We start from the raw sequence: 167,954 nt of genomic DNA, 5'->3' as shown, positions 1-167,954 counted from the left end.
CATTAAGCGGTGGTACAGCATCTGTAGCCGGAAGCTTTGCCTATGATGATAATACCATTACTCCTAATGCTGGAACTTACGGTGCTGATTTAACATTTACCCCAACAAATGCAAGTAATTACAATACAGTTGCCGAAAATATAAATGTGACAGTGGCTAAAGCAACACCAACAGTTACCGTTTGGCCTGCAGCAACAGGAATCACTTATGGTGAAAACCTGTCATTGGCTACATTAAGCGGTGGTACAGCATCTGTAGCCGGAAGCTTTGCCTATGATGATAATACCATTACTCCTAATGCTGGAACTTACGGTGCTGATTTAACATTTACCCCAACAAATGCAAGTAATTACAATACAGTTGCCGAAAATATAAATGTGACAGTGGCTAAAGCAACACCAACAGTTACCGTTTGGCCTGCAGCAACAGGAATCACTTATGGTGAAAACCTGTCATTGGCTACATTAAGCGGTGGTACAGCATCTGTAGCCGGAAGCTTTGCCTATGATGATAATACCATTACTCCTAATGCTGGAACTTACAGTGCTGATTTGACATTTACCCCAACAAATGCAAGTAATTACAATACAGTTGCCGAAAATATAAATGTGACAGTGGCTAAAGCAACACCAACAGTTACCGTTTGGCCTGCAGCAACAGGAATAACTTATGGTGAAAACCTGTCATTGGCTACATTAAGCGGTGGTACAGCATCTGTAGCCGGAAGCTTTGCCTATGATGATAATACCATTACTCCTAATGCTGGAACTTACAGTGCTGATTTAACATTTACCCCAACAAATGCAAGTAATTACAATACGGTTGCCGAAAATATAAATGTGACAGTGGCTAAAGCTTCTTTATCTGCCACTGCGGACGACAAGGTCAAGAATTACGGTGAAACCAATCCTACTTTTACTGTTTCTTACTCCGGATTTGTGGGTACGGACAACGAAACGGACTTAGATACACCACCTACTGCTTCTTCGGTGGCTACTGCGTCGAGCAATGCAGGAGATTATAGCATTGGCGTTGAAGGAGGTACGGATAACAATTATACTTTTAGCTACAACGCTGGTACACTCATCGTTAATAAAGCTACGTTATCTGCTGTTGCGGACGACAAGGTCAAGAATTACGGTGAAACCAATCCTACTTTTACTGTTGCTTACTCCGGATTTGTGGGTACGGACAACGAGTCAGACTTAGATACACCACCTACTGCTTCGGTGGCTACTGCGTCGAGCAATGCAGGAGATTATAGCATTGGCGTTGAAGGAGGTACGGATAACAATTATACTTTTAGCTACAACGCTGGTACACTCACCGTTAACAAAGCTACGTTATCTGCCACTGCGGACGACAAGGTCAAGAATTACGGTGAAGAGAATCCTGTCTTCACCGTTGCTTACTCGGGATTTGTGGGTACGGACAACGAAACGGACTTAGATACACCACCTACTGCTTCGGTGGCTACTGCGTCGAGCAATGCAGGAGATTATAGCATTGGCGTTGAAGGAGGTACGGATAACAATTATACTTTTAGCTACAACGCTGGTACACTCACCGTTAACAAAGCTACGTTATCTGCCACTGCGGACGACAAGGTCAAGAATTACGGTGAAGAGAATCCTGTCTTCACCGTTGCTTACTCGGGATTTGTGGGTACGGACAACGAAACGGACTTAGATACACCACCTACTGCTCAATGTACTGCCAAACAAAGCAGTAACGTTGGCAACTACCAAATTACTGTATCAGGAGGTACTGACAACAACTATACATTCTCATATTTTGATGGAACACTGACGATTGATGCTACTACATCCATCACCCCTACAATTAATACTTTTAAATCTGCATGGCCAAACCCAACATCCGGATTAATAAATATTGACAAGAACTTTTGCGCTAAAGTGTATAAAATTTATAACATAACAGGATCAATGGTTTCAAATGGAAAGGTTATTAATAGTATTATTGACATTAGCAATCTTGACAACGGAATCTATATCATCAAAATCAACAATACAACATATCGAATAATAAAGGAGTAAACAACTAATTATTATCAAGAGGCTGTCACATCACTGATAGCCTCTTGATTTACAATAAATACTGATATACAGAATTATAGTTTAAAAAGATAAGAGCTCCAAAATATAATTTATGCCAATAGTACAATTGGCATTACTAACCTCTCGTTATACATACCTACAAATGAATACACCTTCTATTTTTTTAGTTTTTTATAAAACAGTTGTAACGTAAAAAAAACACTTTCTTTCTATTTCCATTTTTGGATATTAATCCTTTTCGATTCCTTCCAGCCAGATAAGGAATCAGCTCTCTTCTAGGAAAACTAAAATTGGTCAATATCCATAGAATAATACCACTCTGTTGAGGAATTTTTTCTAGTTCAGGTAATGCTTCTTTGTATAAAAGATCCTTAAATTACATTCGTTGAAAGGATTCTGCAATTTGATATAGAAATCCCATAATAAAACAATTCGTATGAAAAACTATGATTATTGGAGCGAAGACGAAACATATGTTATTCAAGATAAAAATTCTTCGACAAGTCCCAAAATGACAATAAAACTGAACTTTGCAGACTCCCTTAATAAAGTCCCCAACTAAAAAAAGGGGCGAATTCCCCACCCCTCTATATTATCGATAAAATTTCTAGATATCTTCGAGGACATAAACCATTGTACGTAATACTTTCGATGAAAACCGATGTCCTTTATCGGAAGAAGAAACTGAAACGCTTGCAATTCCACATCCAAGCTCAATAGCACGCTTTCCTTTTATTAATTCAAAATCGTCCATTGAATGAAGAATTTTGCTTGCCGGTATCACAACATGAAGTACTTCTGCCAGAAAAACGGTTAATAAAACATCCTGATCCAGGGTATCTATAATCAGCATTCCTGAATCTGCCAAAGCATAATCAGCTTCGAGTAACGCATTTTGAGCATTACTAATATCAAATGATGTTTTATCCAGATTAAAACTTTTCAAACGAATAAATTCAAACTGAACGTTTTTTTTATTTGCAGCTTCAATAAAAAGTTTATAATCCACTTTTAACGGTTCGTGGCCTAAATCATTAGAACCCGATAAAAATGATTCCAAAAGGTTCTTCTTATCACTCCTGAAATTGATCTTCTTAATTTGTGTATCAGTCCTTACTTCCATGCCTTTTAGATTTAAATGAAACATCAGCCGTTTAAACGCAAAAGGAATGCCAAAAAACTGTAAAATAGAGATCACATAAGCACAAAAACACAATGCCCTGACAACAAGCTCCTTACTAAGAATCCGCAGAATTGATAAATACACCAGTAATGTTCAATTTTGAACAGCTTTCATACAATCTGTTTCAAAAACGAACAAGTATCTCATTTCAAACACTTTTAATCATCAAAAGGCATGTGAAAAAAATACACATATGGGGAAAAAAATCACACCCGAAATGGAATTATTACGAGCTGTTTAGGGAAAGAAAATACCTGATAAATTCGAACCTCAACTGTACTTATAATTTATTCATTCTACTGCGAAGTGCACTTCTGGTGATTCCCAAATATTCAGCTGTTTTTGATTTATTATCATCGAACTTTTTTAATGCTTTCCTAACAATTTCAAGTTCTAATTGTTCAATCCGTAATTCATCATCGGGTAAAACAATGCGCCCCAAAACAATTGGCTGTTCTGTAGGTTCAAATTCATTATCATCAGCCTGCAAAAACCTCAGGTGTTCGGGCTTTAATTCTAAATCATTATAAAGTAAAGTTGCCCTCTCAATTGTATTTTTCAGTTCCCTGATATTACCTGGCCATGCATAATCCTGCATCAATTTTTTAGCATCCTTACTTATGAATCTAAACTTTCGGTTCCGCTTCTTCGAGTACTGATCTAAAAAAATTTGAGAAAAAGATAAGATTGCTTCTTTTCTTTCCCGCAAAGGAGGAATATACAATCGTCCGGTATTTAAACGATAATACAAATCACTTCTAAATGTTTTTTCGGCCACCATTTCTTTTAGATTCCTGTTGGTGGCAAAAATTACTCTAACATCCAATTCAATAGGTTTGCTTCCACCAACCCGATACATTTCTCTCTGTTGCAGTACGCGCAATAATTTAGGCTGCATATCCAATGGCATTTCACCAATTTCATCTAAAAACAAAGTTCCTCCCTGTGCCAACTCCAGCTTGCCGGGCTTTCCCTCTTTACGAGCGCCTGTAAAAGCTCCTTCGTCGTACCCAAACAATTCACTTTCAAATAGTGCAGGTGAAATTGCCGAACAATTGATCGAAATAAATGGCTTTGTAACATCGCTCGATTTTCCGAAATGAACCAAACGCGCAACAACCTCTTTCCCTGTTCCTGTTTCTCCTTCAATTAAAACCGGCACCGAACGATCTTCATGAAATTGCTCTGCCATACGCACCACTCCCCGCATAACATCCGAAAAAACACCAATTTTACCAACGCTTGTAATCTCACGAATGGTAGTTTCGTAATATTGAATTCGCTCGGCTTCCTCTCTCCTAACGTGAGAGATTGTTTGTTTTATATTTTCTTTAAGATCCTTGTTCTCGCCTTTCAATTGAATTTTCTCGGCAACCCGCTCAATTAAAATAGCTAATTCTTCGATATTAACCGGTTTTAACAGATAATCATATGCTCCGCCTCGTAATGCTTCAATGGAACTTTCCATATCACCAAAACCAGTCATAATTACGACCTCAATTTCATCCCCTTTGGGTAAAAGCTTTATTTTTTTCAGCAAATCCAAACCTGAAATTCCAGGCATTCTCAGATCTGAAATAACCATCTGAAAATCCTCATTCTTCAAAGAATTATATGCCTCTTCGCCATTATGACACAGATGAATAGAATAAGCCAATTGCTCCTCAATAAATTCAGCAACTGCCGTTCCACTCGATATGTCATCATCAACAATAAGAATTTTCATTTTCTTTCTGATTTTATTTTTTACAGTACTCTCCTCTTTGCCAATCAATCTTCACTCTACAGCTTTAACTATTTTCCTTCAATTTAAAACGTAAAATAAAACTTGCCCCGCCATCTTCATTATTGTAATCTGATATTTCTCCCTGAAATCGATCAATAAATGTTTTTACGATCGCCATCCCTAAGCCACTGCCGCTTTCATTTCCTTTGGTTGTAAACAAAGGATCATATATTTTCTCTCGAATGCTTGATTCAATGCCTGTTCCATTATCATGAATCTCCAAAACTCCATGCTTAGAATCCTGATAAACATTCAATTTAATTTTTTTATTCTCTTTCTGAACTTTATCCAAAGAGTGAATTGAATTTACAATCAGGTTGACTACAATCTGTTCAAATTGAATGTAATTTGCGTACACATTTACTGCATTCTTTGGCAGATTATCCATTAATTCGATGCTATGATCCGACACCTGCCTTTTTACCAAGGATAAAGACCGGTTTACACCTTCCACCATATCAACAATCTCTTCCTCTGAAATGTGAGGCTTCTCCCAAAAAGTCCGCATGTGCTTAATTATGGAATCAATTCTTGATGTTCCCTCAGAAATAGTTTGAATTTTTCTTGTAAACATCTCAGGCAGCTGTCCCGGATTTCTTTTTTGCCAAAACAATACACTGTCCGCAGTTATTTTAATTGTGTTTAAGGGCTGATTAATTTCATGTGTTATTCCCGCAGCCATTACACCAATGGAAGCCAGTCGTGATGACTGCTCCAGCATTCTTAAGGCTTCGACATTCTTTTGTTCTGCCTCAATTCTATCATTCATTAAAGAATTCCGTTCCCAGGCATTCGCAATCATATTTACAGTCGAAAAAAAGATACTAATCTCGTCCCGGGTCCAGCTATGAGCTTTATTTTGAGCAAATCCCATTAAACCTACCACTTCATTTTCAACCATTACCGGAAGCAAAACAACAGCGCCAATATTTCTTCTGCTATAATATTCCTGTTCTTTCTGTGTTAAATTTGACAAATCGCGGGATACAATACTTTTATTCATTTTAACCCGTGAAATAATTTCATCAATTTCGGAAAAATAGAACTGATTAACATCCTTTATATTTTTCCCTTTTAAAGAGATCCTGCTTTTAATTTTAACTCCGGTATTGGTTGAATCTTTTAACGAATAAAGACTTATTCTTGCTACATTCAATTCGTCGGTCATCAATTTCAAAACATCATCCAGTACGCTCTTAAAATCTTCGGATGCATTCAATAAACGTCCTTTTAAACCAATTAAACGCTCATGCTTTACGGATATTTTCAAGCGGTTTTGCTCAATAATTAAAGCTTTTTCAGCCCTAATTCGTCTTAAAATAGCTCTTGATAAAACCAAAATAATAAGTGCTGCCAGAAATGTAATCCCACCAATTAAATGAATCCATTCTTTATTCTCACTATAAAAAGACTGAGGTGCATTTACCAGTAATGTTTTATCAGGAAGCAGCTTCTCACTAATCCCGAAACGCTTAATTTCATTATAATTAACAACATACTTATCCAATGGCTTACGATAAACAGGAATTGAGTCGGCAGGTATTCCCGAAACAATCTGATCAATCATAGTGGCAGCCATTTTTCCATGAAGACGTCCGCTAACAACCTTTCCACCAACAACACCATCGTTAATCAGAAAAGCCCAGGTAATAAACACCGGCACTTTACTTTGAGGAACGAATAAATCTAAATTATCCTGAAAACTGATAAACCTGCCTTTTTTATCCTTATTAAATGTCAAAAGTAAAATACACGTGTCTCCTTTAATGCTACGAACATTTTCCTCCAACTCATCAACAGTCTGATCCTCGAAATAAGTAAACTGTAGTTTCGACTCGTATTTTTTTTCCAAATCGAGCAGAGTAAGCTTATTTAATCTGGCCGTAGTGGTTTTATCATCATTAATAACAACAAGGTGTTTTGTATTGGGACGGGTTCTTAGAATCAAATCAATAGCCCCATCCCAGTCAACCTCTTCTGCAACACCTGTAATATTATTTAATCCCTCAATCATTTCGTCTTTAAAATGATTAATGCCACAAAATACAATGGGGGTATTTTTGAAGAACTTTTCTCTATTCTCTTTCACAAAAGACAAAGCATTATTATCTGAAACGATAATTGCATCATACTTTTCGCGCTGTAATTTTAAATCGTAAAGCTCAGTTATTTTATCGAGATACTCTTTGGAAGAATTCCTTTTGGTATCCATGTATTCATAGTCCAGTTCAAACTTATTCCCTAACGAATCCATCACCTCCCGGATTCCAATATTAACATTCTCAGTCCATTTTAAGCCTTGATGATAAGAATGCAAAACAAGAATTTTCTTTCGTTCAATCGAATAAGCATTAATCGATGCAAACAAAAACAATAAAAAGAAGATGTACTTTAAATACTTCATACAAGAATCTTTACTAAGAGAATAAGAAAGCCCTAAAGTATAACAATGCAACTCAAATAAAGAATACAAACAGATGTTACGTGAAATGTTTTAAGAGGTTATTATAAAGAAGATAAAGATACAGGAAGCGAAAACTTAAAAGAACTACCTTTCCCCGGTTCACTTTCTACCCAAATGTTCCCATTGTGCATTTCAATAAATTCTTTGCACAATATCAGCCCCAATCCTGTTCCTGTTTCATTTTCAGTACCCGATTTCATCAATTGTTCATCAATTCGAAATAGTTTTTTCTTTCCCTCAGAATCAATTCCAATACCTGTATCAGTTACCCAAATCTCAACCTTATTAGGCGTAACATGTGATGAAACAGTGATACTGCCACCTCTTGGAGTAAATTTAATGGCATTGGATACCAAATTACGAACAACGGTATTTATCATGTTAGGATCAGCTGGAATTCTTAAATCCTCATCAATTACTGCTTCTATATTGATCTCCTTATTTTCTGCGCTCCCGGTATGCAAAATCACAACCTCGTTCACCAAATCCCATAAATCTATTTCTTTCGGTTTCCATGCGATGGCACCAGTCTGCATTCGCGACCAGGTTAACAAATTTTCTAATAAACGAAAAGCCTGACGAGCAGACTTGTTGATAATTCCGGAGAAAGTTTTTACTTGTTCCTGAGACAATTCATCAGCATTTTCGACCAGTAAATCGGAAGCTCCAATTAGTGAAGCAAATGGATTTTTTAGGTCGTGAGCAATAATGGAGAAAAATTTGTCTTTGGTAGCATTCAAACTCTCCAATTCTTTCCGCTGTTTTTCGATGGTAGCCTTTTGTTGAGTTAATTCTTCCTCAAGAAGATCTTTTACCACCATTCTTTTCCGAATGTTCCGAAGAGGATTAAGAATGGTATCAATTATCCGAACATCAAATTCTTCTTCAAGCAACTGAATATGATCATCGGTAATTCGAAGAAGTACAGAATCGCTTTTGGCACTTGCAGAAGCCGAACGTGTTTCTGTTTTTATCAATGCATACTCACCAAAACTTTTCCCTTCCTTCAGCTCAATAAAAATATGCCCTTCGTCATGAATCTGAACACAGCCTTTTGCAATAATAAATACGGCTCCCCCCAAATCCCCTTTTGAAAATATCGTTTCCCCTTTCGCAAAATTAACTTCGTTCACAATCCCAGCTAAAAACTGAAAAGATGCAACATCCTGTTCTGCAAGGAAATCCAGAACTCTTAGAAGGTCTAACTTTTTTTCGGGACTTAGTAACATGACTGAAATTTGTTTTAAACGAAGATTAGAAGAAACGTAAATATAGCAATTACAAAAAATATTCAGCACAAAAAAAAACTGCTGATCAAAATCAGCAGTTTTTAATATCATTAATAAAGTAATTTAGAAGATTTTAAATCCTAAAGTTACATTTACCATATTTTGCTTTAGGTCATTCGCAACATCAGAAAAACCAACTTCATAATCAACATCCAAAGTTAATTTCCAAACATCAACACCGGCACCAAATTTTGCATTCCAAACAGCACCTTTAAAATCTCCATCTAATTTTCCTTCTACGCTACTTTTAAGACTATCGTCAATTTTAAAAGATGCAACAGGTCCAGCAAATGCTCTTAATTTGAATGCTGGCAATTTTACAATTTTGTAACCCAATAACATAGGTATATCCAAACTCTTCGTTTTAATATCATACGATTCTCCAGGAATATCAAGTTGAGATTTTCTGGACACATAATTCAACTCTGGCTGTACATACCATTTATTCAAATTAATTCGTAAAAATGCTCCAAGCATCATTCCGTTATCGGCTTTTTCTTTAATTCCTGATACCCCTCCCATATCAGTATCAGCTTTGGTGCTAACCAATCCTGCGTGTAAACCAAAATTTACCGGCGAAGATAATTGTGCGAACAATGCGCTTGAAAACATACAGATTACTGCAACTAAAAAAATCTTTTTCATAATTAATATCTTTACATTCAAGTTATTATAAATCCCGTTAAACGTGGATTTTTATTTCATTTATCAGTAATAAACAGCCACTAAGATAAAGAATATTAGCATTCATATAAAACAAATGGTCTACAAAGATGTAAAAAACAAAAACCCCGGCCAATTGACCGGGGTTCAAATATTATAATTATTAGGCAATTACAAGCCCAATTTCTTTTTCATTTCTTTCGTCAATGCATCTTTATGAATCATAAAAGACATTGTTTTATACGCAACAAACGGATAAGAAGCATAAAAATACCCATCGTAAGGATTATTATCAATACCCCATGAGTTCTTCACAATGAAATATTTGTTGTCTTTTTGATCTTTGGCAATCCCAACAATATGCATTCCATGATCATCAGTAGTGTTGTAATTATCGAACGCTTCCTGACGCATTTCCTGAGTAATTACTTTTTCAGTACCAGGCTCGTCAAAATCAAATAATTTATCATCTTTTTCTTTTTTCGAAAGATTTTCCCATTTAGAAATCTCCGAATCAGTCATGTTCTTTGTATCTACCCCCGGAACAATTGCAACACCTTTTCGGTATGCAAAACCTTTTTCACTTACATCAGAAGCCCAACCAATTGTGTAACCTTTCCTAATTGCACCTTCCATGATTTCCATCATCTCATTCATTGGTACATTGTATACCTCATTCCATAACCAGTTATCAGGCACCTCAATAATAAATTTCTCATAAAAAGGATGGTGAGTATAAGAAGTTATTTCGATATAATCATCAGGATTCACACCAACAAAGTCCTTGGCAAATGATTTTGGAGTATATTCCTTTCCTTCATAATCGAACTTGGTAGGAAGTTCTCCTAAATAAGCATCCAATATTCCATCAAATCCTTTGTGCCAAACCGGCGTAAGTTTTTTGTTTTTATTTTTAATAACCGCCTCAACATAATCATTCAAAACAACATCCAACTCTCCATGAGTGTGTCCTTCTTCACCATAATTTAAGCCTTGGTAAACACTCTCTGGAACAATACCATAATTTTTCATCACATAAGTTACATCGTGAAATGCACCTCCGCCACCAAAGTTAAATTTGCCATTTAATCTTACATGCTTAATCGATTTATCTGAATAACAGTTATAAACCACAAACATTTCCGACAAATCAGTTTCTGGTTTTCCCATTCTAATCATTTCTGATTCGATAAATGATAATCCTGAAAATGACCAGCAGGTACCAGATCTGTGTTGATTTTTTACAGAAGTAGCAGGTAATCTTTTAACATCAGTAAAAACATAACCTTCTTTCTTCTCCTCTTTTTCTTTTTTCTCTGCTTTAACTGTGGTAGACAGTAACATGCCTGTAGCTAAAAGCAATACGCTAAGGAATTTAATTTTCATCATATTTTGCTTTAATATTCTCTTTTCAAACGGTTGCAAAAGTAATAAAATCACGATTACAAGCAAGCCAACAGCCTGTTTTCATTCATTTTTTCGATGAAATACTATCAATACGAGTTATATTAACTATAAATTAAAAATATAGCGCATAAAAAAGAGAAATCAACCTAAAGTTAATTTCTCCAAAAAATTACATTATTCCCTTTTTATCTCATTACGATGTGTTTGCCAAGCACTCCTTTCATCTCCATCATATGAATACTCGCTTCAGCAATCATCTCATCTGATAAATTTTTCGAGTTATAAATCACATCAAAAACGGTAGTGGAAAGAGGTTCTTTATTAAAATAGTTTCTTAAAATCTCTCTTTTCTTATCAATCTCCTTTGCATAAGACAACATTTCATTCATACTCAACTTGTAAATTTCCTGCAATTGTGCAGCTCTCCATTCCAATGGAGCATGAAGCTTAATATGAAACGACCGTTCAATATTCTGTGTAAGAACGACTCCCCCTCTACCAATTATAATGCAGTTCCCTTTGGATGCTAATGCCCGAACAACATCCGAAATAGTCTTTTTAATCTTACGGTCACTTTGATAATATTTACTCGACAAAGCGGCTAAAATTTCATCCCAGGTAGATTTTTCCTTCGAATTAAAAACATATTCAATTTTCTCAGGCGCTAAATTCAATTCTTTTGCAGATTGTTCAAGAATTTCCTTGGTTAAGCAAGTCCACTTATTCCCCGTTTTTAGGGTAAGCTTTTCCGCCATTATATTTGCAATATTTATTGCGGTGCAGCCACACTCCCGTGAAATAGTAACTACCGGTCCTTCACAAAAAACACCCCTTCGGGGATCAATTATTTTGGATTGAAACCGATTCTCCATGTACTTTAACAGAATATTATTCATTTCAACCTCCTATAATTAGTTTAAGCTCTATTCTTAATTTAAGGCTTTTTAAGAAAAAATGGAAATCATTTGGCGTGTTTTTTGTTATATAGAGTGATTATTTAAAAGAAGGAGTATATTATTTCTTAAATTTGTAATCCGAATAACTTTTACTCATAAAAACATATAGAATGCCCAGAATAACTCTTTTGATTCTCTTCCTATTCAGTTTAACCTCTTCTGAGCTTAGCGCACAATTAAACACCGAAAATATATTCGATAAAGGTAGAAGTGCTATTCAGTTTGATGATTATACCGAAGCAATCACAAAGTTTAATGATATTATTCGGGTTAAGCCATACCTTCCTGAACCATTTTTTTTCAGAGGACTGGCAAAATCGCAGCTCGAAGATTTTAACGGTGCAATTGTTGACTATACAAAAGCTCTGGAATTGAATCCAAATTACACTTTTGCTTATCTATATCGGGGCATCGCCCAATATCAGTTAAAAAACTATCAGGGAGCTTTAAAAGATTTTGAAAAAGCTTTGGAATTCAAACCTAACAATGCGAATATCTATTTCAGTAAAGCGAACAGTTTAGCTGCTCTTGAAAAATTCAACGAAGCCAATGCCAATTATTCAAAAGCCATTCAAATAGATCCTGAGTTAATGGGTGCCTATCTTAACAGATCAATTGTCCGCGATAATCTTGGAGATACAGATGGGGCAATTCAAGATTGCAGTAAAGCCATTCAACTGAACGAGTTTTCGGCAGATGCATTTGGAAATAGAGGCTATTTAAAATTCAAGAAAAAGGAATACGATGAGGCCATTAAAGATTACGACCGGGCTCTTAAAATAGAACCGGAAAACACACGGGTAATCATGAGTAGAGGGATTGCCAATTATGCAAATAAAAATCCCAAAGGAGCTCTTGAAGATTACAATACGGTTCTGGAGTTGGATCCAAACAATGCACACTGTTACTACAACAGAGCTTTACTAAAATCTGAAATTGGTGACTACAATTCAGCCATTGAGGATTTTAATAATGTTTTGGAAATGAATCCCGATAACATGCTTATTTATTTTAACCGGGGATTTGTTAAAATGGACATTGGAGATTTTAAGGGGGCTATTGCAGATTACACAACAGCTATTAAAATTTATCCTGATTTTGCAAAAGCATATTTGGCAAGATCTTCGGCAAAACGGCAATTGAATAATATTGATGGTTCAATTCAGGACAGAAATCAGGCTTTGCTCATTATCGAGCGCTATAAAAAAATGAAAAATGAAGGAGCCATGTCGGCCTTTGTTGATACAACTGAGAATTTCCAAAAACTAATCGACTTAAATTCAAGGGAATCCTTTACCGAGGACATCATTAAAGGTCGTGTTCAGGATAAATATGTTACCATACAATTAGAAGATAATTTTCACATTACTCACTTGGATCTTGATACTTTACGAGCCGGTAAGGTTCAATATTACGATCAGGCAATAATGAATTACAATCAAAAACAAAATTACAATCCGGCATTTACAATTAATAACAGACATTTTAAATACCCTAAGAAAATAATTGACGAACAAATTGCGAATGCCAATTCTAAGATTGAAGCAAAGAATGCCGATGGCTACTTTCAACGTGGAACCTACTATCTGTTAGACAAGAAATTTAATAAGGCAATTGAGGATTTTAGTATCGCAATTGAGAATAAAAGCGATTTTTGCTTTGCTTATTTCAATCGTGCGAATGCATCTGCTGCTATGACTGATTACATTCAATCCATTGGTGAAACAGGAGAATCGTTACTTAATCTTGATCCGGAACAAAAGAAAAAGAAAAAAGAGACAATTGTGGATTACAGCAGTGCTATTGCCGATTACACAAAGGCAATACAACTCGATCCATCCTTCTTGTTTTCCATATACAATCGAGGTAACGCATATGCCAAATCGAAACAATTTAAAAAGGCTATTGCCGATTACGATTGGGTGATTCAACTGGATCCTAATTTTACTGAGGCATACTATAACCGAGGTTTGGTCTATCTATTTCTTGATCAGAAAGATCTGGCTTACGAAGATTTAAGTAAGGCCGGCGAATTGGGCTTAATTGATGCTTACAACGTAATTAAAAGATACTGCAATAAAGACTAGACCAAGCATAACAAACAGAATACAAAATACATGACTCCCAATCAACCCTTAGCTGAACGATTACGCCCCACTGATCTGAAAAATTATCTAGGTCAAAAACATTTGGTCGGGGAAAACGCCGTTTTACGTAAAATGATTGAATCAGGCAATGTGTCCTCATTCATTTTATGGGGACCTCCCGGTGTTGGTAAAACAACTTTGGCCAAAATCATCGCCAAACAACTCAACCGGCCATTCTATACTCTTTCGGCTGTAAATTCGGGAGTAAAAGATGTGCGGGAAGTAATTTCCAAAGCTGAAAAACAAAAATTCTTTAATACTCCGAATCCCATTTTATTTATTGATGAAATTCATCGATTCAGTAAATCGCAGCAGGATTCATTATTGGGAGCTGTTGAAAACGGAACCGTAACTTTGATTGGAGCAACAACAGAAAATCCATCCTTCGAAGTTATATCTCCTTTGCTTTCAAGATGCCAGGTTTATGTGCTAAAGGCTCAGGAGAAAGCAGATTTGGAAGCCCTGATTGATTATGCAGTTGCCAACGACAGCTACCTAAAAGAAAAAGAAATTCTTACTCCTGAAAAAGATGCTCTGCTAAAATTTTCAGGTGGAGATGCCCGAAAACTTTTAAACATTCTGGAATTGGTTGTGAATTCTCAAAATACCACATCAATAAGCATTACCAACGAGATGGTGACCAGAGAGTTGCAGGAAAACCCCTCGATGTATGATAAGGATGGAGAACAGCATTTTGACATTGCTTCTGCTCTAATAAAATCAATTCGTGGCGGAGATCCTGATGCTGCTGTGTATTGGCTGGCCCGAATGATAGAAGGAGGTGAACAACCAAAATTTATTGCCCGAAGACTGGTAATATCGGCAAGTGAAGATATTGGACTGGCAAACCCGAATGCCCTTTTGCTTGCAAATGCCTGTTTTCAATCGGTTAATTTGGTTGGAATGCCTGAATCACGCATTATTTTATCCGAAACAGCCATTTATCTGGCAACTTCACCCAAAAGTAATGCCTCCTACATGGCAATCAGCAGAGCTCAGGCATTGGTTAGAGAAACTGGAAATTTACCAGTGCCACTTCATTTACGAAATGCTCCAACCAAACTAATGAAAGATCTGGGTTACAAAAAAGACTATTTATACTCCCACGATTATCCGGGTAATTTTGTGGATCAGCAATACCTTCCGGATCAAATAAAAACTCAAAGATTGTACATACCACAGCAAAATGCTCAGGAATTAAAAATTTGGGAAAGATTAAGAAGCTGGTGGAAGAACAGGTTTTAATTTCTGCTTAAACAAGCAAAAATTGTTACTTTTGCCCAAAATAAATTTAGAACATCATGATAGAAAATATTCCAAATATAAAACATACAGAAAGTGGTAACTTCTTTCTTTTGGCCGGTCCTTGTGCCATTGAAGGTGAAGAAATTGCTATGAAAATTGCTGAGCGAATTGTTCAGATTACTGATAAGCTTGAAATCCCTTTCATTTTTAAGGGATCATACCGGAAAGCAAACCGATCCAGATTAGATTCTTTTGCAGGTATTGGTGATGAAAAAGCTTTAAAAATCCTGAAAAAGGTAAGCGATACTTTTGGCGTACCTACTGTTACAGATATTCACACTGCTGAAGAGGCCGCAATGGCTGCAGCTTATGTTGATGTCTTGCAGATTCCTGCTTTTTTATGCCGCCAAACTGATTTACTGGTTGCCGCAGCGGAAACAGGAAAAGTTGTGAATATTAAAAAAGGCCAGTTTCTTTCTGCTGAATCGATGAAATTTGCTGTAAATAAAGTGCGCGAATCGGGAAATAACCAAGTGATCTTAACAGATCGAGGAAATATGTTCGGGTATCAGGATATGATTATCGATTACAGAGGGATTCCTGTGATGCAGGAGAATAACTGCCCTGTAGTTTTGGACATTACTCACTCGTTGCAACAACCAAACCAAACAAATGGAGTTACCGGTGGTCGTCCGGAATTAATCGAAACTGTAGCTAAAGCAGGTATTGCCGTTGGTGTGGATGGAATCTTCATCGAAACTCATCCTGATCCGGCAAACGCAAAATCGGATGGAGCCAATATGCTTCATTTGGATTATTTAGAAGATTTATTGACAAAACTGGTTGCTATTCGAAAAGTGATCAATCAATTTTAAATACAAACAAAAGATCCGGCCACAACCGGATCTTTTTTTACTTACCAATAACCACTCATTAGTCTTTAATTAAACACTAATACTGTTCCCTCTTCACATAAGAAGTATGAAGAAGTTTATGTGATTTATGACTTAGAGGCTCATCCAAAAACTCCTTATAAATCTGAACAATTTCAGGATTTTCATGAGATTTTCGAATTGGAAGATTTCTATCCTCTTCGTAAAGAGCATTCATCCTCTGCAATCGAATTTCATTATCAACAGGGAATGGTTGACCGCCACCGCCCAAACATCCGCCCGGACAAGCCATTATCTCAATAAAATGATAGAATTTATCGCCTCTCTTAATTGCTTCCAGCAATTTATGAGCATTCTCGAGACCATTAGTTATTGCACATTTCAATTCGGCTCCTTCCAGAAAATTCCACTCTTCAACAGTTCCCTCAATTTTAACAGTTGTCTCTTTTACTCCTTCCAAGCCACGAACCGGAATAATCTCCAAATTATCAAATGGAACTTCGCGGCCTGTAACAATCTCGTAAGCCGTTCTTAATGCAGCTTCCATAACACCGCCAGTAGCACCAAAAATAGCCCCTGCACCAGAACCTACACCCATTATTGAATCAAAAGTTTCATCATTTAATTTTTCGAATTCGATACCTGCTTGTTTTATCATTACGGCCAATTCTCTGGTAGTCAATACAAAATCAACATCCTTATAACCGCTGTCTTTCATTTCAGGACGATTTGCCTCAAATTTCTTAGCCGTACAAGGCATAATAGAAACAGATACGATATTCTCCGGCACAACATTTACATTTTTAGCGTAATACGTCTTTGCCAAAGCACCAAACATTTGTTGCGGTGATTTACAAGTAGAAAGATTAGGCAGATACTCAGGATACTTATGCTCTATGTATTTTACCCACCCCGGAGAACAAGAAGTAGCCATTGGCAAGGCAACATCAGGATCATCATCCACAAGTGCCCGCTTTAATCGGGTCAGCAATTCAGTTCCTTCCTCCATAATGGTTAAATCAGCGGTAAAATTGGTATCCAGAACGGAATCAAAACCCAATCTTTTTAAAGCAGAAACCATTTTGCCTGTAACTCGGGTTCCCAGTCCTAAACCCAATTCCTCTCCTAATCCAACACGAACGGCCGGAGCTGTTTGTACAATAACGTGTGTATCCGGATCGGCGAGCGCATCCCATACTTTTTCTACATATGATTTTTCGGTTAATGCTCCCGTGGGACAATGAACAATACACTGACCGCAATTGGTACAAACAACTTCGTCAAGCGATCGATCGAAAAATGTAGAAATCTTCATCTCAGATCCTTTATGAGCAACCGCAATAGCTCCAACACTCTGTATTTCCGCACATGTTCGAACACATCTCTGACAACGGATACACTTGCTGTCATCCTTCTCAATTGCAGGAGAAAGCCTGTCAACAGTATAATTTTTATCCGGTACCAAATCAATAAAATCCTGATTTGTGATTTGATATTCTGCAGATAATGCCTGCAATTCGCAATGCCCGTTACGATAGCATTTTGTACACTCTTCTCTATGCTCTGTGAGTAAAAGCTCAATAATATGCTTGCGGCAATTTCTTACCTTTAAAGTGTTTGTATTGATCTCCATCCCCTCTGCAACAGGAGTGGCGCAGGAAGCTACTAATTTATGATTACCCACTTGCTCGACAACGCAGACTCTGCAGTTTCCTGCTACACAAAGGTCTTTGTGATAACAAAGCGTAGGTATTTTTATATGGAGATGTTTTGCTGCCTCGAGTATGGTCTTATTTTCCTCAACACTAACAGCAATTCCATTAATTGTTAAATTCACCATGTTTGACATATCAATTTCAGTTTAAATTGTTCAAAATTCAGATTGGTTATTTTCTTACTAATAAATCATCTCCTCGCGGAAATTTTCTACAATAGACGAAAACGAATTCGCCACCGATTGACCCAATCCACATTTAGCTGTCAACTTCATGGTTTCAGTTAATTTAAGTAGTTGATCGAGATAAGAGGTTGGTTTTTCGCCACGTTTAACCGCTTTAATTCCTTTTAAAAGTTGCTGACAACCAACCCGGCATGGAGTGCACTGTCCGCAAGATTCTTCCTCAAAAAATTCAAGATAATTATTAAGAACATTATACATGGATCGTGAACTATTAAAGATCATCATGGATCCACCTGTAGGCAAGGATATACCAGTTAATTTCCCCTCGTAACCAATAGTCGTTTTTCCAAAACGCTTACGCGGAACCAAAAAACCCGAAGCACCACCAACCTGCACGGCCTTGCAATCGCCATCGCCAAAATCATCAACAAAGTCTTGAACTGTCATCCCCAATTCCAACTCATAAATTCCTGGTATTGGAGTATCTCCGGACACGGAAAACACCTTAGAACCACGAGAATCCTTAACTCCAAGATCTCTAAACTTTTTGGCTCCAAATTTTAATATTGTGTACGAATGTGCCAGAGTTTCCACATTATTAACTACTGTAGGTTTTCCTTTAAAGCCATTCACACTAGGAAATGGAGGTTTATTTCTAGGTTCCCCTCTTTTGCCTTCCATGGATTCAATCAGAGCACTCTCTTCACCACAAATGTATGCTCCGCTTCCTAAAAAAATTTCAACTCGGAAATCCAATCCCAACTCATCCAATATATCATGAAATTTTCTTAGCTCTTTCTTTAAATCAGGAACTAAGAATTTATATTCTCCTCTTAAATAAATATAGCCTTTTTGTGCTCCGATTATTTTGGCACACATAGCCATGCCAGAAAGAACCTTATGAGGTACTCTAGTTAATATTTCCCTGTCTTTAAACGTTCCCGGTTCTCCTTCATCTGCATTACAGATTACATATTTTTCTTTTTCTTTAGATTCAGCAGTCAATTTCCATTTTAATCCTGTTGGGAAACCTGCCCCACCTCTGCCTTTAAGACCAGAATTCACCATTTCATTGACAATCTCCTGATCAGATCTTGACAATGCATTTCGAAGAATCTCTTTACAATCATCATCATTATTAAAGATCAAATCGATTCTATGAAGTTGTTTTTTAGTTGCTGTTGTTGTCATACCTAAGGGTATTTAGATGTTAGTTTTGCTTTGTTAGGTTTTGATGTTTAATTTTTCTCCTTGTACTCACGCAGAATATCCACAACTTTCTCCGGACTTAGCTCTGTATATACCTCATCGTTTATTAACATGGCAGGAGCCTTGTGGCACCACCCCAAACAGTTTGTTTGAAGAATGGTAAATTTTTTATCGATTGTAGTTTCACCAACTTTAATTTTCAAAAAATTCTCTAATGCGAGAACAATTTGATTTTTCCCCTTCATTGCACACGTGATGGTTTTACATACACGAATTACATACTTCCCTCGTGGTTCAATGTCCAGAAAAGAGTAAAAACTTGCAGTTCCATAAACATCTGCAGCAGGAATACTCATTTCCTTCGAAATTTTTAGAATTGCTTCCTCAGAAAGAAATCGCTCCTGATCAATCACTCCTTGTAATATTGGAAGCAGATTTTCGCGGTCTTTCCCGTGTTTGGAAACCAAATCCTGCACTAATTTTTCTTGAAAATCCATAAAGTAATGGTTTAAGAGTTAATATTAATAGAGTTTCTCTTTGAAGATAAAAAAAATAAAGAAATTTTTCTCTATTTAATTCTACCAACTCTAACACAACACATTAAACGTTTTACTGAAAAAATCAACATCACATAATATATCGAAATCAACGGATACCCTATAAAATATAATATCTTAATAAATAAATTCGCATAATAATTTTTCTTTATATTCAACAGACAATGCTGTAAAACATAGCTAATTTGAATTTAGACTTCTTTTAAACTGCAACTTTTCACATACAGCACAAAAAAAGCCTTCGGTGCATTACCGAAGGCCTTCTTTATTAGACTGTTATATTATTAACAATATTCCCGGGGCTGAATTTCACCACGCAGAACCATATATCCATTCATTGCCAATGCTTTCATTTCATCTTCTCCGGGATATACAACCACAGGAGCAATAAAGGAAACCATTTCTTTAATATAATTTACCAAATCAGGATTATGAGCAATTCCACCAGTTAGAAGAATTCCATCCACCTTACCTTTTAAAACTGCTGCCATTTCTCCAATAGATTTCCCAACTTGATAGGACATAGCATCCTGAATCAATTTTGCATTTGCATCACCGGCTTTGGCTTTTAACTCAACATCATAAGCATCATTTGTTCCTAAATGAGCAACCAAACCTCCTTCACCTTTGATCATCTTTTTTACATCTTCAAGGGTATAGTCTCCGCTAAAACAAAGTTTTGCCAATGCTCCGGCAGGAAGCGTACCCGATCTCTCAGGAGAAAACGGTCCTTCACCATCTAAAGCATTGTTTACATCAATTACTCGTCCTTTACAGTGAGCACCTACAGAAATTCCGCCACCTAAGTGAGCAACAATCACATTAATTTCCTCATACTTTTTATCAACCGACTGCGCAAAAGCCCGGCCAATTGCTTTCTGATTCAGAGCATGAAAAATAGACACTCTTTGAAATTCCGGATGCCCAGATATTCTGGCAACATCAATCATTTCATCAACAACAACCGGATCTGCAATATAAGCTTTCGCTCTTGGTAATGCCTGAGCAATATTATCGGCTATTAAACCACCTAAATTACTCGCATGCTCTCCAAGAACACCAATTCTTAAATCTTCTTTCAAGCGCTCATTTACCGAGTAAATTCCAGATTCAATTGGTTTTACCAATCCTCCTCTTCCAACAACTGCTTCGATTAAATCTATTTGAATTTCTGCATTTACAAGCTCTTTCATAATAATATTCTTACGAAATTCGAACTGTTCAGAAATTTTACCAAACTGAGCCAATTCTTCGTTCGAATGTTTTATATTTTTCAAAAAGACAGATTTATCTCCTTGAAATACAGCGATCTTAGTAGATGTGGAGCCAGGATTAATAGCTAAGATTCTACGAGTTTCCATTTGTTAAGTATGTTTGTGTTTGTGTATTATTCAATTTGAATGCAAAAATACCAAACTTGATTAGAATTCAATACCATTTAATGACATTTTACTTCAATCTATCTAATTAGTTTGGTTTTTAGTAATAAATTATCACAAAACCCACCACTTTATTGGAAATACAAAGAAAGGATCTAATTTATTTGAGTAATCAACTAAATCGCATAAGTAAACCACATTACACAAATAACAACGAAACCTTTCAATGAACAATTAAAAAACACGACGGGTACTCAAATGAAATTTGGGAGCAATCAAAAACTAAATTTACTCTGAAAAAGAGAACGTGGAAAAATTAGATTTAGCTCCAATCTTGATAGGACGGCAATTTATCAAGAGCAATTACCTCTTGGCGGGCTTCAAAATGATTAAAAAGATCATGATCCGGCCATTCCTTTACCGACCTTAAAAATTGAGTCATCAGCACACTTAAATCCTTAGTAAAATCGGATCCGCGCCAAGTAGAACTATTTGTAATGATTACATAGCTTACGCCATTTTTATAGTGCTTTAACAAAGCTGAACTTCCTGCTAAAGTACCGGTTCTCCACCATGTACCATCCCCTCGGGTTCCTTTCCAGCCAATTGGGCTATGCCCAAGCTTATTTGGCGTAGTCATATATTTTATGCTTTTCTTGGAAAGAATGTCTGGAAGAGTATCATCACCATCAATGGCCATCATAAATTTAATCAGTTCAGCGCCCGATGCAATCCAACCACCCGCACCTCCAAGAACTTCCAAATTATTTCCACCATTGCTTCTAAAAACAGTTTTTCCAGATCCGTCAAACGAAGAAATTTTAATCGCATCAGACTGCTCGTAATAATTTACCTCATTAGGGAAGTGATCCTTTTGAAGGCTTTTCCCTAAATGCATATCAAAAATTCCCGAAGGATTTAAAATATGAGCTTGAACATATGCCTCATAGGGTTCTTCAGCCAGTTTCTCAATTACTTTCTCGAGAATAGCGTAACCCAGGTTAGAATAACTCCCTCTGGTTCCGGGTGTAAAGCTTAATCTTCTTGATAAAGCAAACTGAATCGTAGTTTGAGCATCGATTGGTGGTTCAACATTCATTTTTTTCGCTATCGCCAAAGGCAAAAACATTGGATCTCCGTATTTGCTTGAAAATCCAGATGAATGACGCAGTAAATGCTCCACAGTAATTCTTTTGGTTCGCCTATCCTTAATGTTGCTATACGCCTCATCATTCAGAATACCATGTTCCCCAAAAACATAATCATCTAAATGTAATTTACCTTCCTCCTGCAATTTCATAATTGCTGTTGCAGTAACCAATTTAGAAACGCTCGCAATTCGAAACAAACTGGATGGCACAACCTCTTTCTCTTTATCCACATCAGAATAACCATAGCCTTTCGCAAAAACCAATTTACCATCTTTAACAATAGCAACGGTTGCGCCTGCTACTTCCCACCTCCTTAAAAAGCGATTTAGTATTTTATCAGCCCTTTTAGTTTGATCGCAATCAGATAATTTATTTGAAATTCTATGAGACACTGCTTCGATACTGTTATTGATCGGCACAGCGGGAGCTTCCTGTGTAGAGAAACTTAACGTCTGGTCAAGAATAACCAGAACGACAACGATAATTATTGATACTAATCTTCTTACAATCATTAAATGTAATTTGATTCAACTTGTTATATTTCAACATCACAACTCATCCCAGCAACAAGCCAGTACATTCTTTCTACTATTAAGAGTACAAAAATGTTTATATTTTTTCGTAATACCATTCTAAATTAGCCTCTATTTATAAATATTAAAAATAGGGATTTTTATCGCAAATATAATTTATTTAATCACCAAAACAAGTCAATTGAACAAAATCAAGCCATATATAAAGGTGTAAGTTCATCTACTTTAAAGCAATCTGAAAAGCATAATTATGAATAAAATGGTATTTAAAATGAAAAAAAACAGAATAGAAGCTGTTTTATACGCGAGGATAAAAACAAAACTGAAGTTGCTTGATGTCAGGAATGCTGGTTTTTAATGAATTATACCACCTGAAACAATTCAATTTTTTCGTCAATTCCTTTCATCTTAATTTTTCCAAGATCAATTAAAGTATTACGATTGCCATTTAATTGATCAGCGACTGCCCTGCTCACTAAAAATTGTGAATCGAATTGCTTATTTAATTGTTCTATTCGGGAAGCTATTATTACATTTTTGCCCGCAATGGAAAATTGTTTACGGATTTCATTCCCTATATTCCCCGTAATTACTTCGCCACAATGAAGACCTATACCAACACGGGTTTTATCACCGTTTATTTCATTCCTGCAATGATTAATAACTTCGGCTATTTGAACACCCGCACAATATGCATCAACCACATGATTTGGATTTTCAACTGCAACACCAAAAGAAGCCATGAATCCATCCCCCAATATTTGGTGAATAATTCCATTATTCTTCTCGATAATCCGGATAAGAGGATCAAAAATTGCATTTTGAAATTCGATAGTTTCTTCAGGGCTTTGCTGATCGGCCATTGATGTGAAATTACGAATATCCATGAACATAATAGATCCTGTCATTTTTTGCCCCACCTTATCATTTTTATGCAAAATCAATTCTTTCGCTATATGTGTTGATAACTGCTGACCAAGAAGAGATTCCATTTCATTTTGATCATCTTTTGCTTTCAGCAGATTATTCACCCTCTTTCGTATTTCTGCAGCAACCACGCCTGCAACTATTCCTGCTGACAATAATCCCATACTCCTCATCAAATAAATTTCAATCATTTGCTCAACATCACCAACAGGTTTCAAAAATTGTATCCCCCAGTAAGAAACACCCCAATATCCAATGCAAGCCAATATGCCGGCCCCCAGAGATATCTTAAAATCAAGATGCATTGCCGACAGCATCAAAAGCAAAAAATAAAAAGTAAACCCATCGTATTCCAACAGCAAAAGTGAGTTGTCATATTTTATTGCATTAAGTAGAATAACGGCAGGTAATCCAAACTCCATAATTAAATTGGGAATCAAAACTTTCTTAGAAATGGAGCGCTTGTTTCTAATGAGCCAATTCATCCGGATAAACACAAAAATTTCGAACAAGAAAAAAATCATCCACCAAAAGAGCATCGAATCAACAAACTTTTTGTTATTCAAAGAGGCTCTCAATAAATTAGGACTTAAATGATGCAGCACTGGAATTAACACAGAGCTGATTAGGAAAAGAACTAAAATAATACCGGCCCGCTTCCTTTCAATTTTAAGAAACTCCAAATGTAATGGCTCATGAAATTTATAATGTTCTGCAAACATGATGGAAGATTTAAATAGATTTCAAAATAAAATTATATTGACAAAACATGAAATTGGAAATAGGTTAACGCCACATTTTTACCGGTAAATAATCCCCTGTTTCAATAAATTCAACATTCAACTTCAGTAAAATAGAGTGATCAGTTAACTCATCCAATTTACAAGCAGACTATAATCGCACAAAGTCAAGACTTTGTAAGCTTCCTTCAGAATCAGACAAAAACCAACGTTATTAAGCAACCTTTCGATACCGATTTACGGCAATCCCTAGTATTGAAACAGCGTACACTCCCAGAATACCTAACTCCTTTGCAACATCCATAAATCCGGATCCCTTCAGCATAATCATTCTAATTATTTTAATGAAATAAGCGACAGGATTTAAATAATTCAGTTTTTGTCCCCACATGGGCATACTATCTGTGGGCGTAAACAACCCACTCATCATGATAAAAATAATCATGAAAAACCAGGCAATAAACATAGCTTGTTGCTGCGTATCGGTTTGGGTTGATATTAATAAGCCAATTCCTAAAATAGTAAGCAGATAAACAAATGCAACTAAATAAATTAACCAAACCGAACCTAAAATTGGAATTTTGAACACAAATGCAGCAAGTAGTAAACCAACTCCCAGTTCAAAAAAACCAATCACTAAAAACGGGATTAGCTTTCCAATAAGGAATTGATATTTTTTAATTGGTGTCACATTAATTTGTTCGATAGTCCCAATTTCCTTTTCGCGCACCACATTCATTGCAGATAAAAACAAGCCAATTACAGTCACCAATAAAACCAGAATTCCGGGCAGCATATAGGGAATGTATTTCATTTCAGGATTAAACAAAAAGGAATATGTATTTTGAACCAAATGAATTCCGTTGTCTTTTCCTACAATCTGAAGTTTAGCTTTGAGCTGCAAATTATATTCCTGTATTACCGATAAAATATAGGCATTGTATAATCCGGCAGCACTGGCATCTATTGCATTTACCAACACCTGAACCTCTGCAGGTTCTTTTTTATCCACCAACTTTCCAAAGCCATTTTCAAAAACCAGAATCGCATCAACATCGTCCTTTAAAAGCTCATCTTCAGCGTTATTAATCGAAAAATCGATATCCTTAACGGTAAAAAAAGGAGAACCGTTAAATTTGGAAATCAGTTCACGGGAATGGCTGGAAAGATCTTTATCAACAACAAACAGATTGGTGTTTTTCATTTCGTAAGTTGCTGCAAATACCAATACACAAAGCTGAATAATTGGCATAACAAAAATTACAGGCAACATACTCTTGTTTCTAAAAATCTGAAGAAACTCTTTTTGTAATATGAATTTTATAGTGCGCATCTTTTATTTACATTGCAGTTAAAAATAAATTTAAATCTCGATGGGTATTACTCCAATCTGATTTTAAACTTTTTGACGCTAAGACCAATGAATCCAGCAGTCATTCCAATAAGAATTAAGGTTTCTTTCCAAACAAATTCAAATCCGGATCCCTTTAACATGATATTTTTAATGATTATAATGAACCATCGTGGTGGAATAATATGACTGATGATTTGCAGAGGTACAGGCATATTCCGTAAAGGGAAAATGAAACCTGAAAGCAAAATTGTCGGCAGCATTAATGCAAACATAGAGAGCATCATAGCAACCTGCTGACTGTCCGAAACTGTTGAAATAAAGATTCCTAAAGAAAGAGCCATCAGAATAAACAAAAGACTCTCTGCCATAAGTAAGGCGAAACTACCCAAAACAGGAACTCCAAATACAAAATAGCCCATTCCGACAATTACCAAAGCATTAATAAACGATAAAAACAGATAAGGCGTAACTTTCCCTAAGATGATTTGCAAAGGACGCAATGGCGAAACCAGCAAAATCTCCATGGTTCCCATTTCCTTTTCACGTGCTATAGATATAGAAGTCATCATGGCAGAAACCAACATTAAAATTGTGGCCATAATTCCCGGAACAAACATGTATACACTCTCCATATTGGGGTTAAAATACATTCTTGTTTGAGTACTGATTTGACTGGGAACTATCTTTCCTCTATTAATTTCCAGATTGTAATTTTGAAGAATTCCCTGAAGATAATTCACCTCTAAACTAGCCATATTCGGTTCCGAAGCATCAGTCAATATTTGCACCGAAGCTTTTGATCCTTTAATAAAGTTTTTTCCGAAATCAGGCTCAAACACCAAAACCAGCTTCGTTTCTCCTTTTCGGAAAAGCTCATCTACCTGTGCAATGCCATCCAGACTCTTAACAAGTTTAAAATAACCCGAAGAGGTTATTTTATTAATGATTTCAGATGTATATTCATCTTTAGAATGATCAACAACAGCCATTTTAACATCTTTAAGGTCGTTGGTGATAACAAAACCAAAAAGCAGCAACTGCACAATGGGCATTCCAAATAATATCAGCATCGATCTTTTATCGCGAAAAATGTGATAGAATTCTTTTTTCAGAAAACCGATAAATCGTTTCATCTCTTTATATTTTTAGTAAATCCGTTCAGATTCTTACTCTTTGTAATTACTTTTTCTTGCCAAACGAAGAAAAACCTCATCCATATCTTTGGCGTCGAATTTATTTTTAAGCCCTTCCGGTGTATCCAATGCTTCAATTCTTCCGTCAACCATTATTGAAACCCGGTTGCAATACTCTGCCTCATCCATATAGTGAGTGGTTACAAAAACGGTAATTCCATTTCGGGAAGCTTCGTAAATCAGATCCCAAAACTGCCTTCGGGTAACCGGATCAACCCCTCCGGTTGGTTCATCTAAAAACACGATTTCCGGATTGTGAAAAATAGCAACAGAAAAAGCCAGTTTCTGCTTCCAACCAAGTGGCAGTTCACCAATTCTTTTATTTCGGGCATGAACCAAATCCAGTTTTTTCAACAAATCATCCGACTTCAACTTGATATCCTTCAATGACATCCCATAAATACCGGCATAGAAACGAATATTCTCAAATACCGTTAAATCCTCGTACAATGAAAACTTCTGACTCATGTAGCCAATATTTCTTTTCAGTTCTTCCCTTTGTTTGTAAACATCTAAGCCGGCAACCATTATCTCTCCGGATGTTGGATACGAAAGACCACACAAAATTTTCATTGCAGTTGTCTTTCCCGCTCCGTTTGCACCCAAAAAGCCAAAAATCTCACCCTGATATACATCAAATGACAAATCATCATTTGCTGTAAACGAGCCAAACTTTTTAGTCAAATTCCTTACTGATATTACTTTTTTATCTGAATTCATTTCTGAACAGTATTTTGTTGACTCAAAGCCATAAAACAATCCTCTATACCTGCCGCAATTTGTTTAATTTCAACATGATCCTGCCCTTTCGATTTCAGATAATCTTTCAAATCCGACAGGACAAAATCATCCCGAACATCTGTATAATGAACACTTTGGCCAAATAAAAAAACAGAATTAACAAATGGATAAGCGCGTAAATTCAACAAAAGCTGATAGGTATCTTTTGCCTCAAAAGAGTACAAATCTTTTTCGAAACTGGCAATTATACCAGATGGACTATCCAAACTTAGAATTTCGCCTGATTGCATAAGCGCAACCCGCTCGCACAAATTTGCCTCATCCATATAAGGAGTAGCCACAACTATAGTGATCCCTTTTGATTTCAAACCTTTCAGCATTTGCCAAAACTCACTTCTCGAAACAGCATCAACACCGGTTGTAGGTTCATCTAAAAGCAATATTTTTGGCTGATGAATCAGCGCACAGCAAAGAGCCAGTTTTTGCTTCATTCCGCCCGATAATTTGCCCGCCGGTCTGTCCTTAAATGGTTCAATCTGCACCCAAATATCACGAATCATGTCCATATTGTCTTCAATTCGGGTATTGAAAACTGTTGCGAAGAAGTTAAGATTTTCCAAGACCGTTAAATCCTGATAAAGAGAAAATTTACCCGGCATATAACCTAATATATTTCTAATATGCCTGTACTCCTTCACCATCTCGAAACCGCACAATGCTGCTGAACCTGAATCGGGAAGCAAGAGAGTCGCAAGCAAACGAAACAATGTTGTTTTACCTGCCCCATCCGGTCCTATTAATCCGAACAATTCTCCCGATTTAATATTCAGATTAATTTCTTTAAGAGCTGAAACGTCACCGTAAGATTTCGATAAATTATTTATGCTAACAGTAGAGTTCATATGCTATTTGAATCTAATTTCACCCGGCATTCCAATCTTCAAACGTCCGTCATTTACCACCTTAATCTTAACAGCATAAACCAATTTCACGCGCTCTTTTTTTGTTTGGATAATTTTGGGTGTAAATTCAGATTGGGAAGATATCCAGATCACTTTTCCCTGAAGCGTTTCATTCTCCACCTTATTCTTATCAATCAAAACCTTCACCTCTTGACCGATTTTAACTTCTGAAAGCTGATCACCACTAATATAAACCCGTAAATCAAGCGAACTTAAATCGGCTAGTTTAAATAGTGGTGTTCCTGTATTCACCATTTCATAAGCTTCATGATATTTTTCCAAAACCGTAGCGGCCTCTGGCACATATATCTTACTTTTCTCAATTAAATCGTTTAAAGATTCAATTTTTCGATCAAGACTCTCCAACTCTCCCAAAACCTTGGCATTCTCAGTTTTAACCGCTTGTATCTGCTTCTGAGCAAGCAAAATTCCACCATTAACATCATCAACTTCTTTGCTGGTTGCTGCACCGTCTGCAAACATTTTATCAATTCTTGATTTATCTTTTTCAAGGATAGAAATCTGTTCCTGATAAACCGCGATTCGAGAAAGGATATTCTTCACTCCTGAGGCCACAGCTGACTTTTGTGCTTTTAACTGCTCTCTTTGCAGATACAACTGAGTGGTATCAATAACTCCAACTTGTTTTGCCTCTGAGAAAACATCTCCCTCATTTACATCAAGAGCAAGTATTTTACCGCTGTTTTCAGCTGAAATCATATACTCTGTAGCCTCAAAATTTCCAAAAGCATCCGAATCGGCTTCATTTTGACTGCAGCCAAAAGCAAAGAAAAGAGTAACTGCTCCTATAATTGTTGTTAATTTCATGTGCTTATAATTTTAAGTTTTTGCCATATGGTTCCCAAAGCTTTCGGGATTCTATGCTAGAATAATCATCCCCTTTAGTGTCAAAATCGCTTTGGCATGGACGTTTCATTTTATTGATATTTAAATTCCTTTGATTCGTTTGAACTCAGCCAATGATTGCTGTAATTGAATTGTATGGTATTCTTTATTCAATTTCGCTTGAATTTCCTTATTCAAATCCTCTAAATAATCACTTGAAGTAATCACACCATTATCCAACTGCGAGGCTGAACTTCTGCTTATATCCTCCTGCAATTCGATGATGGCATCATCCTTTTCAAGTAAAATTTCGAATTTCCTGATCTCACTGCTTTCTTTCCCCAAATTAATACGCTGATTTTGCGTAAAACTTAACTCCTGGGTTCCCAGTAACTCTTTTTGAATTCCAATTACTTTTTGCTTTCTGCGATTTGATTTCCAATCGAAAATATTCCAGGAAATTTTTGCTCCCAACATGTAATAAGTATCAAATTCATCCATTAATTGATTGTAACCGGGATTTCCATATCCCATCTGACCAAAAGCTGATACCACCGGATATCTATCTTTCTTCAATAACTCTTTTTGAGCATCCAACAATGATTGCCGGCTTAAGTACCATTGATATTCAGGCCTATCCTTAGATTCCAAACCATTTACTGATAGTTGATCATATTCTGTTTCTTCGAGTTTTGTATTCACACTTAAACTGCGTCCCATTAGCTGAGAAAGCACATTAAATGAGGATTCCTCACGAGCATTTAGCTCTAGCACCTGCTGTTCTATTAAAAGCAATTCAGACTCCATAATTTTTAAATTAGCAGGAAGAACCATTCCATTTTCCACGGCAGATTTCAATTGCTGTAAGCGTTTAACAATAGTATTTTGTTTATCAAGTATCACCAATTTACTTTTTCGAACCAACAGAATTCCAAAATAGGCCATATTAACGCGTTCACGAAGTTGATACATCTGAATTTCCAGATTTTTAATTTCAACCTCCGAAGATTTCTTCTCCACCTCAACCCTGTCATGAGTTTTTCCGCCATCATATATCAACTGCTCCACATCTAAGTTTAGCGAGTATCTATCTTTTGGCGCTTTGGGCGTATTCATTCCGGGAAATGAAATACCTGTTACATCGGACTGATAACTGAGGCTTCCATTGGCATAAATCTTTGGTAAATAGGCAAGTTTCAAATTCTCTGTATTCAAATCCGAAGATTTACTCAAAAGTTCTTTTCCTTTCATTAATGGGAAAAATTCCTGAACTTCTTTTTGACATTGATCCAAACTAAGAACCTCTTCCTGAGACCATCCTATCTGAATCTTAAAAAAAATAATCAGCAAAAGAATGTATTTGCTTTTTCTACAAATTGATGTCATTTCAAAAGAATTAAATTTTTATTGATTGAATTATGAAATCAGAAACACGATCGGCCCGTTCTTTCAGTATCTCATATATATTTTCATTTTTATATAAAATCTCCTTAATTACAGGTCGGCCTGCGAACGGAAAAATAGACAAACTAATGATATTTAGAATTAACTCTCTTGGATCAATCGGTCTTATAATTCCTGACTTAACAGCTTCGTTAATTTGAATTATTGTCTTTTCCCTTCCCTCCAAAAACCCTTCAACATCAAACAATTTAAGTATTCGTGTCGGATCCGAATTAATTTCATTAATTACAAAATTAGGAAGGAACGGATACTCAACTAACACTTCATGATAGTGCCTGCAAATATTTCTGATCTTTTGAAACAAATCAGAATTATCTGCTAAAAACGCAACTATGGGGCGAAGCATTTTTTTTAGTGCTTCATCAAAAACCTGTTCAAATAATTTTTCTTTGTTTCGATAGTAGTAATGAAGCAAAGCTTTATTTATTCCTGCACAATCTGCAATCTCCTGCATTCTGGCTCCGGCTAATCCTTTTTGTGCAAAAATAGTTCTTGCAGCAATTAGAATATTCTCTTGGGTCTCGACTGATTTCTTTTCCATTTCTATTTTATTAACCAGTTGGTTAATTCATACTCAAAAAATTAACCATTCGGATTAACCGTTTGGTTAATGCAAATATATTTGCTTTTTTTTATTCCTCCAAATAAATCTTCATTTTTTAACCATTTGGTTAAAATAAAATTTCCCGATAAAAAAAGCTCCCACCATTTACTGATGAGAACTTTCTTACTGTGTATTAAAACTTACAAAAAACTATTCGTATTTTAAAGATTCTATTGGATTTGCTCTTGCTACCTTCAATGAATGACCACTTACTGTAAGCACCGCCAAAATAAGCGACATTAATAAAGCCAAAATAAAATAATACCATGGAAAATTGATTCTGTACACAAAATTCGATAACCAGTGCTGCATCACAAAATAAGTTAATGGCCATGCAACAATATTTGCAATTATTACATTCAAACAAAGACTACGACTCAAAATCATCATCAATCCAAATTCCGAACTACCCAGCACTTTACGAATTCCAATCTCTTTTACTCTTTGCTGCATTTCAAAAGAAACCAATCCCAATAAACCAAGAAGTGCAATAAAAAAGGCCAAAATAGTAAAAGAACTAAGGATATTCGCAACCCTTTCTTCTCCCTTAAACAGGCTATTAAAATCACTATCCAAAAAGAAATATTCGAAAGGCTCCCCATCTGTCATTTTTGACCAGTACTTTTTTACCATCTTTACTCCATCCATTACATTATCCGGCTGTAACTTAACCAACATATAACGTTTAAAAAGTTTCGGGTCAGATACCAATAACATAGGAAGTATTTTATCGCGCATCGATTCAAAATGAAAATCTTCAATTACACCAATAATCTCAATAGCCTTCCGACCATTTTGATTAAAATCCGGCTTGTAAATATTTCGTCCTACAGGATTATCGGTATATCCCAATGCAGCAATCGCAGCTTCGTTAGCTATAAAAACAGAAGAATCCGACACCCTGTTTTTATCAAATTTTCTTCCATCAATTATTTTCAGTCCCAGCAAATCAATAAAGTTTTCATCAACATGCATCAATCGAAAATTGATCATATCTTCATTGTTTGCTCCTTCACGATACATCGACCATCCATTTGTACCCCGGCCGGGAACCATTCCTGAAAATGACACGTCTTCAATTCCCGAATACTCCTTTAACTTTTCTTTAATGGATATTCTCTGTTCATCTTCTAATGAATATGCCCTATCAACCACCAATACACGTTCCTTATCAAATCCCAACTTTTTTTCCTGCATAAAATTAACCTGTTCTTTAATAATAAATGCAGATATCAAAATACCAATGGCAACCACAAATTGAAAAATAACAAGACCAGCTCTTATTCGTTTCCCCAGCCGTCCTTTTTGCACTTCACCTTTCAGTACACTCATCACCTTAAAACCTGATAAAGAAATGGCGGTATAACTCCCCGCAAACAATACAACAAATGCAATTACGCCTCCCATAAATAAAAGATACTCCCCCTGCCATAATAACGGCGACATCAAATTTTTCCGGGTAATTTCATTAAAATAAGGCAAGGTCAACTCAATCAGGAAGAAAGAAATAACAGCCGCCAATAAAGTCATTAGGAAAGTTTCTGCATAAAATTGAATCATAAGCATATTCCGATTACTTCCAAATACTTTTCTTACTCCTACCTCACGAGCCCGGGTATACGATCTGGCTGTCGTTAGATTTAAGAAATTAACACAGGCCAGTAATAGAATGAAAAAAGCAATCGCCGAAAATATATAAATGTATTTTATATCACTAACAGGCTCTATCTGACCTTCCGTAGTAGTCTTAAGATAAATCGACTCTAATGGCTCTAAATAATACTTAAATTCATTTCCGTTTTTTTCCCATGCTACAATATCAATCCCAAGAACTTCAATCAATTTAGGTCCCATATGTCTGATCGTGAAATCACGAAATTTAGCTTCTAAATCCTTGTAGTTCGTTCCTGGCTTCAACAAAAAATAAGCCTGCATATAGTCACTAAACCAAGCATCTTCCTCTTCTGCACTTAAATTTAACAAGCCAACTAAATCATAATGAAAATGAGAATTTTCAGGTACATCTTCCACCACTCCACTTATAGTAAAGAGCTTATCCTCACTCATCTTCAAAATTTTCCCAACAGGATTTGCATCGCCAAAATATTTTTGAGATGTACTTTGAGTCAATACAATATTATTCTTCTCCTTTAAAGCTGTCCTTGAATCACCAAACACGAAAGGACGGGAGAAGACTTCAAAAAAAGTAGAATCTGTGCGTAAAAATTTGTCTTCCACAAATTGCTTGTCCTCATATTTAAACAACACATTGTTCCAAAAATGAATTCTTACTGCATATTTTACTTCTGGAAAATCAGCAACTGCATTGGGAGAGAAAGGTGCACAAATGGTATTGCCATCCATTTTCCGCTCACCCATTTTTACTTTAGTTGCTACACGATAAATATCTTTATATTTGGGATAAAATTTATCGTAACTCAACTCATCCTGAACAAACAGATAAATAAGAAATACACAAGCCAGCCCCACAGCCAAACCAACAATATTAATAAAAGTGTAACCTTTGTATTTTCTCATATTCCGAAAGGCAACCTTAAAAAAGTTCTGTATCATAGTTTAGGGATTAGATTTACAGCCCTTATATATCAATCCATATGCCACCACTCATAAAAACCTACATATCTGATAACTACAGAAAATTATACGAAACAAAATCTGTTCGAATAAGCACGTATATGTACGTTTTCGCACAAAAAAAAGGATGCCAATTGGCATCCTTTCATATTTCTTATATACTTGCTTAATCCAACTTGTGAATTAACAAACCTGAACGAAGCTTAGGTTCAAACCATGTTGTTTTAGGAGGCATAATATTTCCAGTATCAGCAATATCAATTAACTGCTGCATCGACACTGCATACAAAGCAAATGCAACTTTCATATCACCACCATCAACACGTTTTTTCAACTCTCCTAATCCGCGAATTCCACCCACAAACTCAACACGAGTTGTAGTACGAAGATCTTCAACCCCTAAAAGATTATCCAATACATGACTTGATAAAATAGTTACATCCAAAACTCCAATAGGGTCCTTATCATCATAAGTTCCTTCTTTCGCATTTAGTTTGTACCATTTATTATCCAAATACATTGAAAATTCATGCAATTTAGCAGGCTTGTAAATCTCCTCACCCATGCACTCCACTTCAAATGTTTGTTCCAACTTTGCCAAAAACTCAGTCTCAGTCATTCCGTTTAAGTCCTTAACAACACGATTGTAATCGATAATTGCCAATTGATTATCTGGGAAATGAACAGCCATAAAATAATTGTACTCCTCATCACCTGTGTGGTTAGGATTCTTAGCCGCAAATTCATCACCAATACGAGCTGCTGCTGCAGTACGATGATGACCGTCAGCAACGTATGTAGCAGGAACTTTTGTTGCGAACAACTCTTCCAACTCTTTATTTGTTGCTGGATTATTTACCGGCCAAAAATGATGACCAAATCCGTCTTCAGCAACAAAATCATACTCAGCTTCTTCGTTCTTTACTATATCTGCAACAATTGCATCAATTTCAGGAACAGCTTTGTACGAAAAGAATACCGGCTCCAGATTCGCTTGAGTATAACGAGTTAAAATCATTCGATCTTCCTCTTTATCCGGACGAGTTAACTCGTGCTTTTTAATCACTCCGTTCTTGTAATCTTCGCAAGCTGCGTTAGCAACAATACCATACTGAGTTCTTCCATCCATGGTTTGAGCATAGATATAGAACTTAGCTTCTTCGTCCTGAACCAACCATCCCTTATCCTGGAACATTTTTAAATTGGATACAGATTTTTTATACACCTCTTCTGAGTGAACGTCTGTTCCGGCAGGGCAATCGATTTCGGCACGAGTGATATGAAGCAAAGACACTTCCTTACCTTCAGCCATTTGAGCGGCTTCCTCTGAATTCATTACATCATATGGCAAACAAGCCAAATCTTTTGAAATCTCTTTTGGTGGGCGCAAGCCCTTAAATGGTTTTAAAATAGCCATCGCGTTTTATGTTTTTGTTGTGTTTGTTTGTTTAATCTATCTGAATGCTAATTGCATTCAAATATATAAGGTAGAAAACAAGAAGAAAATGACTTTCCTCTTGTTTTCCAAATACTATTTATTTACTCTGAATGTTTCGTCTCCGTTTTTAATGTAGTTCACAATTTGATTTGCTCCGGCAATACCAGCATTGATATTTGCCTCAGCAGTTTGTGCACCCATTTTCTTTGGAGTGAAGAAGAATCTGCCTTGAAATTTAGCTTCAATTTCTTCTTTACAGTCAGGAGCAATATCCGAAATGTATGCAAAATCTTTACGGGCATCCATTAATTGAATCAAACCTTCTTCATCAATCACCTCTTTACGAGCTGTATTAACAAGCACACCACCTTTAGGCATCTTGTTCAACAAATCGAAGTTAATTGAGTTTTTTGTTTTGTCATTTGCCGGAATGTGAAGAGAAACATAGTTGCAGGTGCTATACAATTCCTCAACAGAGTCAACCACCTTTACGCCGTCAGCTTCAATTGTTTCCTTAGCCACAAATGGATCGAAGGCATATACTTCCATTCCAAAACCTTTAGCTATTTCTCCAACATATCGTCCCACATTACCATATGCATGAATTCCGATTTTCTTTCCTCGTACTTCAACACCAGCACTTCCGTTAAACCCATTTCTTGCCAAAAATACCATCATTCCAAAAACCAACTCAGCAACAGCATTTGAATTCTGTCCCGGAGTATTCATGGCAACAACGCCTTTCTCAGTACAAGCCTCAAGATCGATATTATCGTATCCTGCACCTGCACGAACAATTACTTTAAGGTTTTTAGCAGCTTCGATTACTTCGCGTGTTGCTTTATCGCTGCGAATAATCATGGCGTCCACATCGGCAACTGCAGCTAATAAATCTGCTTTATCAGTATAAGATTCCAATAAAACCAATTCGTAACCAGCACCTTCCACAACAGTCCTGATACTATCAACAGCTGCAGGAGCAAAAGGCTTATCGGTTGCAATTAATACTTTTGTCATTTTATTTGATATTTGAATTATGAAAAAATAAAATGTCATCGCCAGCCAAATCGAAGTAATGTTTACATTACTTTAGTCGTTCCTCGTGCGCTGAATGACAAACAAGCAGGAGATGGATTTCTCCATTCCTGCTCATTTCCTATTATAATTATTTTACGTGAATATTTTTGAATTCCTTCATACACTCTACTAATGCCTGTACACTTGATTTTGGCAGAGCATTGTAGGTAGAAGCACGGAACCCTCCAACTGAACGGTGTCCTTTAATTCCTGACATTCCTTTCGCGGTTGCAAATTCGTAGAAGTCTTTTTCCAATTCTTTATATTCGTCATTCATCACAAAACAGATATTCATTAATGAACGATCTTCTTTATTAATAACAGTTCCTTTAAACATTGGATTACTGTCAATCTCATTGTAAAGCACTGCTGCTTTATCTTCGTTTCGTTTCTGCATTGCAGATACGCCACCTTGTTCTTTGATCCACTGCAAAGTTTGAAGAGCAGCAAAAACAGGAACAACTGGAGGAGTATTGAACATTGACTCTCCATCGATGTGTGTTTGGTAGTTCAACATGGTTGGAATCTGACGATCTACCTTACCAAGAATTTCATCTTTTACAATCACAAAAGTAACACCTGCCGGTGCAAGATTCTTTTGAGCACCGCCATAAATTAATGCATACTTTGAAACATCAACCGGGCGAGAGAAAATATCAGATGACATATCAGCTACTAAAGGAACATTAACGTCTAAATCTTCTTTAATCTCTGTACCGTAGATAGTGTTGTTGGTAGTGATGTGAAAATAATCTACATCATAAGGAATTTTATATCCTTTAGGAATGTAGTTGTAAACAGTATCTTTCGAAGATGCTACTTCTACTACTTCACCAAATAGTTTTGCTTCTTTCAAAGCTTTGTTTGCCCAAGCTCCTGTATTCAGATAAGCTGCTTTTTTTCCTAACAAATTGTAAGGAATCATGCAAAACTGAGTTGAGGCACCACCACCAAGAAACAAAACCGAATAACCTTCAGGAATACTTAATAATTCCTTAAACAAAGAGATAGCCTCATCCATTACTGCAACAAATTCTTTGCTGCGGTGAGACACTTCCATCAAAGAAAGACTTGTTCCGGCAAAATTTTTAATTGCTTCAGCTGTTTTTTCAACTGTAAAATCAGGAAGAATTGAAGGACCTGCAGAAAAGTTGTGTACTTTCATTTTTTCAAACGTTTTAAATTTTTGTATTATTCCATATCCTGAGGCAAAATTGCAAATAAAAATTTATTTTAAGACGGTTTTACTTGTTAAAATGTATGTTTTATAACAAATAATTTATCCTCTTATCCCCCTTCGTATAGATTAATATTTACGTTCTGAAAAACAGAAACTTAACCTGCAGAATTTTTTACTTATATTCATTCACACTATGGTGTTTTTTCCTGAAAATCCAAATATTTGGATTGTTCGAAGCAATCTTTGTGAATTTAGATGGTAACAAGAAAAATTAAATTCTATTTTCAGAATTAATTTCCCTTAAAAAACCATTCCAAATATAAGAATTTATGTTTGAAAAGCCCCAACCGCTATAATTAAAAACAAAAAAAAGGCAGCTACATCAAGGGTAACTGCCTTTTGTTATTTCAATAAAAATTCGATTTACGCTTTGTAAAAAGGAATTTTTGTGATTTTAGCTTTTACCGCTTTATTTCGAACACGAATAAAAATCTCAGTATCCAGTTTATAAAATCCTTCCTTAACATATCCTAAACCAATTGATTTTCCTACCATTGGAGCCATTGTTCCTGAAGTTACTTCGCCAATTTCATTTCCTTCAGCATCTTCAATTTTGTATCCATGACGAGCAATTCCTCTATCAATCAATTCAAAACCTTTCAATCGGCGCTTTGGTTTTTCTTCTTGTTGTTTTGCAAAAAACTCACGATCGATAAAATCGTTTCCTTCCACAAACTTGGTGATCCAACCTAAACCTGCTTCAATCGGTGAATGGTCATCATCAATATCATTACCATATAAACAGAAGCCAACTTCCAAACGCAGCGTATCGCGAGCTGCCAAACCAATTGGCTGGATTCCAAATTCTTTTCCTGCTTCCATTACAGCATTCCAAAGCTTCACTCCATCTTCGTTTGACACGTAAATTTCACATCCACCGGAACCAGTATAACCAGTAGTCGAAAAAATAGCATTTTCGATTCCTGCAATGGTCACTTTTTGAAATGTGTAATACTCCATATCTTCAATCGGACGATCCACAATTTTCTGCATTGCTTTCAATGCCAAAGGACCTTGCACAGCTAACTGACATATTTCATCAGAAGCATTATAAAGTTCAGTTCCAACTTCCAATCCCATTTCTTCAGCATTTTTACAACACCAATTCCAATCTTTCTCAATATTAGCTGCATTTACAACCAATAGATACGTCTCGCTATCAATTTGATATACCAACAAATCGTCAACGATTCCGCCTTTCCCATTTGGGAAGCAACTATACTGAACTTTTCCATCTGAAAGCGCAGCTACATCATTTGTAGTCAATTTTTGTACAAAACTAAAAGCTTTTGGACCTTTCACCCAAAACTCACCCATGTGAGAAACATCAAAAACCCCTAATTTTTCACGAACACATTTGTGCTCATCGTTAATTCCGGTATACTCAATAGGCATGTTATACCCAGCAAATGGTGCCATTTTTGCACCTAATTCTTCATGAAAGCTAGTGAATGCTGTTCTTTTCATTTGTTTACGTATTTTGGGCAAGATCTTCAAGTAATCATAAAAAAGACAAACTTTTTTACTGAAGATTTACCTGAGAAAAAAGTTATTAAATCGTGTTTGTGTTATCTTTTGCAAATGTAAAAAATTTTCTCAGATATCGTTTGTGCCAATACACTAGTTTGCCTCAAAAGGCCTTCTGGCAATTCCTAATCGATAACCTCCTTTAAACAATACAACAAAAGCATCCTTCACTCCACAGGCATCCCTATATTTGGCAGCCTCCTTAAATGTTAAAAATCCTCCGATAGTATATTTATGCCAGTTTTCAACAAACAAATGATCTATAACATCACCTCCTTTGTACCTTTTAAATAGATCTTTAGGATCCATTTCTTTTCTTGCCGCAGCAATTTGAACTCTATAAACAAAATCCTCTTCAACCAATTCTTGTTTTACCGGAGTTTCAGTTATTGCAACGGCCTCACTTTTAAAACTTACAAGCGGAAGTGTAGCAGGAACTTCTATTTTCGTTTCAGGAAGTTCAGTCACTGGTTCTACTATGACTTCCTCTGCAACCTCTTCGATTACCGGCTCAGGTATTTTTTGACAATAAATATCAAACCCTCCTTTGCCTCCGCTACGCTCGGATGCAAAATAAAAAATACCATTCTGATCTTCACAATAGGTAATATCGTTATCAGTACTATTTATTGGATATCCCAGATTTATTGGCTTACTCCAAGTTCCATCATCCCGACGGTCAGACTTGAATATATCATATCCCCCCATGGTATTGTGCCCCTTTGAACTGAAAAATAACTTAGTGCCATCCGCACTTATAAAAACATCACCTTCGTCATATTCAGTATTAATATCGCCACCAATATTAATTGGTTTAGACCATTTAGACTCCGATTCTTTTTTGCAAAAATAGATATCACAATCGCCAAAGCCTCCTTTACGATTACTTACAAAATAAATTTCATTTCCCGATTGAGGTAAACTTGCAGAACTCTCTCTTGAGTCTTTTTCATTTATAAATTTAATTGCTTTTCCTATTTTCCATTTGCCTCTCTCTTTTTCAGCCAGAAACAAATCACCTGCTCCCGAATTACTATTATAAAATACAAACTGTTTATCGTCAAATTTAGACAGCAAAGTAGAATTTACATTTTCTCCTAAATTATTTTTCTCTTCACGAACCTCAATATCCAACACCTCACTTTTTGAAGCCTTAAAAAGCTTTTCAAAAAACTTTTGATCTTCTGGTGACCTGCTATCATTCTCTAATCCTCTTCGCGAACTAAAAAATAAATTACTATCAATTATTTGAGGATTAAATTCATCAAATTCTGAGTTTACATTTCCTTCAACAGGCTGTATCTCCAGATCAAGACTATTTTTCATTAGCAGCCTGCCGCTTCGGCACTCCTGAATGTGTTTATCACTTATAGGCAGAAGTTCTTTCTGCTCTTTATACTTATTCTGTTGAATTAACTCTTTATTCATTTTAAAATGAATGATTGCATCAGAAAAATTATTTTGATATTTATAAGCCAAGCCAATCAGAAAATGAATATCTGCACTGACATCTGCATTAGCAGATTGTGCGGCAAGTAAATATGACAGCGCAGCATCTTTTGGTCCTGCTATTAAATAACAAAGACCAATATTGTAATTTAACTCAGGATTATTATTATTTAAATTGTAAGCACTCAAAAATAGATTTAAACTCTGGGGCACATATCCAATTCCTTTTTGATACAGCTCAGATGCCTCTTTCACTTGGGTGAAAGCTTGTTTTCGATTCGGTTCATTCCCAACAAATTCAGACTTTTTCACAGGCAACAATTCTTGCCCAATTAAATTCCCTGATAATAAAAAAACAAAAAGAAAAACAGCGGTAGTAAACTTCCAGATCATAAACATTAAGTTAGATATTTTGTTCAGATAAATTCAATAAAAATTAGTATTACGAAAAAAAAAATCTTTTGTTGAGATTAATCCTAATTATTAATCGGGCAAACAATAGCAAACCTAAAAAATTACGATCAACAAACAATCAGTAAAATCAAGGATACTAAGCTCTAATTGAATAGCTGGAGCAATAGGTAAATTGAAAATAAATTAGTATTATTGCATATGCGACAATGAAGATTTTACTCAAAATTCAGCGCATTATTTCTATCGAAACAAAAGTTGAATTTATAAAAAAAATCAAACAAATGTTAAATCGAACAAGCTCATATCAACAGAATGACTCAAGGTGAAATGATCACAGATCTCTCCTATCTAAAGGAGATGTCTGGAAATGACAAAAACATCATCAGTGAAATGATTGATATTTTTCTAGAACAAATCCCTGAATTTGAAGAAGAAATATCAAGAAGTTTTGAAGCTCGGAACTGGCAGGATTTAGGCGCTATTGCTCACAAGGCAAAATCATCCGTACGAACAATGGGAATGGAAAATTCAGGTGATTGTCTAGAACAATTAGAGCATTTTTCAAAAGGAAATTTAAAGTTTGAATTGCAGCTGAAGAGAGAAAACAGGATTGAATTTAGTCCTCAAGATGAAAAAAACTGGACTAACGTGAAAAACGAAACTATGAATGACATTGATTTAGTAAATATTCCTGTATTAGTAGAGGAATTTTTATCACAATGTCCTTTAGCCATAAAAGAATTAAAAGAAACCTTAGGACAACTTTAATCACTGTAACCATATTTTACTGCTATGAATATTGAAACCAAACAGCTAAACTCTATAACAATAATGAAATTGGGAGAAACCAATCGTTTGTATGCCTTAAATGCAAATATTGCGAAGGAAAAAATGAATGAATTTTTGTCTCAGCCTAAATCAAAATTAATTGTTGATTTTGAAGAAATTAGCTTTATTGACAGTTCTGGTTTTGGGGCACTTTTATCGGCTCTTAAAACATCAAAAGAACATAAAAGTTTTATAAAACTTTGCAATATCAACAGAGATGTGATGGAGCTGATAGAATTAATGCAGTTGGATTCTATCTTTGATATTTTACAAGACCAAACCGCATGTGTTAACAGCTTTTCATCAGTTGAATAAAATACTGATATGGCAAAAGTCTCGCCAAATATACTGGTTGTTGATGATGACGTAGTTATCCTAAAATTCATTGAGTTTACTCTAAAAGGATTAGGTTACCAAACAACACTTGCAAAAAACGGGAAAGAGGCTATTGATCAGGCTAAAAGTCAACATTTCGATCTTATCATCTCAGATTTATACATGCCATTAATGGATGGCAATGAACTGGTAAGAAGACTTAGGCAGACACCTGAATACCAACACACTCCTTTTATTTTCCTTTCTGGAAACAACGAGGAAGATACATGGATTAAAAATCTGAATGACGGTGCGGATGATTTTATCACCAAACCAATCAAACAAAAGATCTTTATCTCAAAGATCAAATCCCATTTGAAGAAAGCCTATTTAAGAAAAGATATTCTTGATGGTGCGAGAAAAGATGACATCAGTTTTGAAAAAGGAAACTTGATTTATTGTGCCAATAGAATAAAACCTTTTCCTCTTCCCAGGAAGCACCTTAAAACAAATATTACTGCCGTTTATACCGATACCGATTTTTTCATGGCCTTGCAGGACACCAATACCTGGGGCATAATTATTGATGATAAAGCCAATTGGGCGATCTCCATCTTAGATAAAATAACGGAAATTGTCTCGAATCATATTCCAATAAACATTCTTGTCTCTGATGCTGACGACATGGACAAACTGGAAAATCTAATGCAATCCAAAATAAGCGGTTTTCTATTTAAAAATCTGAATCCAAAACTGATTATTCACCAAATTAATTCAAATGTTCAACGTGAGCATGATTTAAAAAACAAATACTTAAACGCATTAAACTCTGCAGCTAAACGATCTCCTATTCGTTTCGAAAATGAATTTCAAGACACAATACGTGACTATAATATTCAAATTCTTCATCAGCCCTATGATAAATTACCGGGAGGTGATTATTACGAGATTATCGATGTGGATCAGAATAGAAAAATATTGATTTTGGGTGATGTAATGGGTAAAAAATGGGATGCCTGGTTCTTTGTACCAGCTTATATTGCCTACATCCGAAGTACCATTAATTTTTTCGTTAATCGACAAGAACTCGATTTTGTTGAATCACCGGGCAAATTTCTCGATATTATAAATGAGTATCTTTTTAAAGACATTCAGCTTACAGAAGTGTTTACAACTCTAAGTATCATCTCGCTTTGTACTTCTTCAAATAAAATTAGTATTGCTTCGGCCGGAGCTCTTCGCCCTTTTCTTTATGATGGAGTAGAAAAAAACATATCCCAATTAAATATTGTAGGCACACTGTTGGGGGTTGTAAAAGAAGGCAAATACCGAAGTCTGGTTCATGAATTTAACAAAGGCGATAAACTATTCTTTTATACCGATGGCTACACTGAAGCTGTTAATGACAGAACCGGTGAAATGATTGGTGATGAAGCTATGTTTTACATTCTTGACAACAACAAAGAAAAAGAAATTATTGAACCTAAAGATGTGGAATTGGAATTAACCAAAATCTACAATGTCTCTAAATTTGATGATGACCGCACTTTGTTGTTAATCCAAAGAAATTAGCCGGATTTCTTATTTTTCTCCTTTGTTTTGTTCATTTTTGCATGAAAATACGACGACATGCAAGCAAATGAAATTATTGGATGGATGGGAAGCATTCTTTTCGCAATTTGTGCTCTGCCACAAGTAATCCACACATTTAAGACAAAAAAAACAGATGACCTAAACGAGTTGTTTTTATGGCTGTGGTTTTGGGGTGAAGTTTTTACCTTATGCTATATTTTTATAGATGATGTAGCCCGCAACAACTACCATATACCACTGTACTTCAACTACTTATTTAATATACTATTGCTTTTTTATCTGATATTCGCAAAATACACCTACAATTCAAAACCAACCACACTTTCTATTATCCGAAAACGAATAGGTTTATAATATTGTAAAGTTAAAAAAAGCCGGATGATACCCATCCGGCTTTTCTGTTTAATGTCTGGTAACTGTATTTCTTATCTTCTCTCTAATCTCAGCAGATTCTTCCGACAACAGATAATTCTTTGTTGAATCCGGTAAAAAATCGAGGACTTCATTCAGTCTGTCTTCACGGATTGCGATTCTTACTTTTAATGCCGAAATATAATTATCTGAACTCCCTTGCGTAATTCTTGGTATCTCAAGAATTTCAACGCCATTGGACGGTAAATATTTAATCATGGCTTCGTTGTAGGCCGCAGTTACCGGCGAATACATTTCAGTTCCAACGTATCTTCTATTAATATTTAAAATTGGAACAATATAATTCAAAAAAGTGACTACATCCAATTCGGCTTGTTTAGCCGCAATGTCACATTCTTTCTCATCTTTCAAAAAATAACAAGGAAAAATAGTTCCTGAAACTACATAATCTCCCCCCTTCACCATTACCAGATTTTCAATATGTCCCAATTCTTCCTGAATCAATCTCCATCTAATATCAAAAGTAAATGACGAACGATCCTCTTCAACTACGAACAAGTATACAACTCTATTTTCCGCACAAGCTTTTTCGATCAGATATTTATGCCCTTTAGTAAAAGGATTGCAATTTACAACTATGGCTGCGATGCCACCAAAAGTTACATCCTTTTTTATTGACCGCAAATAGTCCTGATATGTTTTGATATTCTCATATCCAAATTCCAAAACAGAGAACAATGGCTCTGCAGTTGCAATTTCGGTAAATCCCAATCCTTTAAAAACCTCTAAATTACGAGGCTTCGTGTAAACAAAAATGTGTTTGTGCTCATTAATAACCAATTCAATTAAATGTGTTACAATTTGCGCAAAAGCGGCTCCTTCTCTAAATTTAGGAGAAACTGCAACATATTTAAGTACTCTTCCTTTATACGACCCGGTTCCTATTACCTCCTGATTCAAATTATAAAGAATCATGGTGTAATCAACGTCTATAGAATCGAACTCAAAACCCAATGGCTCCAGAAATTCTGAGACCAGCTTTATATCAAAGGGATTGTTTAGATCTAAAGACTCTTCCCTATAATCTGTATTCTCAACTCCCATCCTTATTCGTTGTTTAGTATTGTTTTGTGTAAATATTTTCTTTTCATTTCCGCACTCAATAATATGCATTTCACAGAAAATACCCCTCTAATTCTATATGTTATGAAAGGTGCTCAATATCTATGAAAGCATGACAAATGTTGTTTTATTATTCATTTTCAATTTGTATTGAATACTTTCCAATTGTACTTTTTATTCACCATATATGTAAAGAATGCAACAGCAAGCAAATCGGCAGAACCACCCGGAGATATCCGATTCTCATTACAATAATCCAATAAATCCTGATACTTTGAATTAAAATATTGAGTTCCAAAAAGAGTAAAAGCCTGTTGTGAAATATCCTGTAATTCATTAAGAACTTTTTCTCCTTTACGATATAAAATATTGCTGTCGTAATTGTGTGCAATTAAAACTAAAAGTGTTTGTTTTAATCCTTCATGAATAATTGCATCTTTTACTGCATCCATTTTATCGAAATGAGAACTCAAAACAGGAATTGCATGATTGAAAACACAAGGTAATCCGGATTGAATTTCGCCTCTAATTCCTTTCCCCTTATCACCAAACTTCTCAAAACACTCTTCTCCATGTGTTTTTTTGCTGCTATAAAGCTTCTTCCCCAACTCATTCTCAACTAAACTGCCGTTTAATTCCTTTATTTGATTAACAAATGAATCATACGAAAAATTCCGGTTTTTTATTTGATTGGCACTCACAAACAATGAAAATCCCAACAAAAAAATGGCACCTTTATGAGTATTCACCCCACAAGTTTCGCAATACATATCCTCTTCCATTTGCAAACCTATTTGTCTCAATTTTGGCAGAGCATCTTTTATATTTGCAGACGAATAAGAATAACCATATTCAGCTATTTCTTTAAAATAGACAGACAAGACAGCACTTGAATTTAAAAATGTTGAAAAGTCCATATCCGAATGAGATCCGTTCGAAAAACGATCGACCAAACCCGGTTTTGGAGAAAGAGATACTTCATGAAGAAGTGCTTTTAAAGCAAATGCAGACAAATCTTTACAAACCCTTATTTTCCTTCTTTCCTGTAAAAACCGGGATATATCTTTCTCGATAACAGTTCTCATTTCTCCATATTTGTGAGTTTGCCTTCTCATGCAAAACACAGCAGGGTGCTCATTACAAAAATAACATTTCTTGGCTTTTCCCGATGAAACCGGATTTCCTTTTTCATCAGTAATATCAACGTCCAAAAGTCTACCTAAAGAATGCTCCTTTTCATAAAGCTCTGCAATCTCTTTTATCGTTGCTGCTGAAATTTCATTGCCTGAAACAGGGACTAAATAAAAATCTCCTGCTGCATCAGGACGAATAATTTCTCTTTTTTCCTCAATAATAATCCGATGAGAAAGTAAAAATCGTTTCAGATCAGACAAACATTCTGAGAAAAACAATTTGATCTGATAATTCGATTTTGGAACACCTGGAATATTAAGAGTCAGACTTAGTGAAATATCTCCTAACTCAGCAAACTTCTGTCTCTCTTTTGACCGAATTTCTTTAGCCTCCAAAATTTCTCTTACGACTTTCTCCATTTTGTCTACTTCCTGTTTACAAATACACCCTAAATGCTTAAAACAAGTAGGGTGTATCATATTTCATTTATATAAATCGGCCTCAGCTTATGAGAGATTCTTTACATTATAAATTACATCAATAATAGTCCCGTCGCGATATTCAACCAAGCCTACAATCTGATCTCCCAATTTCTTTTCGGCAGGTACACCAGTCATTTTCTCCACTTCCTCTTTCAAGTCACGAATATCAACCACTTGCACCCCGGCTTCTTTAAGTTTCGCGGCCAAATTTGGTTTCGCTGGATTAACACATACACCTCTCTCTGTTACAATTACATCAACACTTTCGCCAGGAGTAACAACAGTGTGAACACGATCTTTTACAATGGGTAACCGACCACGAAATGCCGGACAAACAACAACTGTTAAGTTCGCTCCGGATGCGGTATCAGAGTGTCCTCCGGATGCACCTCTTATTTCTCCTGAAGAACCTGTAATTACATTTACATTGAAATCAACATCCACTTCGAGTGCACCCAAAACAACCACATCCAACTTATTGGTCATAGATCCGCAGTTATTGGGATTCGCATATTGATCACACGAAATTTCGATATGATTTGGATTATTCAAAACCGAAGAACTAACTGCAGCATCGAAAGACTGCACATCAAAAATAGAATGAAATAACCCTTCATTCAACATATCAACACCATAGGAAGTTACCCCTCCAATCATGAAGCTACCAATTATATTTTTTCGCTTCATATCTTCGCGAAGAAATTTGGCCACCGCCAAAGAAGCTCCACCTGCACCTACCTGAAACGACATTCCATTTTTGAACAAACCAGAATGTTCAATTACTGTTGCTGCAATTCGGGCAATACGTAAATCCATTGGTGAATTGGTAATACGGGTAGTTCCGGACGCAATTTTTGTTGCATCACCAATACTATCCACTTTCACCACATAATCGATAAAATGTTGACGTACAGTACAAGGTACACAAGGATATTCGACCAAATTATCTGTAACAATAATTACATTACGAGAATACCGGGCATCAATATCTGCGTATCCCATTGATCCAAACGCTGATGGACCATGAGCACCTGTTGCGTTTCCTTCTTCATCAGCTGCAGATGCTGCTAAAACCGACAAATCAGGCTTAATTCTTCCTGTTAAAAAATCACGTACACGACCACCGTGAGAGTGAATAATTGCCGGATATTTTAATTTTCCAACCGATATTGCATCTCCCAATGCACCTCTGATACCTGATGTAAAGATTCTGGTAATCATTCCTTTTTCAACATAAGAAACCAAACCATCATGAGCTGATGTAAGTGATGAGGACGCCAAGGTGATATCCTTAATGCCCATCTCATCAAGTATTTTAATGGTCTGCATCAGCACGCCATCTCCACCTCTTAAATGATGATGACAAGTAACAGTCATTCCATCAAAAGGTTTACATCTTTTGACAGCCTCTTCCAGATTTTTACAAAGTTTGGAAACATGAGGTTTTTTAGCCTTAAGTGTTCTGGAAATATTGGTTGATGGAACTTCGTCTTCAATAATACTTTTCCAAACTCCCTGGAAAGGTTCAAGTTTCCCAAGGCCTTCTATATATTCAGGAATTTCAACTCCTATTGCATTTTTCATTTGTCTACGTTTTAAATCCAAGCTTAAAAACTAACCAGCATTCTTTTCAATTTCTTTCAAATCTATTTTGGCATATTCCAAAACTGTAATTGCTCTTTGAACAACAGGAGCATCTACCATTTTTCCATCAATTGCAAAAACTCCAATACCAGCTTTTTTGTTTTTAATAAACTCAGAATAAACACGATATGCTTTACGCACCTCATTTTCAGTCGGGTTAAACACATCATGAACAACATCAACCTGACGTGGATTTATAAGAGCCTTACCTGCGAAACCAATTTTTTTAATATATTCTGTTTCTTCCCGCAAACCTTCATCGTCGTTCACATCAGCAAATATAGTATCTAAAACGTCTAAATCATTGGCTTTTCCAGCCATCACAATTCTCTTACGTGCGTAATCAATACCAACTCCATCCGGAGTTTTTATAATACCCATATCGGCAGTTAAATCCTGCCCCCCAATAGTAATAGCATCTATTCGTGGATCGGCAGCCGCGATATCATAAACATTCGCAACCCCTTTGGCTGTTTCAATCATCACATGAATAGTCATGGTTGGATTCTTAATTCCATGCTCCTTTTCGATGCGCCGCACTTCTTTCATGAATTCCTTAACATCGGCTACTGTTTCTGTTTTCGGGAAACGGATATTATCAGGCTGTAACGGCACAATTTCCTCCAAATCCGTTAATCCAAACGGTGTATGGAAATTATTTACACGCACACATACTTCGGTATCATAAAAATTAACCGTTTTAAGCATATTCCGAACCAAAATTCTTGCTGCATCTTTTTGGTTTAATGCTACAGCATCTTCCAGATCAAGAAGAACAGCATCACAACCATAAACTCCTGCTTGTTGAATCATTGCCGGATTATTACCGGGAATGTACAACATCGACCTTCTTTTTTTCTTTACCATTACATTGTCCCCTCCTGGATACCTAAAGATCGTTTAACTGCTGTTTCAACTCGTGCTTCGATTGTCTGCGTCAGTGCTCCTTTGTCCTTGGCAATAAGATGCAAACCCTCAACCTGAAGCCGATCAAGTACCTGATTTATAGTTTTTTTAATATCTTCTTCGAACTGAAGTATTACTGTTGAAGAAATATCAACTTTGCGACCAGAATCTTTTTCAAGAGGCTCAATCAGAATCATAATATCGCTTGATTCAAAAGTTCCGGCTTGCGCTTTAAACTTGGGTGTCATTGTTAATAAATATTTGTTAATTAAGTCTTATACATTAGTATAATTTGCTTCTGCAAATTTTAAGGTCTTTCGATACAATTCAAAGCACTTTGAAGTATTTTTAACCCAATCTTTACGTGTTATAAAACACCCACTGGAAACGATTGCAGATCAGACTCTTGTTTTATCTAAAACCAAACGTAAGTATTTACATTTCTTACTATTCACATTTATAATAGATACTTTTTTGTGAAATAAGTGCAAAAGCACCAAATCTCTTATCTGTTTTAAACTGAAAAAATATTAATTGATAACATCAAAATGAATTTATGAAGAAAATATATTCGACACAAAACATATGATAAATTTAAAAAAGGCTTGCAAAAACAAAAGTTCTGCTTATTTTATAGATCGTTAGATTTTAAGTATGAGATATTAGATCAATTTGGTCCACCGAATGATCAGGGTATTTTCAACATTAACAACCATGATTTTTACTAAAAATTATGAGAACAAACGATTTACAAACCTTAACAGACTATTATTACTCTAGAATCAGAATTTTAAGCGTTAGCGATTGGTTAGACCTCAACGGAATAATAACGCGAATTCAATTATTAATTCCTTGATTATCTAAAAAAATAACTTCCAAGTATTATTTATTTAAAATTTATTAATAGTTCTTTCCTCTTATTTAGTCGCTCAAATCTTCTATGATTTTTGATAATTTAGCTTTAACGTCCAGATCTTTCTCATTCTCAAAAGCAACAATCAAATCGGGCAATGCCGCAGTATATTCCGAAATTTTAAGTAATTCAGCAGCATGTAACCTAACTTTTGGAAATGGACTACGCAACAACCCAATATTCCACCTTACAGCCGGTCTGGAATAAATTGAATGCAAATAATTCATAGATATTATTACAGAGTCAGGATTTGTATTAAAAAGCTTCCACCAATTTTCCTTTTCACTTATTTTCAGCATTTTATTATATAGAATTTCACGAGTATAATTTTCAGGCTTTATCAGTTTAGCTTTATATTTTACCTGTTCATTATTTGTTACCCATCTTATCATTCGGGGAACCATCCAACGCATTCCGGGAGTAGATTCGGGATGTCCTGCAATTGCGAATAATCTTCCACTACCTACTTTTTGCTTATACAAAAATATTTTTCCAGGAGTCACCTCTTTGGGAGCCCCTGCGTTGGAGTGAATATCGGTAACATAATACGCTAATTCGGAATAATTTTCTTTTTGCAATAGGGTCTCCATTACTGGTCCGTCATAATACTGACAAAATAGTTTGTTGTGATCCAATTCCGGAAAAATTTTTTTCCCTTCTCCTGTAAGCTTAAATTCAACCAAACCTCTTCCTCTTGCATAATGAGCCCTATCTATAACTTTAACATTACCAATCTCAAGGGAAGGATAACCTGGAGTGCTACTAGTTAAAAATGCACCCGCACAAATCCCTACAATTCCTTTTCCTTGGTCTATAACAAACCTCCTAATCTTCTCTTTACCGTAAAACCCGATATTATTCAATTGATTACTACCACTTCCCCCAGGAAAAATCATTGCATCAATAGCATTCAGTTTGCCAGACTGAATATCACTTGCACTAATTTGCAGAGGCGATATGTCTTTATCAATTTTCAGAGCTTCAATGGTTTCAACAACACTTATCGCCCCTGCTCCATTACCATTAAAAACGCCTACCACAATTTTATTGTCGTCAGGCTGATGTTTTCCACATGCTGTAACGATCAAAAAAATCATTACTAATAATTGATGTTTTTTTTTCATATTAACTTACATTTCAATATTAAATTCATCTTTATAAGCTTTAGCCACAAAACGATCTAACCATTCATAAAACTCGCTAATTTCCTTTTTATCAACTCTTCCTTTTTGTCTCCACTTATCAATTAACTCGTTAGTAAGCTCATATATATGATTATCATATGGACGTAATTTTTGAACAATTCCTGATTTATCGCTGTTATACAAAGCATTAACGTTTATGTAATACTTATCGGATTTTCCCCACCTGATGTTCATGATTTTTTCTTTTTTAAGAACTAATGCGGCATTGCAAATGGGAGAATCTTTTAATGCTGTCTTGTAGGATACGATTTCAGGAATAGTACTTCCGCCCTTTAACCATACCGGTACAACAACAGATGCCAATGGAAAACCAATATTGGACCACATGGTAGCAAATTCAGGATTTTCATCTTTTTTTACGCCTTCTATTATTACAGAAGAAGCTGATCCTGATCTGGGAATAAAATCTCTAAAATGAGCATATTGAGACGTATTTTCGGGTAGATTACCATACTTTAGCTTTAAATCCTCTTTAATTAAAGAGTGTTTTAAACTCTCAGCAACATCTTGTTCAATAAACTGAGCGGACAATCCTTCAGAAGAAGCACTCTGATAAAACAGATCGGAAGAAGTATTGTAACGAATATAACCACTCCCAATGCCTATTTCACCGGTATTAGAATAATTAGCTCTTATAACATAACCAAAAGGAGCAATTGCAGGATCGTTAACATCTATCTTCACAAATCCGTTATGTCCGAATTCATAATAAGCAGCTCCTCCAAAAGCATCAATTACTCCAAAATTAGCCTCCAATCCGCTGGGTTTTTGCATTGAATTCAAAAGGTTCTCAAAGTCTTCAAGAGTTCCGCAAACAGAAAGAGCTGTCTTCATTAACCTGCCTTCAAGGCCACTTAGTTCTTCTTTGCTTTCATGGTTTAAATTGTACGAGGCCGAATTCATAATTGCAAATCCTGCCGAATTCATTCCAATCCAAACGTTTCTTCTTGCAGTATCAGCTGAATTAATCAAGCCCATGTAATCAAATTTGTCTCCTTTAAAGTAGGCAACACTATTCTTTACTGCCCATGTATCTCTGTTTTTCCATATCATGGGCCTGCCACTTTTTGTGTATTTCCCTGAAACAACTGCCGTAGTACATGCTTCTGATATAATAGGATTTAAAACAATAAATACGAGTATAATTTTTATAAATAATTTCATGTGTTATAATTTTGTTGTTGAACCATTGAGTTTTCTCCATCTATTTACTTGCGTAGAAAATCATGATGTACCTGATGAGTTCTGATTACATTTTTATTATTTTTCGAATAAAACGTTCTTCTTCATATTGAATGTTTAGCAGGTAAATGCCGGAGGGAAGATCGCTTAAATCAAGTTGAAATATGCGATTGTTTGATTTTATTTTTTTCTTTAGAATTCCGGAAGAATCGTATACCTTTATCGTTTTAAATTGCTGATTATTTCTCATCTGAATTTCCACAAAATCATTTGTAGGATTCGGATATATATTTACAGCAAACAATTTTTCATCAACAAAATTGTGATTGTCTGATGAAGTGGTTTGATCAATTGTAATCTCCAAATTTTCAATTTCGGAAGTGTTTTGTCCATCGCTTACCGTTAATTGTAAATTATAATCTGTAAGAGGACTGCTCGACAGGGCACCAGAATCATGAACTGTGATTTCCCCCCTTACTTCATCAATAGCAAAAACATTATTCGTATTTCCTCCTATTATTGTCCAATCCTGAAAAACTGTTGCAAAAACATCTTCATCGGTAGCCAAAACTGTGCAGACCAAAGTTCCATTTGGAGAATCGCGAGTAACACCAGCCGATTGGTTTGTACTAATTACTGGGGCAAAGCTATTTTCAATTTTACTTCCCTTCCAAATTACCCCACCAGATTCATTTTGCACAATAAAACTTAACCTAAAAGCCTCATCTTTTAAACGTACTTTATGTGGTTGGTTAAAATCAAACAATGCAACAGTATTATCATCAAGCTGATGTGCATTTCCTCTTAATGGGGTGAAACTATCAGAATGCCTGTCAATTTTCGAAATTCTAAGTTGATCGATTTCTGCTACAATAAAATTAGAATAGCTGCTTATGTATTTTTCACCCAGATTTAAGGCTTTACTACTTGTTGATAAATTGAAATTGGAACTGCTGTTTTCAACATCTTTTTCACCATTTACAAATAGTTTTGTTTTGTTACCTGAATGAGATACTGCAACATGTACCCATTCGTTTAGCAATAAATCGCTATGGTAAGATTTTATATATGCATTGCTGTTGTGTGCTATAAATTCAATTGCATACGAAGTAGATGTTATGTTATCGATACCAAGGGTAAAGGCATATTGCTGATACAAGATGACATCGTTGTTTTGATTGCCATTCTTTACATTGATCCAAAACTCAAACGTATATTCACCGGAGAAGTCCAAATCCTTATCCGGAGTTTGTCTTGCATAGGCATACTGGCTTCCTCCCAAGGAAATATAACCGTCTAAATTTTCTTCATTTGCATAAGCAAATTCATTGGACCATGAGTTTAAATAAAATACATCACTTATTTTGTTTCTTACTCTAAACTGATAAATAGCTACCGTTGATTCGGCAGTAATAGAATATGAATCGCTTGTGATCGTACTCGATACCGTTTCCCAACTGCCTTCATCTTTTTTCATTTCCAATTCAAAAGCATCCCAGTTCACTTTGTTGCTAACTTTCCATTGGACAGTGATGTTCTGGCTTCCGTCACTTACCACACTGGTTATTTCAGGAATGGGCAAAAAATCGAAAATTGCATCAGTTATTGTATTGTAGCCACCAGAACTACTGGTCCATCCCTGCACATTATAGTATCCGTTTATGCCGTTATTATTATACCATCCCCAATTTATGTGGTAGTATGGTATGTTATCAATATCTTTATAACCATCAATAACAGCAGCATGTTGGGCTCCTGTTGCGCTTGCTTTTAATCCTATCTGTACAGGGATTTGATCTGTAACATTTTCATACATTCTATTCCAGAAAGAACTCCATGATGCTTCTTCGTAATGCCCACTATACCGAAAGAAATTTTCCAACACAAAGGGAATTTTATTTATATGGGAACTTGAACCTGTTGGCCCAAAATCCATTTGAACAGCAACTGCGATATCGTATATTAGTTTGGATACTGCCTCCCGTTCTTCAACTGTCGATGCAACTCCATAGTACTCGTCTTTTATATCAGTCCAGTCATACTCAACCTCATCAAAAAAAGCAGAATGAGTGTAGGATAAACCATCATAACTGTCCGAATAAACATGATTGCCCATCGCTTTTTCAGGCCATTTGTAATAATTGAAAATTTGCGATGCACTTATGGCCACGCAACCTGCCGAACAGTTTTGAGGTGTGTATAAATTCGTAGCATTAATGTTCTGTCCTGTTTCATCAATGCAATTAACACCTCCCCAAGCATCAGTAAGTAAAGGATTAATTACCACATCTGTTTTCGACTCTTTTACAGCACTTTTTTCTATTCCCGATGACAGATCAAAGTCATTTTTTTGCACTTTTATACCCTCAATAAGATATTGCAGAAATGGGTTATTTTTAGTCTCAAACCGTCCTTTATCAGAAAAACCAATAATTGGTGCATCAATTCGCGCATCAACAATAACAAATCCTCCTTTTTCATAATTGAAAACATACCCAATAATATTATTATTGTCGGTTAAAGGAATACATTCTAAAAGCTTAGAATCTTCGGAGTTTAGCTTTTTAAATATTTCATCGGACTTCTTTCGGTATTCACTGGTATCTTTTTGAGAAAATGCCGCTAACGAAAGAAATACAAATGAAATTAACACAAGTAATTTTGATGTATTTTTCATTTCGATTATTCTATTTTATCTGGGTTCGGTTATTAATTTACTGATCATCCAAAGTAGCAGATTGATAAAACTAATGTAGAAACCTGGTTCGTAACTTAACGTGAGGCCAACCCAATAAACACAAGTCAACACACTGATAATACAAAGATTACACCCGCATCAAAACAAGACATTAGCCTTTCGTTTTTTTTATAATACCGATTACTAATTTGTATTAACATTCGAATTCTGCTTGCTCATTTTATTCAACAATTCTATCCCCTTACCAGTTTATGGTTGATTGTATGTCACGACAATTATTGGTACAGAACTTCGACAGTCATTGGTGCAATACCGCTACTATTGTTGTCAGCTTATGGAGTTCACAACCTTTTGTTCTGTCTGCAATAAATTCTTCTGCTAATTAATCGATCCCAGGTTATTTGTAAATCATCTTAGATTCGGAATCCCAATTGTTCTGGCGTAAGGATACTGAATAGGGATAAGTTCCTTTCACATCCATTTCCGGTGTATCATCTAAAGGATCGATCATTTCTTCTTCAATCAAATTCAGCAAGAATAAAGTTTCATCATCCTCTTCAAAATCGGCACCCAAATCAGGAATAAAATCTTCGTTGTATCTTGATACATTGGATACCCGAACTTTTCTTAAACCACATTTAGCAAAACCATAATATCCTCCGCGGTAGGTACCACTCCAATTTACTGCTGAAACCGACGACTTCGAAATCCAAACATCATCAGTCCCAGAACCTACCAGTTGTCCATTCACAAAAAAACGTGCAGTATTGTCGGAAGAGGATCGGGTAATTGCTATGTGTACCCATTTCCCATATGAAAGAACGATGTTCTCGTTATCGTAAGTACTCATTGATTCTAACTCAACATCGGTAGAGTTGTTGGCAAGTTTTGAATACTTCAACTCGTAATCGGCTTTAACTTTAATCAAGTTTGTTCCTATTCCTCCCGGTTGATTATAATCAATAACTTCCTCTTCAACATCAGCCTCAGGTTTGGATTCATTTGCCGGTGTGGCATACAATGAAAAAACATATCGCTGCTCCATTATAATTGATGATGTAAGCGGTTCTTCTGTTAGATTTGTTCCTTCCTCCATTTTTACCCAGGTTTCGAAGGTCCAGTCGGTAGTTAAAGCATCAAATGGTCTTTCACCATCGGTACTTTTATTGGTTGCGTAAAAGCTCTGGTTCTCTCCGTTAAAGTTGGCATAACTATCAATAATGCTTACCATCCCACCTGTAACAACAGGTGTTTCGATTCTATTGTCATCGTCGCTACACGACAAACATGTCGCAACAATCACAAACAACAACAGGTATGTATTTAGATTTTTCATGTGCTTATAATTTGATTTTTAAAGGCCACAAGAAACCGCCATAATAATCATTTCCTTGTATCAAAATATGGCTCGTTTCATGTACTTATCTGTTAAAAAATTCATTTATTTCCATCCGCCAATAGAAACATCCTCACCGGGAACACCAAATTCACCTCCATAAGTGTAAATTTCTGCGGGAATTAGTTGTAATTGCTGAGCAGGAACAGGAAAATGAAGCATTGTGCCTTTTTGCAATTGATCGAAACGACGCATATCAAAATATTCGATGCCAATACCCGAAAGGATTAACTCGATATTCCGTTCGTACCAAATTGCATTCCACACTTCTTCTTTGGTGTTTCCAATAGTAGTCAGGCCACCACGAGTTATTCGGGTTCCGCTATTAATGATCGTAGCGGCTCCTGCGTAATCACCCAAATTGTATTTAGCCTCTGCCATTAGCAGTTCATTTTCCGACAGGCGAAAATCAATTATTCTTTTGTTGATTCCATCGTTGTTGATATAATCGTCAAGTCTTTTGTATCGGTAGGTGGACCACCTGTAATAGCCTCTATCGGGTCGGCTGTTTTCTGTATCGTATTCAAAATCTAGATGTAATCGCTGATCATCAGAGATTGCTAACCCATTATTTGGTAAATCAGTATAAAGTCCGCTTTCCGGAAAAGTTGAGGGGATGTTTGGATCGAGCATGTTCACGATTCGCATATCAATTTTCCCCCAACCCGGAGCTACTGTTTTTAAGTGAAAATAAGATTTCCAGGAATCTGCAACCCCATCACCTAAAGGAGCAAAATCTTTTGTAATCCCTTTTTCTGTATGTTCCAACACTTTTGCCCAGTCCACCTGACTATTTTGTGTTGCATTTCGCGAAGAGTAAACCAATAAACGAGCAATATAAGAGTGTGCAAGACGAGCCAATTCTACATTGGACCACTCGTCGCCGGGGATCCACGATGTGGGCAGGATAAATTCTGAGTTTTCGCATATTTCAATTGCTTTTTCAATTTGTTCAATCCCTTTTGCCACAACATCTTTATACGAGCTAAACTCCATTGTTTCATAGTCTGCTATAGAGGAAATAAGAACCGATTTATCAAAAATCAAACCCAAATAACCATTTGCAAGTCCCTGGGTAAAATAAGCAACAGCTTTAACCATATCGGTATTTTCGCCATTTCCTCCAATTTGCATTCCGTTGTCTAAAATATTGATAACGTCGGTTGATGATGTTAAAACATCATACATGTTTTTATAATATGCCTCACCAACCCAATGATACGGATAGGTTACATCGTTAATATATGCTTCGCGAGGCTCCATCGACAGATCAACAGCTCCAAAATTAGACCAAAATACAGTTCCGCAATCTGCCATATACCACATTGCCCTTGCAGGGGTTTCAGTACCAAAATCATAAGATGAATCATGACCTACCGAAAACCAGAATTTAAACAAGCCGGCAGTAATTGATTCGATTCCATCAGAATCGGACAAAACTGTTTCTGTATCTGGTGAATTCAAATTTTCAACGTCTAAATCCTCACAGGAAACAAACACTAAACAAAAAATTGGAATTATGTGTAAAATTTTCATACTAACTATTTTTAGAATCCATAGTTCAAATTACAAATTGAGTTTCGCCCTGATTTGCGATTTTTACTTTATGGATGTTACATATGCAATTGTTCAAGAAATTAACTATTGAAAGCTCTTTTGTCGTACTTTCATCGGCCATTAAGCTAAAATTCAATGTTAACAGAAAAGGAATAGGTTGTGAAATTCGGGTATCCCGTATTATCAAAAGCATAACCATCAAACGTAACTTCCGGGTCGTAACCCGAATAATTGGTAAAAGTGAGTAGGTTCTTTCCTATGATTCCAAATTTTACCGATTCAACATATTTTCCCAAGCGGCCTAATTTTTCACCTTTCAGAGTGTATTTAACCGAAGCTTCAGCTAAGCGAAGGTAAGTTCCATCTTCAATCCAAAATTCATTAATTGACTGGCTGTTGTACAGACCCAAATAGTAATCGATGGTTTTCATTGCTTCAGGAGATTTACCAAATTGATCCATCATAGGATGTCGGTTGTGATTAACCATTTTCTGAGCGGTACTGTTGTACACATCTCCTCCCTGCTTCCATTTCCACAACATAAAGAAACCAAAATCCTTATAACTTAGGCTGGATGTTAACCCCATTCTAAAATCAGGGTTTATGTCTCCAATTTTTTGAGTAATAGGATTGTCTTGCTCATCTTTTAAGAGAATGGGAGATTCGTTTCGGGTTCCCTCTGTTCCGTTTTCGATGACAAAGCCTTCATTATTCAACGCATAATTAGTAATGCTTTCTCCATCGGGTATCTGAGCTTGCATTTGTTCAAGAGTGTGCACAAATTTTCTTCCATACATTATTCCGTATGCTTCGCCTTCCTGAATGTAAAAACTGCTTTGCGGACCTGTTCTGTATGCCGGAACATCAAGTTTGGTAATTTCCGATTTTGTTTTGTCGAATGTAAATCTCAAATCCCAGTTAAGGTTTTTCTTATTTATGATGTTGGCATGAAGCATGGCTTCAAAAGTATTTGTCTCCAAAGTTCCTGCGTTTTTCCATTGGTAAGGAAAACCGCCCTGATGAACCAATAATGGAACTTTCAAAAATTGATCTGAAGTTTCCGTGTTTGAGTAGGTAGCCTCAAGGTTAAATCGCTTTAAGAATGTCATATCAATTCCTACTTCGATCTCTCTGGATTCGGAAGGTTTCAAATTCTTATTTCCCAAGGTCGATTTTTGATATACCCCTGATACTGTACTGTAGGTTTCATATTGTAATGAAAAAACGGGTCTTTGTCCTGAAGTTCCAATTGCACCTCTAATTTTTAATTCATCAATTCCGGGAATTTTCACATCCTGTGAGATTCTGTAGGCAGCCGAAACACGGTAATAATTATGCCATCTTTCTTCTGAACCAAATAATGAAGAACCATCGCGACGAAATAAACCATCAAGAATGTATCTGTCTTTAAAAGTAAAAGAAGCAATCGCAAAAATATTTTCAGCTTTAATGTCTTCATAACTATCTCTAAAATACATGTTTTCATCAGAAATAATGGAAAAGGAAGGCATGCCTGCAAAATCGAAATCACGACCGTATCCGCCTGCAGTTTCAAAATGGTTGTCTTCACTTAAATAACTAAGCCGGGCATTAAATTCCATATCGCCCCAAGTATCGAAAAAACTTAACGTAGCTCTGTAATTCTGATTTTTAATTTTTGAAGTGTAGTTATCCAAATATCCGGGAGACTCCGAGAAGCCATCTCCATCGATGCCTGTATACATTCCTTTGGGAGTGTAAGCAAGTCTCCGGTAATCCTGACTTTCGATTCCATAACTTGCCTTAAAACTCAGCCAGTCGGCAAGTATCCAACTCAGCTCATAAGTGCCTATAAACCTGGTTTTTTCTGAAACATTTGATTTATTGTAGAGTTCGTAGAGTGGATTGAATACGATTTGGTTCCATTGGTTTGGGGCAAAATTATAAGGGGAACCATTTGCATTGTTCTGGTACAGATTTACATCAGGCTCCATCATAACAACCCGGCCAAAAGCCTCATTTCCACCTCCAGGCATGTCATTTTCGGTTAAAATCAGGTTATTACTTGCTTTTATCCTGATTTTGCTATTTATGGCATGATCAACATTTATTCTAAAACTCTGACGATCGTAACCTCCGGTTTCTTTTAAAATTCCTTCGTTGTTATGATTTTCGAAGGACAAATATAAATTGGTTTGATTCAATTTTGCAGCTACACTAATGAAATTGGTATAACTCACTCCACTTTCAAACATTTCGTTCTGCACATCGTTGTATAATCTAAATGGCTGGGTCATCATTCCATTGTCAAGTAAAATCCGGTTTCCTTCGATGTTCGGATTATAGCCTGAAACATAATCTGTGGGGTAGTTAACAGTAGCATATTTGGTGTAAGTATCCACTTCCTGCCAATCATTAGCTAATAAATAGGGATGGTGTTCTGCCAGATCTAATAAATTTGTAACTTTCTGAATCCCAATCTCATTTCGTACTGTTACTTTTGTTGTATTATCGGGTAAGCTGGCTCCTCGTTTGGATATAACTACAATGACTCCATTACCAGCCCTGGAACCATAAAGAGCAGATGCTGCCGCTCCTTTTACCACTTCAATTGACTCAATATCATCAACATTAATATCAGATAAGGAACCTTGCATGATCATTCCGTCTAACAAAATCATGGGTGACTGACTTCCCGTTAAGCTTGTAGCACCACGAAGAATAATTGAAGAACCGGATCCCGGAGAACCATCTCCGGATACAACGCTTACTCCTGCAATTTTTCCTTGAAGTGAAGCCGAAACCGAAGATTGTGGTACATTGGTTAGATCCTTTGAACTTACTTTAGCTACCGACACCGACATTTTCTTTTTTTCGGTTCCCATTGCCACTCCGGAAACAATTACCTGGTCGAGCATAGAAAAATCTTCAAGCATTTCTACATCAAAAACATCATTATTATCTATCGGCAACTCAACAGTTTTATAGCCTATAAAACTATATTGCAGAAGCTTTCCAGTCTCAGCTTCAACCTCAATAACAAACTTCCCGTTCATGTTGGTAATTGTTCCAATTGTAGTTCCTTTTACAATTATATTTACTCCTGGCAATGGTACACCATTACTGTCCATGACACTTCCAATAATTTTCTTTTTATTATCCTTTGGTTGGGGAGGTGAAACTTTTTGGATTTCTTGTTTTGGTTTGATTATAATGTACTCTTCAGATTGCTTATAAGTAAGGTTGGTTCCTTTCAATAAACTTTTTACAGCTTCAACCACTTCTAAATCCCTGAAACTAACATCGGTTTTTCTACTATAATCAAACTCATCATTACTATATATGATAATAATATCAGCTTGTTTTTTGAACTCAGACAAAACTTGCTCGTAGCTAACACCTTTAAGTTCCAAAGTAACTCTATTCTGCGATTTAACACTTGCAGAAAGTTGAAACGATAATAAAAATGTTAGCAGAACAACCAATTTCATCTTCAGTAAAATCTTACGGGTGTTAATTATATGCCTATTAAAAGCATATATTACAGATTTTTCCATAATTTTGTATTATTGGATTATACATTTGGGTATTTACGGATACCCTTTATCTAATTGATATCGGAAAATGTGCCAGCATTTTCCGATTATTTTTCTACAACATAAACCAGATCATTTTTCTTTATAAATTTCACATTTGTAGTTTCTTCAATAAAATTTAAAATTGATTCAATTGGTGTTCCTTTTTTAAATGCACCTGTGAATTTTTTATTTTCTATTGCATTATCTGTAAAATTGAATTTAATATTGTACCATCTTTCCAACGAAGTCGTGATTTCTTTCAACGACATCTTATTAAATTCAAAAATGCCTCGTGTCCACGATGTATAAATATTTACATCAACATCTCTTACCGAAATTACATCCCTACACGAACAAATGGCTTGTTTTCCAGGAATCAGAAAACTTTCATTGCTGCCATTATTCACTTTCACATGTCCTTCAACTAATGTTATCTCGTTGTATTCGTCACTTTCATAAGCACTTATATTAAAACTGGTACCCAGAACTTTAACTTGTGCAAATTGCATTTCAACAATAAAAGGCCTCTTTTTATCTTTACTTACTTCTAAAAAAGCTTCTCCTGTTAACGAAATTTCTCGAATATCATTCTTAAAATTTATTGGGTATGAAATTTTCGACATCGAATTAAGAATTACTTTAGAGCCATCAGAAAGAAAAAAATCATATTCTGCTCCTAATGGGGTTACAATGGCAAACTGTTCATTTGCTTCTTTTTCTCCTACAGAACTATTAATTGCCAATAAATTGGTACTGTCTTTATAAATCGTTCCATATTTTGGATGACAGAATTCCTGATATTTATGATTTAACAAATTGTGAGTTGTCCCGTCGGGAAAAACAATATAGGTAAGATTTTTATTGAATGGATATTCTTGTGATGTTTCAATATTTTTATTTTTCAACAGACCAATTACAATAAGAAAGGGTAAAAGAACCGCTGCCACTTGATAAAAAATACGTACCCGAAGTTTCTTCTTTTTATCAATTGTTCTCAACTTCAATCTTTCCCAAGATTTCCCTTCCTCAATAGCATCTATAGCTGACACCTCTTTATAAGACAAATGAATTTTTTTCAGCACTAAAAACTCATCCCGATTGGCTTCTGATTTCTCTAACCATTCGTTAATAAACTCAATCTCGCTAATATCCGCTTGCTTAGAGATGTATTTTAATAAAATATTTATATCAATGCCATTCATTTCTATCGTTATTTATCGGTGTAACGTAGAATAAAGAAAAATGGGTGTCTGAATATTTATTTTATTTCCAAAAAAAACAATTTTCAATAAAAACAGCAGGCGCTGTTGGTAGAAATATCTTTACAACAAAAAAACACAATAATTAATGAGTAATTAAAATATTCCTTAAATTTAAAGTAAATAGCTGACCAATATATCCAACACTTCCCGCAAAAGACGATAAGCACGAGCCAGATTTGATTTCACGGTGTTAACGGATATATTTAACTCTTCGGCAACTTCCTTATATTTTAGATTATAGAAAACCACTGCTTTAAAAACTTCACGGGTTTTTTGCGGCAAATTCTCAACCTTATCCATAAGTCTCCTGTTCCGCTCTAAAATTTCTTCCTCGTCATAATAATTTTCTATAACTATTTTGTCATCAAAGCTATCAACATATAGGGGATGCTCTTTTCTTAGATAATCAATACAAGCATTTTTAACGGAAGCAAAAAGATAAGCAGAAAGATTCATTTGGGTGTGAAATTTCTGTTTTTCCCAAACCTTTATAAAAACTTCCTGAACAATATCTTCCGACAAATTTAAATCGTAAACATATTTAATTGCAAACACACATAAGGGTTTGTAATACCGCTCGAATAACAATTTCAAACCCTTGCTTTTATCGTTATCTAAAGTGTAAAGTATGTGGTTGTCTGTAATTTTCACCTAATTACTAAATTTATGGCTTGCCAATATACAAGAATAATCTTAAATCAAAAACAGAAAATTTCGGAAATAATAAGGTTATCTTGAAAAACCTATATGTGAAAAATTGGCACTGCTCAATGCTTCTACTAAATTATAGTATTACAGAATTCTTCTACTTGAAAAATAGATTAGGAACTGATCCCTGATTTTCCAAAAAGAAAAAAAGGCTTAAAAAAAGATCCTGCTTATTTAGAATAAACAGGATCTAATTGTTAGTGATTAGTTAGTGGTTAGTAAAGTCTCACCAAATAATTGATGAGTAAAAAAAGTGTGATTCAATGTGATTACAAATGGTATTTTTTGTTTTTATCACAAAGGATTTACAATATAAGTGTAAATAATTGGTTTCCGCAAACGTTTCCATGATTTTTTCACTTACAAGCCATAATTTTCATAAAATAGGACGAAAAAAGAACTAAAAGAGCACAGATAGTCCAAAAAAACACTCATAAATCTTGAAATAATTTAGTAAGGAGTTAACTAATTCAACCGAAATTCTCTTTCCTCTTATCATGATAAATGCAAAAAAGATCCTATCTAAAACAAATGTCAATTACAAAAAAAAGCAACACAACTCCCTTACAAACTGCCAACTAAATCTAAAATAAAATATTGATTAATAATTTAATTTACGGAGTTAATCCACAATTAAATTAAAATTAATTGCCACAACATAGTTTTGCTTCAAATATATTAATCAGAATACCTTTTAATGAAGAAGCTCACTTTACTATTCTCTCTACTTTTTTCTTTGACTCTATTTGCACAAAAGAAAATTGTCGACTATGTGAATCCAAATATCGGAGGCATTGGTCATATGCTCGAACCAACAATTCCATTGGTGCATCTTCCCAACAGCATGATGCGCATATCAAAAGAGCCAAAAGGTTATCAAAGCGAGAAAATTACACACTTTCCCTTCTCTATTGTTTCTCACAGGAAAGGAACAGTCGGTAAGTTCATGATTTCTCAGAATCCTACTTCGCAAGAACCTAAAAACTGGGAATCTGCCTATGATCATGACCAAGAAACAGTAAGACCCTATTACTATTCTGTTTTATTGGAAGATTCTGACATCAGAATGGAATTAACTGCAAGTCAACACGTTTCATTCACAAGATTTAGCTTCACAAACAGCGCCCCTGCTAATTTATATTTACAATGCAGAAACAATGGAGCATTTAACATTTCTCCTAAAGAAAATACAATTACAGGTTTTGATATGATTACAGCGGTTGACGGCATTGATCTTGAGCATCCTGTAAAAGTTTATTTTGCAGTCAGGTTTGATCAAAACATGTCTGATTACGGCACTTTCGACGCAAGCAAATTAAATTCTAACAGCAAAACTATTTCGGGAGATAAAGTCGGATCGTTTTTCCGATTTGACGATACTTCAAATCCATTACAACTTAAAATAGCTGTTTCTTATATTTCGGCAGAAGAAGCTAAAAAACATTTGGAAAGCGAAATGCCTGATTGGGATTTTGACCAATACAAAGAATCTCACAAACGGATATGGAATAATGCACTGAGTAAGATACTGGTGAAAGGTGGAAGTGAAGATCAAAAAACAGTTTTCTACACGGCACTTTACCGTTGCTACGAGAGAATGGTAAATATTTCTGAAGACGGAAAATACTTTAGTAATTACGATCAAAAAATCCATAGTGATGATGGCGTTGATTTTTTCGTTGACGATTGGGTTTGGGATACATACCGGGCGACTCATCCATTAATGTGCTTAATTGATCCGGAGAATCAATCAAAAAAAATCAATTCCTACATTAAAATGTATGAACAAAGTGGCTGGATGCCATCCTTTCCCCTGTTCACAGGCGATCATACTTGCATGAATGGAAATCACGCCTCTTCGATTATAGCAGATGCTTATTTTAAAGGAATAAGAGGATTTAACATCGAGAAAGCCTTTGAAGGCTTAAAAAAGAATGAATTGGAAGCTACGATGTTACCATGGAAGAATGGTCCGGCAACAGAATTAGATACCTTTTATCATGACAATGGCTTTTTCCCAGCTTTAAAACCAGGAGAAAAAGAATGGGTGAAAGAAGTTCACCATTGGGAAAAAAGACAAGCTGTTGCCTTAACACTTGGGCATAGCTACGACGATTGGTGCATTGCTCAATTGGCAAAGGATCTTAACAAGAAAGAAGACTATCAGCTTTTCTCAAAAAAAGCCAATAATTATAAAAACAATTTTGATTCTGAAATTGGTTTTATGGCTCCCAAATCATCTGATGGGAAATGGATTCGACCATTCGATCCAAAATTATCCGGAGGTTTAGGTGGCAGAGCCTATTTCGCAGAAAACAACTCCTGGACTTACACCTGGGATATTCAGCATGATATTGCCGGATTAATAAATTTGATGGGTGGAAATGAAAAATTTAACAACAAACTGGATCAACTATTTGTAGAACCATTCGGGATTCCGAAGTGGGATTATTGGGATATTTTTCCTGATGCAACAGGCTTAACCGGCCAATTTGTAATGGGAAATGAACCCAGTTTACACATACCTTATTTGTATAACTATTCGGGAGCACCATGGAAAACGCAAAAACGAATCCGTTCCCTTATGGAAGTGTGGTTCACCAACTCTCCTTTTGGAATTTGCGGCGATGAAGATGGCGGAGGATTATCAGCATTCTACGTTTTTTCGGCCATGGGATTTTATCCTGTTACGCCAGGTGTTCCGGAATATAATATTGGCAGTCCGATATTTAGCGAGATTACAATTGATTTAGGCAATGGAAAACAACTACAAATTATTGCAGACAATTGCTCTGCAAAAAATAAATACATTCAATCGGCAAGTTTGAATGGTAAGGAATTAAAAGGTCCCTACTTTGAGCATTCGGAAATTATTGACGGAGCCAAACTAATATTGGAGATGGGACCAAGACCAAATAAAACATGGGGAAGCAATCCAAAATTTGTTCCCTATTCGATGAGTAAAGATTAGTTAGTGATTTAGATTAGGTTAGTAGAACTATTCCACACAAGTAGTTCAGTAGTAAGCCCCGAAAGTACCATATCGGGGCTTTTCTATGTTTCAAAAAAAGGAGGTCATGAAATCTGTTGATTTCATGACCTCCATTTTTATTCAATTTCATTCTTCTTTAACGAGCACCAACCAATGATACCGAAGAGATTGTATCTCCCATACCAACAAGTGTAACCGGTTTATCAATTAAGATGGTTGGAACTGCAATAATTTCTAATTTCTCATTTGTAAATATTCCTGTTTCCAAGAGCTGATTATCTCCAAAAAGATTGGTTACAGTCGCCGAAAGTCTTGACAATTCATTTAACCCAACCTCCGACACTTCATGATCTTTAGCCCAAAGCAATACTTCTTTTTTATCGATAGCGCCTGTTCCTGCTTTTGCTGCAGCAACAGTAGCCGCTAATTGCATTCCATTTCGGTTCTGAAGAGGAGAAACGCTAAATCCTTTTTCCTGAAGAGTAAGATACAGTCCAAACATATGAAGCTGCATTCTAGAGCAATTGGTATACTCACGAATCTTCAGCATTCCTTCAAACAAGTTCGAACTATTGGTATTTTCTTCACATTTTTGCGCCAATTTGTCCTCACCGATCACTTCTAAAATATCGATTAATTCCCGTTCGTTAAAACCTAAGCTATCAACACTTTCAACCAAATTATCAATTAAATACTTACGAATTACTTTATTCTGAGTTGAAGCAACTTCTAAATGCAGTAAGCTATCCGGACAGGATTCTCTCCATTTTGCAATCATTGCCTTTGAAAAATCGATTCGATCGGTTCCTTTGGTTCCATCACGAAGAGACTCATGAAGCATCTGATAACCAGATAAAATTATATATTCAGGATTGATGTCGTTTTGCGACATTCTGTTTGCAAAATTCTCGTCGATATGCAGTTTGAAATTTAATGGATCGTAGGTTGCAATAAAACGGTTTGCTTTCGGGCACACATAAGTTTTACCGTTCAAACTGATAGAATCTCCCTTATCAAATTCGATAATCCAATGAATTAAAGCTAAATCGGAAGAGCGATCGACCTTAGATGCCTGCTTAATTTCGCCGTTTTCATCATTTGTTAATAAATTGGGAAGATCTAAAAACAGTTTAGATTGATCTTTTGGAGCTGATGCACAATGCACATAAACCGAGTTTACACCACAAACAGCCATCACATTTGCAACAATACCACCCTGGCCTCCCATTTGCATTTTGTCGTAGCCAACATTTTTGTTTAGCCATTCAAAAACGTCAACATCTTCAATCAACCATTCTTCGGCAATTCCATTTTTAAAACAATTCAGAAAACCACGAATTGCATCTTCATTGCAGCGAATGTCATTCTCTCCTTCACCAAGAATCAAATCTGTGTTCAGGTTATTTTCAGCAATTAGGTTTTGAATTCCTTTGCCATTCACCTTAATTACGGCATCAACATTGGCATTAAAAGCACTAATCAGTCCTTTAATTTCACCCATTTTTTGCAATTGGGCTGGTACTGTCTTGTAGTTTTCAAGCCATTTTGTTTTTAATTCGATCGAAGACATTTGGTCCTATTTTAGAGTTAAGATACTAGGTTTCTAAATTTATCAATTAGCAAAGAAATTAAATTAAATCTCAATTTATAAAAATAGTCCAAGAAAAGCATAAATATATCTCCGCAATGGTTTGAAATAACACATAAAGTTCAACATTCACAATTTCAAGTTATCAAATTTTAAGCTAAAAAAGCCTGCTCATAATGCAAGCAGGCTTTGTACTTAATCAAGTTTGATATTTTTACAGATTGCGAAAAACCAATCCATTTTCCTCAGCATCAATTAGAATATTTTGATTGGGAGCAATACTTTCTGACAAAATTTGTCTTGACAGTTCGTTAAGAACCTCTCTTTGAAGTACCCTTTTTATTGGACGGGCACCAAATTGAGGATCAAAACCAACATTTCCAAGGTAACTAACTGCCTTTTCGCTTAACTCAATACTAATTTCGTTTTTCAGGAGCATTGATTTTACCATCTCAAACTGTAATCGAACAATTTGTTTTACTTCTTCCCGATCCAATGGAGTAAAAACAATGGTTTCATCAATACGATTTAAAAATTCAGGACGAATGGTCTTTTTCAACAAATTGAGAACTTCATTTCGGGCTTCCCAGATTAGTTCTCCCTTATTGTTAGAGTTCATTTTCGAAATCTTTTCCTGAATCAGGTGAGAACCCACATTTGAAGTCATGATGATAATCGTATTCTTGAAATCAACTACTCTTCCCTTGTTGTCCGTTAATCGCCCGTCGTCAAGTACCTGCAGAAGGATATTAAAAACATCCGGATGCGCTTTCTCAATCTCGTCAAGAAGAACAACAGAATATGGCTTTCTGCGAACCGCTTCGGTTAACTGACCACCTTCATCGTATCCAACGTATCCCGGAGGTGCTCCAATCAATCTTGAAACTGAATGACGTTCCTGATATTCGGACATATCAATTCTAGTCATGTAATTTTCGTTATCGAACAGAAATTCGGCCAATGCTTTTGCCAATTCTGTTTTCCCCACTCCGGTTGTCCCTAAAAAAATGAACGATCCAATTGGTCTTTTCGCATCCTGCAAGCCCGCTCTGCTTCTGCGAACAGCATCAGCAACAGCCGAAATTGCCTCCTCTTGCCCAACTACTCGTTTATGAAGTTCAGTTTCCAAGCCAAGCAATTTTTGCCTTTCACTTTTCAACATTCTGTTTACAGGAATACCCGTCCAGCGCGATACCACATAAGCAATATCCTCACTTCCAACCTCCTCTTTAATCATGGCATCCGAATTCTGATTGATTTTCAACTGTTCATTCAAACGCTCAATTTCTTCCTCAACCTCTTTTACTCTTCCGTAACGAATTTCTGCAACTCTGGCATAATCACCTTCACGCTCTGCTTTTTCGGCCTCGTACTTCAGGTTTTCCAATTCTTCCTTATTCTTTTGAATGCCATCAATTACTTCGCGTTCAGCTTCCCATTTTGCCCGAAGACGATTTCTTTCATCGTTCAACTCAGCAATTTCCCGCGACAAATCTTCCAATTTCTTTTTATCACCTTCCCGCTGAATTGCCATTCGTTCAATTTCCAACTGTTTGATCCTTCGTTCAATTTCATCCAGTTCTTCGGGCAATGAATTCATTTCCAAACGCAATTTGGCAGCAGCCTCATCAATCAAATCAATCGCCTTATCCGGCAAAAACCGATCTGAGATATATCTTTGAGATAACTCAACGGCCGCTATAATTGCTTCATCTTTAATCTGAACCTTATGATGATTTTCATATCGCTCTTTTAATCCACGAAGGATAGAAATTGCACTTAGGGTATCCGGTTCATTCACCATAACCTTTTGAAAACGTCTCTCTAAAGCTTTGTCCTTTTCAAAATACTTTTGATATTCATCTAAGGTCGTCGCACCAATTGCCCGCAAATCACCACGAGCCAATGCCGGTTTTAAAATATTGGCCGCATCCATAGCACCTTCGCCTTTTCCTGCACCAATTAAAGTGTGAATCTCATCAATGAACAAAACAATATCACCATCCGACTCAACCACCTCTTTCACCACTGATTTTAACCGCTCCTCAAATTCACCTTTATATTTTGCCCCGGCAATCAATGCCCCCATATCCAGAGAAAAAACCTGTTTGTTTTTCAAATTATCCGGAACATCACCCTTAACAATACGATGAGCCAATCCTTCGGCAATAGCTGTTTTTCCCACACCCGGTTCACCAATTAGAATCGGATTGTTTTTCGTTCTTCTTGATAAAATCTGAAGGATTCTTCTTATTTCCTCATCTCGTCCAATTACAGGATCCAATTTTCCGCTTCTAGCCCGTTCATTTAAATCAATGGCAAATCTTCGTAAAGAATTAAATGTATCCTCAGCAGTTTGAGAATCGACCTTTGCTCCTTTTCGTAATTCATTAATAGCCACAGTAAGGTCTTTTTCATTAATTTGATTATCCTTAAGCAGATTTGAAATTTGATCCTTCCCTTTTAAAAGGCCTAACAATATATGCTCAAGAGAAACAAACTGATCGCCCATTTTATTTGAAATCTCAGTTGAAAACTGCAAAGCACTTGTGGCTTCTCTTGAAAGGTAAGGATCACCTCCAACTACCTTTGGATAGCTTTCTAAAACCTTATCTAAGACCAACGAGAAGTTTATTAAGTTTACTCCTAACTTCTTAAATAGAAAATTGGTGATATTCTCTCCTTCTACCAAAACACCCTTTAAAATGTGTCCGGTATCAACTGCCTGCTGTTGTTTACCTGCTGCTAACTGAAAAGCCTTTTCAATTGCCTGCTGCGATTTAATTGTAAAATTATTGTAGTTCATATTTTTGATTTTACGACTTCATTTATTATAAAAATGGCTAATTGTCATTCAAAACGAATCGTTCAAAACATTTGCCAAATCAATAATTTGGTCAACCAGCAGAAAAAATGTCTGAACGAAGGTTAAACAACCAGCCAATTTGACATATTATCAACAACTTACCTGAAAACATTTCCGATATGCTGTTAAACAAACAAAAAAATAGCAACACATCTGCATAATTATATATATTTACAAGCTGAAATTTAAAACAAATATGAAACATCCATGCCAAAATAATTTTCACCTACAGGGAGATGATTATTACCCCAGGATAAGTTCCATATGACAACTAAAAACAAATTATAAACATATGAAAGCTACAACAATTTGGACTAATCAAATGACATCTACAGTAACAAATAATAGAGGTCATGAAGTAATTCTTGATTTACCACAAGCAAAAGATGGACTGAACCTTGGTGCAACTGCATTAGAATTGTGCTTAATGAGTTATTCTGGCTGTGTAAATACAATTTTTAATGTTGTTGCAAAAAAAATGAGAATTGAATTTACCGGTCTTGATGTAGATACTACCGGATCTCTAAAAGATGGCGCTCCTACATTTACCGATGTTGAAATTGAATTAAGAATTGATTCAGAAGCTAGTAATGAAAAAATTGAAAAGTGCTTACAACAAACTTTGAAAATGTGTCCTGTAGGTGTTTTATTTCACCAAGCAGGAGTAAACACAACATACAAAATTGAAAAATTACAAAAAGCATAAACTGAAACTAAATCAGTAATCTAATCCCTTGTTTGCGCAAGGGATTTTTTTGCATTTACTGCCATTAACAAATCATTAACGCCAACACAGCCTTCTACTTGTTTACAAATAAAAGACTAATTTGTATCTTATTTCACGAAAAACAAATAGAATATGAAAATTTTACTGGTGACAGCAATATTCTTGACCAGTCTTACAAGTTTTGGTCAGAAGGAACAAAGCAGCATATTGGTAGGGCAAAAAGCTCCTATGTTTAAGGCAATGGATCAATATGGCAAAACAATAGCAAGCGATGAAATTTTAAAGAATGAGCAATTAATCGTTGTATTTTACCGCGGACAGTGGTGTCCTTACTGTAATAAGCACCTATCTCATCTACAAGATCATGTTGGAGATTTTAAAAAAGCAGGTGCCCGATTGGTAGCAATTACTCCAGAAACCAATATGAATGTTAGTAAAACCATAGATAAAACAAAAGCAGAATATTCCATTCTGCACGATGTAGATTCCAAAATCATGAAACAATACGGTGTTGATTTTGTATTATCTGAAAAATTACAGAAAAAATATAAGGAATATGGTATTGATCTTGTCGTTTCAAATGGAAATGATGATCAGACACTTCCTGTTCCAGCAACTTATGTGATTGGAAAAGATGGTATCGTAAAATATGTGCAGTATGATCCTGATTACAAAAACAGATCGAATGCTAAAGAAATATTAAAACATTTGTAATATTTTATTATTCGCTTAATTACAAAAAAACATCTCCAACAAAAAAGGAGTTAAACCATTAATTTTAACTCCTTTTCATATTTTATCAATCACAATTACTTCAGACGTTTTCTGGTAATTCGTATGTGACCTTCGGGGAGTATTTTCACCCATAATATTTCTATCAGAAGTAATAGTCTTCTTAAAGCATCGAAATAAAGTGTAAAGTAAAAAAACAAGCTGGTTAACCAGATGATAATCACATTAAACCAAAAAGTATTCACAAGATAATTGCCAATTCTTTTCTGAGATGAAAATAGCTGAGCTCTTCCCATTTTGTTCACGGGAATTTGAAAAACAGGGTCTTTCAATTGAATCAATTCGCCTTTAAATTCAACAATTTTATTTAGCTCTCTTCTATTTAAAACAATCTGTTCAATAGCTTCATTATGGTGTTTTTGTTTGAATTCAAACAATCCTTTTTTACCTCCGTACTGTTCCAATAAGTTTAGGTAAGCCTGATCTCTTTTATCTGACTCGGTTTTGTAATTAGCCCACCCGTTTTGCTTAATTTTCTTTAGCCATTCCAACAAATCAACCGAAGAGTTCACAAATCCGTTTTCGGTAAGTTCCATACCACTTGGCAAAGTATATAAGTCTGCCAATTTTCCAAATTCGTTCTGCAATACCTGCAACTGTTTTAAATTACCTGTTTGCAACCAGCTTTGGTATCGTTGCTTTAATTCTGGAATATAGAATGATGACCGAAACGAAGCCTCGCTCATTTTTTGTTCATAATCAAAAAACTGACTCTCAAAATCGTTGTTTCTGAATTGTTCTACTATTAAAGCTTCATAAGCCCAACGCGAAGTCATTAAATCGCCAACAAACGGCACATATTTTTGCGAAGTTATAGCTGGATGCAATTTGGTAAAGTTCACAATTACACCTGAAAACAATAGCTGTGGCACCAAAATAAAAGGGATGGAAACATAAACCGCCACAACAGTATTCAAGGCTGCCGACAAATTTAAGCCAATCATATTAGCGCAGGCTGATGCCGTATACAAAACCAACCAATATTCTAAAGTCAATCCTTTAATTTCGAGAATAGTATTAGCTATTAAAACAAACAACAAGGTTTGAATTGCTGAAATTACAAGCATCACAATTACCTTTGAGTTTAAGTAGCTAAACCGGCTTAAATTTAGAAAGGATTCCCTCTTCATAATTCTCCGGTCATGAAGAATTTCTTCCGCCGAAATAATCAATCCTAAAAAAAGAGATACCACCACAGCCATAAAAATAAAGGAGGGGATATTTTCATTATTTGAGAAAATATAAGCCGTAGGATCATCATCCGTGCCACTAATATATTTGGTGAAATATCCCAATATAACTGCTAAAACAGGAGCTTCAAGCAGAGTAATAAAAATGTACTGTTTATTGCTGATTTTGGCCTTTACATCACGCGCCAAATAAATCTTTAACTGTTCTGTTCGTTTGGGAATACTAAAATAATTGATTGGAATCATTCGTTTCCGCTTTGGCACCTTAACCGGATTCTTTGCTTCAATATTCTCTTTGTACAATTCATACCATTCATCGGAACTTCTCTTTCTTTTACGGATTTGCCTGCCGTACTCATTCATCATCCGTGTTTCCACAATCCTTAGAATTTGCTCCGAATTTACATTACCACAAGTCAGGCACTCGCTTTCATCTGCTTTAACATACTGGCTTTGAGTTTTAAAATAGACGACTGCATCAATTGGATTTCCAAAATAGATCACTTTTCCACCTTGATCCATAATAATTAACTTATCCAGCAGCTTAAAAATATCTGATGATGGCTGATGAATGTTACACATCACCAATTTCCCTTTTAAAACCTGTCTTTTAAGCAACAGCATCACCTTTTCCGAATCCATACTCGATAATCCGGAAGTAGGCTCATCCACAAACAAAACCGAAGGTTCCCGCATTAATTCCAATGCGATATTTAAGCGCTTTCTTTGTCCGCCACTCAAAACCTTATTAATAGGATCTCCAACTTTTAAATCTCTGGCTTCAACCAAATCAAAATTTTCAATGGTATCGTCTATAATGTTCTCAATTGTTTTCTCATCTAAATTATCAAAACATAACTTAGCATTAAAAAACAAATTCTGGTAAACTGTTAATTCCTCAACCAGCAAATCATCCTGAGGAACGTATCCAATAACACCCTCAAGTTCCTCTTTATCCTTATGGAGATTATATCCATTAATATATATATCGCCCTGATTTAAAGGCAAATTCCCATTCAACACATTTAGCAATGTAGATTTTCCTGTACCACTGCCTCCCATTATTCCAATCAGCTGTCCTGATTCTACATGAAAATTAACCGGGAATACACCATTATTAGAACCTGGGAACTTAAATTCAATATTTTTAGCTACGAAGCGAATATCCGAAAGATTTTTTCGCTCAATAAATACCGATACAATTTGAGAATAATAAATTGGGTCAATTCTATGACTTCTAATCACAGATCCATACGAGAGTATATAGGCACGATCCAATTTAATATTGTGACCGTTTAAAAAAAGATTGTATTCACCAAAATATTTCATCAGAAAAGTATTTGTACTTTCAAGATGAAGAATAAATAACCGACCACGTAGTCTGGGACTAAAAATATGCTTTACAACCTCATGTTCAAAGGCTTCATTAGCATCAATAATTAATAAATACGGATTAAACGGAATAGAATATTCGGTTCCTAAAATAAACTGCAGACTGTATTCAAATTCTTCTTTAGGAATCTTAAACGCTTTCGATACAGTCTTTACAAATCCAAGTTCTTCCGGACCTGTAAATTCAGAATCATCAATAAATTCAAGAAGCTGCAACATAATCCAAACTTTCTGTTCCTGCTCTGCCTCCTCAACTAATTTTGCACAAACATCTGCCACTTGCTTGTGCTTGTTTTGAATTGTATCCTTATTTCCTTTGGTGTAATATGATTCTTTTAGGTAACGATTGAAATTATCCAAATATCTTTCATGCCATTCCTTACTAAACCGCTTCACTAAATACTTTGAAACAACATCTCGCGCAGCGACCTCAAAACCAACCTGTTGTTCATCCACAATAATGGCAAAAAGTTGCATTAGAGCATTTAGTACTGACTCATTCATGGGGTAATTATAGAAGTTAAATTTTTGCTAAAGGCCTAATTTAGATAAATTCCCCGAGCTATGGAAAAGTTCTTTTTTATAAGGCCCAAATTCCATAAGGTAATTCCCTAAGATTAATTTAGAAACAATCAAAATCAGATCCCGTTTATCCTATTTCAGAACAGTAAAAAAACACATTAAGGATTTTTAACATCTATTTATAACCGTTTATCAAAGATTTTCGTATATTTATAATAATAGACGATACAAAAGGTTTTTTCATAGATAATAGATTTAGGTTATTGATTAGATTAAAAAGCCTAGGTGATTACCTAGGCTTTTTTTAAAATTATTTATTTTGGGAGACCTATGTTGCAGCAAACTTACCGAGCTTCGTATTTTTAGCAACAATTAACATCTGTTAAAAGCACTTAACAAAAGAATGCGGTATGTTTGTAAAGTAGACGAATAATAAACGTTTTTTTCATAGATAGTAGATTTAGGTTAGTAAATAGTGGTTAGTAGAAAAGCCTGGGTGGGGATTCAGGCTTTTTTCTGTTCACCCTTTTTTTTCATTTCTGATTTAAAGCAAAAAAGAATCAGCTGTAAAAAAACTTTTTAGCATTCTTTAACTTTTGTTAAATCCACTTAACGAAAGAATGCAGTATGTTTGTAAGGTAAACGAGTGGTAAACGTTTTTTTCATAGATAGTAGATTTAGGTTAGTAAATAGTGGTTAGTAGAAAAGCTTGGGTGGGGATCCAGGCTTTTTTCTGTTTGCTACTTTTTTCATTTCTGATTTAAAAGCAAAAAAGAATCAGCTGTAAAAAACCCTTTTAGCATTCTTTAACTTTTGTTAAATCCACTTAACGAAAGAATGCAGTATGTTTGTAAGGTAAACGAGTGGTAAACGTTTTTTCATAGAAAATAGATTTAGGTTAGTAATTAGTGGTTAGTAGAAAAGCTTGGATGGGGATCCAGGCTTTTTTCTGTTTGCTACTTTTTTCATTTCTGATTTAAAAGCAAAGAAGAATCGGCTGTAAAGAAACCTTTTAGCATTCTTTAACTTTTGTTAAATCCACTTAACGAAAGAATGCAGTATGTTTGTAAGGTAAACGAGTGGTAAACGTTTTTTCATAGAAAATAGATTTAGGTTAGTAAATAGTGGTTAGTAGAAAAGCTTGGGTGGGGATCCAGGCTTTTTTCTGTTTGCTACTTTTTTCATTTCTGATTTAAAAGCAAAGAAGAATCGGCTGTAAAGAAACCTTTTAGCATTCTTTAACTTTTGTTAAATCCACTTAACGAAAGAATGCAGTATGTTTGTAAGGTAAACGAGTGGTAAACGTTTTTTCATAGAAAATAGATTTAGGTTAGTAAATAGTGGTTAGTAGAAAAGCTTGGGTGGGGATCCAGGCTTTTTTCTGTTTTTATAAATACGTTAAAAATAAACCCTACTGAATAAGTATAAAAGAGTACATATAGTTTATAATTACTTAAGATCATCTTAATGTAGTTTACTCGTCTCTTGTCTACTTTTGAAATGTAAAAACACACAAATGTTTTTTTTCATAGATTAGTTACTATTAGTGGTTAGATTAAAATCCGGGTGGGGACCCGGATTTTTTCATTCCCGCATCCGCTATATATTCTTAGCCTAATACTTTCTCAAAACAAACGCTTTCCTTCACGTCTTCATATTGCCCGTAATTAGGGATAAAATGGTAACCATTCTTTTGATATAGTCCGATTGCCTCGGGTTGTTTCACTCCGGTTTCCAATGTACATTTTTCAAATCCCAGCTCACCGGCCCAGTTTTCTAATTCCTGTAAAACTTTCGATGCAATCCCCTTCCCTCTGCACTCCGGTAAAACAAACATGCGCTTTACTTCCATAACTAATGGTTCGTATTCCTTTATGGCACCGCAACCAACTGGTTTGCCATCTTCATAAGCCAATACCACATAGTTAATTTGATCCAACTTATTGAATTGAGAATAAAAAGCATGATCCTCTCCATCCCGTATTGCTAAATCGGCATCAAGAAATCTAACAAGATCAATGAAATCTTTATTTTCGGAGTTCGTTCTTTGAATTTCAATCATGGATTTATCAATTTATTTGCACGTGAATATGATCATCATGCCTAACGGCACCACAACCATGAAACCTAATACGCTTATCAGTAAGATTCAATCTACGCTTTAAATGTGGCTCAATAAACAATTTTCTTAGTTTTTCATGATTCAAGATGGCTTCGATTAATTCTTTTGTTCCCCTCTCCGAAAATCGTAAATCAGGATTAATACTTCCCAAAGTCAGATATTTAGGATAATCGTATTGAAAGTACCCTTTCTCCATACAATCTTTACATTGATTGAATTCATCTTCATGAGCTTCTTCAAAAATGCCATAACCGCTTAACGACTTTCCCTTGTTAACTATCTTTCCGCTTTCATCTTCATACACCAAACTAAAGTCTATTTTGCAACCATCGTTGTGGCTAAGATGCGGTAACAGTGGAAAACCTTTTATAAATGGAAAGCAGGCATCCAAATATCGAATTTGAACTTCAGATTTATCGCACATTAACCGATTTGAAATATCTCTCAGAAACTCATTTGTTTCACCAGTCACATAATTACGATTTAATAAAACTGTTATATAACCAGCTGGCCTCAAATGAGAATTAGTATTGATTTTTTGTCTTCCGAACAAAGGTGCGATAAGAGGAACAATAAGAAATGTAATTAGCAGATACAAGCTTGAGAATATCAAAATTGATTTTCCGTACATTTTGTATCTTATCTTTTTTGACACGGCAATGCTAATCAAATATACAATTCCTCCAATCTGGCTTATAACAGTTAAGATCGCAAAGATCAGAAATCTCCAAATGTATTTTAAAACTTTATTCATTATTGATTCAAATACTCCTTTAACCTTTGATTGATAAAATACTCCCAGCCATCAGTGCATGACTCTCTAGAAAATTCGGGTATATCCTGCGGGAATGTTTCCAGTCCCAAATTAGTGATACGTAAAAGAGTTTCAATGTCCCGGTCAAATAATTCAAAACTTACAAAAGCATTCCCATACATATTTTCGTACCGCCAATTGTAAACAATTTTCTCAAATGGAATCACCTCAGTAATTTTCCAAATGTGCATGAATTGTCTTTCTCCGGCATCAACATTAAATCTGGTTTTGAACCCCACTTCAGGAATAAAATCGGGTATATTTTCGAAGAACCATTCGCGCATCTTGTTAGGATCAGTAATAGCACTCCAAACCTCTTCTCTCGGTTTATTGAAGGTCTGCTCGACGACAATTATTTGGTTTCTGCTGTTCATGAGTTTAGTTTATTAGTAAACTCATTAATCACTCTTAGTGCCTGTTCCTTATCTTTTGCAAAAATCACAACGTCAACAGGATTGATCCCACCTGCAGAAACATGCCAAGGAGCAATAGTTCCCATTAGCCCGTTTTTTATATTTACAGCAATCCCATTCTCGGTAAGGATATCCTTTATCATTTCTGAATCTATCGGGTTTCCCGAATAAATTACAATTAAATCCAAATCATCTTTATTTGCAGTCATATCATCAAATAATAAACAGTTTCATAAATTAGCTTCTCTTATTTTATCAAAATCGATCTTTAAATTAATTATTAATCACTAATAGTCCATAATATTTATCCAGAAAAAGATGGTGGAAATACTTAAAACCGGTACTCCTTAAAATACATAAACTTTATAGGTTCATGTTAAAAAATCTTAAAAACAACTTAGGTTAGCTCCTTCTTGTTTATTTTCTATTTTAATTTTTAGCTCAAAATTGTACTTTCGCTTGCATTGGAAATGAGAATTATATTGTTGTCTTCAATTTACAGCGAATACAAAATTTCACATCAAAAAATTATTTTATCAATAACCTTAAAAAGAAGTATCAAAAAATGAAACGTACTAGTATTATTCTTACCTTTTTAGCTGTTGTTGTATGTCTTAGTGCTTGTAAAAAAGTTCCGAGATCGGGTAAAGTTAACTTCAAATCGAGCACTGACAGTCTTAGTTATGCTTTAGGATATATTGAAGCCAACAATTTCAAAAAATCATTCGAACGAATTCCGTTCCAAATGGATTCGGCAGATTATAAAAATATCGCCATAGCTATTGCAAAAACCAAATTGACAAAAAGCTATTCTGATTTTAGAATCAAGCAATTCGATTCCATTAACGAAGATGCTTTTTACAAAGGGTTTTTAAACGAATTGGCCTATGGAAAATCGTATTTCTCAGAAATGAGTGCGGATTTTTATCTACGAAAAATCTTCAATGAAAAAAAGGCTGTGCAAGATTCCATGCGTAAAGAACTGCAAAAAACCAACCTTTTAAAAGGGCAAAAATTTTTGGAGGAAAATAAAAAACGTAAAGAAATAATTACAACCGAAAGTGGACTTCAATACGAAATAGTAAAAAAAGGTACTGGCAAAATACCTGTTGCTTCGGATCGCGTTAAATGTGTGTATCACGGAACTTTACTTGACGGTACTGTTTTTGATAGTTCGAAAGAACGTGGCGACACAACAACTTTCTACGTAAACCGGGTAGTTAAAGGCTGGACTGAAGCACTGCAGTTAATGCCCGAAGGATCGGAATGGAAATTGTATGTGCCAGCAGATTTAGGATATGGTGAAAGAGGAAGCGGAGAAAAAATAGGTCCGAACGAAACGCTAGTTTTCGATATCAACCTTATCGAAGTAATCGAGAAAAAAGATAAGAAGAAATAAATCATGTAAAATTAAATAGTAAAGGGGATATCGAAAGGTATCCCTTTCTATTTATAATTTGTTTCTAAATTATTGGACAAAAAACTCATTCTTTTAATGGAAGCCTGCAGTAAGCTTACATAGAAAATGTATCGCTTAATGTCATTTCAATCCTTAAAACAAATTATAATTTATAGGATAAAGACCATACTTTACAGGCATTTCAGAAAATTTACACAACACTTATACTATATTTATAGTAATAATTACTACAAACATAGTAGGAATTAAAAATCAAACTACTATATTTGTAGTAGAAATTAAAAACAATAGACTCTATGGATGTAAAATCATTGACAAAAGCCGAAGAACAAATCATGCAAATTATCTGGAAATTGCGAGAAGCTATTGTTAAAGATGTAGTGGAACAATTTGACGGATCGAAACCAGCCTACACTACAGTAGCAACTGTTCTTAGTGTTTTGGAGAAGAAAGGATTTGTATCTCACCGAAAAATTGGAAACACCAAACTGTTCACACCTGCAATAAGTAAAGCAGAATACACCAAATTTCAATTTAGTTCATTACTTGGAAATTATTTTGGTGGATCGTTCCCAAAAATGGCCAGTTTTTTTGCCAAAGAAAACGATTTGGACATTTCTGACCTGGAAAATATCATGAAACAGGCCGAAGAAGAGATGAAAAAAGATCAACAAAAAGAGAACTAATTATGGAAGCATTGTTTGAATTCTTATTTCGGGCATCGGTGAGTATGGCAGTTTTATTCACCTTGTATTGGTTACAATTGAGAAATTCAACTCATTTTAAAGCCAACCGTTACTTTTTACTGATCAGCCTAATGATCTCGGTTATTGTTGCACTTGTACCTATTCAATATCAGGTAACAGTGCAAACAACGGCAAAAGAAACATTCAACGAATTCAGTGGTGTTTTTAATAACAATATCTCAAGTGAAACTTCAGATATCAACTCGAATAACAACATATCTTTTTCAAGTATTTTGCATCTGATTTACTTTACAGGAATGGCAATTGTGCTGCTAAGAATAGTAATTCAATGCAGAAAGCCATTGCAAGTTATAACCAAATCAACACCTAAAAAAATCAATAATTGTTTGATTTATGAGAATGAGATTTACAATACTCCCTTCTCATTTTTCAATCGCATATTAATCAATCCTAAATATTTTAAACAAGACGAAATCAACGACATTTTAACTCATGAAAAAGTGCACATTCAAGAGCGTCATTGGATCGATCTGTTCATTATAGAGCTGTTAACAGTGTTTTTCTGGTTCAATCCGTTTATATGGTTATTTGAACGAGCAATTAAACAAAACCATGAATACCTGGCTGACGAAGGTGTATTAACCCGGGGCCATTCACCTGTCAGGTATCAGGCATTATTAATTAACCAGCTAATGGGCACTCAGGTAATTGGATTAGCCAATCACTTTAGTTCTGCCCAAGGCCCAACCCGATTTAAAATGATGACGAAAGAGAAAACAGCGAAACGCAAATTGTTTCGAATGGTATGGGGAATTCCTGTACTGGCTATTCTTCTGGTGGCTTTTGCCGAACCAGAATACAAAACTACGGTAACTGATCCTGCAACAGAAAATATTTCTGCTATTCCGATAAATAAAGAGACCATTAAAGTTCGTGGATCTGTTCGGAATGAAGATGGAACTGTGCTTACAGGTGCATCAGTAATTATAAAAGGAACAACAACAGGTGCTGTTGCAGATAAAAAGGGAATGTTTGAACTGAATGTACCCAAATCTGCAAAAAGTGAAATTGTTGTTTCGTATGTAGGCTACAAAACGGCCGTAATGAAAATAAATCCACAATTGAAAGAACAAACTTTAAATCTTCAACTGGAAAAAGAAGTCATTGGAATTAAAATTAACACCAATACATTGTCTTCAGACAGAGATGTACCTCCACCTCCACCACCAGCTCCTGAAGAATTTTCAAAATCGGATGAACCTGTTTTTATTATTGTAGAGGATATGCCACAATACAATCAAGGATTATACGGATTAGAAAAGTACGTGCAAAAACAAAAGAACAAACTCTTTTTTGAGGGCAAAAAACTTGAAGGAAAAGCAACTGTTGGTTTTACCATAAATGAAAAAGGGGAAGTAACCAATATTCAGATCCTTACCAAAAGCAACGATATAGCTGCAAAAGCTGCCACAAAAATTGCAGGCGAAATGGAAAATTGGAAACCTGGATCACAACGAGGAAAAGCTGTTCCTGTCAATTTTGCGATGGAATTAGAATTTTAAAAAACAAATAAAGTTGAAAAGAGATGCCAAATAATGGTGTCTCTTTTTGTTTTGCATCCACCTAAAAGAAAATCATGAGAAAAATTAATGGGAAACTATGGTGGCAAATCATTACTCATTTTATTTATTCCTACCATTATTGAAAGCCACTAACTAAAGCCTGGTGGCAACTTATAAATCTAAACTATCTTTTATATATTTAACGGAAAACTTAAAATTGACAACAATGACTGTAACAAGATGCAAATGGGCTGGCGACGATCCATTGTATTGCGATTATCACGATAACGAGTGGGGAGCCCCCTTGCACGATGATAAGATGCTGTTTGAATTTCTTATTTTGGAAGGAGCACAAGCTGGTTTAAGTTGGATTACCATTTTACGAAAGCGAGAAAACTACCGCAAAGCTTTTGATAATTTTGATCCAAATATTATTGTGAATTACACTCAGAATAAAGTAGATGAATTACTTCAAAATGAGGGCATTATTCGAAACAAACTGAAAATTATTTCTGCTATAAAAAATGCTAAGGCATTTCTTGAGGTTCAAGAAGAATTCGGCAGTTTCGACAAATATATATGGAGCTTTACGGACGGTAAAACCATTCAAAATCATTGGGCAAGTCTATCTAAAGTTCCTGTCTCTACAACCGAATCGGATGCCATGAGCAAAGATTTAAAAAAGAGAGGTTTCAAATTTGTTGGTACAACCATTTGTTATGCTTTTATGCAGGCAACCGGAATGGTAAACGATCATACTACGGATTGCTTTCGCTACAAAGAAGTGTAAAAAGAATTGCCCCCGACGGAAGTCAAGGACAATTCTTTTTAAAAGCTAACTTATGCTCCGAAATTAATTGGTACAGTATACGATACATTTACTGCTTGCCCTTTTTGTTTACCTGGCTTCCATTTTGGAGAACTATTAACAATCTCCAATGCTTTTGCATCCACGTCTTTATCACCTGTCCCTCTTACAACATGAGCATTTGCAACCAATCCTTCTTTTGTTACCAAGAAGGTAATAAAACATCTCTTGCCAATTATATAGTTAGTATCCAATTTAGACACTTCACCAGCAAAGAACTCTTTTAATTTCAAAGCTCCTCCCGGGTACTCCGGCATCTCCTCTACAATAACAAAAACAGGCTCGTCATTATAAATAAATTCTTCCTTTTTAGACCCAATCTTTGAATCCAAATTTGTTTTTCGATTCTGCTCTACTTCTTTCTTTTTATCATCTTCTAAACTAAAATTAATCGGAACTGTATAGGAAACATGTACTGCTTTTCCTTTTTCATAACCAGGTGTCCACTTAGGAATTGAATTCATCACTCGAAGAGCTTCTGCATCTAAAGAAGGATCTACTCCACGAACAACACGGGCTTGCACAACATCACCTTCTTTACTTACGATAAATGTCACAAACACTCGTCCAGAAATACCTTTTTGCCGGACATCTTGTGGATATTTAACAGATGCAGCAATGTGTTTTTGCAATGCTTCTCCTCCACCAGGATATTGTGGCATCTTTTCTACTATTACGTAAACATCTTCGCCTTTGTACTTTTGCTTATCCATTTTTTCCTTTTCAGGTTCCTCTATTACAATAACCGCCTTGTCATTTTGCAAAGCAAAATTAATTGGAACTGTGTAAGATACATTCACAGCTTCACCTCTTTGCTTGCCCGGCTTCCATTTTGGCATTGATTTAATCACACGAACAGCTTCTGCATCAAGCGATGGGGCTACAGACTTTGCAATATGAACATTATCTACAGCACCTGATTTATTTATTATAAATGTGACATACACTCTCCCCTCCACTCCATTCTCGTGAGCATCATTTGGGTACTTAACGTTTCTTGCAAGAAATTTCCGGCATTCTAATTCACCTCCTGGAAACTCAGGCATTTCCTGCACAATTATAAAAATAGGATCACCTTTGTAAGTGATTTCTTCATTCTGATCCATGAGGGAAGTTGTTCTCATATTGATCTTCGTAAAATAACCAGACTCTGTTTTATCTCCATGCTTAATAATACTGTCAACAGGGATAACAAATTTTTCTAGATCAACACCTAAAAAAGCTAGTTTTGCATCTAAAGAAGCTAAAATAGTAAACTTCCCATCCTTATCAGAAATTGTTCCTGCATTAGAGTTCTTTACAAGAACTGCAACTCCCGGAATTGGCTCATTGGCGATATTAAAAATTTGTCCTGAAACTGTAGTTACATTTACAACTTTTTCCACTTTCTTTTCCTGTGCCTGCACTTCTACTATTTGCAGATTGAATAACAAAACAGCAAATACTACCGGGATAACAATCAATAATTTATAGCGCCTATTTAGCGGGCTTTTTTCTTTTGACATCATAATCATACGTTTTTTAGTGATGGAATAGTTAAAGTTATTGGCTAAACCTAAAACCTCAGTACCCATAATTTGGTTCATTAAAATTGCCTGATATTGTCCGATGTTAAAGCCACGCGCTATTACTCCATCATCAGCCAAAAGTTCATGCGTTTGTTTTACCGCAACCTGATAAAGCCATACAAAAGGGTTGAACCATAATACGATGGTCAACACTTCAACAAACAGCAGATCGATCCAATGCTTTTGCTGAGCATGTACTTTTTCATGCGCAAATATATTATTCAAAGACTTGTCGCTAAACTCCTCTCTGTTCATTACAATGTATCCGAAAAAGGTAAAAGCAGGTATGGATTGATCCAATAGAATTACCTTCTGTTCATCAACAATTTGATACTCTCCCGCTTTCATTAATTGTCTTATCTGGAGAACTTTTAAAACACTTCTTACAAATAAAATTGTGCATACAACCAGATAAATTAAGAGTAGTATCTCTTCCTTGGAAATTAAGGATTTTACAGGCATAATTGCTTCACCGGTAATTGTCTCTGCAAATACATCTCCCATCGCATTATTTACAAATTCTGATTCAACAGTAATCGAGTAAGAAAACTTTAATAGAGGCAGAATTAGGGCTAAAAAAGCACTTCCCAACAGGTAAAAACGAATTTCTGCGAAGAATCGTTCGTTTCGCAATATCAAAATGTAAATCAGATAAAACAAAATCAGAACAGTCGATGACTGTAGTAAGTAATCCGTCATTGATCCCATATCACTTCTCTTTGTTTATTTCACGTTTAGCAATTTCAATCATCTCTTCCAATTCCTGAATACTTAATTTGTTATCCTTGGCAAAAAAAGAAGCCATTCTCGAAAATGAACCATTAAAATAATTCGTTACCAATGCTCCTGCCTTGTATCCAGAATAATCTTCTTTTGGTATCTTTACAGAGAATACATGAGATTTTCCCTGAGCGATTTTATTCACAAATCCCTTTTTCTCTAAGGCATTCATTACAGTCGCCACCGTTGTATAAGCAGGTTTAGGATCCGGAAAACAAGCTATGGCATCTCTTACATTAGTTTCTTTTAAATCCCACACAATTTGCATCACCTGCTCTTCTGCTTTGGTCAACTCCTTCATATCAATATTTACTTTTAGATTAATCTACTACAAACTTAGTACTAATTTTTTAGTAGACAAATTTTATTACTAAAACTTTAGTAGATAAAACAAATTAGTGTAAGGAGCATTCGATTATTATTCATTTCATCTTGATTACTGTGTGCTATTTTGCTAACTATGCAAAAAATAAGCAATGGAAAAATTTGAATTAGACCCTATTGAATACCCTCTGGGAAAAAGAATAAAAAAAGAGCTTTCTCTACTGGCACTTCTACTAGTTATTATCCTGTTTTTTGTAGGCATAAATGTGGTTTACCTGACTACGGTTCTATTCATGTACATCCTGCTTTTACTTCTTAAAAGAAACCGAATCATCTACAAAATAGAGTTCGATGATCACACAGCCGAAATAAGATTATTCTACTATTACTTAATATTTTTCCGTGGAAAAGAAAAAATAAAGTACGATAAAATTGTTTTTAAAATGGGATTGAAACGATTTGGTTTTGGAAGTGCGGTAGAGACTATTGAACTTTTTAAAGGAAAATTTTTAGCGGGTGAAATAAGAAAAGAAGGCAAATGGAAATGGACTGAGGAAAGTATAAATCAGCTCAACAAAAAATTGATATCTATCAACGAATTAAATTGACTTAACTATTTCAGACCTATTAAGGTATGATTCTTGTGCTTTGGTACGCATAAATCAAATTACAATTTATATATCTTTGGGAAAAGATCATCCTCTTTGTAATTAAAATTTGGACTCATTCGTAAAATAGGTACATATTGTCTGATTCTTATTCTTTCGATAGGAAATCTTCTCCATGCAAATGGGCAAAGGATTTCGCGAAGAGATACGCTTGCTGGAAAAAAACAATATGCCAAATTACAGGACAGCACCTATATCATTTCCAGAGATACAATTGTTTTTCTATTAGATACCGTAAGAGAAAAACGTTTTAAAAACAATTCGAAAAATGGATCTAAATTTTACAATTCTCTGCAGCAGGGTGCCGGCAAGCGTAAGTTCACCAAGGAATTATACAATTTGTTTTTTATCTCGCCCGACAAACTAAATCCAACTGATACGATAAAAACAGAACGCAGTGAAACCGCTTTCGTGCAATATCAAGGCAAAACAATACGAAACATTACTGTTCGGGTTTTAAAACCATTTGGGCCTACTTTATATGATACAACTCAAGTTGCAACAACCTGGATAGAAACAACAGGAAATAAACTTCATAATACCAGTCGGAAAAATCATTTACGCAAACTGTTACGAATAAAAGAAGGTGATGATGTAGATCCATATAATCTAGCTGATAATGAACGGCTAATCCGTCAATTATCATACATTAAAGATGCTTACTTTAGAGTGGTGCCGGTATTGGGTTCCCGTAAATTAGTCGATCTTCAATTGTGGGTTAAAGATCAGTTTTCGTGGGGAGCAAATATGAAGGTTGGCTCCCTAACTTCTACCGATTTTGAAATATACAATCGAAATCTTTACGGATTGGGACATGAATTTAGTAATAGTTTTGAATTTGATTCAAACAAAGATCAGAAATATGGCTACACAGGGAGATATAAAATTAGAAATATCCGAAAATCATATATTGATGCAACTTTTACCTACCAAAACACTTATGAAAAATCGGTTATTCAAATAGATTTAGACCGAAGTTTCGCAACCTACAATACCAAATATGCCGGAGGCTTTACCCTCTCTCAAACCATGAGATCGGACGAAATTCAAAAAGATGATCCGATTATTAACGAAATTCCTTTGGATTTTAATTATGGAAATATTTGGTTTGGCCGTTCTTATAAAATTAAATCAAGAAATCAATTTGCCCGAAGAAAATTATATATAACAGGAAGAATATCCGGTCGGGAATTTTTCGAAAGACCTAAAGTTGGTCCTACACTAAATCAATTTTTCCACAATAATATTCTCTATCTTGCTAGTTTAAGCTTAAGCCAAATTCAATATTACAAGAGTAATTTAATTTACAATTTTGGACGGACTGAAGATATACCATATGGTTCTTTAGCGCAGCTTACCATGGGGTACGAAGACCGGGAATACTCTTATAGAAGGTATTTGGGTTTTGATTTCCAAAAAGCAGTTTACCTTCAAAAAAGCAGAACTTATTTCTTTAATCGTGTTGCGCTTGGCGGATATTTTAATTCAGAAAGGTTTGAACAGGGTGTCTTGCTTGGTCAAACAAAGTTCTTCAGTCGCATCCGTAATCTCGGATCTCTTCGTCTTCGTAATTTTGCAGATTTGCAATATACACTGGGAATAAGAAGATTTCCAGAAGAATTCATAAGCTTAATTACTGATACAGGAATACGAGGTTTTTCAAAAGAAGATGTAATAGGCACTCAGAAATTAGTCCTTAATCTGGAAACTGTTGCCTTTACACCTTATACTTTAGGGGGCTTTCGTTTTGCTTTTTACACTTTTGCCGATATGGGATTTATAGGTAGTAATAAAAAGAACATTCTTAAGGAAAAATTCTATTACGGTGTAGGATTTGGTATTCGTTTGCGCAACGAAAATTTGGTATTTAAAACCATACAGCTACGCCTTGCTTTTTATCCAAAAGCGCCCTCCGATTTTAACCAGTTTGAATATCAATTATCCGGGGAAGAAAGACCTAAATTCAACAACTTTAGAGTTTCTCAACCAGAAGTAATTCCTTTTGAATAGTTCTTTGGAATTTCTTATCCTTTAAAAATTTAAATCTTATTTTCTTTCCAATTAAATAATTTAAGGTACAACCAGGAACTCAAACCAAGAAATCCGCCATAAAAATACTCCGAAGTCCACACACCTGAAATTGGTAATTTTAAAACTGCGATTAAAAGATAGACTCCGCCCAAATAACATACTAAAACTCCAATCTCGATCAACATAGCATGAAAAGTATTTCCTGTTCCTGAAACACCATGAAAAAGAGTCACTGCAATTGGAAAAATTAAAGTTGCACCAAAAATCACGTACAAAACCGGTTTTGTATCAGCAATCAACCCCAGCTCTTCGGTATAAATTGAAATTATTAATTCGGGATTAATAATACAGATACCCACCAATGTCAAAACCGAAAGAAAGGATAACTTAATTGTCCGCCAAATAACCGGCATAACCTCAGCCGAATGTCCTTCCCCAATAACCTGGCTCACCAAAGTATTAGCCGCTGATGCAAAAGACCAAACCGGCACCATCATCAAAACATAAATACTTCTTATAATATTTGAAATTGCCAACTCTCTCTGCCCCATTCTTTCTACCATTAAAAAGAAAACAAACCAACACGACAGAGCCAAAAAATTCTGGATCATCATTGGAAAAGATACTTTGATTAGTCGTGAATAAAGTTCCCAATCAATTTTTGCAAACCCAAATAAATCATAAGTTTTAACAGGTACTCTTTTTAGAGTATAGACAATAAAAACAAGCATAACACAAAACTCGGCAATTACAGAAGCAAAGGCTGCACCTTTTATTCCCATTTCAGGAAATCCCCACTCCCCAAATATCAGTACGTAATCGAAAAAGATATTAATAATTGCCATAAAAATGGTACTCCAACCAATTATTTTTGTTTTTGCGATTCCAATATAAAAAGCTCTGAACAATAGATTTACGCAAGCAAATAGGATTCCCCACGCCCGGTAAGAAATGTAATCGATACTGGCATCATATATTGCATTCGATTTCACAATAGCCTTCAAAATAGGCGGAGCTTGTAATTCCATAAAAACGACCAGCAATACGGCCAAAACCAATAAAAAATACAAAGCATGATCGAAGGTTTTACCAACAAGTTTGAGATTTCCTTCTCCCACTCTTCTTGCAATAACAATTTGAGCTCCCAATCCAAACCCCCAGGCAAGCATTACAATCGCAAAATAAAATATTGTTGCAATAGCAGCAGCCCCCAAAGCTGTTTCACTTAGGTGTCCCAAAAAAGCAGTATCGGTAAGAGCAATTATATTTTGTGCTACACTTCCTAAAATAATAGGATAAGCTATTTTCCAGATACTTCTGTAATTGATTTGTGTTTTCAATTTGATATTTTATTTAATGTATGCGCACTTAAAAATCATAATGAGTGACACTTCAGGAACAAAAAAAATCGTCACCTCAAAATTGCCGAAAAATATCGGAATTGGGATGACGATTTATTCATTTTTATAGCTAACCAGCCACTCCTATTTCAAATAATCATCAAAATAATTACTCACTTTTTGCTTCAAGTGAATACGATCACGCCCTCTTACATTGTGCTCGGCACAAGGATAAGGGAAATAATCAACCTGAACATTGTTTTTAATACACTCCCGGATAAAATTCAAACTATGCTGCCATAGCACAGTATTATCAATTGCGCCCTGACAGATCAATAGTTTTCCTTTCAAATCTTTTGCTTTTGCAAGCAAGGAGGTCATCGCATATCCTTCCGGATTCTCTTCCGGGGTATCCATATAACGCTCCCCGTACATCACTTCGTACCATTTCCAGTCAATTACGGGACCACCGGCTACTGCGACTTTAAATACATCAGGATGATTTGTAATTAAGGAAATGGTCATAAAACCACCATAACTCCAGCCATGAACCCCAATACGATCAACATCAACATAGGGTAATGATTTCAAAAACTCTACCCCTTTCATTTGATCAGCCATTTCGGGTTGACCACACTGACGGTGGATAATAGCTTCAAACTCTTTTCCTCTATTTGCTGAACCTCTATTATCCAAAACATAGATTAAATAGCCATTCTGAGCCATATACTGCTCCCACAAACGAGAACCTCCCAACCAATTATCAGTTACCAATTGTGCATGCGGTCCCCCGTAAACGTAAACCACCACCGGATATTTTTTATTTGGATCGAAATCTGCTGGTTTAACCATCCTGTAATACAAATCCGTTTTTTCATCTGCCGATTTTATAGTCCCCAAAGAGATTTCACCCAAATTATAATCAGCCAGCTCATTTTCAGCATTCACCAATTCCTTTATCACTTTGCCTTTTGTATCTGCAACTTGGATTTTTCGCGGCACATTTAAACTGCTGTAATTATCAATAATAAATTTACCGTCGGCACTTGGCTTAACTGCATGAGTTCCTTCCTCTGTCGTTAATCGAATTCGCTTGCCAGTTTTCAAATTCAATTTATATGCATGTCTTTCAATAGGACTCACTTCCGTTGATACAAAAAACATGTTCTTCTCTGATTTATCAAAACCCAAAATCTCTGTAATTTCCCAATCTCCCGATGTCAATTGTTTGATTAATTTTCCATCCGTATCGTACAAATAAGCATGATTAAAACCATCCCGGTTATTGGTCTGATAAATAAATTGATTTGTATTATTTTTTAAGAAAATCAATTCATGGGAAGGTTCTACCCAGCGATCATCCTTTTCTTCGAAAAGTGTTTTTACAAATTTACCTGTTACTGCTTCGTATTTATTCAGTTTAGCATGATCCGAAGAACGATTCAAAACCTGAATGTAAATAAATTTTCCATCTGGCCCCCAAGTAATATTTGTCAAATATTGATCCGTTCCAAAATCATCAGGTTGAATCCATACTGTTGATTTCTCTTTCAGATTATAAATACCCAAACTCACCGTTTCGCTGCCCATGCCAGCCATCGGATATTTAATTTCCTTCAAATCACCAACTCGTGTGGTAATATCTAATAATGGAAATGTGGTAACATTACTTTCATCTTTCCGATAAAAGGCCAAACATTTTCCTTTTGGTCCCCAAAAAATTCCATCACTAATACCATATTCACTCCGGCTAACTATTTGACCGTTAACCAAATTCTTATCCTGATCCGAAGTTACAGCCACTTCATTTCCATCTGCACCGCTTATATACAGATTATTCTCAATGGTATATGCAACAGATGAATTAACTGCACAAAATTCAGCATTTTCCGCCTTATTGCTAATTTTCAATTGTGACACAAGCTTCTTATTGAGCAGATCAATTTGAATAAAATTACCTTGGTTGTAATATTGAATCACATCATTACTTATCCATGAAAACCGCGGCAATCTGCTTAATTCTTTGTCTCCTGCCGATTTTAACATCACATTTAAATCCGATAATGTAAAAATAACTTTAGCCTCTTCATCTGGTTCAGCCGCCATAATATCATTATTTGAAACATAGGATATCAGATTACTTTCGCCTTTCCACGATAATTGAGATAAATTTTCAGGATAAAACTTTCCCCATTGTCCCAAAATAGCGTCTTCCATACTCAATTTCTTTGTTTGAGCATCTGCAGCAGTAAAAAGGGCACAAATGATTAGTAAATAGGTTAGAAGGAATACTCTTTTCATAGTGTTTTTTGTCGTTGTTATATTTCTTTTTAAAAAATTCGTCTCCAAATGTATCCTTTTTAGTAGAAATAGAGTAATAATGAAAGAATAATTAACCGAGACAATCACCAATTACTTTGAAAAAAATCCAAAGTAAGATCGAAAAACTCAATCAATAGTAAATTCGCAAAACGAATCAGTAGTGTAGCATACACAGAGCTTTGAGAAGTAGTTTATTCTTTCTAAATTGGCTTAATAAATTTTAAGTTATACAATATGCCGAAGAACAAAATACCAAACAGTATTAAATTTCTTATTTTAATCTCTATTGCTGCAATAGTAACATTTTTTATTTTGCGTAAAAATAAGACTAAAAATGATGTTGCCACTGACGAGATAGCTGCAGAAGCTGCTATCATGGAAGATATAGATCAGTCTGCGAATATTTTTAAATACAATAATATTCTCTTCAGTCTTCCATCTCCATATCAAATCTCACTGCTTCTTGAGCAATCGGGAATTCCTTACAATAAAGATTTATTGCATACGACAAGCAAAGCAAGCGACTATGTTGAAAATTTTAGCAAAGCTGTAAATTTCGGCATTTACGGATCTGATTTAGGATACATTAACATCTATCATCAAACTCAGGATGCAGCAAGTTATTTTGCGGTTTTAAAAATCATTTCTCAGGAAATTGGATTATACAACGCGATGGATAAACCTACGATTGAACGTATTGAGAAAAATATTGAAAATAGAGACTCTTTGCTCGTTATTGTAAGTACTACCTATCGTAAAATCGATAATTATTTAAAAGTCAATGACAGAGAAAATACCGGAGCTTTAATCTTAGCAGGTGGTTGGATAGAATCTGTTTATATTCTAACCCAACAAATCAAGACGAGTCCAAACAAAGAATTAATGACTCGGATTTCAGAGCAGAAAAGACCTCTTGAGAATTTAATAAAACTTTTAGTACCCTATTCCAATGAATCTAAAGACTTCTATTTTCTGGTTGATCGATTAATCGATTTAGCTTACACATTTGATGAAATAGAAGATAAATACACATATATTCCTCCAATTACTGATGCTAAAAACAAACTTACAATTATAAAAAGCAAATCTGAATTGGTAATGAATAAAGAACAGTTAGCTTCAATTACTGATAAAGTAAGTGTTATTCGTAACTACATCATCAAGTAATCCAATTAAAAAAACAACTTATGAATCGCTTCTATACCCTTTTTCTTATATTATTCTTTACAGGCCTTAGCTTTCACTCTAATGCGCAATCGGATGTTACATTGCAAAACTGCACAAAATATCTGGAACCTGAATTTATATCCGATGGCCAACAATATAAAGCCCTTCTATCGGGTGGTGAAGTTGCTGAATTTCACACAACATTTTATGCCAATAACAATTACCGAATTGTAGGAGCCACTGGTAAAATGGAAAAAAATGTAATCTTCTCAATTTACGATGAGGAAAATCATTTGCTTTTTTCCAATAAGGATCATAAGAACTCGCCTTATTGGGATTTTCAATTTACCAACTCAATAAATTGTACCATTGAAGCCAAATTAAATCAGAAAGAAGTAACATCCGGATTTGTCCTTCTCCTGATCGGATTTAAACAATAATATCCGTTCACCTCTTCTCACAACACACCACTAACTTTCACATTCTATGAGTGAACGAATTCTTAAGGCTTTAATGCAGCTATTTGCAATCATTGCTCACCCAAAAAGTTCAGCAATTGAGAGGCGAAGAATGGTTTCCAAATATCTCAAACAACAACTTGATCAAGAAACAGCTGAAGAATATCTTAGCTTATATGATCAACACTATGAGGCTAACCAGAAGCGTACTACAAGAACCACCAAAATTAAAAAATACACTTCAGCAAGCTCGGTGAGAGTGCTTCGCATATGCACTGAAATAAACGAAGAACTCGTTGTCCGACAAAAGGTGATTGTCCTCATTCAGTTGTTGGAATTCCTAAAATTGGAAAAAGAAATTAGTAATCAAGAATTCGCCTTTGTTGAAACTGTTGCAGAGACCTTTAACCTTCCTCTTGGAAGTTATGATCGATTAAAGAATTTTGTTCTAAATGATTTCGATGAAATCACCCGATCTGTACGTTTACTTACCGTTAGTAATGAGAACAAAGTATTTGAAGTAGGAGAACATTATTATGCTGAAGGTTTCGTAGGTGAAATTAAAATTCTTCGTCTTAAGCGAGTAGACATGTTTGTGTTGCGATTCAAGGGAATTGAAGAACTAATCATGAACGGGCAGAATCTTAATCCAGAGCGAGTACATCTATTAACTCAAGGTTCATCCATCCGAAATCCGAAAATTAATCCGATTTATTTTAGTGATATTGCCACGACCTTTCATCGCGATCAGGAACACAAAAGAGTTGTATTCGAAGCCAAAAATATTGAATACCGGTTTAAAGAAAATAATATTGGTATTCATGATCTTTCTTTCAAGGAAGAATCGGGAAAAATGGTTGGTATTATCGGATCAAGTGGTGCTGGTAAAACAACGCTTTTAAATGTTTTAAATGGGTCAGAAAATCCCAGTGATGGAATTGTAGAGATTAATGGATACAACATTGTAGCCGATAAATCTCAATTGGAAGGTGTTGTTGGTCATGTTTCGCAGGATGACTTATTAATAGAATCGCTTACCGTTTTCGAAAATCTATATTTTAATGCCAAACTTTGCTTCGACAAATTCAGCACTTTTCAACTAATTAGAATTGTATTGAACTTGCTTAAAGATTTAGGGTTGTACGATGCCCGGAATCTTAAAGTGGGAAATCCATTGGATAAAAAAATTAGCGGCGGACAGCGAAAGCGATTAAATATTGCTTTGGAATTGATTCGTGAACCTTCCGTATTATTTCTTGATGAACCAACTTCAGGTTTATCATCGAGAGATTCTGCAAAGATTATGGATCTTCTTAAAAATTTAGCATTAAAAGGGAAGTTGATTTTTGTCGTAATACATCAACCGTCTTCAGATATATTTAAGATGTTCGATCGCTTGTTAATTTTGGATACTGGCGGCTATCTGATTTTTAACGGGAATCCACTTGATGCGATAACCTATTTCAAATCGCAAACAATGCGGGCAAACCGTACAGAAAGCGAATGTTCATCATGCGGTAACGTTGATGCGGACCAGATTTTTAATATTATTGAATCTGAGGTATTGGATGAATACGGTAATCCTACACAGGTTAGAAAGGTATCTCCTATTCAATGGTATAAAAAATATCACGAATATGTGGGTGTTAATAAAACTATTGATGATACAACCGAGCTTCCTCCGGTAACATTCAAAATTCCAAATATATTTAAACAATTTAGTGTATTTGTAAAAAGGGATGTAATTTCCAAACTGGCAAACCGCCAATACTTATTTATTAATTTATTTGAAACGCCGTTATTAGCATTTCTTTTAAGTTATATTATTAAATTTTACAATATTGACGTTGCCAATGATTTAGGTTATACATTTAGTAACAACAGCAATCTTCCGGTATACCTTTTCATGTCGGTTATTGTTGCTCTGTTTATAGGCTTAACGCTTAGTGCTGAAGAAATTATTAAAGATCGAAAAATTCTTAAAAGGGAACGGTTTTTAAACTTAAGCAAGTTTAGTTATCTACTTTCAAAAATTGTTATTCTGTTCTCTATATCGGCCTTTCAAGCCTTTTTATTTACGATAATAGGCAACTCTATTCTGGAAATTAAAGGAATGTATTTTGAATATTGGCTTGCTCTTTTCAGTGCCTGGTGCTTTGCTAATATGCTTGGTTTAATCATCTCGGACAGTTTTAAAACTGTAATTACCATTTACATTTTAATTCCTTTTATCTTAATACCACAGCTAATTTTAAGTGGTATAATTGTAAAATTCGATAAACTTAATCCGACCATTTCCACGCCAAATAATATTCCTTGGTATGGTGAAATAATAACTGCTCGTTGGGCTTATGAAGCTTTAGCTGTAAAACAATACAAAGACAACGAATACATGGCTAATTTTTATATCTACGAAAAGTTAATGAGTAAAGCCGATTATCGTAAAAATTATTGGTTACCGATTCTTAAAAACAAATTAAACACCAGCGAACGATACCTTAAGTTACTGGATAAAAAGAAGGAACTTGCCGAAAATTTATTACTTCTTCATAACGAACTTTCGATAGAAGATCTTGATCAAATTGCAATTCCATTTGATAATTTAGATCAACTCAATCCTCAAAATTTAAACGCCGACGTTATTAAAGCGACGCGGGAGTATTTTAATAAATTGAACCGATACTACATTAATTTATATAATGTCTCGAATCGTAAAAAGGATGAACGCTTAACCAAGTTACAAAAAGGATTTTTAGACAAACAGGCATTTGTGAACATGAAAAAAACATACACAAATGAAGGTCTTACTGAGTTTGTTAGAAACTCGAACGATATCGAACGAATTATTGAATACAAAGGGAAATTATTCCAAAAAATTGATCCTATTTACAGGAATCCTGAAGGAAGTTTTATTAAAGCACACTTTTATGCTCCTCAGAAAAGGGTATTTGGACAATATTTCGACACGTACTGGGTAAATATCATCGTTATTTGGGTCTCAACATTTTCACTATATATTATTCTGTATTATAGCTTATTCAAGAAACTATTAGGTGTTTTTGACCAAAAATTTAACAAGAAAAAATACGAACGATAAATCAATTTGCAAATTCAAAAAAGGCTGATTCCAATTCATAAAAAAACCGCAAGTTTTCACTTGCGGTTTTTATATATCTTAAAATATACTATTCTTCTTCTTCAATCATTGTAAATGGAATCTTAATAATAGACTGATAATCTTCTCCAGCCTCCAACATATCTTCATCATCCGCTTCATAATACCAGTTAATTCCAACCTTTTGTCCACGCTTAAATATAACTTCAAGCTTTTTAAAGACATCAAGCAAGCATTTCGAAGAGCTGGTATTAAAATACTCAAGTCTAATATTTACGATCGTAGATTCCTTTGGTTCACTAATGTAGGTATCAAGCCACTCAATAATTGGCTTATAAAAATCTAAGGAATTCTCTGGAATTGATCGCCCGGAAATTAAAAAAGAACCTTCATCACCATCAAAATTTATGTTTGGTGTTTTAGGGCTACCTTCTATAATAAGTGAATTCATGAAAATCTATTTTTGATTGTTATTAAATAATTACATCTATAGCAAGAAACAAAAAATTAGGGTTGTATTGAAAAAACTGATACTCCATATTATTGCCACTCTTTCTTGCAATGTCAACCATTCCTAGTCCGCCACCACCTTTTTCAGAGAATTGGTCGTTTCCTAAGATTATCCTATATAAACTTTGAGTTTCAGTAGAAGACAATGTATTAATTTGATCAATTCTATCTCGAATAAGTCTTAATCCATCAATTTTAATAAAATTCCCTGCACAAATTCTGTATTGATTTCCTTCATCACGCAAAATTAAAACACCAAATTTTTCATAGGAAACATCTAAATCAGAAGGAACCTCACCATGGTGATGTAAATTCTGAACCAGTTCAACCAATACATTAAAAACTTTCTTGAAAAGTTTTGGTGGTTCATTCCGATCTTTCAAAATTTGTTCAATCGACTGCAAAATATCAGTAACATCCTCATCTTCAATCCGCCCCATATAGTCGAAAATAGCATCTTCATCTATTTTTTCGGAATACCACTGGTTTAGATCAAAGTTCATAAATAATATAATTATTGTTACTCGCTGGACAAATATAATAAAATATCGTTGAGCTGATGAGATATGGAATCAATTTTCCTAATTACTCCTTTTTATATCTTTCGTTCTTTTTTCCGTCGAACATTGAATATTTTTGAAATTTACATTCCAATGGGCCATTGAACAGCGTTATTTTTCGGGAAGGACGCAATCCAATGCTATGGAAGCACTCTTCAGAGTAACTCAATATCCATGCATCATATCCAGCAAAATTGTGCTTTAAACGTTCTCCAATCATAGAATACAATCCTTCCAAATCCTTAATTTTCAGTCTCTCACCATAAGGTGGATTTGTAATCATCAAACCTTTCTCTATAGGTGGAACAAATTGCTGGAATGGAGTAATTTTCAAATCAATTTTTCTTCGCAAGCCTGCATTTCTAATGTTTGCTTCGGCAATCTCCACTGCTTTATCAGAAATGTCTGAACCTATTATTTTTCCTTCGAACTCTACTTCAGTTTCTTCGTTATAGATATCTTCCCACATATCTTCGTCATATTCTTTCCATTTTTGAAAAGCAAATTCTTTACGATACAATCCAGGAGGAATATTGTATGCAATAAGAGCGGCTTCGATTAAAAGGGTACCCGAACCACACATAGGGTCAATAAAATTCATTTTTTTATCCCAATCAGATAACAAGATCATACCTGCAGCCATAACTTCATTAAGAGGAGCAGCTGTTTCTGCAACGCGATACCCTCTTTTGTGTAATGATTCTCCAGAGCTATCAAGAGAAACAGTACAGGTATTTTTATCGATATGAATATTAATTCTTAGGGTTGGATTAACCACCCGAACATTTGGACGATCTCCAATCTTGTTGAAGAATTGGTCAACAATAGCATCTTTTACACGATAGGTTACAAACTTAGAGTGTTTGAAATCTTCTGAACTTACAGTACTGTCAATCGCAATTGTTTCACGATGTGTGATGTACTCGCTCCAGTCTATCTCCTGAATCCCTTTGTATAACTCATCTGTGTCCTTGGCATTAAATTTATGGATTGGTTTAAGAACTCGGGTTGCAGTTCTCAAATGAAGATTTGCTTTATAAATTAAGCTTTTATCTCCAACAAAGCTCACAGCTCGCTTTAAGATTCTAATCTCTTCTGCTCCTAATTGCTCCAACTCATGAAACAATACTTCCTCTAACCCTTGAAAGGTTTTTGCAATTAATCTGAATTTACCCGAGTCTGTTTTCAAAACTATCTTTTTTTAATGTCTCTTAATTATTTCAAATAACGGTTACAAGAAAAACAATTCCTTATTCATTTCAAAAACCAAAGCTTTCGATCCGCATTTCGGCTACAAAATTAATCTTTAGCTCTTAAAAACATAGGTTTTCGAGAAGATATTAATAAAAAAAGCCGAAAGTTAAACTTTCGGCTTAGTATCATTACTTATTCATTCGCTAATTCTTTCTGATAAATCTTAGGATTACTTAAAACCTCAACCGCTTTTAATATAAAATCATTCTTCTTATTTACGACCTTATAATACTCAGAACTCTCCCATAAATCCCTAGCCAAAAGTGCTTTTACATGAAGCTTCAAATCATCAACAACAGCAAGATAATCTTCTTCATTTTTCTCTATCCCCTCTTTTTCTCCCATAGAAACGATCTCTTGAAGCATCTCTTCACTGACTTCAAAGTTTTTATCAAAATCTTCAAAGTTTGCATATTTATTTCTCAACTTCTTCAAATTCCGATCCATATAATTCACAACAAAAGGATAAACTACATTTTTCCGAACCAATAAATTGAAATATTTAAAATTAGCCGTTGTATCAATAGGTATAAAAATGTCAGGCATAATACCTCCTCCTCCATAAACAATTCTCTTTTTCACTAATGTATTATACTTTAACGAATCAGGAAAGTGTATGCTATCTGCACTTATCATTTCGCCTGATTTATATCTGTTCAATATATCCAGATGATAATCCTCTAAACCTTTTTCATACGACTTTTGAATACATCTTCCTGTCGGAGTATAATAATGAGCTGTGGTAAGACGAATCATAGATCCATCAGACAATGGAAACTGACGTTGTACCAAACCTTTTCCAAAAGATCTGCGTCCAAGAATTAAGCCTCTGTCCCAATCCTGAATTGCCCCTGCTACAATCTCCGATGCAGATGCAGATCCTTCATCAAGAAGCACAACAACTTTCCCATTTTTAAAAATACCTTTGGCAGTAGATATATTTTCCCTTCTTGGATTTGTTAAACCCTGAGTATAAACAATTAATTGCTCAGCTTCGAATAATTGATCAACAATTTCAATTGCAGCCTGCATATAACCGCCGCCATTACCTCTTAGATCGAGAATCATATCCTGCATATTTTCAGCCTTCAATTTAATTAAAGCTTCCAGGAATTCTTCCGAAGTTGTTGCTGCAAATCGATTAAGTTTGACGTAACCAATCTGATTATTAATCATGTAAGCCGCATCCAAACTATGGATAGGAATATTATCTCTTGTTATTACAAAATCGATCAATTCTTTTTCGCGTTTTCTCTTTACTACAAGACTAACAATTGTTCCTTTATCACCCCGCAGGCTTTTACGAACATCATTATTTTTTAACCCAACAGCGGCAACATTTTCGTTATCAATTTTCAATATTCGATCGCCGGCACGTAAACCAACCTTTTCTGACGGTCCACCAGGAATGGTTGCTACAACCATTAATGTATCTCTCAAAATATTAAATTGGATGCCAATTCCACTAAAACTTCCCTGCAACGGTTCATTCATTTCCTGAATCTCATCTTTGCTTATATAAACCGAATGTGGATCTAATTCGGACAACACTTTAACAATTGCATCCTCTGTTAATCGATCAAGGCTAACTGTATCAACATAGAATGCATCGATTAATGCCAATAAATTTTGATATTTTATCGCTTGATTCTTTACTGATTGAGCCTTAAGTCCACCGACATACATAAACAGGCCGACTAAACAGATAGAAACCACGTTCCTCAAAAATAATTTCTTACTACTCATATAAATTATGCTTTTTAATAAATTTTGCGCAAATTGATTTTAAATTTCAAAAAGTCACCGAAAGATACAATTTTTATAAGAAATACAGGTATTGTAAAATACAAATATGAAACATAAACCGAACATACTTTTAATTGGTTTTCATAATTCACTGAACATTGATTCAATGACTCAAATAGCTTTTAAAAATTGTAACACAGGACAGGAAGCAATTGAATTACTCATCGATGAAAATTTTGATTTAATTATCTCAAAATATCAGTTAGATGACCAAAATGCTATTGAATTAAATCAGTCTGTTAAATCTGTAAAAAACTACTGCGCAAATACTATTCCAAAAAACAATAAGCTTCTTATTATTACCACTAATCCTGAAGAAGAGCAACTTTGCAAAGACAACAAAATACTTTTCTTTCCAGAAAAACTGAATTTAAAATCGCTGATACTAAAACTTATAGATCTACCAAGAGAAATAAAAAGAGGTGATCAAAAAGTCGCTATTATTAATTTCAAAGATCTTTTTAAACGGGTTGACAACAATCGTGAATTTATACAAACAGTGATCGAAAAGTTTTTTGAAATTTGGAAATCCCGAATTGATGACATCCAAACTCCTTTAAATAACGGGGAATTTAAACTTGCAAAGGATGCAGCTCATAAACTAAAAGGAGTATTGGCAAACTTCTCTATGGAAGCAGCAAGAACTACTATTATCGAATTGGAAAAACATATTTTAGATAACGATCAGGAATTATCAATTCAAAAATTAAATCAATTAATTGCTGATATTGAGAATACCCACAAATTTTATCTTGACAACCAAGATCAATTCAAATCCTAACATTTCAATCAAAATAAAACGCAATACCTTCAATCGAAGATATTGCGTTGCAATATATATATTTTAGCCTTTACTGTAAAGTATTATTCCCACTCGATAGTTGCCGGTGGTTTTGAGCTTATGTCATAAACAACTCTGTTGACACCTTTCACTCCATTAATAATCTTGTTCGAAATTTTTGCAAGAAATTCATAAGGCAAATGCGACCAATCTGCTGTCATTCCATCTGTAGACCCAACAGCCCTTAAAGCAACAACACTTTCATAAGTTCTCTCATCACCCATAACACCAACCGACTGAACCGGCAACAACATCACTCCTGCCTGCCAAACTTCATCGTACAATCCATCTTCTATCAATCCTGAGATAAAGATGTGATCAACCTCCTGAAGAATACGAACTTTTTCAGCAGTAATATCACCTAAAATACGAATTCCTAAACCAGGCCCTGGGAATGGATGACGACTAATGAATTTATCTTCCAGTCCCATACTTCTTCCTACTCTTCGAACTTCATCTTTAAAAAGTAACTTCAAAGGTTCTACCACCTTCAATTTCATAAAATCAGGTAATCCACCAACATTATGGTGAGACTTTATCGTTTGAGAAGGACCTCCTGTTACAGATATTGATTCGATAACATCAGGATAAATAGTACCTTGACCTAACCATTTTGCATTTTCAATTTTATGAGATTCTTCGTCGAAAACCTCAATAAATCCATTACCAATTATCTTTCGTTTTGTTTCAGGATCGGAAACTCCAGCCAAAGCAGAAATAAATTTCTCCTTTGCATCAACACCAACCACATTCAATCCTAGGGTTTCATATTTTTTTAATACATCTGAGAATTCGTTCTTACGCAACAAACCATTATCAACAAAAATACAGTAAAGATTTTTACCAATTGCTTTGTGCAACAACATTGCCGCTACAGTTGAATCAACACCTCCTGACAAAGCTAAAATAACACTTTCGTCTCCAAGCTTCTCTTTTAATTCAGCAACTGTAGTTTCTACAAATGCATCTGGTGTCCAATTTTGGTGGCAACCACAAATATCTACGATAAAATTCTTCAACAGAATACTTCCTTCTGTTGTGTGATACACTTCAGGATGGAACTGAATTCCAAAGCTTGTCTCACCTTCAATCACAAACGCGGCATTCTCTACATCCGAAGTACTTGCAATTACTTTAAAATTTGAAGGCATTTTCTCAATGGTATCACCATGCGACATCCACACTTGTGAATTCAAGCTAATGCCTTTCAATAATTCGTTGCTGTTATCTACAGAAGTTAGATTGGCACGACCATATTCACGTTTATTAGAAGCCATAACTTCTCCGCCAAAACAATGAGCCAAATGCTGTGCACCATAACAAACTCCCAGAAGTGGAAGTTTACCTTTTATTTCTAATAAATTTGGAATCGGAGCCTTTTCGTCACGAACAGAAAACGGACTTCCGGAAAGAATAACTCCTTTAATCGATTCGTCGATAACGGGAGGATTATTAAAGGGATGAATTTCACAATAAACGTTTAATTCACGAACTCGTCTGGCAATCAACTGTGTATATTGTGAGCCAAAATCTAAAATCAGAATTTTTTCCTGCATAAAATCTATAAATTGAGGGGGTTGTTCAGTAATCCTATTTGGCGTACAAAGATATACAAATTTTGTTCTCGTAAACTACATTATTTGAATACACGAATCAAAAAACACCTGATTGCAAATCTATTTGTACTTTATCTTCAACACTAAAATTATTAAGGTCAAACCAAGAGTAATAACATTTGCAATTATAACCGGCCAGGCATCTATCAACACCCCATAAATCAACCACATAAGTATTCCGATATTAAACATGGAATACATTGCCAAAGACAAATCTTTCGTGTGCTTCGTTTTAATCACACGTAATGCCTGAGGGATAAATGAAACGGTAGTACAGAAAGCTGCAGCAAAACCTAAAATCGATACAAAGGTAGTTTCCATTAATTATTTCAGTTAAACCAAAACCCCTAAGAAAATCTTAGGGGTTTGTAAATTACTTAAATTTTTTCAGAAGGTCTTTCACTGCATCTTTATGAACTGTAAATCCCATCATTTTAAGTTTCACGTAATCTTCATGGAAGAAATAATATCCAAATTCAGCTGAATTTTCATCAATGTTTCTTGAACCCGAACTTGAATCTTTAATCAAATACCAGTCTTTACCATCCTTATCAACATAGTAACCCACCAAATGCATTCCATGATCATCAGTCGTAGAACCATTCGAAAAACGTAACTGACGCGCATCATCATTAATGTACTCCGAAGGAATATCAAATGTTGGAACCATAGCACAATTCGTTGTTCTTAAGAAGCCGGCCTCAGAAACATCTCCACCAATACTCATTGTGTAACCACTACGAACAGCTTTCTTCACAGCAGTCATATAATCATCTAAAGGAACATTGTAATACTCTTTAGAATGCCACCAATTGTCAGGCACTTTGTATTCAACCTGTTCCCAATATGGTTCTTGTTTGTACGAAAGAATTTCCACATAATCATCCATATTTAATTTCAGATAATCAGCAAGATAAGTTTGTGGCGTATACTCCTTTCCTTCAACTGTAAATTTTGAAGGAGGTGTGCCTAAATAATGATTCATGATCGATTTGACCGTTGAAAGAGCTTCCTCCTCATTCCATGCATTACTTTGCTTTAATCCATTCAGAAAATCCATCATTTCCTTATACATCTTCGCATGAGTATGGAATTTACGACCATTCAACAATCCCGTAAACTCACTCTCAGGGCATGCTCCGTACTCTTTCCAAATTCGAGCAACTGAATTACCTTCAGCACCTTCTTCGAAATGAGAATTCCCTCTTTCCTGAATAAAACGACGAGCTTTTTCAACGTACTCCCAATACACTGTATACAGCTCAGAAATTTTCACCTCTTTTTTGTGTAAACGATACACTTCCGATTCATAAAATGAAGTGGTAGAAAAACACCAGCATGTTCCGGTATTTCCCTGCGAAAGTGTTGGTTGTGCCCATTCCGTATTGTTCTTATACAATGATACTTTATTGGGCAATTCATAAGAGCTTTGATCCATAAAGAATTTTTTGTCAATATCTTTACTTTCCAATTGCTCATCTACATTACGAATGTCCTTCAGAATCGAATTTTGATAATAGCCAGGCTTGTATTCCTGAAATTTCGATTTATCTTGCTTTTGCTGTCCCATTGCTGATGAGCAAAAGGCAAAAGCCAAGCCAATAAATAGTAATCGCTTCATTTGTGTGTCTATTTTAAATTTTATGAACTGCTAAAGTAAAAAAAAACTTGATTGTAAGATGATTAATCCCTATCAAGTTCCACAAAAAACTTTTTTCCATCTTCGGCCAGTGCTGAATTTGGGAAAATATCTTTTGCCTCTTTTAGATGTTCTTTTAAATCCTCGAAACGAGCAGAAAAATGACCAATTAGTAATTTTTTCACATTAGCTTCTACTGCGATTTTCGCTGCTTGTTCTGTGGTTGAATGGTAGGTTTTTTTTGCCCGCTTTTCTTCTGCCTTTAAAAATGTTGCTTCATGATACAATAAATCGACACCTTCAATTATTGGTGCAATTTTTGGCAAATACGCCGTATCTGTACAAAAAGCATAACTTCTTACTTTTGGCGGATCGTTTGTTAACTTTTTATTCGGAACCACCTCTCCATCTTCACGAATAAAATCTTCGCCTTGCTTAATAGCATGCCTGTTTTTAATAGGAATATTGTAAAAAGTCAGCATATCCGATTTTAAAGTCCGAAGTCTTTCCTTTTCTTTAAACAGAAATCCAGCACAAGGCATTGCACCGTGTTTTAACGGAAATGACTGTACAATTACAGAATCATCCTCAAATAAGGTTTGAATTTCGGTTCCAAAAATGGTATGATAAAAAATCTGATAATCAAGTTTCGTCTCCAACAGTTCCAATTGAAACTGAATGAATCTTTCCAATTTACTATGACCGTAAATATGAAGATCCGATTTTCGTCCCTGAAGCGAAAAAGTAGACAGCAAACCAATCAATCCAAAGATATGATCGCCATGCATGTGCGAAATTAGAATATGGTGGATTCGGCTCATAGGAACTCTGAACCGCTTCATTTGAATTTGTGTTCCCTCTCCGCAGTCTATTAAAAAAAACCGCTCAAGTACATTGAGTACTTGAGCGGTTGGGAATCTTTTGGTAGTTGGTAAAGCAGAGTTACTGCCTAAGATTGTTACTTCAAATTTCACTAACTATTTGTTTAATTCAATTTGACCTTTCATCGTTGAAACAGCATCATCCATATTATAAGAAATATTTAGAACCGAATCCAACTGAGAAATTGAAACTAATCGTTCAACAGCAGGCTGCAAGCCATGAAGCACAAATGTTCCATTAGCATTTTTACACAACCTATTGGCTACAAGTATTGCACTAAGACCAGACGAATCACAATATGTACAAGGAGTTAAATCCAAAAGGATACTTTTCTCACCATTTCCGGAAATTAAAACCAATTCTGATTTTAAAGCAGGAGCAATGTGGGTATCCAACTTGTCTTTCAATACCTGTACAAGGGTATAACCATCTTTCTTGTCAATCTTGAAATCCATAATTACTTAATTTTCAATTATTTCTCGCCAACTTCATCGCTTTCCATTTGCGATTTTAAAGCAGCTAGTTCTGATATATCACCTAAGGTAGTCTTTTCTAGTGAATCTTTCACTTTTTTAACTCCTTTTTTAGCGATTTTTGCTACTTCTTTTTTCTTCGCAGTCTCGTCAGCTTTCTTCTCATCTTCGAAAGTTCTTGAGTGAGAAAGAATGATTCTTTTCGCTGCTTTTGAAAATTCAATAACTTTGAAAGCTAATTTTTCTTCAACTTTAGCTTGAGAGCCATCTTCTTTCACAAGGTGACGTGGAGTTGCAAATCCTTCTACTCCGTAAGGAAGAGCAATTACAGCACCTTTTTCGAAAATATCAACGATAGTTCCTTCGTGAACTGAGTCAGTTGTAAAGATTGTTTCGAATACATCCCATGGATTTTCTTCCAATTGTTTGTGTCCTAAACTTAATCTTCTGTTATCCTTATCTATTTCAAGAACAACAACTTCAATTTCAGCACCGATAGTAGTAAATTCAGCCGGATGCTTCACTTTCTTAGTCCAGGAAAGATCTGAAATATGAATTAATCCATCAACACCTTCTTCGATTTCAACAAATACACCAAAATTAGTGAAGTTGCGAACTTTAGCAGTGTGCTTAGAGTTAATAGCATATTTAGCCTCAATTCCTTCCCAAGGATCTTGTTTCAATTGCTTGATACCAAGAGACATTTTTCTCTCGTCGCGATCCAATGTTAAGATCTGAGCTTCTACCTCGTCTCCAACTTTCATGAAATCCTGAGCAGATCTCAAATGCTGTGACCAAGACATCTCTGATACGTGAATTAATCCTTCAACACCTGTAGCAATCTCAACAAATGCACCATAATCAGCCATAACAACAACTTTTCCTTTCAAGTTATCGCCAACTTTCATTTCTGCATCAAGAGCATCCCATGGATGAGGAGTTAATTGTTTTAGACCAAGAGCAATACGTTTTTTATCATCATCAAAATCAAGGATAACAACGTTCAATTTCTGATCTAATTCAACAATCTCGCTTGGGTGAGTTACTCTACCCCATGAAAGATCAGTAATATGGATCAAACCATCTACTCCACCTAAGTCAATAAACACACCGTAAGAAGTGATGTTTTTAACAGTTCCTTCAAGAACCTGACCTTTTTCAAGCTTAGCAATAATTTCTTTCTTCTGTTGTTCCAATTCAGCTTCGATAAGAGCTTTGTGAGATACAACAACATTTTTGAATTCGTGGTTGATTTTCACAACTTTGAATTCCATAGTTTTTCCAACGAATACATCGTAGTCGCGGATAGGCTTAACATCAATTTGAGATCCTGGCAAGAAAGCCTCGATTCCAAATACATCAACGATCATACCACCTTTAGTACGGCATTTGATGTAACCTTTAATAATTTCGTCTTTTTCAAGAGCAGCGTTAACACGATCCCATGAACGTAATGCACGAGCTTTTTTGTGTGAAAGAACTAACTGTCCTTTTTTGTCTTCTTGATTTTCAACATAAACTTCAACTGTATCACCAATTGCTAATTCAGTATTATATCTGAATTCGTTTAAGCTGACAATACCGTCGGATTTGTAACCAATATTGATTACAACTTCTCTTTTGTTCATTGAAATAACTGTACCATCAATTACTTCTTTTTCAGAAATTGTAGATAAAGTTTTATCATACATTTCTTCTAAATCTTTTCTGTTTCCACCAGCGAATCCTTCATCACTTGTGAACGCATCCCAATCAAATTCTGCATCTGGAGCAGAATTGTCTACTTTTTTGTTTTCTTCAATCATTTGTTTAATTACTTTTCACTAATAAATTAGACATTATATATAAAATTCGGTGCAAAAGTATACATTTATTCTCAGTAATAGTATAAGTTACAGCTATTTTTTCAGGAAATCCATTAAAATAATCACGATTATTAAGCTCTTTAACCACAATTAACCAAAAACTATTTCGGCACACTATTTATATTTTAAATAAACTCGTTTAACTTTGTGCTCTGGTAAATCGAACTGGTCAATCTAAGAAAAAAACTTATTTGACAGACACAAATTAAACAATAAGAAAATGAATATTGAAAAAGAATTACATAGCAGAAGCGGTTCCCTTTGTGAATTGTGTGGTGCAAAAGAAGATTTAAAAGCATACGAAGTATCTCCAACAAATGGAACTGCTGATAAAAACATATTGGTTTGTGCCACCTGCCATTCTCAAATTGAAAACCCGGAACAAGCAGATGTCAACCATTGGCGTTGTTTAAACGACAGCATGTGGAGCACAGTTCCTGCTGTTCAGGTAATGGCTTGGCGCATGCTAAACCGATTGCGCTCAGAAGGATGGCCACAAGATTTACTGGATATGCTTTATCTGGACGAAGAAACTTTAGAATGGGCCAAAGCAACCGGCGAAGGCGATAACGACGAAGATGCAGTAAAACATATCGATAGTAACGGAGCTCAACTACAAACCGGTGATACAGTTACACTAATCAAGGATTTAAATGTAAAAGGTGGTGGTTTTACAGCCAAACGTGGAACTGCTGTTCGTAACATTTCTCTGGTAGCAGATAATGCAGAACATATTGAAGGCCGTGTAGAAGGACAGCAGATTGTGATCTTAACTAAATACGTGAAAAAATCGAACTAGATCAGCATTAATAAGTTGAATATATACTAACGTAGGGATGCTGTTAATTTGGCATCCCTACTCTTTTTCACAACAATTCTTTTTAGTGATGTTAGATGCCCCAATGCACTAAAATCAGCCGTCAAAATCATTTTATTAGTGAATTAATTTCGCTTTATTTACATCATAATTTACACCATCCTAATAAAACTCTAAAACGAACGAAATGAACATTACTATTGTTGGTACCGGTTATGTAGGTTTAGTTTCCGGAACTTGCTTTGCAGAAACGGGAATTACTGTTACATGCGTTGATGTAGATCAGACTAAAATAGACAATTTAAATAAAGGTATTATTCCAATTTACGAGCCTGGCTTAGAGCCGATGGTAAAACGTAATATGGAAAAAGGCCGATTGTTTTTTTCAAATAGTTTAAAAGATAGTATTTCTGATGCTGATGCAGTTTTTATTGCTGTTGGCACGCCTCCAGACGAAGATGGAAGTGCAGATCTTCAATACGTAATTGGTGTAGCAAGAGAAATTGGACAATACATTGATCACTACCTTGTAGTTGTTACTAAAAGTACCGTACCAATTGGAACTGCTGAAAAAGTTAAAGCCGCCCTTAAAAATGAGCTGACAAGCCGAAATGTTGATATTCAATTTGACGTTGCTTCGAACCCGGAATTTTTAAAAGAAGGAGCTGCAATTAACGATTTTCTAAAACCGGACAGAGTGGTAATTGGAACTGAATCGGAAAGAGCTCAGGCAGTAATGACCAAACTCTACAAGCCATTTCTAATGAATAATCATCCGGTAATTTTTATGGATATTCCCTCGGCAGAAATGACAAAATATGCTGCAAACTCGATGTTGGCAACAAAAATCTCTTTCATGAATGACATTGCCAATCTTTGCGAGATTGTAGGAGCTGATGTAAATAACGTTCGCCGTGGTATTGGATCAGATAGCCGTATTGGAAATAAATTTATCTATCCAGGCACAGGATATGGCGGATCCTGTTTTCCAAAAGACGTTCAGGCTCTCATTAAAACAGCGGAACAAAAGGGACATCCTCTTGAAATTTTAAAATCTGTTGAATTGGTAAACAACCGCCAGAAAAGCGTGCTGTACAAAAAAATGATGGCGCATTTTGATGGAGATTTAAAAGGCAAAAAAATTGCTCTTTGGGGTTTATCATTCAAACCAAACACTGATGATATGAGAGAAGCTCCATCATTGGTTATTATCAACAAACTTTTAAGTGAAGGAGCAGAAGTAATTGCTTATGATCCTGTTGCTGCAAAAGAATGCCATCGGAAAATTGGCGACACAATCAGCTATGCTAAAGACCAATACGAAGCCCTAATTGATGCCGATGCGTTACTAGTTGTAACCGAATGGTCTGAATTTAGGGTGCCAAACTTTAAAGTGATGGAGAAATTGATGAAAGAAAAATTAATTTTCGACGGAAGAAACATATACGATCTTGATGAAATGAAAGACCTAAACTACACCTACTACTCTATTGGAAGAGAGGCTATTACAAAGGCATCAATTGTGTAAACAAATCAGATCAAGGATTTAAACTATGAAGAGAATTTTAATTACCGGAGGTGCTGGATTTATTGGCTCACATCTTTGTGAGAGATTATTAAAAGAAGGCAATGATGTCATCTGTTTAGACAATTATTTTACAGGCTCAAAAAGGAATATTGCCCATTTAATGGATAACCCATATTTTGAGCTTGTTCGTCACGACATTACTGAACCGTACTATGCCGAAGTCGATCAAATTTATAATTTAGCATGTCCTGCATCACCCGTCCACTACCAATACAATCCAATCAAAACGACCAAAACTTCGGTAATGGGCTCAATAAACCTGCTTGGTTTAGCCAAAAGAATAAATGCCCGAATTCTTCAGGCTTCAACAAGTGAAGTGTATGGCGATCCGGAAATACACCCACAAACAGAAGACTACTGGGGAAATGTGAATCCAATTGGTATTCGTTCTTGTTACGATGAAGGAAAACGTTGTGCCGAAACTTTATTTATGGATTATCATATCCAAAATAATGTTGCCATAAAAATCGTCCGTATATTTAACACATACGGCCCTAATATGCACCCAAATGATGGCCGTGTAATATCAAATTTTATTGTCCAGGCACTAAAAGGTGAAGACATTACTCTTTTTGGCGATGGTCTTCAAACAAGAAGTTTTCAGTATGTTGACGATTTATTGGAAGGAATGATTCGTATGATGAATTCAAGACCGGAATTTATTGGGCCGGTTAACATTGGCAACCCTAATGAATTTACAATTTTAGAATTGGCTCAAAAAGTAATTGAGCTAACCAACTCGAGTTCTAAAATCATTCATTTGCCTTTACCTAAAGACGATCCAACACAAAGACAACCAAACATTAGCCTTGCTAAAAAAGAATTAAACAATTGGGAACCAAAAATCCAATTAAATGAAGGTTTACTTCGAACTATTTCGTATTTTGATAACTTATTATCAATCAAACCTACACGCTAAATGAAAGGAATTATACTGGCCGGAGGTTCGGGCACAAGGCTTTATCCGATTACAAAAAGCATTTCGAAACAAATCATTCCGGTTTACGACAAACCAATGATATACTACCCTCTTTCCGTTTTGATGCTTGCAGGAATAAAGGAAATTCTAATTATTTCTACCCCAAAAGATTTACCTCTGTACAAAGATCTTTTTGGAAATGGCAACCAATTCGGCCTAGATCTTTCGTATGCAGAACAACCATCTCCAGAAGGATTAGCTCAAGCATTTATTATTGGTGAAGAGTTTATCGGAAACAGTCCTGTCTGTATGATTTTAGGCGACAATCTGTATTACGGATATGAGTTTGGCAAACAACTTACCGCTTCGGCGAAATTAACCGAAGGAGCACTGGTTTTTGGATACCATGTTAAAGATCCGGAAAGATATGGTGTTGCAGATTTTGATGAGAATGGCAAAGTGAAAAGTCTGGAAGAAAAACCTAAACATCCTAAATCCAACTATGCAGTAACCGGCTTGTATTTTTACGACAATACTGTGGTTGAAAAGGCCAAGTCTTTAAAACCATCAAAACGGGGAGAACTCGAAATAACAGATCTAAACCTCATCTATTTAAAAGAAAACAATCTTAAGCTTCAGGTTTTGGGGCGTGGAATTGCCTGGCTGGATACAGGAACGCATGACAGCATGCTTCAGGCATCTAATTACATTGCAACAATAGAGCAACGACAAGGATTAAAAGTTGCCTGTTTGGAAGAGATTGCTTACCGAAGCGGATTCATAAACAAAGAACAACTAATTGAATTGGCTCAACCATTACTCAAAAATCAATACGGAGAATATTTGATGATGGTAGCCAATGAAAACATTAATAAGCAGTGCAGCTAACATGGAAATTATCAAAACCAAAATTCCCGATTTATTAATAATCAAACCAAAAGTTTTTGAAGACGAACGAGGATATTTTTTCGAAAGCTACAACGAAAAGATTTTCCGGGAAAAAGGTCTTGACTTGTCATTTGTTCAAAATAATGAATCAAAATCCGGACATGGAGTAATAAGAGGGCTTCATTATCAGTTGGCTCCCTATTCTCAAACAAAATTGGTGCGCGTAATAGAAGGTAAAGTGTTTGATGTTGCTGTTGATTTAAGAAAAGATTCTCCAACTTTCGGGCAATGGAGTGGCATTGAATTGTCTGCGGATAATAAAATTCAATTTTTAATTCCGAAGGGATTTGCACACGGATTTTCTGTCTTAAGCGAATCTGCGACCTTCATTTACAAATGCGATAATTTTTATAATCCTGAAGCAGAAAGAGGAATTAACTTCAACGATCCATTCTTAAATATAAATTGGAGAATAGAGCCGGGCAAAGCTATCATATCCCCAAAGGATAAAGTATATCCAAATTTCAAAGAAGCTGAAAAGAATTTTAAATACAGCAAATGAGTATGACAAAAATCCTAATTACAGGCTCTAAAGGGCAGTTGGGTACTGAGATAAAAGAGTTATCGGCAAAGTTTAGCAATCTTCAGTTTTTCTTTACGGATATTGAAGAATTGGACATTAGCTCTTTGGATGCAATAAGCAATTACCTCAAGGACAAACAAATCTCCTACATTGTTAATTGCGCCGCTTATACTAACGTTGATCAGGCAGAAGAAAATGAGGATGCTGCCAGATTGATAAATGCTGACGCTGTAAAAAACCTGGCTACAGCAGCTTCTCAGAATAACATCACTTTAATTCACATTTCTACAGACTATGTGTTTTCCGGTGATAATTCGACACCTTACACAGAAGATCAGAAGGCTAAACCAATGGGCGTTTACGGCAGAACAAAATTTGAGGGAGAAGAAAATGTTCGAAGCACTTGCAAAAAACACATCATTATACGCACTTCGTGGCTATACTCCCCTTTCGGTAAGAATTTTCTAAAAACCATGCTTCGTCTGGGGAAAGAAAAAGATTCATTAGGTGTTGTAAGCGATCAAATAGGAACACCAACCTATGCACATGATTTAGCCTCTGCAATTATCCGAATCATTGAGAGTATTGATAAAAATAGTAAATTTAATGATTTTGGAACCTACCATTACTCCAATGAAGGCGTTTGCAGCTGGTACGATTTTGCCACAGAAATACAAAACACGTCAAAAAATAAATGTAAAATTAACAGCATTGAAAGCATGGATTTTCAATGCCTTGCAAAAAGGCCGCACTACAGCGTTTTGAATAAATCGAAAATTAAACATATTTTTACGATAGAAATACCACACTGGAGAAGCAGAATTGAACATTGTATTAAAAGAATTACGGAATAGTTAACCAAAAGAAATAGTGTCAAAGATGAACAAAACTGAGATTTTTGAAATAGTAAATGAAAAAGCCAAAATCTGGCTTGAGGGGAACTACGATCAGGAAACTAAGGAGGCTGTAAAATCATTATTAGAGAAAGAAGATAAAACTGATTTAATAGATTCTTTTTATAAAGATCTTGAATTTGGAACCGGAGGACTACGAGGCAAAATGGGTCCGGGAACAAATAGAATGAATATTTATACTGTTGGAGCCGCCACCCAAGGATTGGCAAACTATATCAACAAAGTATTTGCCGGACAAGATAATCTTTCTGTTTGTATTGGATATGATTGTCGTAACAACAGCAAATTATACTCTGATACTGTTGCTAATATTTTCTCTGCAAACGGCATTAAAGCATATATTTTTGAAGATTTAAGACCAACACCTGAAATGTCTTTTGCAATTCGTCAATTGGGCTGTCAATCGGGTGTGATTATAACCGCCTCACACAATCCTAAAGAATATAATGGATACAAAGCATATTGGGAAGACGGTTCTCAGTTGGTTGTTCCTCACGATAAAAATGTAATTGCTGAGGTTAAGGCCATAAAACTTGAAGAAATCAAATTCGAAGGTAATCCTGCTTTAATAGAAGTGCTTGGAGAAGATATGGACAAGCTTTATCTGGATACAGTTAAAACATTAAGCCTTTCACCGGAAGCGATTAAAAATCAAAAAGATTTAAAAATTGTTTTTACTCCTTTGCATGGAACAACAGTAAAACTAGTTCCTGCTTCATTAAAAAATTACGGTTTCGAGAATGTCATTCATATTCCGGAACAAGATGTAGTGGATGGCAACTTCCCTACAGTTTGGTCAGCCAACCCTGAAGAACCGGAAGCTCTTAAAATGGCTGTTGATAAAGCCAAAGAAGTTAATGCTGATTTGGTGATGGCTTGTGACCCGGATGGTGACCGTTTGGGTATTGCAGCAACTAATGATAAAGGTGAGTGGGAAATCGTAAATGGAAATCAGACTGCTCTTATTTTTAATTACTACTTAATTAGAAGAAGAAAAGAACTTGGACTGTTAACTGGTAACGATTATGTAGTAAAAACTATTGTTACAACAGAACTATTCAAGGATGTAGCCGAGCAAAATGGAGTACAATGTTTTGACGCTTACACAGGATTTAAGTGGATTGCTGACGTAATCAGAAAAAATCCTGATAAAAACTACATTGGTGGCGGTGAAGAATCGTTTGGTTACATGCCAGGTGATTTCACCCGTGATAAAGATGCAGTATCTTCCTGCAGTATTATGGCTGAAATTGCTGCATGGGCTAAAGAGCAAGGCAAAAACGTATTCGATATTCTTAAAGATATCTATGTAGAATATGGTTACTCGAAAGAAAAAATGATTTACATCGTTCGAGAAGGACTGGAAGGAGCACAGGAAATTGAAAAATTAATGTACAACTACCGCTACAATCGTCCTAAAAAAATTAACGGATCAACCTTGATTTTGGTTAAAGATTATTCAACAAGAATAGCCACAAATCCGGTAACGGGAGAAGAAACTGCTTTAGATTTTGAAACAACAGCAGATGTTCTTCAATTTTATTTGGAAGACGGAACAAAGATTTCTGTTCGTCCGTCGGGGACCGAACCTAAAATTAAATATTATTTCGAAGTCCGTGAAAACCTTGCTTCAATTGAAGATTTTTACGCTACTGAAGATAAAGCCAATAAAAAAATTCAAGGAATTATTAGCTCTTTAGAATTAAACTGATATTTTTAGGGTAGCTTTATGCTACCCTACACTTTTTACTCATTATGGATAACAAAAGAACCATTCTATCTGTTGACGATTCTCCAATTAACAATAAATTAATTGAAGCATACTTCAGACGAGATTATACTGTCATTTCAAAAGAAGGAGGTCAACAAGCTCTTGATTGGCTAAACGATAACATTCCTGATGTTATTCTTCTTGACATTATGATGCCTGTAATGGATGGAATCGAAGTTCTTGAAAAAATCCAATTGAATGAAAGGCTGAAAGAAATTCCTGTTATTATGGTTTCGGCCAAAACAGAAATGGAATCCATTAAAGCAACCTTAAGCTTAGGTGCTCAGGACTACGTTAAAAAGCCAATTGATTTTACAGAACTGCAAACCAAAGTATTAATTGCATTTCAAATCAATGAACAAAAACAAGAAATTTCCAAATACAAGTCTTACTACGATATTCATCAAGGTATGATTCATGCAGGTAGAATTCAAAGATCGATTCTTCCTGATGCGGAAAATTTCAGAAGATTATTCTCTAAATCTTTCATCATTAATCTGCCTAAACATGTTGTAAGCGGAGATTTTTATTGGATTCAGCAGAATTTCCATAAGAAGAACATTGGTTTATTTGATTGTACCGGTCACGGAGTTCCTGCAGCCATGTTAACTGTTATGGGGCAAATGGAGTTACATACTCTTTCTCAAAATGGAAACGAGATTAGTGCAGAACATGTTTTTCCACTTCTCAGTCAAAAATTTAGCCGGATTCTGAATACATCCAGTGATACCTACACGCAATACGACGGAATGGATGGATTATTTTGCTCCATTTACCCGCAAGAACATATATTGGAATTTGTAGGAGCAAAAAGATCACTTGTTTTAATCAGAAAGACTTCAGCCCCCTTAAAATGCAATAACGAAACTATTGAGGCTAAAGACAGTAGTGGTGAATATTCTTTATTCGAAATTCAAGGTGACCGCAATTCTATAGGTAAAGAATCAGAGTTTGCCGAATTCACAATTAAAAAAGTAGAAACACAGGTCGGTGACCGGATTTTCCTGTACACAGATGGTATAACTGACCAACTTGGAGGGCAACAGCTTAAAACGCTTAAAAAGAAGCAGTTTTACGACAAATTACTGACAGTTCAATCAAAATCCATTAATCTTCAAAAATCGGATATTTTTAATTGGTTTGAAAGTTGGAAAGAAAACAATGAACAAACCGATGATATTCTAATTATTGGTATTGAGCTTTAATTCTCGTTCTCGTTAGGAAAGAATTCTTTTTTAAAATTAACCAGAAATAATTTTTCAGTAGCACGTGTTACCGCTGTATAAAGCCAACGGTAATATTCTGCTGTTAATAACTCATCGGTTAGGTAACCTTGATCTACAAATACTGTTTTCCATTGTCCGCCTTGAGCTTTGTGGCAGGTTACAGCATATGAAAATTTCACTTGTAAGGCATTAAAGAATTTATTATCACGAACTTTTTCATATCGCTTTTTCTTGGAACGAATATCAGCATAATCTTCGGCAATGGTAAAAAACAGCTTTTTATTTTCCTCATAACCAAGTGATGCTGTTTCGATATCCAAAGTATCCAGCATGATCATGGTATCCAATTCCACATCTTTGTAATCAGGAAATCGAATGGTAACTTCAGCATAACGAAATCCATACATTTCCAGATGCTTGTGTATCCTAACAATTTCAACAATATCGCCATTGGCAATAAAATCCATTTCTTTAATGTCCTGAGCCCAGAAATAATTATTTTTCACAACCATTAAATAGTCACCGCTTGAAATTTCTTCCTCACGGTACAGAACTGTATTTCGAATTCCCTGATTAAATTTATTCGCCCTTTTATTGGAGCGACTGATTACAATTGTTTCCTCCAAGCCATATCTATAATGAGCATTGGAAATTTCTTCTATCAGTTCGGCTCCGCCAATTCGTTTTATATCCAGATAATTTTCTGTTGTTAAAACAGGATAACCACTTTTTTCATCGGCCAGCATGCCCCTTAAATTGGTAGCATTCATTAAAATGCCTGATTCCTGATTTTGACGAACCACCTGAGTTAAAATCATCTCTGCTACAGGCAAATTGTAACACGACTCCAACTCATGAACATCAAGAGCCGGACTTATATCCAATCCAATTGGAGGCAACTGTGCAGTATCGCCTATTAGAATCAAACGGCAATTTTTTCCTGAAAAAACATATTGCATTAAATCATCCAATAATCTGCCGGAACCAAAAACCGATGCCTCTGCAGAATAATTGGAAATCATGGAAGCCTCATCCACTAAAAAAACAGTGTTACTATTCAAATTTCGGTCCAAAGCAAATATCCCGAGATCATCAGTTAATGACTTCTGCCGATAAATCTTTTTATGGATTGTAAAGGCTGATTTTTTTGAATAATGAGACAGAACCTTTGCCGCCCTGCCAGTTGGTGCCAGAAGAACTGAATTAATTTTCATTTTATCCAAAACCGATACCAAAGCACTCACCAAAGTCGTTTTTCCGGTACCGGCATAACCTTTTAACAGAAAAATTCCACCTTCATCATTCTTCGTTACATAATCTGCTAAACAGTCAATTGCCCTTTGCTGATCATCGGTTGGTTCGAAGTTCAAACTTTCACTAATTAGTAAGGCAACATGATTTTTTAACATTTCTGATAATTTTAATGGCTAGAAAAATAACCAAATAGATTTTTTTTTTAAATTTGCAGACAAACTTACAAACTAATAAGAATAAAAATGAAAAAAGTCTTTCAAATCTTACTTGCCATAGCTATTGTTGTTCTTGCTTTTTTAAGCTACCAAAGCATTATGAAACCGATTAAATTTGGTAAAATCAAAGATCAAAGATACGCTAGAATTATTGAACAGTTGAAAGATATCCGTAAAGCAGAAGGTGCTTACAAAGATGTTAATGGTAAATATACCGGAAGTTTTGACACTTTAATTAATTTTATCAAAACTGACTCTATGCCTTTGATTAAAGCTATAGGTTCTCTTACTGATGAGCAAGTTGAAGCTGGTATGACTGAAAAGGAAGCTGTTAAGAAAGGATTCATCACTCGTGATACAATAATGATTTCGGCTCTTGATACTGTTTTTGGAAAAGAATATGCAATCGAGAATTTACGTTTTGTTCCATTTACAAAAGGACAAAAACAATTTAAATTAGGTGCAACAGTATTTGTAACCGGATCGAATGTAAAAGTTCAGGTTTTTGAAGCAAAAGTTTCCAACATGGATATTTTTGATGATCTTATGGATGAATATCGCGAAGAAGTTCTTGAAGAAAATGGAAACCGTATTCGTTTAAATAAATATCCTGGTTTAATGGTTGGTTCTCTTGAAGAAGCAAACAACAACGCAGGTAACTGGGAATAAATATAAAATTATACATGAGCGACCTTGTATTTGTTGATTCATCATTTGATAAAAACAAAACAAAAGAATATACCCTATCCATCCAGGTAAGCCTGGATGGATTTTCTTTTTCTATACTCAACGGACATAAGGAGTGCATCGCGTTGAATCAATTCATTCCTTTCAAAACAAACAGCGATAATAATCCAATAAATTCATTTATTGAAATTGTTCGAAACCACGAACTCTTAAATTTAAGTTTTCGGGATGTTTCGCTTCTTTGGATCTCAGATAAAGTATTGCTTATTCCATCGGAATTTTTCTCGGAAGACTTTGCTTATGAGGGGTTTCAATTATCTCATTGTCTTGAAAAAAATGAATGTCTGGAATGGAATGAGCTTCCGGAATTAAAATCGTGGATTGTATTCTCTTTTCCTAAAAACATTAAAGAATTTGTTCAATCTCACTTTAAAAACAGTAAGCTGTATCATCATTGTTTACCCTTTTACAAAGAGGCATTGAATCAAAAAATTGCTGAAAATCACCCCCAGGTTTTTTTGAACATTCAGAATTACTTTTTTCATGTAATTATACCAGATCGAAACGGGAAACATTTCATAAACACATTCTCATACAGCGCAAGTTCTGATTTAGCCTACTATATTCTCAACATCTTTAAACAACAAAAGTTAAATAATGAGAGAAGCAGGCTAATTATTGACGGACTCGTTCAGGAAGATAGCAATGTAATTCTTTTACTAAAAAAATACCTAGGTCAGGTTGAGGTTAAAATACTTCCATCGGAGTTTAGAATAAATAAAAGTATTCCACACAAGGAATACAATCAATTCATTAATCTTTTAAATTTATCCAGGTGCGAATAGTAAGTGGGACTCATAAGGGAAGAAGGATATCTCCGGATAAAAATTTTAAGGCTCGGCCAACAACCGATTTTGCCAAAGAAAGCCTTTTCAATGTATTAAACAACGTGATTGATTTTGAAGATTTAAAAGTTTTAGATCTTTTTGGTGGTACAGGAGGTATTAGTTACGAATTTGCCTCCAGGGGAGCGGAAAAGGTAATGTGTGTGGAAAAAAATCACAACCACTTTTCTTTTATTCAAAAAACAATTAAAGAATTAAAGTTTGAACAAATTCAAGTAATTAAATCGGATGTTTTTAGATTTCTCCGGAATTTTCCTCAAAAATTTGATTTGATATTTGCCGATCCTCCATTCGCCATGAAATCTCTTGAAACAATTCCCAATTTAGTTTTCGAAAAGGAATTACTCACCGAAGATGGTCTTTTAATTATTGAACACGGTTCGTCGAATGACTTTTCTGAACATCCAAATTTTACTGAAAAAAGAGTTTACGGAAGTGTTAATTTCAGCTTCTTTAAGTCGATAAAAGAATCAGAATAGATCTTTACAAAAAAAAAGCATTTTTTTCACCAGCGTAACAAGCTCAAAACCGCTATTTTACTACCTTAAAGCAGAATTCCAGTCAAAAAAACTGCATACAGATATTGCAAGTAAGAAAACTTGCATTATCTTTGCATCGCAATCAAAAAAAGGTTTGGTAGTTCAGTTGGTTAGAATACATGCCTGTCACGCATGGGGTCGCGAGTTCGAGTCTCGTCCAGACCGCTAAAAGAAAAAGTTCTTTGCACTATTTTTGATTTGTAATTTCCTTTTTCGGAAATTTGAATATATATTTTGGTTTGGTAGTTCAGTTGGTTAGAATACATGCCTGTCACGCATGGGGTCGCGAGTTCGAGTCTCGTCCAGACCGCCAGAATAAAGAGTTTTGATTTGTTGCTCTTACAATAAACAAATCACAGAATATTTTGGTTTGGTAGTTCAGTTGGTTAGAATACATGCCTGTCACGCATGGGGTCGCGAGTTCGAGTCTCGTCCAGACCGCCAGAATAAAGAGTTTTGATTTGTTGCTCTTACAATAAGCAAATCGCAGAATATTTTGGTTTGGTAGTTCAGTTGGTTAGAATACATGCCTGTCACGCATGGGGTCGCGAGTTCGAGTCTCGTCCAGACCGCCAGAATAAAGAGTTTTGATTTGTTGCTCTTACAATAAGCAAATCACAGAACATTTTGGTTTGGTAGTTCAGTTGGTTAGAATACATGCCTGTCACGCATGGGGTCGCGAGTTCGAGTCTCGTCCAGACCGCCAAAATAAATAGAAGGCCTCCGATTCTTTTGAGTCAGAGGCTTTTTTGATTTTACATCTTTCCAAAAACATTCAAATTTTTTGGGATCAGTTTCATTTTCTAGATCTACTTTAAATCAGGCATATATTTTAGTTAATCGAAATAAGAAGAAATCTCACCTCTAAAAGCGAATCAAGTCGAAAATCTTCTACTCCTTCTTGCGACTCTATCCAAGTTACTTTCGTAAGCAAACATCAACTAACAGATTCTAGACGATACTTTCCTGACAATTAAAGACTACAGACCCTTTTTTGTTATTTTTTTTGCATTTTCAATAGTACATGAGCAAATGTTTAAAAGAAATCTGACCTCAAACATAAATCCAGTCAATTAAAATTCATAAATTACTGTACAACTAACTAAAATACAGATTATGCAACAAGAAATATTCCATAGGCTATGGAAGGAATACACAAAACAAAATCCTTCTGCCCAGGCTATACATGATTTATTCACCAAAGAAGGGGAACAGGTAATTAATGACCATGTAGCTTTTCGAACCTTCGATGACCCAAGAATGAACATTCAGGTTTTGGCGAAGAAATTTATAAAAGCAGGCTACGAATATAAAGGAGAATATGTGTTCGAAGATAAGCACTTGAACGCCGTTCATTTGGAACACCCAAGTGAGGAAAATGTACCAAGGGTATTTATATCAGAATTAATACTTTCCAAATTCTCCGAAGAATTTCAGAAGACTATAAAAAGAAGACTCAATTCAGTGGGCAATGCCTATTATGCTGATCCCGATTTGATTCACAAAGGAAGTGTTTGGGGAAAACCAAGCTATGCCGATTATCAATTTTTGCGGAACGAATCGGAATATGCGGCCTGGCTTTACGTTCACGGATTTAGGGTGAATCACTTTACAGTCAGCATCAATGCACTTCAGAAATACAATAGCATCGAGAAAGTGAATCAATTCATTAAAGACAATGGTTTTGAAATGAACACCTCGGGAGGTGAAATTAAAGGCACACCTGAAAAGCTTCTGCAGCAGTCCTCTACCCTTTCCGAGATTATTAAAGTTGAATTTGAAGAAGGTGTATACGAAATACCTGCATGCTTCTATGAATTTGCCATTCGTTATCCGGATGAAAACGGACAGCTATTCTCAAGCTTTATCGCAGCCAATGCCAATAAAATTTTTGACAGCAGTAATTTTAGAGAAAAATAAGTTGAAATTTACCACAATGTATCAGCCCGCCGAACAAATCTGTTTCGAGTGGGCTTTTTGCTTTTCATCATTCCTCTTTGTTCCATAAACTTTTATCTTTACCTCCTCTAACTTAAACCTACAACATGAAAAACACATCAATACTATTCCTTTTTATTGCATTGCTTTTTTCGGCATGCACCGCAAACACAAAACAATTAAACATTGAAACAGGCGTAGCCAAAACAATGGCAGCATACCGAAAAGCGAATATCTCCAATCTGGAATATCAGCTGAATTTTGATATCCCTGAGGATCGTAATAAAACAATTCCGGGAAGCAATAAAATCAGTTTCGAATTGCAATCAACCGATCAGGATCTTCAAATTGATTTTCGTGAAGATCCCAGCTTACTCCATCAAGTAATCTGCAATGGAAAAGATTCAGGCTACCATTTTGAATCAGAGCATTTGATTATCCCGAAAGGGGAATTGATAAAAGGAAAAAATCAAATTGAAATTGAATTTACAGCCGGAAACAGCTCCTTGAATCGCAACGATGAGTTTCTGTATACCTTGTTTGTACCGGACAGAGCGAGAACAGTATTCCCATGCTTCGATCAGCCAAATCTAAAAGCCAAATTTCAATTGACATTAAGTGTGCCAAAAAACTGGAAGGCAATAGCCAATGGTAAAATTGAATCAGTTAAAGAAGACGCAGACAAAAGCCATTATAAATTTCTTACCACGAAAGAACTGCCAACCTACCTGTTCTCTTTTGCAGCCGGTAAATTCGAAACCATAACGCGCAAACACAATGGACATCAACACACCATGTATCACCGCGAAACCGATCCCGAAAAATTGGCCGGTAATACCGATGAAATCTTTCGTTTGTTGTTTCAATCACTCGATTGGCTGGAAGAATATACCGATATACCCTATCCTTTTGGAAAGTATGATATTGTGGTGATTCCATCCTTTCAATATGGCGGAATGGAGCACACAGGAGCGACACTGTACAATGCTTCCAAATTGTTTTTGGATAAAAATGCAAGCAAAAACGACAGATTGTACCGGGCAAATTTAATTGCCCACGAAACAGCTCACATGTGGTTTGGCGATTTAGTGACTATGAAATGGTTCGATCAGGTTTGGCTGAAAGAGGTTTTTGCCAATTTTCTTGCCGATAAAATTACCAACCCAAGCTTTCCGGATATGAACCATGCACTGAAATTTAAGATGGCTCATTTCCCGAGTTCCTATGCTGTTGACCGCACAAGCGGAGCCAATGCAATTAATCAGGTATTACCCAACCTAAAAGATGCCGGATCGGTTTACGGAAGCATTATTTATCACAAATCGCCCATTGTAATGGATATGCTGGAACGGATTACGGGTGAAGAAGAACTGCAAAAAGGCTTGCAAACCTATCTAAAAAAATATGCCTACGGCAATGCCAGCTGGGAAGATTTGATTGCGATTTTAGACGAAACTACTTCGAGTGATTTAAAGCAATGGAGCAAGGTTTGGGTTGACAAGGCAGGAAGGCCTGCAATAACATCATCAATTTCAAGTGAAAATGGTTTGATTACTGATTTGACAATCACGCAAAGTGATGCCAAAGGAAATGCCGGTGACTGGAACCAGGATTTAAACATCCTTTTAGGCCATGAAGAAACAAGTGAAGTAGTATCTGTGAAATTTAATCAGCCACAGCTTTCGATTCCCGAAGTAACAGGCAAAAAAACACCCGACTACATCATCCTTAATGGAAAAGGCAATGCTTATGGTTTTTTTAAACTAGATGTCAAAACCAAGCAATTCCTTCTTGAAAACATGCACAAAATTAAAGATGATTTGGTGCGTGGAGTGGCGTGGATCAACCTGTATGAGAATCTTTGTGAAGGAGAAATAAACGGAAAAGAATTTGTGCTTGCTGCCGAAAAACAATTGGCAAAGGAAAAAAACGCATTGATTTTGGAACGCATGTTATCTTATATGCAGTCCGCTTATTGGCTTCATGTAAGTGCCGAAGAAAGGTTACAAATTGGGAAACATTTGGAAGACAGCCTTTGGGTTCAATTGAACGGGGAAAAGGATATGAGCAAGAAATCGAGCTTATTCAGTACATTAAGCAGTATTGCCGAAAGCAAAGTGCGTTTGGAACAACTCTTTAATGCTTGGAAAGATGAAACCAAAATTGGCGGATTCAGTCTTTCGGAAACCAAGGCAACTGATTTAGCTGCTAATTTGGCCATTAAAATGCCTGAAAAAGCAGAAGAGCTTGTTGCCACACAAATCGAACGAATTAAAAACCCTGATCGTAAAAAACGCTTGCAATTTGCAGCTCCTGCCCTGTCGGCCAATCAGCAAGTTCGCGAAGGGTTCTTTGCGAGTCTGCACAAAGCGGAAAACAGAGAAATTGAGCGCTGGGTTTTAGATGGTTTAAGCTATCTGAATCATCCGTTGCGGGAAAAGGAAGCATTAACCTACTTGCCTCAGGCTTTGGAATTACTGGAAGAGATTCAGGTTACCGGAGATATTTTCTTTCCTGCCAATTGGTTAAGTGCCAGTTATAGTGGACTTCAATCAAAAGAAGCAGGAGATATTACCCGTCGGTTTTTGGCTGAACATCCTGATTATCCTGAGAATTTAAAATTAAAGATTCTGCAGGCTTCGGATTTGGTGCTGAGGAAGGAATAAGGACAAGTTTCAAGGGAAAAGGATCAAGTCCCAAGGAAAAAGGAGAAAAAAAAGGAAGAAGCAACAAGTTCTAAAGAGGAATAATCAACTGCCTAAATTATAGCTATTTCAGGAGAAGACAGTTATCAAACAAGTCTGAAGTGTTCCGCCATAAGTCTGAAGTGTTCCGCCATAAGTCTGAAGTATTCCGCCCTAAGTTTGAAGCGTTCCGCCCTAAGTTTGAAGCATTCCGCCGTAAGTCTGACGTGTTCCGCCGTAAGTTTGAAGTGTTCCGCCACAAGTTTGAAGCGTTCCGCCCTAAGTTTATACTTGTGCGATGCCCGACAATCCGAAACTGATTCCTCAAACAGATAAACCTAAAACGGCAAGTAAGAAGTGGGGAGGAGGAGAGTTTTTACTGATTGCATTTTCGCAGTTACCTCCCTCATGAGAGGCTAGAGTGAGGTGACTAAAAAGTGCATTAAAACAGGCAGAGGTATATTGATTTATTAAGTTTGATCAGAACTTTAAAACTTCTGAATTACCTATACGCTTATTTAATGGGTTTTAAAAAATCTTACTGATCAAAAACAATAAGCACATAACGCGATACTAAAATCCTTTTTTCAACTTGTTCTCTTTAAAATCATCGGTTCGATTTATTCTATTCACTTTTTTACCCGAAGCAAAAGTATATTTAAGTTTAAACCAGATTGGAATTGCAGACATTACGATGTTACTTTCATCAGTTTCAGTAAAATGATTTCCAATTGTTTCGTAACTATTATTGGTAAACTTCTTTTTAAATGGAATGGCAGTAGTAATTCCAAATGTTAACTTTTCAGATAAAGTTTTATCAAGGGAAATAAAATAAAGCGCATCTTCGGCATAAAGGTGTCCGCTGGGTATTAAAAGTACCAGCTTTTCAACCTGCTTTACATTTAGAACTTCTGTACCACCAATATTCCTGCGAAGATGAGTAAAACTCCTAAAATACGTCCCCAGTTAATGGGTTGAACAGGTACTCCAAACATGCCAAAATGATCCAAAACCAGTGAGAAAACCAACTGACCGGCTACAATTAATCCAAAGCTTAAGGCTGCCCCCAGTCGTGGAATCAGAAAAATAACTGAACCAACAAATATAGAGCCCATCATTCCGCCAATCCATGCATATATTGGAGCTTCCTTTGCTGCCAGTAATAAGTTATTTGGAGTACGGGTGCCCAAAATTACCAGTAAAAGGACAAAACCACCCACCATAAAATTAACCAAAGCTGCCATAAGCGGCGCTTTTAAAAACACACCTAACTTTGCATTTATACTCGCCTGAACTGGCAACAAACAACCAACAGCAAGAGCCAACAACATCAAAAAATATCTCATACGAATCGTAAATTTGAAAACAAAAATAGGAATTTAAAGTTCTCGGAGACCTCTAGATAAACAATAAAAAAAATCTTCTGTACTTTCGCTGTCCCATGCCTGAAAATTGGATGCAGCATTTTACCAAACTTATTCTCCTGCTAAAAACAATTATACAAAAATAGAGATACTACCCGCACATAAGCAATCTTTTTGTTTGGCGGACTTATTTCCCGGAGATTTTCGTCATTTTTTAATTGGACAAGAAAGCAGTCAGAACTAAAAACCTGATCTTCTGATTTACGTTTGACAGCTTTGGTTTAAGTAATTTTTAACTGCCAGTTTTATTATAGCTTGTGAGTAGTTAAGCTATTCAAAATATGGAGCATAACATATTCTTTTGAAACTCTTTCTGAAAAAAGACAGCTTTACTGCTGTTAGCTCATCGGGATACGTCATTAGAAACATCTCAGGCGAAATACCATTTTTTCGCATTGGGAGTTGTTTGTAATCAATTGTATTGAGTTTAAATCCGAGTCGTTCGTAAAAATCGATTCGTCGCTTACTGCTATCACAATCCGGCAATTCCACCTCCAGTATTATATCATTTCGTGACTCTCAGAAATCAACTGCTCAACCACTGTTTTACCATATCCTCTACCCCTGTATTCAATCGGTATTGCCAAATGTTCTATATACCTCAGTCCTTCAAATTGCCACCACAATATAAAACCTGAAAAAACCTCATCAACAATCACAATATCAAAATGATAATTTGCATGATTTATTATCTGTTTTTGTAAATCAAGCTCCCGACGTTCCTCTTCAGGAAAGGCATCCCCATACAATTCCCAAACCTGCAAAAAACCAGTATTATCCGTTTGTGTTAGTCTAACTCTTTTCACTGTAATTATTAGTTAGTATGGTTCTTTATTTACAGGAAGGTACTTAATGCTAAAATAGAATGTTGAGCCTTTGTTTACATCAGATTCCACCCAAATTTTACCACCCAGCAAATCGACGAATTCTTTTGAAATGGCTAAACCTAATCCATTCCCGCCATAATTTGACATCACAAAATCACTTGCCTGCACAAACCGTTCAAAAATTATGGTTTGCATCTCTTCCGATATGCCAATACCACTATCAGTTACATAAAAAACTATATCCCCGTCAATCAGCCGATATCCAAACTCGATACTACCTTCATGAATAAATTTAAAAGCATTGTTCAGTAAATTAGTTAAAATCTGAATTATTTTAGTTTTATCAGTAAATACAACCGATTCCTTATCGGATAGTGCTCGATGAAGCTGAATTGATAAATGGCGGGAAAATGCCTGTTTTTCGTAAATAATCAATAAATCTGATAAAACCTGATTAACATCGGTTGATTCCAGATAAACCTTATCCTGCTTTGTTTGTAAAGTAGAAATGGTGAGTATATCGTTTACGATTGATAGAAGCTGATTTCCATTATCAATTATTATAGATGTAAATTTTTTACGTTTTTCAGGTAATAAATCCGATTCGTTAAGTAAAGCCGAAAACCCTATAATGGAATTCATGGGGGTTCGAATTTCATGAGACATATTCTGTAAAAAAGCTGTTTTTAAGTGATCACTTTCTTCTGCCTTTTTTTTAGCTTCCAACAGCTTTTCTTCATATTCTTTGCGCACCGTAAAATCGCGAATAACTGCTACAAAAACATCTAACCCATTCCAAAAAGTATTATTAATAGAAATCTGAACGGGTATTTCTTTTCTAGTCTTATTTTGTAAAACAATCCATTCTATTGTTTGCGGGTTGTCATTTCTTACTTTGTCCCAAATATCATGCAGACTATCGATATTGTTTTGGGTGGCCGATATATCCATTACCGTTAAATTATCACCCAATTCAGCATTCAATAATAATTCAGCAGGCTTGTTTAAAAATAAAATATCACCCAAAATATCATGAATGATTATTCCATCGCTGGTGCTGTTTAAAATGGTATCCATATTCTTCCGTGAAGCTTCCAACTCTTCAATTTTATTTTGCAGCTCTGGATAGTAGCTTTTCCTATGTGAATTCTCACCTAAGCCTATTATTTTATTTCGGTCGCTAATCCATTTATCTTCCATATTATAAAGCTTCTTTATAAATAACTTCCAAATCTTTTTTTACCGGAGGTCTCGGATTTGTTGCATTACACGGATCTTGAATTGCTTTGCCTGACAAGACAGAAATTATATCTAAAGTTACCCCCTTTTGCTGAAGAGTTTTATCAACGCCTAATGTTTTGTTCATTTGAAAAAGGTAGTTCATCAGAGATTTTTTGTTTTCCTGATTATTAATCCCCACCGATGATAATTGCAGAGTTTCTGCGATTTTTTTATATCTGTCAGAGGCTTTATCAAAGTTATAGTTCACAACGTGTGGCAATAATATGGCATTACACTCACCATGTGGTAAATCTAAATACCCACCCAAACTATGAGCCATTGAATGAATGCATCCCAAACTGGCATTTGAAAATGCCAATCCTGCATAAAGACTTGCCAACATTACTTTTCCTCTTGCCTGCAAATTGTTTGGTTCTTGTACTGATGACAATAAATTTTTATCCAGCAATCGGATTGCCTCGAGTGCGTATAAATCGGTAAATGCTGAATTTGCATTAGATACAAACGCCTCAAAGGCGTGAGAAAGGGCATCAATTCCGGTGCAAGCGGTTAAATGCTTATTCATACTCGTTAATACATAGGGATCAATCAGTGCCACATCAGGTACAGTTGCCTTACTAATAATAGCCATCTTATACTTCTCTTCGTAATTATTGATGATTGCGAACTGAGAAACATCGGCTGAGGTTCCTCCTGTAGTTGGAATACACACTAAGGGAGGCATGGGCTTATATATTTTGTCTACTCCTTCAAAATCTCTGATATCTCCACCGTTGTTAGCTATAATTCCAATTCCTTTCGCACAGTCGATAACACTCCCTCCTCCAATTGCCAGAATCATATTGCACTTGTTTTGGCTATACATTTGTGCTCCCTCCATTACTTCGTAATTTCTGGGATTAGGAGAAACATTGGAGAAAATCACATAGTCAATTTCAGCTTCCTTCAACTTACCTTCCGCCTCCAATATCCATGGTGATTTTAAAATTATGTTGTCGGTAACTAACAAAACTTTCCGTCCGCCAAGCTTTTGACAATACAAACCCACGTAAACTCTTGAATCGAGTCCGAAAATATATTCCGGAGCTACAAATTTTCTAATTTCCAATTGTATATCATCGAATTCTTTATTCATTACGAATATTTTAAAAGGTTAGCAATACGTATAATACCTCCCAGATAAAGAAGTTTTTTAGCGGTAACTTTTAAAGATAGTGAATATGTACATATTTGCATTAATATTCACCCAATTAGAATCTCACAACAAATGAATTTCTTTAAAAGCAAAATTTAGGAAAAATGAGATCCGAAATCGAAGCTTATACTTCGATGTTTCAATGTAATATCAGGAAGGAAGCTGTGCAAAAAAAACTTTCCAAATCACTGATTCAATTGTTGTCCATTCAAATATGACAGATATACACAATGCCCTTTTCATCAAAATACTAAAAGATTAGCAGATACAAAAAAAGACCAAGCTCTTTAGCTTGGTCTGGAAATATACTTAAACTTAAATCGTTTAGTTCTTTGTGTCTTTAACGATAACATCATGAGCACCACCTTCGATAATACTTGTAGATGAAACCAAGGTAATTTTTGCTTCAGCCTGCAATGCAGAAATTGTTGCAACACCACAACTACACATGGTAGATTTAATTTTCCCTGTGGTAATATCTAAATTGTCTTTCAATTTACCGGCATAAGGAACGAAACTATCCACACCTTCTTCAAACTTAAGACTGTTCTTACCTCCCATATCATATCGCTGCCAGTTTCTTGCTCTGTTCGAACCTTCGCCCCAATATTCCTTCACATAGTTACTGCCAATTAATAGTTTTCTGGTCGGACTCTCGTCAAAACGGGCAAAATATCTTCCCATCATCATAAAATCAGCTCCCATTGCCAGAGCAAGGGTCATGTGATAATCCATCACAATTCCACCATCGGAACAAATAGGAATGTACTCTCCGGTCTTCTTAAAATATTCATCGCGGGCTTCGGCTACTTCAATTAAAGCTGTTGCCTGACCTCTGCCAATTCCTTTTTGCTCGCGGGTAATGCAAATAGATCCACCACCAACTCCAACTTTAACAAAATCGGCGCCAGCCTCGGCTAAATATAAAAAACCAGCTTTATCAACCACGTTTCCTGCTCCAACGGCTACCTTACCCTTATAATGTTCTTTTATATATTCTATGGTAATTTTCTGCCATTCCGAAAATCCATCCGATGAATCGATACACAAAACATCAACACCAGCTTCAACCAAAGCAGGTACGCGCTCTTCAAAATCACGGGTATTAATACCTGCTCCTACAATTAGTCTTTTATGATCATCCAGCAATTCATTCGGATACTCTTTGTGATTATCGTAGTCTTTTCTAAAAACAAAGTATTTCAGGTTTTGTTTTTTATCGATAACAGGCAAAGTATTTAACTTGTGATCCCAAATAATATCATTTGCCTCAGTCAAGCTAATTCCATATTCACCTACAGCAAGATTCTCTATAGGAGTCATGAACTCTTTTACCTTCTTATCCAAACTATCCTTACTTAATCGATAATCGCGGCCAGTAACAATCCCTAAAAATTTTCCATTTGCCGATCCATCACTGGTTACCCCAATTGTTGAAAATCCTGTTTCTTCTTTTAAAGCAATTACATCCTGTAAAGTTTGTTCAGGCATAATATTAGCACGGCTCTCTACAAAACCAGCTTTGTGTTTTTTTACTTTCTTAACCATTTTGGCCTGCTCCTCGATTGACTGAGAACCGAAAATAAACGACACACCACCCTCTTTTGCCAAGGCAATAGCCATTCCATCATCGGAAACAGATTGCATAATTGCAGATACAAAAGGTGTTTTCAGATTGATTCTGGAAGATTCTCCTTTTTTAAATTTAACCAATGGAGTCATCAAGCTAACTTTGTCAGGTGTGCAATCGACCGCAGTTAGTCCTGGAATAATTAAATACTCACTAAAGGTTCTCGAAACGTCATTAATAATCGTAGCCATAGTTGTTCTATTCAATGGTTGTTCAAATAAAAAATTTTACGAAGGTATAAAAACATCCTGTCTCTATTAAATCAAACAGGCTTAAAAATTAAAACAATCTGATTTACCCACTGACAACAACCTCTCACAAATCAATCTAAAACACTATTATACAAAAACTTAACTAGACTTAAATCCATTCTTTAAATTACAAAATTGAAAATCAATAATACTCCCAAATACTTTTAAAAATACGTACAATTCTTCTGTTTTACGATTATTTAGCTGATGCACTTAAAAATGCCAACCCACTTTCAACGATACTTCCCCCTGAATCTTTTTGGTTTTGTATTCTGTAGTACCAACTGATACTTTTTCGTTATTTAACACATAGTGCAGGGCAGCCCAAGGCTCAATGTAAAAGTTTTTATGCAGCTTGATGATGTATCCACTGCCGGCCGTAATCACATAATTTGTAAAATCATAACTCCTGTTGTCAATTTTCGAGCTGATTGTGTTGTCCCACATTTCTGCCCCTGCTCCCAGCCACCAACCTTCAAAATTGTTGTTTTTGAAACAATCAAAAATCAAAGCTGTGGCTGTTGTTTTCAAATCTTTAAAATCATTATTCCCCATCAATTTATCGGGCATCTGAAAACCTGCAATTACTCCGCGAACCCGAAATTTCCTGTATCCATACCACAATTGAGCCGAATACCCCAGATTGCCGGTTGTGGCACTCATAATTGGAGGAAGCAGATCAATGGCAATACCTACGGTTTGTTTGGTTGTTATACTATCGGTTTGGGAAGCAAAGTTTGATTTGCTGCAAGTTGATTCAACGGTTTTCGATTGTGCTGAAACTGTTGTGGCTAAAGCTATTATTACCACAAAAAGAAAGGATTGCTTTTTCATCTTTTACATTTATTTTCATTCGTAAGATAAAACCCGCAAATAAATTTAATCAGCCTCCTGTTTGTGAATTTGAATCCTAAATTTATCATGCTCGTTATATCATAAAGTGTTACTGTTTACGATACAAATATCGGCATATAAGGAAGTGAGATCCCTCCGCAATTGTTACCAAATTGATTTACTGAAAAAATTCTTTGCGAATTCGGCTTAACGACTTTGGAGCAATACCCAAATAATTGGCAATATGGTATTGCGGCACCTTTTGAAAGATTTCAGGATGATTGCACAATAAGCTTTCATATCGCTCCTTTGCCGAAAGCACTTGCAAATCGATACTCTGCTGAGCAATCTTCACAAATGATTGTTCCATTAAGATTCGGCCCAGACGCTCCAATTTCGGAATTTTTATATATAGCCTGGATAAATCCTGCTGTTTAATCACTAACAATTCAGAGTTTTCGATGGCCTTAATATTGATTAATGACGGCAAATTACTCAAACGGCTTTCGTTAATCGTTACCCAATCGCCTTCAAATGCAAAATCTGTTGTCAGTTCGTTGCCATTTTCCAAGGTTTTGAAATAAATCAACATTCCAAAATTGACAAACCCGATAAAATCACACACCTTCCCTTCCTGTAAAAAGAGTTCATTTTTATTGATGGCTTTCACTTCCAGACAAGAAGAGAATATCAATAATTCCTCATCTGTTAACGAAACAATTGAGTCAATGCTCTTTTTTATTCTACTTAGCTGATCCATAAACTACTTCTTGGGAATTTTTTCTCTTACTGCCTCAATAATCATCCGGGCAACTTTCTCTGATCTATAATGTGAGCTATTAACAGCTAAATGATAATTTTTTGCATTGTTCCAATTTTTACCCGTAAAATGGCTGCAATAGTTAGCCCGTTCGCGATCTGCCTTTTCTAATAATTGATCTGTTACCCGAGCCTCCAAGTCATATTCTTCAACAATTTTATTTTTTCGGTATTCATTGCCTGCATGTATAAATACAGTAAAACAATCAGGATGATCCTTTAACACAAAGTTGGCGCACCGCCCAACAATAACACAAGATTCTTTCTCACATATTTCACGAATTATTTTGCTTTGCGCTAAAAACAGCACATCGAGAGGAGGCTGCTGTTCATTTAAATAAGCATAGTTCTGTTCATAAAGATCATACAACAGAGAATGCGCCAGTTTCTGTTCGTGCTCCTCAATATATTGAGTTGTGAACCCACTTTGCTCGGTAGTTAATTGAATCAACTCTTTATCGTAAAAAGAAAATCCCAGTTCTTTTGCAATCAACTGTCCAATCTCATGTCCTCCGCTGCCATATTCCCGGGATATGGTAATAATTAATTTTTTATTTGGTACTTGAACAGGAGTTACAGACTTTTCTTTCTCTTGTGGCTTATTGCCCAACCAAACATCGAAAAACGGTAGTTTACGACTATATAGTCTTGCCAGATAACCAACCAATAAAGCTGCAACAATAGTTCCTTCCCTCACTCCCTGCAAATGGTGAATCAATGCAAAAGAACTTAATATTCCTGCAATAACCATTAAACTGTCAACCCAAATTTTAGCTTTCCCAAACTCCTTTTTCCATGTTTCGGCTATGGCCATGGCCAAACCTTCTCCTGGCAAATAGGTGATGCCCGCTTTTACTTCCAGAAATACACCAAATGCAATCACTACACAACTGAGCATACACAACAATCCCTGCCAACCGTATCCTGATAAAGTAATATCTGCAACTAAATAAAGGGTGAAATCAGTAAAAAAACCAAATACAAATACGACTGGAAGTTGTATTAATTGAAACAAACGATATTTTCGACGTAATAGGAGAATTTGCAATAGGATCAGAAAAACGTTGAAAATAATAGTCATCTCTCCCATTGTCAGCGGATACCTTAAACTGTAAATGTATGGGATACATGAAATAGGTGAGACTCCCAGATTCGCTTTTACTGATAATGCTACCCCAAAAGCCATTATGAAAAGCCCGGAAACAAAAACCAAAATTCGTTGCGTAATATTATTCATTCTCATTTACTATAATAGCTAAAATCACTTGATGACAAGTTCAAAATTACTAATAATACGCTATCCGGTATTCCAATAAACCATTGTTTATAAACACATATTGGAAATTTTAGTTTATAAAACAACAGCATCTATAGATTAACATCATAATAAGTGTAGTAAGTTATTCTTACATTGAGAATTTGACAGAAACTGTTTGATTTTGATTTGAATCAAACAATAGAAAAGAAATAATCCTTCTCTCTTTTAAACAAAAGGATATTCGTACCGGAAAAAATATCTCATACGAGAGAAAGAGACGCATGAAGTATTGTATGTTTCAGTGTCATCTAATTTTGCCCCCCGTCCTAATTTTTCGTAAATTGATGTAAACCACTCACATGCAAAGAATAACAATTCTTTTAGTCCTGCTCTCCAATATTAAGTTGCGGATATCGTTTTTCACCTCAAATAAAATCACACGCCATGAATTTTTTCTTCGTTTTTAGTGTCGCCGTTATCTTTTTTCTGTTGGCCGGAATCCGTGTAATTTTCGAATACAAAAGAGCCTTAAAATTCCGATTCGGAAAATACATCAAAATATTGCAACCTGGTTTTAGATGGATTATTCCCATTGTTGAAACCATTAACATTGTTGACATTCGTGTGATCACCATCAATATCGACTCTCAGGAAGTGATGACCGAAGACAATGTACCATGCAGTATAGATGGTGTCGTGTTTTTTCAAATCAACGATCCCGAAAAGGCGGTTTTGGAAGTGGAAGAATACAAATTTGCCATCTCTCAGTTGGCACAGGCGGCCTTGCGCGATGTGTGTGGTAAGGTGGAACTGGATACCATCTTATCAAAACGAGAAGAAATGGGAAAAAATATCAAAACTATTGTAGAGAAAGAAACCGCAGTATGGGGAATTGTAATTATCGATGTGAAAATTAAAGACATTCAGTTGCCCGAGAACATGAGGCGCATGATGGCCAATCAGGCCGAAGCAGAACGCTCCAGAAGAGCACGGATTATTCTTGCATTGGCTGAAGAACAAGCCGCTGCAAATTTATTGGCCGCAGGTAAATTGATTGATCAATCGCCATCGGCTATTAAATTACGACTCTACCAAACACTTGCCAATATTGCTTCGGAAAAGAATTCGACCATTCTGTTCCCATTTCCCGAAGAGGTATTGCCACGGAAACCAAAAGAGGAGGATTAAAAACTGTTTATGCACGTATTACTGAACAGACCGACAAATAAAATCCTAAGAATTACGAATTACCCTCGTATCGAATTGATTGCCGTAATCCTAACCGGCATCCTAAAATACATCCTGATGGACTGGTTGCTGATGCGGGCCATTTACATTGCCGGCATCTGCATTTTTTGGGGTGCTTATATTCTCTTTCGATATTCAAGCAATAGAGATGTTCTGAGCCACTGGGGATTTACCAAAAATAATTTTAAACGCTCAATGGTCTTTCTGCTTCCTCTTGTTGTGGTTAGCATCTCGGTTTCCCTGATTTATGCTCATTTCAATCATTCTCTTACATTTACCTGGCATATATTGCCGATTATTTGCCTGTATCCCATTTGGGGAATTGTTCAACAATATTTAATGCTCGGACTGATTACCAATAATCTGATTTCATTGACAAAACCCAGCATCAATAAATATGTTCTTATTTTTTTGATCTCAACACTTTTCGGTTTGGTGCACTATACCAATTACTTTTTAATGATTTTCGTCTTTGCAATGGAAGCCATATTTTTGCTGGCTTACTTTAAATGGAGAAATCTTTGGGCCATAGGCATTGCCCATGGATGGATCGGAAGTTTCCTGCTCTATTTTGTTCTTATGAGAGATCTTTGGAGTGAGTTATTCGCTTGGTTTTAAATGTGAAAGAATCTTCTTAAATCGACTCCTTTTTTCAATCGATAATGAACATAAAAGAGAAGTGCTGAAATTGGAATCATTGAGGTTACCACAATAATGCTCCATCTGATCTGAAACTGATGAACGAAATAGAGCGAAACAAAACCATCAACACAGATTGAGAAGAGACCAATTGCCAAAAAGATAATCGCCAAAATATTAAAACCCCGTTGTTTTGAGATACGTATCAACCAAATTACAAGCAATAACAAAATATAGAATGACAACAGAATGGGAATACCCAGTTTGATTCCCCAACCAACATTGGTGCTAAACAAATCCAATAAAATAAGAAGAAGCGAAGTTGAAACAAGACTTCCAAGCACTATTATCAGCATTCGATGCCGCCAAAAGGAAAAGACACTGATGTTGGCAAGTACAGCCAAAGAGGCCACAGTACTATAACTTGACCAGGTAATGCTTTTGTTCAAAAAAAGATTCAGCGTAACCGTAACCAAGATGCCCGAGAAGAGAATGATGTTTGATAATTCCCAAAATAATTTACGCCTCTGCGCTTTGGTCAGTTTTTCAAAATCATCAATGATCTTATCCTTTTCGAGCTTTTGTTGGGATGTGGAAAGTTCGTCTGCTCCCGATTTTTCTCCAATAGATAAACCACACAACGGACAAAAATTCATATTGACATCCAGTTCAACTCCACATTTATTACAGTAATTCATCTCGCTGTTCATGATATGTATTTAAAATTTTAACCTTCACATTTTGCTCAACAAGAAATCGCAGAAACCGACGTTCAAACTCCTTTGAATTGCTTATGTTGCCAAAACTCAAAACCAGTTTGTCTTTGTATCCAATCACTCCGCAATTGATCTTCACTTTTTTATTGGGTGGCGGCGGTGTTATCACAAAATAGTTTATTTGATCGGCTATGGCATCGGGTACTTTCGTATTTCCCAAATTAGTTACCACCCCACTAAATTGATTGGCTCCTTCGGCATAATACTTGGCATACAAAACAAGGCTCTTTAACAGAATGGGGATACTTCTCACAAAAACATTTCGTTCGCCGCCAACGTTACGCGATATAATTTTACTGATGAGCTTTTCATCAGTCTCCAATTCCATTTTATGATGCACGATCTTCACTATTTCATCGAAGGAGTACAGTCCCAATCTAAAGTCCAGTTCCGGTAAAACAAAAAGAGAAAAATTCCGCATGGTTTTCGTTGGATAGATGTTCCGCAAATTGATCGGAACCTGAATTCTGGCCAATTTACGACGAACTCCTTTTCCTTTAACCTTACATTCATGAAAAATATCCTGAAGCACCAAAAGATAAACGGCCACCAGAAAAATGGTAATACTAACCGATTTTTCGCTTGCTCTCTCCTTCAATTCTTTGGTTGAAATCATTGCCAAAAGCACATCAAAACGGGGTTTGGGATTCAAATCAAAAGGCAAATGAAAAGCTTTTTGCTGACGGATTACGTGTGGTATTTTCTCTTTGAAGTATCGGTTGTAAGCATCTTCGAATTCTTCGGGATTGGCTTTGCTTGTATAAAACGGATCTATCTGCTCCTCAGGAATCATTCCTTTTTCATTAAAGTAATAAATCAGAATTGCCTTAAGAAATTGCAGCAGGCCAGCTCCATCGGTAAGAATATGGGAAAACTCAACACTGATTTCATTCTTACGAACCAAAATACGAAAGAGAAGCTTATTTGAATCCTTCCTGTCGAATGCCTGACAAAGCCGACCAGTATCTCCTGTCACTTTAACGGGATCATCAATCTGCTCCAGGTAATACCAGAAAAATCCTTTCCGAAGACTTACTTTAAAATAAGGGAATCTTTTTTCGGCCAGTTCAATCGCCGAAAAAAGGTGTTTAATGGCAACCCGCTCGTTAAGAACTGCGGTAATTCGTGCAACTGTAGAATGTTCTTTTGAGCGTATGGCTGGAAATATTTTTGCTGCATTGTCAAGAGGTGCCCAAAAACTTATTTTTTTATCCATTACAACAGTAAGTTTTTAACGAAAATCCTTCTTTATCCCCTGTAAGTTACGGAAAAAAAGACGCTTTCATTGGCTAATTTCATAACTTGCAGGATATTCAAAGCATAACAATCCAAGCACACAGGCAAATTCATTAACTCTAAATTGAAATACCGCTTAAATAGAGAGATCATGTATCTGTAGGAGTTACGACTCTCTATTCTGACCTTTAAACTAAGATACTTTGCTCCTAACTGATTCACTATTCCTATCTTCCAATGAAAGCGCTCCTGATTATTCTTTCGAGTACCTGGAAATTTGCAGCAACCTTTCCCGTTGCGGTCTATGTTTTTCAGATGTCGTTTTATGAAACCATCTTGTACACAAATATCGGTGGATTCATTGGCATTCTGATCTCTACTTTGGTTTCGAAAGGTTTAATCAAACTATTTAATGTATATGGGTCAGATCTGTTCAAATCAAAAAAGAAAATCCAAAAAAAATTCACCAAAAGAAACAGACGTTTAGTCGTTTTAAAGAACAATTACGGATTGGCAGGTATTGCAATCCTCACCCCAGTACTTCTGTCGATTCCTATTGGTGTTTTTTTAAACACCAAATATTACGGGCATCGGAAAATCAGCTATCTGTATTTACTCCTCTCTCAAATTGCATGGTCGTTTGCCTACACCCTATTTTATACCGCAATAAAAACCGGTATTTAGGAACCCGAAACCAACCGGCCCAAAAAGCCACGGAAACTATCCGCGGCCATTAACTAATTCTAATTTACTCTTACTTTATCTCCAAAATAATTGCCGATCGAGCCGGAACTTCTATGCCCTGATTCAGTTGAACTATTTTGCCTGAGATAATATCTTTTGCTGTCTCATTCCCATTCAGCATTTCATGATATCGTTCTGTTTGCAAGTGAACCGATTCAGTATTCTTATTCAAAATCACCATTACTTTTCCTTTATCGGTATACCGGAAGTAGCTGTATATTCCATGTTCAGGGGTATAATGCATCAACTTTCCTTTATGAATAACGGTACTGGTCTTTCTCCAATTTAATAATTTCTTTAAAAAATCCTGAGCTTCTTTTTCTTGTGTGCTCAGGCCCTTTCCTGTAAAAGCATTCACTTCATCGCCTTCCCATCCTCCGGGGAAATCCATACGCAGCAATCCATGATCACCTCCAGCATCGCTGTTTGCTAAAACCTCTGTACCATAATAAATTTGAGGAATTCCTCTCATCGTAAGAACGTAAGTCATTGCCATTCGATACAAATCGTAATCTTTATTCAACTGATTAAAAACTCGGGCCATATCATGGTTATCAGGAAAGATGACCAAATTATTTGGATTTGGATATTGCACATCATTCACCAATATCTCGTACAATTTGATGAGTCCTGTCCCCCAGGTATCTTCTTCAGTTAAACCTTCCACCATTGCATTTTGCAAGGGGAAATCCATTAAACTTGGCAGGTTGGAAACATAACCATTTTTGTTTTCTTTCCCCTTTTGCCAATAGGATACAACAGCTGGATTGGTACTCCACTCCTCGCCAACAATATTTAGGTTTGGATATTCTTCCAAAATTCTACGGGTCCATTCAATCAAAAATTCAGAGTCCGAATATGGATAAGTATCTACACGGAGTCCATATAAGTCGGCATATTCTATCCACCAAATGGTATTTTGAATCAAGTATTTTGACATGAACTCGTTGCGCTGATTCAAATCGGGCATGCTTTCTACAAACCAACCATCAGAAAACTGTTTCAAATCCTCTTTCGATGCATATTGATCCTGAACTGTAGTTCGCTTGTGAGTACAACTTGTAAATTCCCCTTCGTTATTGATCCAATCCGTTGAAGGCAGATCCTTCATCCACCAATGTTCAGAACCGCAATGGTTCAAAACAATATCCATGATGATTCCTATTCCTTTCTTCTTTGCCTGTTTCGAAAATTTACAGTAATCCTCATTTGTTCCAAAGCGTGGGTCAATTTGATAATAGTTGGTTATGGCATAACCATGATAAGAATAAGAAGTTTGATTATTCTCCAGCAATGGAGTCGACCAAATGGACGTAAATCCCATATCGGAAATGTAATCCAAATGATCAATAATTCCCTGAATATCTCCACCGTGACGACCATCTTTTTGCTCACGATCCAAACCTTCAGGTAATCCTTCTACATTATCGTTCGCCATATTGCCATTGGCAAACCGATCCGGCGTAATCAGGTACATCACATCCGCAGGAGTGTAGCTTAAACGTTCGGCAGAACCTTCTTTTCGTTCGAGCAACTGATACTTGTATTTTAGGATGGTTTTCGCTCCTTTTTTAAAAAGGATATCAAAACTTCCGGCTTTTGTGATTTCACTCAATTTTAAATCAACAAACAGATAGTTTTCATTCGACACTCTGCTTACCTTCATAATGCTGACACCGGCATAATTTACCTCAGGTTTTAAATCGGCAATATTCTCGCCATGAATCAACAGTTGCAGGCTCGTATTCTTCATGCCGGTCCACCAAAACGCAGGCTCCAAATGATCAATTTTGTATTTTGCATATACCGAACTGCTTCCTATCAGCAATACGGTTAAAAAAATCATGAGTATTCTTTTCATCTGTTTATAATTTTAAGTTTTTGTTATATGATCCAGAAAGCTTTATATATGAACGTTTCATATGATTTTAGTTCAAGTAACCAATCCCCTGAATGAGATGCAAATAAATACTGCAAACAGTATAACTAATCCTGCGGATTACTGTACAATGTTCTTGTTTGCAAACATCCCATAAAAATGGTAGTTGGTAATAAAAAGCAGGTTTTATATCCAATACTCCCTTTATATCCAGCGAATATTTGTAAAATGCCTTACATATGTAGTTTCGGAATATTTATCTTTACAAAAATGCAGATCATCACCCCTGAGAATAGCTGGCTTTCCAAAGTCGTAAATAACAGACTTGTTCAGCACCTTACTTACTGGATCATATTTGTACTTTTCTTTGCTTACGCATGGGGCACATTCGATGCAAATTATATCAAAACAGTAAAGGTCGAACTAATCAATCTACCGGTAAAAATACTCTTGGTTTATGCTGTTATTTACTACTTGTATCCAAGGTTTTTATACAAAGGGGAAATTTGGCAGTTCCTTTTTTATTTCCTTATCCTAATCGGTTTTGCCGCCTTTATTCAACGCATAACCGATAACCTGATTATTGTTGATTTCTTTTTTCCTGAATGGCAAAAAGAATCTACCTTTTCTCTCACTCAAATAGTTCGGGGGGCTGTTAATTTAGGTGCTGTACTTGCCTTACCCATGACAGTAAAACTGATGGAATATTTAGCAAAAGTTCAGCAGAACGAACAGATTCTGGCCAAAGAAAAGTTAGAGGCTGAATTAATCTTTTTAAAAAATCAGGTTCAACCTCATTTTCTTTTCAATACTCTAAACAGTTTGTATTCACTGATATTAAAAAAGTCTGATCAATCACTTGATGTGATTCTTAAACTATCGGATTTACTGCGGTACATGCTTTACGAAACCAATTCTACTCAGGTAGACTTACGCAAAGAAGTGGATAGCATCAAGAGTTATATTGACTTGGAAAAAATAAGATATGGAAATCGGATTGATATAAGTTTGAATATTTGGGGTAATTTGGACAGCAATCACATTGCTCCAATGATCATTCTGCCATTTATTGAGAACAGCTTTAAACACAGTACCAAAGGATTGGATAAAAATGCATGGATCACCATCGAGCTTGGAAGTAAGGCAAATAAACTGGTTCTGAAAATTGAAAACAGCATTCCGAAAGTAAGCTCCAATCAAGATGCTGTGGTAGGTGGTATTGGTTTGCAAAATGTAAAAAGGAGATTATCTTTAATCTATCCTGAAAAGCATGAGCTTAAAATTAATCGTACCGGGGAATCGTACAATGTCCATTTAAATTTGCAATTGCTATGAAACGTCCATGCCAAAATGATTTTGACAGACAGAGAGATGATTGTCTCAGCATGGTAATCCCGAAAGCTTTCGGGACCATATGGCAAATCAAAAACAAATTATAATTATATGAAAGTAAAATGTTTACTAGTTGATGATGAAGATCTTGCTTTGGATGTAATGGAGGCATATATCAAGAGAATAGACTATTTGCAATTGGAAGGAAGATGCAAAAGTGCAGTTGAGGCTTTATCTGTTTTAAACAGCAAAAAAATTGATTTGCTTTTTCTGGACATTCAAATGCCGGGATTAACAGGAATTCAATTGCTGCGAAATATTTCCAATCCTCCAACAGTAATTTTCACTACTGCTTATTCAGAATATGCCTTGGAAAGTTATGATCTGGAAGCCTTGGATTATTTAATCAAACCAATTCCTTTCGAACGCTTTATTAAAGCTGTAAACAGATATTTCAAGCTCAAAAAACACGATTATCAGATTCCCGAAAAAAAGGAACAAAGCAACACCGATCAAGCATTTATATTCGTGAAATCCGAAAAGAAAATGGTAAAAGTTTTCTTAAATGAAATCCTTTACATTGAAAGCCTGCGAAACTATGTAAGTATTTATCAGGAAAACGGACAGGAAATTGTTACTCTTAACACCATTAGTAACATTGAGGAAAAGCTGCCCGAAACAAATTTCCTAAGAATACACAGATCATTTATTATTGCGATCGACAAAATTGAAAGTTTCACTTCAAGCCTTGTTCAAGTCGAACAAAAATACATCCCAATTGGCCGAAATTACAAAAGCATGGTTATGGATGTACTCAACCAAAACAGCATCAACTGAGACAGTATCAATTTTTGACTGCCTGGCCCGCGCCAGACGACCGCCAAACTTTTTTTTGATCGTCTAAATTGCGCCAGCCTAGCTCCAAACTATTTTTTGACTGCCTGGATTGTGCCAGATGACCGCCAAACTTTTTTTTGACTGACTGGCTTGTGCCAGATGATCACCAAACTATTTTTTGACTGCCTGGATTGCGCCAGATACCCACCAAACTTATTTTTGATTGCCTGGCTTGCGCCAGATATCCGCCAAACTTATTTTTGAATTGCCTTAAAAATCACACTAAATAGGAAAAGCCGTTCAGATGAACGGCTTTTCGCTGGGGTATCTGGTTTCCGAAACATCGGAAATCGGTCTTGCTTATTTTACGTACACTTTGTATTCCCAAGCTTTAAGAGACATTTTCTCTTTTGCTGAGAATTTCACCTCTTCCTTGCTAAAGTAGTCTTTGTAATCGCCTGCCAGTACTTCTGACGCAAGTGTAAATTCCTGAGCGTCGGCAGTCAGATTCAATACCACCAGTACTTTATCGCCTTCTGCTTCGCGGGCAAATGCATAAACAGCTTCGTTCTTGTCGGAAGGAATACGAACAATCTCACCACCTTTCACTCCATTTTGAAGAGCTTTGTTTGTGCTTTTCAGGCTAAGTAATTGTGTATAGAATGGCAATAAGCTTTTGTTGCTCCAATCGATATCATCTTTTTCGAAAAATTTCAACCGCTTGTCCATTCCTGCTTCCTGTCCGCTGTAAATCAACGGCATTCCAGGCATGGTGAAAGTTAATACTGCAAAAGTATTTCCTGCATTGCCCATTCTTTCTTTAACGGTACCGTTCCAAGAGTTTTCATCGTGGTTGGTGATAAAATTCATGATGTAAGAATCTGCCGGGAAAACAGTATCTATTTTGGTGAAATATGCTTCAATATCGTTGGCATTTTTCTCGCCTTTGGCAATCTCATTCATCAAATGATGAAAATCCCATCCATAACACATATCAAATGCATTTTGAACCAATTCCGGTCCGCCATCTTCGGCCAACATGAATACAGGCTTAACTGCATCTAAATCTTTACGGGCTTTCTCCCAAAAATCAGTAGGAACCATTCCTGCTACATCGCATCGGAATCCATCAACGTCAGCATTCTCAATCCAATATTTTAATGAACCGATCATGTACTCACGCAGTTCATTGTTGTCGTAGTTCAAGTCTGCAGTATCCGACCAATCGGTTCCTTCCGGAATAACTATTTCTCCTGCTTCATTTTTTGTGTAAAAATCAGGATGCTCAGTCATTAGAATATTGTCCCAGCCAGTATGATTGGCAACCCAGTCTAAAATAACATGCATGCCCATTTCGTGAGCTTTGTTTACCATGTTTTTCAAATCATCCATAGTTCCAAATTCAGGATTAACTGCCCGGTAATCTGATACAGCATAATAGCTGCCCATGCTTCCTTTACGATTTTTTTCGGAGATAGGGAAAACAGGCATTACCCAAAGAATATCAACACCCATTTCCTTTAAACGAGGCATGTGTTCAACAAAGGCATTGATCGTTCCCTCAGGCGTGTACTGACGAATGTTCACTTCATAGATGTTCGCATTACGAGTCCATGCAAGGGGTTTTTCAACTTTTACTTCTTCAGCAACAGCTTTTTTAGCCGGCTTATTTTGGCAGGATGCCAACATTCCTGTTAGCAAAGCCAAACCCAGAACAATGTGATTAAATTTTTTCATTGCTATTTTGTTTAGATGATTAGTTTGTGTGATGTTTTAGTTTCAAATCTTTATAGCCTTACCCCTATCCCGAAAGCTTTCGGGACCCCTAAAGGGGACTTTACCCAATTTGTTACATTAACATTTTTTAAAAAGTCCCTTTAGGGGTTTGGGGCGATTGTATGAATAATTACAACAACTCCAATAATAGAATATCGTATTCGGTATCGATGCTTATTTTTCCGTTTTCCACTTTTGTTTTCTTCCCGGAATAAGCATCACGCAATTTGGTTCCGTCCTCTAAATCTGCTATTGACAATTCTTTTTCTCCTATTGGCAAATCCAATCCTACAAAAACCTGATCCTGCAATTCAGCATTGTTATATGTTCTGCTGAACAGGTAAGGTGATTCTGAGATCATTTTATGAACTCCTGCACCTACTGCCGGATGATCTCTTCGGAATTTGCCAAGCTTTTGCCAGTGAGCCAATACGGCTTGTGCATGCTCATCGGTTTCAACTTCTTTCCAATTCATGAACGAACGTAAAGTTGCATCGCCAACAGTTCCTTCAATGACCAATGGCCGGGCAGTTTCATCACCATAATACACTTGCGAAGTTCCCGGGCACAGCAATAATTTATTTGCCGATTCAAAACTTTTTTCCCGTTTCTGATCGAAAGGTGATCCGTCATCGTGAGATGTCAGGTAATTTAAAACTCCATAACCTTTTAGGGCGCCATTTAATATTTCGGAATATTTCGAGAACAATTCTTCGTAGCCCGATAGTGCGTTGTGTTTGAATTCAAAATTGATTAAATCGGTAAATCCATTGGCATAATAGTTCACCTGCTTATCGCCAAAATCGTAAATAAATTTGTTACTGATACCATATCCATAAACTTCTGCAACAGAATAAAATTCGTTGTTGTCCATCACTTTTTCAGGATTATTTTTCTTCCAAAGCTGAAATGCATATTCACACTCTTTGCGGAAATCTCCCCAAACGGTTTCATCAGTATGCTTCACTGTATCGGACCGGTAACCATCAATTCCAAACTGAATGATGTAATCGCACAACCATTTAATCATGTAGTATCTTGGGGTACGGGGATATCCCGTGCGGGCAAAAAACTCATCCAGTTCTTTCATTTCCTGCTCATACCTGCCTTCATTTTTCCATTTCTCCTCCAAACTTGCAGGAACAGTCACTTCCTGTGTGCTTTCGGTTTTAATATCGGGCAGATTATTGGTTAACGTACACTCTGTGGTAGTTTCAAAGTTCTGATAAGTGCAGGTTGGTCCGGTTCTCACCCATTCTTTTTCCCAGGCCGGGTCGGTCTCTGTTGCCGGTCCGGTGTGATTAATCACGGCATCCATAACAATCCGAATTCCGTTGGCATGAGCAGTCTCTACCAGTTCAGCCAAGTCTTCCATCGTTCCGAAGTTGGGATCCAAAGCAGTCCAGTCTTTGGCCCAATATCCGTGAAAACCATACGTATTGCCTGTTCCCTCATCAACCGATCCGTGAATCTGCTCAGTTACCGGAGTAAACCAAATGGCGTTTATTCCCAGATCATTAAAATATCTTTCTTTTATTTTCTGCGTAATTCCCTTAATATCACCCCCCTCAAAACCTCTCAGTTTTCCGGTAGGCAACTCACGCTCAAAATTCACATCGTTGTCTGTAGTTCCGTTGCAAAAGCGATCTGTCAGCAAAAAGTACAAGTTAGCTCCCTCCCATACAAATGGCTTGTAGGCATCTGCAATTTGCTTTTCGGATGTTGAACAAGCCGACAGCAAAAAAAGCAATACTACAAATAGGCTGTATCCTAATTTCTTCATTGTTTCAATAGTTTTAGACGCTGCTTTTATATGATTGTTTATGATTAAACCTGATTTTCTAAACACATGCAGGAAATGACTTATCTTAACTTTATTGTTACTGATTGATTCCCTTCTGATACATTCCCTTTAAACCGCAGTGTTTTTAATTCTTTATCCCAGATAAAATCAATAGATTTTTTTCCTAAGGATATTTTTTTGGGTTCCTTATCTATATTGTGAATAACCCAATTGACATTCTTATTTAAAGACTTGTAATTGCTTCCTTTTTCTGTAGCAATAGTAATCTTCAATTTCGATTTTGAAAATGCTGAACAGAATGATAACAGCTCGTATTTTCCTTTTTCAAATGCATCACATGTTTCTCCATCATCGTTGTACAAATGTCCTTTACCTGCAGTAACAGACATATCGTGATAGTAATGCAATTCCATATTTTCAAGAGAATAGTTTTTGGAATTCAACATTCCTTTAATCATTGGAATGAAAGAACCACCGCGAACAAATACGGGAATATGATCTTCCTCTGTTGATATCGTATAGTTTTTCCCACCTTCGTATTTCTTCTCGGATACAAAATCGAACCAAACAGAATTAGCAGGCATATAAACTTCTTTCTCTTTTAAGCCAGCATCGGTAATGGTCGATACCAAAAATGCATCTCCCCACATATAGGTATCCGAAACAGATAGTAATTCTTTGTTATTTTGTTCTTCGAAAAACAGTGGACGCATCAACGGCAAACCAGTCCGGTTATTATCAAATGCAAGCGTATAATTGTACGGCATCAACTGATATCTCAATTGAATTGATTTCTTTGCCAGGGCTTTGGTTTTTGCCTCACGAAATATTGGTTCGGAAGGAACTGCTTCTTGTGCATGCGGGCGGAATATCGGTTGAAAAACACCATACTGCAACCAGCGCGTGTACAACTCATCATCCAAATTATCACCTGCAAACCCGCCCAAGTCGGAATGCATGTAAGCAATTCCCTGCAATCCCATTTGCAATGAGATTTCGGTTTGTGGCTTTAATCCATCCCACGAGCGACTCACATCGCCGGTCCAGGGCACCATTCCGTAACGCTGCGAGCCAACAGCTCCTGCCCTCATCAAAATAAACGGGCGCTGATTGGGAAAATCTTTCTGATAACCTTCGTAAACCAATTTCGCCCAGTAATGACCGTAAATATTGTGCACTTCATCGGCCAATCCGTTTACATGCTGCAATGCTGAAGGATGTACTTCCGGCTCACCCAAATCGCCCCACCAACCGGCAATACCTTTATTCGCCAATCCTTTGTAAATATTCCAAAACCAATCTATTGCTTTGGGTTTAAAGACATCCACCAAGCCGGTATTTCCAAAATAAAAATCGTAAGTATAAGGATTCCCAATCGAATCGGTTCCCAAAACTTCTTCCTTCACGGCCTCGTCCCATCTTTTTGAGGTGGTCAGGATGAATGGCTCCGTAATTAAAATTGTTTTAACTCCTTTTTCCGCAAAATCGGCAATCATCTTCTCTGGCGTTGGAAACGAATCACGTTCAAATGCCAAATTTCCCATCTCGCCTTTCATCTCTTTTCCAAACCAAAACAAATCCAGAATAATCGCATCCACAGGAATGGAGTCTTTCAAAAACTGATCGATCGTTGCTCTGCATTCCCTTTCGGAATGATATCCAAAACGGCTTGAGAAATTACCAAAACTCCAACGGGGAAGCATGGGCTGTCTGCCCGTTAAATTTGTAAATTCATAAGTGAAACCTTCCCAAGTATCCGAAGCAATTACTTGATATACTTTTCTTCCACTAATGCTTTCGTATCGCAGGGTATTTGTTTTTTTACTATCTAAGTCCAAATAACCAATGGGTGCATTGTCGAAATTAACGGCATACATTTTCGAAGAAATCACCAAAGGCATGGTGTAATTCATCAATTCGGAATGAGTTCCGTATCCGTAATGAGCCCGATTGTATAATTGAAGTCGGTATCCGCGATGATTCATGCCCAAAACACGTGCACCTCCACCAAATAAAACTTCATCCTTATCAATTGTAAAATCAATATTTTCGGTGCTGTCTGTTTTTACGTATCCTTCTTTTTCAGAAAGCAACTGTCTGCCTTTGTAGCTGTAACTGATATCAAAAGGAGATTTTGAAATTGTTACATTCATTCCCTCAGACAGGAATTGCAATTCATTCCCTTTTTCAATCAAAGTAACAGAAGTCTGTTCTGGCTGTAAAACGACAGCCGTCGATTCTCCTTTTCCAGCTTCCCCTTTCGGGATAAAGGCCGTTTCTACAATGTTTTGATTGTAAAACTGAATTTCATAATTCCCATCATTGGTAATAAGCTCCAACTGATTACCATTCATTTTATGCGATTGATAAACCCTCCGGCTGTTTTGTGCAATTGCCGAAAATGAAGCAAGTACAACAATTAGAAATATCGAAAAACGCAAAATAATCTTATTAGTCATCTTCTGAGATTGAGAGTTTTTGTGATCACCCGATCACACTTATTTTAATTCCAATATAATTGATGTGTTTGGAGCCAATGAAATATTTCCTTTGGTCAAATCGAATTCTTTTTCACTAATCACATCTTTTCCAGAAGTGAATGTTCCCAAACTTTCTGCAAATCGCTTTATATTCAATTCCTGTGCATTTTCGTTTTTATTAATCACGACCATTACTGTTTTTTCAGCATTGCTTCTGAAATAAACGTAAGTATCGTTTTCGGGAACGTAATGCATCAGTTTTCCGGTATGGATTACCGGATTTTGCTTTCTCCAATTCAATAGCTTTTTCAAGAAATTAAAAGCCTCATTTTCTTTTGCTGTTCTTCCTTTAGCAGTAAAAGCATTTTTTGCATCACCTTCCCATCCTCCGGGAAAATCAACGCGCATTTTTCCGTCGCCATCGCTCTTTTTGCCTTCCAGCAAGATTTCTGTTCCAGTGTATAACTGCGGAATTCCTCTCGTTGTTAAAAGGAAAGTCATTACATGTTTAAATTTCTGAATATCGCCGCCTAATGTTGACATGATGTAACCTGTATCATGATTTTCCGCGAATATAAATATGTTATCTGTGTGTGGGTACAAATAATCAAAAGCAAGAGAATTGTACAAACGAATCAATCCGGTATTCCATCCTTCGTTCTCATTAAAAGCCTTTGTCATGGCTTCAAACAAAGAAAAATCCATTACGCAAGGCAAATTCGAATTGTAAGCATCATGATTTACTGCATCTTTTTGCCAGTAAGCAATCTCGGCAGGCGAACTTAACCAGGTTTCTCCAACAATATTCAGATTTGGATACTCTTTCATAATTGCACCAGAATAAACTGCCATGGCATCTTTATCGTTGTACGGATAGGTATCTACCCTAATCCCGCCTAAATCGGCATATTCTATCCACCAAATGGTATTCTGAATAAAATAGTTAATCAGTAAATCGTTTTTTTGATTTAAATCCGGCATAGACCGGGCAAACCAGCCATCAAAGTTCTTTTCGTAATCTACTTTCGAAACATACGGATCATTCGTAGTACTCTTGCGATGATTCGATTGGGTGTATTCAGGAAATACATGAACCCAATCGCCTGAAGGCAGGTCGTTCATCCACCAATGAGCCGAAGCACAATGGTTGGTTACCACATCCATAATAATTTTAATTCCACGCTTTTTTGCTTCCGCTGATAATCGGGCATAATCCTCGTTACTTCCGTAACGGGCATCAATCTTGTAATAATCCGAGATGGCGTAATTATGGTACGATGTTGTTGGTTCATTATCTTCCATTAAAGGCGTATTCCAAATTGCAGTAACACCAAGCTCCTGCAAATAATCCAAATGGTCAATAATCCCCTGAATATCCCCACCATGACGACCGTCAGGATTTTCACGATCCAATTTATCCTCCATTCCATCAACCGAATCGTTTTTTGGGTCTCCATTCGCAAATCGATCCGGCATAATCAAATACACCACATCCGATGCATCGTACCCCTTCCGGTTTGCTGAATCTTTTTTTCGGGCTTTTAATTCATACGGGTAACTTGCTTTCTTTTTGCCTCTCTCCGAAAAAACAAGGTTGAAGCGACCCGCTTTCGTTCCTTTTTTAATCAGCAGATTTACAAACAAATAATTGGGTTTATCCGTCTTTATCATCCTTTCAATTGTAACTCCCGGATAATTCATCGAAACATCATATTTCGAAATATTGTCACCATGAACCAAAAGTTGCAAATTTGGATTCTTCATATCCACCCACCAAAACATTGGCTCTACTCTTTCAATTTTCGCCTTTTCGGCAAAAGAGGAAAGACTAAAAATTGAACCCATCAGTAAGGAAATCAAAAAAGTTCTCATTCTATTAAAATTAAGGCTGATAAAAAATCAGGATAAGAGGAATCCCCCCTTATCCTGAACTATTCTTGTAGTAGTTTAAGCGCGCTCAATAACCAAGCTGCTGTTCTTTTCAATTACGTATTCGTCATCAATCAGGAATAAGGAAATATCTTCCCCCTCTTCATTGATTACACCAACTTCATCAGCAGAAACTCTTACATTTAAAAGATTTCCTCTGAATCGAACCTTAAATGAATATGATTTCCATTCTTTAGGAATCAATGGCTTAAATATCAATTGTCCGTTCGATACTCTCATTCCGCCAAAACCTTCAACAATTGACATCCATGTTCCTGCCATGCTTGTAATGTGCAGTCCTTCGTGCACCTCATGATTGTAATCATCAATATCCAGACGGGAAGTTCTTAAATACAGATCATAAGCTCCTTCGATATCACCAATTTTAGATGCCAGAATGGAGTGAATACATGGCGAAAGTGAAGATTCATGCAAGGTTCTAGGCTCGTAGAATTGATAATTCTTCTTAATAGTTTCCTCATCAAACTGATCTTCGAACAAATAAACACCCTGCAGTACATCAGCTTGTTTGATGAAACATGACCGCAAAATTCTATCCCATGACCAATGTTGATTGATCGGACGTACTTTCGGATCTAGATCGGCTGCCAGAATTTGTTCTTTATCCAAATAACCATCCTGTTGCAGGAATACTCCTGTTTCCTCATCAACCGGATAATACATGTTATCAATGATATCATTCCATTTCGCAATTTCCTTTTCGAAATCGAATTTCAGGTTGTCCATAATCTCAGCAAAGCGACCGGAATTTGTCTCTTTAACATGAGCCATAGCTTCCTGAGTATATTCCATACACCAATTCGCAATAGTACTTGTATACCAGTTGTTGTTGATATTATTTTCGTATTCGTTAGGACCGGTAACACCAAGCATCACATATTTCTTCTTTGCTTCAGAATAGTTAACCCGCTGACTCCAGAATCTTGAAATACCAATTAGTACATCCAAGCCAAATTCCGCTAAATAATCTTTATCATCAGTGTGACGGATGTAATTATAAATAGCAAATGCAATGGCTCCGTTACGGTGAATTTCCTCAAAAGTAATCTCCCACTCGTTGTGACACTCTTCCCCGTTCATTGTTACCATTGGATACAAAGCAGCACCGTTGGTAAAACCTAATTTTTCAGCATTTTCAATGGCCTTTTGCAATTGCTTATGGCGGTAAATCAACAGGTTTCGGGTCACCTCAGGTTTTGATGTACTTAGGTAGAAAGGAACACAATAAGCTTCGGTATCCCAATAGGTAGATCCTCCATATTTCTCACCAGTAAAACCTTTTGGACCAATATTCAATCGTTCATCTTCGCCTGTATAGGTCTGATTCAATTGGAAAATATTGAAACGAATGGCTTGCTGTGCTGCAACATCACCTTCAATGGTAATATCACTATTCGCCCATTTATCAGCCCATGCAGCTACATGCTCATTTAAAAGAGCATCGTATCCTTTGTTGCATGCTTCCGCAACAACATTCTGAGCATCAGCTTGTATCTCTTCTTTGTTATGATTTAAGGAACTTAGAACACCAGCATATTTATAAATGGTAAACTCCTCCCCTTTTCGAATATCGGATTCTACAGTATTGGATACGTATTTAGCTTCTTCTATTACAGAAGGTGCCAGTTCCTGTTTCTGTCCATCTTTGTATACATCATATTTCATCCCGATACAAACATGAAAATCCAATTTCTTGGTTTTTGCCGTTATAATAGCTTCACCCTTTCCAGATTTGCACAATAGCACATCCCAAAACTTCTCATCGTAATTCGAATCCTCATTCGCTACATCAGCATCCAGGTAAGGATTAAAACTAATCTTTCCATCGAAATTTAAAGCAGTAACTGAATATCGAATTGCTCCGACTTCAGAAGTTACAATGCTTAAAAAACGTTTTGTGTCTACCTTAATTTGGTTTCCATTCGACATTTCGGCAACAAATGAACGCATCAAAACACCTTCCTGCATATTTAATGTGCGAACAAATTCGCTCACTTTACATTTTGCAAGATCAAGCATTTCTCCATTGATTTTCACATCAATTCCAATCCAGTTTGGCGCATTCAATACCTTCGCAAAATATTCCGGATAACCGTTTTTCCACCAACCCACTCTGGTTTTATCAGGATAATAAACTCCAGCGATATAAGTTCCCTGTAATGTTTTCCCCGAGTAAGTTTCTTCAAACATGGCTCTTTGTCCCATGTTGCCATTACCAAGACTAAATATACTTTCGGATGCGCGATGATTTTCAGGTTTGAATCCTTCCTCTATAATACACCACTCATCATATTTTAAATATTCATTCATGTTGATTTCCTTTTAAAAATAATCCTACCTATTCCCTTAAAAGTTTAGTTGGCTAATGGAAAATCCCACAAAACCCGGAACCACAATATTCGCTTTTCCCAATACATCAGGAGAACCAATTCCAACACACTTCATTTTGCCGTTAATTGCAGCTTCTATTCCTGCTTCTGCATCCTCAAAAACCACACATTCCGATGGTAATACGTTAAGAAGCTCCGCACCTTTTAGAAATACTTCCGGATCAGGTTTTGCATTGCTCACATGAGTTCCATCAACAACCACGTCAAAATAATTTGTAAGCTCTAACTGATTGAGAATAGTCATCGCATTTTTACTTGCAGATCCCAAAGCAATCTTCACTCCGTTGGATTTGAGTTCATTCATAAATTCTTTCACTCCAGGAAGAATTTCATCAGGAGTCATTCTTAATATGTACTCCAAATAGTTTTTGTTTTTCTTATCGGCCAATTTAAGTTTAGTTTCCTGATCTAGCTCAACTCCACCAATCGACAGAAGAATATCCAATGAGGTCATTCGGCTTACTCCTTTCAATCTCTCGTTATCCTCCTCTGTAAAGTCAAAGCCTAACTCATTTGCTATACTTTTCCATGCGATGTAATGATACTTCGCCGTATCCACCACTACTCCATCTAAATCAAATATACATGCACTAATTGTTCCCATTTCAAACAAATATTATTAATTAACAGCTTTATTTTGCTTAACGAAAGTGACAGAAATTGCCCCTAACAACATTGATACTCCAGCGATCACCATAATGTAAATTGCCTCACCGTTAAAAAAGTATCTTAAAATTTCACCGGCAATTATTCCACTAACAATCTGAGGACCTGCAATTGTAAAATTGAAGATTCCCATATAAACTCCCATTTTATCAGCAGGTAAAGAGTCAGATAAAATAGAATACGGCATCGCTAGAATTGCAGCCCATGCTATTCCTACGCCCACCATTGGAATCATCCACAAAGCAGCACTCGATGGTATATCAACTTGAGTTATTAAAAGATTTAAATGAATTAAATCGCCTCCTTTAAACATGTAAGTTGATAAAAAACCTAAACCTCCTAAAAGCAAGGCTAAAGAATACACTGTTTTCCTACCAAATCGATTCGCCAACCTGGACATTAGAATTGAAAATATTGCAGCAAACAAACTATAGCCTGCAAACAAAATTCCAACCCAATCTCCTGCATCCTGAAACGATTCTGATTTTACATCGGCAATTGGACATCCCCAGGAATGCTGTGCCAATGCGTAAGTCGTATATACCCACATCAAATAAAGAGAAAACCATGAGAAAAACTGAACAACAGCTAATTGCATCATGGTTTTGGGAGTTTCTTTCAACAATTTAAAGAATCCAAGTAACGTGCGTTTTTCCTTTTTCTCCTTTGAAACAACTTCCAAACCTTTAAAGTCTGCATATTCTTGTGGTGGATATTCCTTTGTTCGGAAAACAGTCCAAATTACTGACAACAGCAACATACCACCACCAATATAAAAAGACCAGATAACCGACGAAGGTACTCCTCCATCAGGATCAACATTACTAACCCCTATCACATTGGTTAAAATAAATGGCAAAATAGATCCCAAAACAGCTCCTGTATTAATCAGGAAGCTTTGAATTGAATATCCTGCATTTCTTTGTTCTTCAGGAGTCATGTCTGCAACAAGTGCTCTAAACGGTTGCATCGTAATATTAAACGACCCATCCATTAAAGCGAACATCACAGCACCAAACACAAGAGGCGGCATAATTTTAACTGCTATACCAGCATTAGGCATAAAAAACATTGCCAAAGCTGCAACTACTGCACCTCCCAAAATATATGGTCCTCTTCGACCAAAACGGTTCCATGTCCGATCACTTGCACCTCCAACAATTGGCTGAACAATTAATCCCATGACAGGTGCTGCCAACCAAAATAGAGATAAATGATGCAAATCTGCTCCTAAACTTGATAATACACGACTTACGTTTGCTCCTTGCAAGGCAAATCCCATCTGTATTCCTAAGAATCCGAAACTGACGTTCCAGATTTGCCAAAAACTTAATCTAGGCTGTTTTTTCATTTGTTAGTTAATTATGTCCTTCCTGTAAATGGGTTGACGTTTTTAATTAAAATCATAAACTGCTTTTTAATTTGACCCATGAACATAAGGATCATATTCCTCAGCAATGAGAAATTCAATAAACAATTCTTGTTTCAAATAAAATTTTGGAAAAAATAGATCCTGATACAAATCACATTAATTTGTGTTGCAAAGGACTAACTTAATTATCCAACACAATATAGTGTTAAACAAATTATAGATCTGTGTAATTTCCATCATTTTATCTGGAAACGAGATCATATTAATATAGGAAGTAAATATAAAATTAAGTCGGAAAAGAGGTTTCCCTCCACGGTCAAAAGTAGAGAAAAAAATACAATATGTCAAAACAACTTCAAGCTGAAAGTTTCAAACAGTCAGTAAAAACAGACTTAATAACCCATAACAAACGATTGCAACAAATTCAAAAATAAACCCATTTTTATTCAAAAAAAGATGAATTCATAATCTTGTTTCATCAAAATAAGCCCTTCCTGCAGACAAAAAAAGCTGCACAAGGCAACTTTTTTTACACATCAGTATACAATATTATATATGTCTGGTTGATCCTCTTACAATCAAATTGGTTTTAACAACTTTTGTGACAGGCTCATAGTCCATATCTCCTGCAAAAATTCTTTCCACAATCAGTTCTGCGGCTTTCAAGCCAATTTCAAAACCATGCTGTTCAAGAGTAGTAAGCGAAGGATCGGTAATTCGCGAAACCACTCCATCGGTAAACCCAACTATCGAAATATCCTCAGGAACTTTTAATCCTAATTTTTTCACCATCAAAAGTGCACCGGCTGCAGTTAATTCATTCACTGCAAATATCGCATCCGGTGGTTCCGGCAAAGCTAATAAATCAGGAGTTTTTAGAATTGCCTCATCAAAACTGTCACATTTAACTATTAAATTTTCATCGATTGGAATTTTGTGTTTTAACATTGCCTGACGATACCCTTTCTGACGATTCTGAGCCAATAACATATGCTGGGGTGCCGATAAATGAGCAATTCTTCTGCACCCTATTTTAATTAGATGTTCTACTGCTGCAAAAGCACCTGCAAAATCATCTACAATTACATTATCTGATGACAAATCATTACAAACACGATCAAAAAATACGATTGGAATTCCATTATCCCTTAATTCCTGAAAATGACTGTGATCTTTTGTCTCTTTTGACATGGAAACCAAAACTCCATCGACACGACTTGAAAGTAAAGCCTGAACATTAGCCATTTCTCTCACATAAGATTCATTCGATTGGAAAATCATCACATTGTATCCGGCTTTTGAGGCAATATCTTCAATTCCACTAATTACCGAAGAAAAAAAATGATGAACAATTTCCGGAATAATCACCCCAATGATATTCGTTTTACTATTTCGCAAACTTAAAGCTACAGCATTGGGCTTGTAATGCCATTTTTTAGCAAGTTCATTAACGGCCTCCTTAGTTTTAAAACTAATATCAGGATGATCTTTAAGTGCTCTTGAAACAGTAGAGGCAGAAATTCCCAATTCTTTGGCTATATCTTTAATTGTTACTTGCCCGCTTCTCATATAAAATTTGTATATTAATTAGATATTAACACCCTAAGTAAATCCATGTAACAAGATGATTAGAAATGTGCTACACATTCCAAATACACTTGAAACAAGCTTTGTAAATATAGGAAAAATTAAACAAACATATAGGTTTGATTGTAATTTGTTCGGATATTATTAACTTATATCAATATATAAATATCAAACGTTTGCGGTGACGTTTGCGATGATTTATTTACACTTAACTATCAATCATTTACCAAAAAAAAACATCCGCATTTATCTTTGATTACAGAATGAATTAAGGCTAACTTAACGTTAGGGTAATTTTAGAAGGCTTAAAAAGGAAGAACCCAAGTCGGAAACACGAGTTCATATTTTTAACTAAAACACCTTAACTAATTAACTAATTAACTAATTTATCTTAAATTTCTAATTTATGGAACTTAACATTAGTAGACTTAGAAAACTACTTCTTATGCTCGTTATGGTATTTTCATTTACCATGATTCATGCACAGGAAAAAGTAGTTACTGGTTTAGTTACCGATGCAAACGATGGCATGGGAATTCCTGGTGTTTCAATAGTTGTAAAAGGCACAACTGTAGGAACAACTACCGACATTGACGGAAAATACACGCTAAGTGTAGATGCCAATGCAACTATTATTTACTCTTTTGTAGGATATCGTTCTCAAGAGATTGTAGTTGGTTCACAATCTCAAATCAATGTGATTTTAAGTATTGAAACCGAGAACCTTTCCGAAATTGTAATTGTTGGATATGGTCAAGTAAGAAAAGAAGATGCAACAGGATCAGTCTTTACAGTAAAATCGGATGATTTTAACCAAGGTACAACTAGTTCTCCTCAAGATTTAATTGTAGGTAAAATTGCTGGTGTACAGATCGTAAATGATGGAGGTGCTCCTGGTTCAGCATCAACAATTAGAATTCGTGGAGGTTCCTCAATGTCAGCAAGTAACGATCCATTAATTGTAATTGACGGAATGCCATTAGATAACAGGGCTATTGATGGAATGAGTAATGTTTTAAGTTCATTAAATCCTAATGATATTGAAACCTTTACTGTATTGAAAGATGCATCAGCAACAGCAATTTATGGATCACGTGCTTCTAATGGTGTAATTTTGATTACAACTAAAAAAGGAAAAGCAGGACAAAAAATACAAGTAACCTATGACTCTAAATTTTCAATAGGTAAAATTAAAAAGACAATAGATGTTTTAAATGCTGATGAGTATAGAACTTTGGTGACTGCAAGAGCTGTAGATCATTCTTCCGTTAACCCTGCATTGTTGGGTAAAGCTTCAACCGACTGGCAAGATGAAATATACAGAGATGCAACAGGTCACGAACATAATATTGGAGTTTCAGGTTCGTACAAAAATATCCCATTTAGAGTTTCTGCTGGCTACACCGATCAGAAAGGTATTTTGCAAACTTCTAAGATGCAAAGAACTACCGGAACCTTAAATGTTAATCCAAGCTTTTTCGATGAACATCTAAAGCTAAATGTAGGTTTAAAATATATGGCAATTGAAAATCAATTTGCTGATAAAGGTGCAATAGGAAATGCCTTACGCATGGATCCAACACAATCTGTTTTTAACAACACAGGTATCTACGGTGGCTATACAACTTGGTTAATGAGTGATGGTTCCAGAAATGTGAATGCAACACGTAATCCAGTCGCTCAATTACAACAAAAAGAAGACGTTTCAGATGTATCAAGAGTAATCGCAGACTTTCAGGCAGACTATAAACTACATTTCCTTCCTGATCTAAAAGCAAGTATGAAATTAGGCTATGACCATTCTGATAGTAATGGTGATGTAAATACTGATTTGGATGCTTCATGGGTAAGAGCTTCTTCTACGGGAGTAGAAAGAGATTATGATCAGGAAAAAAAGAATGAATTAGTAGATTTTTATCTTACTTACGATAAGAACCTACCATCCCTAAGTAGTAAAATAAATGTTATGGGTGGTTATGAGTGGCAACATTTCTGGTCAAAATCTTCAGCTTTTGAGGTTGACAGAAATAATGAAACAATAGAAGACTCCAAAAATGAAACAGAGAACTACTTGGTTTCATTCTTTGGCCGGGCAAACTACACATTTAAAGATAAGTATATCGTAACAGCTACATTACGTAAAGATGGTTCCTCAAGATTCCACAAAGATAATAGATGGGGGACTTTTCCTTCTGCTGCTTTTGCCTGGAGAATGAGTGAAGAGTCGTTCCTTAAAAATATCGATGTCGTAAGTAATGCTAAAGTTCGTTTGGGTTATGGTATTACAGGTCAGCAGGAACTAAATAATGGAGATTATCCATACATGGGAACTTACCGATTAAGTGATTCAAGAACAAGATATCAATTCGGTAATCAGTTTTATACTTTAATAAGACCTGACGGGTACGACGAAGGTTTGCAGTGGGAGAAAACGACAACATATAATGCAGGTCTTGACTTCGGATTTTTTAATAGCAGAATTAATGGATCATTCGATATATATAAGCGAAAAACTGAAGATCTGTTAAATACAATCCCAGTACCGGCAGGAACAAACTTTACTGACAGATTATTGACAAATGTTGGTGATTTGGAAAACAATGGTTTTGAATTCGCTATTAATGCAATAGTAGTAGAATCAGAAGATTTGTTTTGGGAAGTTGGCTTCAATCTTGCTTACAACAAGAATGAAATTACTCGTCTGACAAATTATGACGATCCTAATTACAGAGGAGTTGAAACTGGTCGTATTAGTGGTGTTGGTGTTGGTAATAATATTCAGATCAACTCAGTTGGGCACTCATTAAACACTTTCTATGTATATGAGCAAGTATATAATAGTAACGGAAAACCAATTGAAGGTCTTTATGTAGATAGAAACAAAGACGGAGAAATTACAACAGCCGACAAATACTATGCTAAAGATCCTGCTCAGGATTATAATATAGGATTTTCATCTAGTATCAAATATAAAGATTTTGATTTTGGATTTAACGGTAGAATTGGTCTTGGCGGGCAAATGTACAACAATGTTATTGTAGGTGGCCGCTATCAGGAAATGACTGTAAATGAATACCTAACAAACATGCCAACTGAGATTAACAAATCAAAGTTTGAAACGGCACAACAATATTCTGATTATTTCCTTGAGGATGCATCCTTCTTTAGAATAGACAACATAACTCTAGGATATAATTTTACCAAAATATTAAAACCACTTTTAGGTTTTGATATTAATGCCAGAGCATTTGCAACAGTTCAGAATGCTATTGTGATAACTGATTATAGTGGATTAGATCCTGAAGTAAACGGTGGAATTGACAATGATGTATATCCAAGACCAAGAACATTCTTGTTTGGATTAAATGTGAAATTTTAATTGATAAATGTATTAATTATGAATAAGAGATATTATAAAACAAATTATATCATGATTGCATTTGCATTATTATTTGCATTTGTATCGTGTACAGATGATTTGAATACGGAGCCTCTTGATGAGGACATAAAAACTGAAAAGACGGTTTTTACTGATGCCGAGTCTTATAAACAACTTTTAGCAAAATGTTATGCAGGCCTAATTTTAGGGGGTCAGACAGCAGTTGACGGCGAACCGGATATAAGTAGTATTGATGGTAGTTTTTCATCTTATTTAAGACTATTATGGAATCACCAGGAATTACCAACCGATGAAGCTATTTGTGCTTGGAATGATGGTAATTTAAGAGACCTGCACGATCAAGACTGGACAGCCTCAAATGAGTTTGTTACAGCTATGTATTATCGTATAACTCTTCAAATAACCTACTGTAATAACCTGATAAAACTAACCAATGGTCAATCGGAATACAAAGCATTTAACGATGAAGCCAGAGCTTTAAGAGCTTTAAGTTATTACCATATGTTGGATATGTTTGGACGTGGTCCATTTGTTACAGAAGAGGATGAAATTGGTTCATTTTTCTTCCCAGAGATGGCCACACAACAACAAATATTTGATTATATCGAGTCTGAACTCACAACAATTGAGACTGAATTAGCTGAGCCTGGAACAAATGAATATGGTAGAGCTGATAAAGGCTTAGCATGGGCAATCCTAGCTAATATGTACTTAAATTCAGAGGTTTATATCGGAGTACCAAAATACACAGAAGCTATTACGTATTGCAATAAAATTATTGGTGGCGGATATTCTCTTGAGTCAGATTATGCGAACCTATTCTTAGCTGATAATCATTTAAGAACTAATGAAATAATTTTCCCAATACTATCAGATGGAAACAGCACTCAATCATGGGGAGGTATGGCATTTATACTTCACTCAACAGTTGGAGGTGATATGCCTGCAAGCGAGTCTGGTCTTGATGGAGGATGGGGTGGTAACAGAACCACAAAATCTTTTGTAAACCTTTTTCCTGATGTTACAGGGACAGATAAAAGAGGAATGTTCTTTACCGAAGGACAAAATCTTGAAATAGGAGATATTTTCAATTTTAGAGATGGATATGCGTTGCGTAAATTCAAGAACATTACTTCAACCGGGGCGGTTGGATCAAACCTATCGTTCCCTGATACAGATTTTCCTCTTTACAGATTAGCTGACTTCTACCTAATATATGCTGAAGCTGTAGTTCGAGGTGGAACAGGTGGAAATATGGCAACTGCTGTTGGTTATATCAACGAACTCAGAGAAAGAGCATATGGAAATGCATCAGAAAACATCACGGCATCTGATTTAACATTAGATTTTATTCTTGACGAAAGAGGACGTGAGTTGTACTGGGAGTGTCACAGAAGAACCGACCTTGTTCGATTTGGTAAATTAACAAGTGGAACATACAACTGGCCTTGGAAAGGTGCTGTTGCAGACGGAAAAGCTACAGATGCAAAATATAATGTATTTCCTATTCCCTCGTCGGATATAAATGCGAATCCAAATCTGTCCAATATCTCAGGTTATTAATCGATCTAAAAAATACGTTATGAAGAATATAAAATACATACTAATATTGCTTCTCGCAGTAAGCTTTTTTTCTTGCGATGATGACGATATTGTAAAATTAAATAATTCAGAGTATATGCCGGCAACAAATATTGAAGGTTTTGGTACTACTTTGGCAATATCAAAAGCAACAAAAGCCGAAATTATTCAGGTATCATACACACCTGCATCATATGGGGTGGATATTGTTGTAACAGATACCCTTCAATTTTCAACTACAGCTGATTTTTCCAAACCCGTTAGTTTTGATATTGGAGCATCTGAAAATGCTTTCACATTCACAGTAGGAGCTATTAATGAATTTCTTACAGAATCACTCGAATTACCTGTAGATGTAGAAGCCACAGTTTATGCAAGGGTAATGACCAACTCTCTTAATGGTGTTGAAGCACAATACTCTACAGTACTTAACTTTACAACAACTCCCTATTTGGATATTCTATTTGCTCCAAATACCTTCTATCTTTTTGGTGATGGTGTAGGGCGCGTTGCACAGAACAACAAGCTTAAATTTATCAAAGTCAACAGTGAACCTGATGACACCTGGACTATCGTGTGGATGGAAGCTACTGGAAGTTTTAAACTGTGTTCTGATGAAAACTACAAAGGTGTTATTGGAAAAATTGGAGATGCTGTTAATGGAGAATATACTTTAGGAACAGTTGACAACAGAGGTGAAGATATACCTGTACCAGGAACAGCAGGATACTATACCGTTGGTGTAGATATGGCGAATAATAAGCTGTTGATAGAACCAGCAAGTATTTATATTTGCGGACCTACTATAGGCGATGTGTGGCCTGTTAGTTCTGTTGTAGAAGCTAATAAATTTAAGTTGGATGCTGAAAATAAGAAAATGTTTTTAACTAAAAACTTACTGGCTGGCGAACTAAGACTTCATGTAACACATCCATATATTTCTGCTGCAGACTGGTGGCATGCTGAGTTTATATTCCTTAATGGAAAAATTGCATACAGAGCAGACGGTGGTGATCAGGACAGATTTAGCATTAACGCAGGTGAGCAGACAATAGAGCTTGACTTTATTAATCAAACTGGTAAAATTGAATAAAAATGAAGAATCTTAAATATTTATTTATATCACTATTGGCTGTTTTCTTTGTTGCTTGCGAAGACGATTTTGAGACGCCAAATGTAACTGAGCCAGTTCAAGGAACTGCCCCGGTACTAGCAGAAATAACCGAAAATGTCGATTTGGTTCTTGAGAAAAAGAATGAAAAAGAAACTATAATCGAATTAAGCTGGTCGGCGGCTACATATGCTGATCCTATCGGTGTAAGATATTATGTTCAAATTGACACTGTAGGTAATGAATTTAAAAATGCACTGGAGTTTGATCGAGTATCAGAAACAACTACATTGATTACTGTCGGTGGTTTAAACACTCTAATATCTGACAGATATGCCCCGGCAAAACAGGTAGAGCTTGAAGTAAGAATTAGAGCCTTTGCTAACGAGGATCTTGATAATTTGTACACTGCTTCGTTTACAATGAAGGTGACTCCTTATTTAGATGTACCTATTCCTGCTGATTTATATATCTTTGGTTCAGCTACAGCTTCATCTAAAGTAACAGATGCCTTAAAAGCATATGGTGCAGATAATATCTTTACGAAGTATCTGAAACTTACAAAAGATGGTTTATTTAAGTTTTCAGAAAAACAAGCAAGCGACGGTTATGATTATAACTTCGCCAAATTTGCCACTCGATCTGAAAACATTGAGGCTGCAGGAGATGATGACGGAAATTTCAAATTTACGGGAGAAACAGGATGGTATGCCGTTACAGCTGATTTTACAAACAGTAATTTAACAATTGCTCCATACGAAAACGGATCAGTATATACTTATGATTATCCAAATATATACTTGGTAGGTGCATACAATACTACTGATCCGGAATGGAATCCGGGAGCATCTACTGAAATGACAAGAAAATCAGAAGGAGTATATACTCTTGAAGTTACCCTGAAAGATGGAGCCAACTTTAAATTTATTAATCAGCAAAATTGGGATGGTCTAGACTGGGCTGATGCTGATAGTAATGGCAATTCTGGTGTTCTCGCACCAAAGGGTAAGAATACTAACATTGCTTTTGACGGTGGTGATAAGGCCTATACTATTACTTTGGATCTTAATAAAGGAATATATAAAATTGAAGCAGTACCAGTTTTTCCTACTGAATTATACATCAATGGTAGCTTTGTTCCAGATTGGGATTGGAATAATGCCGCAGTAATGGAAATGATTCCGGTTCACAGTAACCCACATCTTTTCTGGAAAATTGCTTGGTTTGATGCTGGTACTGAGTTAAAATTTAATTCAGCCAAAGCTTGGGATGGTGCACAATTCGGAAAAACCGGCGACACTGCAGATGCTGATGGCGTATGGAGTAAAGGTGGGGATAACATACCTAGCGGAGCTGTTGGTTATAAAATGATTGTTGTAAATCTTTTAACTAATACGATTCAAATAACCGATCCTGTTATCTATGCTCAGGGTACTGCATTTGGAAATTGGGATGGCGGACAATTCCTGTTTACTCCTGATGCAGGAGATGCAAAGATTCTTGTTTCTCCGGCTGCCGTAGCAGATGATAATGCAAGAATGTATGTAACAGCTACTACTTTAACTAACGCTGATAGCAATCCTGTTGATTGGTGGCAGGCAGAGTTTAGTGTGTTAGCTGGAAAAATTGAGTACCGAGGTACAGGAAATGATTTGGCGGGTGCACCTATCACAACTGGTCAGAAAGTTAAGTTAAACTTCAGTACAGAATCTGGAATTTTTGAATAAATGAAATAATTAAATTAAAAAGCCGCCCATGGGGGTGGCTTTTTTCAAATTGTCTTTATTTCAAAAAACACTCTCACACAACATCTGTTTTCGACCAACTTACAATTGCTTATTATTAACACATATTTGGCGTAGATCAAGAAAAATAGAATAATTAACTCATGCCACTTATAGATAAATAATTTGATCCAGAAACAACTAACTATGAAGAAACTATACACATATCTCCTTTCTTTTCTTCTGCTAATCCCTTCAATTGGTATTGGACAGATAATTATTTCAGATCCAACCTTTCCTACCGAAGATAAACCTGTAACAATAACCTTTGATGCCTCATTAGGTACAGCAGGATTACTGGATTACACCGGCGATGTATATGCTCATACAGGTGTAATTACTGACCAAAGCACTTCTACCAGTGATTGGAAATACGCTCCGACCTGGGGTGACAACAGCGAAAAATACAAACTAACATCACTTGGCAATAACAAGTGGCAATTAAGTATTACACCTGACATTCGCGAATATTACGGCGTAACAAGTGGTGAAAAAATATTAAAAATGGCTTTCGTTTTTAGGAGTTCCGACAATTCGAAAGAAGGAAAAGGAGACGGAGGAACAGATATATTTGTTGACTTAAGCGAAGGTGGACTCAATGTTGAATTCGCAAAACCAGTTGACAATGCCATTTTTGGAAAAAATGAATCAGTATTGATTACGGCAAATTCTGAAGCTAGTGATAATTTAGAGTTGCTAATCGATGGCGTAAGCATGACTTCCACCTTGTCAACCCAATTGAATTATTCCTATACTCCAAATGCTGCAGGCAATCACCAGTTAATTGCTGTTGCAACTGCAAGCGGTGAGGAAGCAAGAGATACAGTAAATATAGTTCTTCGTGAGGATACGCCCACAGCAACAAAACCTGCCGGGATTAAAGATGGTATCAATTACATTGATGATAACACAGTTACTCTATCACTTTATGCACCAAACAAAGAATATGTTTTTGTTATTGGTGATTTTAACAATTGGAATTACGACAACAACTACCAAATGAGTAAGGATGGAGACTATTTTTGGATTACTCTCGACAACCTTACGGCAGGAAAAGAATACATTTTCCAGTATGTTATCGACGGTAATATTAAAATTGCAGATCCATACGCTGATAAATTATTAGATCCGTGGAATGACCAATACATTTCAAGCACAACCTATCCAAATTTGATTCCCTACCCTGCTGATAAAACAAGTGAAATTGCCAGTGTCTTCCAAACAGCACAAACCAATTATACATGGTCCGATGCACAATTTACTCCTCCATTAAAAGAAGATTTAGTCGTTTACGAATTACATGTTCGTGACTTTACTGCAGCTGGTGATATTAAAACAGTTAAAGACACATTAGATTATTTGGAAAGACTTGGAGTTAATGCAATTGAGCTAATGCCATTTAACGAATTTGAAGGAAATGATTCCTGGGGATACAATCCATCCTTTTATTTTGCTCCTGATAAAGCCTATGGCAC

At 35.8% G+C, this 167,954-nt stretch carries 124 protein-coding genes and 5 tRNA genes (1 of these 129 running past the window's edge); 49 read left to right on the top strand and 80 right to left on the bottom strand.

The genetic code is table 11. The features are described 5' to 3' along the window. Positions 1-2,057, top strand: a 2,057-nt coding sequence (locus tag GQR60_RS05690) for an MBG domain-containing protein (RefSeq protein ID WP_148096533.1), incomplete at its 5' end; no start/stop codon positions are given. 628 nt (positions 2,058-2,685) lie between these two features. Here the strand turns inward: GQR60_RS05690 and GQR60_RS05685 are convergent. The 7 genes from GQR60_RS05685 to GQR60_RS05655 all read right to left on the bottom strand — a co-directional run bounded on the left by GQR60_RS05685 (position 2,686) and on the right by GQR60_RS05655 (position 11,766). Continuing rightward, on the bottom strand, positions 2,686-3,201 hold the full coding sequence (locus tag GQR60_RS05685) for a hypothetical protein (protein WP_160463422.1): 516 nt from the start codon (positions 3,199-3,201) through the stop codon (positions 2,686-2,688). Positions 3,202-3,541: 340 nt separating this feature from the next. Continuing rightward, positions 3,542-4,987: a sigma-54-dependent transcriptional regulator gene (locus GQR60_RS05680; RefSeq protein ID WP_124991993.1), complete on the bottom strand. Its 1,446-nt coding sequence runs from the start codon at positions 4,985-4,987 to the stop codon at positions 3,542-3,544. 64 nt (positions 4,988-5,051) lie between these two features. Next, positions 5,052-7,451 (bottom strand): ABC transporter substrate binding protein, encoded by a 2,400-nt coding sequence (locus GQR60_RS05675; RefSeq protein WP_124991992.1) that lies wholly within the window; start codon positions 7,449-7,451, stop codon positions 5,052-5,054. A 101-nt stretch (positions 7,452-7,552) separates the two neighbouring features. Further along, positions 7,553-8,851, bottom strand: a complete 1,299-nt coding sequence (locus GQR60_RS05670) for an ATP-binding protein (protein WP_124991991.1) — start codon at positions 8,849-8,851, stop codon at positions 7,553-7,555. 12 nt (positions 8,852-8,863) lie between these two features. Further along, entirely contained in the window at positions 8,864-9,445 is a 582-nt protein-coding gene (locus tag GQR60_RS05665; RefSeq protein WP_124991990.1) for a porin family protein, read from the bottom strand. A gap of 189 nt (positions 9,446-9,634) precedes the next feature. Next, a complete protein-coding gene (locus GQR60_RS05660) occupies positions 9,635-10,849 on the bottom strand; it encodes a C1 family peptidase (protein WP_225441349.1) in 1,215 nt (404 codons plus the stop codon). Between the two features lie 206 nt (positions 10,850-11,055). After that, positions 11,056-11,766: a cytidylate kinase-like family protein gene (locus GQR60_RS05655; RefSeq protein ID WP_124991988.1), complete on the bottom strand. Its 711-nt coding sequence runs from the start codon at positions 11,764-11,766 to the stop codon at positions 11,056-11,058. Between the two features lie 170 nt (positions 11,767-11,936). Between GQR60_RS05655 and GQR60_RS05650 the strand changes: the two genes are divergently transcribed. From GQR60_RS05650 to kdsA, 3 genes are read left to right on the top strand one after another with little or no spacing between them, the layout of a single operon-like run. Beyond that, positions 11,937-13,913: a tetratricopeptide repeat protein gene (locus GQR60_RS05650; protein ID WP_124991987.1), complete on the top strand. Its 1,977-nt coding sequence runs from the start codon at positions 11,937-11,939 to the stop codon at positions 13,911-13,913. Positions 13,914-13,943: 30 nt separating this feature from the next. Further along, complete coding sequence (locus GQR60_RS05645; protein WP_124991986.1) at positions 13,944-15,218, top strand: replication-associated recombination protein A; 1,275 nt, start codon at positions 13,944-13,946, stop codon at positions 15,216-15,218. A 56-nt stretch (positions 15,219-15,274) separates the two neighbouring features. Then, entirely contained in the window at positions 15,275-16,093 is an 819-nt protein-coding gene (gene kdsA, locus GQR60_RS05640) for a 3-deoxy-8-phosphooctulonate synthase (protein WP_160463421.1), read from the top strand. A gap of 76 nt (positions 16,094-16,169) precedes the next feature. On the opposite strand, the gene GQR60_RS05635 is transcribed toward kdsA, so the two are convergent. The 19 genes from GQR60_RS05635 to GQR60_RS05545 all read right to left on the bottom strand — a co-directional run bounded on the left by GQR60_RS05635 (position 16,170) and on the right by GQR60_RS05545 (position 41,390). Further along, on the bottom strand, positions 16,170-17,951 hold the full coding sequence (locus GQR60_RS05635) for an NADH-dependent [FeFe] hydrogenase, group A6 (RefSeq protein WP_225441348.1): 1,782 nt from the start codon (positions 17,949-17,951) through the stop codon (positions 16,170-16,172). A gap of 57 nt (positions 17,952-18,008) precedes the next feature. Next, positions 18,009-19,202 carry an NADH-ubiquinone oxidoreductase-F iron-sulfur binding region domain-containing protein gene (locus GQR60_RS05630; protein WP_101310357.1) on the bottom strand — a complete coding sequence of 398 codons (1,194 nt, stop codon included), beginning with the start codon at positions 19,200-19,202 and terminating at the stop codon, positions 18,009-18,011. Between the two features lie 47 nt (positions 19,203-19,249). Then, positions 19,250-19,717: an NADH-quinone oxidoreductase subunit NuoE gene (nuoE, locus tag GQR60_RS05625; RefSeq protein ID WP_101310358.1), complete on the bottom strand. Its 468-nt coding sequence runs from the start codon at positions 19,715-19,717 to the stop codon at positions 19,250-19,252. A gap of 344 nt (positions 19,718-20,061) precedes the next feature. Beyond that, on the bottom strand, positions 20,062-21,138 hold the full coding sequence (gene buk / locus GQR60_RS05620) for a butyrate kinase (RefSeq protein WP_124991983.1): 1,077 nt from the start codon (positions 21,136-21,138) through the stop codon (positions 20,062-20,064). 340 nt (positions 21,139-21,478) lie between these two features. Further along, entirely contained in the window at positions 21,479-22,819 is a 1,341-nt protein-coding gene (locus tag GQR60_RS05615) for a serine hydrolase domain-containing protein (protein WP_191991592.1), read from the bottom strand. Between the two features lie 383 nt (positions 22,820-23,202). Next, positions 23,203-24,489: an adenylate/guanylate cyclase domain-containing protein gene (locus tag GQR60_RS05610; protein WP_124991982.1), complete on the bottom strand. Its 1,287-nt coding sequence runs from the start codon at positions 24,487-24,489 to the stop codon at positions 23,203-23,205. Positions 24,490-24,721: 232 nt separating this feature from the next. Continuing rightward, the gene (locus GQR60_RS05605) at positions 24,722-25,840 is read right to left on the bottom strand and encodes an ABC transporter permease (RefSeq protein ID WP_124991981.1); all 1,119 of its coding nucleotides are present in this window, start codon (positions 25,838-25,840) and stop codon (positions 24,722-24,724) included. A 47-nt stretch (positions 25,841-25,887) separates the two neighbouring features. Continuing rightward, positions 25,888-26,994, bottom strand: coding sequence for an ABC transporter permease (locus GQR60_RS05600; protein WP_124991980.1), 1,107 nt, complete (start codon positions 26,992-26,994; stop codon positions 25,888-25,890). Positions 26,995-27,027: 33 nt separating this feature from the next. Next, positions 27,028-27,774: an ABC transporter ATP-binding protein gene (locus GQR60_RS05595; RefSeq protein WP_124991979.1), complete on the bottom strand. Its 747-nt coding sequence runs from the start codon at positions 27,772-27,774 to the stop codon at positions 27,028-27,030. Then, a complete protein-coding gene (locus GQR60_RS05590) occupies positions 27,771-28,697 on the bottom strand; it encodes an ABC transporter ATP-binding protein (RefSeq protein WP_124991978.1) in 927 nt (308 codons plus the stop codon). The genes GQR60_RS05595 and GQR60_RS05590 overlap by 4 nt, the downstream gene beginning before the upstream one ends. A 3-nt stretch (positions 28,698-28,700) precedes the next feature. Then, on the bottom strand, positions 28,701-29,585 hold the full coding sequence (locus GQR60_RS05585; RefSeq protein ID WP_124991977.1) for an HlyD family secretion protein: 885 nt from the start codon (positions 29,583-29,585) through the stop codon (positions 28,701-28,703). Positions 29,586-29,705: 120 nt separating this feature from the next. Further along, on the bottom strand, positions 29,706-30,989 hold the full coding sequence (locus GQR60_RS05580) for a TolC family protein (RefSeq protein ID WP_124991976.1): 1,284 nt from the start codon (positions 30,987-30,989) through the stop codon (positions 29,706-29,708). Positions 30,990-30,999: 10 nt separating this feature from the next. Beyond that, the gene (locus GQR60_RS05575; protein WP_124991975.1) at positions 31,000-31,608 is read right to left on the bottom strand and encodes a TetR/AcrR family transcriptional regulator; all 609 of its coding nucleotides are present in this window, start codon (positions 31,606-31,608) and stop codon (positions 31,000-31,002) included. A gap of 213 nt (positions 31,609-31,821) precedes the next feature. Continuing rightward, a complete protein-coding gene (locus GQR60_RS05570; protein ID WP_124991974.1) occupies positions 31,822-34,245 on the bottom strand; it encodes an ABC transporter permease in 2,424 nt (807 codons plus the stop codon). Between the two features lie 187 nt (positions 34,246-34,432). Then, positions 34,433-35,683, bottom strand: a complete 1,251-nt coding sequence (locus GQR60_RS05565; RefSeq protein ID WP_124991973.1) for a DUF1015 domain-containing protein — start codon at positions 35,681-35,683, stop codon at positions 34,433-34,435. Positions 35,684-35,797: 114 nt separating this feature from the next. After that, a complete protein-coding gene (locus GQR60_RS05560) occupies positions 35,798-36,721 on the bottom strand; it encodes a 3-phosphoglycerate dehydrogenase (protein WP_124991972.1) in 924 nt (307 codons plus the stop codon). Between the two features lie 148 nt (positions 36,722-36,869). Next, complete coding sequence (gene serC, locus GQR60_RS05555) at positions 36,870-37,946, bottom strand: 3-phosphoserine/phosphohydroxythreonine transaminase (protein ID WP_124991971.1); 1,077 nt, start codon at positions 37,944-37,946, stop codon at positions 36,870-36,872. 438 nt (positions 37,947-38,384) lie between these two features. Next, positions 38,385-39,488 carry a glycine cleavage system aminomethyltransferase GcvT gene (gene gcvT / locus GQR60_RS05550; RefSeq protein ID WP_124991970.1) on the bottom strand — a complete coding sequence of 368 codons (1,104 nt, stop codon included), beginning with the start codon at positions 39,486-39,488 and terminating at the stop codon, positions 38,385-38,387. A 153-nt stretch (positions 39,489-39,641) separates the two neighbouring features. Next, positions 39,642-41,390 carry a TolB family protein gene (locus GQR60_RS05545; RefSeq protein WP_160463420.1) on the bottom strand — a complete coding sequence of 583 codons (1,749 nt, stop codon included), beginning with the start codon at positions 41,388-41,390 and terminating at the stop codon, positions 39,642-39,644. A 333-nt stretch (positions 41,391-41,723) separates the two neighbouring features. Here GQR60_RS05545 and GQR60_RS05540 point away from each other — a divergent pair, with 333 nt between their 5' ends. Genes GQR60_RS05540 through GQR60_RS05525 form a run of 4 tightly spaced genes read left to right on the top strand, consistent with a single transcriptional unit; the run spans position 41,724 to position 44,501 of the window. Further along, positions 41,724-42,179, top strand: a complete 456-nt coding sequence (locus GQR60_RS05540; RefSeq protein WP_101310374.1) for an Hpt domain-containing protein — start codon at positions 41,724-41,726, stop codon at positions 42,177-42,179. Positions 42,180-42,203: 24 nt separating this feature from the next. Next, complete coding sequence (locus GQR60_RS05535) at positions 42,204-42,554, top strand: STAS domain-containing protein (RefSeq protein WP_124991968.1); 351 nt, start codon at positions 42,204-42,206, stop codon at positions 42,552-42,554. 9 nt (positions 42,555-42,563) lie between these two features. Then, complete coding sequence (locus GQR60_RS05530) at positions 42,564-44,126, top strand: response regulator (protein WP_124991967.1); 1,563 nt, start codon at positions 42,564-42,566, stop codon at positions 44,124-44,126. Between the two features lie 57 nt (positions 44,127-44,183). Further along, on the top strand, positions 44,184-44,501 hold the full coding sequence (locus GQR60_RS05525; protein WP_124991966.1) for a PQ-loop repeat-containing protein: 318 nt from the start codon (positions 44,184-44,186) through the stop codon (positions 44,499-44,501). Between the two features lie 48 nt (positions 44,502-44,549). Here the strand turns inward: GQR60_RS05525 and GQR60_RS05520 are convergent, their stop codons facing one another. From GQR60_RS05520 to GQR60_RS05460, 13 genes are all read right to left on the bottom strand, one after another. Further along, positions 44,550-45,623 carry a [citrate (pro-3S)-lyase] ligase gene (locus tag GQR60_RS05520; RefSeq protein WP_160463419.1) on the bottom strand — a complete coding sequence of 358 codons (1,074 nt, stop codon included), beginning with the start codon at positions 45,621-45,623 and terminating at the stop codon, positions 44,550-44,552. Positions 45,624-45,781: 158 nt separating this feature from the next. Further along, a complete protein-coding gene (locus GQR60_RS05515; RefSeq protein ID WP_160463418.1) occupies positions 45,782-47,194 on the bottom strand; it encodes a triphosphoribosyl-dephospho-CoA synthase in 1,413 nt (470 codons plus the stop codon). Positions 47,195-47,281: 87 nt separating this feature from the next. Next, positions 47,282-48,841, bottom strand: a complete 1,560-nt coding sequence (gene citF / locus GQR60_RS05510) for a citrate lyase subunit alpha (protein ID WP_124991963.1) — start codon at positions 48,839-48,841, stop codon at positions 47,282-47,284. A gap of 30 nt (positions 48,842-48,871) precedes the next feature. Then, positions 48,872-49,768 carry an HpcH/HpaI aldolase/citrate lyase family protein gene (locus GQR60_RS05505; RefSeq protein ID WP_101310381.1) on the bottom strand — a complete coding sequence of 299 codons (897 nt, stop codon included), beginning with the start codon at positions 49,766-49,768 and terminating at the stop codon, positions 48,872-48,874. Then, positions 49,768-50,055 (bottom strand): citrate lyase acyl carrier protein, encoded by a 288-nt coding sequence (gene citD / locus GQR60_RS05500; protein ID WP_124991962.1) that lies wholly within the window; start codon positions 50,053-50,055, stop codon positions 49,768-49,770. The genes GQR60_RS05505 and citD overlap by 1 nt, the downstream gene beginning before the upstream one ends. 673 nt (positions 50,056-50,728) lie before the next feature. Further along, a complete protein-coding gene (locus GQR60_RS05495) occupies positions 50,729-51,844 on the bottom strand; it encodes a BPL-N domain-containing protein (protein WP_124991961.1) in 1,116 nt (371 codons plus the stop codon). A 6-nt stretch (positions 51,845-51,850) separates the two neighbouring features. Further along, positions 51,851-53,089 carry a C45 family peptidase gene (locus tag GQR60_RS05490; protein WP_124991960.1) on the bottom strand — a complete coding sequence of 413 codons (1,239 nt, stop codon included), beginning with the start codon at positions 53,087-53,089 and terminating at the stop codon, positions 51,851-51,853. 85 nt (positions 53,090-53,174) lie between these two features. Further along, complete coding sequence (locus tag GQR60_RS05485) at positions 53,175-55,784, bottom strand: C10 family peptidase (protein ID WP_124991959.1); 2,610 nt, start codon at positions 55,782-55,784, stop codon at positions 53,175-53,177. A 418-nt stretch (positions 55,785-56,202) separates the two neighbouring features. Continuing rightward, entirely contained in the window at positions 56,203-57,141 is a 939-nt protein-coding gene (locus tag GQR60_RS05480) for a LamG-like jellyroll fold domain-containing protein (protein ID WP_124991958.1), read from the bottom strand. Positions 57,142-57,246: 105 nt separating this feature from the next. Then, on the bottom strand, positions 57,247-58,737 hold the full coding sequence (locus tag GQR60_RS05475) for a RagB/SusD family nutrient uptake outer membrane protein (RefSeq protein ID WP_124991957.1): 1,491 nt from the start codon (positions 58,735-58,737) through the stop codon (positions 57,247-57,249). A gap of 146 nt (positions 58,738-58,883) precedes the next feature. After that, on the bottom strand, positions 58,884-62,294 hold the full coding sequence (locus GQR60_RS05470; protein WP_124991956.1) for a SusC/RagA family TonB-linked outer membrane protein: 3,411 nt from the start codon (positions 62,292-62,294) through the stop codon (positions 58,884-58,886). An 86-nt stretch (positions 62,295-62,380) separates the two neighbouring features. After that, entirely contained in the window at positions 62,381-63,517 is a 1,137-nt protein-coding gene (locus GQR60_RS05465) for a FecR family protein (protein ID WP_124991955.1), read from the bottom strand. Between the two features lie 171 nt (positions 63,518-63,688). Next, complete coding sequence (locus GQR60_RS05460) at positions 63,689-64,228, bottom strand: RNA polymerase sigma factor (RefSeq protein WP_124991954.1); 540 nt, start codon at positions 64,226-64,228, stop codon at positions 63,689-63,691. Between the two features lie 754 nt (positions 64,229-64,982). On the opposite strand from GQR60_RS05460, the gene GQR60_RS05455 reads away from it, so the two are divergent. Then, the gene (locus GQR60_RS05455; RefSeq protein WP_124991953.1) at positions 64,983-67,256 is read left to right on the top strand and encodes a GH92 family glycosyl hydrolase; all 2,274 of its coding nucleotides are present in this window, start codon (positions 64,983-64,985) and stop codon (positions 67,254-67,256) included. A 157-nt stretch (positions 67,257-67,413) separates the two neighbouring features. Here GQR60_RS05455 and GQR60_RS05450 read toward each other — a convergent pair whose 3' ends face one another. Continuing rightward, positions 67,414-68,847, bottom strand: a complete 1,434-nt coding sequence (locus tag GQR60_RS05450) for an ADP-dependent glucokinase/phosphofructokinase (protein WP_124991952.1) — start codon at positions 68,845-68,847, stop codon at positions 67,414-67,416. Between the two features lie 232 nt (positions 68,848-69,079). Next, positions 69,080-71,671: an ATP-dependent chaperone ClpB gene (clpB, locus tag GQR60_RS05445; protein ID WP_124991951.1), complete on the bottom strand. Its 2,592-nt coding sequence runs from the start codon at positions 71,669-71,671 to the stop codon at positions 69,080-69,082. Between the two features lie 352 nt (positions 71,672-72,023). Here clpB and GQR60_RS05440 point away from each other — a divergent pair, with 352 nt between their 5' ends. Next, on the top strand, positions 72,024-72,437 hold the full coding sequence (locus GQR60_RS05440) for an OsmC family protein (protein ID WP_124991950.1): 414 nt from the start codon (positions 72,024-72,026) through the stop codon (positions 72,435-72,437). A 153-nt stretch (positions 72,438-72,590) separates the two neighbouring features. Continuing rightward, positions 72,591-73,172 (top strand): peroxiredoxin family protein, encoded by a 582-nt coding sequence (locus tag GQR60_RS05435; RefSeq protein ID WP_124991949.1) that lies wholly within the window; start codon positions 72,591-72,593, stop codon positions 73,170-73,172. A gap of 95 nt (positions 73,173-73,267) precedes the next feature. Here the strand turns inward: GQR60_RS05435 and GQR60_RS05430 are convergent, their stop codons facing one another. From GQR60_RS05430 to GQR60_RS05410, 5 genes are all read right to left on the bottom strand, one after another. Beyond that, positions 73,268-76,336, bottom strand: coding sequence for an ATP-binding cassette domain-containing protein (locus GQR60_RS05430; RefSeq protein WP_124991948.1), 3,069 nt, complete (start codon positions 76,334-76,336; stop codon positions 73,268-73,270). A 1,627-nt stretch (positions 76,337-77,963) separates the two neighbouring features. Next, on the bottom strand, positions 77,964-78,416 hold the full coding sequence (locus GQR60_RS05425) for a GNAT family N-acetyltransferase (protein WP_124991947.1): 453 nt from the start codon (positions 78,414-78,416) through the stop codon (positions 77,964-77,966). A gap of 7 nt (positions 78,417-78,423) precedes the next feature. Further along, positions 78,424-79,230 (bottom strand): hypothetical protein, encoded by an 807-nt coding sequence (locus tag GQR60_RS05420; protein ID WP_124991946.1) that lies wholly within the window; start codon positions 79,228-79,230, stop codon positions 78,424-78,426. Continuing rightward, positions 79,230-79,664: an SRPBCC family protein gene (locus GQR60_RS05415; protein ID WP_124991945.1), complete on the bottom strand. Its 435-nt coding sequence runs from the start codon at positions 79,662-79,664 to the stop codon at positions 79,230-79,232. The genes GQR60_RS05420 and GQR60_RS05415 overlap by 1 nt, the downstream gene beginning before the upstream one ends. Further along, positions 79,661-79,912, bottom strand: coding sequence for a putative signal transducing protein (locus GQR60_RS05410; RefSeq protein ID WP_124991944.1), 252 nt, complete (start codon positions 79,910-79,912; stop codon positions 79,661-79,663). The genes GQR60_RS05415 and GQR60_RS05410 overlap by 4 nt, the downstream gene beginning before the upstream one ends. 356 nt (positions 79,913-80,268) lie before the next feature. On the opposite strand from GQR60_RS05410, the gene GQR60_RS05405 reads away from it, so the two are divergent. From GQR60_RS05405 to GQR60_RS05390, 4 genes are all read left to right on the top strand, one after another. Continuing rightward, positions 80,269-81,102, top strand: coding sequence for an FKBP-type peptidyl-prolyl cis-trans isomerase (locus GQR60_RS05405; RefSeq protein WP_124991943.1), 834 nt, complete (start codon positions 80,269-80,271; stop codon positions 81,100-81,102). 317 nt (positions 81,103-81,419) lie between these two features. After that, positions 81,420-81,809, top strand: a complete 390-nt coding sequence (locus GQR60_RS05400) for a BlaI/MecI/CopY family transcriptional regulator (protein WP_101310394.1) — start codon at positions 81,420-81,422, stop codon at positions 81,807-81,809. Between the two features lie 2 nt (positions 81,810-81,811). Continuing rightward, on the top strand, positions 81,812-83,392 hold the full coding sequence (locus tag GQR60_RS05395; RefSeq protein WP_124991942.1) for a M56 family metallopeptidase: 1,581 nt from the start codon (positions 81,812-81,814) through the stop codon (positions 83,390-83,392). Between the two features lie 226 nt (positions 83,393-83,618). Beyond that, positions 83,619-84,182: a DNA-3-methyladenine glycosylase I gene (locus tag GQR60_RS05390; protein WP_124991941.1), complete on the top strand. Its 564-nt coding sequence runs from the start codon at positions 83,619-83,621 to the stop codon at positions 84,180-84,182. Between the two features lie 50 nt (positions 84,183-84,232). Here GQR60_RS05390 and GQR60_RS05385 read toward each other — a convergent pair whose 3' ends face one another. Together GQR60_RS05385 and GQR60_RS05380 are read right to left on the bottom strand one after the other, a co-directional pair. Then, positions 84,233-86,536, bottom strand: coding sequence for a M56 family metallopeptidase (locus GQR60_RS05385; protein ID WP_124991940.1), 2,304 nt, complete (start codon positions 86,534-86,536; stop codon positions 84,233-84,235). A 1-nt stretch (position 86,537) separates the two neighbouring features. Beyond that, positions 86,538-86,909 (bottom strand): BlaI/MecI/CopY family transcriptional regulator, encoded by a 372-nt coding sequence (locus GQR60_RS05380; RefSeq protein ID WP_124991939.1) that lies wholly within the window; start codon positions 86,907-86,909, stop codon positions 86,538-86,540. A 175-nt stretch (positions 86,910-87,084) separates the two neighbouring features. Here GQR60_RS05380 and GQR60_RS05375 point away from each other — a divergent pair, with 175 nt between their 5' ends. Together GQR60_RS05375 and GQR60_RS05370 are read left to right on the top strand one after the other, a co-directional pair. Then, the gene (locus tag GQR60_RS05375; protein WP_124991938.1) at positions 87,085-87,540 is read left to right on the top strand and encodes a hypothetical protein; all 456 of its coding nucleotides are present in this window, start codon (positions 87,085-87,087) and stop codon (positions 87,538-87,540) included. 399 nt (positions 87,541-87,939) lie between these two features. Then, a complete protein-coding gene (locus GQR60_RS05370; RefSeq protein ID WP_124991937.1) occupies positions 87,940-89,610 on the top strand; it encodes a BamA/TamA family outer membrane protein in 1,671 nt (556 codons plus the stop codon). A gap of 29 nt (positions 89,611-89,639) precedes the next feature. Here GQR60_RS05370 and GQR60_RS05365 read toward each other — a convergent pair whose 3' ends face one another. Together GQR60_RS05365 and GQR60_RS05360 are read right to left on the bottom strand one after the other, a co-directional pair. Then, positions 89,640-90,971 (bottom strand): MATE family efflux transporter, encoded by a 1,332-nt coding sequence (locus GQR60_RS05365; protein ID WP_156197125.1) that lies wholly within the window; start codon positions 90,969-90,971, stop codon positions 89,640-89,642. Between the two features lie 144 nt (positions 90,972-91,115). Then, positions 91,116-93,272, bottom strand: coding sequence for a S9 family peptidase (locus GQR60_RS05360; protein ID WP_124991935.1), 2,157 nt, complete (start codon positions 93,270-93,272; stop codon positions 91,116-91,118). A gap of 255 nt (positions 93,273-93,527) precedes the next feature. On the opposite strand from GQR60_RS05360, the gene GQR60_RS05355 reads away from it, so the two are divergent. Genes GQR60_RS05355 through GQR60_RS05345 form a run of 3 tightly spaced genes read left to right on the top strand, consistent with a single transcriptional unit; the run spans position 93,528 to position 98,015 of the window. Continuing rightward, positions 93,528-94,460, top strand: coding sequence for a hypothetical protein (locus GQR60_RS05355; protein ID WP_124991934.1), 933 nt, complete (start codon positions 93,528-93,530; stop codon positions 94,458-94,460). A 20-nt stretch (positions 94,461-94,480) separates the two neighbouring features. Beyond that, positions 94,481-94,900 (top strand): hypothetical protein, encoded by a 420-nt coding sequence (locus GQR60_RS05350; RefSeq protein ID WP_124991933.1) that lies wholly within the window; start codon positions 94,481-94,483, stop codon positions 94,898-94,900. Positions 94,901-94,946: 46 nt separating this feature from the next. Beyond that, the gene (locus GQR60_RS05345; protein ID WP_124991932.1) at positions 94,947-98,015 is read left to right on the top strand and encodes an ATP-binding cassette domain-containing protein; all 3,069 of its coding nucleotides are present in this window, start codon (positions 94,947-94,949) and stop codon (positions 98,013-98,015) included. Positions 98,016-98,103: 88 nt separating this feature from the next. Here the strand turns inward: GQR60_RS05345 and GQR60_RS05340 are convergent, their stop codons facing one another. The 4 genes from GQR60_RS05340 to GQR60_RS05325 all read right to left on the bottom strand — a co-directional run bounded on the left by GQR60_RS05340 (position 98,104) and on the right by GQR60_RS05325 (position 102,103). Then, positions 98,104-98,484, bottom strand: a complete 381-nt coding sequence (locus GQR60_RS05340) for a DUF1987 domain-containing protein (RefSeq protein WP_124991931.1) — start codon at positions 98,482-98,484, stop codon at positions 98,104-98,106. 22 nt (positions 98,485-98,506) lie between these two features. Continuing rightward, entirely contained in the window at positions 98,507-99,046 is a 540-nt protein-coding gene (locus tag GQR60_RS05335) for a SiaB family protein kinase (RefSeq protein ID WP_124991930.1), read from the bottom strand. Between the two features lie 82 nt (positions 99,047-99,128). Further along, a complete protein-coding gene (locus GQR60_RS05330) occupies positions 99,129-100,292 on the bottom strand; it encodes a THUMP domain-containing class I SAM-dependent RNA methyltransferase (RefSeq protein WP_124991929.1) in 1,164 nt (387 codons plus the stop codon). Positions 100,293-100,489: 197 nt separating this feature from the next. Beyond that, the gene (locus GQR60_RS05325) at positions 100,490-102,103 is read right to left on the bottom strand and encodes a S41 family peptidase (protein WP_101311462.1); all 1,614 of its coding nucleotides are present in this window, start codon (positions 102,101-102,103) and stop codon (positions 100,490-100,492) included. A gap of 106 nt (positions 102,104-102,209) precedes the next feature. Between GQR60_RS05325 and GQR60_RS05320 the strand changes: the two genes are divergently transcribed. Beyond that, positions 102,210-102,944, top strand: a complete 735-nt coding sequence (locus GQR60_RS05320) for an Hpt domain-containing protein (protein WP_124991928.1) — start codon at positions 102,210-102,212, stop codon at positions 102,942-102,944. Positions 102,945-103,027: 83 nt separating this feature from the next. Here GQR60_RS05320 and guaA read toward each other — a convergent pair whose 3' ends face one another. From guaA to rpsA, 6 genes are all read right to left on the bottom strand, one after another. Beyond that, positions 103,028-104,560: a glutamine-hydrolyzing GMP synthase gene (gene guaA / locus GQR60_RS05315; RefSeq protein WP_124991927.1), complete on the bottom strand. Its 1,533-nt coding sequence runs from the start codon at positions 104,558-104,560 to the stop codon at positions 103,028-103,030. 120 nt (positions 104,561-104,680) lie between these two features. After that, complete coding sequence (locus GQR60_RS05310) at positions 104,681-104,941, bottom strand: SemiSWEET transporter (protein ID WP_124991926.1); 261 nt, start codon at positions 104,939-104,941, stop codon at positions 104,681-104,683. 52 nt (positions 104,942-104,993) lie between these two features. Further along, on the bottom strand, positions 104,994-106,241 hold the full coding sequence (locus GQR60_RS05305) for a C1 family peptidase (protein ID WP_225441347.1): 1,248 nt from the start codon (positions 106,239-106,241) through the stop codon (positions 104,994-104,996). A 62-nt stretch (positions 106,242-106,303) separates the two neighbouring features. After that, positions 106,304-107,233 carry a ribonuclease Z gene (locus GQR60_RS05300; protein WP_124991925.1) on the bottom strand — a complete coding sequence of 310 codons (930 nt, stop codon included), beginning with the start codon at positions 107,231-107,233 and terminating at the stop codon, positions 106,304-106,306. 3 nt (positions 107,234-107,236) lie between these two features. After that, positions 107,237-107,596: an STAS domain-containing protein gene (locus tag GQR60_RS05295; protein ID WP_101311468.1), complete on the bottom strand. Its 360-nt coding sequence runs from the start codon at positions 107,594-107,596 to the stop codon at positions 107,237-107,239. Between the two features lie 17 nt (positions 107,597-107,613). Then, entirely contained in the window at positions 107,614-109,419 is a 1,806-nt protein-coding gene (rpsA, locus tag GQR60_RS05290) for a 30S ribosomal protein S1 (protein ID WP_124991924.1), read from the bottom strand. Positions 109,420-109,699: 280 nt separating this feature from the next. On the opposite strand from rpsA, the gene GQR60_RS05285 reads away from it, so the two are divergent. The 8 genes from GQR60_RS05285 to GQR60_RS05250 all read left to right on the top strand — a co-directional run bounded on the left by GQR60_RS05285 (position 109,700) and on the right by GQR60_RS05250 (position 118,164). Then, entirely contained in the window at positions 109,700-110,278 is a 579-nt protein-coding gene (locus GQR60_RS05285; protein ID WP_124991923.1) for a PhnA domain-containing protein, read from the top strand. A 205-nt stretch (positions 110,279-110,483) separates the two neighbouring features. Beyond that, the gene (locus tag GQR60_RS05280) at positions 110,484-111,824 is read left to right on the top strand and encodes a UDP-glucose dehydrogenase family protein (protein ID WP_124991922.1); all 1,341 of its coding nucleotides are present in this window, start codon (positions 110,484-110,486) and stop codon (positions 111,822-111,824) included. Between the two features lie 25 nt (positions 111,825-111,849). Next, a complete protein-coding gene (locus tag GQR60_RS05275) occupies positions 111,850-112,803 on the top strand; it encodes a UDP-glucuronic acid decarboxylase family protein (RefSeq protein WP_124991921.1) in 954 nt (317 codons plus the stop codon). Further along, positions 112,804-113,691 (top strand): glucose-1-phosphate thymidylyltransferase RfbA, encoded by an 888-nt coding sequence (rfbA, locus tag GQR60_RS05270; RefSeq protein ID WP_124991920.1) that lies wholly within the window; start codon positions 112,804-112,806, stop codon positions 113,689-113,691. Beyond that, on the top strand, positions 113,663-114,253 hold the full coding sequence (gene rfbC / locus GQR60_RS05265; protein WP_225441346.1) for a dTDP-4-dehydrorhamnose 3,5-epimerase: 591 nt from the start codon (positions 113,663-113,665) through the stop codon (positions 114,251-114,253). The genes rfbA and rfbC overlap by 29 nt, the downstream gene beginning before the upstream one ends. A gap of 2 nt (positions 114,254-114,255) precedes the next feature. Continuing rightward, positions 114,256-115,128 carry a dTDP-4-dehydrorhamnose reductase gene (gene rfbD / locus GQR60_RS05260; RefSeq protein ID WP_124991919.1) on the top strand — a complete coding sequence of 291 codons (873 nt, stop codon included), beginning with the start codon at positions 114,256-114,258 and terminating at the stop codon, positions 115,126-115,128. 25 nt (positions 115,129-115,153) lie between these two features. After that, positions 115,154-116,899 (top strand): phospho-sugar mutase, encoded by a 1,746-nt coding sequence (locus GQR60_RS05255; RefSeq protein ID WP_124991918.1) that lies wholly within the window; start codon positions 115,154-115,156, stop codon positions 116,897-116,899. A gap of 44 nt (positions 116,900-116,943) precedes the next feature. Continuing rightward, complete coding sequence (locus GQR60_RS05250; RefSeq protein ID WP_124991917.1) at positions 116,944-118,164, top strand: response regulator; 1,221 nt, start codon at positions 116,944-116,946, stop codon at positions 118,162-118,164. Here GQR60_RS05250 and GQR60_RS05245 read toward each other — a convergent pair. Then, positions 118,161-119,594, bottom strand: coding sequence for an ATP-dependent DNA helicase (locus tag GQR60_RS05245; protein ID WP_124991916.1), 1,434 nt, complete (start codon positions 119,592-119,594; stop codon positions 118,161-118,163). The genes GQR60_RS05250 and GQR60_RS05245 overlap by 4 nt on opposite strands. An 87-nt stretch (positions 119,595-119,681) precedes the next feature. Here GQR60_RS05245 and GQR60_RS05240 point away from each other — a divergent pair, with 87 nt between their 5' ends. The 10 genes from GQR60_RS05240 (at position 119,682) to GQR60_RS05195 (ending at position 126,389) form a co-directional block, all read left to right on the top strand. Then, entirely contained in the window at positions 119,682-120,323 is a 642-nt protein-coding gene (locus GQR60_RS05240; protein ID WP_124991915.1) for a hypothetical protein, read from the top strand. Between the two features lie 14 nt (positions 120,324-120,337). Beyond that, positions 120,338-121,186 carry a DUF3822 family protein gene (locus GQR60_RS05235; protein ID WP_124991914.1) on the top strand — a complete coding sequence of 283 codons (849 nt, stop codon included), beginning with the start codon at positions 120,338-120,340 and terminating at the stop codon, positions 121,184-121,186. Then, entirely contained in the window at positions 121,177-121,725 is a 549-nt protein-coding gene (gene rsmD, locus GQR60_RS05230) for a 16S rRNA (guanine(966)-N(2))-methyltransferase RsmD (protein WP_124991913.1), read from the top strand. The genes GQR60_RS05235 and rsmD overlap by 10 nt, the downstream gene beginning before the upstream one ends. Positions 121,726-121,876: 151 nt before the next feature. Continuing rightward, positions 121,877-121,950: transfer RNA gene (locus GQR60_RS05225), tRNA-Asp, on the top strand. Between the two features lie 71 nt (positions 121,951-122,021). Continuing rightward, positions 122,022-122,098, top strand: a tRNA-Asp gene (locus tag GQR60_RS05220). A 54-nt stretch (positions 122,099-122,152) separates the two neighbouring features. Further along, a tRNA-Asp gene (locus GQR60_RS05215) sits at positions 122,153-122,229 on the top strand. A 54-nt stretch (positions 122,230-122,283) separates the two neighbouring features. Continuing rightward, positions 122,284-122,360 (top strand) — tRNA-Asp (locus GQR60_RS05210). Positions 122,361-122,414: 54 nt separating this feature from the next. Beyond that, positions 122,415-122,491 (top strand) — tRNA-Asp (locus tag GQR60_RS05205). A gap of 410 nt (positions 122,492-122,901) precedes the next feature. Continuing rightward, positions 122,902-123,705: a DUF1338 domain-containing protein gene (locus tag GQR60_RS05200; protein ID WP_191991591.1), complete on the top strand. Its 804-nt coding sequence runs from the start codon at positions 122,902-122,904 to the stop codon at positions 123,703-123,705. Between the two features lie 125 nt (positions 123,706-123,830). Next, positions 123,831-126,389, top strand: coding sequence for a M1 family metallopeptidase (locus GQR60_RS05195; RefSeq protein WP_124991911.1), 2,559 nt, complete (start codon positions 123,831-123,833; stop codon positions 126,387-126,389). A 920-nt stretch (positions 126,390-127,309) separates the two neighbouring features. Here the strand turns inward: GQR60_RS05195 and GQR60_RS05190 are convergent. The 8 genes from GQR60_RS05190 to GQR60_RS05155 form a co-directional block, all read right to left on the bottom strand. After that, the gene (locus GQR60_RS05190) at positions 127,310-127,753 is read right to left on the bottom strand and encodes a DMT family transporter (protein ID WP_124991910.1); all 444 of its coding nucleotides are present in this window, start codon (positions 127,751-127,753) and stop codon (positions 127,310-127,312) included. A gap of 578 nt (positions 127,754-128,331) precedes the next feature. Then, positions 128,332-128,637: a GNAT family N-acetyltransferase gene (locus GQR60_RS05185; RefSeq protein ID WP_160463417.1), complete on the bottom strand. Its 306-nt coding sequence runs from the start codon at positions 128,635-128,637 to the stop codon at positions 128,332-128,334. Between the two features lie 12 nt (positions 128,638-128,649). Continuing rightward, entirely contained in the window at positions 128,650-129,858 is a 1,209-nt protein-coding gene (locus tag GQR60_RS05180) for a PAS domain-containing sensor histidine kinase (protein ID WP_124991908.1), read from the bottom strand. Between the two features lies 1 nt (position 129,859). Next, positions 129,860-131,035, bottom strand: coding sequence for an alcohol dehydrogenase-like regulatory protein ErcA (gene ercA, locus GQR60_RS05175; protein ID WP_124991907.1), 1,176 nt, complete (start codon positions 131,033-131,035; stop codon positions 129,860-129,862). Between the two features lie 384 nt (positions 131,036-131,419). Continuing rightward, positions 131,420-132,916, bottom strand: a complete 1,497-nt coding sequence (locus tag GQR60_RS05170) for an IMP dehydrogenase (protein ID WP_101310713.1) — start codon at positions 132,914-132,916, stop codon at positions 131,420-131,422. 273 nt (positions 132,917-133,189) lie between these two features. Continuing rightward, positions 133,190-133,810, bottom strand: a complete 621-nt coding sequence (locus tag GQR60_RS05165; protein ID WP_124991906.1) for a hypothetical protein — start codon at positions 133,808-133,810, stop codon at positions 133,190-133,192. A 178-nt stretch (positions 133,811-133,988) separates the two neighbouring features. Next, positions 133,989-134,570, bottom strand: a complete 582-nt coding sequence (locus GQR60_RS05160) for a Crp/Fnr family transcriptional regulator (protein ID WP_124991905.1) — start codon at positions 134,568-134,570, stop codon at positions 133,989-133,991. A gap of 3 nt (positions 134,571-134,573) precedes the next feature. Next, the gene (locus tag GQR60_RS05155; protein WP_225441345.1) at positions 134,574-135,866 is read right to left on the bottom strand and encodes a cytidylate kinase family protein; all 1,293 of its coding nucleotides are present in this window, start codon (positions 135,864-135,866) and stop codon (positions 134,574-134,576) included. A 465-nt stretch (positions 135,867-136,331) separates the two neighbouring features. Here GQR60_RS05155 and GQR60_RS05150 point away from each other — a divergent pair, with 465 nt between their 5' ends. Both GQR60_RS05150 and GQR60_RS05145 read left to right on the top strand, forming a co-directional pair. Beyond that, positions 136,332-137,075 carry a slipin family protein gene (locus tag GQR60_RS05150; RefSeq protein WP_124991903.1) on the top strand — a complete coding sequence of 248 codons (744 nt, stop codon included), beginning with the start codon at positions 136,332-136,334 and terminating at the stop codon, positions 137,073-137,075. Positions 137,076-137,084: 9 nt separating this feature from the next. Next, positions 137,085-137,753 carry a CPBP family glutamic-type intramembrane protease gene (locus GQR60_RS05145; RefSeq protein WP_124991902.1) on the top strand — a complete coding sequence of 223 codons (669 nt, stop codon included), beginning with the start codon at positions 137,085-137,087 and terminating at the stop codon, positions 137,751-137,753. Here the strand turns inward: GQR60_RS05145 and GQR60_RS05140 are convergent. Then, positions 137,750-138,484 (bottom strand): DUF6320 domain-containing protein, encoded by a 735-nt coding sequence (locus GQR60_RS05140; RefSeq protein ID WP_124991901.1) that lies wholly within the window; start codon positions 138,482-138,484, stop codon positions 137,750-137,752. The genes GQR60_RS05145 and GQR60_RS05140 overlap by 4 nt on opposite strands. Then, positions 138,459-139,766 carry a hypothetical protein gene (locus GQR60_RS05135; RefSeq protein WP_124991900.1) on the bottom strand — a complete coding sequence of 436 codons (1,308 nt, stop codon included), beginning with the start codon at positions 139,764-139,766 and terminating at the stop codon, positions 138,459-138,461. The genes GQR60_RS05140 and GQR60_RS05135 overlap by 26 nt, the downstream gene beginning before the upstream one ends. Positions 139,767-140,023: 257 nt before the next feature. Between GQR60_RS05135 and GQR60_RS05130 the strand changes: the two genes are divergently transcribed. Further along, a complete protein-coding gene (locus GQR60_RS05130) occupies positions 140,024-140,470 on the top strand; it encodes a hypothetical protein (protein WP_124991899.1) in 447 nt (148 codons plus the stop codon). Between the two features lie 70 nt (positions 140,471-140,540). On the opposite strand, the gene GQR60_RS05125 is transcribed toward GQR60_RS05130, so the two are convergent. Further along, the gene (locus tag GQR60_RS05125) at positions 140,541-142,391 is read right to left on the bottom strand and encodes a glycoside hydrolase family 13 protein (RefSeq protein WP_124991898.1); all 1,851 of its coding nucleotides are present in this window, start codon (positions 142,389-142,391) and stop codon (positions 140,541-140,543) included. 288 nt (positions 142,392-142,679) lie between these two features. On the opposite strand from GQR60_RS05125, the gene GQR60_RS05120 reads away from it, so the two are divergent. Continuing rightward, positions 142,680-143,744, top strand: coding sequence for a sensor histidine kinase (locus tag GQR60_RS05120; protein ID WP_160463416.1), 1,065 nt, complete (start codon positions 142,680-142,682; stop codon positions 143,742-143,744). Between the two features lie 108 nt (positions 143,745-143,852). Then, positions 143,853-144,578 carry a LytR/AlgR family response regulator transcription factor gene (locus tag GQR60_RS05115; protein WP_124991896.1) on the top strand — a complete coding sequence of 242 codons (726 nt, stop codon included), beginning with the start codon at positions 143,853-143,855 and terminating at the stop codon, positions 144,576-144,578. A 360-nt stretch (positions 144,579-144,938) separates the two neighbouring features. Here the strand turns inward: GQR60_RS05115 and GQR60_RS05110 are convergent, their stop codons facing one another. From GQR60_RS05110 to GQR60_RS05075, 8 genes are all read right to left on the bottom strand, one after another. Next, the gene (locus GQR60_RS05110; RefSeq protein WP_124991895.1) at positions 144,939-146,315 is read right to left on the bottom strand and encodes an alpha-amylase family glycosyl hydrolase; all 1,377 of its coding nucleotides are present in this window, start codon (positions 146,313-146,315) and stop codon (positions 144,939-144,941) included. Positions 146,316-146,484: 169 nt separating this feature from the next. Further along, positions 146,485-148,137, bottom strand: coding sequence for an alpha-amylase family glycosyl hydrolase (locus GQR60_RS05105; RefSeq protein ID WP_124991894.1), 1,653 nt, complete (start codon positions 148,135-148,137; stop codon positions 146,485-146,487). Between the two features lie 80 nt (positions 148,138-148,217). Beyond that, positions 148,218-150,617 carry a glycoside hydrolase family 31 protein gene (locus GQR60_RS05100; protein ID WP_124991893.1) on the bottom strand — a complete coding sequence of 800 codons (2,400 nt, stop codon included), beginning with the start codon at positions 150,615-150,617 and terminating at the stop codon, positions 148,218-148,220. A 39-nt stretch (positions 150,618-150,656) separates the two neighbouring features. Further along, complete coding sequence (locus tag GQR60_RS05095) at positions 150,657-152,510, bottom strand: glycoside hydrolase family 13 protein (RefSeq protein ID WP_124991892.1); 1,854 nt, start codon at positions 152,508-152,510, stop codon at positions 150,657-150,659. A 75-nt stretch (positions 152,511-152,585) separates the two neighbouring features. Next, positions 152,586-154,898 (bottom strand): glycoside hydrolase family 65 protein, encoded by a 2,313-nt coding sequence (locus GQR60_RS05090; RefSeq protein ID WP_124991891.1) that lies wholly within the window; start codon positions 154,896-154,898, stop codon positions 152,586-152,588. Between the two features lie 36 nt (positions 154,899-154,934). After that, positions 154,935-155,582, bottom strand: a complete 648-nt coding sequence (gene pgmB, locus GQR60_RS05085) for a beta-phosphoglucomutase (protein WP_124991890.1) — start codon at positions 155,580-155,582, stop codon at positions 154,935-154,937. A gap of 15 nt (positions 155,583-155,597) precedes the next feature. Continuing rightward, a complete protein-coding gene (locus GQR60_RS05080) occupies positions 155,598-156,995 on the bottom strand; it encodes an MFS transporter (protein WP_124991889.1) in 1,398 nt (465 codons plus the stop codon). A gap of 570 nt (positions 156,996-157,565) precedes the next feature. Next, on the bottom strand, positions 157,566-158,600 hold the full coding sequence (locus GQR60_RS05075) for a LacI family DNA-binding transcriptional regulator (RefSeq protein ID WP_306598752.1): 1,035 nt from the start codon (positions 158,598-158,600) through the stop codon (positions 157,566-157,568). Between the two features lie 409 nt (positions 158,601-159,009). Between GQR60_RS05075 and GQR60_RS05070 the strand changes: the two genes are divergently transcribed. The 5 genes from GQR60_RS05070 to GQR60_RS05050 form a co-directional block, all read left to right on the top strand. Then, positions 159,010-161,982 (top strand): SusC/RagA family TonB-linked outer membrane protein, encoded by a 2,973-nt coding sequence (locus GQR60_RS05070; RefSeq protein WP_124991888.1) that lies wholly within the window; start codon positions 159,010-159,012, stop codon positions 161,980-161,982. A gap of 18 nt (positions 161,983-162,000) precedes the next feature. Continuing rightward, on the top strand, positions 162,001-163,566 hold the full coding sequence (locus tag GQR60_RS05065) for a RagB/SusD family nutrient uptake outer membrane protein (protein WP_124991887.1): 1,566 nt from the start codon (positions 162,001-162,003) through the stop codon (positions 163,564-163,566). Positions 163,567-163,585: 19 nt separating this feature from the next. Further along, a complete protein-coding gene (locus tag GQR60_RS05060; protein WP_160463415.1) occupies positions 163,586-164,677 on the top strand; it encodes a SusE domain-containing protein in 1,092 nt (363 codons plus the stop codon). A 2-nt stretch (positions 164,678-164,679) separates the two neighbouring features. Further along, on the top strand, positions 164,680-166,422 hold the full coding sequence (locus GQR60_RS05055) for a SusF/SusE family outer membrane protein (RefSeq protein WP_124991885.1): 1,743 nt from the start codon (positions 164,680-164,682) through the stop codon (positions 166,420-166,422). A 204-nt stretch (positions 166,423-166,626) separates the two neighbouring features. Continuing rightward, positions 166,627-167,954: the 5' end (the start) of an alpha-amylase family glycosyl hydrolase gene (locus GQR60_RS05050; protein ID WP_124991884.1), read on the top strand. Its footprint extends 1,741 nt past the window's final position; only the first 1,328 of its 3,069 coding nucleotides appear in the window; it begins with the start codon at positions 166,627-166,629; its stop codon lies off the right edge, out of view.

This window comes from Labilibaculum euxinicum, assembly GCF_009795715.1.
Classification (GTDB): Bacteria; Bacteroidota; Bacteroidia; order Bacteroidales; family Marinifilaceae; genus Labilibaculum; species Labilibaculum euxinus.
The sequence above is the reverse complement of the archived record's forward strand: the minus strand, read 5'-3'. Positions and strand labels throughout refer to the sequence as shown.

Bases quoted from the DNA above. Each gene is read 5' to 3' on its own strand.
- GQR60_RS05685 (WP_160463422.1), bottom strand. From the start codon at position 3,201: ATGGAAGTAAGGACTGATACACAAATTAAGAAGATCAATTTCAGGAGT.
- GQR60_RS05680 (WP_124991993.1), bottom strand. From the start codon at position 4,987: ATGAAAATTCTTATTGTTGATGATGACATATCGAGTGGAACGGCAGTT.
- GQR60_RS05675 (WP_124991992.1), bottom strand. From the start codon at position 7,451: ATGAAGTATTTAAAGTACATCTTCTTTTTATTGTTTTTGTTTGCATCG.
- GQR60_RS05670 (WP_124991991.1), bottom strand. From the start codon at position 8,851: ATGATATTAAAAACTGCTGATTTTGATCAGCAGTTTTTTTTTGTGCTG.
- GQR60_RS05665 (WP_124991990.1), bottom strand. From the start codon at position 9,445: ATGAAAAAGATTTTTTTAGTTGCAGTAATCTGTATGTTTTCAAGCGCA.
- GQR60_RS05660 (WP_225441349.1), bottom strand. From the start codon at position 10,849: ATGAAAATTAAATTCCTTAGCGTATTGCTTTTAGCTACAGGCATGTTA.
- GQR60_RS05655 (WP_124991988.1), bottom strand. From the start codon at position 11,766: ATGAATAATATTCTGTTAAAGTACATGGAGAATCGGTTTCAATCCAAA.
- GQR60_RS05650 (WP_124991987.1), top strand. From the start codon at position 11,937: ATGCCCAGAATAACTCTTTTGATTCTCTTCCTATTCAGTTTAACCTCT.
- GQR60_RS05645 (WP_124991986.1), top strand. From the start codon at position 13,944: ATGACTCCCAATCAACCCTTAGCTGAACGATTACGCCCCACTGATCTG.
- kdsA (WP_160463421.1), top strand. From the start codon at position 15,275: ATGATAGAAAATATTCCAAATATAAAACATACAGAAAGTGGTAACTTC.
- GQR60_RS05635 (WP_225441348.1), bottom strand. From the start codon at position 17,951: ATGGTGAATTTAACAATTAATGGAATTGCTGTTAGTGTTGAGGAAAAT.
- GQR60_RS05630 (WP_101310357.1), bottom strand. From the start codon at position 19,202: ATGACAACAACAGCAACTAAAAAACAACTTCATAGAATCGATTTGATC.
- nuoE (WP_101310358.1), bottom strand. From the start codon at position 19,717: ATGGATTTTCAAGAAAAATTAGTGCAGGATTTGGTTTCCAAACACGGG.
- buk (WP_124991983.1), bottom strand. From the start codon at position 21,138: ATGGAAACTCGTAGAATCTTAGCTATTAATCCTGGCTCCACATCTACT.
- GQR60_RS05615 (WP_191991592.1), bottom strand. From the start codon at position 22,819: ATGATTGTAAGAAGATTAGTATCAATAATTATCGTTGTCGTTCTGGTT.
- GQR60_RS05610 (WP_124991982.1), bottom strand. From the start codon at position 24,489: ATGTTTGCAGAACATTATAAATTTCATGAGCCATTACATTTGGAGTTT.
- GQR60_RS05605 (WP_124991981.1), bottom strand. From the start codon at position 25,840: ATGCGCACTATAAAATTCATATTACAAAAAGAGTTTCTTCAGATTTTT.
- GQR60_RS05600 (WP_124991980.1), bottom strand. From the start codon at position 26,994: ATGAAACGATTTATCGGTTTTCTGAAAAAAGAATTCTATCACATTTTT.
- GQR60_RS05595 (WP_124991979.1), bottom strand. From the start codon at position 27,774: ATGAATTCAGATAAAAAAGTAATATCAGTAAGGAATTTGACTAAAAAG.
- GQR60_RS05590 (WP_124991978.1), bottom strand. From the start codon at position 28,697: ATGAACTCTACTGTTAGCATAAATAATTTATCGAAATCTTACGGTGAC.
- GQR60_RS05585 (WP_124991977.1), bottom strand. From the start codon at position 29,585: ATGAAATTAACAACAATTATAGGAGCAGTTACTCTTTTCTTTGCTTTT.
- GQR60_RS05580 (WP_124991976.1), bottom strand. From the start codon at position 30,989: ATGACATCAATTTGTAGAAAAAGCAAATACATTCTTTTGCTGATTATT.
- GQR60_RS05575 (WP_124991975.1), bottom strand. From the start codon at position 31,608: ATGGAAAAGAAATCAGTCGAGACCCAAGAGAATATTCTAATTGCTGCA.
- GQR60_RS05570 (WP_124991974.1), bottom strand. From the start codon at position 34,245: ATGATACAGAACTTTTTTAAGGTTGCCTTTCGGAATATGAGAAAATAC.
- GQR60_RS05565 (WP_124991973.1), bottom strand. From the start codon at position 35,683: ATGGCTATTTTAAAACCATTTAAGGGCTTGCGCCCACCAAAAGAGATT.
- GQR60_RS05560 (WP_124991972.1), bottom strand. From the start codon at position 36,721: ATGACAAAAGTATTAATTGCAACCGATAAGCCTTTTGCTCCTGCAGCT.
- serC (WP_124991971.1), bottom strand. From the start codon at position 37,946: ATGAAAGTACACAACTTTTCTGCAGGTCCTTCAATTCTTCCTGATTTT.
- gcvT (WP_124991970.1), bottom strand. From the start codon at position 39,488: ATGAAAAGAACAGCATTCACTAGCTTTCATGAAGAATTAGGTGCAAAA.
- GQR60_RS05545 (WP_160463420.1), bottom strand. From the start codon at position 41,390: ATGATCTGGAAGTTTACTACCGCTGTTTTTCTTTTTGTTTTTTTATTA.
- GQR60_RS05540 (WP_101310374.1), top strand. From the start codon at position 41,724: ATGACTCAAGGTGAAATGATCACAGATCTCTCCTATCTAAAGGAGATG.
- GQR60_RS05535 (WP_124991968.1), top strand. From the start codon at position 42,204: ATGAATATTGAAACCAAACAGCTAAACTCTATAACAATAATGAAATTG.
- GQR60_RS05530 (WP_124991967.1), top strand. From the start codon at position 42,564: ATGGCAAAAGTCTCGCCAAATATACTGGTTGTTGATGATGACGTAGTT.
- GQR60_RS05525 (WP_124991966.1), top strand. From the start codon at position 44,184: ATGCAAGCAAATGAAATTATTGGATGGATGGGAAGCATTCTTTTCGCA.
- GQR60_RS05520 (WP_160463419.1), bottom strand. From the start codon at position 45,623: ATGGGAGTTGAGAATACAGATTATAGGGAAGAGTCTTTAGATCTAAAC.
- GQR60_RS05515 (WP_160463418.1), bottom strand. From the start codon at position 47,194: ATGGAGAAAGTCGTAAGAGAAATTTTGGAGGCTAAAGAAATTCGGTCA.
- citF (WP_124991963.1), bottom strand. From the start codon at position 48,841: ATGAAAAATGCAATAGGAGTTGAAATTCCTGAATATATAGAAGGCCTT.
- GQR60_RS05505 (WP_101310381.1), bottom strand. From the start codon at position 49,768: ATGGTAAAGAAAAAAAGAAGGTCGATGTTGTACATTCCCGGTAATAAT.
- citD (WP_124991962.1), bottom strand. From the start codon at position 50,055: ATGACACCCAAGTTTAAAGCGCAAGCCGGAACTTTTGAATCAAGCGAT.
- GQR60_RS05495 (WP_124991961.1), bottom strand. From the start codon at position 51,844: ATGAAAAAAAAACATCAATTATTAGTAATGATTTTTTTGATCGTTACA.
- GQR60_RS05490 (WP_124991960.1), bottom strand. From the start codon at position 53,089: ATGAAATTATTTATAAAAATTATACTCGTATTTATTGTTTTAAATCCT.
- GQR60_RS05485 (WP_124991959.1), bottom strand. From the start codon at position 55,784: ATGAAAAATACATCAAAATTACTTGTGTTAATTTCATTTGTATTTCTT.
- GQR60_RS05480 (WP_124991958.1), bottom strand. From the start codon at position 57,141: ATGAAAAATCTAAATACATACCTGTTGTTGTTTGTGATTGTTGCGACA.
- GQR60_RS05475 (WP_124991957.1), bottom strand. From the start codon at position 58,737: ATGAAAATTTTACACATAATTCCAATTTTTTGTTTAGTGTTTGTTTCC.
- GQR60_RS05470 (WP_124991956.1), bottom strand. From the start codon at position 62,294: ATGGAAAAATCTGTAATATATGCTTTTAATAGGCATATAATTAACACC.
- GQR60_RS05465 (WP_124991955.1), bottom strand. From the start codon at position 63,517: ATGAATGGCATTGATATAAATATTTTATTAAAATACATCTCTAAGCAA.
- GQR60_RS05455 (WP_124991953.1), top strand. From the start codon at position 64,983: ATGAAGAAGCTCACTTTACTATTCTCTCTACTTTTTTCTTTGACTCTA.
- GQR60_RS05450 (WP_124991952.1), bottom strand. From the start codon at position 68,847: ATGTCTTCGATCGAATTAAAAACAAAATGGCTTGAAAACTACAAGACA.
- clpB (WP_124991951.1), bottom strand. From the start codon at position 71,671: ATGAACTACAATAATTTTACAATTAAATCGCAGCAGGCAATTGAAAAG.
- GQR60_RS05440 (WP_124991950.1), top strand. From the start codon at position 72,024: ATGAAAGCTACAACAATTTGGACTAATCAAATGACATCTACAGTAACA.
- GQR60_RS05435 (WP_124991949.1), top strand. From the start codon at position 72,591: ATGAAAATTTTACTGGTGACAGCAATATTCTTGACCAGTCTTACAAGT.
- GQR60_RS05430 (WP_124991948.1), bottom strand. From the start codon at position 76,336: ATGAATGAGTCAGTACTAAATGCTCTAATGCAACTTTTTGCCATTATT.
- GQR60_RS05425 (WP_124991947.1), bottom strand. From the start codon at position 78,416: ATGATTGAAATTCAAAGAACGAACTCCGAAAATAAAGATTTCATTGAT.
- GQR60_RS05420 (WP_124991946.1), bottom strand. From the start codon at position 79,230: ATGAATAAAGTTTTAAAATACATTTGGAGATTTCTGATCTTTGCGATC.
- GQR60_RS05415 (WP_124991945.1), bottom strand. From the start codon at position 79,664: ATGAACAGCAGAAACCAAATAATTGTCGTCGAGCAGACCTTCAATAAA.
- GQR60_RS05410 (WP_124991944.1), bottom strand. From the start codon at position 79,912: ATGACTGCAAATAAAGATGATTTGGATTTAATTGTAATTTATTCGGGA.
- GQR60_RS05405 (WP_124991943.1), top strand. From the start codon at position 80,269: ATGAAACGTACTAGTATTATTCTTACCTTTTTAGCTGTTGTTGTATGT.
- GQR60_RS05400 (WP_101310394.1), top strand. From the start codon at position 81,420: ATGGATGTAAAATCATTGACAAAAGCCGAAGAACAAATCATGCAAATT.
- GQR60_RS05395 (WP_124991942.1), top strand. From the start codon at position 81,812: ATGGAAGCATTGTTTGAATTCTTATTTCGGGCATCGGTGAGTATGGCA.
- GQR60_RS05390 (WP_124991941.1), top strand. From the start codon at position 83,619: ATGACTGTAACAAGATGCAAATGGGCTGGCGACGATCCATTGTATTGC.
- GQR60_RS05385 (WP_124991940.1), bottom strand. From the start codon at position 86,536: ATGGGATCAATGACGGATTACTTACTACAGTCATCGACTGTTCTGATT.
- GQR60_RS05380 (WP_124991939.1), bottom strand. From the start codon at position 86,909: ATGAAGGAGTTGACCAAAGCAGAAGAGCAGGTGATGCAAATTGTGTGG.
- GQR60_RS05375 (WP_124991938.1), top strand. From the start codon at position 87,085: ATGGAAAAATTTGAATTAGACCCTATTGAATACCCTCTGGGAAAAAGA.
- GQR60_RS05360 (WP_124991935.1), bottom strand. From the start codon at position 93,272: ATGAAAAGAGTATTCCTTCTAACCTATTTACTAATCATTTGTGCCCTT.
- GQR60_RS05355 (WP_124991934.1), top strand. From the start codon at position 93,528: ATGCCGAAGAACAAAATACCAAACAGTATTAAATTTCTTATTTTAATC.
- GQR60_RS05350 (WP_124991933.1), top strand. From the start codon at position 94,481: ATGAATCGCTTCTATACCCTTTTTCTTATATTATTCTTTACAGGCCTT.
- GQR60_RS05345 (WP_124991932.1), top strand. From the start codon at position 94,947: ATGAGTGAACGAATTCTTAAGGCTTTAATGCAGCTATTTGCAATCATT.
- GQR60_RS05340 (WP_124991931.1), bottom strand. From the start codon at position 98,484: ATGAATTCACTTATTATAGAAGGTAGCCCTAAAACACCAAACATAAAT.
- GQR60_RS05335 (WP_124991930.1), bottom strand. From the start codon at position 99,046: ATGAACTTTGATCTAAACCAGTGGTATTCCGAAAAAATAGATGAAGAT.
- GQR60_RS05325 (WP_101311462.1), bottom strand. From the start codon at position 102,103: ATGAGTAGTAAGAAATTATTTTTGAGGAACGTGGTTTCTATCTGTTTA.
- GQR60_RS05320 (WP_124991928.1), top strand. From the start codon at position 102,210: ATGAAACATAAACCGAACATACTTTTAATTGGTTTTCATAATTCACTG.
- guaA (WP_124991927.1), bottom strand. From the start codon at position 104,560: ATGCAGGAAAAAATTCTGATTTTAGATTTTGGCTCACAATATACACAG.
- GQR60_RS05310 (WP_124991926.1), bottom strand. From the start codon at position 104,941: ATGGAAACTACCTTTGTATCGATTTTAGGTTTTGCTGCAGCTTTCTGT.
- GQR60_RS05305 (WP_225441347.1), bottom strand. From the start codon at position 106,241: ATGAAGCGATTACTATTTATTGGCTTGGCTTTTGCCTTTTGCTCATCA.
- GQR60_RS05295 (WP_101311468.1), bottom strand. From the start codon at position 107,596: ATGGATTTCAAGATTGACAAGAAAGATGGTTATACCCTTGTACAGGTA.
- rpsA (WP_124991924.1), bottom strand. From the start codon at position 109,419: ATGATTGAAGAAAACAAAAAAGTAGACAATTCTGCTCCAGATGCAGAA.
- GQR60_RS05285 (WP_124991923.1), top strand. From the start codon at position 109,700: ATGAATATTGAAAAAGAATTACATAGCAGAAGCGGTTCCCTTTGTGAA.
- GQR60_RS05280 (WP_124991922.1), top strand. From the start codon at position 110,484: ATGAACATTACTATTGTTGGTACCGGTTATGTAGGTTTAGTTTCCGGA.
- GQR60_RS05275 (WP_124991921.1), top strand. From the start codon at position 111,850: ATGAAGAGAATTTTAATTACCGGAGGTGCTGGATTTATTGGCTCACAT.
- rfbA (WP_124991920.1), top strand. From the start codon at position 112,804: ATGAAAGGAATTATACTGGCCGGAGGTTCGGGCACAAGGCTTTATCCG.
- rfbC (WP_225441346.1), top strand. From the start codon at position 113,663: ATGAAAACATTAATAAGCAGTGCAGCTAACATGGAAATTATCAAAACC.
- rfbD (WP_124991919.1), top strand. From the start codon at position 114,256: ATGACAAAAATCCTAATTACAGGCTCTAAAGGGCAGTTGGGTACTGAG.
- GQR60_RS05255 (WP_124991918.1), top strand. From the start codon at position 115,154: ATGAACAAAACTGAGATTTTTGAAATAGTAAATGAAAAAGCCAAAATC.
- GQR60_RS05250 (WP_124991917.1), top strand. From the start codon at position 116,944: ATGGATAACAAAAGAACCATTCTATCTGTTGACGATTCTCCAATTAAC.
- GQR60_RS05245 (WP_124991916.1), bottom strand. From the start codon at position 119,594: ATGTTAAAAAATCATGTTGCCTTACTAATTAGTGAAAGTTTGAACTTC.
- GQR60_RS05240 (WP_124991915.1), top strand. From the start codon at position 119,682: ATGAAAAAAGTCTTTCAAATCTTACTTGCCATAGCTATTGTTGTTCTT.
- GQR60_RS05235 (WP_124991914.1), top strand. From the start codon at position 120,338: ATGAGCGACCTTGTATTTGTTGATTCATCATTTGATAAAAACAAAACA.
- GQR60_RS05200 (WP_191991591.1), top strand. From the start codon at position 122,902: ATGCAACAAGAAATATTCCATAGGCTATGGAAGGAATACACAAAACAA.
- GQR60_RS05195 (WP_124991911.1), top strand. From the start codon at position 123,831: ATGAAAAACACATCAATACTATTCCTTTTTATTGCATTGCTTTTTTCG.
- GQR60_RS05190 (WP_124991910.1), bottom strand. From the start codon at position 127,753: ATGAGATATTTTTTGATGTTGTTGGCTCTTGCTGTTGGTTGTTTGTTG.
- GQR60_RS05180 (WP_124991908.1), bottom strand. From the start codon at position 129,858: ATGGAAGATAAATGGATTAGCGACCGAAATAAAATAATAGGCTTAGGT.
- ercA (WP_124991907.1), bottom strand. From the start codon at position 131,035: ATGAATAAAGAATTCGATGATATACAATTGGAAATTAGAAAATTTGTA.
- GQR60_RS05170 (WP_101310713.1), bottom strand. From the start codon at position 132,916: ATGGCTACGATTATTAATGACGTTTCGAGAACCTTTAGTGAGTATTTA.
- GQR60_RS05165 (WP_124991906.1), bottom strand. From the start codon at position 133,810: ATGAAAAAGCAATCCTTTCTTTTTGTGGTAATAATAGCTTTAGCCACA.
- GQR60_RS05160 (WP_124991905.1), bottom strand. From the start codon at position 134,570: ATGGATCAGCTAAGTAGAATAAAAAAGAGCATTGACTCAATTGTTTCG.
- GQR60_RS05155 (WP_225441345.1), bottom strand. From the start codon at position 135,866: ATGAATAATATTACGCAACGAATTTTGGTTTTTGTTTCCGGGCTTTTC.
- GQR60_RS05150 (WP_124991903.1), top strand. From the start codon at position 136,332: ATGAATTTTTTCTTCGTTTTTAGTGTCGCCGTTATCTTTTTTCTGTTG.
- GQR60_RS05145 (WP_124991902.1), top strand. From the start codon at position 137,085: ATGCACGTATTACTGAACAGACCGACAAATAAAATCCTAAGAATTACG.
- GQR60_RS05140 (WP_124991901.1), bottom strand. From the start codon at position 138,484: ATGAACAGCGAGATGAATTACTGTAATAAATGTGGAGTTGAACTGGAT.
- GQR60_RS05135 (WP_124991900.1), bottom strand. From the start codon at position 139,766: ATGGATAAAAAAATAAGTTTTTGGGCACCTCTTGACAATGCAGCAAAA.
- GQR60_RS05130 (WP_124991899.1), top strand. From the start codon at position 140,024: ATGAAAGCGCTCCTGATTATTCTTTCGAGTACCTGGAAATTTGCAGCA.
- GQR60_RS05125 (WP_124991898.1), bottom strand. From the start codon at position 142,391: ATGAAAAGAATACTCATGATTTTTTTAACCGTATTGCTGATAGGAAGC.
- GQR60_RS05120 (WP_160463416.1), top strand. From the start codon at position 142,680: ATGCAGATCATCACCCCTGAGAATAGCTGGCTTTCCAAAGTCGTAAAT.
- GQR60_RS05115 (WP_124991896.1), top strand. From the start codon at position 143,853: ATGAAAGTAAAATGTTTACTAGTTGATGATGAAGATCTTGCTTTGGAT.
- GQR60_RS05110 (WP_124991895.1), bottom strand. From the start codon at position 146,315: ATGAAAAAATTTAATCACATTGTTCTGGGTTTGGCTTTGCTAACAGGA.
- GQR60_RS05105 (WP_124991894.1), bottom strand. From the start codon at position 148,137: ATGAAGAAATTAGGATACAGCCTATTTGTAGTATTGCTTTTTTTGCTG.
- GQR60_RS05100 (WP_124991893.1), bottom strand. From the start codon at position 150,617: ATGACTAATAAGATTATTTTGCGTTTTTCGATATTTCTAATTGTTGTA.
- GQR60_RS05095 (WP_124991892.1), bottom strand. From the start codon at position 152,510: ATGAGAACTTTTTTGATTTCCTTACTGATGGGTTCAATTTTTAGTCTT.
- GQR60_RS05090 (WP_124991891.1), bottom strand. From the start codon at position 154,898: ATGAATGAATATTTAAAATATGATGAGTGGTGTATTATAGAGGAAGGA.
- pgmB (WP_124991890.1), bottom strand. From the start codon at position 155,582: ATGGGAACAATTAGTGCATGTATATTTGATTTAGATGGAGTAGTGGTG.
- GQR60_RS05080 (WP_124991889.1), bottom strand. From the start codon at position 156,995: ATGAAAAAACAGCCTAGATTAAGTTTTTGGCAAATCTGGAACGTCAGT.
- GQR60_RS05070 (WP_124991888.1), top strand. From the start codon at position 159,010: ATGGAACTTAACATTAGTAGACTTAGAAAACTACTTCTTATGCTCGTT.
- GQR60_RS05065 (WP_124991887.1), top strand. From the start codon at position 162,001: ATGAATAAGAGATATTATAAAACAAATTATATCATGATTGCATTTGCA.
- GQR60_RS05060 (WP_160463415.1), top strand. From the start codon at position 163,586: ATGAAGAATATAAAATACATACTAATATTGCTTCTCGCAGTAAGCTTT.
- GQR60_RS05055 (WP_124991885.1), top strand. From the start codon at position 164,680: ATGAAGAATCTTAAATATTTATTTATATCACTATTGGCTGTTTTCTTT.